The organism is Mesorhizobium sp. M2D.F.Ca.ET.226.01.1.1 (assembly GCF_004022705.2).
Lineage (GTDB): Bacteria > Pseudomonadota > Alphaproteobacteria > Rhizobiales > Rhizobiaceae > Mesorhizobium.
Genome location: NZ_RZOY02000005.1, coordinates 277,422 through 496,461, shown reverse-complemented (window position 1 = coordinate 496,461; position 219,040 = coordinate 277,422). Strand labels below are relative to the sequence as shown.

Here is a 219,040-nt window from a genome sequence, read left to right as displayed (position 1 = left end):
CCAATCTCGGCATGTTCGGCATCAAGGATTTTGCCGCCGTCATCAACCCGCCGCATGCGACGATCCTGGCGGTCGGCGCCGGCGAGCAGCGGGCGGTGGTGAAGAACGGCGAAATCAAGATCGCCAACGTGATGTCGGTGACGCTGTCGACCGACCATCGCGCCGTCGACGGCGCGCTCGGGGCCGGACTGCTCGGCGCCTTCAAGCGTATGATCGAAAACCCGATGGGCATGCTGGTCTAAGAAGGGAAAAAAGGCGGTGCGGAAATTCTTCACCAGCCTTTTCGCCTTCATCCTTTCCGGCTTCGCCGGCGGGCTGGTCGTTCAGCAACTGGCCGTGCTCACCGGCGCGACGGAAGAATACATTCTGGTCTTCGCGGCGACGGCGATGAACCTCATCGTCGTGACGATCGGCTTCTTTCTGGTCCAGTTCCGCGCCGAGCCGATCCGGGCGGTCGACCGGATGCTCTGGTGGCTGCTTGCTGTCTTCGCGATCATTCTGGTCGCGCTCGCCGGCTGGACGTTCTCGGTGCCGGCCGAGAACCGGGCGACCGCAAGCGACCTGTCGATCGTCGCCGGGCTGGTCCTGCCCGGCGTCGTGGCCATTGTCATGCAATGGTTGTTCGTGCGCTGGCGGCTAAAACGCTCGACAGCAGGGTTTGGTAGAAGCGGGGCAAAAGCGTGAAGACAATTCTGTGCTACGGCGATTCCCTGACCTGGGGCTACGATGCCGCCAGCCTCGGCCGCCATGCGCTGGAGGACCGCTGGCCGAGCGTGCTCGGGGCAGAACTCGGGGGCGACGTCGCGGTCATCGCCGAAGGACTCAATGGCCGCACCACGGCCTTCGACGACCATCTAGCCGGCGCCGATCGCAATGGCGCCCGCGTCCTGCCGACGATCCTGACCAGCCATGCGCCGCTCGACCTCATCGTCATCATGCTCGGCGCCAACGACATGAAGCCCTGGATCCACGGCAATCCGGTCGCCGCCAAGCAGGGCATGCAGCGCCTGATCGACATCGTGCGCGGCCATGACTATCCGTTCGACTGGCCGGCGCCGCAGATCCTCCTCGTCGCGCCCCCCGCCGTGACACGCACCGACAATGCCGAGTTCAAGGAAATGTTTGCCGGCGGCGACGACGCCTCGAAGCGGCTGGCACCGCAATATTCGCTGCTTGCCGATGAGGCCGGCTGCGGCTTCTTCAACGCCGGCACCGTCGCAACCACCACGCCGCTCGACGGCGTGCATCTCGATGCCGAGAACACGCGGCGCATCGGCAAGGCGCTGGCGCCGCTCGTGCGCGTGATGCTGGAACTGTAACCCCTCAGAAAGATCAGGGAGTAAACCCGTGGCTGAATCTTACGACATCATCATCATCGGCTCAGGCCCCGGCGGCTATGTCACTGCGGTGCGCTCCGCGCAGCTCGGCTTCAAGACGGCGATCGTCGAGCGCGAGCATCTTGGCGGCATCTGCCTCAACTGGGGCTGTATCCCGACCAAGGCGCTGCTACGCTCGGCCGAGATCATGCACTATTCGGACCACCTCAAGGACTACGGCCTGAAGCTGGAAGGCGGCAAGGTCAGCCCCGACACCGCCGCCGTGGTCGACCGGTCGCGAAAAGTGTCGCTGCGGCTCAACACCGGCGTCGGCTTCCTGATGAAGAAGAACAAGGTCGACGTGATCTGGGGCGAGGCCAAGCTTTCCAAGCCCGGTGAGGTCGTCGTTTCGAAGACGGCGAAGAAGGCGATGGAGCCGCAGCCGCCAGTGCCGAAAGGCGTCAAGGGCGAGGGCACCTACACGGCCAAGCACATCATCCTGGCGACCGGCGCCCGGCCGCGCGCGCTGCCCGGTATCGAGCCGGACGGCAAGCTGATCTGGACCTATTTCGAGGCCATGGTGCCCAAGGAAATGCCGAAATCGCTGCTGGTCATGGGCTCGGGCGCCATCGGCATCGAGTTCGCCTCCTTCTACCGCACCATGGGCGCGGACGTGACGGTGGTAGAGCTGCTGCCCGCGGTGATGCCGGTCGAGGACGCCGAGGTCTCGAAGTTCGCGCAAAAACAGTTCGAGAAGCAGGGGATGAAGATCATCCTCGAGGCCAAGGTGACCAAAGTCGAAAAGGGCGCCAATTCGGTCACCGCTCATGTCGAGATGAAAGACGGCAAGGTCGAGAAGATCACCGCCGACCGCATGATCTCGGCCGTCGGCGTGCAGGGCAACATCGAAAACTTGGGGCTCGAAGCGCTCGGCGTGAAGACGGACCGCGGTTGTATTGTCGTTGACGGTTACGGCAAGACCAATGTGCCGGGCGTCTACGCCATAGGCGACGTCGCCGGCCCGCCGATGCTCGCCCACAAGGCTGAGCACGAGGGCGTCGTCTGCATCGAGAAAATAGCCAATTTCCCGGGCGTGCATGCCATCGACAAGCTGAAGATCCCCGGCTGCACCTATTGCAGCCCGCAGGTAGCGTCGGTCGGCCTGACCGAAGCGAAGGCCAAGGCCGAGGGCAAGGACATCCGTGTCGGCCGCTTCCCCTTCAGCGCCAACGGCAAGGCCATCGCGCTCGGCGAGGACCAGGGTTTCGTCAAGACCATTTTCGACAAGAAGACCGGGCAGCTGCTCGGCGCGCATATGGTAGGCGCCGAGGTGACCGAGCTCATCCAGGGTTTTGTCGTGGCGATGAACCTGGAGACCACCGAGGAAGAGCTGATGCACACGATCTTCCCGCACCCGACGCTGTCGGAAATGATGAAGGAGAGCGTGCTCGACGCCTATGGCCGCGCTTTGAACGCATGACAGGTCATCAACCGATGACAGGTCACCAATCGGTGATAAATCGCCGATCGGCGATATACGGCCAATCCGTGCTAACGTGGTCGCGCGAGACTCACACGCGGCAGCCGGAGAAACCTGACGGCAAGGCAGTTCGTATCCGGATGCATTTTCACCTGATCGAGGAGGAACTGGCATATGCATTTGAATGGCGTCGGCTGGATCGCAGCCATCGTCGTCGGCGGCCTGGCGGGCTGGCTGGCCGAGATGGTCATGAAGAGCAACACCGGCATCTTCATGAACATCATCATGGGCATCGTCGGCGCGATCGTGTTGAACGCGATCCTGCAGGCTCTCAACATCCAGTCGTTCGGCGTCGGCTGGTTCGCCTATCTGATCACCGGCTTCATCGGCGCCTGCCTGCTGATTTTCGTGGGGCGGCTTGTTCGCCGCTGAACGAAGGCCGCTATGCGAAAACGGCCGTGGCGGCATGCGCCGGCGCGGCCTTTTTCTTTGCGTTGAAAAGTCCTAGATGACGAAGATCGGCGGCTGAAAGCCGCGAAGGGTTTGAGATGGTCACAGTCGTAGACACGATCGCCAACCGGCCGCGCCCGCGGCATCCCGAGAAGGCGCACAGGCCCGACCAGGAAGTGCTGCGCAAGCCCGACTGGATCCGCGTCAAGGCGCCGGTCTCCAAGGGCTATGCCGAAACGCGCGAGATTGTGAAGTCGCACAAGCTGGTGACGGTGTGCGAGGAGGCCGGCTGCCCGAATATCGGCGAATGCTGGGACAAGAAGCACGCCACCTTCATGATCATGGGCGAGATTTGCACACGCGCCTGCGCCTTCTGCAATGTCGCGACCGGGATCCCGACCGCGCTCGATCCGGATGAACCGGCGCGCGTGGCGCATGCCGTCAAGCAGATGGGCCTGAGCCATGTCGTCATCACCTCGGTCGACCGCGACGACCTCGCCGATGGCGGCGCACAGCATTTCGCCGACGTGATCCGCGCCATCCGCGCGGAGACGCCGTCGACCACGATCGAGATCCTGACGCCCGACTTCCTGCGCAAGGAGGGCGCGCTTGAGATCGTCGTGGCGGCCAAGCCCGACGTCTTCAACCACAATCTCGAAACCGTGCCCTCGAACTACCTGACGGTCAGGCCGGGCGCCCGCTATTTCCATTCGATCCGGCTTTTGCAGCGGGTCAAGGAACTCGACCCGTCGATCTTCACCAAGTCCGGCATCATGGTCGGTCTCGGCGAGGAACGGAACGAGGTGCTGCAACTGATGGACGATCTGCGTTCGGCCAATGTCGACTTCATGACCATCGGCCAGTACCTGCAGCCGTCGAAGAAGCACCATCCGGTGATCCGCTTCATTCCGCCCGACGAATTCAAGTCCTACGAAACGGTCGGCAAGACCAAGGGCTTCCTGCTTGTGGCCTCGAGCCCGCTGACGCGCTCCTCGCATCATGCCGGCGAGGATTTCGCCAGGCTGCGTGCGGCGCGCGAGGCGCAGCTCGCGAAGCCCAGCTGACCTTCAATGCCGAAATTCGAGGCGACACGCCACGTCGCGCATACAGCTGACGAGATGTTCGCGCTGGTCGCGGACATCGAGGCGTATCCGCAATTTCTGCCGCTCTGTGAATCGCTCACCGTGCGCTCGCGCAAGGAGCGCGACGGCCGCACCATCCTGGTTGCCGACATGAGCATCGGCTATAAGGCCATCCGCGAGACCTTTACGACGCAGGTGCTGCTCAATCCGGCCGAGCACGCCATCGATGTCAAATACATCGACGGACCGTTCAAATATCTCAGCAATATCTGGCGCTTCGATCCTGCCGACAACGGCTGCGAGGTGCATTTCTTCATCGACTACGAATTCAAGAGCCGCATCCTCGGCGCGGTGATGGGCACGATGTTCGACCGCGCCTTCCGCATGTTTTCCGAAGCTTTCGAGAAACGCGCCGACGTCATCTACGGCGCAACGTCTGCCTAACGCTCGCCAAGAGCGCGCAATCCCAGCTGCAGCGCGTGCCGCACGGTCTCGTGCCGGATGAACTCGCGGCCTTTGTGGCCAAACAACTGCTGTTCCGCGACAACAGGCTGTCCGGCCAATGCAATCCCGAACCAGACAAGACCGATCGGCTTTTCCGCCGAACCGCCGCCCGGGCCGGCAATGCCGGTGACGGCCAGCGAGAGGCTGGCTTGCGAATGCGTGAGCCCGCCCGCTGCCATCTCCAGCACCGTCTCGCGCGAGACCGCGCCATGCGCGTCGAGCGTGGCGGCGGATACGCCGAGCATCTCCATCTTGGCTTCGTTGGAATAGGTGATGAAGCCGCGATCGACCACGGCGGAGGATCCGGCGATGTCGGTCAGCGCGGCGATGATCAGGCCGCCGGTGCAGCTTTCGGCGGTCGCCAGCATGATGCCGCGCTGCTGGCAGGCCTGGAGCAGGGCGTTTGCGAGTTCAGCGTTGCTCATGCCGGCACCTCGCCAGGATAGACGACGCTGGCCGTGGCGATCGCGGCGATGCCTTCGCCGCGCCCGACAAAGCCGAGCTTCTCATTGGTCGTTGCTTTGATCGAAATGCGCTCGGGCGCAATGCCGAGCATGGCGGAAAGCGCCTCCGTCATCGCCGCGCGATGCGGCCCGACGCGCGGCGCCTCGCAGATCAGCGTGATGTCGGCATTGGCGATGCGGCCGCCGCGCTCGCGCACCAGCTTCGCCGCGTGTTCGACGAAGATTTTTGAGGCCGCACCCTTCCATTGCGGGTCCGATGGCGGGAAGTGCGTGCCGATATCGCCGGCGCCGCAGGTCGCCAGCAGCGCGTCAGTCAGCGCATGCAGCCCGACATCCGCGTCGGAGTGGCCGGAGAGTTTTCGCTCGTAAGGAATGGCGACGCCGCAGAGCGTGACATGGTCGCCGGGCTCGAGTGCGTGCACGTCGTAGCCATTGCCGGTGCGAATGTCCGGGAAGCGCTGAGCGCTCGAGAGCCGCTGGTCGGCCAATGCAATGTCCCTTGCCCAGGTAAGTTTGACGTTGTCCGGCGATCCGGGAACGATCTTGACCGGAATATGCGCCCATTCGGCGATTGCGGCATCGTCGGTGAACTCCGCCTTGCCAAGGTGATGCGCCTTTTCATGCGCGGCGAGCAGCGGCCAGAACGGAAAACCCTGCGGCGTCTGCGCCGCATGAAGGCCGGCTCTCGACACCGTCTCGTCGATCATGCCGGTCGCCGATTCCCGCTTCAACGTGTCGGCGACGGGCAGCGCCGGCAGCGCACCCTGGCGCTCGCCGATGGCTTCGATGGTGCGGTCGATCAGGCCGGCGTCGACGAACGGGCGCACGGCGTCATGCACCAGCACTTTTGCAGGTGCCCGGTCCCGCAGCGCCAGCAGGCCGAGCCGGACGGAGGCCTGGCGCGACGGACCGCCGATAACAGTGATGAGACGGTCGGCATGCGCTCCCGCCGAGCGTTGCAGAAGCTCGGCATCGTCGGCATGGATGGCCACGACCACCGGACCGATCAGCGGGTGGGAGAGAAACATATCCAGCGTATGCGCGATCACGGCACGACCACCGATGCGCTGATATTGCTTGGGACCGTCGGCCTGTCCGGCGCGCGCGCCACGGCCTGCGGCGACGATCACCACCCCGATCCCGCCGCTCGTTCCCACCGCTTGCTTTTCGCTTGCCTCGCTCATTCCGATCGGTCCTAGAGCCGGATGATTTCAGGTCTGTTCGACCTGAAATCTGAATCCGTCTCTAAATCAAAGAAGTAGAGCATGATGTCGGCCGAAAACCGCTCACACTTTTCGGCATCATGCTCTAGTCGGGGTGATGGCCGAAGGCCAGCTTTTTCCAAAATGCGCCTTAATGTGACGTCATTGCGCGTTGCACAATGCCACACTTCTGGCTAGAGAATGTGCAACGATTGAACATGCTTGGTTTTTGTGCATGGCAGAACTGACCACATTGGCATCGCCGCTCGATATCGGCGGCGTAAGAATCCGCAATCGCGTGTTCCTGGCGCCGATGTCGGGCATCACCGACGAGCCGTTCCGGCGGCGTGCCCATGCGCATGGCGCGGGTCTGGTCGTGTCGGAAATGGTGGCGAGCGGCGAACTGGCCAAGGGCCGGGCAGGCTGCGACCTGCGCATCCGTCATTCCGGCCTGCCTGTGCATATGGTGCAGCTTGCCGGCCGCGAGGCCGCGCACATGGCTGAAGGCGCGCGAATCGCGGCGGGCGAGGGCGCCGACATCATCGACATCAACATGGGCTGTCCGGCGAAGAAGGTGACCGGCGGCTATGCCGGTTCGGCGCTGATGCGCGATCTCGACCATGCGCTATCGCTGATCGAGGCGGTCGTCGGCGCCGTTTCGGTGCCGGTGACCGTCAAGATGCGGCTCGGTTGGGACGAAAGCGCGCTCAATGCGCCGATGCTGGCGCGCCGAGCCGAGCAGGCCGGCGTCAAGATGGTGACCGTGCATGGCCGCACGCGCTGTCAGTTCTACCAGGGCAAGGCCGACTGGCGCGCGATCGCGCGCGTCAAGCAAGCGGTCTCGATCCCGGTGGTGGCCAATGGCGATGTCGGCTTGCCCGAGGAAGCGGCGACAATCCTCGAACTTTCCGGCGCCGACGCCGTCATGATTGGCCGCGCGCATTATGGCGCGCCTTGGGTCGCGGGCAGCATTGCGACGGCCGCGGCGGGCACAAGCACAGAGAGCTTTCCGCTGACGCCGCATGAGTTAACCGATTACGTCGTCGCGCATTACGAGGACATGCTCGCGCTCTACGGCGTCGAGAGCGGGCTGCGCCAGGCGCGCAAGCATATCGGCTGGTATCTGGACCGCCATGCTCCCGATGTTTGCGCCGAACAGCGCAAACGCATCCTCACGTCCTTCGAGCCGGACGACGTCGTTGCCGAGCTGCGTCGCGTGTTCGTCGACGGCGCGCCATCGACCAGCCTGCGGAGTGCGGCATGAAGGCGGACGTCCCACAGCCGACCGGCATGGCGGATGCCGCCAACATCGTGCTCAACACCATCCGCCGCCCGGTGATCATGGTCGATCCCGACGGCTTCATCACCTTCGCCAATGCCGATGCCGAAGACTTCTTCCGCTCCAGCGCGACCATGCTCGCCCGCAACACGCTCTCCAAGCTGGTGCCGTTCGGCAGCCCGCTGCTGACGCTGGTCGACCAGGTGCGCGAGCGCCGCGCGCCGGTCAACGAATACCGCGTCGATGTCTCGTCACCGCGCCTCGGCATCGAGAAGATGGTCGATCTCTATGTCGCGCCGGTGCCGGAGTTTGCTGGCTCCGTCGTCGTCATGTTTCAGGAACGGTCGATGGCCGACAAAATCGACCGCCAGATGACGCATCGCGGCGCCGCACGCTCCGTCACCGGTCTTGCCGCCATGCTGGCGCACGAGATCAAGAACCCGCTCTCCGGCATTCGCGGCGCCGCCCAACTGCTCGAGCTTTCCGCCTCCGATGAAGACCGCGCGTTGACCCGCCTGATCACCGACGAGACCGACCGCATCGTCTCGCTGGTCGACCGCATGGAAGTGTTTTCCGACGAGCGGCCGATCGAGCGCTATCCGGTCAACATCCACGTCGTGCTCGACCACGTGAAGGCGATCGCCAAGAACGGTTTCGCCAGGCGGATCAAGATCTTGGAGGAATATGATCCATCATTGCCTCCGGTCTTTGCCAACCGCGACCAACTGATCCAGGTCTTCCTTAATCTGGTCAAGAACGCCGCCGAGGCGATCGGCGCCGACCCGCAGGGCGAGATCGTGCTCTCGACGGCCTTCCGTCCCGGCATACGCGTTTCGGTCCCCGGAACGCAGGACCGCGTCTCGCTGCCGCTGGAATTCTGCGTCCATGATAACGGCCCCGGCGTGTCGGAGGACATCCTGCCGATCCTGTTCGATCCGTTCATCACCACCAAGCCGAACGGCTCCGGCCTCGGCCTGGCCCTGGTCGCCAAGATCGTCGGCGAGCATGGCGGCATCATCGAATGCGATTCGACGGCGCGCGGCACCACGTTCCGCGTCCTGATGCCGGCTTGGAAGGAGACCGCGCCAGGCACAGGCGACGAAACTGAAGGAGACCGCACATGACCGCTCGCGGCAATATTCTCGTCGCCGACGACGATGCGGCCATCCGCACCGTGCTCAACCAGGCGCTGTCGCGCGTCGGCCACGAGGTGCGTGTCACCTCGAATGCCTCCACGCTGTGGCGCTGGGTGGCGGCGGGCGAGGGCGATCTCGTCATCACCGATGTGGTGATGCCCGATGAAAACGCCTTCGACATGCTGCCGCGCATCAAGAAGGCGCGACCCGAGCTGCCGGTCATCGTCATGAGCGCGCAGAACACCTTCATGACCGCCATCCGAGCGTCAGAGACCGGCGCCTACGAATATCTGCCGAAACCGTTCGACCTGACGGAACTGCTCAACATCGTCAACCGGGCGCTGGCCGAGCCGAAGCGGCCGAAGCTCGATGCCCGCGCGGAGGACCAGCCTGAGACGATGCCGCTGGTCGGCCGCTCGGCCGCCATGCAGGACATCTACCGCATGCTGGCGCGCATGATGCAGACCGACCTCACGGTCATGATCAGTGGCGAGTCCGGCACCGGCAAGGAGCTTGTAGCGCGTGCGCTGCACGAGTATGGCCGCCGCCGCGGCGGCCCCTTCGTGGCCATCAACATGGCGGCGATCCCGCGTGATCTCATCGAATCGGAATTGTTCGGCCATGAGAAGGGCGCCTTCACCGGTGCCCAGAACCGCTCCAGCGGCCGCTTCGAGCAGGCCGAGGGCGGCACGCTGTTCCTCGATGAGATCGGCGACATGCCGATGGAAGCGCAGACCAGGCTGCTGCGCGTGCTGCAGCAGGGTGAATACACCACGGTTGGCGGCCGCACGCCGATCAAGACCGATGTGCGCATCGTCGCGGCCACCAATAAGGATCTGCGCACGCTGATCAACCAGGGCCTCTTCCGCGAAGACCTGTTCTATCGTCTCAACGTCGTGCCGCTGAGGCTGCCGGCGCTGCGCGAGCGCTCGGAGGACATTCCCGACCTGGTGCGGCACTTCTTCAAGCTGGGCACCAGCGAAGGGCTGCAGACCAAGCGCATTTCGGCCGGCGGCATCGAGCTTATGAAGCGCTATCCCTGGCCGGGCAATGTGCGCGAGCTGGAAAACCTGGTCCGCCGGCTGGCCGCGCTCTATTCGCAGGACGAGATTTCGTCGGAGATCATCGAGTCCGAGTTGAAAACCGGCGAGAGACCGGTCGTGCCGGATGGCGGCGCGCTCATCCCCGACGATCTGTCGATCGGCCAGGCGGTCGAGCATTTCCTGCAGCGCTATTTCGCCTCCTTCGCCGGCGAATTGCCGCCGGCTGGGCTCTACCAGCGCATTCTTGCCGAAGTCGAGTATCCGCTGGTGCTGGCTTCGATGACGGCGACACGCGGCAATCAGATCAAGGCGGCCGAGCTTTTGGGCCTCAACCGCAACACGCTGCGCAAGAAGATCCGCGAGCTTGGCGTCAACGTCTACAAATCGGCCAGGCAGCCGTAACGTCACCCCGCGAATTGGCGTTTTAATGAAATTGACTGGGTGAAAGGTTCCCGTCCCGGCCACACTTGTTGCATAATCGCCACAATGCGTTGCATACATCCGACGCAATGACCGACTCTGTAGCGCGACATGGCAGCTGAGGCTCCGATCCTGAACCAACCGCTTTTCAGCCACACCGGCACGCGTGACGGCCGGCGGTTGCTGGCGCTGCCCGGCGTGGTCGCTATCGTTGGCGCCGTGATCACGGCGGCGATCTCGTTTGCGATCCTGGTCGGCGCCACGCCGATCGCGCCGACAGCCCACACGACCTGGGCCTTGATCGCGGCCAATGCCGTCTTCGTTTTGTTCCTGATCGCCTTGATCGCCCGCGAGGTGCGGCGCATCGTCCTGGCGCGGCGCCACGGCAGGGCTGCTTCGCGGCTGCATGTGCGCATCGTCGCGATGTTTGCGCTGGTTGCCGCGATCCCCGCGATCATGGTGGCGATCATCGCCTCGATCACGCTCGACATCGGCCTCGACCGCTGGTTCGAAATGCGCACCAAGACGATCGTCAACTCGTCGCTGTCGATTGCCGACGCCTATGTGCAGGAGAACGCGCGCAACCTGCAGGGCACCACCTTGTCGATGGCCTACGATCTCGACGCCTCGCGCACGCTATACGGTCTCGACCGTAGCGGTTTCCTCGATCTGTTGAACAAGGAAGCCGTTGGCCGCGGACTGGCGCACGCCGCGCTGATCAAGCCTGACGGCTCGTTCGTCATGAAAGCCAAGACCGACGCCGACTTCGCCATGCCGGAGCCGCCGGCGGGCGCCGTCGACACCGCGGCGGCCGGCAAGCCGGTGCTGATCGAGCCGCGCACCCGCAACATCATGGGCGCCATTATCAAGCTGCGCGAGATCGAAGGGCTCTACCTGTACACGATCCGGCTGGTCGATCCCGACGTGATCAAGGCGCGCCAGATCGTCAGCTCCAACACAGACGAATACCGCAACCTCGAGGATAACCGCCGCACCTCGCAGGTCGCCTTTGCGCTGCCCTATCTATCGCTGACGCTGATCATCACCCTGTCGGCGATCTGGACCGGCATCGCGGTTGCCGACCGTATCGTGCGGCCGATTCGCCAGCTGATCGGCGCCGCCGACGAGGTGGCGACCGGCAATCTCGACGTTGCCGTTCCCGTGCGCCAATCCGATGGCGACGTCGCCTCGCTTGGCGAGACCTTCAACAACATGATCCTCGAGCTCAAATCGCAACGCAACGAGTTGCTATCGGCCAAGGATCTGATCGACGAGCGCCGGCGTTTCTCCGAGGCGGTGTTGGCCGGCGTCACCGCCGGCGTCATCGGCGTGGACCCTTATGGCATCATCACCATCGTCAATCGCTCGGCAGAAACCATGCTGGCGATTTCGGCGAACGCGGCGCTGGGCCAGAACCTTTCGGCGGTCCTGCCCCTTGTCGGCCGCGTCTTCGAGATCGGACGCCAATCAGGCAAGCCGGTCTATCGCGAGCAGGTGACCTTCTTCCGCACCGGCCTGGAGCGCACTTTCAATGTCCAGGTCACCGTCGAGGCCGCTGACGACGGCGAGGAGGAGAAATCCTACGTGGTCACGGTCGACGACATCACCGACCTGGTCCAGGCTCAGCGTTCGTCGGCCTGGGCGGACGTGGCGCGGCGCATCGCGCATGAAATCAAGAACCCGCTGACGCCGATCCAGCTCTCGGCCGAGCGCATCAGGCGCCGCTACGGCAAGGTCATCACCGAGGACCGCGAGGTCTTCGACCAGTGCACCGACACCATCATCCGCCAGGTCGAGGACATCGGCCGCATGGTCGATGAATTCTCGGCCTTTGCTCGCATGCCGAAGCCGGAGATGAAGACGATCGATCTGCGTGAATCGCTGCGCGAGGCGTCCTTCCTGGTCGAGGTCAGCCGCCCCGACATCGCCTTCCAGCGCGACTTCGGCAGCGAACCTTTGAAGGGCACCTTCGACAGCCGATTGATGGCACAGGCCTTCGGCAACGTCATTAAGAACGCCGCCGAAGCGATTGACGGACTTGATGCGGAAGACCGTTCGGACGGCACAATCCGGATTCAAGCTGGACGCCAAGATGGCGCCATACGAATCGATGTTATCGACAACGGCAAGGGGCTGCCGCGCGAGAATCGCCAAAGGCTTCTCGAGCCCTATATGACGACGCGGGAGAAGGGCACCGGGCTTGGCCTCGCTATCGTCAAGAAGATCGTGGAAGACCATGGCGGCCGTCTCGAATTGCATGACGCGCCAGCGGATTTCCATGGCGGCCGGGGCGCGATGATCTCGATCATCCTGCCCCCGGCAACGGTCGTAGCCGCGCCGCCACGCGGTGAAGGTCGAAGCGAACACGAAAGAGAAACTGAAAAGGTCGGTAATGGCGTCTGACATTCTCATCGTCGATGACGAGGAAGACATCCGCGAACTTGTCGCTGGTATCCTGAGCGACGAGGGTCACGAAACCCGCACGGCACATGATGCCGACAGCGCGCTCGCGGCAATTGCCGATCGCGCGCCGCGGCTGATTTTCCTCGATATCTGGCTGCAAGGCTCGCGCCTCGATGGCCTGGCGCTGCTCGACGAGATCAAGACCATGCACCCTAACATGCCGGTGGTGATGATCTCCGGCCACGGCAATATCGAAACGGCGGTGTCAGCCATCCGGCGCGGCGCGTACGACTTCATCGAGAAGCCATTCAAAGCCGACCGCCTCATCCTGATCGCCGAGCGTGCGCTGGAGACATCCAAGCTGCGGCGCGAGGTCTCCGACCTCAAGCAACGCAGCGGCGAGACCTTTGACCTGATCGGCATGTCCTCGGCGATGAGCCAGTTGCGGCAAACCATCGAGCGCGTCGCGCCGACCAACAGCCGCGTCATGATCGTCGGCCCGTCCGGCTCCGGCAAGGAACTGACGGCGCGGGCCATTCACGCGCTTTCATCGCGCAAGGGCGGCCCGTTCGTCACGCTGAGCGCTGCCACTATCACGCCAGAGCGCATGGAGATCGAGCTGTTCGGCACCGAATCCAACGGCACCGAGCGCAAGGTCGGCGCGCTGGAAGAGGCGCATCGCGGCATCCTCTACATCGACGAAGTCGCCGATATGCCGCGTGAAACGCAAAACAAGATCCTGCGCGTGCTGGTCGAGCAGCAATTCGAGCGTGTAGGCGGCACCAAGCGCGTCAAGGTCGATGTCCGCATCATTTCCTCGACCTCGCAAAATCTCGAAGCCATGATCGCCGACGGCCGCTTCCGCGAGGACCTCTACCATCGCCTGGCGGTGGTTCCGGTCATGGTGCCGGGGCTTGCCGAGCGGCGCGAGGATATTCCTTACCTCGTCGATAATTTCATGAAGCAGATCGCACGCCAGGCCGGCATCAAGCCGCGCCGCATCGGCGACGACGCGCTTGCCGTGCTGCAGGCTCACAACTGGCCGGGCAACGTTCGCCAGCTGCGCAACAATGTCGAGCGGCTGATGATTCTGGCGCGCGGCGGGGAAGCCGATGCACCGATCACGGCCGACCTTCTGCCCTCCGAGATCGGTGACGTGATGCCACGCACGCCGAACCAGTCGGACCAGCACATCATGGCGCTGCCGCTGCGCGAGGCACGCGAGCAGTTCGAGAAGGACTATCTGATCGCCCAGATCAACCGCTTCGGCGGCAACATCTCGAAGACGGCCGAGTTCATCGGCATGGAACGGTCCGCCTTGCATCGCAAGCTGAAGTCGCTGGGTGTGTAAAAGCAATTCCAGGAAAAGTGAGCGGCGCTTTTCCGTCCGGAATTGCATAAACTCCGAAGGGCTGCTTGGCCCACGCGATTGTCCATTACGGCAGGGGCGGAATCGCCTAAGAAAGCTCGATATTACCCTGAGGATGCCCATGCCGCGCATTGCCTATGTCAACGGCCGTTACGTCGTCCATGCCCAAGCCAGCGTGCACATCGAGGATCGCGGCTTCCAGTTCGCCGACGGCGTCTATGAGGTCTGCGAGGTGGCGCGCGGCCATATCGTCGACATGCCGCGTCATCTCGCGCGGCTCAAGCGCTCGCTGAAGGAACTGTCGATCGCCTGGCCGGTGTCGGAAGGCGTCTTGCCGATGCTGCTGCGCGAGGTTGTCAATCGCAATGGCGTGGTCAACGGCCTTGTCTATGTGCAGGTGACGCGCGGCGTTGCCAGCCGTGAGTTCGTCTTTCCGGCCGCAGGCACGAGGTCGTCCCTGGTCATAACTGCCAGGAAAGCCGATCCGGGCGCGGCGGCGAAACGGGCGGAGACCGGCATCAAGGTTATCACGGTGCCGGAGAATCGCTGGGACCGGGTCGACATCAAGAGCACGGGCCTCTTGCCCAATGTGCTCGCCAAGCAGAAGGCCAAGGAAGCAGGCGCCCAGGAAGCCTGGTTCGTCGATACCGACGGAAACGTCAAGGAAGGCGGCTCGTCCAATGCCTGGATCGTCACAAAGGACGGCGTCCTGGTTACCCGGCCGGCCGAGCACGGCATCCTGCGCGGCATCACCCGCACGACGCTTTTCGACGTCGCCACCAAGCTTGGCCTGAAGATCGAGGAGCGTGGTTTTTCGGTCGCTGAGGCCAAGGCGGCCAGAGAAGCGTTCATCAGCTCGGCGACGACAATCGCCATGCCGGTGGTCGAAATCGACGGCGCGCCGATCGCCAATGGCCATCCTGGCTCTATGACACTTTCGTTGCGGCAAGCATTTTTTGACGTTGCGGAAAAAAGTCCAGCCTGATAACCGCACAACTGGAATGAACCTTAACTATCTCGTTCTGCTTGCCATTGTGTTGGCAAGAGGGGGTTTGCGCGCTTGACAGGTGCCGCGTAATTTGGCGCATTGGCCCGTAAACCGAAGGGGATCGGCGAAAGACAAGAAAAATGGCGGAACGATCGCAAAACCTTCAGGACCTGTTCCTGAACTCAGTTCGCAAGAGCAAAAACCCACTCACCATCTTCCTCATCAATGGCGTGAAGCTGACCGGTGTGGTCACTTCGTTCGACAATTTTTGTGTGTTGTTGCGGCGTGACGGGCACTCCCAGCTCGTCTACAAGCATGCCATTTCCACGATCATGCCGAGCCAGCCGGTTCAGATGTTCGATGGCGAGGAAAGCCAGGGCGCCTGATTGGCACGTGATAAGGACGCGGACCGCAGCGTTCGCGGAAAACAAGGACATCAACTCGGGCCGGAAGCCAAGGATCCGACCCGAGCCGTTGTGATTGTGCCGGTGCTCACCCGCCAGCCGCGCGGCGACGAGGAAATGAGCCGTCCGCGTCTGAGCCGCTCGGCCGATGCCCGCCATGACGAAGCGGTCGGGCTTGCCAGCGCCATCGATCTCAATCCGGTCCATACGGCGGTCGTGACGGTCGCCGACCCGCGGCCGGCGACGCTGCTCGGCAGCGGCAAAGTGGCCGAATTCGCCGACATCGTGAAGGAGCGCAAGGCGGAGCTGGTCATCGTCGACCACCCGCTGACGCCGGTGCAGCAGCGCAATCTCGAAAAGGAACTCAACGCCAAGGTGCTCGACCGCACCGGGCTGATCCTCGAGATCTTCGGCGAACGGGCGCGCACCAAGGAAGGCACGCTGCAGGTCGAGCTTGCCCATCTCAACTACCAGAAGGGCCGGCTGGTACGCAGCTGGACCCACCTCGAACGGCAACGCGGCGGTGCCGGCTTCCTTGGCGGTCCCGGCGAAACCCAGATCGAATCCGACCGCCGCATCCTGCAGGACAAGATCACCAAGCTGAAGCATGAACTGGAAACGGTTCGGCGCACGCGCGACCTGCACCGCGCCAAGCGCAAGAAGGTGCCGTTCCCGGTCGTCGCGATCGTCGGCTACACCAATGCCGGAAAGTCGACGCTGTTCAACCGGTTGACCGGGGCAGGGGTGCTGGCCGAGGACATGCTGTTCGCGACGCTCGACCCGACGCTGCGGCGCGTGCGGCTGCCGCACGGCACGCCGGTCATCCTGTCGGACACCGTGGGTTTTATCTCCGACCTGCCGACTCATCTTGTGGCCGCTTTTCGGGCAACGCTGGAAGAGGTCGTCGAGGCCGATCTGGTGCTGCATCTGCGCGACATCTCCGATCCGGACACGGCGGCGCAGGCGGAGGATGTTGAGCGCATCCTTGCCGATCTCGGTGTCGACGCCGCCGACGACAAGCGCGTGATCGAGGTCTGGAACAAGATCGACCTGCTCGACGAAGGCAACCGGGAGCGGCTGCTTGCCGAAGGCGCGAGCGGCAAGGCACCGCCGATCGCCATATCCGCGGTGACCGGCGAAGGACTGGACACGCTGAAGGCGCTCATCGAGACTCGCGTGTCGGGCGAACTGGAAACGATGACGGTGACCTTGAGCCCCGCCCAGCTTGGCCAGGTCGACTGGCTCTATCGCAACGGCGATGTCGTTTCGCGCGCCGACAACGAGGACGGCAGCGTCACCCTCTCGCTGACGGCAACGCACAGCGCCAGGCAAGAGATCGAGAGCCGCCTGCATCGCAAGAACGGCAGCTGACCGGCTGTTATTTGGCGCTTTTGGCCTGCTGCCAGAGCGCTTCCATCTCGTCGAGCGTTGCCTTCTCCAGTGAACCGCCCGAGGCCTCCAGGGCCTGCTCGACATAGTGGAAACGCGAACGGAATTTTTCGTTGGTGCCGCTCAAGGCCGCTTCGGAGTCGAGCTTGAGGTGGCGGCCGAGATTGACCAGGGCAAACAGCATGTCGCCGAACTCGTCCTTGATCGGTCCGGTATCGCCCCCGGCGAGCGCTTCGCGCAATTCGCCGATCTCTTCCTCTATTTTATCGAGGATCGGTGCTGCCTCGCTCCAGTCGAAGCCGACACGCGCGGCTTTCTCCTGCAGCTTCAGGGCTCGCGTCAGGGCAGGGAGCGCCACCGGCACGCTGTCGAGAAAACCCCTGCCGTGATCTTCCGGGTCGAGCCCGCGCGCGATGCGGGCGTCGCGCTTCTCGGCTTTTTCGGCCGCCTTGATCTTCTCCCACATGCCCTTGGCCATGCCGGCGCTGCGCGCCTTCTCGTCGCCGAAGACGTGCGGATGGCGGCGGATCATCTTGGTGGTGATGGCCTCGACGACATCGCCGAAAGCGAACTCGCCGATCTCCTCAGCCATCTGCGCGTGGTAGACGACCTGAAGCAAGAGGTCGCCCAGCTCCTCCCGCAGATCGTCGAAATCGCCGCGCGCGATCGCATCCGCCACCTCGTAGGCTTCCTCGATCGTATAAGGCGCGATGGTCGAGAAATTCTGCTCGATATCCCAGGGGCAGCCGGTCTTCGGCGCCCTGAGCGCAGCCATGATCTCGATCAGCCGGGAAATGTCCTTGGAGGGCTTCATGGGTCGAGCCTATCCCGCGACCGACGTCCGACCAATCCTGGCCGGACGCTGAAACGAGTTGTCCACAGCCTCAGTCGAGCACCGAGACGATCGCCTTGGCGAGATCGTCCATGCCGACCTCAGGCAGGCCGGCAACGTTGATGCGGCTATCACCGACCATATAGACGGCATGCTCGGTGCGCAGCCGCTCGACCTTCGCTTCGGTCAGTCCAAGCCTGGAAAACATGCCGCGATGGCTGGCGACGAAATCGAAACGGTCGGAGTTGGATTGCCGGCGCAACGCTTCGGCGAAAGCAACGCGCAGCCTGAGCATGCGCAGCCGCATCTCTTCAAGCTCCGTCTCCCAGTCCTTTCTGAGGTTTGCATCCTCCAGCACCATGCGCACCGCCGCGGCGCCATGATCCGGCGGCATCGAATAGAGCGCGCGTGCCGCCGCGAGCATCTGGCTCATCGCCACATCGGCCTGGGTGCCGTCCTTGGCCATGATCATCGCAGCACCCACGCGATCGCGATAGACGGCGAAATTCTTCGAGCAGCTCGAGGCTACCACCATTTCCGGCACCCGTTCGGCCAGCAGCCGCAGGCCGGCGGCGTCGGCGTCCAGGCCCTCGCCAAAACCCTGATAGGCGATGTCGACGAAAGGCAGCAGTCCGCGCTCCAGAAGCACGTCGGCGACCTTGGCCCACTGCGTGGCATCGAGGTTGGCGCCGGTCGGGTTGTGGCAGCAGCCATGCAGCAGCACGACATCGCCGCTGTTTGCGATCTTGAGCGCCGCCAGCATCTCGTCGAAGCGGACAGCGCCCGAGGCGGCGTCGAAATAGGGATAGTCGCGAACCTGGAGGCCGGCGGCGCGCATCACCGGCGGATGGTTCGGCCAGGTCGGGTCGGATAGCCAGACGGTCGCGCCGGGGCGCGTGCGCTGCACAAGCTCGGCCACCAGCCTGAGCGCGCCCGAGCCGCCCGGCGCCTGGGCCGCGCGGATGCGCGACAGGTCGGCCTTGTCGCCAAAGGCAAGCTTGATCATAGCGGCGTTGAAGCCCGTATCGCCGGCAAGGCCGAGATAGGTTTTTGTGTCCTGGCTCGCCAGCAGCCGCTTCTCGGCCTCGCGCACGGCGCGCATCACCGGCGTCCTCCCGTCGATATCCTTGTAGACGCCGACACCCAAGTCGACTTTGCCGGGCCGCGGGTCGTTGCGGTAGAGGCCGATCAGGGCAAGGATCTTGTCGGCCGGCGCTGGCTGCAGGGTCTCGAACATCGAAAGGACTCCAATGGCGGCGGAGTGATACGCAAATCGACAGTGCTGCGCCAGCGCTTTCCTCTCCACCAGCCCCACAGAAAAGAAATGCCGGGCAGGGATTAAAGTCCCTACATGCTCCGTAAACAGGGCATGAAACGCTCAATGGCACGCTTCGATATTGTCGGGCAGTTGGGATCGCTGCGGCGCTATGCGCGCTCGCTGACGCGCGACGGCACTGATGCCGAGGATCTCGTCCATGACGCGCTGGTGCGCGCCTATGAGCGGCGCGCGACCTTTCGCTCGGGCGGCAATCTGCGCGCCTGGCTGCTGGCGATCGTGCACAACATCTTCATCGACCGCATGCGCTCGCGCCGCTCCGAGGCGGCGCGCATCGAACAGGCCGGCCTTGTCGCTGACCAGAGCATGCCGGCCTCGCAGGACCATTCGGTGCGCCTGTCGCAAGTCCGGGAGGCGTTTCTTTCGCTCCCCGAGGAACAGCGCTCGGCGCTGCATCTCGTGGCAATCGAGGGGCTGTCCTATCAGCAGGCAGCCGAAGTCATCGGCGTGCCGCTCGGAACGCTGATGTCGCGCATCGGCCGCGCGCGTGCCGCGCTGCGCGAGATGGAGGAGGGCGCGGCGCCGAAAGCCAGGCCGCATCTCAGGATCGTGGGAGACGATCAATGACCGCTAGTGTCGACCCCGTGACCGATGCCGATCTCGACGCCTATGTTGACGATCAGCTGAATGTCGCCCGCCGCATCGAGGTCGAGGCCCACCTCGCCGCCCGCCCGGAAGCGGCGGCGCGCGTGATGTCGGACCTGAGGACACGCGACGAACTTCGCGTCGCGCTTGCCGGGCCCGTCGGCATTGCCCGTCCGGCCACGACCGAAGCAGCGCGGCGGCTGGAAAGGGCGCTTGCCAGGGGGCGTATGCTTGCCGTGCTGCAGCGCGCCGCGGCCGCGGCCGTGCTGGTCGCAGCGGGCTGGCTGGCCAACGGCATTTTCGGGCCGATCGCGGTGACCAAGGTGGTCGCCTCGACTCAGCCGCCCGCCTATGTCGAAGACGCGGTGAGAGCGCACCGCACGACCTTGATGCGCGAGACGATGCCGTCGCAGAAAGAGGCGCCGGGCTACGATGCCGACGAGATCCGCGCCGCGACCGCGATCGTCATGCCCTCGCTGCCCGACGACTGGAAGATCCGCGACGTCCAGGTGTACCCCTCGCAATTCGGGCCGAGCGTCGAGATGGCGGTCGAGACCAGGGACCTCGGCCTCGTCTCGCTGTTCGCCATCAGGCCGGGCACGTTCGACGTCGTGAAGCCGACAATCGCGCCTGCCGACGACATTTCGTCGGCCTATTTCCAGATCGGTGAGGTTGCCTATGCCGTGGTCGGGCGCGGCGACGCCGGCAGCCTCGACCGTGCCGCCGAGAAACTCGCCAGAACTCTCTACTGAGAACCAAGGAGAACCAAATGAGCAGCCCCAAGCTGGGATACCGAATGGGCACCAGCGTCCAGGCCGGAGCCGTCTATGACGAGGGCCTGCGCAGGCATATGCTGCGCGTCTACAACTACATGGGCCTCGGCCTCGTCGTAACCGGCCTGGTCGCCTTCTTCGTGGCCTCGACGCCGGCGCTCTACGTGCCGATCTTCTCCAGCCCGCTGAAATGGGTGGTGATGCTGGCGCCGCTCGCCTTCGTCATGATCTTCTCGTTCAAGATGCAGACCATGTCGGCGGCGAGCGCACAGACGATGTTCTGGGCCTTCTGCGCGGTGATGGGCCTATCGCTCGCCTCGGTGTTCCTGGTCTTCACCTCGACCAGCATCGCGCGCACTTTCTTCATCGCCGCCACGATGTTCGGAGCCACCAGCCTTTACGGCTATACGACCAGGCGTGACCTGACGCAGTTCTCGTCCTTCCTGATTATGGGCCTGATCGGCGTGGTGATCGCCAGCCTGATCAACCTCTTCCTCGGCTCGACCGCGCTGCAGTTCGCTATCTCGGTGATCGGCATTGCCGTCTTCGTCGGCCTCACAGCCTGGGATACACAGACGATCAAGGAACAGTATGCCGAGAACTTCGACGCGGAATCGCAGCAGAAGCTCGCCGTGTTCGGCGCCTTCTCGCTCTATCTGAACTTCATCAACATCTTCCAGCTGCTCCTGAATTTCACCGGCGAGCGCGAATAAGCCGGACCGTGGCAGGCAACACTGCTGACCTCGGCGTGGCCGGAGGGAAACCTCCGGCCATTTTTTGTCGACTGTTCATCAAGGGGTCCACGACCAAGGTGCGATTGCCTGCCGCGCTTGAGTTCGCGCGCGGCCTTTTGCTAGCCTGCCGGCCAAACCAGCCAGCCGCGAGGACGCAATGGAACAGGTGACGCTTCAAGCTGACGGCATCTCGGCGACCATCGTCGGGCAGGGGGCTGAACTGGTCTCGCTGCGCGATGCCGACGGCACAGAGCTTCTCTGGCAGGCAGGGCCGGCCTGGCGGCGCCATTCGCCGGTCCTGTTTCCAATCGTCGGCCGGCTGAAGGGCGATCAGCTGCGCCATCGCGGCCAGACATATCCGATGACACAGCACGGCTTTGCCCGCGACCGGCACTTTGCCTGGGCGGAGCAGGAGCCGACCTCCTGCACATTGGTCCTGACGGATGACGCCGAAACGCGGTCGCACTATCCCTTCGCCTTTCGCCTGGCCATTGGCTACGAACTGACCCCCCGGCAGCTCGGCGTCACCTTCGAGATCGCCAATACCGGCGACGAGCCGCTGCCGGCCTCGATCGGTGCGCATCCGGCGTTCAACTGGCCGCTGCTGCCGGAACTGCCCAAGGAGGCCTATCGGCTGACCTTCGTCGATAGTGAGCAGGCGCCCGTCCGCCGCCTGAAAGACGGTCTGCTGCTGCCGGACCCGCAACCGACACCTATCGAGGGAAAGACGCTCGCTCTCTCTGAAAAACTGTTCGACGACGACGCCGTCATCCTAGACCGGCCGGCCAGCACAAGCGTGCGCTATGCCGCAGCGCGCGGACCGGCGATCGAGATGTCGTGGCGGGGTTTCAACGAGCTGGGCATCTGGTCCAAGCCCGGCGGTGCGCCGTTCCTGTGCATCGAGCCATGGCATGGCATCGCCAGTCCCGTCGATTTCGACGGCGAGTTCGCCGACAAGCCGGGCGTCATGCTGATCGAGCCGGGCAGCCGGCGGGTGCTGAGCTACCGGATCGGCCTCAGCCGGGAACCGTAGAGCATGGCATACGCCATCAAGGCCGAGATTGAGGACCCGCGGGCGGAGACATTCATCTTCGCCCAGAAAACCATGTATGGCGGCAAGCAAATCGCCGAAGGTGACGTCATCTTCCTCTTCGCCAGCGAGAATGAAGGTGGGCAGGGGCTCGTCGCGCGTGGTATCGTGACCTCGTCGGAGGCTGTTCCCAGACATCCCGATCTCGAACGGCAGACACCGCGGGTCAGCATTGCAGTGCGTCGGACCGTCCTTGCGACGAAGCTGTTGGGCCGCGATGAGCTCAAGCGCTTCAAGGATTGGAATGACGGCCGGCCCGAGACCGAGCTCAACTTCAAATTCTACCGCCAGGCGACGAACAAGATCGTCGGCATCTCGGACGGGGCGGCGTTGTTTCTCGAAGGGTTTTTCTGACGGGGCGGGACAGCTTGTTGCCAAGGCCGCATTCTGCCACGATGCGAGAAATCGGTGCGCATGGGGAGCCACGGCGATGAGGGGCATTCGGACGTTGGCGGCGTGCGGTTTGCTCTTTTCCGCCTTGTCGCCGGCAACGGCCGGGGAGAAATTACGGGCTTCGGACAAGGCAGCACTTGCCGAATGCCTGAAATATGTCGGCGATTTTCCTGGCGACGTTCCCGGGGTGAACGATACGCCGACGCCCGCCATTCATATCGACAACGCCATCAAGCTCGCCGGACACGAGCCTGCCTCATGCGTCAACTACGTGACCGAGCTGTGCTCTTTCGAGAGCGACGACGGCCGCTCACAGCTGGGATTGATCGATTGCGCCAACCGCGAAGTCGCCGTGTGGGAGGACCGTCTCAACGCGACCTATGCGGCGCTGATGGCCAAGGCCGCGCCCAAGGCACGGGACGGCTATCGCAAGATGCAGCGCGCCTGGATCGCCTACCGCGACGCGCGATGCAAGGCGGAAGCATCCGCCGAGACCGTGAATATCGATCGTCAAAGCAACATCACCGTCAGCTGCGTGCTCGACGCGACGGCGCGGCAGGCGCTGATCCTCGATAACGAGCTGTCGGATCTGCAGTGACCGGGCAGCGAGAGGTGTGACACGAGGGTCGCTCGCTTGAGACCGCGGCACAACGGGCATTCGACATCTCCGCAGCCCACATCCGTAAGTCGCATAAGATAGATTATGGAACTTATCTCGCGATATCGATGCGGGCTTTGGCGCGCCTCGCGTAGCAACGTGCCCGTAGCCCTTGCGCCGAACGCAGTGGCGTCGCCCTTGCGGATGGGTCCCTAAATATCTCGTAGTTGAGATTGCAATGCCAACTGAGCAGTCGTCGTTATCGCTCTGACTCGTAAGGAATTTCGATCGCCATACCATCATAGGCCGGCACCACGTGGTCCGGTGTCTCGGCCATTACCAGGGCGTAGTCCAGCGGCACGTGCATATGCGTCAGCACGGCTTTCGTCGGTGCCAGTTTCTCGATCCAGCCCAGCGCCTGGCCGAGCGACAAATGGCTGGGATGGGTGTTGTACTGCAGCGCGTCGATCACCAGCACGTCGAGACTGCCCAAATGCTCGACGGTGGCCTCCGGGAAGCCGCTGATATCCGGGCAGTAGGCAAGCCCGCCGATACGGAAGCCTAGCGAAATGATGTCGCCGTGGAACTGCGGCAGCGGCTGGAGGGTGAGGGCGCCCCCCTCGCCTTCGATCATCACCGGGGTCGCGTGGTCGATGATGTGGGCCTTGACGATCGGCGGATACGAGCTTCCAGGCGGCGTCTCAAAGCAGTAGCCGAACGCCTCGCGCATCCGGCGCATCGTCGGCTCATCGGCATGGATGTCGATCCTGTGCCGCTGGTCATGCACGTAGCCGCGCAGATCGTCGATGCCGTGGATGTGGTCGGCATGCGGATGGGTGTAGACGACGGCGTCGATGCGCCTGACCGAAGCCATCAGCATCTGCTCGCGGAAATCCGGCCCGGTGTCGATGACGACCGTGGTGCGCGCGCCATTGGCGGCAATGCGCTCGACCAGGGCCGCCGTTCGCATGCGCCGATTTTTCGGGTTGGCTGGATCGCAATTGCCCCAGTCGCCGGTGATGCGCGGCGTGCCTGGCGATGAGCCGCAACCAAGAACGGTGAAGCGCAGCCGGTCGCCCATATCTCAGCCTGCCGCCATTGCCGGACGCGGCATCTTGGTGAACAGCCTAAAGAAGTTCCCGGTGGTGATATCGGCGATTTCGGCCTCGCTGACGCCGATGGTCTCGGCAAGCACCTTCGCCGTGTTCGCCACATAGGCGGGTTCGTTGCGTTTTCCCCGATACGGGATCGGCGCAAGGTAAGGCGCATCGGTCTCGACCAGCAACCGGTCACGCGGGACGTCAGCGGCGATGGCGCGCAACTCGCTCGAGTTCTTGAAGGTCAGGATGCCCGAAAAGGAGACGTAGCCGCCCAGCGCCACACCGACTTCGGCGAGCCTGCGCCCGGACGAAAAACAATGCAGAATGAAGGGGAAGGCGCCCTTCCCTGTCTCCTCCTCGAGGATCGACGCCATGTGATCGTCGGCATCGCGTGAATGGATGACCAGCGGCAGGCCGGTCCGGCGCGCGGCCGCGATATGGGTGCGAAAGCCTTGCGCCTGCGCATCGCGTGGCGCCTTGTCGTAGTAGTAGTCCAGCCCGGCTTCGCCGATCGCCACCACCTTGGGATGACCGGACAGCCGCACCAGCTCGTCAGCGGTGACGTCCAGTTCTTCCGCGGCATTGTGCGGATGGGTGCCGACCGAGCAGTAGACTTCATTAAAAGTTTCAGCGATTTCAAGTATTTGCTGAAAACGCTTGACGCGCGTCGAGATCGTGACCATGCGGCCGATCCCGGCGGCGAGGGCGCGGGCGACGATAGCCGCCCGCTCCTCGGCGAAGTCCGGAAAGTCGAGATGGCAATGGCTGTCGACAAGCATCAGGCGTTCTGCTCGACATAGCGCGGGAACACGCCCTCCGGCGCCGGCAAGGCGGTGCCGGGCACCAACGCGTGGTCGGCATGGACGTGCTCGAAGGCGCGCTTGTCCGCGGGCACGGCCAAAAGATCGAGCAGCTTGGCCGCCGATCCTGGAACGAAGGGCTGGCAAAGCACCGTCACCCGCCGCACCAGTTCAGCTGTTGTCCACAAGACCGTTTCCATGCGCTCCGGGTCGGTCTTCTTCAGTGCCCAGGGCTCCTGGGAAGCGAAATAGCGGTCGGCTTCGGCAACGACGCCGAAGATTGCCGCCAGCGCCAGATGGATGCCCTGCTCCGCCATAGTCCGGCGCGAGACGGCCAGCGCCTCGATCGCCTGGTCGAGGATCGCCGTATCGGCTTCAGTCAGTTCGCCGCGCTTCGGCACCATGCCGCCGCAGTTCTTGGCAATCATCGACAGCGAGCGCTGCGCCAGATTGCCAAGGCCGTTGGCGAGGTCGGCGTTGGTGCGGTTGACGATCGCTTCATGGCTGTAGTTGCCGTCCTGGCCGAACGGCACCTCGCGCAGGAAGAAATAGCGCACCTGGTCGACGCCATAGTGCTCCACCATCGTGAACGGATCGATGACGTTGCCGACCGACTTCGACATCTTCTCGCCGCGGTTGAACAGAAAACCGTGGCCGAAGACGCGCTTCGGCAGCGGGATCCCCGCCGACATCAGGAAGGCCGGCCAATAGATGGCGTGGAAGCGCACGATGTCCTTGCCGATGATGTGCGCATCGGCAGGCCAGAACCGCCATTTCTCATCATTTTCATTAGGATAGCCGACGCCAGTGATGTAATTGGTCAAGGCGTCGACCCACACATACATCACATGCTTCTCATCGCCCGGCACCGGCACGCCCCAGTCGAAGGTGCTGCGCGAGACCGACAGATCCTTCAGCCCCGATTTGACGAAGCTCATCACCTCGTTGCGGCGCTCGGCCGGGCCGATGAAATCGGGCTGGCCTTCATAAAGCGCGATCAGTTTGTCCTGATAGGCCGACAGCCGGAAGAAATAGCTCTCCTCCTCGACCCATTCGACAGGCGTTCCCTGCGGGCCGTAGCGCACATTATCGGCGCGGACCTCGGTTTCCTCCTCGCCGTAATAGGCCTCGTCGCGCACCGAATACCAGCCGGCATAGCCGCCCTTGTAGATATCGCCATTGGCGGCCATCGCCTTCCAGATCGCCTGGGAGGACGCATAATGCCGCTCTTCAGTGGTGCGGATGAAATCGTCGTTGGAAGCGTTGAGCGCGCTCGCCATGCGCTTGAACTCGGCCGAGTTGCGGTCGGCGAGCTCGCGCGCCGTGATGCCCTCCTTGCGCGCTGTCTGCAGCATCTTGATGCCGTGCTCGTCCGTGCCGGTCAGGAAGAAGACGTCCTTGCCATCGAGCCGCTGGAAGCGGGCAAGCGCATCGGTGGCGATCAGCTCATAGGCATGGCCGATATGCGGCTTGCCGTTCGGGTAGGAGATCGCGGTCGTGATGTAGAATGTGTCGCGTGACATGAATGAACCGTCATGAATGTCTGAATGTGAGTTGTGGCGGTGGATATCGCATCGGAACGTCGATTGCCATCCCGAGGCCAATGCATGCCGCCCGAAAGTGGGTCAACGGCATGCATCGAACGAGCCGTCACATTCGCATTGCAGAATTCAGGCGGTCGATCATGGTCAGGGCGTGCTGCTTCTTGTCGAGGTTGTAGGTCTCCACCTCAGATATCGTGTTCGCCGCCTCGTGCCAAGCCTCCGACAGGTTTTTGGCCCTGCCGAGATCGCCGGACAAGGCTGCTTCGCTGGCGGCGGCCGATAGCAAATCGAGCGCGCGGCGGTTGAAGATGTCGAACTGGATCGCCTGATCGCGTCCCGCCACCGCCTCGGCAAGACGGTGGGCGCCGGCAATATCGGGTTTCCTCGCCGCCACCAGCGTGTCCAAGGCGCCGGCGATCTCCAGCCCGCCATATTGGGTGAGCAGGATGGCATTGCGGGCGCTGCCCCCTGCCCGCTCGGCAAGTGCTGCGCGCGCCGCGGGATCGTCCGGCGGCGGCGGCTCGACATTTTCCAGCACCGCCATCAGCTCGTCGTCTGCCAAAGGCGCCAGCCGCACCATCTGGCAGCGCGAGCGGATCGTCGGCAGCAGGCTGCCCGGGGCGTGCACGATCAGAATGAACAGAGTGCGCGCCGGCGGCTCCTCGAGATTCTTGAGCAAGGCATTGGCGGCGTTGGTGTTCATGTCGTCGGCCGGATCGACGATGACGACGCGGTAGCTGCCGTCATGCGAGGTCATCGACAGGAAGCGGCTGACCCTGCGGATCTCGTCGACGGTCAGCACCGTCTTGAAACTCTTGGTCTTGTCGTTGGCCGGACGCGTCAGATGCAGCACGCCCGGGTGCGCCCCGGTGGCGATCTGCCGAAACAGTGAGGAAGCCGGATCGGGAACGGCAAGCGTCTCGGGTGCCGTCCTGAAATCCGGATATTTCAGAAGATGGTGCGCTAGGTGGAAGGCGAGCGTTGCCTTGCCGATGCCATGCGGTCCGGCAAAAATCAGCGCATGCGGCAGCTTGCCGGTGCGGTAGGCGCCTGCAAGCATGCCTGCCGCCGACGCGTGGCCGATCAGTCGTGGCGTTTCCGCCGGCTCGGGCACGCCGTCCAGCGTGTCGTGCTGTTCCGGGGCGATGCGTTCGAAGATCATGCCGGCGCCGTCTGCTTTTTCTGCGCCGGCATCCGCGCTTCCAGGGCCGCGAAGACGGCGGCGGTGACGACATTCTCCACCGTGTCGGGATCGGCGGAAGCGTCGATGACGACGCAGCGCTCCGGCTCCGCCTTGGCGATGGCCAGGAAGGCCTCGCGGCGACGCCGGTGAATGGCCAAGGTCTCCTTCTCGAAGCGGTCTGCGACGTCACCCGCGCCGCGCCGGGCGGTGGCGCGCTTCAGGCCTTCGACGGGATCGATGTCGAAGATCAGCGTCATGTCCGGCATCATGCCGTTGATGGCCACCGCTTCAAGCGCCTTCATGAAATCGGCATCGATGCCCCCGGTGACGCCCTGGTAGACGCGCGAGGAATCGATGAAGCGGTCGCACAAAACTATCGAGCCGCGCTCGACCGCCGGCCGGATCACCTGCTCGACATGGTCGGAGCGCGCGGCAGCAAACAGGATCGCTTCCATCTTCGGGCCGAACGGCTCGGCGGCCCCTGACAGAAGCACGTGCCTTACGGCCTCGGCGCCGGGCGATCCACCCGGTTCGCGGGTGACCAGAACCTCGTATTTCTTGGCGCGCATGCGCCGCGCCAGCCGCTCGATCTGCGTCGACTTGCCTGCTCCTTCGCCGCCCTCGAAGGTGATGAAAAAACCGCTCGCCAATCGAGACTGCCTTTGCCCGCGCTGGCCGCTGTCATAGCTCCCGTCCGACAAAAGGTCCACGAACTTGCCCGCTCACAAATGTTTCTGTCGCAGCCAGCCGACAGCGAGTTCCTTGGCTGCATCGAGCGCACGCTGCGGCAGCGTGCCCACCTTCACCGACTCGGCGGCATAGAGTGGTGTCTGCTGACTGAGCGTGTCCCCTATCCAAACGCGCAATTCTCCAACCGGTTGCCCCTCCTCCACCGGCGCCGACACCGGACCCCGATAGACGATCCTGGCGGTCAGCTTGTCGCGGTTGGCGATCGGCAGAAAGATGTCCACGGGACCCTTCGCTTTCAAGGCCAGACCGGATTTGGCGCCGCCGAAGACCTGCGCTTCGCCGATTACCTCGTCCTTGGCGAAAATCTCGGTCTTCTGGAAGGAGCGCGAGCCCCATTCGAGCAGCTTGCGCGCCTCCTCGGAACGTTCGCGGTCGTTTGCCAGCCCGGTAAGCGCCGCGATCACGCGGATGCCGTTGTGGCTGACGGTGCCGACCAGGCCGAAACCCGCCTGCTCGCTGGCGCCGGCCACGAAGCCGTCGGCTTCGATGCCCATGGCGATCAGCGGATTGCGGTTCCTCTGCGCGATCTTGTTCCAGGTGAAATCCGGCTGGCCGTAATAGTGGAAGAACTCGGGATAATCGCGCCATAGATGCAGCGCCAGCATCGTGAGCTCGCGCACCGTCGTCTGCTGGCCGTCGGCCGGCAGGCCGGTCGAGTTGACAAAGGTCGATTTCGAAAGGCCGATCTGGCGGGCGCGATCCGTCATCTGCGCGGCGAAATTCGCCTCCGAGCCGGCCATGCCCTCGGCGAGCACGATGCAGCCGTCATTGGCGGCCTGCACGGTGACGCCCTGGATCAGGTCCTCGACGCGCACTTCGGATTTGAGCTTGGCGAACATGGTCGAGGTACCGGACGGCGCGCCGCCGGTGCGCCAGGCATTTTCGCTGACGACGAACGTATCGGCGAGCGTGATGCGATTTGCCTTGATGGCGTTGAAGACCACCTCCATCGTCATCAGCTTGGCCATCGAGGCCGGCGGTATCGGCCTGTCGGGATCCTTGGCGAAGAGCACCGTGCCGGTGTCGGCATCGATCATGAACGCTTGTGTTGCCTTGGTCTCGAACAGCTGCGCATTCGCCGGAATGGCGCAAACCAGCACCAGCACCAATCCCAGAAGGCTGGCGAAAGGCGGAAAACGGCGCAACTGCATGAAATGTCGACCCGATCTGAGCAAAACCGGAAGGCGCTGAGCGGTTTTCCGCCCCGGAATTGCGCAAAGACTACCCCGCAGCCAAGCTATCAGGGTTTTTGACGCCGGACCAACGGACAGCGAGAATTTGATCAGTTACGCACAACCAGCGCGTCCGGCGCGCCATGCGACCACGCAGCCTGCAGCAGGTCGTCGATGCTGCCATGGCCGTCCGGATAGACATTGACCGCATACCAGTCATTGCCGTCAAGCTCCGTGCGCTGGATCTCGGTCCGACCGAACGGCTCGAGCGCCGCCGCCACACGCTTTGCCTCGGCGGCCTCGTCGAAGGAACCGGCGGCGACGTAGTCGGATCCGGGAGCCTGCTCCTGGCGGTTCGAATTCCGCCATGATTGCAGGACGTCGGCCGGCGACATGCCGCCCGCGTCGAGCGCGGCAAAGACATCGGCGCCCTTCACCCGCTCATCCGCATAGGACAGCGAAGCTATGGCGAAGGGCGAGTTCGGCGGCAAGGTGAGGTCCGGGCGTTCCGGCACGATCGGCCCGAAATCGGGCAGCGCGACATCGCTGGCACCCTCGACCGAGTATGCCGCCGGTTGCACGATCGGCTGCTCCGAGACGCTCGGCTGTGTAGCGAAAGTCTGCCCCGAATTGGTCAACTGTCCAGGGAACGGCACGGCGGCCGGCGGTGCTCCCACCGACAGGCTCGGCGACGGGCCATTCATGGCCACCATCACGCCGGTCGGCAGGCCGTCCGACGGATCCGGCCGATTATTGCCCGGGCGGTAGGAGGCCACCAGATACTGATCATCATCGCCGTCGAGCGGCGCGCGGCCGACATATTCGACCTTCACCCTGGCCGTGCCGACCTTGTCATAGTCGAGCATCTGCGCCGCGCGCTCGGAGACGTCGATGATGCGGCCTTCATGATAGGGACCGCGGTCGTTGACACGAACGATCACGGAACTGCCGGTCTCCAGATTAGTGACGCGGGCATAGCTCGGCAGCGGCATCGTCGGATGCGCCGCCGTCAGATGCGTCATGTCATAGACTTCGCCATTGGCGGTCAAACGCCCATGAAACGCATCGCCATACCAGGAGGCCAGCCCGACCTTGGTGAAGCCCTTCTTGTCTTCCTTCGGATAATACCACTTGCCGCGAACCTGGTAGGGTTTGCCGAGCTGGTCGCGGCCGCCGCCACGGCGCATGAACTGGACGCGCGGGCTTGCCTTCACGCCATATTCGGATTCGGCGAAATATTCCTTGGAGCGGGCCTTCTTGTAGACCATCCCCTTCGGCTCGGGTTGTGAGGCGCAGGCAGCCAGCAGCAGGCCCGAAAGGGCGCACAGGGCGAAAGCAGAAGCGCGACGAAGACGCGGGCGCGCCGAAGTCTGCATGTTTTCGATTGTCCCCTATCGTCCTGCCATTCGACGGAGCCAGAGGTCCGCCAATGCCAGCAACACCTTGATCCCCAATCCCTTTGTGCACAGGAATTGTTTATCACGATGTTAATCGATTATGGCCACAACAGGGCGAGATTATGGCGCGGGCTGAGAAGCAGTGCTGTTTGAGCGGCTCGGCGGTGGCGGTGGATTTCCGCGCCGCTCCGTCAAACCGTTTAAGCGTCGGACCGAATTTCCACTGTTATCGCGGTATCGACCCGTTGGCGACGACTTGCGAGAGCTTCTCGCGCTTCGTCAGAACAGGCTTCTCATAGATTTTCTTCATAATCTCCCCTTTTTGGAAGTACCAGCGCGTTTAGACTGGCAGCCTCTGGGCTGCATTGTCAATGCATCAACCGGCGTCCAGCCGCCCGCCCCGGTTCCCCCGAGCAATGATTGGACCGTTCCTGCGATTGACAGATCTTCGCACGGCGCACTAGAGCATGGAGCGCTCACGTTCCTGCCGGCACGGCTTTGCGGTCGGTGGAACGAAGCGCGCCTCGTGAAAAATCACGATGGAGGGATGGCCGAGCGGTTTAAGGCACCGGTCTTGAAAACCGGCGTGGGCGCAAGTTCACCGTGGGTTCGAATCCCACTCCCTCCGCCAGGTGGCCATCGATTTAGTTTAGCATCGATACTCCAAACGGCTGAAAATACTCACCTTTCCAGCGATCGGCGTGAAAAACCATCGGTTTCGTTGGAAGTCAATCGACGTTGCGGCCGGGTATGAAACCGGGTAGCGTCTCCGCAAGAACCGGGTATTCCGGGGTTCGGAGGACGATATGCCCAAGCTCACCGACGCGCAGTGCCGCGGCGCCAAGCCAGCCGACAAACCTTACAAGCTTGTCGACGGCGGCGGCCTGCACCTATTCGTCAGCCCTGCCGGCCTGAAATCCTGGCGCTACCGATATGAGATCGGCGGCAAAGAGAAGCTGCTCACTCTCGGCAACTACGGCGACCGCCCGCCGGCCCTGACCCTGGCTGCGGCGCGCGCTGCCCGAGACGAAGCACGCGCAACTGTGAAGACCGGCCGCGACCCTGGCGTCGTGAAAAAGCGCACCAAGCTGGCCAACGTGCAGAGCACGGCAAACACGTTCGAAGCGATCGGCCGTGAGTGGTATGAGCTGCAAAAGCCACAATGGGTCGAGCGTCACGCGGCAGACGTGCTCGACAGCCTGGAGCAAGAGGTGTTCCCGATCATCGGTAGCCTGCCGATCGCCGAAATCACGGCGCCGGAAGTCTTGGCGATGCTGCGGCCGATCGAGAAGCGCGGGGCGAAAGAGACGGCTCGGCGCATCCGCCAGCGCGTTTCGGCGATCTTCGTCTATGCTATCGCCTCCGGCCGCGCCTCGAACGACCCGGCGGCCATCGTCAAGGGGGCAATGGCGCCTTTGAAGAAAGGGCGGCAGCCGGCGATCACCAATCTGGAGGCGGCCAAGGAAATGCTGGCCAAGGCGGAGGCGCAGCCGTCGCACCCCGTCACCAAGCTCGCGCTGCGCATCCTGGCGCTGACTGTCGTGCGCCCTGGCACGCTGGCGACAACGCCTTGGGCGGAGTGGGCTGGCCTCGACGCGCACAAGCCGCTCTGGCACATCCCCGCCGAGCGGATGAAGCTCCGGCTACAGCACAAGGACGACGAGGCTAGGGACTTCCTGGTGCCACTGGCTAAGCAGACCGTGGAGGCGATCGACGCGCTGCGCGTGCTCACCGGGCGCGGCCCCCTCGCCTTCCCCAACGCTCGCCACGCGCACAAGCCGATGAGCGAGAACGCGATGGGCTACCTGCTCAATCGCGCCGGCTACAACGGCCACCACGTTCCGCATGGCTGGCGGTCGACCTTTTCCAGCTTGATGAATGAGCGCTTCCCCGTCGACAAGCCGGTGTTGGACCTCATGCTTGCCCACGTCCCGAAAGACAAGGTGGAGGCAGCCTACAACCGCGCCCAGCATCTGGAGCGGCGGCGGGAATTGGCGCAAGAGTGGGCGGACTTGCTCCTGGAGGGTGCAGCGCCAGCTATCGATCTGCTCGCCGGGCCGAGACGCTAAGGCCACGCCGCGAACACGTTGTCGCACCAGATTATTCCGATATGCTGACCCGGGAAATGCTTGGGAGGCGTATGTGGATTGGGTCTCGGGTACGATCTCGATAATTCTGGCTTTCTCAGTACCGTTAGTGATCGGTCTCGGATTGTGGTACCGGCTCAAGGGCAGCAAGGGCATAGGCTGGCAATATATCCGGTTCACCGTGATTGCTATCTCGATACCAGTTGCTGGTCTCCTCGCTCTCAACGGCAAGCTCACCGGCGAGGCTTCAACCATCATTGCGGCGGCGCTGGGGTATGCCTTCGGAAAAGATAACGAAGCTACAGGACAGAAAAAGAGCGCCCAGCCTAAACCAGAAACTGCCGCTGACTGACGCTAGATCGACCTTCGCTACTGGACATTGACATCGCGATATAGCGCGGCCTGGGTTGCGTCTAAACACGCTAGACACCGACGCGGCGATGTAGGATTATTATCCTAGATGGGGCGATTTCTCGCGAGAGGTCGCAATGGTCAGACGCAACAAGCCAAAGCAGCTTTCAGAGGTCGAGATTGAGCATCGTTTCCCCGCTGATATCGACGCAATGCGACCACTACCGCGCCTTGGGCGATCTGCATGAGGCCCTGCTAAGGGCGGTGAAGGAAATCACCGGCAAGGACGCGGCTTTCGTTCGCTGGTTTGGGGCGGGATCGAAGTAGGCGCGTGCTGGATCGTTCGAGCGCCCGCCGCGACTGCTCAACCACAGCCTTAGCTTCTGCGACTTCGGCACGAGTGCGACCGATGAGGCGTAGAGCGCTCTCGGCAAGCTCTCGGTCGGTTCCAAATGGATGCATAGCGGTATTTTAACCCCTTTACCGGGGCCGATCAAATGGAACGCGGGCGTTGGCGACCAGCGCGCGACCGGCAACGGCGGAAAAATAGCTTCCTTCACGCGGCATCAGCCCCTCCCTTCCCTCCAGGCGATCCGCGCCATTCGTATCGGTGTTGGAGCACCAACAGCTTGGCGTGAGCATCGATTATCTTGTCGCAAAGCTGAGCAATTTCTGTGGCACTTACGGGCTTCATGTCGGCAAGCACAAGCCTTTTGGTCCTCGACTGTACATTGACGACCTTCGGTTTGATCTGGACCCGCTTGATTTCAGCGTCGCCAACTTCTGGCGAAAAACTGTACCAGAAATCGTGGACCATTCGATTGCGCTCCAGTCGGATGGGGTTGTTAATTTGGTTGATGACATCGGCGAGTTCGTCGTACCAGCCGTCGTCCGGCTTTTTGTCGAAGCCTAGAGCTAAAAGCGCATGCAGCTTATCTCTAAATTCCATCAATCCCATGAGGGCATTTTTGCTAGGTGCATCGGGGAAAGAGACAATTATGGTGAGGAAGACCGCAACGTCTAACTCCAAACTGCTCCAAAGGGTGCACATCCGGCCGATCTGGGCAGAGTGCTTTTTGAGTTGCCGTTCCCTACCCCTTACGAGTTTGACGTAATGCTCGTAGCCCAGCGCCATTGGCTCAACCCCCACATCGCGGCACAAAAGGATTAGCGGAAGATCGAACAAAGGGAAGGCCCATCGCCAGCGCTATTTTACGGCCAGCGTGCGACCAGCGGCGGCGTGAAATGGTTTTCTGCAGCATTGTCAATGTGATGGCAGTATGGCGTGCCTGATAACGCGCCAGATGATGGTAAATTTAGAAGTATTTTCCGAAACAGATACTATAGACAAAACAACACCGCGCAGATCGCTATTGTTTCCACTGCCGTGATTTGATAATCTAATTGTGCCCTAAAATTCAGGGAGCAAGGCGAACACCTGGCCACCTATCCCGCCAGCCGCCGACGACCGCAGTGGGTCAAAGAGCGCTGCCTTATCGGATAGGACCCCCACACATCGTTTAAACGCACTGCCGAAGCGGTTACGCGCTTCGGCAGACCCGTGTAAGGAGCGCCGACCGTGGCACCTCACATCTTCACCGACGAGGGTGATCCTCTGCTGGGCCACAAGGAAGCACTGATTTACCTTGGCTTCAAGCACCCCAACACCCTCTACAACCTCAAATCCCAAGGCCGCGGGCCGAGGGTAACAAAGGTCGCGGGCCACTCAGGCTACCGCATGTCAGACCTGATGGTCTGGAAGCTCGATCGCTACCTGGCCAAGGTGGCCGAGGCGGTGGCGGCATGAGCCCCGCCCCCGACATCACGGCGGCCGAGGTAGCAGCCGCCGAGCTGTGGCTTGTCGGTTACCTCGTCGACAACGCCAAGCCTATGAGCCTCCCGAGCATACTGCGCAGCGCCATACAGTCCGGCCATAAGTGGCGCCACGTGCTGCGGGCACGGTTCAAGCCGATCAACGGCATCATCGCGGCCCGGAACAGCGACGGCGAATGGACCTGGACACTGGCCTCAACAGAAAGGAATGCAGCATGAAACAGAAACCGTATCACAGCGGCCAGTGGGTCGTGACCGGCGACGGGATGACCGGCGATGGCTGGTACTTCATCGCGGCCGATCGGCTGGAGGAGCGCCGCGGCAGCGGCCAGGGCACTGGCCACTACGATTGGCCCCTCCACATGGTCGATAAGACTTGGGTCGATGTTGAACAATTCCTGGCCGCCATCACTGTCGCCCTGGAGCGCCATTGCCCTGGCTACGACCGCGAGGAGTTGGCCTGGAGCGCCGACAATATGCGCGAGCATCGGGCGCGGCAGGACCGGCGGAAGGCTGTCAGGCAGCGCTTGTTCCCGCCGAAAAAGAACGGCCCCATTTTCGAAGCGATCGACCTTGCGAAGTGGTCCGCAGAGCGTGCGGCGATCGACGCTGTGATCGCGGCAGAGGACGCGGCCATCGCGGCGATCACAGAGGAGGCGCAGAGCAAATTCTACATGTGGCAGATCGGCATGGAAGCTCAGCCGGCCATAGGCATTACCGACAAAAAGGAGGCTGCATAAATGGGTCAGGTCATATCGTTCGCGGCGGCGTCTGCGCGTCTTCGGCCGCATCAAACGACAACCGCGCCCCAGCATCAGCTTCGCCCCCTGGAGCAGCCACAGCCCCGTCCGAATGTGGCCGCGGCCAGCCTGGAGGACCAGGTGACCGAGGCAGGCATGCTGCTGATCGAAAGGCTGCGCGGCGGCCCGGTTGCCGTCGATGCTCTCCGGCGCTCCGTCGATGCCACGGGCGCGTCTCGCGAGGCGGCAGCCATCGCGGCGGGCGCAGTAGGCGTCACGCGTCGCAACGGCTTCGCCGAGTTGCCGCGGCACTGGCAGCAGCACTTCGCCAGGTCGACGGATGATCGGACGAACAAATTCTATCTGAGGTTCATTGGCTTGGAGTGAAGGCCGCACATTGGACGGAGGCGAAGCAAACCCGTCCCTGAAATAGAAAGGCCCGGAGCTGCCGAGGAAAACAGCGATCCGGGCCGAGACAGAAAGTACGAAAATGCCTACCCAAGAGATTAATGCATCTGCATCGAAAGTTCAAGCTTCCGATAGCAAATCGCAACCGGTTTCTCCTGCCAGCAAGCTCTCCCCGGAGGCGCTGGCTAAGCACACCAGGCGGCTCGCTCTGGACATCGCCAAGCAGGGCGGTCGCGTCTTCCCGATGCGTTTCATCAAGGATACCAGCGGTAAAGCCCGCAAGGTGCCGGCGGTGAAAGGCTGGCCGGAGAAAGCCACGGGCGAGCATGAGCGGATCGCTCGTTTCTTTGCCCGTCCTGGGCTTGGCATCGGCATAGCGACCGAGGCGTCGGGCTGGGTCGTCTTCGACACCGACCAGAAGCCGGGCATCGACGGCGATGCCAATCTGCGCACCTGGCTGGGCGACCACGCTCACTATCTCGATGAGACGGAGACAATCCAGACGCCGAGCGGGTCGAAGCATTATCGCTTCACCGGTGATCCCGTGAAAAGCAGCAGCAGCATCCTAGCACCTGGCGTCGATGTGAAGTCCAGGGGCGGCTATGTCGTCGGCGAAGGCTCTGTGACGCCGGCCGGCGGCGTCTACCGCGTCACAGCCAATGGTGGCACCCGCCTTCCCCTGCCCCAGCCGATCATCGACCTCATTGCCAATGCCTATACGGCTGCAAAGCCGCGCATGGCCGCGGATGTTCCCGGCGACGATCCGACCGACATCGCTGCCGCCCGCGACTACCTGGCCGAGGCGCAGGACATCGACGGCTATAACAACGCGATGAACCTGGCGCGCAAGCTTTCGGACTTCGGCATCACGACCTCCACGGCCATCGCGTTGTTCGACCAGGAAATCAATCCGCGCCTGCCGCACTATCCTTGGGAGCGGGACGAATTGGAGAAGAAGATGCCCGAGTGGTACGACGGCTGCGAGAATGCATTCGGCGCCGACAGTGTGGCCGTGCAGTTCGACGTGCTGCCGGATGATTTCTCGGACCTAAACTCGCTCGCCGAGGCGGCCAACGACAACGACGGCAAGCGGGACGATGATGTCCTGGCAAGATGCACCCTCGACCTCGACGCGATGTCCGGCATGCCGGTGCCGGAACTGCCGTGGCACGTCAAGGATTGGGTGCCGGGCGACGACGTTACGATGTTCTACGGCGACGGCAGTGTCGGCAAGAGCCTGACAATGTTGCAGCTCGCCGCCTCTAGCGTCCTTGGCCGCGTATGGTTCGGGCTTCCGGTGCGGCGGGGCCGCGTCATCTACATAACGGCGGAGGATAATGCCAAGGTGCTGCACAACCGCCTTGCCAGTGTCGCCAGCCGTGAAGGCGTTTCCATCAGCGAGCTTAAAGCCGCCGGCCTGGAGATCGTTTCTCTCGTGGGCGAAGACCCGGAGCTGGCAGTCGCCAGGGACGCCGAGAGGATCAAGCCGACAAAACTCTGGCGCAAGCTTGTCGCCAGGATCGACACCTTCAAGCCGGCCCTTGTCGTGCTCGACACCCTGTCCGATGTGTTCTCAGGCAATGAGAACGTCCGCAGCCAGGCGCGCGCTTTCATCCATCAGCTTCGCGCGCCGGCCAGCGCTCACGAGCTCGCCCTTATCGTCAATGCGCACCCGAGCCGCGCCGGCCTCGACACTGGCGGCATCAACGCAGCCTCCGGGTCATCGGGCTCGACGGCGTGGCACAATTCCGTCCGCTCGCGATTGTCGATGTTCCGCGACGATCCCAATGATACGGACAGCCGCGTCCTCACGACCAAAAAGGTGAACAACGGGCCTGTCGGTTCGACTATAAATCTGCGGTGGGTGAACGGCGTTTTCGAGGGCGGCATCAAGACGGCGGAGGCCAAGGGCGATGACGCGCGCCAGGCAGAGGAAATGTTCCTTGAGCTTTTGGACGCTTACGCGAAATCGAAGCGGATCGTCAGCGACAAGCCGGGCCGCAACTACGCCCCGAGCGTGTTCGCCGATGACAAGAGCCGCCCGCACGCCGTAAGCAAGGACCGCTTCAAAGATGCGATGAACCAGCTTTTCGCCGAGGACAAAATCCACGTGGCCACTGTCGGAACAGGGACCAGGGTTCAAAGGCAGCTCGCCGCAGGACCGGCGCCGATCGCCGATGCGGCCTGATTTCAACTATGCGGAACGCCCTGAATGGCGTTCTGCACATCGATGTAAAGCTATGAAAACGGATCTAAATCTAACTACGAACGCTCTGCGGAACGCGTTCAGCAGGCGTTCCGCATCCATTTCGCGGTCAAGGCAGAAAACCGTTACGGCACAGTGGCTTAGAGAGCTACGAACGCTTGCGGAACGACTGCGGAACGTTGCGCGTGCATATCCCCCATACCCCCTGGGGGCGTTCCGCACGCGCCCCCGGCTGGGTGCCGGGCGCTACGTCCGCCCCTAACCGTGGCTGTCGAGTTCAAAATCGCCGCTTCGGCAACAAGAGGTCGACAGCGCGGCGAAGGAGGAATAGGCGCGGTAGCGTGCAACCGAGACGGCGAAGCCGCGGAAGGGCGGAGAGCCCGAGAAGCCCAAAGTATAGCACTGGCTATAAAACCTCACCCTGATTTAAACCGCATACCGCGCACGTGCAGGAACGGGCATTCCGTTTTTCGACGAAATGGAATGTCTAAACCGTTGGGTCGGGCTTATTACCGCGACAAGATGTGAATGATCTCGTCGGCGTTAAGCTCGCGCGCATGTAGGCCTGGCCGGATCGGCAGCCACCTGTCCAACATCTGCCGGTAGCGATCCTCGGTAGGACTGTGCGAGTTCAAGTCGCGACCCTTGAACGCCGCGAAGCGCCCCATCTTGTCAACGAGCATGTTTGCGATGCCGATCGAAGTGGTTTCGTTGTTCCCATCGAAGCCGAGGAACTTCGGCCCCTGGCCGATGTGCGCCACACCGGCCTGCACCTTGGCCTTGCCGGCAGCATCCAACGTGTCAAAGCCGCGCTCGATAAACGTCCACATATCCAGCACGTCGACGACGTACGACACGTCGCTGCGCTTGTCCGACCGCTCGGGGAATACCCCGCCATATTGCCAGTCAATTGCCCAGTCGTGGCCGCCGTAGATCGCCTCCATAATAAAACCAGGATCGAGCTCCCGTTTTGCCGGCTCTTTGTACAAGTCGCAAAGCAGAGCAATAATGAGCCGTTGTTCAGGGCTAAAATTCAGATCAACCATTTCGCAACCTCAGCGTTTCCGGCCCAACAACGAGCCGCAATCGAAATCTCATGTCTGAGGCGGGAAGTCCATCTATTCTGTCCCATCGCCAAGCCTTTATCCCACATCAATCAACCGCTGCACTTGGGAAGCCGAAAACGGTTGCCCGGACGCAGTAACATGTCCGAGCTTCGCCAGCTCTGCCGCTATCTCCCGCAAGCTCCGCCGCGATCCCGTTTTCGGGCTCTTGCGGGCCAACCGCTTGGCTTCCCGGATCAAGTCGGGGCTCGACACGCGATAGCCGTGGTTGCCCTCCACACGCCGCCCTGCGGCCTTGGAAGCCCTGTCCCGCGCGCCGCGCAGCTTCGCCACCAATTGAGCCTTCTCGAACTCGCTTACAGCCCCTAGTATCTGGCGGACCATTGCGGCGGTCGGCGTGTCGTCAGTGAAGTGGTTAGGGGCGTCGACCGGGATCAGCTCATAGCCCAGCCGTTGTAGCAGCTTGTGGCCCGCCAGCTGCACCGCAAGGTCACGCGCGAACCGGCTGGCGTTCTCGATCAAGATCACCCTGGCGCCATTGCCGGCGAGATATTCTAGCAGCGCTTGGAAGCCAGGCCGCGTGTCGATCGGGTCCGCGCCACTCACTGCCGCGTCGTGGAATTCCCGGACGACCTCTATCCCGTGACCTCTGGCATATTCCCCGATCGCCTGTCGCTGCCGCGGCGCGCTATCCCCGTCGACATTGGTCCGCGACGAGGTACGCAGATAAGCAACTGCCGTGATCATTCTCTTGATCTTAAGCCTTGACCTGCAAGGCGTTGAGCCGAACATCTGTACATTATACTTGAGAATTAGGTACAGCGTCAACGCTCCTGAAACGCGACAAAGCCCCGCCGAAGCGGGGCTTGACGATCCGGCGAGGCGGTCGACGGCTTACCAAGTCAACAGCCAACTGCGACGGCCGAGCTGCAACAGCGCTTCGCGGTATTGCCGATTGACGTTGAAACCATAGGGAAAGCTGCTGCCGAACAGCCAGGCATTTTCGCGGGGCTCGACGCCAAAACTCAATTCGATGTGACCGATGCGCATAATTTACTCCGTGTGTTGGCTCGGCTGCTTGATTGCGCCAAGGTGATATGATCATACCGAAAATATAAATGCTGTAAATACTGATAGTTTCGTACCGCGATGCGATAATCTAACCACCAAGTTGTCAATCAGTAACTGCAACAATTGTAATATTCGGCAAGGAATGCTTATCGAGGAGCGGGAGAGTACCCTGGGGGTGGGGCCAAGAAATCGAACTCGACCCGGCAAACCTGCATACCCCCGTAGATAAATCGCGCTGGGGTCGCGTGAGAAATTTCGCCGCCTCGCGCGCGGGCCGCCGCTGCCCTTCCCCGCCCACGGTCCTCCCACCTTCAAGCCGACCAGGCACCACCAGCCGGCCTCGCGCGCGGGCAACTCCTACCAGGCTCTCCGGCGGCCCTCGCGCGGGCGGCCAACCCTAGCCCTTCCTCACGCAACCGCGCCTCGCGCCCGGCTAAGATTTTTCCGCTGCCTATACTGAGAAATCGATGCGTATCGAGCTACATCAAACAATTGCTATTTATATCTATACTGTATCGATGCAGTAACCGCCTTCATGTCGCCAATATTCCTGTGTTACAATAGATGCATAACTTTTTTTCGCGCGCCATGCGCGCGCCGACCCGAAAGGATGAATTCGTGCCTATCGAAACCGCCGACGCGGCGAACCGCGTCAATCACCTCAAAGCCGAGCTGGCGCAGTTCCAGAGCCCTGAGCGCTTCGCACGGCTGAATGCCGATCTCGTGGAGGCGGAAGCCATCCTTGAAGCCCTGGCCGAAGCCGGCAGCGAGGAGTGACGCCGATGTCCGACCAATTCACGACCCTTGAAGGGCTTGACGCCAGTATCGAGAAGGCACGATCGGGCGCCATCGCCCTGGCATCAAAGGTCAAGCAGCTCCGCACCAGCATTCGCGACCGGCTCATTTCCAACGGCACCGACGCCAAGGCCCGCGAACTGCGCAGTCAACTGGCCGAGCTTTCCGCCGATCAGGCTTTCAGTGAGGAACATCTGGCCGCGCTGCATGAGCGCCGCGCCGCTATCGCGGCCGAAACCGAAGCAGCCCGCGCCGCAGCCGAGCGTGCCGCGAAGGTCGACGCTTTCCGCGCCCAGGTGGGCCTCCAGTTGAAGGCCGCACAGCGCGTCGACGATCTTATCGCCAAGTTGGCAGCGGCGGCCAACGAACTCAGCGCCGCGACCACCGATTTGCAGGTGGCAGCTTCCACAGTCGGGCTGCCCCGCGCGGCGGTCGATGGCCACGAAAGCATCCGCGTCGGCATCGACGCCTCACTGCGGGCCTGCGGCGCGTTCGGCTTCCTCTTCACCTTCAATCCAAAAGGCCGGCTCGATGATCAAGGTCGCTCCAACTTGGCGACGATCTCCGAACGTGTTCAGCGCTCTGGCGCCGAACTCGTCTCAAGGCTGGAGGTCTGACACATGGCACGCCGAGACCAACACATCCTGTTGCGCGACCCGCTCGCGGCCACCCTTGGCCAGCCGGCGCCGGATAATCGCTCGAAAGCAGAGCTGGCCGAAGCCGACGCTGCCATGAAGGCGGAGATTGTGCGCCGCCGCGCGACGGCAGCGGCGGAGGCAGAAGTTGCTCGCCGTGCCGATCAGGAGCGCAAGTCGACGGTCGCGGCGGCAAATGCGGAAGCCGCTGGCGAAAAGATCAATTCAGACCCGGCGCCCCGTCGCCTGGGCGGCATACAAGGGTGGTTCTAATGACCGACACAGTGATCCCGAGCCAGTTCCAGGGCTCCAACCTCCTTATGGCCAACGATGGCAGCCCCATGCTGCCTGGAACACCCGCCGAGGCGCGCGCTCGCCTAGCCGCCCTGAATGCCGATAAGGCCGTGGGCGACGTGCTGCTCGACGTTCGTCATCCACAACACCAAGCCCGCCTCGCCGAGCGCAGGGGCCTGGAATTGATCGCCGCCAGGGACAAGCCCGCGCAGGTGGCAGCCGATGAGGTGGAGCGTCAGCGCCAAAACGCGTCACTGGAGGCCGCTGAGAGTGCCGGCGTCGCGGGCCGCCTTGGCATCTATCGCGATCTCGGAGGCCGCTCGTGAGCAAGCGCACCACATGGCATTCAAACCGCTCCGACGCCAAGAGGTTCGAGGCGAAATCGAAGCAGCTCCAGCAGAAGCGCCAGGGGGAGCGTCGGCCATCGGCCGCCCCTCCGGCCAAACCGTCACCCCAGCAGCATGAAAGGTAACGCAAATGGCAAACCAGACCAGCACCAAGTCGACCACAAAGCCTAGCACTCAGACCGTGGCAACGCGGCCCCAAGAACAGAAGCCAGTCCTCGACAAGGACACGCTCAGCCCTCCGTGACAGCCAGTTACTGATATGCTCGCTTCGCCCCCTATCAGCTTTCCCGAGTTGCCGCCCGTGATCGCGGGCCTTGGTCCGATTTGGACTATCCTGGCCGACCTCACTCCGCAACAAGTCGAGTTCCTGGCCCGCTATTACGCCAACGGTCGCAACGCCAGCGAAGCAGCGCGACACGCTGGCTATGCTGCGGCTAAGACAGCGGGATACGCGCTGTTGCATCGCCGAGCCAAAGTAGCCGCGGCGGTCAAGCGGATAGACCGCATCTTGGCCCATCGCTTCCAGAATGCCTTCGCGCTCTCAATGGGCGGCGATCCGCGCGGATCGGCCGTGATGAGCGAAGTCTACCCCCTCTTGCCACAGGACATGCGGCCATGAGCCTGCTTGATCGGAAAACGGCCAAGGCTCTTGCGGAGGCGCGGCGCGACTATGAGGAGCGGCTCGCTTGGGCAAAAGCGGCCTTCGATGCGCGCGCCGCCGAAATCCTAGCCTCCACCTTCAACATCGTGCACCCCGCCGCACCACAGCGTTTCCAGTGAAGGGAAATCCCCCATGAGTTTCTTTGACGGCCAGCCCGACCCTAACATCCTGCCGACTGCGGCTGACGGCATCACCGCCGGCCCGCAGACCGGCTTTGCCGCCAACTTCATGGCCGCAGTTTCGGACATGTACCATGCACACTCCGCGTTCGCCGCTCAGCAGGACATGTCCAATCTGGAACAGACGCAGCTCGACGCCCTCTACAAGGCGACGGGCACGCGGCTCCCGGCAGTGTTTCCCGGCGCCTTCTATCCGCCATCGAGCGCTACCGGCCCGTATCAGCAGGACTTCATGCACTACATCGCTGGTGACGACACCGTGAACGACACCATGCGCCAGGAGTACCGCACCAAGGCCGAGGCGCAGATCGTCAAATACGACGAGCTGGCGCAGCAGCACGGACTGCTCACATACGAGCAGATGTTCAAGCAGGTGCAGTTGAATGCGCGGCAGAAGGAAGCCGACGCGCTCGACGTGGCCGGCCGCGCGACGGATATGGGCGTCGTGGGCGACATCGCCGGCAGCGTCGTCGGCTCGATGACGCCGCGTGATCCAATCAATATGGCGACGCTTGCGCTTGGCGGCGCCGGCAAGACGATCCTGGCCCGGGTCGGCGCACAGATTGGCATGAACTCCGTGGCCGAGGCCGGTGAGCTTATATCGGGCTCCGCCGACACGCAGCGGCTCTTGCTAGGCAAGGATGCCCTCACCCCAGAGGATGAAGCGGTGCAGATCGCGGCGGCCGGCCTTGGCGCTGGCGTGCTGCACCTTGGCGGCGAAGGGGCTGCCGCGGGCCTCCGCGCTATCGCCAAGCGCTTCGGCGCCGCTGCCCCCGACATCGCGTCGGCGGCGCTGGCGCACGAGGCCGGCGAGGCAATCGGCCCCTCTCCCTATGGCACCAGCCGCATTGCCGAAGGCACCCATACCGGTCAGGTGCTCGACGCGCTGCGGCGGGATACGCCGTTGAACCTGCCCGGCTTGGCGTCATCGCCGCCGTCGCTCTCGCCGGCAGCGCTTGCCAGCCGTGAAAGCGACGAGCTTTTCGGCGGCACGTCGGCGCCTCTGTCCAGGCTGCTCGATCGACTGCCGAACGGCGTTGATGCCAGCGCGGTTGCCAACACAAACCGCCAGCTGGCCGAGCTTACGGCCCGCATCGGCGAGACTGGCAAGGCCGCAGCGGAGCTCGACACGCAGATACAGGCGAGGCAGGAAAGTGCCATCCCGGCCGACGAGATTTTCCGCAAACGTGCAAAGTTGGCTGATCTAAACGCGCAGATCGCGGACACCACCGACAAGCGCTCCCTTGGCCAGCTCAGCCGCGACAAGGCCCAGGCGGAAACCGCGCTGGCCAGTGGCGAAGCCGCCAATGCCAATTTGCAGGCGCTTGTCGCCCGTCGCCAGGACATTGGCAACGCCGCTGACACGCTGCGGCTCCAGCGGTCGAAGATCGTGGCCGACTTCGCGAACGGTGCCGGCGCGAAGAAATCGACGGCACTCGGCAGTGTCGACAGTGGCCTTGGCCCCGTAGGTCAAACGCGCTCACCTTCCCCGTCAGACGCGATCGAGCGGGAGCTTGCCAAGGCGAGCGCCGGGGACGGTCCCAAGGTGCGGATCATCCCGCCCGAGCCGCCCAAGGCGGTGGCGGAAGGCGCCGCACCGCAGCCGACCAGGCCACCGGCCGGTCAGTTCGGCTCCGGTGAAATGATCGAGCTTGGCCAGCGCTCTGGCGCCATCGACATGGATACCGTAATCCCATTCGGCCGCGACGCAGATGGCAATGTGGAAACGCGTTCGATCCGAGACATTCTCGCCGAGCTGAAAAGCCACGACGACCTTGTGCAGGCCATGAACGAATGCCTTATCTAACTCGATTTCTCTGGCCGGGCTTTAGCGTTCGCTGCCGAGTTTAGCGCTTCACAGGCGGTGGCGTTCCTTCCGTATAGGTGAAGGTCGGCTTATCGGGCTTGGTGAGTTCGAACCCCTTGGCAGCGACGGCGTCCCGCGTGGCCTTCGGCGTGTCATTCTCGTTCATCTCCCGGAGCTTCACCAATTCGTCCGTGTTGAACTGGTCAGGAAGCTTGCCGGTTTCGACAGCCAGCCGATGGCCAGCCTTGGTCCTGTAGAATGTGTAATTCTTGGTATCTGCCATTCGATGTTCCTTTTGCCGGAGATTTTGGCCGGGCGGCATCCGGCTGAGCCGCATATATGTGCGGCCTCCGCTCACGCAAGGTCAGCGCGAATAGGCTGATGTAGTAAACGCGTACGACGGCCCGCCAAAAGGCGGGTGCCAAGCGGAAGGGCTGGCCGTGAGGCCGTTTAAACGCCGGCCGGATATTGAGCCGGGTATTTTGTCGCACCGCACCAAAAAAGATGAAGCTAAAACAGATACTTGGCAGCATCCATTTTATGGACACTCCCTCCGCCACAATTCTAATAAACTCAATTACTTAAGCGGCGTTTTCCGGCTGTGCCATAACTTTTGCCCTAACCGGACATGAAAGGCCCGGGAGCCGAAGCCGCCGGGCCAAAGACTGGGATAGCCTAAACATATGCTTCACTCCTCCATGGCATCCACTTCGAGCGCCTCTGCAGCTTCTCCCCGACGCGATTAAGCCGCTCCACTTGGAAATTAACTATTCGGTGGAATTAATGTCCTGGTCGCTTGCTCGCACTTGGGGCCTGCGCGAATGTATCTTGGGGGTGGTGGCTTGGGGAAGCACCACGATGACATTCGTTGACTATTACGAACTGCTGGAAATCAGCCCGAGGGCGACAGCGGAAACCATAGAGCGAATATTCCGATACTTCGCTAAACGCTACCACCCAGACAATCGCGAGACTGGCGATGAACGGCGCTTTGGCGACCTCGTGGAGGCGCACAACACGCTCAGAGATCCCGCCACTCGCGCGCAGTACGACATTTTATACGGACAATATCTGAGCCAGAGCCGTGAGTTGACTCAGGAAGCAAGCGATCCTCAGGTGGTCGAGAAAGATTCAATCGTCCAGGCGAGAGTGTTATCGCTGCTTTGCGCGAGGCGCCGACAAGACGTAAACAACCCAGGTATCGGAGATGAAGAGCTTGAGCGATTGTCAGGTTGCCCACGCGAGCATCTTGAGTTTCACCTTTGGTACCTGAAGGCAAAGGGCTTCATTGGCAGGACCGAGAACGGGACATTCGCCGTTACCGTGCAAGGCATCGATCGCGCCTATTCAGACCCGCAGGACAGCCGGCCGGTCGCTACAAGATTGCTGGAGAACGCGGTCAGCTAAACATCACGGGCAAGGTGTCCAGCCCTTCCGCTGCTCTGGCGTCATCGCATGGTTGGTGAACTGAAGATTTCGGTCATCGCGGCCGGCGGCACGGCATTCGTGGCAGAAGATCACCTTCACCAGGTCCCAATGCATAGAGCCGTGATCCGGGCCGAGTCGCTTTACCAGTTCCTGGACCGAAGCGCTCCGGGCATCCATGGCGGTCAACCGTTGGTGAAGCGGCGTTATTTGATTTCTCTGACAAAATATGCTGCTTGTCGCGCCCATGAAAAAGCTCTGCCTGATGGTTCTGGCGTCGCTGACGCTGGTCTTGCCGGCCAAGGCGATGGACAATGCGTTGCGCGCCGGTCTGATGAAACTCGATCCCGAAACCCGCCTCGAGCAGCGGTGCGACGCCGAGGTGCTCGATCGGATCAGTCACGACGATCACAATTATAAGGCCGATCGCGTCGTGGCCTATGCCTTCGCCACGCCGCAGATGAGCGCCGACGCCATCAAAAGCTCCGGCGCAGCCTTCCGCAGCAAAGGTCAGTGGTATCGGCTGAAGTTCAAATGCCAGACCGCGCCGGACCATATGGAAGTGCTGCAGTTCCTCTACAAGATCGGCGACGAGATCCCGGAAGCCGATTGGGCCAAATATAATCTCTACGACTAGTTTTCCGCCCGCCCGCCAGGGACGGCGGCCACCCGAAATCCGTAAGAGCTTGAGCAATGGGTATCGTTTTGCGGCGATGTCCAAGCTCGCGTCTTGACGCCGCCGGACCATGCCTTTAGGGCCGTCTGGCTAAAGGCGACGCTCATTTCAGGCAAGGATTTCTAGTCTATGGAAATATTCACTGCCGCGGGCCTTTCAGCCCTCATCCAGGTTGTTGCAATCGATCTCGCGCTCGCCGGCGACAACGCAATCGTGATCGGCCTGGCGGCCGCCGGACTCCCGGCGGATCAGCGCAAACGAGCCATCCTCGTCGGCATCGCGGCGGCTACCGTCCTGCGCATAATCTTTGCCCTGATCACGCAATGGTTGCTGAGCATCGGCCCGATGCTGCTCATTGCCGGCGGACTTCTGCTTTTGTGGGTATGCTGGAAGATGTGGCGAGAGCTGCGCGTCAGCCACGAGGATGAGCGCGACGCGACCGAAGCGCTGTCGAACGGCGACTACAACCAGGACGGCAAGGTCGCCGGCAAGGCACTACGCAAGACCTTCTCGCAGGCCGCCTGGCAGATCGTGATCGCCGACGTCTCGATGTCGCTCGATAACGTGCTGGCCGTCGCCGGCGCGGCCATGAAACACCCGACCGTGCTGATCATCGGCTTGGCTCTGTCGATCGCGCTGATGGGCTTTGCCGCCTCCTTTGTCGCACGCCTGCTGCACAGATATCGCTGGATTGCCTATATCGGCCTGCTGATCATCCTTTACGTCGCGGTGAACATGCTTCTGGGCGGCGCCGTGCAGCAGTTTCCCGACCATTTCGCCTTCCTGGCGCCCTGGTTCGGATCGGACGGCCACTGACGTTCCACCAGGGCTGCGGCCAGATTGCTTCCTGCTCTGGTCGACGGGCAGGTTTGCTTCTCGGCCGAAGCGTGCTATTGCGCCGCGCGAAACGGCTCAAAGCCGTCCTCTGTAGATCTTCAGAGCCTGAGGCTCAACCCTCGATCTCGCTCTCATCTCCTGGAAGCACGTTTATGTCCGCCCCACGCGTCAGTTTCGTCAGTCTTGGATGTCCGAAAGCGCTCGTCGATTCCGAGCGCATCATCACTCGTCTGCGCGCCGAAGGTTACGAGATTGCGCGCAAGCATGATGGCGCCGACCTTGTCGTGGTCAACACCTGCGGCTTCCTCGATTCCGCGCGCGACGAGTCGCTCAACGCCATCGGCTCTGCCCTTTCCGAAAACGGCCGCGTCATCGTCACCGGCTGCCTCGGCGCCGAGCCGGAGGTCATCCGCGAAAAACATCCCAATGTGCTGGCGATCACCGGTCCCCAAGCCTATGAGAGCGTGATGGCCGCGGTGCATGAGGCCGCGCCGCCGAGACACGATCCCTATATCGACCTCCTGCCGCCGCAAGGCGTGAAGCTGACGCCGCGCCACTACGCCTATCTGAAGATTTCCGAAGGCTGCAACAACCGCTGCACCTTCTGCATCATTCCCGCACTTCGCGGCGATCTCGTCTCGCGGCCTGCCGCCGACGTGCTGCGCGAGGCGGAAAAACTCACCAAGGCCGGCGTCAAGGAAATCCTCGTCATCTCGCAGGACACCAGCGCCTACGGCATAGACATCAAGTACCAGACCTCGATGTTCGGCGACCGCGAGGTGCGGGCGAAATTCCTCGACCTCGCCGAGGAGCTCGGCAAGCTCGGAATCTGGATACGCATGCATTACGTGTATCCCTATCCGCATGTCGCCGACGTCATCCCGCTGATGGCGGAGGGAAAAATCCTTCCCTATCTCGACATTCCCTTCCAGCACGCCTCGCCGCAGGTGCTGAAGACCATGCGCCGCCCCGCGCATGGCGAGAAGACGCTGGACCGCATCCGCGGCTGGCGCGAGGTCTGCCCGGATCTTGCCATCCGTTCGACCTTCATCGTCGGCTTCCCCGGCGAGACGGAAGACGATTTCCAAATGCTGCTCGACTGGCTGGACGAGGCGAAAATCGACCGCGCCGGCTGCTTCAAATACGAGCCGGTCAAGGGCGCGCGCTCCAACGACCTCGGTCTCGAGCAGGTGCCGCAGGAGGTCAAGGAAGCGCGCTGGCATCGTTTCATGCAGCGCCAGCAGAAGATTTCCGCCGCGCAGTTGGCCAAGAAGGTCGGCAAGCGCCTGCCGGTGCTGATCGATGAGGCGCATGGCACGTCCGCCAAGGGCCGCACCAAATATGATGCGCCGGAGATCGACGGCTCGGTTCACATCCAGTCGCGGCGTCCGCTGCGCGCCGGTGAGATCGTCACGGTCAAGATCGACCGCGCGGACGCTTACGATCTCTACGGCTCGGCGGTCTGATACCTGCGCGACAGCAGACGTCTTGAATGGAAAAGGGCGCCCTGCGGCGCCCCTGGATTCTTTTGACAGCCCTCAGCTTTTTCGGCGCCTCGTCAGAGCTTCACCGTCTCGATTGCTGCGAGCGAACGGTCGATGACCTGACCGAGAGTCTCGTCGAGGCGCGTGCCGCGTTCGACCGCCGACAGCCGAGCGGCAAACCCCAGATGGTAGTCGACGAACCACTCCGGGCGCGGCTCCGGCTCAGGCGGAAACGGTCCCCACCACGGCGGCAGCTTCGGGATCTTCGGCCGCGTGGGGCACCAGTCGTCGAGATCGCTCACCAGAGCCTTCATATCGAGCCCGCCCCGCTCGGCCACCCACAAGTAGCGGACAAATTCCTCGGCGACCGCGGCGCCCAGTTCATGCGGCGGCAGCGGCTGCGGATTGAGTGCGACCCGCGCAAGCACACCCTGTGGTCCGCGCGGGATGACGTCGTAGATGGCGGGAAAGCGTTTCCCGATGATTGCCAGAAGCTTCTTGTTCAATTGCATAAGACCCCCTTCTGCGGGCGCTCTGTCACGCCAGCTGGTTTCGTCTAAGTTGCGCAATCAACATGGAAGTAGAGGCCGGCGGTGTATGTGAAAGCGATTACGCAACCGCCAACAATACTGCACTTGCCTTGTAAAATGCCGAATTCATAAAATATGAAGCGAAGTTGACTTTAAATACTCGACACGCAAGGCCGCTGAACGATCTTTAGCCGGCTGGCAAAAATCGGGTCCAGCTCCCGTCCAACGCGCAAAAAAGTCTGCCAATCGATCTTGCAAACGAAAGAGGGCGCTCTGCGGCGCCCTCTCCGGTCCGAAATGCCGTAGCCGCCTATTGCGGCAGCTTGTCGTCGATGCCCTTTACGTAGAAATTCATGCCGAGCAGCGTGCCGTCGTCGGCGACCTCGCCGTCCTTCAGCCATGGCGTGCCGTCCTGCTTGGACACCGGGCCGGTGAAGGGGTTCCAGCCGCCGGCGATCTTCTTTGTGGTCGCCTCTGCCATCGCCTTGACGTCGTCGGGCATGTTGGTGAAGGGCGCGAGCTTGACCGCGCCGTCCTTGATGCCGAGCCACACATTGTCCGGCTTCCAGGTGCCGTCGAGCGCCGCCTTGACGCGGCTGATATAATACGGGCCCCATTCGTCCGTGAGCGCGGTCAGCTGCGCGTTCGGCGCGAACTTGATCATGTCGGAGGACTGGCCGAAGCCGTGCAGCTTGCGCTCCTCGGCGACCTGCAGCGCGGCGGTCGAGTCGGTGTGCTGGACGATGATGTCGGCGCCCTGGTCGAACAGCGCTTTGGCGGCGTCGGCTTCCTTGCCCGGATCGAACCAGGAGTTCACCCACACGATCTTCACCTTGAAGTCGGGATTGACCGACTGCGCGCCCAGGATGAAGGAGTTGATGCCCATCACCACTTCCGGGATCGGGAAGGAGACAATGTAGCCGGCAAGGCCCTTTTTCGATTCCTTGGCCGCGATCTGGCCGAGCACGTAGCGGCCTTCATAGAAGCGGGCGTTGTAGATGCCGAGATTCTTGCCGGTCTTGTAACCGGTGGCATGCTCGAACATCACCTTGGGAAATTTCTTGGCGACCTTCACCTCGGCGTCCATGAACCCGAAGGAAGTGCCGAAGATGATCTTGCACTTCTCGCGCGCCAGGCGCTCGAAGGCACGGTCGGCGTCGGGGCCTTCCGAAACGTTTTCGAGATAGGCGGTCTCGACCTTGTCGCCGAGCGCCTTCTCGACCTGGAGCCGGCCCTGGTCGTGCTGGTAGGAATAGCCGAAGTCGCCGATCGGGCCAGTATAGACCCAGCAAGCCTTCAGCTTGTCGGCCGCCTCGGCGGTTGCCACGACCGACAGGGCCGCGACAGTTGTCATCAACGCAATAAGCAGTTTTTTCATAGTGTTACCTCTCTGAGTTAAGCCTTGGAGCTTCCCGTCTTTTTGTTGTCGTCAACGATCCGGAACGAATGGCTGCCCCAACGAAGCCGGCGTGTTCATCATCGTCAGCCGCTTGTTGCGCGAGATTAGAACGAGAACCACGATGGTTGCCAGATAGGGCAGCGAAGAAAGAAACTGCGACGGCACCGGAATGCCAAAAGCCTGTGCATGAAGCTGGCCGATCCACACCGCGCCGAAGATATAGGCGCCGGCCAGCACCCGCCACGGACGCCAGGACGCGAACACCACCAGCGCCAGCGCGATCCAGCCGCGGCCCGCGCTCATGTTCTCGACCCATTGCGGCGTGTAGACCAGCGACAGGTGGCCGCCGGCAAGACCGGCGCAGGCGCCGCCGAAGATCACGGCGAGATAGCGGTAGCGGATCACCTTGATGCCGAGCGCATGCGCGGAGGTGTGGCTGTCGCCGATCGAGCGCAGCGTAAGCCCGGTGCGCGTCCTGAACAGGAACCACATGACGGCCGCGGTCAATGCGATCGAGATGTAGAACACCGGATCCTGGCCGAAGATCAGCTTGCCCACCACCGGGATGGAGCTGAGCCCTGGGATATCGAGATTGGGCAGTCGCACGCCCGGCTGGCCGACGAAGCTGGTGCCGATCATGCCCGACAGGCCGAGGCCGAGCAGCGTCAGCGACAGGCCGGTCGCCACCTGGTTGGTCGCAAGCGACAGCGTCATGACGGCGAAGAGCAGCGAGAACAGCGCGCCGACGATGATTGCGGCAAGCAGGCCGATCCAGGGCGACCCGGTGAGGTATCCGGCGCCGAAGCCGCCAACGGCACCCATGATCATCATGCCTTCGACGCCCAGATTGAGAACGCCGGAGCGCTCGACCACAAGCTCGCCGATCGCTGCGATCAGCAGCGGCGTCGCCGCGGTCGCGATGGTCAAAAGGATGTTGATGGTGATGTCCATCAGCGGGCCTCCTCGAGCTTGGGCGCTGCTTCGAGTTTCGCAGCACCGTTCGTCAGCGCCAGGCCGATCAGGCGGATGCGGTAGTGGATGAGCGTGTCGCAGCCGAGGACGAAGAACAAAAGCATGCCCTGGAAGACGCGCGCCACCTTGTCGGAAATGCCGAGCGCGGTCTGCACCGCTTCGCCGCCGAGATAGGTCAGCGCCAGGACGAGACCCGCGGCCACGATGCCCAGCGGATTGAGCCTGCCAAGGAAGGCGACGATGATGGCGGTGAAGCCGTAACCGGGCGAGATCACCGGCTGCAACTGGCCGATGGCACCGGACACTTCCGAAATGCCCGCCAGGCCGGCCAGCGCGCCGGACAGGAGGAAGGTGAAGAACACCATCCTGTTGAAGCCGAAGCCGGCGAAGCGCCCTGCCCTCGGGCTGGAACCCAGCACGCGCACCTCGAAACCTTTCAGCATGCGGCTCATCATCAGCCAGATCGCCACGGCGGCAACCAGCGCGAAGACGAAACCCCAATTGGCGCGGCCGTCATCGGGCATCAGCTGAGGCAGCACCGCCCAGTCGCCGAACTGGATGGTCTGCGGAAAACCGTGGCCCTGCGGATCGCGCCATGGGCCGCGCACCAGCCAGTCCAGGAAGAGCTGCGCGACATAGACCAGCATCAGGCTGGTGAGGATCTCATTGGTGCTGAAGCGTGTCTTCAAAAACGCCGGGATCGACGCGTAGAGCGCACCGCCGATCATGCCCAGCAACAGCATCAGCGGGATCACGAACGGGCCTTCGAATTGCGGGAACAGCACCGGGATGATCGAGCCGAAGATCGCTCCGAAAATGAACTGGCCTTCGGCACCAATGTTCCAGATGTTGGCCTTGTAGCAGACCGACAGCCCGACCGCGATCAGGATGAGGGGCGCCGCCTTGATGGCCAGCTCGTGCAATTGCCAGACTTCGCTGATCGGCTGGATGAAATAGATGTTGAATGCATCCAGCGGATTGACGCCGAGCAATGCGAACATAATGGCGCCGGCAATGATCGTCAGCGCGAAGGCGATGAAGGGCGACAGCATGGAGAACAGCGCCGAGCGCTGCGGGCGTTTGACCAGTTCGATGCGCATCATGCCACCTCCATTCCGTGTTCGGCGTGGCCGGGCTCTGCGCCGCCCATCAACAGGCCGATCTTCTCGAAAGTCGCCTCGGCGATCGGCAGCGGTTTCGACAGTTCGCCGTTGTGCATGACGGCGATCGCGTCCGAAAGTTCGAACAACTCATCGAGGTCCTGGCTGATGACCAGCACCGCCGAACCGCTGCGGGCAAGCTCGATCAGCGCCTGGCGGATATGCGCTGCCGCACCTGCGTCGACGCCCCAGGTCGGCTGGTTGACGACCATGACGCTCGGCTTGCGGTCGAGCTCGCGGCCGACAATGAATTTCTGCAGATTGCCGCCCGACAGTGCGGCCGCTTCAGGATCGGGCGCGCTCTTGCGCACGTCCATGGCCGTGATGATGCGCTGGGCGGCGCTGTAGACGGAACCGTTCTTGACCATGCCGCCCGAGCCGACAAAGGCCTTGCCATCGGTGGCATGGCGCGACAGCAAAAGGTTCTCCGAGAGCTTCATGCGCGGCGCCGCGCCGTGACCGAGGCGCTCTTCCGGCACGAAGGCAGCGCCCATCAGGCGGCGTCCGGTGATGGAGATAGCGCCGGCATCCTTGCCGCGGATGCGCACGGAACCGGCATCCTGCTGCAGCACCTCGCCGGAGACGGATTCGAAGAATTCGCCCTGGCCGTTGCCGGCAACACCGGCGATGCCGATCACTTCGCCGGCGCGCACTGTGAGGTTGATGTTCTTGAGCGGAATGGCGAAGGGCGTCGCAGGTTTGCGGCTGAGGCCGCGGATTTCCAGCAGCGCCGGCGCGGTTTCGATGCCTTCCGCCGGCGCGCGCACCACGGCCTTCACCTCGCTGCCGACCATCATGCGGGCGAGCGACGCGGCCGTCTCCTCACGCGGATTGCAATGGCCGACAACCTTGCCGTGGCGCAGCACCGTGGCGCGGTCGCAGATGCGTTTGACCTCTTCCAGCCGATGCGAAATGTAGAGGATCGATTTGCCCTCTGAGCGCAGCCGCTCGAGCGTCTCGAACAGCTTGTCGGCCTCCTGCGGCGTCAGCACCGAGGTCGGCTCGTCGAGGATGATGAGCTGCGGCGTCTGCAACAGGCAGCGGATGATCTCGATGCGCTGGCGTTCGCCGACGGAGAGGTCCCCGACCAGCGAGTCCGGATCGAGCGGCAGGCCATAGCTGAAGGACAGCGCCCTTGCCTTGGCGGCAATGGTGCTGATTGGCGAACCATCATTGAGCGAAAGCGCGATGTTCTCGGCCGCCGTCAGCGCCTCGAACAGCGAGAAGTGTTGGAACACCATGCCGATGCCCAGCTTCTTGGCCACGCCCGGGCTGGTGATCTTGACAGGCTTGCCGTCCCAGAAGATCTCACCCGAGTTCGGCTCGAGCGATCCGAACAGCATCTTGACCAGCGTCGACTTGCCGGCGCCGTTTTCGCCGAGCAGCGCGTGGATCTCGCCTTTTGCGATGTTGAGATCGATGTGATCGCACGCGGTCAGCGTGCCAAAGGTCTTCGTAAGGCCACGAACCTCGAGCAGGTTCGCCCTGTCATGATTTGCACTCACAGTGCCTCCCATCCAGTATCCCGGATATGTTCTGTGTTCCCGCGATCATGGTATGCGCGGCCGGCTCCCATCGGAAAGCAGCACCCAACTTGAAAGAGCTTCAAGAATTTCAGCGGAAACTCAAGGGCTAAGATAGACCTCTTGAGAACAACGGCAAATCCGCAGCGCTTTTCAAACAAGCCGTGCCTTCGGGCACGGCAAATCGCTGAAGAACAAGGCAGCCGGTTCGAGGATGATGCCGAAAAACGTGAAGCGGTTTTAGCGCTACATCATTTGCTCCAGTTTCAGGGAATGAGAACGGTCGTTCCCGTCGTCTTACGGGCCTCGAGATCCGCCTGTGCCTTCGCCGCGTCCTTCAGCGCATAGCGCTGGTTGATCACGATCTTCACGGCGCCGCTCTTGACCACGTCGAACAACGCTTCCGCCGACTTCACCATGTCCTCGCGCCTGGCGTTGTAGACGAAGAGCGTCGGACGCGTGACAAAGAGCGAGCCCTTCTGCGCCAGGATCGACATGGAGAAAGGCGGGATCGCCCCGGAAGACTGGCCGAAGCTGGCGAACGTGCCGAGCGGCCGCAGGCAGTCTAGCGATGCTGGAAAAGTGTCCGCGCCGACGGAGTCGTAGACGACATCGCATTTGCGGCCCTGCGTCAGGGCCGAAACAGCGGCGACGAAATCCTGTTCCTTGTAGTTGATGACATGGTCAAAGCCATGTGCTCTCGCGAGCTCGATCTTGTCCTTGGAGCTCGCGGTGCCGATCACCGTCGCGCCGAGATGCTTCGCCCATTGGCCGAGGATCAGGCCGACGCCACCCGCGGCCGCATGGTAGAGGATCGTGTCGCCGGCTTTCACCGGATAGGTGCGGCGCAGGAGATACTCGGCCGTCATGCCTTTCAGCATCATTGCCGCTGCCTGCTCGTCGCTGATGCCGTCGGGCACTTTCACCACACGGTCGGCGGCGATCACCCGTTGCTCGCTGTAGGCGCCGACATTGACCGCGTAGGCAACGCGATCGCCCGGCTTCAGCCAGTCGACGCCGGCGCCCAGCGCCAGCACCACGCCGGCCGCCTCGCCGCCCGGGATCAGCGGAAAGCCGCCGGGCGGCGGATAGAGCCCGGAACGGTGGTAGATGTCTATGAAGTTGAGGCCGATCGCCGTATGCCGGACGAGGATCTGTCCTTCGCCCGGCTGGCCGGGATCGGCATCCTCGTAGGTCAGCACTTCGGGGCCGCCATGGGCGTGGATGCGGATTGCCTTGGACATCGCTCAACTCCCTTGGGTCGGGAACAACACTGAAGCATGATCCAGACAGACCATGCGTCTATAGACAGCTAGGTCAGCATGACGCTTCAACCAACTCTTAACCTGATCCAGGCTCAGGACTTCTTGGCGCCAAGGTTGGGGAACATCTGCATGATGCCCCCGATGCAGGCGAGATAGAGGCCCGTGATCGTGATACCGATCTTGGTGAAATCGCTGACCTGTTCGCCGAGCACGCCGATCTTGTCATAGAAGGCGGCAAGGGCTGCCTGCGCCAGCGCCAGCGCGCCGAAGGCGCACCACAAAAGCGTCATGCCGAGATTGACCGGCCGCAACCTCACCACCCGCACCGGATGGATGAAATTGATCGGCAGGAAGGTCAAAATGCCGGCCACCACCACCACGGCGAAAGACACCCACTGCCCCGGCTCGATCACGAAAAGCGTGAACACCACCATGTTCCAGACGACCGGAAAGCCTTTGAAGAAGTTCTCCTTCGTCTTCATGCCGGTGTCGGCATAGTAGATCGCGCTGGAGACGACGATGATGGCGGCCGACAGGAAGGACAGGTTCTCGCCCATGAAGCCGCGCTGATAGAGCGCGAAGGCCGGAATGAGCACGTAGGTGACGTAGTCGATGATGTTGTCGAGCAATTCCCCCGACCACGTCGGCAGGATTTCCTTGACCTCGAGCTTGCGGGCGATCGGCCCGTCGATGCCGTCGACGAACAGTGCCAGGCCCAGCCACCAAAACATCGAGGTCCAGCGCTCCTCGCTGGCGGCGACCAGCGACAGGAAGGCCAGAAACGAGCCCGACGCGGTGAGCAGATGCACCGAGAAAGCGCGCGCCTGCGGCCACGTCACCTTCTTCTTCGGCAGCGGGAGCCGCTCCGCGATCTTCTTGGCTGCTTTGCGGGCTGCTGTGTTCTTGCTCACGGTCCCCGCCAGTCCAGCTTGCAGATTTCGGCCGAGCGGCCGGCGAAATTCCAGTTGCGGCCGAAGGCGCGCATCTTGCTCTTGTCGGACTTCGCCACGATGATTTCCGGCGCGATCCAATATTCGGAATTGGTGATCACTGTATCCTTCTCGCGGTCCTTGCCAGCAATCGGCGTCACCGCGCCGTCGATGATCTTCGGTATCTGGAAGACGCGCGTCTTGTCGCGCGTCTCATAGGTGATCGGCACCTGCTCGACGCCGAGGAATTTCCCGACGAGGATCGACAGCAGCGAGGTGGTGCCGCCGGCCTTGCCGGTGAAGATCTTGGTCAGCGCCTTGACCGCATAGACCGACGCCCGCTTGTCGATAAACAGGCCGGCGGTCCAGTTACCGCGGCTCATATAGCCGGGGATTTCCATGATCAGCCCGAGATTGAGGGCCGAAAGGTCGACCTCGCCGAAATGGCCGGCATCGATGCGAAAGCCCGCCCAGGTCTGGCAGTAGCCTTCCGTCGGCGGATGACTGCCGAGCGACAGCACGCAAGGACAGAAAACCGTGCAATTGCAGGAGAGTACCAGCTCCCCTTTCATCGCCCAGCTTTGGTCGGTCATCGAATTCTCCCCTTACGCCGAAACTAATAGAAGGGCAGCCGCCCACACAAGCAGTATCGCACCGGCAACCCGGCTGGCCACCCTGCCGGTGGTCTGTTTCTCGATCAGGGTGAACAGGCCGATCAGCGCCATCCAGAAGACGTTCATCGCGCCGACGGCAAACATCACCAGCATCAGCGCCCAGCAGCAGCCGAGGCACCACACACCCTGCTCCAGCCCCAGGCGGAAAATGCGGCCCGGTTTCGCGCTCCAGTTGGCGAACAGGATCGAGAACGGGTTGCGGCACTTTTCCAAGCATGCCTGTTTCAGGCCGCTGAACTGATAGAGACCGGCGACGAGCAGCGCGGCGGCGCCGGCAAGCCCGACGGCTGGATCGAGCATCCGGCCGGAATTGGCAAAGGCGTAGACCGCGAGCGTCAACGCCGCGAAAGCCACGGATGCGCCAAACCATGTCGCGAGGTATCCAGCGACGAGCACCAGCGGATGAACGGCGGGCTCCCCCTTGATCCTCGCCGTGTCGGCGATTTCGCAATAGGTGCGGATCAGCGGCGCGGCCGACGGCAACATCGTCGCCACGGCCATCAGGAACCACATCAGCACGAGCGCCGGCGCTTGCAGGCCGGCCGGGCTGGCAAGTGGCGCCGGCGCAAGGCAAAGAGCGAAGAACCGGTCCAGGAAAACCGGCAGCGGGAGGCCAGGCAGGTTTTTCAGCAGCATGTCGCCGGGCGCCCCGACCAGGCGGCTTTCAGCGCCGCGAATCGCCATCGCGCCGAGAAGCAACCAGGCAAAGGCGATGCCGATGCCGATCGTCAGCATGACCGCGAGGCGTGGGCTGCGCGCCACGCCAGCCGTCGCGCGGCCGGCGCGATCGAGATGGCTGAAATCATGCTGCTCGCCGCTCATGGCCATCGAATGGGCTGAATCGCCGCGTTGATCAAGCCGGCCGGTCTGACCTATATCCATACAAAGGCCTGACGGGTGGCCTCTCATCGTGGAAGCCTGGCGTGGAGCATAACGACAAAGCCCGCATTCTGGTTGCCGGCGGCGGTCCGGCCGGCCTGATCGCGGCGCTCGGCTTTGCCGACGCAGGCTTTGACGTGACGCTGGTCGGCCCGGACGCCAGCAGCGGTGACGGCCGCACCACGGCGCTCATGAATCCGGCCCTGAAAGTCCTCGACCGGCTGGGGGTGCTAGCCGAACTCAAGCCGCAGGCGGCGGCGCTCAAGGTGATGCACATCGTCGACGCCACCCGGCGGCTGATCCGCAGTCCGACCGTGACGTTTCGCGCCAGCGAGATTGGCGAGGAACAGTTCGGGCTCAACCTGCCGAACAAGGTTCTTATCCCTGTCCTCGCCAAGGCCGTCTCATCGCATCGCGGCATCAATTGGCTGAAATCCATTGTTGAATCGTGGCGCCTTGAGACCGATCGGGCCCATGCCCGGCTGGCCGATGGCAGCGAAATCTCCGCCTCCCTGGCCGTCGCCGCCGACGGGCGCCTGTCGCCGGCCCGGGAAGCCGCCGGCATTCGCGCCTCCGCGCGGCCCTATCCGCAGTCCGCGCTGGTCCTCAATTTCGGCCACCGCAGCGACCACGGCTTCGTTTCGACCGAATTCCATACCGAAACGGGACCGTTCACGCAGGTGCCGCTGCCAGGCAAGCGTTCGAGCCTTGTCTGGGTGGTGAAGCCGGAAACGGCGCAGGAGCTTGCGGCGCTCGACGACGCAACCTTGTCGGCGCGCGTCGAGGAGCAAATGCAGTCGATGCTTGGCCGTGTCTCGGTCGAACCCGGCCGCCAGGTCTATCCTTTGTCCGCGGCCTCGCCCGGCCGCTTCGCTCAAAACCGCGTCGCGCTCGTCGGCGAGGCGGCACATGTGTTTCCGCCGATCGGGGCGCAAGGCCTCAACCTTGGTATCAGGGATATCGATGATCTGATTGGAATCGCGGCCGAAAACCGTGACGATCCCGGGTCGCGCAAGGCACTTGCCGCCTACGACACCAGGCGCAGGCCCGATATATGGGCGCGCAGCGGCGCGGTGAACCTGCTCAACATGTCGCTGCTGTCCGATATGCTGCCGGCCCAGCTGGCGCGCAGCGCCGGTCTCAGCGCGCTAGGCAGCTTCGCCCCGCTGCGCGCCTTCTTTATGCGCGAGGGATTGCGGCCCGGCAGCGGTTTTCGTGCGCTTGCCGGCGGCCTGCGCAAACCGGCCGAGCATTAGAAGTCACTCGCGGCGTCTTCTACGCCGCCCGCGAAACCTTACGCGCGGCCCATCCGTGGCTTGCGGCATGGACTGCGGCATTGAATTGAGGCAGCACCTGCGCCAAATAGGCAACAGCCCGAAAGTCGGGGTCGATTTTTGGCGGCGTAGCGCGTAATTTCAAGATGTTAGGGGCGTTTTGCGTCGAGCAGGGACGCCCAATGGTGAGTGCGATGAAAACGGCCAAGTTCTCGATTGGGCAAGTGGTTCGCCATCGGCTCTTTCCGTTCCGTGGCGTGATCTTCGACGTCGATCCCGAATTCGCCAACACCGAGGAATGGTACGAAGCTATTCCCGCCGACGTGCGTCCGCGCAAGGACCAGCCTTTCTACCACCTTCTCGCGGAGAATTCGGATACGGAATACATTGCCTATGTGTCCGAGCAGAACCTGCTCGAGGACCGGTCTGGCGAGCCGGTGCGGCATCCGCAGATCGGCGAGATGTTCGACAAGCTGCCGGACGGCCGCTACGAGCCGAAGCGCCATTCGAAGCATTGAAGGCGACAACAAAAAAGCGGGGCAAATTGCCCCGCTTTTTTGTTTTCTGGACGGCGCTTGCGCGATCAGTTCGCGGTCTTGGCCTTGTCCTGCTCGTCCTTCAGCTTCTTGGCGAAGTCCTGGTTGTTCTTGGCGACGAAGTCCTGCAGCTTCTTCTGCCGGTCCTCGATGTCCGACTGCTGCAGCGGCGGGCCGTCATAGGCGCCGCTGAAGCCGGTCAGCGCGATCTTGATCGGGTTCGGCTGGTTCTGGAAGTTGATCGAGGTCAGCGAGATCGCCTGACCCTTCTTGAAAGACGCCACGAGCTGGTCCGTCAGCGGCACTTCGGCGACACAACGATCCGGGAAGCAGATCACATAATCAAGCTTCTGCGCTTTGCCGCCATCGATCTGCAGGCCGATGCCCGGAGGAATAAGACGGCCGGTCGGGACCGTGACCTGGAAGACCTTGCGGTTCACCTTGCCCTTGAGCTCGATCATGCTGACGCCGGTGACGAGCTGGCCATTGCCGGCGGTGACGATGTTCTGGACATTGCAGATGTCGACATCTTCCTGCTTGGTGCAGGCCTTGAACCAACCCTGAGGGATCTGCGGCTGCTGCTGAGCCGAGGCGGTGAAAAGCCCGGCGCCCAGAACGCCGACCACGCCTGCGGCCAGCACCGAAAGGCGGTACGCGTTGATCGTCATATGGTGCACTTTCCTCTCAAATGATCCCGGGGACCGGCTTCTTCGTGCCGTGTGGTCCAGCTACCTGTTGCCCAAATGAGGCAACAGGATGACTTCGGAGCGCGTGTTACACTGCCAGGGGCGCCGAATCCAGCCCGGTTTCCGCGATTTCTTCGTGGCCTCATGTCCCCAAGGGCGAGCCTCGATTGGCGATGCGCCAGCTGAACCCGATTCCCGTTGGCGCGCCGATTCAATCGGGGGACGAAATGCTCTACGGTGCGTGCCGAATCACAAAAGCCGCCCCGCAAGGAGACGGTCATGGACCGCGTTCTCGTTCGGCTGATCGCCGCGACCTCGTTTCTGGCTCTTTCGCTCCTTTCGGCGCAGTCGGAGCCGAAGCACGGCATAGCCATGCAAGGCGAGCCGGCGCTGCCACCCGATTATCAGCATTTCGACTACGTCAATCCGGACGCGCCGAAAGGCGGAAACGTCACCTATTGCGTCGTCGGCTCATTCGACAACCTCAATCCGTTCATCCTGAAAAGCCTTCGCACCACCGCGCGCGGCATGATCGATACCGTTTACGGCAATCTCGTCTTCGAGCCGCTGATGCAGCGCAACTACGACGAGCCCTTCAGCCTTTACGGACTGCTGGCCGACGGCGCCGACATGGATCCGGAGCGCAAGTCGATCGAGTTTCACCTTAACCCCAATGCAAAATGGTCGGACGGCCAGCCGGTGATGCCGGAGGACGTGCTGTTCACCTATGACGTCTTCAAGGACAAGGGTCGCCCACCCTACAGCGACCGCATGAGCATGATCGCTAAGCTGGAAAAGACCGGTGACCACAGCGTGAAATTCACCTTCAACGACAAGGCCAATCGCGAATTCCCGCTGATTGTCGCGCTGACGCCGATCGTCCCCAAGCACGCCTTCGACAAGGATACGTTCGACAAGACCACGCTGAAGCCGTTGATCGGCAGCGGGCCCTACACTGTGGACAAGGTGCAGCCGGGGCAGCGCATCGTCTTCAAGCGCAATCCGGATTACTGGGGCAAGGACGTGCCCTCGAAGCGCGGCTTCGACAATTTCGACCAGATCACCATCGAGTATTTTCTCAACGCCAACGCAAAGACGGAGGCGTTCAAGAAAGGCATCTGCGCCCTCGATGACGAGACCGATCCGGTCAAGCGCGAGCGCGACATCGATTTTCCGGCCTTCCGCAGGGGCGAAGTGAAGGAAGAGTATTTCAACACCGGCATCCCTCCGGTGGTGACCGGCTTCCTGTTCAACACCAGGCTGCCGAAATTCGCCGACCCGGTCGTGCGGCGCGCGCTCGGGATGCTCTATGACTTCGAATGGGCGAACAAGAATCTGTTCGGCGGCAAGTTCAACCGCACCATGAGCTATTGGCAGAATTCCGAGCTTTCAGCGCTTGGCCATCCGGCCGATGATCGCGAAAAGGCGCTGCTTGCCGCCTACCCCGGCCGCGTGCCCGCCGACGTCATGGACGGCACCTGGCGGCCGCCGGTTACCGACGGCTCGGGCCAGGACCGCAAGGTGCTCAAAGCAGCGTTCGACTTGCTTAAGAGTGTGGGCTTCCACGTGCAGGACGGCAAGATGCTCGACGCGCATGGAAAGCCCTTCGGCTTCGAGATCCTGACGTCGTCGCAGGATGAAGAGCGGCTGGCAGCCATCTACCAGCGCACGCTGGAGAAGATCGGCATTGGTGTTGGCATCCGCACGCTCGATGGCGACCAGATCCAGTCGCGCAAGCAGCGTTACGACTTCGAGGTGCTGATCGGCACCAGCGGCTTCAGCAACTCATTGTCGCCCGGCAGCGAGCAGCTTGGCCGCTGGGGATCGGTCGCCGCGAAAACGGAAGGATCGTTCAATCTGGCCGGCGTAGCCGATCCGGCGATCGACGCGGCGATCGACGCGATGCTGAATGCCCGCACCAAGGAAGACTATGTCGCCGCGGTCCGCGTTCTCGACCGGCTGCTGATCTCCGGCAACTACATCGTGCCGATGCAATACAACACGCAGCAGTGGCTGGCTTACTGGACCTATCTGGAACATCCGCAAAAAACCCCCATATTCGGCTATCAGCTGCCGACCTGGTGGCGAAAGCCCAACTGACGCAAGCCCAGCCCCAATCAGGACCAAACAGGAGACGAGCATGAGTGCCGAGAACTCCATCACCGTCGATGTGGTGTCCGATGTCGTCTGTCCCTGGTGCTTCATCGGCCAGAAGCGGCTGGACAAGGCCATAGCCTCTGCAAGTGACATCGACGTGCATGTCCGCTGGCGGCCCTTCCAGCTCGATCCGACCATCCCGGCGGGCGGCATGGATCGCCGCCAATACATGCTCGGCAAATTCGGCAGTGAGGAGCGCATCCACCAGATCCACGCGCGCATCGAGCCGCTCGGCGAAGCCGAGGGAATCCACTTCGCCTTCGGCGCCATCAAGGTCGCGGCCAACACGCTCGACGCTCATCGCGTCATCCGCTGGGCGGGCGCCGCCGGCGAGGACGTGCAGAGCCGGCTGGTGCGCCGCCTCTTCCAGCTGAATTTCGAGGAAGGCGTCAATATCGGCGACCTCGCGGTGCTGGCCGAGGCCGCCGGCGAAGCCGGCATGGATGCATCGGTGGTCGAGACGCTGCTGCCGACCGATGCCGACGTCGAGGCCGTCCGCAACGAGATTGCCACCGCCTCGCGCATGGGCATCACCGGCGTGCCCTGCTTCCTGCTCGAGGGCAAATATGCGGTGATGGGCGCGCAGGACGCCGACACGCTTGCCGACGCCATCCGCCAGGTGGCTCAAGCCAAGGCGCGCGGCGAGCTGGAAACCGCCGCGGGCTGAGTGTTCCTTGTGCGCAGTTCCGTTTGAATTGCGCTGCTACTTCGCGGTCGCCTTGGCCTTGCTCAGGAAGAAGCCGTGGCCATTGCTGCCCGTGCAGCTCAGTCCCTTCGTCGACGACTGGCAGGAAAACGGCCCCTGGCTCCAGCTATTGCCGTAGCCGAGCTTGGTCACGTCACCGCAACAGCCTTGCTCGCCGGGATTCTTGATCAGTGTCGCCGGGCCTTTGGGGCCCAATATCACCGTGACGTAGCTCGGCTCGACGCGCGAGCAGGAAAGCTCCGGCCCACCGTCTCGCGGCTGGTAAGTGCTGGTGCCGCCCTTCGGTGTATAGATGCAGCCGATATTGCCGGACGGCGTATTGAATTCGATCTGGCCCTCGGCGCTGGCTGGAATGCTCTGGTTCCCGGCATGCGCCGCCGACAGACAGGTGAAACCAGCAAGCAGCGCGGCGGCAACTATCCGTGCAGGCATGTCATCCCCCTTCGACATCAACCATCGCCAGGTAGGTTCGACCCAGGAAGCCGCCTTGTCAAATGCCATCCGGCTGCCCGAACACGATCTGGTGAATCGCTCGGAACACGGCGCTGAGCTAGAAACTCCAAGGGTTTGATTGATTTTGAGGAGACCATATGGCGGCCAGACATCGCGCGTTGCTGCTGCTGTCCTTGCCTTTCGCTTTGGGGCTTCCGCTGGCCTGGCAGCACGTGTCCGCCGAGGAAGCCGTAATGTCGGCAACCTTCGCAGGCAAACCTTGGACGGCGTCTTTCACCCTGGCCCAGATGATGCAGATGGCCGGCAAGCCGATGCTGAATCTCTCGGGAACCGAGCAAGGCTCACCCACCATGACCTTCAATTCGATGCTGGTGCTGAAAGATCCCAACGACTTTGCCGGCAGCTATCCGCTCAAGACCGGCTCCGCCGCGAACAGCGCCAACTTCAACATTCTCGATTCCGGCGCCATGGTCGGCCATGTCCGCTTCGGGAGCGGCGAGATCGTCATCGACAAATACGACGCCGCGAGCAGGACCGTCTCTGGCCATTTCAGCGCCTCTGGAAAAGACGAATCGGGCAAGCCTGAAGAGCTCGCGGACGGTAAATTTTCGGGCATTCCGGTGACCTCGCCGTAGCCATTTCGGCAGATCGGCACCTGTTTTTCGTTCACAAACCCGTGTTTTTAGCTTCCCTAAGGGAAAGTGGCCGCCGGTTGGCGCAATCGCCTTAACGCGCTGGAATGAAAGTCGAAATCAGCTTGGTGAGCGGCTCCTCGGCTCGGCCGTTCTGTTGCCTTCGCGCCACGGCGGGTAACCCTGTTCACATTTCCCGGCAGAAAATTAATGGAAAATGATCAATTGGTGTTACCCTGTGTAACAAAACTAGAAAGGTTTGGGCGGGATCGTGACTGGGGTCGGTAGACCGCGACGTACAGTACCGGAGCAAACATCCAGCGAGGCAAAGACCTCGTCCCTGACGCCGGTATCGTCGATGCGTACATTCTGGGGGCTGATGCGAGCCTACTGGTTCTCCGACCGGTGGAAGGAAGCCTGGACGCTCACCTTCGTCATCGCGGCCCTAACCGCTCTCTCCAGCAAGGCCGGCGTTTGGTTTGCCGTGGCGTTGGGCGAACTCGGCAATTCGATCGCCTTCCTCCACGATGCCGCCAACACCCATCCGCTCCAGACCATCCTGACCAACGCCGGCATACTTGTGCTGCTGGTGATCCTGAAGGATGCCGGCTTCACCGGCGTGCGCAACCTCGTTTCAACGACCCTGCACCGCAAATGGCGCGGTTGGCTGAACAACCAGTTCAACCAGGCCCTGCTCGACGGCAACCATACCCATTTCCATGCCCAGCATGGTTCGGCGGCCGGCGGCATCGTCGCTCCCGACAATATCGACCAGCGCATCCAGGAATCGATCAAGGACATGACCGGCGGAGCCATCGGGCTTGCCATGGGCGTGCTGGGCGTCGCGACGTCGCTCTATTTTATCGGCGAAAACCTGATCGGGTCCTCGGTCGAGGTCAAAGGCCTGGAATTCCTGGGCGGCTACGGCACAGCGGTGCTGGCTTTCCTTGCCGTCGCCATCTACGTGCCGCTGAACACCTGGCTCGCGGTCAAGCTCGGGCGCTTGCTCGAGCGGCTCAATGTCCGCATGCAGCAGGCCGAGGGCAGCTACCGCAGCGAACTGATTACATTCCTGCGCCGCAGCTTCCACGTTGCCGCCTCGCATGGCGAGGGCGTGCAGAAGTCGATGCATGACAGGCTCTATGTCGATATCGACAAGACATGGAGCCGGCTGAACATCGTCAACACCAGCTACACCTCGTTCGAGCTGATCTACAATTTCGTCGGCGCGCGCATCGTTGCCTACGCGCCAGGCCTTTTGTCGTTCATCCACAACCGCCTGGACTACAAAGGCTACATCACCGGCTCTGAAATGGTCGCCCAGCTGATCAGCCAGTGCTCATGGTTCATCCATGTGATGCCGGCGATCGCAACGCTCAGAGCCAACAGCCAGCGCGTGACCGAGCTCGCCAACGCCATCGAGAACGTCCAGCACCCGCGGGAATTCTACCAGCAGACCGGCCGCTCCGACTTCAGCTATGCCACCCAGAATCCTGTCTTCGGCCTCACCATCCAGAAGCTCGAGCTCGCACATCAGGGTGAGGATGCCACACCTTTCCTCAGCGCCGCGAACCTCCGCTTCCGCCGCGGCGAATGGACCTTCCTCAAGGGTGAGTCCGGCTGCGGCAAGACCTCGCTGATAAAGGCGATCAATGGCCTTTGGCCCTATGGGCGCGGCACCATCGTGTTCCCGGAAAGCGTGACGAGTTTCTATGCCGCGCAGGAGGTCAAGCTGCAGCAGGTTTCGCTGAAGCAGCTCGTTTGCCTACCGGGTTCCGAACACGACCACGGCGACATGCAAGTTGCAGCCGCCCTGCATAAGGCCGGCCTCGGCGACTTCATCGAGCATCTCGCCGACGAGAGCCGCGAAGGCAAGATCTGGGACCAGGTGCTTTCGGGTGGCCAGAAGCAGAAGCTGGTGGTCGCGCGCATCATCCTGCAGCAGCCCGGACTTCTCTTCCTCGACGAGGCGACCGGGGCGCTCGACCCCGAAGGCAAGATCGCCTTCCACCAGGCGATCAAGGACAATTGTCCGAACGTCACCGTCATCAGCGTCATGCACGAAGCGGTGCCGCCGCGCTCGCTTGCCGGCGAGGAATTCTACCACAGCGTGGTCGCGATCGCCGATGGCGTCGCCACCAAGAAGCCGCTCGCCCCCAGCCTGCCGCGCGAGCTCACCACCATCCTCGTCCAGCCGCCGCGGCCGACCGAGGACAAATGGCTGCGCTTTCGCCGGATGAAGCAGAAATAGCAGTCATACCAAGCCTTTTGACCGGCGGCTGTGGCCCGGCTTGAGCTGTCCTCGATCACAGTCTCGCGATCCGGCCTGCCCGCATCCGTTTTCGGCGTCCCTCGCGATTGACTCGGCAAAAACCGCTCCTATGTTGCGCGCGCTCGCTGATTTCCAACTACAGCGCCACGCGTCCTTCGGACGCGTAAAGGACGCTGTAGAAACCTAGAATTACGCATGATCCTTTCCGAAATCGAAGTCGATTTTCGGGGTCATGCGCTACCCCGCGAGCAGAAAGGTCAACCCGCCATGCCTGGCGACAGTCACAGTCGAACGCAATCGCCGTCCGCCCTGACGTGACCTGACGGCTCACGTCCTGCCGGACGGCAAGGAGTGAGCCATGAACGAATTCGCACCTGTATTGGACGACGAAGCCGTCGCCGTCGCCCGTGTTCTTGCCAACGATCACGTCGCCGACGTCGTCGACGCCCTCAATCACGAACCCCGCGAGACAGCCATCGAGCTGCTCTGCGCCGTGCCGTTCGAGCGGCTGGTCGAGATTTTCGACCAACCCGAACTCGAAGCAGCGCCCGAACTCGCGGAGGCCCTGCCACGGCCGAAGGCGAGCAAGCTCCTGACCGCCATGTCGGTCGACCGCGCGGCAGATATCCTGCGCGAGCTTGATGAACCGGCCCGCTCGGAGCTGCTCGGCGCTTTGGCCCCGCCGCTGCGCGCGACCCTGCTCTCCATCCTGGGACATCCGGAAGGCAGCGCCGCCTCGATCATGACGACGGAGTTCGTCAGCGTCCCTTCGGATTGGACCGTCGGCCGCACGCTCGACTACGTCCGCAAGGTCGAGCGCACGCGCGAAACCATCTACGCCATCTACATCGTCGACCCGGAGACGCAGCTCCTGCTGCGTTCGACCGGGTTGCGCCGGTTGATCACGGGCAACCCGGAGGATTCGATCCTGTCGGTGGCGCCTGATCGCATGCCGGTGACGGTGACGCCGCTCACCGATCGCGAGACGCTGGCGCAGACGATCTCCAAATACGACCTGCTTGCCCTACCGGTCGTGGATCAGGGCAAGATCCTCGGCATCGTCACCATCGACGACATCATCGATACGATGGTCGAGGAGACGACCGAGGACGTGCATCGCTTCGGCGGCATGGAGGCGCTCGACGAGCCCTACATGAAGATGAGCTTCCTCGCCATGATCCAGAAGCGGGCCGGCTGGCTCTGCGCGCTGTTCCTCAGCGAGATGCTGACGGCCAACGCCATGCAGAGCTACGAGGGCGAGCTGGAGAAGGCGATAGTGCTGACGCTTTTCATCCCGCTGATCATGAGCTCCGGCGGCAATTCCGGCTCGCAGGCGACATCGCTCGTCATCCGCGCCCTGGCGCTGCGCGAGATCGGTCTGCGCGACTGGTGGCGGGTGGCACTGCGTGAGCTGCCGACCGGGATGGTGCTCGGCTCAATCCTCGGCATTGTCGGTATCTGCCGCATCGCGCTGTGGCAGTACTTCGGCTTCTACGACTACGGTCCGCACTGGATGCTGATCGCGGCGACGGTGGGGGCGGCGCTGATCGGCATCGTCACCTTCGGCTCGCTGTCGGGATCGATGCTGCCCTTCGCGCTGAAGCGCATCGGCTTCGACCCGGCGAGCGCGTCTGCGCCGTTCGTCGCCACGCTGGTCGATGTCACCGGGCTGGTCATCTACTTCTCGGTGGCGCTGGTGATCCTGCGCGGCACGTTGCTTTAGAGCAATTTCAGGAAAAGTGTGAGCGGTTTTCCGCCTGGAAATTGCGACAAAACAAAGAGATAGATCGTTTCACCGTTCCGTGAGACGGTGAAACGATCCAGAGCCATGCTGGCAGCCGCTGGCATCGCCGGCGGATGCCACGCGGCGATCAGACGCGTTCGCCGTTCTTCACGCGATAGCTCGGCTTGTACATCGTCACCAGTTCCTCGGCCGCGGTCGGATGCACGGCCATGGTGCGGTCGAAATCATCCTTGGTTAGCCCCGCCTTCAACGGGATGCCGAGAAGCTGTGCCATCTCGCCGGCATCCGGCCCCAATATATGGGCGCCGAGCACCTTCCTCGTCGAGCCGTCGACCACCAGCTTCATCAGCATCTTTTCGTCGCGGCCGGACAGCGTATGCCGCATCGGGCGGAAGGATGCTCGATAGATCTCGACGTCGGAGAAGCGCTTGACCGCGTCGTCTTCCGACAGGCCAACCGTGCCGATCTCCGGCTGCGAGAATACCGCCGTCGGAATAGTGTCGTGGTCCGGCGCGGTCGGGTTGTTCTTGAAGGCGGTCTCGATGAAGCACATCGCCTCGTGGATCGCGACCGGCGTCAGTTGCACGCGATGGGTGACATCGCCGATCGCCCAGATGTTGTCGAGGTTGGTGCGCGAATATTGGTCGACCACGATCGCGCCCGTCTTGCTCAGTTCGATGCCGACGCCTTCCAGGCCCATATTCTCGGTATTGGGGATACGCCCGATCGCCAGCATCACCTGGTCGACCGTCAGCGTCTGGCCGGAGGACAGCAGCACGTCGAGCCTGCCCTCGGGGGTCTTGCGCACCCATTCCGAAACCGCGGGGCAGAGGATTTTGATCCCCTTCTTCTCCATCGTCTCGTGCAGCGAGCGGCGCAGATCCATGTCGAAACGGCTGAGGATTTCCTGACCGCGGTAGACCAGCGTGGTGTCGACGCCCAGGCCATGGAAAATGTTCGCGAATTCGACGGCGATATAGCCGCCGCCCTCGATCATGATCGCCTTCGGCAATTGCTTGAGATCGAAGGCCTCGTTGGAGAAGATGCAGTATTCGTGCCCCGACAGTGCCGGATGCGGCGCCGGTCGTCCGCCGGTGGCGATCAGGATCTGGTCGGCGCTGACGGTGCGGTCCTCGGCTTGCAGATAGATGTGGTGCGGATCGACCAGAACGGCGCGCGAGTGAAACGTCTCGCCGCCCGCGCCTTCGACGTTGCGCTTGTAGATCGCCTCGAGCCGCGCGATCTCCTTGTCCTTGTTGGCGACCAGCGTCGGCCAGTCGAAGCTTGCCTCGGGCACCGTCCAGCCATAGCCGGCGGCATCGACAAAATGTTCGGGAAATTGCGAGGCGTAGACATAGAGCTTCTTCGGCACGCAGCCGCGGATGACGCAGGTGCCGCCATATCGGTATTCCTCCGCGATGGCGATGCGCTTGCCGAGAGCCGCCGCCACCCGGGCCGCCCTTACTCCGCCCGAGCCGCCGCCGATGACGAACAGATCATAGTCATAACCGGCCATCGCGATGGGCTCCTGCGGATGAGAAAGACGGGTCACAGGTAGGCTGCAAAAAGGCAAAAGAAAAGCCCGGGCAAACCCGGGCTTTGTGGTCCAGCGTCGACCGGCCGATTTGAAGCCGATCAGTTCGCCGAATTGTCGGCGGGAGCCGAGCCATCGGCCGGCGCCGAACCGTCGGCGGGCGCGGTGGCATCCGGAGCCGGCGCTGCCGGCGCCGCGGCCTTGGCGGCGGCGGCAAGCGTCTCGCCGACCTGCTGGGCCAGATCACGGGCAACGCCGTTCTGCCAGATGTCGGCGGCCTTCACGAGGTCGCGCGTCACCGCGGGGCCGCTGTCCAGCAGCTTCTTGCCGGCATCGGAACTGTAGAAGGTTGCGATATCGTTGAGGTCTTTCTCGGAGAACACCTTGGCATAGGCAAGCGCTGCCTCCTTTTCGAGGTCGGCGCGCCGTGACGCCAAGCCAAGCGCCTTCTCGGTCACGGTCTTGCCGATCAGCTCCTGCATGTCGGGGTTCTTCTGGATGAGCTGCGACTCCAGCGCGGCAGCCGCCTGCGGCAGGATGTTGTCGAACGAGTCCGTGGCATGGATCGCGGCGACAGCCGCGCGCGCGGCCTTCAGGTGCGATTCGCTGACATCCTGCGCAAACACCGGCGCGGACAGCGCAAGGACGGCCGAGGCCGCCAGAAACATCGAAAGGCGGCGAACCCGCTTATGCAACATCATGGTCGATAGAACTCCCTGGTTTTCGGGCGGCATGGACGGTTTGGATGCCGTCGCCGCCGGCGATGATGGCCGTTGACGCCAGCCCGATGAAAAGACCGTGCTCGACAACGCCTGGAATGGCGAAGAGAGCATTCGAAAGCGCTCTTGTATCCGGAATGCGGCCAAAAGATGCATCGAGGATAAAGTGGCCGCCGTCTGTAACAAATGGCTGGCCCTGCGTCATCCTCAATGTAACCGGGCCGGAAAGGCCGAGGCCGGTAGCGGCCGCGCCAATCGCGATCTCGGTGGCGCGCAGACCGAATTTGTTGACCTCGATCGGCAGCGGGAAGCGGCCGAGGGTCTCAACCATCTTGGATTTGTCGGCGATAACGATCATGCGCTGGGAAGCCGCGGCGACGATCTTTTCGCGCAGCAGCGCGCCGCCGCCGCCCTTGATCAGGGTCAGATCAGGATCGACCTCGTCAGCGCCGTCGATGGTGAGGTCGAGTTCGGGCGTCTCTTCCAGCGTCGACAGCGGCACGCCGAGCTCGCGGCAGAGTGCCGCGGTGCGCTCCGAGGTCGGCACGCCGATGACCTTGAGGCCGGTCGCGACCTTCTCGGCCAGCAGCCGCACGAACTCTTCGGCCGTGGTGCCGGTGCCGATGCCGAGCCGCATGCCGTCGCCGACATGGGCAAGCGCTGCCCGCGCGGCTTCGACCTTCAACTGCCTTGCATCCATGCGGAGCCTCGATTTCGCCGGTTTCGCGCGCCTCCTAGCATTTTTGCCTGTCCCGTCAAAGGCCATCAAAAGGCTCGGCTGTGGACCGATCGAGGCTTCTTGCTTGAACCCGGCCCAGCCTGTATCGGCTGCGGCAACTCAACCGTTGCAGGACCGCCCATGACCCGCCCGATCATCGTTTTTGACCTCGACGGGACGCTGGTCGACACCGCGCCAGACCTGCTCGACAGCCTCAATCACAGCCTTGCGGCAAGCGATCTCGCCGCGGTCGACGAAGCCGGCTTCAGGCGCTTCGTCGGCCATGGCGGCCGCGTCATGATCGAACGCGCGCATACCGCGCAAAACAAGGCGCTGGTGGCCGAAGAGCATGACCGGCTGCTTCAGCTGTTCCTCGACCATTACACGCTGAACATCCCCGGCAAGTCGCGCCCGTACCCCGGCGTGATCGCGGCGCTCGAACGCTTTCAGGCCGCCGGCTATCTGATGGCGGTCTGCACCAACAAATACGAGGCCAATTCCGTGGCGCTGATCGGCGCGCTCGGCCTGTCGAAATATTTTGCCGCGATCTGCGGCCAGGACACGTTCGCGTTCCGCAAGCCCGACCCGCGCCACCTCACCGAGACGATACTGCTGGCCGGCGGCGATCCGGAAAACGCTTTGATGGTCGGCGATTCGCAAACCGACATAGACACCGCCAAGGCGGCTGGCATTCCGGTGGTCGCAGTCGATTTCGGCTATACCGACCGCCATGTGCGCGAATTCGAACCGACCCTGGTGATCTCGCATTTCGACACGCTGACGCCGGACCTTGCCGAGCGGCTAATCGCGGCGGCGCGCTGAACCCGTAGGCACATCCAGCTGGATTTTGCGAATCTTGTCAGGTCATCCAGCCTTTTCAGAAGGTTGGATGGTGGGCGATGCAGGGATTGAACCTGCGACCCCACCCGTGTGAAGGGTGTGCTCTCCCGCTGAGCTAATCGCCCGCTCGTTGCCCGAAGGCCGAAGCGAGCCGCGATATAAGGGAGGCAGGCTCTCGAAGTCAAGGCGATCTGCCGACGATCTTCCAAGGCCGCCAAACGTCAATCGCACAGCGTGCTAGATCAGCCCTCGCCTCACATTCATGCCTGTCACGGCCGTCATCAGAACGGCGCCGGTCATGAAATAGAGCGTGGCGATGATGTGGCCTTGGTGGAAATGCAGTCCAGCAAACAACAAGGCGGTGACCACGGCAAGGAAGGCGATGACGCGGGAGAAGGCATCGGGCATGAGGCGACCTGTCAAAACGAAAATGGATGGCCGCCCTCATTCAGCCGCTCGCTCCATAAATCGGTTTTCAGTTTTCCGCAATCGGCCCGGCGAAGTCGGCGCTTCTCAAGCCAAGTCCACTTCAACCCACAATCCGCCCGGTCCGCGTGCCGGATCGCGCGGCGCGCTGCGCACCGCCTGGACGGAGCCGGACGGCGAAGCAAAGGCGGGTTTCCCGTTCTTTTCGGCCAGCCACGGATCGTCGGCGCGGATGACGCGGCCCTTGGTCTTTGTCTCGAGCGCGGTCAGGATGCCGTCATAGGGCATCTCGCCCCAGTGCACTTTCACCGCATCGGCCTTGTTGGTGGGGATGAAGGCCGACAAGTCACCACTCGTCAGTAGGTCAAAACCCTGCTTCTGCGGGGTGGCGTTCTGACTGCCATGATGGGCGACCTTGAGATAGACGGTGCGCGCCAGAAGATCGGCTGAGGTGACGGTGCCCTGCCCCACCTGCCATTTCAGGTCCTTCCAGCTCAGCCAGTTGCCGATCTGGGCGTCGCCCGGGAACAGGAACACCCGGCCGCTGTCGATGAATTCGAAGGCAAGCACCAGGCTGGTGTTGTTGACGCCGCGATCGAGTTGCATGGCGAGGTCGGCGGCGATCCCCATCCAGTCGGCGTCGATACGCCGCCAGGACTGATCCGGACTTTCCTGCGGCGCGATATGCGCGATCGGCTCCGAATAGTGCTTGCGGACATACTCGACAGCCGAGTCGTCGGCCTCTCCACTCAAAGCCACAGAGAGCGGGGTGCCAATGCTGTGCTCGAAAGGGCTGAGTTCATCGATAAAGCCAGGGTCGCTTGTCTTGTTTGACTCAAGGCCGCTAGCCAAGGCCCGGGTGAACGGGCCGCCGCTCGCCAGCGGGAACATGGCACCGGCCTGCTCTTCCAGCCGCAACGCCGCCTTGTCGCGCGGCGGGCCGAGCACGTAGATCTGGAGGCCGGGCAGTTGCGGAATCGACGTCGGTGGCCCGCCGGGTTCGAAATAGCGTGGCGCTTTTGCGCACAGTTTCGCCGCCGCGTCGCGAGCCGAGCGCACGCGCTGGCCTGCGGCGCCGAATTGAAAGCCCAGCACGGCCTGCAATCCGTCACGCACCCTTTCCATATACGGGTTGAGGCCTTGCATCCCCTCGAGCTGCTGCCCAGCGCCTTGCAGGGCGGCCAGCGCCTGGCCCTTGAACTTGTCCAGTTCCACCGCCTCCGCATCGGCAGGATTCTCCGTCCAGGCCATCCACACTTCGCCGATCGTGAAGGTCTTGAACAGATCATTCGCGGTCAGGAACCCCGAGACATGATCCCAATGTTCATGGGTGACGACGAGGATATCGATGATGCCCCCTGTCTCCATCTTGAGATTCGTAACGATATCGCCAACGAGTGCCGGGCCACCCGTGATCGATACATGGATGCCGCAATCAATCAGGATGCGAAAAGGTTGGCCCTCCGGAGTCTTGAAGGTCAGCAAATGGCAGTCGCCAATGCCCTGGCAGTAATGGCGCACGGTGAGTGGTGCCTGTCTGGACGCGGAAGCGGTTGCCGCCTTGGCTTTGGCGCGTGTCGCTGGCTTTCTAGACATGGTCGTCGTCTCCGTCGTTGGCGTGCAGCATCGCGAACGGTTCGGACGTCTCGCCGCCGAAGTAGAGCGCCCTGAGTGGTGAAAGATAATTCGCCGTCACGGTCGCGGTCTGCCGCTTCCGCCGATCCGCGCTTCCAGTGTTCTTGATGATTGCGTAGCGGATTTCCTCATGCCCTTTGCGCGGATCGATGATGATCGTCGCGCCACCCCGGAACCAGAAGAATTCGTCGCCTTTTTTTGCCACCCCTTTGAGCAGCAGCGCGCCGTCAAGACCAACAGGAACCCGCTGTTGAACGGCGGCAATCACCTCGATGCGGAACGAACCGTCGGGCGCCACGCGTCGGGTAGGGCGAACACCGTAGATGTCGAACGTCGTCTCGCCGTTCCTTGCTTCGTGCTTCATCATACCGTCTTCGTCATAGCGCGGCAGGTCGCAAAGCAGGCCGAATTGCTCGAGGCGGTCCGGATGCCCGATGAAAGCATCCCGCATCGACTTCCAGAGGGCAAAGCGGTTCGTTTCATTGAGCTCGAAAATCTTCGAACGCTTCAGTTCCTGATCCCAGCTGAGATCGATTCCGCGAAGGCATTTCTTCAGCCAGTCGGGCGAGGAATCGACATTGACCGGCGCGCTCCACGCCAGCGTCTCCTCGGAGATGGTGCGCACGTCGCGCGGTAGAAGCTTCAACTTGCGAAATGATTCGATGAACGCCAGGCGATAATGCAGCGGATCGTCAGGATAGGCGTCGCGATCGGCAGTGATCAGGGCGCGTAGATACTCTCCGAAGGTGATGTCCACCGCTGGACAATAGTCGAGCGCGCGGATGCACATGGTGAGCATCTGTTTCGCGATTTTCGTCGTTTCGTCGGTGAGGCGGTCGACAAGGCCGGGATGCAGCACGCCTGCCGGCAGAACGCCGGTTCCTCCGGTGGCCAGCTGGATCAGATCCTCGGTGCGTCGCGTAACGATAGCCTCGAACGCCTTGTAGACCGCGAACACCAGGATCGACCCACGGTCATGCGCTTCGAAGGTCGTATAGTAGTCGAGATTGCCGGACAGGTCGGCGCCGCTATATTCGCGCAGTGGTCCGGCCATCCCGCTGCCCTCGCCGAACTGCCTGGCGATACCCGACAGCAGCGACGCCGCCGACAGGGTTCCCTTTGCCTTGCCGATGGTGAAGCTGACCAGTTCCTTGAGCGTGAAGTGCTGGAAAAGCGCGACAATGTCGGCAAATGCCTCATGAAAGGCCGGCACGTCGGCGTTCGACGCTTCCTGAAAGTGGCGATACAGCCCGTCGAGCAGCGCATGCGACATCTCATGCGCGACGATGTCGTTGGACAGACAGGAAAACACCGTCGTACCGGGTGTGGTGACATCGCCATCCTTGCCCGTTGCCGGAAAGTAGCCGAACAGCAGTGCCTTCTTTTCCGGGCTGTAGTAGGCATTCTCGGCGCGCAGCGCGTGCGGGTAGATGCGAAGGCGCGGTACATAATAGGCCTTTGTCTCCATTCCGCCCAAGCGACCGGGATGATCGGCGTAATGCGACGCCCAAAGCGCGCGCCGGCCGAGCGCCCGTTCGAAATGGCCGATCGTCGTCATGGCGACCGCATAGACCATTTGTTGGTGGAACTTCGGATTACCCTCGGAGGGCGTCAGCCCGTCCTGGGCCAGCAACTGCTTGTCGTTGAGGTCGACTGGGTCGTAGAACCTATCCGACGCCGGATCGACGTCGATCACCTCCAGATATTCGCCGATCGGCCCGGGCCGCAGCGCTGCCTCGGTCAACGGCTTGTCGTCCCAGGGCACGGAAAGCGTCGCCTGGTAGACGGAAACCGAATCCAGTTGCTTGGCGATGGACGGATCGAGCGCATAGATGCGCAGACGGCGCTGTGGCGGTGGCGGCAGTCGCGGCTTGCGTTTGACAACCGGCCTGGGGGTCGAGATGAGCGCGGCAGCAACCGCTGTCGCGCCTGGCCGCCCGAGCCAGTCTTCCAGGAACGCCCTCAGCGGCTTTGACGGATTGCCCTGATCGAGCGCCGCCTCGAGGTAGCGGTTGCGCGCCGCGGTCGAGACTTTGTCTGGATCGGCATCCGGGTCGGCGATCGCCTGTTCGATGGCAACCGTGTGCTGCGCCATCTGCGTCAGTTCAAGCGCGAACATCATTCGCTGCCGAAGCGTCGCCGGCGGCGGTGCCACCAACGAATTGCCGCCGGTCAAGAGGTCCAGCCAGCTCCATGTGTAGGTGGCCGCAGGGAGCTTGGTCAGGCTTGCCGCCACCGGCGGCTGGAAATCCAGCGCGTCGAGAGCACGCAGCACGCCCTGCCCGATCTTCTCCTTTGTCTCCGCCGCATTCATTTTGGCGGTCGATTTCAAGGCCTTGGCGAACAGCGCCTTGCGCACCGCCTCGATGCGCATCCACGGCTGAGGATAGGTCTTCACCACGTCCCAATGCTCGGCGAGCCACAGAGCGGCAGCGGCGGCGACCTGCGGGGTCGCGGCGGAGGTGCCGCTGCCGTCCATGTCGACCACCTTACGGCAATCGATCTCGGCCCAGGGGACGTTCGGCGTGTAGGCCCCAAGCGCCGTGGCCATCTTCGAGGCCGGCCCGTAATTGCCCTGCATGGTGCCAAGAGCGAGACCCGAATAGGCGCGACCGTCGCCCATCACGCCGCAGGCGGCCAGCACCCGGTTGTAGCGCGCGGGGTAGACGATGCTGCTGGGCGTGACGGTAAAATTGTTGCCCGCCGCGGTGACCATGACCACTCCGTGCTCATAGGCAAGGTTGACGGCGTCCACCAGCGCCTGCGAGGCCAGCCCACCCATGCTCATCGACAACACCTGCGCACCCTGCTGGCGCGCATAGTCGATGCCTTGCACCATGGTGCCGGTGGTCAGCCGCACCACCCAGTCGGCGATCCGCACCGGCAGGATTTTCGCCAGCGGCGCCCCGCCGACGAAATCGCTGAAGCCCGGCCAGTGCGGCGAGGTCCCGTCGAGCTTATTGCCGGCAAGCAGGCTGAGCGTGCCGGTGCCGTGGCCGCGGTTGCTGGTCAGCGTGCCGGCCGGAGCATGGTCGGTCGCATTGTTCGGACCGGTTCCATCGTCGACGAAATTGCGCTGCTGCGCTGTGAGAAGCCCGGAAGGAAGGGTCTGGTGGCCGGGATCGAAACCAGTGTCGAGATGAGCAATGGTGATGTTGGCCAGCTTGGCGCCGACCCTTTCGCGCGCGGCCTTGAACTGGCTGAAGTCCGGCGCGGCATTCCATGCGACCCGACCCGATATCGTCGCCTGCCCACCGCTCGGATCCTGTTCGTCAAAAGTGCATGCCGGAGCCGCGCTTGCCGCCATGCCGCGATCGCCACCGCTATCCTTGTAATCCCACTGCTGCAGGATATCGGGCTCGATCGCGAGCACTTCGGCGCCCGCGGCCGCCAGCGCGGGGGTCTGCGCGACGATGTCGTGGGCGTGATCCCAGGGATTGTCTGAAGCGGCGGCATCCGCGGCCAGCCGCAACCAGGTGGCGCCACGGTCCGCTGCCGCGGCCGGACTTGCGCCGATGCCTGGCGGGAGAGAAAGAATCGGCTCGGCTTCGATCCCCCCGATCCGGGGTGATCCGCCTCGCACCGAGAGCCCTGCGCCGTCGCCACGAACCTTGACAAGGAGTCCCTTCGCGACTGCCATGGCGATGCCCCTCCCCCTACAGAACCATGGCGCCGACCGTTCGCTCCAGTCAAGCCAGGGCTCCGGCCATGCTTCGACTGATCTCTTTGCCGACTAGGCAATCATGCCGAAGTCTTTCGAAGCAAAGAGCCATCGAGGCATGAACCACAAATTTCTAAGATAACAATCGCTCTGCCCGGCCCGCATATCTGTGAGTGCCTTCACATACGCCAAGCCGGATTTGCGCGCAGATATGGCAACGGCGGCGCCAACGGCCTGAGCTGATCTACAGTGTCCGACGACGGCTTCCGGACTGCAATGGATGCGGTTTTCAAGAAGGAATTTGATCACCTAGCCATTTTCAGATTTGCTGTCTGCGCGTATGGGCACCTCCCACCCAGCGCGCGGACGGCGTTCTCGACGGATCGGCCCGTAACCGCCAGTGCGCCCGGTCTCCTGATAGTTTGCCGGCTCGCCCGATTTCGACGCGACAGGCGTGACATTTGAACCTCCGTCACCCGCCCGCCGAACTCGGTCAGCCACCACAGAAGGAGACGACACTTTGATCGAGCACGCACTTGTCATACAATTTCCGCTCAACGAGAGGCGGAATCGTATCATGGCTACAAACGGCGCGGACGACAGGAACCTGCCGCGCCTGGCGCGCATTGATCCGCGCCAGTTCGATCTGCTGTTCGGCGGCTGCAAGCTGGAGCGCTATGCCGCCGGCCAGCACCTGTTCGTCCAGGAGGATGCCTCCGACCGCATCTATGGCGTCATGAGCGGCACCGTCGAGATTTCGATCTATTCGCCGGGCGGGCAGAAGCTGGTGGCCAATATCGAGCTGTCGCGCAGCCTTGTCGGCGAGATCGGCGCGCTCGACGGTCGCCCGCGCACCGCAACCGCCATCTGCCTCACGGCATGCGAGCTGGTTTCGCTGAGCCGCACACAACTCTTTGACCGTATTGAGAAAAACCCGCCTCTTGCGCGTGCGATGATCGAATTGCTGTGCGCTCGGCTGCGCTGGGTCAGCGGCGAGTTGGGCGACCAGGCCTTTTTCGGCATCGAGGCCCGGCTGGCGAAGCGGCTGGTGTTCCTGAGCAGCGTCATGGCTGACTCCGCCGGATGGATTCCGATTTCGCAATCGGAGCTCGGTGAGTTCCTCGGGGCGACGCGCGAATCGGTCAACAAGACGCTCAACGACTGGCGCAACCGGCAAATGATCGCCATCAAGCGCGGCGGGCTGCGCATCATCAATGCAGCCGCGCTGAACCACATCGCCGACTCGCAGGATGACGACTGAACTATCAAGCTCGGCGACTTCGCCGTAGCTAAGCTCGGCGACTCGCCGTGCCTAACCTCGGCGACTTCGCCGCAGCTTCCCGCCGCAATTGCCCTGAAACAGCAGTGCGGCCCATCTTTCTCCAAACGACGGACCGCTTTCGAGCGGCTCCCGCTCAGAGCCGCGAGATCAGGTAGCGCAGCGCCGAGCGGCTCGGCATGAAGAAATAACCGCCGCCCCTGGTCGTGACGAACTGCGGTATGTCCTTGATCACGGTCACCTTTTCCCACGACGGGATAGAAAACCGGCCACCGCTCTTGCGCGAGCCGATCGTCGGATCCTTCTCGTCGACAAGCCCTTGGAACGAGCTCGACGAGACCCAGGTCTGCTGGATGAACTCGTACTGGCGCTCGATGTCAGCGTTGAGGCACATGAACAGCAGGCCTTTCTCGGTCCTGCCGCCCTTCTCCTTCTTCTCATAGGTGCGGCCGACGCGCAGGATGCGGTGGCGTTTGCCGATCCTGATCTGCGTTTCGCGATCCTCGCCGAGCGAATCGCGTGGGTTCGAGCGGCGGATATGTGAGCCGAGCGGACACGCATGCCCTTGCGGGTCTTCCGCGCCGAGCGCGAAATCATTATCGGCGCCGCGACCTGGGCGGCCGTTCGGATTGCGCACCAGCGAGCTGCCGTCCTGCCAGCGGCCGAGCATTTTCGCCGCGATCCAGCGCGGGGTGATGGCCGGGTCGCCCGTTTCGCCGGCGGCCTGCATGGCGGCCTTGCGGCAAAAATCGTCGAACAATTCGACATGCTGCTCGAACTGGCGCACGACCAGGAACGAGCCATTGCGGCCGAAGTCGCGCGGCGGTGGCGGCTGCCCCGGGACTTGGCGGTTACGCCGCACCTGCGACAGGATGCCGGTGCGGTCCTGCGCCGCCTTGACCGAGGGGGATGCCGGATAGAAGCCATGCTCGTCGCGATAGCCGAACAGGAACTCGCCAGGCGCCACCAGATGCATCGGGGCCGCACCTCTGTTGGCGCGTGCCGTGCCTCTGACGATCGGTTGCGAGACGCCATCGACGAAACCGAAATGCTCATACGCGCGAAGGCGTCCCGGCTTGCCATGGCTCGTGCCATCGCCGTTCTTTCCAGGCTCGTCAGCGGCCGCGCCATCCTTTTTCGGCTCCCGCTTGACGATGAGCGGCAGCTCGGCAACCAGCGACATTCCCGCGCCCGCCGTCTGTCGCTTCACTGCGGCGACCTCGGTTTTCAGCGTGGCCGGCGCCTCGGCATAACAGACGATGATGGCATCAACCCGCGTGTCGGGTGCGCCCCACTGCCATGTCGATGGGCCATCGCGACCGGTATCGTCGAGGATGCGGCTGCGCTCCGGGGTGCCCATGCCTTGGCGGAAGGCCACCGGAAACGTGTCGAGCGGGTTGTCGTCGACACCGCCTTCCAGCCCGAGGCGGCGCAGGCCGCAGGGGCCGAAAGCCACGGTCATGGCTCGCCCGGCGGGCACGCCGTCGCCGAAACTTGTCTTGCCCATCACGAAGTCCAGCCACGCCTTGCGCTTGGTTGCCGGCAAGCCTTCCGGCACCTGGACCGCAAGCATATGCGCATGACCGAGCGCGCCGAACGGCCCGAAGAAGATTGACTGGATTTCTCCGGATTCCAGCTCTTCGATAGGGGTGGGTGTGGGCACGGCCGGGCCGGCCGCATCCTCCGGTCGCGCCTGAGGGCGCGGCAAGGAGCCGAACAGGCTCAGCCAATCGCGAGCCTCGTTGCCGGTGGCGGACGCAATGCCGCGCCTGATCCGCGAATTGATGCGAATGCGCGCGGTGTTGAGATGCGGATAGGCCGAGTACCAGAAAAGCGTCGGCACTTGCTGGCGCCTCGCCCAGCGCTTGAAGCGGTCACCGTCGCGCGCACCGTCGAGGAATAGCCAGCGCGTGCGCGGATAACCCACTGTATTGCTCCAAACCCCGGTCAGGCCTTCGGATGCCTTGGCGATGAAGTCTTCCAGGTAGCTTTCCCAGCTGCCGCCATAGTTGGAGAAGAACACCAGCCTGTCGGTACCGGGCAAAAGTACCCATCGGGCGAAATGAATGGTGTTGATGTTGGCGAGAAAACCCGGCTTGAACACTTTCTGCGCCGCAATCGAGATCAGGTAGAAGGAAAACCTGAGCGCCAGCCGCCGCAAGATGCCCGCCTTCATCGTCGAGATCGCCGTCAGATGGTTTTGGGCGGCGAGGTCCTCGCGGGCAAGAATCCTGTCCAGATCCTTTGGCGCGATCGAAGTGTTTTCCGGCTGGTCGTTGTCATCGAGGCGCTGCAACGCCCGCAGGCCCAGAAGCGCCAGCAGCGCCGCGAAAATCAGCAATCCGGCCAAGGCCAGCACGAGCGAGGTTACGGCCACGGCAACACCGGTAAGCGTGACGTGGCTTAGATCGACGGGCCTGCCGAACACCAGATGATAGGTCATATACCAGGAAGCAGCCAGAATGATTGCAACCGTCGCGAAAACCGGCGGCACCAGCAGCGTCGTCGTGAAAGCGCGCTTCCAATTGCCGGGCGGCCTTTCCAGGAGGCTTTCAGCGGGCTCGAACGCCCAGTTGAACTGCCCGAGGCACCTGACATGCTGACGCGCTTCGGCAAGCACGTCCGGGGCATTGCCAGTGCCGGCGCGCGGTTTCTCAGCGATCTCGCGCACGCTGTCGGCAAGCTTGGCCTCCGCGAGGATGCGGCGCACGGAATGTCCGGGCGTGCCGGCGAAAACCAATCCGGCGGTGCTGCCGAAGGAAGGCGATATCTCGATGTTGTGCTTCTTGAGGAAGTCCTCCAGGGTCCCGCCGTCGGGCAGACCGCACACATCCCTGAAGATCGGCCGCAACCGCTGGCCGATCGCCTGCGCGATGGCGGCAATGACGTCATCGGCGCTGCCGTCACCGGAGATTTCGAGCACCAGCGCACCGGACTCAAGACCGGATTTCTCGTCCTTGCCGGTGGCGGCAACGGCCAGGCTGGTGAAATGGATGGTGCCGACCTTGTCGAGCGCCTCGCGGATCTCGCCGGCAGGCGGATTGCCGAGGTCCTCGATCTTGCCGCGCACGACATCGAGCGGCATCGAGCGGGTAATCGGACAGACCACCGTCACCATCGACTGGTCGGTGGTGCGACAAAGCGCGGAGCGTTCGAAATCGACCTTGAGGTTCGCCGGATAGGCGCCGACATCGACCATCTTGCCGGTCCTGCCCCGGGCGCGGGCAAGCTTCGGCTTGCTGAACAGCGCGCGAACGCATTCGCCGATCTGGGTGCGGGCAATCTCGGCGCCGATGCACAGATGGATGCCGTAACCGAAAACCATGTAGTCGCGATGCGGGCGCGACGTATCGAACTCGTTCGGCCGCTGCACGATCTCCGGATCGAACATGGCTGAAAGCGTCGCAGGCATCACCACCGTTCCCGCCTTCACCAGGCGCTCGCGACGTGTGCCCTTGCCGATCACTGCGTCACGCCTGGTATAGCGCCAGGGCCCGATCCAGATCGGCTTGAAGCGCATGGCTTCCATGATTGCCCGATCGAGCTTGCCGGTATCGCCCGCGGCGATGGCCTCATCCACCGCCTGCCGCGCATCGGTTCGCGACAGGATGACGTCCAAGCAATTGCCGCCGGCGAGCACATTGGTCGGCACGAAGCCGGCGACCATGCCCAGCATGATGGAATGAATGTCGGGCAGCGATAGACGCCCCTGGTCCATCAGCGCGACCAGGCGGGCCAGCGGCCGGTCGTCCTTGCCTGTCCGTTCCCTGATGGCGGCGATCGAACGGTCTATGACTTTGATCAGCCGGTCTCCGGCGACCACGGCAAGCTGGCGCGTGGTGGGGTTTGCCGTCGGATCGGAAAAGAACAGCGCGCTGAGCGCGATCGACCAATCGGCGAACTCGGTTTCATCGTCGATCTCGAGGCCGAAATAATCGCGGCAGATGCGCACCGGGACGATCTTCATCAATCCGGCGATGGCATCGAAGCCCGGACTGGCGCGGGTCATGATGTCGCGCGAATGGCGCTCGGCGATCGGCCTGACGGCGGCTTCGACTTCCGCCGGCGGGAACGCGCTCAGCACCGCCGATTTCATCTGCCGGTATGCAGCGCCGTCCTGCATGCCGAGGATGAAATTCGAGCCTCGGGCCAGCTCGGCCATTTCCGGCCCGTAGGGCGTCTCGAACTCATCGCCGCGCTCCAATATGTCGCGAACATCCGCGCCCTTGGTGACGAGCAGAAAGTTACCGAAGCCGACATTCGGCTTGAAACGGCGCAGCAGCGCCAGCAGCCAGCGCGGATCGCCGAGAAACAGGCCGGCAATACGTGAAGCAATGCCGCTCTTGGAACGCAGGCGATTGATGTCGAACGGCGGCATGTCGGCGACCGGGCGCTGGCTTTTCTGTGCGGCCAGGACAGCGGCGAAGTACTTCAATGTGATCATGCGCGTTCGAGCCCCCCGGCTGTCCACGTCAATACAATGCCGGCATCTATCTGGCCTAGGTTTGCATTGGTGCGGCGTATGTGAATTCGTTCACAGTCACTTGTTGTCTACCCTGGCGATCACGCGAGAGACTTGGCCCGATCGAAATTGGCGATCAGGAAATTGTTCCGGGACGGGTCGACGAACGGTATCCAGCGTATTCTCTGCTCGGAAAAATCGGGATGCCTGGTCATGAAAATGGCAAGCTCGTGCGCCGCCTCGTCGCGCCGGCCGCTTTTCATCAGCGCGCCTATCTTCAGGAACCTGGCGTAAAAATAGCTCGGTGACAGGTTGAGCGAGCGCTCCGCGGTGGCGATCGCGGCCGGCCAGTCCTCGACGAAGCAATAAGCCGCGGCTAGTTCCCCCAGATTGTGGAAGCGATAGAGGTCGAACGGGCTCAACCGCTCGGTATCGAGAAAGAACGGTATCGCGCTGGTCGCATCGCCAAGCAAAAGATGCGCGCTGCCCATCGCCGAGCGGGCGAAAGCGAAGCTCGGATTGATGTGGATTGCCTCGGCAAGGTGCTCGGCCGCCTGCGCCGGCAGGCCGCGCATGATGTCGGCCGCGCCGAGATAGGCATGCGGGCGGGCATCGAGGCTGTCCATCAGAAGCGCCTTGCGCGCCAGCGTCTCTACCTTTTCCAGATCGTCGCTGTCGCCGAAACGCAGCCATGCCCGCCAGAAGTACCACCATGCGAGCTCGTTCAGCACGGCGCTTGAATTCGGGTCGTCGCGATAGCCCTTGTCGAAGAAGTCGAGGGCGATTTCGGTATCGCGCCGCGTGCGCCTGTTCATGTGCCAGCGGCCGCGCCTGACCAGTTGCCAGGTCTCGAGGCTTTCCCACGGGACCTGGAAGGTGCGCGCCTGCTCGGCGCGATCGACCTCCTTGTCGAGGATGGAAACGATCTCGCTGCCGATCTGGTCGCGCAGGCTGAAGATGTCGACCAGGTCGCGGTCGAAGCGCTGCGACCAGACCAGGCGCCCGTTCGAGGTGTCGGTGAGCGACGCGTTGAGGCGGATCTGCCTGTCCGAGCGCGCCAACGTGCCGCTGACGATGTAGCGCGCGCCAAGCGCGTTGCCGATGAGCTTGGTGCCCAGGCTGTCGTCGCGAAACTGGAAACTGGAACCCTTGGCGATGACCGATAGCCAGCGCGTATTGGAAAGACCGTAGATGATGTCCTCGGCGATACCGTCCGCCATATAGCCGGCGTCGGGTTCGCTTCCGTTGCCCTGGAACGGCAGCACCGCGATTGCCGGGGGCCCCTTGGGGACCGGCCTGTAATGGCCGGGCGCGCTAGGGATCGAAGCGAAGGAAGCAGCAGCGGCCGGTCCGTTGCCGCCGCGGCCGGCGATCAGGACATGCACCGGCAGGGCGATGTTCTTCAGGCTGAACTCGCCGAGATCGGTGAAAACCGCTGCCGTCTTGTCCCTCACATGGTGCCATGTCGTCGCCGAGATCGCGACACCGTCATGCGGCGCGAATTCCTGCAGCCGGGCGGCGATATTGACGTCGTCGCCATAAAGACGGCCTTCGCGCACAATGACGTCGCCGGTGTTGATCCCGGCGCGAAACGGCATGCGCATATCCTCGGCGACCGCGGCATTCAGCGCCGCGATCCGCGCTTGAAAATCGAAGGCCGCCCGCAAGGCTTCGATCGGATTGCCGAACTCGGCCATGATGCTGTCACCCGCATCGCCGAAGGTGCGCCCGCCAAAGGCGCCGCAGCTGCCGGCGATGATGTCGCGCCTCTCCTCGAAGGCGGCGACAGCCAACTCGTCGTCGATGCCCATCAGTCGAGAGAATCCAACGGCGTCGATTGAAATGATTGTCGCAAGCTGACGGGTATAATTCCGTTCAGCCATGATCGAGCCCCCAGTCCCCGCTTCCAAATCAGAACAGGCGGCTAGCGCTCGAAAAAACACGTCGCCGGCCGCCGACGGAAATCCTCGGCGGGCCCGGCGCACTGTTGCCACCCTGTTATGACCAGAATTCTATCAGGGTCTTGCCGAAAGCTCTACCACGAACAGCTAATATGACGAACTCTCCGTCCGGCGCATGGTTAGCCATCCGTTACATCAAAGAACTCATCCGCATCCCACCGCTACTCATTGAAATCACGGAATCTTTCGCCGCCAGGCGGTACAGGCGAGGCCGCTGCCGCGTCAAAATCGGCCGCATCGAGGCAACGCCTCAAAACGTTATTTTAGCGCTTCGGAACCAACCAGCCCGTGTGCGAGTTTCTGACGGCACTTAGGTCGGCTCGAGATCTGGCGCCGATACGAGATCTGGCCAATACGAGATTTGAGGGCTCTCATGCGCACTGTTGTTCTAGCAACCAGTATCGCGGCCATCCTCGCCGGCGGACCGGCATTGGCGGCGGACGATCAGCCAATGCCGCCGCAAAATGCCAAGAAACTCTCGGAAATCGTTGCCAAGGTCGAGCACCGCACCGATTTCCGTTATGTGAAGGAAGTCGACTGGGATAGCGACGGCTACACCATCACCTATTACACGACCGACAAGGCCAAGGTCCAAATCACCTACGACCCCGTGACCGGCGAGCCCAAATAGGGCCGCATTCGCTTTGCCTGCCCGCCATTCCGTCGGGCTTGCATCCGGCATAAACTTGTTCTTCGAAAACGCCAGGCGGAGGACAATATGCGGCTTCATATCTGGACAACTGCCGTGTTTGTGGCCGCATCGATGGCTGGACCGTCCGGCCTGGCGCGTGCGGACGGCCCGTCCTTCGATTGCCGCAAGGCGCAACTGCCGGCCGAGAAGGCGATCTGCGCCGACCCGCAAATGTCGGCCATCGATGCTTTGGTCACCAAGGCCTATAGCGGTTTCGAGCCGGCCTTCGGTGGCGACAAGCGCAAGATCGCCAGGGGACTGGTCGCCGACAGGAATGCCTGCAGGACCGACGCGGCCTGCATCGTCAGCGCGCAGAACAATGCGCTGCAGACCTACGGCAATGCGCCGTCATGGGTGCAGGACTACAACATCGCGCTGATTGGCAAGAAGGCGCTCGACCTCGCGGCAAAGACGCCGCAGCCGACTGATCAGCCCCTGCCCGCGTCGATCGGCAAATGCGGTTTCACCCACATCAAGGCGCTGACCACGAGGCTGGGCGACGACCCGCTGGAAGCCGCCCCCCCGGAAGCCGGCAGCGCGGCCAGCTTTGCCAATGGCGGCACGGCGGTTTCCTATGACCGCGAGCCGGGACTGGCGAGTTCCAAGGTTGGCGATCCGGTCGTCATGTGCCTGATCGTGATCCCGCGCGATTGTCCGAAAGACGATGTGCGCGGCAAGGTCTACTACGCCGTCGACCTCGCCAACAAAGGCACATGGGCGCTGCCCGACTCCCAGCATCTGTGTGGCGGCGCTTGAGGCCTGAAGCATGTCTCCCGAAAGTGGGAACCGGTTTCAGGATGGAGCGAATCTGAAAGATCGCGACGCGCTTTGGCACACGCGCGCTTGGGCCAGGTGCGACCCGCTGACCTTGCATCCACACAACTTTGGTGGCTGACTGCCCGTCATGATTGCGGGCACGGGGGTGCATGGCAATGATCGGTTACGTCCTGAAGCGCATCCTGATGGTGCTCGTCGGCTATCTGGTCGCGGTGCTGGTCGGCTTGATCGCGGTGGTGGTGATCTACGCGGTATTGAGCTCGCTGCCCAACGCGCCAGCTTACTTCGGGCTTATGGAATTCACGCCCATTGCCGTTCTGGTGGTGCCGCCGCTCGGCATGTTCGTCTACTTCCTGACGATCATCCTGACGGGAGCGCAGACGCTGGTCTTCGCCTTGATCGCCGAGTTCTTTTCGTTGCGGAGCTTCTGGCTGCACATGCTGTTCGGCGCCGCTGCAGCGACCGGAGGCTTCATGCTGATCTGGCCAGACGCGACCGACGATCCGGAGCGCTGGGCCGACATGGGTATCATCGGCGGCGCGGGCCTGGTGGCCGGCCTGATCTACTGGCTGATCGCCGGACGCGACGCAGGCTTCCGCCAGCCGCTCATCAAGGCAATTCCAGGAAAAGTGTGAGCGGTTTGGCTCGGCGGCTTCGCCTTAGCCCTCCTTTCAGAAATGCTTGAAATAACCAGCTCAGCTGGACGGCGTGCGCACCGCTTCGGTCGCGTCGAGCGCCTGCATCAGTTTTGAATCGCGGTCATAGACGTCGTCGAAATATGCTACCTTGCCGGACAAGTCCGGCCATGCCGTGAAATAGGCGACATAGACCGGAATGACGCGCGTGACATTTTCGGTCGAATGGCCGTGCTTCAGTTTCTCGGCGACATCGTCGACGGTGGTGCCGAGCACCGCGGCCGCCATGCCGCGCGGATCCTGCAGCCGAATGCAGCCATGGCTGAGCGCCCGCATGTCGCGCGCGAAGAACGACTTCTGCGGCGTGTCATGCATGTAGATCGCGTGCTTGTTTGGGAAGAGGATCTTCAACTCGCCCAGCGCGTTGGCCTCGCTTGGCTGCTGCCGCACGCTGAACGGGATCTTGGAGCCGTAGGCGCCCCAGTCCACCTCCGACGACGGGATCTGCCTGCCGCGCGAATCCGTCACCTCATAGCCGGCCCGGTCTAGATAGCCCGGATCGCTGCGCAGTCTCGGCAGCATCTCGTTGACGATGATCGACTGCGGCACGCCCCAATAAGGGTGGAAGTCGACCTGCTTGATCTGGTTGTAGAAGAACGCGGTCTGGTTGGTGACCCGACCGATGACGACGCGGGTCTTCAGCTTCTCCTCGCCATTGTCGATATAGCTGGAGGTGAAGGCGGGCTGGTTGATGAAGACGCGCGGGCTGCCTAGATCGGACGGCATCCAGCGCAGCTCCTCGAGCGCCACCTTGACCTTCCCGATCCTGTCGGCCTTCGACGAGCCGACAAACAATGCCACCGTGCGCGGGCCGATAACGCCGTCGCCCTTCATGCCGGCACGCTGCTGCACCGCCTTGATCACCGGCACCAGCTCAGGCTCGTAGAGCTCGCTCTTGCCCAGCCTGGCGAGCACTTCGCCATAGTTGCCGCCCATCTCATCGTTGAGATTGCGGGAAATCAGCGTCAACAATTTAGGCAGTTCCGGGCTACTCTCGCCAGGTTTCAGCCGCAGCTTCGGATCGACGACGATTTCGTTTTCCTCGCTGGCTTCGAGCGCCTCCAGCTCGACGCGCAGCGCCTGGTACTCGGCGTTCTGCGGATGCCGCGATTCGAGATAGGTGCGGACTTCCTGAGTGTGCGCCAGCGTCTTCAGCGCGCCTTCCAGATCGAATGGCTTGGCGGGAAAATCATAATAGCCCGTCATCCGGTTGGGATCGACGCGGCCGCTCTGGGCGTCCTGCGCATAGCGCAGCACGCGCGCCGACAGCGCCATTTCGAAGCGGACCAGTTCCTTGGTCCGGTCTTGCGGTGTGGCGGAAGCCACGGCGGCCGGAATATCGACGGAATAGTCGGCGGGCGTCAGGCCATAGCTCGCTGCCTCGCCAAGCACCCGCACGGCATCCTGCGCCCTGCTGTTGGGCGCGTTGTCGCTCACCCAGATGAAATCCGGATTGGCCGAATAATAGGCGATCAGCGCCTTGGCGACGTCGGGTTCGGCGAAAAGCTCGTAGTCGCTCAAGCCGGAAACTGCATCGCGAAACGCAGTGGCCGTCACAGACGGCATGAAGACGGCATCCTGCGCCGTCGCCGGTGGCGGTGCCGGCAACAGCGACTTGAAGTCGACGCGAACGAGCTTATCGGCCCTGTAGGTATTGTAGGTCGGGCTGCTGATCCTGGCGCCGCCACCCTCGCCGTCCAGCGTGCCTGGCCGTATTTTGCGCTGCTTTGGAGGCGGTGGAAATTCGCCTTGTGGGTTGTGCCGGATGCCGCCGCCGAACAACATGTCGAACAGCCCTTGCGCATTCGCCGGTTGCTGCCCGAAGGCAAGCGTCGCCGCGATCGCGATCGGCGCGAGGGCCTTTTTGTTTCCGAAAATTTTCATGCTTCACCCGCACCGGTTGTGACCGGTTCCCGTTCCGCGCCGCTGGACGGTCCCGCCCTCCGCATGGCGGATGTATGACGTGACTATACTGATTCATACCGTTTTCGTTAAGCTTCCATAAATTTTCGAAGCCGTGTTGCAGAACAGTTTCACATCATTGTGAGACCCGAAGCAGCGATCGCCCCGGCCTCGAAAACAATCAGACGTTGGCGGCGCCCTCGCCTGATCCACGTGACAAACGCAAGGCTTTGTGGTCGAAATTTCGGCGGCCGCAGCAACCGTGGCCTGGAGGGTCTGCCGTGAAGAAAGGGTATCGCCAGCTTCTCGACGAGGCGAATGCCGAGATCGAGGTCGTGTCGCCGGAGGAGGCCGCGGGATTTTTGGAGGACGACGACACGATCTTCGTCGACCTGCGCGACCCCCGCGAGGTCGAGCGCGACGGCAATATCCCTGGAGCCAAGCATGTGACGCGCGGCATGCTGGAATTCTGGATCGATCCCGAAAGCCCCTACCACAAGCCGTTCTTCGCCTCAGGCAAGACCTTCGTCTTCTTCTGCGCCGGCGGCTGGCGCTCGGCTTTAGCCACCAAGACCGCGCAGGACATGGGCTTGACACCGGTCAAGCACATCCTTGGCGGCTACACTGCGTGGAAAGCGGCCGGGCTACCCGTAGAGCCGGGGCGGAAAAAGAAGACAGATTAGAAGCTACTCAGTGCAGTGTCGTTTCGTGCTGCCCGGTCACGAAACCCACCGCGCGCGCAACGACATCCTTGTCGGCGAGGATACGGCGGTGGCCGAGCCCTTCGGCCCAATGCAGATGGACATGCCCGCCGGCGCCCGCGTAACGTTTTGCGTGGTCTGCATGCACCTCGCGATCGTCCGGCGCGTGGATGATCAGCGTCGGCACCGGCGCCTCCGCAAGTTGGCGATCGCCGGTGAATTCGCTCAGCGGCCGGCCCGACAGATGTTTCACCCGATCCGCCATGGCGACGCGGGAACGCGGCCCAACATTCATCATGTCGCTGAAATCATCGAAGATCGCCGGCATCGAGCTCGGCGCTGCGATCAGCACCAGATTTTGCGCCTTAAGCGGTGGCATGCCCTTGACCGAAGCCGCGACGGCATTGGCGGCAATCGCGCCGCCGAAGGAGTGGCCGACGACGGCGGCAAAGGGGCCGAACCATTCGCCGGCAACACGCGCCGCATCCACCGCATTCACCATGTTGAGATGGCGGCCGAGCGAATGACCGTGTCCGGGCAGGTCGAGCGAGACGACCTTGTATCCGGCGCCACGAAACCCTTCGATCAAAGCGCGCATATATTCGGTGCGCGAACGCCAGCCATGGATGACGAGCACCGTGCCCCGCGATTCCCTGCCCGGTTCTGGCCGGAATTCGTGCACGGCCACGCAATCCGTCCTGGTCTTCAGCCGGTGGCGGCGCGCCTCGGCCATGAAGGCTGAAGCCCGTTCGACGGCCCGACGCTCGCCGTCACTCAAGGATTTGGCATTGGGTGTGCGGCAAAACAATTCGAACGCGGCACGGCCGCTGAGACGCGGCGCGACATGCTCGGCCGCGCCGAAAACGCCCCGGATGACCTTCATTCCAAATGATGCCATATTGGCAGTCCATCCATTCGTTCAAGCATGAACATAATAGTTCAAACATGAACATTAAGCAAGAGCTGCCCTGGGACAACCCGCGTTTTCGCAACTGGGTGGCGGTGGCGCGCGCCTGCCATGTGCTGGAGCGCACGCTTGCCGTGAAGCTGGCGCCGCTCGACCTCAAGCCGGCGCAGCTCGACGTGCTGATGAACCTCTACCGCCATCCCGGCATGTCGCAGCACGACCTTGCCCGCAAGCTTCTGGTCGGCCGCTCCAACATCACCATGCTCTTGCCGCAACTCGAGGGGCGCGGCCTGCTGCGCCGCGAAGGCGACGAGAAGGACAAGCGCGTGCTGCGGCTGAACCTCACCGAGGCCGGCGAAGCGCTGCTGATGAAGGCGCTGAAAGTTCATATGGCGCTGATCGAGAAGGCGATGAGCCAGTCGACGCCGGAACAATGCGACATGATCGGCGAGCAGATGCGCAAGATCGCCGACGTGCTGAAGGAAGCCTGAACCGGCTTCCCGATCACCACATCGTCTTCTTCGCCCGCTCCGGCCATTCCTGGTCGTACTTCTGGCCGTCGATGTTCCTGTGGCTGGTGACCTCGAGGATCTGGCCGGGCGTCGGCAGCGACTTCGGGTCGACATGCCTGGCCGGATTCCAGAGATCAGAGCGCACGATGGCGCGGGCGCATTGGAAATAGACCGTGTCGACATCGATGACGGTGACCGAGCGGGCCGGCTTGCCGTCGACCATGAAGGACGCGCAAAGCTCGGCATCGGTGGTGATATGCGCGAGGCCGTTGACGCGCAGCGTCGTGCCCGAGCCCGGCACAAGAAAGAGCAGCCCGACGCGTGGATCGCGAATGATGTTCTTCAGCGAATCGGCACGGTTGTTGCCGCGCCTGTCCGGCATCATCAGCGTCTTCTCGTCGACGAGGCGCACGAAGCCGGCGAGATCGCCGCGCGGCGAGCAGTCGAGCCCGTCCGGTCCGCTGGTCGCCAGCGCCACGAAGGGCGAGGCCTCGATAAAAGCGGCATATTCGGGAATCACATGGTCGAGTTCCTTGACGATCGAGGCCTCGCCCGGCAGCCCGTAGAGGGTCTCTAGCTGTTCGACGGATGTAATGCGCGACATCTTCTTCGCCTCCTGACCTTTTGCCGGCGCTACTCCATGTCCATGACGCCTTGACGACAGCCGGTTGCCGAAATTGGATCGCCACGCCAGGCTAGCGATCCCGGCTCAGTCCCTTCTCGGCCAACTCGGCAAGATAGGCGTTCCAGCGCTCGTCCTTTTCGTGGCCGAGCGTGTGCAGGTAGGTCCAGGTGAAGATGCCGGTGTCATGGAAATCGTCGAAGGTGATGCGCACCGCATAATTGCCGACCGGATCGATCTTGAGGATCGTGACATTGCGCTTGCCGGGCACCGTCACCCGCTGCTCCGGCGAATGGCCCTGCACCTCCGCCGATGGCGAGGCCACGCGCAGGAGTTCCGCAGGAAGCTCGAAGGGCTGATGACCCGGAAAGGTCACGGTCAGCAGCTTGCGGTCCTTTGAGACCCTGAGTTCCTTCGGCGCGGTCATGATAGGTCCCGTTTTGGATTTCGCCCTTCCCTACGCCGCTTCGCGCGATGCGCAAAGCCATTTGAGGACTGCCGACATTCGATGTCGGTCGGGGAATGTTACCAAAGATCAAGACCTTCTATCTTGAATGCGGCATTGGATCGTATCACATAGCTGCATATAACGACGCCGCTCAGGCTACGGGAAACGCTTGCGAATGGACATGATCGACCCCCTTGGTCGTAACATGATCGACCCTTTCGGTCGCGCGATCAGCTATCTGCGCGTGTCGGTCACGGACCGCTGCGATTTCCGCTGCACCTATTGCATGGCCGAGGACATGACCTTCCTGCCGAAGAAGGACCTGCTGTCGCTCGAGGAGCTTGACCGGCTCTGCACCGTCTTCATCGAAAAAGGCGTGAAGAAGCTCAGACTGACTGGCGGCGAGCCGCTGGTGCGCAAGAACATCATGCATCTGGTGCGCCAGCTGTCGCGGCATCTGGAAAGTGGCGCGCTGGAGGAGCTGACGCTGACCACCAACGGCTCGCAGCTGTCGCGCTTCGCCACCGAGCTCGCCGACTGCGGCGTCAAGCGCATCAATGTTTCGCTCGATACGCTCGATGCCGAAAAATTCCACCAGATCACGCGCTGGGGCAATCTCGGCAAGGTGATGGAAGGCATCGATGCCGCGCAGAAGGCCGGGCTGAAGGTCAAGCTCAACGCGGTCGCGCTGCGTGACTTCAACGATGCCGAGATCCCCGAACTGATGCGCTGGGCGCATGGCCGCGGCATGGACCTCACCCTCATCGAAACGATGCCGATGGGCGAGATCGAGGCTGACCGCACCGACCAGTATCTGCCGTTGTCGCTGCTGCGCGCCTCGCTGGGACGCCAGTTCACGCTCACCGACATTCCTTACAAGACCGGCGGCCCTGCCCGCTATGTCCATGTCGCCGAGACCGGCGGCCGGCTCGGCTTCATCACACCGATGACGCATAATTTTTGCGAAAGCTGCAACCGCGTTCGCCTGACCTGCACCGGCACGCTCTATATGTGCCTTGGCCAGGAGGACGCCGCGGACCTCCGGGCGCCGTTGCGCGCCTCCGAGGGTAACGAGCTGCTCGACGCGGCGATCGACGAGGCCATCGGCCGCAAGCCGAAGGGCCATGATTTCATCATCGACCGCCGCACCAGCCGCCCGTCGGTGTCACGGCATATGAGCGTCACCGGCGGCTGATTTTTTCTCTCGCATGATGCATGATCGCCTCCGGTCGTCGACCAAGGGGGTATCATGCAACGTCATCAGCGTATCGGCTGGCCGTCACTGGCGGCTATCTTGGTCCTGTCGGTAATCATAACCACAACGGCAATCGCCAAGCCCTTCACCTACGTGAATGCGCGGTTCGGCCAGTCCTGCACATTCCCCGACGAAGTCTTCAACAACCCGATGCCGGAGCCGGAAAACGGTGACGGCCAGCAATGGCTCAGCGCCGACGGGGCCGAGCTGACCTGTTCCGGCATCAACAATCTCATCGACGAAACGCCGCGGAGTTTCGTCGATGAGGAAACATCCAGCACCGAGCCCGGCTACAAGGTCACGTACAGCAAGACGGGCAAGAACTGGGCGGTGCTGTCCGGCACCAAGGACGGCAAGATCTTTTACGAGCGCCGCCTGTTCGGCAAGGACGGCGTCATCCGCACCGTCTTTATCGAGTATCCTCTCGCGCTCAAGGCGAAATATGATCCATTGGCCGGCGCCATCGCCAAGAGCTTGCGCGGCCCTTGAGGCAGCCTCGCCGCGTCGAAAATAAAGCGCCCGCGCCAGCTTCCGCGCGATTTACCGCAAGCCTTTTCCGGCCTAGCCTTCGGGCGCGATTTTCGCTCTCAGGGGGAGTGCCATGCGCACGTTCATACTTTCACTTGCAATACTTGGGATTGCTTCCATACCGGCCGCCGCTCAATCGATCGGGGGCACCTATACCGTCGCCGGCACCAACTTCGACGGCTCGAAATATGATGGCGAGGCCACCATCACGCTGACCAGCGACACGACCTGCACGATCCACTGGGAAACCGGCGGCTCGACTTCGGACGGTATCTGTATGCGTAACGACGATGCCTTCTCCGCCGGCTACGCAATGGGCAAGGAGATCGGCCTTGTCGTCTACAAAGTGGAGGAAGACGGCACGCTGAACGGCTTGTGGACCATCGCCGGCAAGAACGGCAACGGCACCGAGACGCTCACACCGAAAAAATAACGCTGAAACCACTGGTCGAATGATAAATGGGCCGCGGAAAATCCGTGGCCTATTTCTTTAGCGTTGCTGTTTGCCGGTCGCCTGCTACGGCTTGATCTAGAAAAAGAATCCGGAAACGCCTTTGCCTCTCTCGCCAAATCTGCGCGGCGCGCTGTTCATGATCGTGGCCATGGTCGGCTTCACCTTGAACGACGCGATCACCAAATTCTCTTCCGAATCGATGAATATGGCGCAGGTCATGCTGGTGCGTGGCGCCTTCGCGTCGCTGTTCGTCGGCCTGCTGGCCTGGCGGCGTGGCGCGCTGGCCAATCCCTCAGCCATGCTGCAGCCGATGGTGGCGACGCGCGTGGCAGGCGAAGCCGGCGCCACCGTGTCGTTCCTGATCGCGCTTGCGCATTTGCCGATCGCCAACGTCTCGGCCGTGCTGCAGGCCCTGCCGCTGGCGGTGACCATGGGCGCCGCGCTGTTCTTCGGCGAAGGCGTCGGCTGGCGGCGCTGGCTCGCCATTGCCGTCGGCTTCGCCGGCGTGATGATCATCGTGCGGCCAGGCTTCGAGGGCTTCAGCGTCTATTCGCTGCTGGCATTGACCAGCGTTGCCTGCTGCGCCGTGCGCGATCTCTCCACCAAGCGCATCCCGCAGGCGATCCCGACCATGCTGGTGTCGACGGCGACGGCGCTTGCCATGACGGTCCTGGGCGCGCTGCTGTTGTCGCCTATGGGTGGCTGGACGCCGATGAGCGGCAAGGCGACCGCGCTGTTGGCGCTGGCAGCGGTGCTGGTGCTGATCGGCTATCAATTCATCATCATGGCGATGCGCTCGGGCGATATCTCCTTCATAGCGCCGTTCCGCTACACCGCCCTCCTGTGGTCGATCCTGCTCGGCCTTGTGATTTTCGCTGACATCCCCGACCCGCCGATGATCGTCGGCGCCGCCATCATCATCGGCTCCGGCCTCTATGCACTCTACCGCGAACGCCTCGTCGGCCGGCGGCAGCCGGCCGCTGAAAGCGCTGGACCCGACATGGCGCCGGACGGCATATAAGCCCGATGGACCGAAGCGTTGCAGGGATCATTCTGGCCGGCGGCCAGTCACGCCGGATGGGCGGCGGCGACAAGCCCCTGCTCTCATTGGGGAAAGTCCGGCTGCTCGATCATGTCGCGGCGCGATTGAAGCCGCAGGTCGCGACCCTGGGGCTTAACGCGAATGGCGATCCCGCGCGATTCGCCGCCATGGGCCTGCCGGTGATCGAAGACACGGTGCCAGGCTACGCCGGCCCGCTGGCGGGCATTCTCGCCGGTCTCGAATGGGCATCCGGGCAAGCAGGCCGCCGATGGCTGATGAGCGCCGCCGGCGACACGCCGTTCTTCCCCGACAACCTCGTCGAGCGCCTGGTCGCGGCAGTTCACGACCGGCCCGGCGCGATCGCCGTCACCAGCTCGGACGGCAGATGGCACCCGACCTTCGCGCTCTGGCCGCTCGGCCTGCGCGACGCCTTGCGCCATTTCCTGGTCGACGAGGACAACCGGCGGGTCTCCGCCTTCATAGAGCGCCATGGCTATGTGCAGGTCGAGTTCCCCCTGATTGAGGCTGGCGGCCAAAAGATCGACCCGTTCTTCAACGTCAACACGCCGGACGACCTTGCGGCGGCGGAGCGTCTGTTGCAAAGCCTTCGGCCATGAGACGCGTATTCGGCATCACCGGCTGGAAGAATTCCGGCAAGACGACTTTGACCGAAAAGCTAGTCACCGAGCTGGTGGCGCGCGGCTGGACGGTTTCGACGGTGAAGCATGCCCATCATGATTTCGACATCGACAAGCCCGGTACCGACAGCTTTCGCCACCGGCAGGCGGGCGCGACGGAGGTTGCGATCGTATCCGGCCGACGCTGGGCGCTGATGCACGAATTGCGAGGCGAGTACGAGCCGACGCTGCCTGACATCCTGGCGCGGCTGGCGCCCGCCGACATCGTGCTGGTCGAAGGCTACAAGCGCGAGGCGCATAACAAGATCGAGGCAAGACGGCTCGAGGCCAAGGACCGGACGCCGCTTTCGGCCAACGATCCAAACATTGTCGCGGTCGCCGCCGACTTCGCGCTCGAAGGTGAAAAACTGCCGGTTTTCGACCTCGACGATACAAAATCCATAGCCGACTTTATCGAGCAGATTACGGGTCTCGTCGCTCAAACCAAGTAACGTTGCGGCAGATGGCGATTGTCGTTTGCCGTTGATTTGCAGTTGCTTTTTTCTCGCAAAGAGTGGGAGTATCCGCTCCAGCGGACGGTCGGGAAACGACCGCCCACAAGAGCCGCACGGGACAGCGGCCATGACAATATGAGAGGATTATCATGCGTATTGCACTGCGTATCGCGCTTGCCGCTTCGGCCGCGCTGCTGACACTCGGCGCCGCCCAGGCTCAGGAAAAGACCCTGAGGATCGGCACCGAAGGCGCGTACCCGCCCTTCAACAACCTGACCTCGGACGGCCAGCTGGTCGGCTTCGACATCGACATCGCCAAGGCGCTCTGCGACGAAATGAAGGTGAAGTGCACCTTCGTCGCGCAGGATTGGGACGGCATCATCCCGGCGCTGCAGGCCGGCAAGTTCGACGCCATCGTCGCCTCGATGTCGATCACGCCCGAGCGTCAGCAAAAGGTCGACTTCACCCACAAATACTACAACACCCCGTCGGCCATCGCCGTGCCGAAGGATTCGCCGCTCAAGGGCGTGACCAAGGAAGACCTCGCCGGCAAGAACATCGGCGTCGCCACCACGACCACGCACTACAACTATGCCTCGAAGACCTACACCGACAGCACCATCAAGGGTTATCCGAGCAGCCCCGAGGAGCAGGCCGACCTCGCCAATGGCCGCCTCGACGCCATCGAGGACGACATCGTCGTGCTGCAGCAATGGCTGGATTCGCCGGACGGCGCCTGCTGCAAGATCCTCGGCCAGCCCTCACCGCAGCCGGTCGAGATCTTCGGACCGGGCGCCGGCATTGCCGTACGCAAGGGCGAGACCGATCTGGTCAACAAGCTGAACGAAGCGATCGACACCATCCGCAAGAACGGAAAGTACAAGGAAATCAACGACAAGTACTTCAAGTTCGACGTCTACGGCGCCGAATCCTGATAAGTCAGCCAAGGGCGGTGGGGCACCCCTCGCCGCCCTTTTCTCCTTCCGGGATCGCCACGGAGACACGACCCGTCAATGCCGGCCCAAAGCATTTGGACACTTCTCAGCTGGGGACCGGATGGCTGGAGTGACGACATTGCGTCTGGCGTTGTGGTCACCATCGTGCTGGCGCTTGCCACACTGCCGATCGGCCTGACGATCGGCTTTTTCGTCGCCTTCGCCAAGCAGCATGAAGAGCCCTCGTTGCGGCTCGCCGCAAACATCTACACCACTGTTTTTCGCGGTCTGCCGGAACTGGTGACGCTGTTCCTGTTCTTCTTCGGCATGCCGCTTCTGCTGCAATATGTCGTGCGTCTGTTCAATCCGGCCGCGACCATCGACGTCAACAGCTTCATCGCCGGCATGATCGTGCTGTCGCTGATCTTCTCGTCCTATGCCAGCGAGGTCTTCCTCTCGGCGTTCCGTGCCATTCCCAAAGGCCAGTATGAAGGCGGCTACGCCATCGGCCTGTCGAAATGGCAGACGATGCGGCTGATCATTCTGCCGCAGCTGATCCGCATTGCCTTCCCCGGCCTCGAGAACTGCTGGCTGAGCCTGCTCAAGGACACCTCCCTGGTTTCGGTCGTCAACCTCGCCGAAACGCTACGCCAATCGGGCGTGGCGGCGCGCGTCACCAAGCATGCCTTCCTGTTCTACAGCGTGGCGGCGCTGATCTTCCTGGCGCTGGCCATCCTGTCTTCGATCGCCACCGGCTACATCCTGCAACGTCTCGGACGGAGGGCGGTGCGATGAGCGTCAGCCAGGCTGTCGTCGTAGACAAGCCGCCGCCCCTGGCGCGCGGCTGGCCGCGCGCACGCATCGTCGGCTATGCGCTGGTCGGCGTATGGATCCTCTTCGGTCTCGGCATTGTTGCCTATCTCATCTACGCTTGGAATCCCGAGTTCTTCGCCCGTTACGCGCCGGCCTATCTGCAGGGCCTGGGAACCACCCTGTCGCTGGTGAGCATTTCAATGATCCTCGGCGCCATCTTCTCGCTGCCGGTCGCCTATGGCCGCATGTCGAGGAACCGGATCCTGTCCGGGCTTGCCTATTGCTATGTCTATTTCTTCCGCGGCACGCCGCTGCTCGTGCAGACCTACCTTGTCTATTACGGCATCGGCTCGTTCCGGCCCGAACTGGAAACGGTCGGGCTGTGGTGGTTCTTCCGCGAAGCCTTCTACTGCGGCGTCTTCGCCTTCTCACTCAACACCGCCGCCTATCAGGCCGAAATCCTGCGCGGCGCCATCGAAAGCGTGCCGCGCGGCCAATGGGAAGGTGCGGCCTCGCTCGGCCTGCACAAACTACAGACCCTGCGCAAAGTGGTGCTGCCGCAGGCGATCATCGTCGCGCTCAGGCCCTACGGCAACGAGCTCATCCTGATGATCAAGGCCTCGGCCATCGTCGCCATCATCACGGTCTACGACCTGATGGGCAACGCCAAGCTCGCCTACGCGAAATCCTTCGACATCCAGGCCTATATCTGGGTGGCGATCGTCTATCTGGTGATGGTCGAGATCTTGCGCCACGGCGTCGAATGGATCGAGCGCCGGATCACCATCCACCTGCATCGCTAGAAGCCGGACAGGTCTGTGCCAGTCGATGCGGGCTGCCGCGCCTTGACGAATTCGCTGCATGGCCTAGACGTTCCGGCACTGAAATCTCTGTTTTGTTGGAAGGCAGGTCTATGGCTTCGGTTGCATTTCTCGGTCTTGGCGTCATGGGCTACCCGATGGCCGGGCATCTCAGGAACAAGGGCGGCCACGACGTCACCGTCTATAACCGTACCAAGGCCAAGGCCGAGCAGTGGGTGGCCCAGCATGGCGGCAGACTGGCGCTGACGCCGGCTGAAGCAGCCGAGGGCAAGGACTTCGTCTTCTCGTGTGTCGGCAACGACGATGATTTGCGCTCGGTGACCACAGGTGCGAACGGCGCCTTCGCCGCGATGAAGAAGGGCGCCGTCTTCATCGACAACACCACCGCCTCGGCAGAGGTCGCGCGCGAGCTCGACGAAGCCGCGCGCAAATCCGGCTTCTTCTTCCTCGACGCGCCGGTATCGGGCGGCCAGGCCGGCGCAGAAAACGGCGTGCTGACCGTCATGGTTGGCGGCGAGCAGTCGGCCTTCGACAAGGCGAGGCCCGTCATCGACGCCTACGCCCGCATGGTCGGGTTGATGGGATCGGCCGGCGCCGGCCAACTGACCAAAATGATCAACCAAATCTGCATCGCGGGCCTCGTCCAGGGGCTGGCCGAAGGCATCCATTTCGGCAAGAAGGCCGGCCTTGACATCGAAAAGGTTGTTGAGGTGATCTCCAAGGGCGCCGCCGGCTCCTGGCAGATGGAGAATCGCCACAAGACGATGAATGCCGGCAAATATGATTTCGGCTTCGCCGTCGACTGGATGCGTAAGGACCTCGGCATCTGCCTGGCCGAGGCCAACCGCAACGGCGCCAAGCTGCCGATCACGGCGCTTATCGACCAGTTCTACAAGGATGTGCAGGACATGGGCGGCAAGCGCTGGGACACGTCCTCGCTGCTTGCGCGCCTGGAGCGCTAAGCATCACGATGCCCCTGCCCGATCCGAGTTGGAGCGCTGACGATATCGTCACGCATTTGCGCTCGATCGGCACGGAGGAGAACCGTGCAGGCATGGCGCGTTTCGGCATCAACACCGCAAATGCGCTTGGCGTCGGCAATTCGCAATTGCGGCCGCTGGCGCGCAGGCTGAAAAAGAACCACGGACGGTCGTTGCTGCTGTGGGACAGCGGCATCCGCGAAGCGCGACTCATGGCCGCCTTCACCGGCGAGCCGAAGAAGGTCGACATCGCCATATGCCGGCGCTGGGCCGCGGATTTCGACAGCTGGGAGATCGTCGACACTGTTGCCGACCTATTTGCCGAAACACCGTTTTGGCGCGATCTGATCGACGAATTCGCTGAAGACGAACGCGAATTCGTCCGCCGCACCGCCTTTGCCATGCTTGCCTGGAGCGCGGTGCATCTGAAGAAAGAGCCGGACGCGACCTTCCTTGCCTGTCTGCCGCTTATCGAGAAACATGCCCGCGATCCGCGCAATTTCGTCCGCAAGGCGATCAATTGGGCGCTACGGCAGATCGGCAAGCGCTCGATGAGCTTGCACGCCCCTGCCCTTGCGCTGGCGGAGAGATTGGCGGCATCGTCCGATAGGACGGCGCGTTGGATCGGCAAGGATGCGGTGAAGGAACTGACGGATGCCAAACAACTCGCAAGGCTCGCCGCCGCAGAAACTTGACCTTGCCGGCATCCGCTTCGTCGAGGTGACGCGAGACACGCGTGGCCATTTCGAAGACCTGTTCGAACAGCCCGGCGCGCCGAAATATTGCTGGTGCATGGCCTGGCGCCACTCCAGCCGCGAGCACATTGAGAATGACGAGAAGAAGCGTATGATGATGGCGCGCATCGATGCCGGCACTCCCGTGGGCATCATCGCGGAGTTGAACGGTAAGCCTGCCGGCTGGTGCTCGGTCGCGCCGCGCGAGACCTACCGGAAACTGTCGAAGCAGCAGGACGACAGCGAGACCGGCATATGGTCGATCGTTTGCTTCTATGTCCCGAGGGCTCTGCGCGGCCGCAGACTGGCGTCCCCCCTGCTCGATGCCGCGATCGATCATGCTTTCGCCAAAGGTGCTCGCATCGTCGAGGCCTATCCCGTCGACGAGGCTGCGCCAAGCTATCGCTTCATGGGATTTCGCGAGATGTTCGTCGCGCGGGGTTTTCGTGAGGTCGGCACCGCCGGTACGCGCCGGCATGTGATGCGGCTCAGCCGATGAACCCGGATCGGTCACGACGCTTTGACTCGATTCCGCAAATCAGCCGGCGGAGGATGGAGCGACCATGATCAAGCGTTTCAAATCATGCGCGACCCTGACAGCCGCGCTCCTCCTCGCCGCCACCGGAGCCGATGCCGCGGCCGATGTTGCGCATATCCTCTGGAAGGATCTGCGGCCCGCTACGCAGGCGATTGCCGAGGACGCGAACCTGCCGATGATCGCGGCAAAACTGCCCGACCGCGGCGAGACTCTGTCGTTCAATCTTCAGCACAAGACGATACAATTAGCCGGCTATGCATTGCCGGTCGACCGCGATGGCGACCTTGTCTACCAATTCCTGCTGGTGCCGTGGGCAGGCGCCTGCAGCCACATGCCGACACCGCCGCCGAACCAGATTGTGCTGGTCACGCCGGCGCGTCCCTACACGATGAAAGAGGCCTATGAGCCGGTCGCCGTCACCGGCGTGCTGAAGCCCGGCCTGGAGAAGAGTCAGCTCTTCATTCTCGACGGCGTCTCGATCGTCCAGTCTGGCTATACCGTGCGCAAGGCGGAGGTAGCGAGCGTCGACACCGTGCCGGACACGGTCACCCTACCGGTTAACTCGCCGTGGAGTTTCCTCAACAAGAAGAAGAACTAAGCGTAATTGCAACAACTACGCCAGAGATATCCGCGAGGCATATGCCACAATAAGTTGCAATTCCAAAAGTGCGACGATAAGCTCGGCGAGCGAAATTTTCAGCAGGCCGATGGCAATTTCATGCTGCAGCTTTTTCGGAAATCATTTGGCCCTCGCCCCTTAATATGGTTTGCCAGTGCCTTTGTCGGGCTCCGTATATTTAACTTCATACACAGTCACTACCAGAAGTATTTCTTCTATGTGGCGGCGTCCGTCATTCTTGCCGATATCGCGTTTGGGTATTTTTTGAAATTTCGTGAAAAGCGAGACCGCCGAGAGTAACCCGGGGGCTCATAGCCACCTCGCCATCGCTCACGCAGCGTTCGCGCCCGACTCCTTATCCAGCACCATGTAGTCGAGCGGAATTTCCGTCGTGTACTTGATCTGCTCCATGGCGAAGGACGACGACACGTCGCGAATCTCGATCTTGGCGATCAGCCGCTTGTAGAAGGCATCGTAGGCGGCGATATCGGGCACCACCACGCGCAGCAGGTAATCGACGTCGCCGCTCATGCGGTAGAACTCGACCACCTCCGGAAATTCCTGGATGACCTCTGAGAAGCGACGCAGCCATTCATGGCTGTGCGAATTGGTGCGGATCGACACGAAGACGGTGACGCGCACATTGACCTTCTCATGGTCGAGGATGGCGACGCGCCGCTTGATGACGCCCTCTTCCTCGAGCTTCTGGATGCGCCGCCAGCACGGCGTGGTCGACAGGCCGACCTTCTTGGCGACGTCGGCGACCGCCAGCGTGGCGTCCTCCTGCAGGAGGCGGAGAATTTTTCTATCAAGGCGATCCATGGGAAGCTCCAGGGGAATAGTTTGGCTATAATCCCTTTTATTGGAGCCTTTCACAAGAAAGAAATTCTGCCAAAGGCCACAAAAGCGAGTGATATCTTGCGAGATCGCTAATTGATGCGATAGCGGATTTCCGACCTCAGGAAGGGCAGCAAATCCATTTCAAACCAGGGATTCTTCTTCAGCCAGCCGGTGTTCCGCCACGACGGATGCGGCAGTGGCAGCACTTTTGGAGTGACCGGCGCATCCCAGACGGCGCGCCAGTTCCTCACGGTGTCCGTCAAGGACGCCCCACGGGTCGTGCCCATATGCCAGGCCTGGGCGTAGCCGCCGATGGTCAGCACCAGGTCGATCTGCGGCATCAGCGCCATCAGCTGAGCCCGCCAGGCCGGCGCGCATTCGCGGCGCGGCGGCAGGTCGCCGCCCTTGGCGTCCTGTCCGGGAAAACAAAAGCCCATCGGCACGATGGCGAATTTTTCGGTGTCGTAGAACTCTTCGCTGCTGACGCCGAGCCAGCTTCTGAGGCGATCTCCCGAGGCGTCGGTGAACGGCATGCCGGATATATGAACTTTCGTCCCCGGCGCCTGGCTGGCGAGCAGGATGCGCGCGCTCGAAGACGGTCTCAGCACCGGTCGAGGCTCATGCGGCAACGGCCGACCAATCGGATGGTCCGCGCAAATGCGACAGGTCCGCACCCTCGCGGTAAGGCGCTCCAGCGCTTCGCTCATATCCGGCGGATTGTCCAATAGCGTCGTTCAGGCCGATGCGCTCGGCCGGCTTGTAAGGGCGGCATACCAGCGCAGCACATTAGTGCACTCCTCCGGTACCTTGATGCGGGCTGGTTTCATGAAATCGATAGCGATCATGCCGGTAATGTCGGCGACGGAATAGTCATCGCCGGCGGCGAATTCGCGCTGCGCCAGTTCTTGGTCGAGGAGATGCAGGAATTCGATCGCCTTCGGCTTGTTGGCCTCGCCCCATTCCGGGATTTGCGGTACTTCCCACTCCTTCATCGCCGGATGGATGTGCCGGAACGCGGCGGCGACGCTTACCATGAGGTTCAGCTCCAGGCGTCTTTGCCACATCTCGACTTTTGCCTTGCCGAGCGCGCCCCTGCCGAACAACGCTGGCTCGGGGTGCAATTCCTCGAAATAGCGGCAGATCGCGATCGATTCGGTGATGACGGTGCCGTCATCGAGCTCGAGCACCGGCAGCCGCCGCAGCGGGTTGCGCCGCGCCACTTCGTCGCCGCGATGCTCCAGCGCGCCCATGTCGACAGGCACCAGCGGAACCGTCAGCCCCTTTTCGGCGAGGAAGACGCGAACACGTCTGGGATTGGGCGCTCGGCCGCCGTCGAACAGGTTCATTCCATCCTCCCGGTTTCTTCGCCGATCATAGGGCGCGGCTCCATCCATCACCAGAAGCGAATGAATTCGCGCAACACGTCGCCGACCGAGGCCAGCATGCCGTGCTTGCGCTCGACCGGCGCATCGTGATGGCTGTCGCGCCAGTCCCGCGGCTCCTCGAAAGTGCCTGCCCAGATGCCGACCTTGGCTGCTCTCGCCGCCGCTTCCTCGGTCTCGAAATCGCCGAAGGCGACCGCCCATCCAGCCTGCACCTGGGCACGGTTGAGATCGGTGTCGCCTGCCCTGCAATCGCCGAGGAGCCGCCCGTAGCGGTCGCGCTGCCAACCGCTACAGGATACCGGCCTGCCGCCGATGAGCTTGACCAGCGACTGCCGCGCCAGCTTGCCGCAGGCATAGTCGGCGCCGTTCTGCCGGCAGTTCTGCAGATATTCCGGCGCATCGATACCGCGCATGCGAACGCGCTCGGCCCCGAGCGTGATCGAATCGCCGTCATTGATGATCGCAGTGCCCTGCTCCGTACGCCTCTCAAAGCGATCGAGTCTGGCTGCCACCAGGATCAGCAGTCCGAGGATAAGGGCAGCCAGTCCGTAGTCCAGCAGCTTGCGCCAGAGGCTGCGCGGCGGGCTTGCCGCGTAACGCCGGCGCGGTCCTCGCGGCCCGAAACGGCTCATATGGCAAACAGTCTCTTAATCATTCGAACGTAGCTTAACGAACTGAAAATCGCTGCGCGCAGAAATTGAAATCCGTATGCCTTTGCTACGCTCGAACACAGCGGATAAATTCATTGTGGACCGCCGTAAACCGCACCGCAACAGCGATGTGGCGCGCGCGGTGCGCAAGACGCGCGACCGCCTTTCGCAACAGGCCGGCAGCCTCGACTTCGACCGCGAACTGCTGAAGCTGCATGCGCGCGCCATGGTGGTCAGCGCGGTCGCGATCCCGCTGCTCGTGCTTGCCGTGGCGGCCATCGGCTGGCTGGCGGGCCTGGACAGCCAGATCACCATCTGGGCGCTCGCGACGCTGCTTTGCTACGCGATCGTCGCTTTCATGGCGCGGCGAGTGGAGCGAACCGAAGCAGCCGAGCTTGATCCGACGCAGACACGCCGCGACTTCCTGATCGGCCATTTCCTGTGCGGCCTTGGCTGGGCGTGGTTCGCCTGGATCGGCTGCGATACATGCCAGGTCGACCAGTTCTACGTGGCCAAGGCGATGGTGCTCCTGATCGCGATGGCGACGACGGCGGTCCTGGCCTCCTCGCTTGGGGGCGCTCTGCTCGCGACTTTCGCCATTCCCGTAGCCGTCTATGCCTACACGATCGTGCGCCAGTGGACGCCGATCGAAGCCACGATGGCGGCACTTCTGATCGCGGCGCTTCCTTTCTTCGGCTATTTCGCGCGTCACCTCAACCAGGCCTCCTTGATGCTGCTCTCCTTCCGCTCGGAGAAGGACGCGCTGATCGCCGAGGTGGAGACGGCGAAATCGATGTCGGACGAGGCAAGGCGCCGCGCCGAGGACGCCAATCTGGCGAAGTCGCGCTTCCTCGCCTCGATGAGCCACGAGCTCAGGACGCCGCTCAACGCCATCCTCGGCTTCTCCGAAGTGATGGCCAATGAAGTGCTGGGGCCGATGAACAATCCGACCTACCGCGACTATGCCCATGACGTGCATGAGTCCGGCCAGCATTTGCTCGACCTGATCAACGAGATCCTCGATCTGTCGCGCATCGAGGCCGGCCGCTACCAGCTCAATGAGGAGCCGGTGGTGCTTTTGACGATCGTCGAGGATTGCTGCCACATGATGGAGCTGCGCGCCCGCAACAAGGACATCCGCATCGTCCAGGAGTTCGAGGAGACCTTGCCGCGCCTCTTCGCCGACGAGCGCGCGGTGCGGCAGATCACGCTCAACCTTCTGTCCAATTCGATCAAGTTCACTCCGTCCGGCGGCGAAGTGCGTGTGCGCGTCGGCTGGACGGCGGGCGGCGGCCAGTACATTTCGGTCAAGGACAATGGCCCGGGCATACCGGAAGAGGAAATCCCGGTGGTGCTTTCGGCCTTTGGCCAGGGCTCGATCGCCATCAAGAGCGCCGAACAGGGAACCGGCCTCGGCCTGCCCATCGTACAGGGTCTGCTCGCCATGCATGGCGGCGAATTCGAGCTTCATTCCAAGCTGCGCGAAGGCACCGAGGCGATCGCCATCTTCCCGCTGAGCCGGGTGATGGAAGAGCTGCCGGCCTTGCCGACCAAGACTGTCGCCGCGCGTGCGCGCCGCTGAGGCAACCTCTCGAGCCTTTATGACCGGACGGTCATCGCCATGCCCGAGCTGGTCAGCGCTGCCGCCTTGACGATACCGGCAGCGAGAGCAGCCCCCACCCCTTCGCCATGGCCGATGCCGAAATCAAGCAGCGGCAGCAATCCGAGCGCTTCGGCCGCCTTGGCATGGCCAGGCTCGGACGACAGGCTTGCAAGCAGGCAATGATCGAGCGTGGCGGGATTGGCCGCATGGAGGACAGCAGCCGCCGCGGTCGCCGCGAAACCGTCGAGCAGGACGGGAATCTTCTCCATGCGCGCCGCGAGGATGGCGCCGCAGATCGCCGCGAACTCACGCCCGCCGATCCGTCGCAAGGCCTCGAGCGGATCGCCGAGACCGGAGCCGTGAAACGCCAGCGACCGATCCACGACCTCCGCCTTGCGTGCGACCATCGCGGAATCCGCGCCCGACCCGGGCCCAACCCAGTCGGCGCCCTTGCCGCCGAACAGCGCGGCGCAAAGCGCGGCGGCGATCGTCGAGTTGCCGACCCCGAGATCGCCCAGGCACAGAAGGTCGGCGCCGCCGGCGACTGCCTCCATGCCGAAGGCCATGGTGGCAGCGCAGCCGCGCTCGTCGAGCGCGGCTTCCTCGGTGATATCGCCCGTGGGAATGTCCAATGCCAGGTCGAAGACCTTCAGGCCGAGATCGTTGGCGATGCAGACCTGGTTGATCGCGGCTCCGCCCGCGGCGCAGAGCTCGACTTCGTTCGCGGTCGCAGCCACCGGGCGCGGCGAAATGCCGTGCCGCACCGCGCCGTGATTGCCGGCGAAGATGGCTACCAGCGGCCGGTTGATCGCCGGCGCACGCCCGCTCCAGACAGCAACCCAGGCCGCGATGTCCTCGATCCGTCCGAGCGATTCCTTTGGCTTCGCCGCCTTGGCGAAAAGCACGCGGACACGGGCGCCCGCCGCGTCGTCGGCAGGCGGCAGAGCCGCCAGGAGGTTCCGAAAATCGTCGAAAGGCTTAGCGGTCATTTATCTCGTCGCGGCTCATTGCGGAAAGTCGCAAGCGGCATAGCCGCGTTCTCGAACCGGCACAACCGCCCTTGCGATGCCGCGAACGCGTTGCCTTGCGACGCATTGCGGAGGGCTTGCATTGCTCCGGCGGTTGCACCATGTGGAAGAAAGCAAAGAGAACAGCATGACCGCCATCGAATCCCCTTGCATCCTGGTCTGTTCGATAGACATGAAAACCGGCTTCTGCTTCGGTTGCGGGCGCACGCGCGACGAGATTTCCACCTGGCTGACGATGACCCCTGAAACGCGCCGAGCTGTGATGACGGAGCTGCCGGCGCGGCTGGAAACGGTCGAGCGGCGGCCGCGCCGCGAAACAAGGCGTACCCGCATGGCGCGCGAACGCGGCGTTTTGTGAGAAAGAACCGATGAACCGGCTGTTCTGGATCGTCATGGCAGTGATCGGCGTCGGCCTGGTGCTGCTCATGCTCAACAATTCCGCCGGCCACACCTTCGGCATGAACAACAACGATTTCGGCGGACTGATCTGGGTCGGCGTGCTGGTCATGGTGATCGGCGCGAGCCTGCTCCGCTCCGGTCGCCCGCTGGGCGACATGGCGCGCAATCTCGGCGTCTGGGCCGCATTCGTGCTCATGCTGATCGCCGGCTACCAGTACCGCTACGAGTTGCAGGACGTCGCAAGCCGCATGACTGCCGGCCTTGTCCCGGGCAGCCCGCTGGCCCTGGGCTTGGAGAACGGCCGGCCGACGGTCACCCTCGACAAAGCCGACAACGGCCATTTCGAAGCCCGCATCCTGGTCGACGGCACGCCGGTGCGCGCCGTGGTCGACACCGGCGCGACCAGCACCGTGCTGACGTCCGAAGATGCTCAAGCCGCGGGTTTCAACCCGGCGGCGCTCAGCTACAGCGTGGACGTCTCCACGGCCAACGGCATGGCACGCGCGGCAACGGTCAAGACCGACCAGGTGGCGATCGGAGGCATCGTGCGCAAGGACATGACGGTGATGGTCGCCGCGCCCGGCATGCTGGAGCAAAGCCTGCTCGGCATGAACTTCATCAGCTCATTGTCGGGCTTCGACGTGCGCGGCGACCGCATGATTTTGCGGGATTAATCGGATCAAGTCAGGCCGCCTCGGCCTCCGCCGCCGCGAAATCGATCGCAGCGAAAGCAGTCCTCAAAACCTCAGGCCCGGCGCCGGGCTTGTTGGCGTCGGTGGACAGGATCTGCCGGAAGCGGCGCGCACCGGGCAGACCGTGGAACAGTCCGACCATATGGCGGGTGATGTGGCCGAGCCGCCCGCCCCGCTCGATATGGCGCGCGGCGTAACCGGCCATGGCGTCGATCAGCGCCGGATAGTCGAAGGCGGCAGGCGCCTCGCCGTGGAAGGCAGCATCGACGCCGGTAAGGATGCCCGGCGTATGATAGGCGGCGCGGCCGAGCATCACGCCATCGACATGGGAAAGATGCGCCGCCGCCTCGGCGAGCGACTGGATGCCACCGTTGATGCCGATGAATTGGTCCGGCTTGCTGGCCTTCAGCCGGTAGACACGCGGGTAGTCGAGCGGCGGGATGTCGCGGTTCTCCTTGGGGCTCAGCCCCTCCAGCCAGGCCTTGCGGGCATGCACCCAGAGCGCATCGGCGCCGGCGGCGAATACGCCGTCGGCGAGCGTATCGAGAGCGGGCTCCGGGTCCTGATCGTCGACGCCGATGCGGCATTTGACCGTGACGGGGATTTTCGCCGAAGCTTTCATGGCCGCGACGCACTCGGCGACCAGGTCCGGCGTCTTCATCAGGCAGGCGCCGAACGTCCCCGACCGGACGCGGTCGGACGGGCAGCCGACATTCAAGTTGATCTCGTCATAGCCGAAGGCTTCGCCGATCCGCGATGCTTCGGCGAGCTTTGCCGGATCCGATCCGCCAAGCTGCAGCGCCACCGGATGCTCGACATCGTCGAAACCGAGCAATCGTTCGCGCGCGCCGTGGATCACGGCATCGGCCACAACCATCTCGGTGTAGAGCAACGCGCGGCGCGTCAACTGGCGGTGGAAGAACCGGCAATGTCGGTCCGTCCAATCCATCATTGGTGCTACGGCCACTCTATTATATTGATTTTTCGCCATTTTTTCTTTAACATCAAATCTTGGAAACCTGCCAAAGGGCGACCCAAACCGAACGCGAAGTCGACCGCGGCGAGACGCCGACCAAGTCCCGTGTAGAGCGCCTTAAAACTTTCGGCGAACTCGTCGACCTCCATATCGACGACATGTGCGATGTAGGCAACCCCCCTCGCCGCTCCAAGTCCGCCGCCCTCGATCCGCTCCAACTACACCCGGGGAAATGCAATTTTGGGCTCTCGATCGCGAACGGCTCATCCGCATCAATCGTCAATCGGCCGGTCCATCCCACGCGGAGAGGATTTCGGATTGGTTTGCCTCCGGGATACCGCGCGAGCCGTCGCCGAGCCGATGACTACAAAGCCGACAAGGTGTTCTGTGCCGAGCAGCGAAATGCAACACTTTGCGCGGACTTTTTTGCCATTGACGATGATGGCATGGAATAGAAGGGCGTTAGCCGAGAGGAGGATATTTTGAAGTGCGGGCTCGAACTGATACCCACTGGTCGAACTCGGAAACTACGAAATGGGCATGGGCGATTCGCGCAATGACCGCGACAATACACGCGCCGCGGAAAGCCTTGTCTGCTGGCCTGAAAACTCTCCATAGTGGAGAATGGGCTTATCTCGCGAGATGCCTCTCGGAACAGTTCGGCCCGCGGTCTTTGCGCGTCATCGGGTATGAGAACAAACCGCCATGGGGCGCACCACCTCGTCCATCGGCTTAGCTCGCAGACGCGCTTCCTCGCCAATAGCACATTGCCGCGTGAAGGGTCACAGAGCGCCGTGGTCAACGAGAACGCGGGAGCACGCGTTCGACAACGGGAAAATGTCTGCTCACTCGCACTCAGTCTAGCGCGGCGAGATCGATTATACTTCCAGTGGAATTCGGCACCGCAGCAGGTGTTGCTCCGCCTGGGAACAAACTGCGCAGCGCCGTGACCGGGTCTCGGCCGGTGCCGAGTGCCAAACGACAGGTGGGAGTCACGCGGGCGTTGACTTCGATCAGATGCGCGACACCCTCAGCATCGAGAATGAAATCTATCCCGACGAGTCCCGTCAAACGCAGCTTTTCCATGATCTTGGTCGCAGCCGTAACAATCCCAGGATGTTCGATCACGCGCACGATCGTGGCCGGCCCGTTTTTGCACTTGGTCTCCAAAACCTCCACAGCCACTGCCGCCAAAACGCTCCCGTCTTTAACCGCGAGGGCAACGTTAGCATCTCGTCCCGCAACGTAGACCTGCGCATTTATGCAAGGTCTGCGGCGATGCCACAGGTTCCGCAGGCCATTAGGATTCCCGTTGACGATAGCGCGTTTTATGATGCCGAGTGGACTCGGACCACGCGCAAGGCGCCGCCATTCACGGACAGCCGCTGGCCGGTTGTTTACGATTGCCACTCCTCTGCCGCCCCAACTTCCGTCCGTTTTTAGCACGACCGGAAATCCGTGTTCTTCGATCCATTTGTCGAGCTCGGCAAGGTTGTCGACACGCCGCATCGGCGGCGCGTCGACTCCAGTCGCGAGCGCGATGTCGATCATTTCCGAGCGAGAGATATCCGATCCGCCGCCACCACTACCGCGCACCAGATCCAAGGCAGGCTCATCACAGGGAAGGATCAGATCCGGATCACTGCACTCAATCAGCGACTTTAAAGTGCGCTCGGGATGCAGCCATGGCAGACGATACAATACCGAATTTGACTGACGACGCATGGGATGCCGCCGCGGACAAAGCGCTGCTACCCGAAACCCGGCGCGAGTGAGGGACTCGGCGAGGCCTGCGGTCGCCGGCCACCGAAAGGTAGTGACTATGAGAGCAAGAGGCTGTTGCCCTTCTGATTGCGCCAAGTGCCTGTCAACCGCACGTCCCAGGAGTTTAAGCGATGTCGGATTGCGCACGAGGTCATGGTGATCGCCGGTTATATCCTCGACAACGATTTTCCTACTCAGCGGCCGCCAGAGGTCTGACGGACGGCAGCCAAACATCGTCGTTTCGGCAGCCTCCACGAGCGCGAGTGCACCCGGATAATGCGAAGGGGCGTAGGCGCGCAACGCGGCGATGTTGGCGGCAGCAATGGTCGTTTCGCTGGTGGTATATACTGGCGGCAATTCCTGCCATCTCGACCAGAACCGTTGCGCTAGCCGCCCGGCTCGGAAGGCAAACTCTCTCAGGGCCATAGCCGGCGGTTGCCGGCGGATTTGAACGAGGTGTGTTCCGGTTCGACGTGCTTGCCCGATCCACCAAGCCTTCGCAGGCCAGAACTTCTGATCGTAAAATGCATCGATTAGGATCGGCGGCTCCAACCACTCACCCGCCCGCCTCAACTGCCGTGCCGCCTCCACAGCAACGAGGGCGCCGAATGAATAGCCGACCAGCCGATAGGGGCCATGCGGCTGAATGCGGCGCAAGGCAGCGACGGCATAGGTCGCCTGGCGATTAACGGCTTCGGCACTTTCGCTCTCGGGCAAATAGGAAAGGCCGAAAATACGCCCGGGCGCGGTTAGTCGTTCAGCCAAAGGCGCCAGTTCGCAAGCCTCGCCTCCTGTTCCTGGAAAGAGGAATACAAACTGGTCGCCGGCGCCATCGCGCAAGAGCTCCAACGGCGACTCCGCCACTCGAGCTCCGTCGATCGCCAAGGTTAGACCATCTTCGAACTCGAGAGTGCCGGTGTAATTCATGGTCGGATTGCTTGTGGCACCGTGGCGCCTGCTACGAGAGTATGCCGGCTCCCCCGGGCCATCTCCAAATGCCTGCAAATTCGTCGAGCCGTATAATCCGCGCCTGCAACAAAACGCATCAAGGGACCGAAACTCCCGGCAGCCATCAATCCTGTGGCGTAAAGTCCAGCAACCGAAGTCTCGAAATACTGTGACAGGATCGGCACGCCTTCCGAATGCCGGATGGCTTGCCGCAATCTCTTGTCGAGAAAATGAAGGCGCTCGATTTGAGGCCAATAACCGGTCGCAGCGATCACGTGGTCGACTTCAAGGCTCTTCAACGAGCCCGATTCGCCGCGCAGCTTTAGACAGACATGATCGCCGGTTGATCCAACTCCTTCAATGTGTTGCGCGAGAAAGATCTTGGCACCGCCGAGCACTTTGTCACGCAGATACCATGCTGATCGGGGACCGAGATGGCGATGCAAGATGGCCAGCCGCAAGCGGTCCGGCAAGTGGCGGTACGCCTGCGGCATACTGGACGCAAAACGGGATCGCCAACCCGGACCCAGCGGGGATCTAGGATTTATGAACTGGCTCAGCAGTCTCGGCCGACTTCCGGTTGGCTCCGAATTGAAACGAATGCTACCCGCTCGCGCCACAATTGTCGTGGCGGCCCCTACGTCAATCAAGGCTGCGGCCAGATCGATCGCGGAGGCGCCCGCCCCCAAGATGGCGACGCGGCGCCCAGCGAACCGATCCACATGGCTACAGTCGGCGCTGTGGCTGACCAACGAGGCAGGCAGGTCCATCAATTGTTTCGGCATCACTCTGAAATGCGTTACGCCCACCGCCAAAACTACGCGTCGGGCGAGGAAAGTCTGGCCTTCTCCGACCGTCAGCCTGAACCCGTCGCCCCATTGCTCGACATGCTGTACATCTGAGGTCTCGAGATGGGGTACAAACCTTCGCTGAAATTCCAGACCGTACGCAACGAAAGTCTTGAGCGATACCGGGTGTTCGGTATCGTGGTAGGGAATGTCCCTATCGCGGCAAAACTCGGCTAGGCTCGATCCGGGAGCGGGCGCCGACAGGTTGGATGCGAAGCCATCGGATTTAAGTTTCATGCCGGCAGGCATGGTGTCGGTCCAAGTCTGAAGAGGCCGTCCGAAGATCCTAATACTGGAATCACTCGCACCAATATTTGCAGCGGCGGACAGACCATACGGGCCAGCCCCTATAACGGCGAAATCCACGATCGACTGGCCGACTACCGTCATTGCACCCCCTGGCGGTGAAGACCCCTGGTGAACGCGACGCACCAGTCGATTCAGTCCTCAACGGATCATGTTCCAATATCATCGCCGCACGTCCAAGGACCGAAACAGTGAGCGGTAGAGTGCTACATAGTTAGTTTGTGTGATGTACCACCGATGGCTATAGCCGCTCTGTCGCAGACCAGAGTGTTGAAGCCGTCTGCCACTTCGGCGATCTGTCAGGCGGAGAGAATATCGAATCACAAGGCGATCGATTGCGCCGGATTGTAGGCATAGTGCTCACAGAAGAGAGGGAGCCGTCTTCGCCCTTCATGGTGGCCATGTTTCCCCGATCAGGATGGCAATGCCTGCTCGAAGTGCGGAGAACGTGACCACCCATTCCGAGCCCTTGCGGTCTCCGCTCGAACGCCTACGGATGCTCCGGGCAGCGCGCCAAGCGGGCTGAACTCTCCGTGAAGCAGGCCACGGCCATGCCGACGAGGACGACAGCCTCGCCGGTCGGCCTTGCTTGCAGCCGGGTACGAAACGGCCAGGCACGGGCGAAAGCACCCCGACGTCGGCTGCTCAAGATCGCGCCGACAGCACACTGAGGAGCGACCCTCATGCAGATCGCCGATTTCGATCCAGCGTCTATCCCTCACCACCAGTTGTTTGGCGATGCCGGGACGGCAATGCTCGCGCGCCGGGTCCTTCGGCTGCGATCGACATGGTCGAAGAAGTGCGCGATGAGCTTGCATCGGCCACGCGTCGGCCGATGAGAGATTTCACAAGGCTGGACGCGGGAGAAACGCTCGGGCTTTAGTCCTCAGGCGCGCTCGCCATACTTCAAAGGTGGAAGGCGCTTCGTCGTATGGCGATCTCGCTCGCGCAACCGATCTGAGCGACGATAGCCGCGTGTATCGCGATTCGAGTAGCTGTTTTGCGTTTTGAAGCTTTGACTATTGGCGACAGGCGTGCCGAGGTTCACCAGCTCGTGCGTCTCCGCCTCCGGATTATGAGGCGGCTCGATGAGGTCGAGCGCTCCGCAGATCTGGTTCTGAAGGCAGCGGCCGAGGTGATCGAAGCTGTGTCGGTCGAGCCTGACCGGCCGATCAGGATGCCACGAGCCGACTGGACGCTTGGTCTCTGAAAGCATCAGCCAGTCAGTCATTCCGGCCCTCAGGAAATCGGCGCCACCGTTCCATTTCCAGCACGCCTGCCACCTGGCGCTCCATCTCGCGAAGCAGTCGCGTCTGTTCGATTCGCCACCGTGCTGACTACCGGGGTGGTAGAAGGCCTTATCGATGCGGCCATTAGCTTGTCGAGATACATGGCGTGCGGCCAACCCTGGAGCCACTTGTGCTCGATCCGGCTTCGATGGATCGCCTGTTCACACTCGCCGCGCTCGTTGGCACGGCTGCCCATGAGGGCGGCCTTAACAACCCCACCGGCCATTCCTGACCAAGCGGGACATCACCGGCCTGCCTAGCGAGACCGGCTACGGCGCCGAATGCATGATTATCGCCGACAAACGCCTGAACGAGGGATCGGCCAGGCCGCTCGACCGACACACTCCCCGCGATTTGCTTTGTGTCACGCAAGACTGACTCGATATGTGGCCAGCAAGCCAATGACACGGCATGGAATGGTTCAGCCCTCGAGCTTCGGATCTTGCCGATCGTCAGAGCGTGGTAGCCGATAGACAAACCGGCGAAGGCGAGACACAGCCCTATCCTCTTCCAGGGCAATTGAAATCTGATCGGGATCGATCACGCCCCGTTCGAAGAGGCTCATCACTCTACCCGCCACCTGTTCGCGGTGATCGATGCGAACGATCTGATGCTTCGCGCAGAAATCGATCACCACCTTTGTCAAGAATGTGACATGAGTGGGGTCCGCAGTGCCTTCCTTTACCATCCCGGCTGCCTGTTCAACTTGCGCGCTCCCCGTTATGGAGCGGCCAATGTCTTCGACGCAAAACCGGTGCCAACATCGCTGGCCCGAAACGAGACATGACGGACGGATTAGCGGTGCCCAGGCCCCCCTGAGGTACCCTTTAGGATGTACCGATATAAGAGGCATACCTCCTTCTGCAGGGCGGATTGGATTTCGGACCGGCGTATTATAGGTCGTAGCCGGCGTTCTTATGCCACCCAACGCCTATGCCGGTTAGGCTCGGCCCGGGTGCCAACCCCGCCCCGGGCCGGGCCGCCTCTGACGTCGAATTTCGTTCGGGCGATGGGACGTCCAAAAAGGAACTGCAGGCGAATGTACAGCTCGAGATTCGTTCCGCTTGTCGCTCTCTCGATTGTTTTCCAAACTGGCGCTGCTTCGCATTGGAGCGGAGCGGGGCTCGTATTGGCGCGGAGCCTTCTCCCCCTTTCCGACGGAAATAATTGGCCCGACGCCACAAACACGGGTGTGCCGGCAGGAACTGTCCTGACTATCTACACGGGACCGAACGTCATTACCGTCGCCGGGACAGTTATCGAGAACAAGATCATCAATACCTACATCGAAGTGAGGGCCAAAGGCGTCACGATCCGTAACTCCCGAATAAATTTCGATGGGTGGCATCCAATCTACGCTTACGAGGGTGCCGATGGCCTAACGGTCGAACGCTGCACGATTACAGGCCAGGGTAAGACCGGCGGCTCCTACGGCATCGACACCAGTGACATATCTGGCTCGACTCTGATCGGGAACAACATCTCTGGCTACGAGAACGGTATCACGCCGGGATCCAACGTGGTCATAAAGGGCAACTATATCCATGACCTGCAAGCAGGCGGCGCTGACCCACACTATGATGGTATCCAACTGGGTGGGCATCCGAAGGTGCAGGCGAACGTCTTGATTGAGAACAACACTATCATCGGACGTGACAATGCAGACGTGTGGATTACCAACGACTTCGGTTCGATAGATGGGGTCAAGGTCAATCACAATCAACTATTAGGCAAAGCGTCCGGGACTGGTCCAAACATCTCGCTGCCCGTGTTCACGGTTTATGTCGATGGGGCGAAGCCAAACGGCACGATTTCTGGAATAACAATCACAAACAACATTATCCAGCGCGGCGTTTATGGCTTTATCGACATTGACAGCGCCAGCAATGTCGCAGGGTCCGGGAACGTAGACCCGTTCGCCAATCCTATCTGATTGCGCCTGGCCAGGCGGATCACGATGTTTGGTTGCGAAATCCGGCACGCTGAATGGAAAACAAACCGTCACCCAGCGATGGCTTGGCTCTGGAGCGTGTGCAAAGGCTTGCGAGCTCCAAGGCCCCGTTGCTTTTCGCCCTATGGCCATGCCCGTGAACCTGGGCATTTCAGAAGGAGATTAACTGGTTCCGACGGGGTTCGAGGTGACGAATGCTTTTCAACAGACCTTAAATGCCACCTCATCCTTTTGGCGATCTTATCCGATGATGGCCTCCCAAGCAGGCAACACAATTATCCGAATTCACTACGGGCTCGGGTGCTGACAGGCTACTAGAATAGGCGGAATGCGGGCCGCAAAGACATCTTTGCAGCGCGCATCCATTGTTTTCGGGATCGATCCCCACCGGGGAGCTCACGACCGAGTTATGGAGAGCGCTGCACCATGCCGGACCGGATCGTAAGTTTCGTCATGAGCGGAGGCGTGGGTTCCAGGCTGTGGCCCCTTTCGCGTGAAGACAATCCCAAGCAATTTCATGATCTTTCCGGCGACGGGTCGATGCTTGTGAAGACGGTGCGACGCCTGAAGGCGCGGCCGACTGGCGACACTCCGATCCAACTGATCGCGTCGGAAAGACATGCCGATCGAATTCTTTCCGACATTGTTCCACTGGGTTTGAATGGCGGCAGACCGATTTTCGAGCCCGTCGGCCGCAATACCGCGGCGGCCGTAGCCCTGGCGACGCTGATAACTATTTACGAATACGGCCATGACACGCTTCTGCTTGTGGTCCCTTCGGATCACGAGATATCGACTGAACTCAAATTCTGGGAAACGGTCGAGTCAGGCAGATTCGCTGCCGAGCGCGGCAACATCGTCATATTCGGCATCAAGCCGACACACCCCGAAACCGGATACGGGTACATTGAGGTGGCGCCAGACGGTGGCGTAGTGGCTGCGGTGTCGCGTTTCGTGGAAAAGCCTGACGCTGAAACGGCTCAACATTACCTTTCTTCGGGGCGATTCTATTGGAATGCCGGTATTTTCCTTTTTCGTGCCGAAACCATGCGGCGCGCGCTTCTCGAATTTCGGCCGGATATTTGGGAGACGGCCGAGAGGGCCTTTCGAGCCGCGCGCACCGATGTGTCGGGAACCTATATGCCCCGGAGCTTGTATGAGGCCATTCCTTCTGTCTCGATCGACTACGCGGTGGTGGAGAAGGCGCGCGAGATCACCATGGTCGCGGCTACGTTCGGCTGGAGCGATCTTGGATCGTGGCAATCACTGCTCGATGCGAGCCCAACCGACCGCGATGGCAATGTGATGGTGGGCGATGTTGTCGCGATGGATTGCGACAGTTGTTATCTGAGAAGCCAAGGCAGGCTGCTGACTGTCATTGGGATGAAAGATGCCGCGGTGGTGGCGACTGCCGACGCAGTGTTTGTTGCCCCTGTCAGTCATAGCCAGAACGTCAGGAAGGTCGTGGAGCAGTTGGAGAAGAGCGGACGCCTCGAGACGAAGCTCACCCCCTCGGAAGATCGCGTCATCATCAGCGGATCATGGCGCAAGCGCGTCAAGCACTGGCTATTTGATGAAACCCTCCCGCTGTGGTCCACGATGGGGGTCGATTATGTGCACGGCGGCTTCCACGAGGCACTGAGTTTCGATGGCAAGCCGCTTGGCAAACCGAAGCGAATGCGAACCATGGCGCGTCAAATCTACGCTTTCGCAGTGGCCAAGGAACGGGGTTGGACGGGACCTGCCGATGAACTTCTCGATCATGGCATCAAATTCATAGCCAGTCACGGTCGTACCAACCGCGGTGGGTGGGTTCGCGCCCTTCAGCCTAGCGGAAGTGTGAGTGACCCGGAGGAGGATACCTACGACCATTCTTGCGTGTTGCTGGCACTTGCTCATGCGCATCGATGCGGCCACCCCGAGGCCTTGCGGCTCGCCGATGAGACGCTCGATTTTATTGACACTCACCTGGAAGATGCCAGTTTAAACGGCTTTCTTGAGACCCCAGGCGGGAAAGCTGTGCGGAACTCGAATCCTCATATGCACATGCTCGAAGCATTTCTCGCTTGGTACAACGTCACGGGAGAGCGGTCGTATTTGCGCAGAGCAGCACGCGTCATCGATCTCTTCCGCTGTCATTTCTTCGACGCGGAGAGTTGGACCCTGGGGGAGCGCTTCGACCCCGACTGGCAACCTTTGCCGGGTACTGATGGCCAGTGGACAGAACCCGGACATCATTTCGAATGGGCATCCCTGCTGGTGGACTTTTCGCTGCTAAGCGGCCAGAAAGACTTGGTACCTCTCGCGAGAAAACTCTACTCCTCGGCAATATCAAGTGGATTGAACCGGGCCACCGGTCTGGCTTATGCGGCTGTGTCGCGGAATGGAATTCCTCTCGATCGCTTTTCGCGCAGTTGGCCACAATGCGAGGCGGTGAAAGCGGCCTGCGCGCTCGACGGCGTCGGCGGACCAGACCTAAAGCCTGAGATAGAAGCCCGCGTTGCCCGCCTGTTCAGGTGGCATATCGATCCCGCGCCAGTGGGCCTGTGGATCGACAGGATTGATGAAAAGGGGCGAGCCGCCGCGACCGAGGTCCCGGCAAGTATCTTCTACCACCTCGTAACTGCGTTGATCCAGTATCTCGACAAGACGGAGGGTCTAGTCGAGGCATTCGCGAAGCCGGAAGCCGAAAACAGCGGTCTCGCAAGGGTTTACGCCTGACCACACGTTATCGTCATAGCGACGCGCCGGCCGAGGCTGAGCAAATTCGGATGCCGTCAATCAGATCCAGTCGGCAATAAGGGATGTGAGATGAGGGCCGGTGCCTGGACATCGAACGGTCGGCGGCGCGCTAATGGGCGTGTTATCGTCTGCGGTAATGAAAAGGGCGGGTCCGGCAAGACCACGACCGCAATGCACATTGCGATCGCGTTGATCGATTCCGGTCACAACGTTGCGACGGTTGATCTTGACGAACGCCAGCTTTCGCTGACACGCTACGTCGACAACCGTCGTCGCTGGGCACGGTTTAAGGGAATCACCCTGCCTGTGCCGCACCATTTTCATGTGTCGCCTGTCGGACGGGCAGAAGCCGCAGATGTCAACAGCGTTCTGGTAAGAGAGCTCAAGGAGGGTCTCGCCTCAATCGCGGCCAGCCACGATTTTGTTGTCATCGACACGCCCGGCGCGAACACAGTCCTCAGTCGAGTGGCCCACCGCATGGCAGACACGCTGATTTCACCGATGAACGATTCGTTCCTCGATTTCGACGTGCTTGCCAGGGTCGACCCGCTCTCCCATGAGATCCTGGGATACTCACAATACGCCTTAGTGGTGCTAGATGCCCGCAGGAGCCGCCTTTATTCAGAGGACGTAAGTCTCGATTGGGTCGTGGTCCGCAACCGCATGTCCACGCTTGCGTCTCGCAACGAGCGCAAAATCGACAGTTGCCTGCGCCAACTTTCAGCAGACCTAGGCTTTCGGGTCACTGCCGGCATTTCCGAGCGCGTCGCCTTTCGCGAGTTCTTTACCATTGGGGTTACCGCGCTGGATGATTTCGAGAACCAGGTGCTTCGAACCGAGCCGACGATGTCGCACTTGATGGCACGACAGGAAATCAGGGCACTCCTTAAGGCCCTCCACTTCCCGCTGGACGAGTCCAACCGGATGAAGGGGGATGCTCGGCGCAGGCAAGCCGCCAGCGTGAGCTGTCCGATCGCACTGCCCGATGTCCTTGCCAAATGTTAGGCTGTGCGATCCAGCCGTAGCACCAAATCACTCCAGCAGGGTCGCGCCAGCCCCGACCTTAGACCGGTACAGCTGGCCGGATTGGAGGCCAGCATCTGATCACGCGGCCTCATTCGGACGATCTCCACGAACGGGTCGTAGCGGAGTTTGAGTGTTGAGAGCCGCCGGCCGGCCGCCAAGCGGTTCGGCATTTCGGTTTCGGCGGCGGTGAAGTTGTTGCAGCGTCATCGGGCGACTGGCTCGAGAGCGCCTGGCAAGATGCGTGGACATCGCAAGAGGGTTCCGGAGCGCACCGTGCTTTCATCGTGGCCCGTCCGCGTGAGACGCCGCAACTGACGCTGCATGGTCTGAAGGATGAATTGGCCCGCTCGCGGCGTCAGGGTCTTGCACAATGCGGTGTGGCAGTTCCCACGCCGTAAGGCCTGAGCTTCAAAAAAGCTGTTCGCCCTTGAGTAGGCGCGCGACTATATTGCCCGTCGGCGCCAGCGATGGTGATCCCGGCAGGCCGGCTTCGAACCAAAACTTTGGCGCCGCATGCGCCTGTTCTGCGAGGCACGTAACTGCAGGAAGTATCGCCTACATCGTCGCATCGGCCAATTTGCAACCGCTGGCTTCCGGTCGAATTGACCAAGCGGTCGGCTTTCTGGCTTCCTGACACGAGTTGAGCATCGGGGGCCGTCATTCACGAAGTCATTGAAATATCGGCGCGCCAACCCCACAGGCGGCCAATTTGTGAGGCATGGGTGTGGGTTAACTCTACCGCTTTTTAACTAACTCTAATGGTGCAGATTCTTAATGCGGAGTTATCCACAACTTCGTAAGATACAGCTGCAGGTTGGGGTTTGTGGACGGAAGCCGTGGTGGGGATCATCCTCCGGGATGATACGGATTAAAGATCTGTCTTCCTGGCAATTCTAGCCGAGCAGTTGGTGCGGTGGGTCGTAGGGCCCGGATAACGTATGGAGACAACAACAGCGATAGAGTAAAATGGAGTAGGTACGATGAATCAACCTCTACCTGGCGGGCATTGGGGTAAGTCTATAGAGGTGGACCAGAACGATCCCGCGCTGCATCTTGGCGGCGCTAGTTTGGCCGAAACTCAAGAAGGTCATCGCGGCGACAGCCTGGTCGTCATCGTTGATAAGCGAATCCTCGAACGGGAGTGTCTAGCAAGTAGCCTCCTCTCTATTGATCCGGTCGTACAGGTGAGAGCGGTCGGGTCTTTCTTGGAGCTGCAGGACTTGCAGGCCGAAGCCTCGGCGATCCTAGCCATCCTTAACGGGAAAAACATAACCGACCCGATCGTAAGATCCGAGCTGCAAGAGTTCATAGCATTGATCGGCGCCGTCCCAGTCATTGTCGTGGCGGATTCAGAGGCTCCGGCCGACATTTTGACAGCTCTGGAAAGCGGCGCCCGCGGTTATATTCCGACTAATGTTTCGGTGAAGGTGGCGGCAGAGGCGATCAGCCTCGCTCGGGCGGGCGGTATCTTCGTACCAGCAAATGCCGTGCTTGCTCTTCGAGAAACAATCCGTGCAGCGGAGAGTTCGCCTAAGCCACTGGCTGGCGTCTTTACGAGCAAGGAAGCTGCGGTCGTCGAAGCTTTGCGCAAAGGCAAGGCGAACAAGATCATCGCCTACGAGCTCAATCTATGCGAGAGCACCGTCAAGGTTCATATCCGCAATATCATGAAGAAACTCAAGGCGACGAACCGAACGGAGGTCGCTTACAAACTCAGAGATCTGATGTAGCAGTTTCCCGCAGAACTGCGTCAACAGGCCTGAAGCTGACCAGCCGAGCATATCGGCTGGTCAGCCCAGCGCTCAAAGCTATCGCCAAACCATGTGCACCGATGCGGACCCGCACATGCGCTATCGACCAAATAATCGCTATCGTGCGTTTGCCCCGTTACGGCCGGGCGGATGGCAATTCAGAGCGCCGAAAGACGATGGATGTCCCAAGCAGGGCCAACCCCGCCAACGCTCCAAGGCCGAACCATACAGCCAAGATATATAACATGACCTGCATTGGATCTGTCCTGAGTCAGTCATGAGCCATAAAGCTAAGACGAAAGTCATTTTCACAATTTCGTGCGCAGTTAGGAACCTGTCCATTATGTGAAGCTAGAAACGGCCTTACCTCAAAAGTTGGTCGGATGGATCAAGCTCAGCACCGAGATTGATTTTGGTCGATCTAGGAAAGACGCTCGAGATCAGCCGCAGCGATTGGGAGGAGTGAACATCGCGGGCCGATGATAATAGCCCTTGCCACCACCGGGCGCGTTTTAATGCCAGTATACCGCAAGGCCCTGCCGATGTAGTGGTGCATCATCGGCACCAGAACCGGCTGATGTTCGTAGAGTTTCCCTTCGACTGAATAAAGCAGCACTCGACCCCTTGCCTGCCAGTCGAGCATCGATTGGTGCCAGCCCTGGGGTGAGACATCTGCGATTTGCAGCTGGCACCTTTCCTTCGTCGCGTAGAACCATTGAGGGTCGGTGTTCGGCGCCGACAAAGTGAAGGCAAATCCGTTGGCGCGAAGCAGCGCAGCGATGTCTTCGTTCGCCGGATGGTCCGCTGTGGCGCTTTGACCGATACCACCGCCAAGCACCTTTAGACTGACGCTCAAGGTCACGAAAAGGCCGACGGTAAGTCTAAGCGTGGATCTGTTCATCGGACTGCAAAGCTCCGGCATAGATCGCCATCACCGCGAGGTTCGTCGTCCATTCCGCCAGCGAGACGCCCACTCTTCCGTGTATTACGTCATAGTAAGCCGGCATAAGACCAATGAGGCTAATCCGGGCCAAGTTGATAGCGACTGTCGCAAGACAGGCGGCGATTACGGCGCGAACGACCGGCCTCGACCAATTCAGACCGTAGAATTTAACGATCATCACGCCGCAGAGAAGAGCCAACGACAGGTTCGTGAGCGACGAGCAGGCCGGCAGGAGGAAAACTACGCCGGAACCATCCGCGAACGGCACCATATTGCCTGCTCCGCCGGTGCCAACAATCCAGCCAACCATTTTTGCGTCGATTGCAAGGACAGGGCCACCGACGACCGCAAAGGCTATCCGGGCCCAGAACATCGGTACCGTTATGGCTCCCAACACGACTGCGGCTCTGCGCATGGTCCCGTCTTGCGACGTCAGGGCCAGGTACGCAGCCACGCCAGCCAGTGCCAACCAGCTCAGCTGCGGCAAGGGGACCAGGAATGCAAAGCCCGCCATACCGGCAAAGGCGAAATCCGATCGGCGAGCAGGCTCAGGCTCGGAATCCAAAAGAAGCCAGAAGGTTATGCCCAGCGCCAGCCAAACCACGAGGCTGACACCGAACATTTCCAGCAGCGCCGAAATCGGACCGTCACGGGCAAGCGCCTCCGCGACGCGATCGCTTGCTCCGTTTGCAAATCCCGTGGCCACCACACCGCAGTAGATTTGCCTGCGTAAGACGCCCATGTGGGGTGTGGCTCAGCGGCCATCGGTCGGGGCTGTGCCGATCATTTGCCACGCCGCCAACGGCGGTACCACACATAGCCGCCGAAGGCAGCCAGCGCCGGAAAGCCTATGCCGATCACAGGACCTGGTGCGGATCGGCTCGTGTCCCCACCCCGATCGCCTGATGGGTACCATGAAGCCAGCGCATGACCTGGGAGAGTGTCCAAGAGCGTAAAAAATAATGCAATTGCGGCAGGCGCGATAAACTTTGCCATTGCTTCCCCCTTTTCCAGTAATCGCAAGCATATCTAAAAAAGGATCATTGTCATCCGAGAAAACTCGAGGGCTCCCGAACGAAAGTGGTAGAGCGATCTAATAATTTTGATTTCGCACGCCTATTGACGTCAGCGACCGCGACAGGACGCAAAATGGCCCTGCCGCGAACGTGCTCGAGAAATGCGAACCCGCTGGGCGCTCAGTAGTAGCCCCCATCGCGTCCGTATCGGCATTTGTTCAGAACAATCCCTAGGAGGTTGGTCTCGCCTGCGATTTCCTGTTCACAACACCGGATCTTTGCCATTGTGGTCGTTCCGGCGCCCGCCACAAGTAACGTGCAGTCAATGTTGGGCAAGAACGCCAGAACGTCGTCGCTGCCAAGAACTGCAGGCAGGTCGACGATAACCACCGTGGGGCAAAGCCTGTCATGGAGTTGTATCATCGCCGTGCGAGCGGATTGGCTTTGAAGCAGTTCGGCCGAATGGGTAATGCCGTGCGAACCGGCGCTCACGGCAAGATTGTCGCCATAGCGCACGAAAGTGCTTTTGATGGAAGATCGCCCTTGCAAAAAACTCTCCGTAGGCCGGGCCATGCCGAGACCCAGTATCGAACTGATCTGAGGCTGCCGAAGATTCAGATCTAGAAGAACGACCCTGCAACTCTGCAGATTCGCGAGGCTGAACGCCAGGTTGGCGGCCACGACCGACTTTCCGGATTCGGGCTCCGGTGAGGTTATCGCCACAGTGGTCCAGTTGTTGACGTTGAGACACCTGACGACCTTGGTGCGCAACACATCAAAGCTGGCTTGAGCAGGTTCCTCGGGCGCGAATGTAACGAGCCGGGCCTCGCGAGCCCGATCGCCATCGAGTTCCACAAGTTCAAGTCCCGCCCATTGGTCCTCAACCGATACGATGGATTGCTGTGCGACGACTTCCAAGGACGCATGCGCCGCGGGCTGGAGTTTCACCTTTGCCGGCATGTTCTGGTCTCCTGCGGCACGTATCAATTTCCTTTGAGTGGGCCGTTGGCTACTTCGAGATCGCACCGTTCACCCCGACATTTGCGGACGGGTGAAAATCTACAAGCAGGAAGATCGGACCACTGCCCACAAGCAGTACAAGGGCCATTGCGCCCAGATGCTTGTTATGCGCAGGTTTCCGGCTATCGGCCGCAATATAGGGGATGGTGGCAAAAGGCTGCCCCCGGAACACGGCTGCAAGATCGGCAGGACGGCGAATGGTTGGGAAAAAGACTTCCGTCAGCGCGAAGATGCCGAAGCTCAATGCGATGCCTGCCCCGAAACTTCCAAGGACGATAGCCTGCCGTTTGGGCCAGATACGTTTTTCTGGCGGGGTCGCCGGCTCGATGAGCGACAGCTTTTGGCCAACTGCCTCTTTTTCGATACGTTGTCCGGTAGATGCGTTCGCTAGCCTGGCGACTGCATCGTTGTACTGCGTCTGGACTGCCTCGTAATTCTGCTCGAGCGCGCGGAGTTTGGTAGAGTTCATTTCTGTGTCGGCGATTGACCGCTTCAGGTCGTCAAGCAGAGGCCCAATGGCCTCCTTCTCCTGTGTAATCAACGAGAGCTGCCCCTCAGCGTCGGCCAACTGCAGACGAAGCTCAGGGGACATCCCGACGGCGCGCGAGACATCTGTGACAGCCTTGCCCTTTTCAGAAATGCGTTTCTCGAGATCGGCAACCCGGGTCCGCAACGCCACAAGGTTCGCACTGCCATCGTTGAAGATGGTTTCCTGCTCGGCAAGCGAACGCCGCAACTCGGTCAGTTGCTGATCATCAGCCAGTGCCCCCTGCCCCCCTGAAGCCGATATCTGTTGAATCGTCGAACGCTTTTGCTGAACGGAGATGATCTCGCGTTGAATTTGACCCAGCCTTTCTTCGTAGGCTCTTTGCTGCATGCGGCGGAACTCGAGGCTGTCAGGCAGAGCCTCCCTATGGTCCAGTTTGAAGCTCAGAACCGCTTCCTGTGCGTCTTTCAACGCCGCACCCAGGCGATCCACCTCGCGCTTGAAGAATTCATGCGTATCGTCTGCCATCGCCTTGCGCCCGCGCTCGTTCGCTTCGAGCATGGCGTTTGCATAGGCATTGGCGACATCAGCGGCGAGAACCGGGTCGGCCGCGTCGAACGAAATCGTAAATGCAATGGCCCCGCTGCCGCTACCCAGATTGTTCAGGACAGCCGGCTCGATCCTGGTCCTTGCGAGCATTTGTGCGACGACATCGTCATCGGGGAGATGGGCTTTGGGAAAAATCGCAAACTTCTGGGCCAATCCTAGTAGGCTGGCCCTTGTCGTGAGTTGCTGCTCAAGAACTTGCAGTTGCTGGATGGGATCCGCTGTGACCGATGAACGGGCCAGATCTGTCGATATACGAGGTGGCTCGACCAGAATCTTGGCTACCGACCGGTATACCGGCTGAAGCAAGAGCGCTACCGCCAATCCGAAAGCCGTCGCAATCGCAACCGGGATGGTTAGGTAGCGCAGCCGCTGAACATAGAGCGAGGCGTAAAAACGGAAATCTTGGCTGTTCATTAACCGACTCGCCGTCAAAGGTTCCTTGCACATGTCGACGGCGAAACAACAGCGCCGGCACACTCGTTGCGTGCCAGCAAGATTCGCTTGGCGATCCCATCGGTGGAAGCACTTCCTAAGGTCGAGCTGACCTAGAAAGTATGCGTCTTTCGACCAGCCATCTTCTCCTTTTGGCCATCGACTCGGTCCTATTCCCGCATTCCCTCGGATTTGCCTGGGACCTATTCTGGGTTGATCGCAACGTCATTGCAACGTTCCGCTTTGGTGCGCCCGCGGTGAGGAGGAAGAGTGTCTTCAAACCCAATTTCCCGCCTTCTGCGCGGTAGGTTTGCGGTGGCCCTGCTCGCCGGCGCCGCGCATTCGTGGTTTTGTTCTGGGGCTCAGGCCGACGACTATCGGCTCGCCGCGCAAACCAAGATCCACATCTCGATCATCCAGTGGAATCCTTCGAAAGGCGAATACCAGCGATGGGAAGCTCTCAGCGGCGATTTTCTCGTATCCGGTCAAGGGACGATAGCGTTGCCGGTCGTCGGTTCGCTCGATGTGGGCGGGAAAACAAGCACCGAGGTCGCCGCCCAGATTTCGGCGGCGCTGCATGACAAGATGGGCCTAATCTCCCCGCCGGATGTGTCGATCGAAATTGCTCAGTATCCGTCGATCTATGTCGTCGGAGCGGTCGCCACGCCTGGCGCTTATCAATTCAAGCCGGATCTGACTGTCTTGCAGGCGGTGGCCTTGGCCGGCGGCCGCTATCGACCGCCGCCTGAGAAAGTCGGACAGAGCGGCATCAGTCTGCTTGGCGAACTGACCACGATCCGCACCAACAAGTTGCGGCTGCTCGGCCGTATCGCCAGGCTGCAGGCCGAACTGGGCGGAGATGCCGAAATCCACTTTCCGGCCGAATTGACGGGCGCCGATGCTCGCGACCTTGTCGATCAGATAATGGCACTGGAACGCAGCTTGTTCACTGCGCGTGCCAATGAGAAGACGCGGCAAGTTGAGAAACTCTCCGATCTACGTGACATGTATACGCACGAATTGGATATGTTGACGACCAAGGGCAAGGACACCGGCGATGAAATCACCCAAACAGAAACAGAGGTCGCCAAGATCACCAAGCTTGTCGAGCAAGGCATAGTCCCGTCATCTCGATGGTCAGAACTAAGGCGTGTGCTCGGACAAATGCGAGCAGAACATGCGCAAGGGGACATCGATGCGATGCGTGCGCGGCAAGGTCTCAGCGAGGCGACACGCCAGGAGTTCAGCGTTAGCGACCAGCGCCAGACGGAGGTTGCGACGCAACTGCGGGACGCGCAGAGCGAGCTCGCGGAGGTGAGATCGCGAGAATACACGACACGCCAGCTCCTGATGGCCGACAGCACCGTCGCACCGGGCGCCGGGTCCGACGGCAATTCCGACCTGAAACTGGTCATTGTTCGCCAAGAGCGGCAGGGCCCAAAAGAGATGAAGGCATCAGAGACGACACCCCTCGCGCCTGGCGATGTGGTGAAGGTTTTCGTAGCCGCTTCGATGCAGGACATCGTCGATCCGGCTACGCCCCAGCCTGCAACCAGCCCCCAGACCGGCGGGCAAACACAATAGCAGCAACGATAATCAATAGGTTGGCCGCGGGACTACAGTGCGGTGAGTGCCGCCCAAAGGGCTGCCAAATGTGTAGGCCCCATGCCCACGCGAACTCCCTCTCCCAATACCACAGCCAATTGAAACAGCGCCGACAAGGCAAAGCCGTGATGGCGCCGATAGTATTGGACCCGGTTGCGCGTCAACAGCGCAGAGAGGAATGGGTTGGTTCCAGATTCTCCACCGATGTGGATTACTTCTGCTCCTGATACGTATGCGATTGATAGCCCAGCGGCGCGGACTCTGCGCATATAATCAACTTCCTCGCTGTAGAGAAAGAATGACTCATCCCAGTCTCCCACGAGCTTGCGCGCTCGCGCCGAGATTGCCATTGCCGAGCCTTCAGCCCAATCAGCGAATCCATCGGCCGTATATCGCGTTGGATCGCTGATCTTCTCGCCTGTTCCGACCCACGCCCCAAGTGCCCCCCCTCCCAGAACAGCATCGGTCCATGCCGTCCTCACTGACGGCTCGCGTCGTAGAGAATGCGTGAGCCTGCCATCCTCATCAAGGATTTTTGGCACGGCCACGCCTACGGTGGGATCCGCCAGCCGATCTACAAGCAATCGGGCAGCACCGGACAGTAGACGCACATCCGGGTTCAACACGAGCAGGGTCGAGTCTCTTCCAATTGTGGCGACCGCCGCGTTGATCCCCCCGGCGTAACCCGAATTCCACCCAACGCTGACAACTCTCGGTCGGACGGGGTGAGAAAGTGCTATGGCAATGCTATCGTCGCTGGACGCATTGTCCGCAATGACAATTTCAAAGTCTTGGATTCCGTCGAGCCCCGTCTGAAGCGAATCGAGGAATGCGTTCAGATGCCGGCTACTGTTATACGTCACCGTTACCACCGACAGGCGTTCACGTCCTGGTTGCCACGCCTCTTCGTTGCCGATTCCCGCCATGGCTTCGTTCCCGATCTTTTTCACGCCTTCGACCCCCGCGAAAGTCGCGTCGCTTGACGCAATGGTTGTTCGTCTCTCGCGTCCGGCGGAAAGGCGGCGAATATTTCACGCCTTCTGGAGCCCATCTCCGTCCGCAGGGGAGATGCCGCAGGAGAGGCATCCGTGTCCGCCGGCTCGTTTTGCGCGGATTTGGCATCAAGTATCCATACCCCACTTCCCAGAAGAAACAGGGCTAGAACATAGGTGCTGTTCCAGAAATGAACTGTCCATCCGATGAAGAACAGGAAGCCCAGTGTGATCAGGTAGGCTGTTTGAAAATGATCGACCCTTTCGTCAAAATTTTTTCTGAGAGTCATGGCAATGCCAGTCGAGAGCCCTGCCAGCAGCAAGAGGATCGGGGCAGCGATGCCAAAACGCATTGCTTCGACAAGCCAGAAATTGTCTATGGTGGCGTTCGGCATCCATCCGGGGCGATCCCAATCGTTCATGCCGATGCCGAAGATGGGGTGGTTCAGCACGCTCGTGGAGCCATACTCCCAGATCAATCGTCGATACCAATATGTTTGCGGGTCCAGCACTATCATTTGTGTCACAATCGAAATCGCAGATCGGTTGGAGAAGATCTGAGCCCCAACGACCAGAACAAACACCCCGCCGATGAGAATTTTCCAGCGATGCCTATTCGCCCGCAACAAAACATTCCAGAGAAGCAGAAAAACCTGCGCGGCCATGCCTGCGATTGGACCACTCGATAAGGAGGTGGCCGCCGTCACGACGATCAGAGCGACCTTGAAATTCCGGTGAACTGCGGATTGCTTGTAGCCAAGAACAAGGTAAGTGAGAGCAAGGATGCTTCCTACGTTCAATCCGAACAGAATTGGATGATCGAATACAGAGATAACTCGGGTGTGTCCTAACCGTTCAACAGTCGGATAATCATTGACCGACAAGACGACACTGAATGCCTTGAGTAGGAGATTACCGCCCCCAAGGCACTCGACTATGGCGAAGGGCATCAAAGCCACGACGATCCAGAACAAGACGCGAACGGCGTTTTGAAAGTCGTCAGCGTCGCGGACCCAGCTCCGCGCAAGCATATATGGACCGACAGTCTCTAAAAACAGAATCCCGGCAGATTGGAGCCCCACGGTCAATCCGTGATTTGCAACGAGACCGATCACCGACCAAACCGCAAGCATCAGGATCGCGATATCCGCAACCCTTATCCGCCCGGCTTTGCCTGAGAGCAATCGAACAACGCTAGGCACTATCAACGCTAAGAGCACAAGGCGATAGACCGAGAGCCGAAGCGGCCCGAGGTAGAAAACCCAAGGTATTGCAAGCGAGATAAGAAACACCCATACCGGCCAGAAGGTAGTCTTCCCTGACAATGCAGCCGGACCGCTTGGCGAAAATTGATTGGTGGATTCGAAGCGCTCGCCAAAGCCCGCAAAGCGGTTGGGACTTTTGATTTTGGGGCTCCAATACCCCGGTTGGTCGGCAAGGCTGCTCACGTGCCAATGTCCTGCACCCGAACGAGTCGAACCATGGTCGACTGGATTAAGTGAAGCCGGCCGCCAATCCACCGGGCAACAATCTTTTTCCTGGCCAGAGCTGGCTGTTCGACAAAGATGGAAGAGAGATACGACAACGGCAGCGTCATGATCGTCGCCACCAAAGCCACGAATAGCCACGACCGTATCCCGGGATAACTGATGCCGAGGCCGCAAAGAACCGGCCCGTGGATCAGATAAACTCCGTAAGAGAGATCGCGCCTGACGAAGGAGCGCCCCGGCAGGTTCGACAGCCCAGCGAAGACCACGAGATATGGCACACAAAGCGGCGCCGCGACGATACCTTCTCCATACGCAAGCGAAGCTATCAAGATGAGGAACGCGAAACCCGCCAAAGCAGCCGAGTAGGGTATTGTCCGCCGGAAAGTGGAGAGAACGACGCCGGAGGCAAAATAGACGAAGAGGCTGATAAAGGTAACAAGGCGACCAGACAATCGTTCGGCAACGGCCGGAAAGACTCCGTTCCCCACATAAAGGACATAGACAACAAGGAACACGACCAATACAAGCCTTGGTCGCCCCAAGATGCCAATCAAGCTCATAACCGCCAGTGCAATATAGGATAAGACTTCGAAATGCAGCGTCCAGAGGGCGCCGTTTACAATTGCGGGATGGCCGTCCGGTAACTGCACCCCGGGGAGGAAATCGTAAGTGAGCGTAAGAATGTTCTTGGTATAGAGTAGCAAGCGGAAGTAGTCCGAGAAATACTCCTGCAGCGGCAGAGTTGTCAGAATCGGACCAAGCAGGATCATGGTGGAGATCACCACGACAATGAGGGCTGGAAAAATCCTGAGCACCCGGCTTATCGCATAGTCGGTTACCTTGCCCGACTTGACCAGGCCTGGGGCCACCAGAAAGCCGCTGATTGCAAAGAAAACAAGAACCGCGAGAAGGCCGAAATGCAGAAATCCCCCGCTGAAGGCGAAGAGGGGATCTGCCTTCGCATCGTAGATTGAACCGTGGGCATGATGCAGAAGCACCGTGGTCGCCGCAGCCAACCGAACTTCATCGAAGCCCGGTCCCACAGACCCCGTTTCAGCCAGCCGACTTTCCAGGGTTCGGCCGCGCATGTTCCAACCGAGAACATTTGGGATCATTGGGCTGCCTGATGACATGCTTCGTGGCAGAAGTTTGCGCGGGGGATATAGCGCGCGCAACTACCTAATCGGGCCAACAGAGCGGCCAGTGATGGCAGCCAGAAACGAAAGGAGTACGAACGTAGCGGGAACGGGCGACTGTCGGTTTGACGTCGCATTTCCCCCACGAGTTGTGCGACTCTTGATCCCGGAATTCATCCACATCCTCGCCTTGTCGAAGAGAGGTGCATCAGTGTCTATTGCGAAAAAACCCCACGCCATTCTAACGGTGGCATGACTGTTCAGTGGGCTCGTCGGCGGTGTCGTCGGCCCTGGTGAGCCAGGATTCCCGCCAGAACGGATAGATCGCGCGCGGACAAAACCATCGACCGTTGACGCTGCGTTCGCCTGAGCAAGCGACACCATCCAAGATGATGCAGTCTTTAGGAATCTTCAGCATGCGACCCGTTCTCTCGTCGACGATCCGCTGCACGGCAGTCTTCACGCGGAAAGTGCGACCGCAATAGGGAAGCATCTCACGATCAAAGGAGAGGCCGCTACTTTCGCCGCGATGGTCGAGGGTGGCCGCGATTTCCTGCGGAGACCGTACCCGTACAAGCTCACCAGGCTGCAGTCCAAGCATCTCGCGCTTGGAGCCAGACTTACTAGGACCTTGCAGCGGGAGCGTCCTTATTAGTCCGACATGATGGAGAATGTCCATCATCAATGCTCGGACCAACAGGGCTGCGAAACGGATCGGGTTGAAGTTACCATTCGTCAGTTCGCGCCAATACTGACCAATATCCCGCCGCTTCACGGGCTCGGATGCCTTTAGAGCGTCAGTCGCTTGGCACCGCCAGAGCTGCGCTCCGCTTTGATCCACGGGGTTGGCCGGGCGGGTAGCAGCGCCGGCAACCCGCTCGAGCTCGGCTGAAGCGGCCATCCTGTCGCCCACGGGATCAGCGGAATTGTGACCTACTTTAGTCAGCCATTCCTCTTTCCAGTAAATACGGCAACCCGCCTGACAGCCACCGTGGCCTGACCCGTCGCAACGCAGATCCTCAAGATAGACGGTCCCGCGCATTCGACGAGAGCCACTTTCGTCAACCATGTTACAGACTTTGTCGACGCGCCGCGACACCGTAAAGCGTTGGCCGACATATGCCATCATCTCCGGCATGAATACGGTCCCGTGCAGGGCGCTATCCTTGTCAAGCGTCGCGACGATCTCAGCCGGGGAGCGCACCTCAACGACATCGCCAGGCCGTAACGAGCCTCCGTTCGCTGGTTTCTGCATGGTTGTTCGTTCCTCAAAGGCTAGTGGCGGCGACATCGACTTGAAGCCGCGTCCACTCGGGTCAGCTCCAAATTCCCGGTCCAAAGTGTCGAGAGAGCATCGTACACAAAGAGACGGTGGGGGATTGCTACCCAAAAGCGAGAGAGCCGGCGCGCCGATAGTGGTAAGACCAATACTCGCGAGGCGCTCGTCATTGATGATGAACCTACCCGACGATGTCGTTGCCAGCAGCACGTTACGATGGACGGTGGGCGACTCCCAGATCTCCCTACAACTGTCTTGTTGCTGCGAATGCCCGGCACCAGGGATCAATGGCTTTGCGGCATCCGGCTCGCAACTCGCCAAAATTGAATCACCTTCCATGGGCTGATGTGGAGGGTGAAGGCATCCGATCGCGCTCAGTTGTCGGAGCGCTGGGTTATTCTTTCGTGATAGTTGGTTCAGCACAATGAATAATCAGCGCGACTTCCGAAGTTGCTCCATTCGCCGCTAGGTCAGCTAAGATAGCGTCAATTTGACGGGTCGCCCTCCCCTCCCGCAGGAAAACAGGGCGCAATGGAGGGCAGGCAGTCTGATGAGTGAAATGCTGCAGTTGCGCCAATTCATCACCGATCCACGAGAACAGCGATCGATAGCGACGACTTTGCGAAAGAGGCGTTGGGCGGAATTCCAGCGGCGCTTCCCCGACATAGAACGAATGCGGGTGGTCGATCTCGGCGGAACGGTAGTTCATTGGGAGAGAAGTCCGGTTCGCCCCAAATGGGTGACCGTAGTCAATCTCCTACCCCAGACGAGCAGGACTGCAACGATCCGAGTCGTGCAAGGCGACGCCTGCGATCCGCCCGCTGAAATTCGAGCCATGGAATTTGACATTGTGTATTCGAATTCCTTGATCGAACACGTGGGTGGGCACGCGCGCCGTGCCGACCTGGCTTCAGTCATCCACGCTTTGGCACCCCATCATTGGGTGCAGACCCCTTATCGGTATTTCCCAATTGAGCCGCATTACCTCTTCCCGGGCCTGCAATTCCTGCCCCAGGCAGCCCGAGCCAAATTGATCCGGCGCTGGCCTCTATCACCGTCCCGGCCAGACCAAGGACAAGCCGTCAAGGATGTACTGGAGATTGAGCTCCTGTCACAGACCGAGATGAGATATCACTTTCCTCGCTCTGACCTCTTCAAGGAGCGGGTTCTGGGGATAACCAAATCGATTGTCGCCGTCCATTGATGAGGTAGCTGCTTTCACGCAGGAACGACAATCAAGCGAGCGCGACAGGTCGCTCGCGGCCGGGAGTCAGCCGCGTTAGTGCCAGCAGGCCAAGGCTCTGCACTAACAGGCACGCGGCGGCCGTCTGCTTCCAGCATGCCGGCGCGGTCAGATATCATGGTCTAAGGACTGGCAATAAAGACCCCAACGATTGCAGATGGTTCGTCACTGTGCGCAGTCCTTAACTACTCGGGATTTGCGCATGCGCCAAACGGTACGCAGGCTCTTGAGCGAATGCCACAAAAGAGTACCACGCAGGGACATCTTTGACCTGCGCAGCAATAGATCGACCTGACCACGCATCGTTCTCGGTATCTCGATCTGGTGGAGTGGTATCGCAGCATCGCAATACTCCGTCTTGTAATCTTCATTGCCAAGACCTTGATCGAACTCCTTCATGCCAGCTTCTATCGCCCACTCAATCAGATGGTTGAGCAAGTGACGACCGGGCGAGAAACGAACCCATTCGCCCGCTTCGAAACTCGGCATCATGTAGTAAAATCTGCTATCGTCCTGGTATCCCCAGTGCACCGCCAGGACCGTTCCGCCCAAATTCAACGACGAAATATGGACGTGGCCTCGTGGGGCAAGCTCGAGCGCGGCCTGCCGAAAAAAGGCACGATAGCCAGGTCGCTCCATACCATCGACCCCCGTCGTTTCGAGATAGCGTCGCGACTTCTGCCTCATCATCGCTTCGAGCATCTCGTCGCGTTCGGCGGACGTGCTCGCGATCCTGAAGGCGACTGTCCCGCGCTCACAAAGCTTGCGAAGCTTGCGCCGCGTGTCCTGGGCTCGCGGAAGACGCTCGGAGACGAACTCGTCGACACTGCTGGGCAAGCGCATGACGTACCCGCTGTGGGGATAGCGAGCCGTGATCAAGGGAGTCAGCGGATTGTCGATGTCGAACACGCGCTCCGGCATCTTTTCGATGACTGCGATGTCGAAAGGGGGTGCAATCCTTGCTATTGCATCCCACAATTTGGAGACGAATGAAGGACGCCAGTCTTTGACGTGCGGAAACAGGACCGGCGCATTGTAGTCGCTGACGCCACCGTCCAAGAACGACAGGATCCTCAAGCCGGATCTGCGCTTCTCGATGCCAAGCGGCAAAAGCGCGTGAGGAGTACCGTGCTCATCTACGACCGCAATGAACAACGGTCGAGTGCCGCGCGCCGGCCCGATTGTGTCGCACCAAACATCTAGGAAATCGACCGTCTGGAAAACGAAGGCGCGAGCCGAGCCCCGATTGGCCATGGTCGGCCAGATAGCCGCAAAATCCCGCCATGAATCACTTGCCGAGACAACCAGAGAAGACCCCTCGATCGGCGCGCTGCGGATCATTTGAGGCAATCAATGATCAAGAGATGGACTGCGCCAGCCTTGCGGGCGGCGAAAATGCCGCTCTTGGGCACGCCAAACGTCCGTTTCCATGAAAGATAATCCGTCCCTGAACAGCTCGCCACCACGTTTCGGACCCCAGTAACCACCCGCAACCCGCTTCGGGGCGCCGTCTGAGCAATGGGTCATCATCTGTCCAGGCCAGTTCGGAACATATCTGAACAAAAGATGCGCATTGCTAACCCGTTGGCCGACTGGATGCATACGTCCCGCGACGTATGATCTTCATGGCTCTCTGCATCGCGCTGGTCGGCTGTTCACTTCAAGCGCTCGAGGAAAGAGCTGCCGCAACGGACTTGGAGCAGTCCACGAGGACCGCGAAATGATCACCGTCATTATCCCACATCTTGACCAGCAAGAAATGCTCGGGCGCTGTCTCGCATCCTTGCAGGCGCAGCGGCCGCCGCAGCAAAAAGTCGAAATCATCGTTGTCGACAACGGATCGCGACAAATACCGAGTGACCTTTGCGCCTCCTTTCCCGCTGTCACGCTCCTTCTCGAGCGCACACCCGGTCCAGGGCCAGCGCGGAACCGCGGCGCAGCCCATGCGAGCGGCGAAACGCTGGCATTCATCGACGCCGACTGCATCGCCCATCCCGATTGGCTTTATGAAATAGAACGCTGCTTTGCAGAAAGGGAAGATATCGGCATCATAGGCGGCGACGTCAGGATTGCGCGTCAGGACGCACACCGACCTACCCTACTTGAAGCTTACGAAAGCGTCTTTGCCTACCGAATGCGCGAATACATTGCAAAGCAGGGATATACCGGGACCGGCAATCTGGCGGTGCGCAAACAAATTCTGGCTGCGGTTGGACCGTTCGGCGGGATCGAAATTGCGGAAGATCGGGACTGGGGGCAGCGCGCGCTCCGCAAAGGCTTCCGCACCCACTACCGCAAGCAGATGATCGTATTCCATCCCGCTCGCCGGAATCTTGCTGAGATCGCCGCAAAATGGGAACGGCACGTCGCTCACGATTTCAATCGGGTGCGCACCGCTCCAGGCTGGCGGGCGCGCTGGATCCTGCGCAGTTTCGCGGTTGCGCTTTCGCCCGCAGCAGAATTGTTTCGAATCGGCTTCTCCGATCGCATCGAAGGCCCAAGGGCGCGGATGCTTGCGATGTGCGGCGTCGTCCTGGTTCGCCTTTACCGATGCAAGGTGATGCTGGCTCTTGCATTCGGCGCGAATGCCTCGCGCATCGTCGACAAATGGAATCGCGCCTGAGCACTCCGGCAGGAAAACGGCTTATGGCTTGCTTAATCGGTTGACCTGGCTCGTTGATATGCGGCGATTAGGTTCGGCACTTGATAGCTCCACGCAAGTTCCCGCTGCAAACGATCGCGACCGAAATCACCCATGACCTTGCGCTGTTCTGGGCTACCAAGCAACCATTCAATCTTGTCGGCAAAGTCGATCGGATCATCGGGACGGGCGTAGAGAGAGGCCCTGTCCGCTGAGAAGCGCCCCTCAGTAACGTCGAACTGCACGATCGGTTTGCCGAAAGCCATGTACTCCAGAATCTTGTTCATGGTGGACTTGTCGTTCATCGGATTGACGCGATCCGGATTGACGCACACATCGGCGGTCGAAAGTACCGTGAAGAGCATGTCGTCGGGAACCCGACCGGTGAAAGTGACATAGTCATTCAGCCCCAGACTTTGACAGTACTCCTTGAGGTTGCCCAGTTGCGGGCCACCACCGACCAGAACGAACTGGACATCCTGTCGGCCTCGCTCGTGAACGAGATGTTCGACGCTACGCAGAAGTAGGTCGATGCCCTCTTGCTCCCCCATCACCCCGACATAGCCCACGAGAAACTTGCGCCCCTGTTTCAGGCTGGGGTCAGGGCAATCGGTTCTCAAGCGTGTCAGATCCGGGCCTGACCGCACCACGAACACGTCGCCGGCGCGCTTCCTGCCGCGGGTAAGCGCGATCCTTCGGTAGCTCTCATTGGTCGAAATGACCACGTCGGCGCATTTGAATGTTATCCATTCGAACAGGCATAGGAGCCGCCAGAGCCGACCGCGCTTGCCGAACTTGGCCTCGTAGAGCTCGGGATTTATGTCGTGATGGTCGAAAATGAAACGCTTCCCAAGCATCTTGAACGGCAGTGCGACGAGAAAAATCAGGTCCGGCGGATTGCAAGCATGGATGGTTTCAAACCCATGCCTGAACAGGATTTTCCATGCCAAGCGGGTTTCGTGCCAGAGCGCCGCGCCGTATTCGAGGAGGAACTCCGATGCGCCTTTGGCTTCGACCGGCAAGTCATGCCGGTAGACGCGAATGCCCTCCAGCGTCTCTTCACGCTCTTCCGCCCCCACGCCGACGGGACAAATGATGGAAACCTCCGCGCCGGCATCACGCAATGCCCGCGCTTCCTGCCAAACGCGCCGGTCGAACGGCACTGGCAAGTTCTCCACAATCATCAAGACTTTGCGGGCAGAAAGACTGCCAGATCGAGTTTGTTCGGCACCAAACACCGAAATGGCGGACATCTCTCTCTCCCTCAGGCCGCAGTGCCCCTGACGTCGAAAGGCAGCGCGGCGTCACCCAAAGGTGCAGCCTCCGTCTGGGATGCCGGAGGGGCTGGCGGCTTGTTTGCGCCATCCGACAGTGCATTGAGATCGATCACGCTCTGCGCTTTCGACAAGGAAAGCATAGCCGCCGTACGGTTTGCGAAAATCACCCGGTCATAACGCCGAGCTTCTGCCTGCCTTTTGCTTACCAGCAAACTCGCAAACTGCGGAAACCAAGACCAGGCATAGCCCAAATTGGCACCAACCAGCTTGCCGGCGTCGATGGCGGGATCGAATATGGACAACCTGTAGCGTCCTCTCAGCAAGCTGCGCGCAAGGTCGATGTTGGGGCTTTCTCTCAGGTCGTCCGTCCCCGCCTTAAAGGCCAAGCCTGCCAGCAGCACCGATGCTCCCGGCTTCAGACCCTTTGTGGCGAGTTGGTACAGACAGTATTTATGGGCGTCATTAGAACGCAGGAGCGAGTCGATCAAAGGTGTATTGACTCCGCTGTCCGCCACGATGCTCTGCAATGCTCGAACATCTTTGGGCAGACACGAGCCACCGAACGCGCCGCCCGGCCTGAGATAATATGGGGAGATGTTCAGCTTCGTATCAGAAACAAAGATCTCATGCACCTTCGACGTGTCGACGTCGAGTTGAAGGCCGATCCGAGCGATCTCGTTGGCGAACGCGACCTTCATCGCATGCCAGCTGTTGTCGACAAACTTAGTCATCTCGGCTTCGGCGAAACGCGTCACGAAGCGCGGTCCTTCGATCCCGGCAAACAGCTCGTCGATGACCGGATTTGGCTCACCGCCCGACGTGCCGATAACGATCTTCGGGGGTCGGAAATAGTCGTTGACGGCTGAGGACTCTCTAAGAAACTCCGGGCAATAGACAAGTTGTACGCAACCCGGTCTGTCGACCAGAACCTTTGCGAATATGGGAGCGATTAGGCCTTCCATCGTCCCCGGCCTTATCGTTGAGCGGTAGACGACACTGAGCGGCCTTGTGCGACCATTTCCCAAGTAAAGGGCTATTTCCTTCGAGACCTCAGTAACAAACCTTAGGTCGTGAGCTCCGTCCGGCCCGCTGGGCGTGCCGACACAAACAATTGCGATATCGCAGCTCTCGAGCCTGCCTTCAACGTCCGTGAAAGCAGAGATGCGATGGTCTGCGAGTCCGCGCAGCAGCATTTCGGCAAGTCCCGGCTCCACGATCGGTGCAATGCCGCAATTGAGGCCGGCGACCTTGCGGGCATTGACATCGAATCCGAGTACTTCGTGGCCCTCGTGGGCCAAGCAACATAGGGTGGTAAATCCCACATAGCCGAGTCCGAAAACAGCTATTCTCATTGACGTCGCTCCGCACCCTCTTCGAGATAGGCGAAGGTCGCTTGGCCCAAACAATCCCATTGTTGCGACTCCGGTTGAATTGATGAGCTATCCCTTGAGCGAAGTGACCACTCCTTTTTGGGTAAGATACTCGTTGAGCATGGTCGAATGGTGGGTGAGTTCGCAGCCAACCCCGGAAAAACCGAATTGTATATCAACTTGCCCGATCGGATGATGCTGGGGAGACCCCCAGTCGGTTGAGGTACGAACACAACAAGCGCATACTCAGGTCGCCCTGAACAATATCCGAACTCGTGGTCGTACAATGCGCCTAGGACGCGCAGATTATCATTTGGACTGCCTGAGTGTTAAAGATTGAAAAGCGGTTGTAGGAACCAAGTGTGGCTGAATCGAAAGAGCATTTCATCAACTTCCACGGCATAGGCATTGCCCCGCCCGGTATCGAGAAGGCCGAACTGGATTTCTGGTGGGATGCGGATCCCTTTTTTGCCGCGCTGAACAAAGTCTCTGCAGCTATGAGCGACTACCCTGTCCTCATCACCTTTGACGACGGCAATGAAAGCGACCTCGATATTGCATTGCCTGCCCTTCTGGAAAGGAACCTCACAGCGTCGTTTTTTGTTTGCGCGGGGCGAGTGGGGACCCGCGGATATCTAAGCGCGCCCGCCATCAGGCAACTTCTGCATGAGGGTATGCGGATAGGGAGTCACGGGATGCACCATCTTGACTGGTGCAAGCTCGATGATGCTCGGTTGCACGTCGAAACAGTGGATGCCAAGCTCAAGCTGGAAGACATCTGTGGTTGCGAGATTGGCGAGGCCAGTGTTCCCTTTGGCCGTTATGATCGGCGCGTTCTGAAAAAGCTGAAAACTGAAGGCTACAGCCGCGTCTACACATCGGGCCGTGGCTTCGCAACCAAGGAATCTTGGCTGAAGCCGCGCAACACGCTGGACCGTTCATGGCAATGGAAGGACATTCCTAAGGATTTAGCGCTCCGGAACTCTTATCTAGGGCGGCTGCGCTCCAATCTCTCGCATGCTCGCAAATCTGTTTGGTAACTGCTGCGCCCTGCTGTCGTCGCATCTAGAGCATGTTGCCCAGAAGTGTACCGCTGTTCTGGGATTGAGATGGTTCAAAACAAAGACTTGAAGAGCATCGCCTTAACCCGCTTCAGCGCGACGCACTCTGGAGCACTCACCCTTCTCACGGAAACGGCGAACCGGTCTATCCCTTTGTTTCGAATGAATAATTGCTAACGCTTTCCGGATTGCGCTTAATAAGCATTTAGCCCCCGCAAAACGGCAAACGGGGTTTGCAGGATTATGCGAATGTCCAGCCAGATACTCCACCTCTCAATGTAGAGCATGTCCATCTGGATCCGGTTCGTCATCAGGTCGACTTCCGGTGTCGCGCCGCGAAACCCGCTTACCTGTGCCCAGCCTGTAATGCCCGGCTTCATTTGACGGCGAAAGGCATAGTTGGCGATCGCCCGACCGAATTCGCCGTCATGCGAAACTGCATGCGGTCTCGGTCCAACGACCGACATGTCCCCCATGAGAACGTTAAGCAATTGCGGCAGTTCATCTATGCTGGTTCGGCGAAGCCAACGGCCGAACGTCGTCGTGCGTTTATCTTCGGAAGTTGCTTGCTGAATTCCAGGGCCGTCTTCCAGGACATTCATGGTCCTGAATTTGAATATCTTGAAGGCTTTGCCGTTGAAGCCGATCCGGGTCTGCCGGAACAACACAGGACCCTGCGTGTCAATTTGGATCATCACGGCTATTAACATCATGAAAGGCCAAAGCAGCGCCAATGCGGCCGTTGAGATGAAAATGTCGATGAGCCTCTTGGCCGCTCGCTGGACTATGGTGAGCGGCGGGTGCTGCAGTTCGACGAGAGCCGCCGATCCCACTATCTGAGCCGGCTGCTTCACAAAATCTGCTAACCAGTCCCGTGCAATCAGCGAGACGGGCAATGGAAGCTGGCGCAGGAGTCTTAGATGGGGTTTGAGCCGCTGCCAGTCTTGAACATCGGCCGCTATGAGTATCTCATCGACATCCGAGTTCTGCGCAATCGCGACCGCTAGCTCGATCCGCTGCCTGATCTGCGCTTCGTCATCCGGCGCTCCGAGGTTCAATCTATATTCGATGTGGATTCCATACTGCTGCAATTCCGGAGCCGCGTCGGCCTCGAGTGAAGTACCCTGGTGAATCAAAACCGCTTTGCGGCCAGCCGTGGTTCCTTTTGCAGAACCTCTGCGGATAAACAGTCGCCAGCACATCCGATGAGCCAAAAGTAAGATCAGTCCATAGACCGCCAAGGCAACTCCATTTTCCGGATCGACCTCCTTGCCCAGGGCAAAGTCGCTTACGCCAACGAGCGCCGCCGTGCATAGCCACAGCAAGGCAACGACGTGGAAGGGCATGTTTTCCGAAAGAATTGTCGAAGGCTGGTAGAGACCGGCCAGTTTTGTCGAACATACGAACAGTGCGGAGGCAATGGGCGCGATGCCGAGTGTGAGCATCGCCACCTCGCCCCCGCTTCCCTCCGATTGGAAGCTCCAGACGGCGCACGCGGCGGTGATGGCCAACGTATCCGCTATGATGGCCAGCGGGGCGACCGAGCGGTACGAAACGAAGGAACGTCCGGAAGGACTGGCTATAAACTCCCTTGCTGTCTCCAAACTGGCGATCGGCGACATATCCATTGCAAACACACCGGACCGTGTTGACGAAAGAGAGGCTGCGACGCCCACTTGCACCCATTATTTGGCCCGTCCGGCGCCGCGCAAACGCCTACAAAAGTGCGCTGAGCTCGTCCCAGTTATTCAGAAGGAGTAGTTGGCTGAGGGCTTGCGCGATTACGGCCGCTATAGCGCCATCGCGGTACCAATGCACCGTTCGACGCAGACCCTCGTCGAGCGAGGTTTTCGCCGTCCAGCCGAGCCGCGCGCGAGCAAACTCTGTATCGGCGATCACCTCGTTTTCGGCCGGCCGGTCGGGCACCGCGCCGAAGATGGGAGAGGGTGCGGAGCCGACGATTGCAACAATCCTCTCGACGATTTCGCGAATGGAGACGAGGCGGCCAGATCCGAGATCGATTGTGGCCCCCTCGATTCCCTTTGTCGTCGCCGCCAAAACAAACCCGTCGATCACGTCGTCCACATAAACCCAGTCAGCCCGTCGCTTGCCGCTGGTCACTTTGGGTGCGGTGTCGCCAAGCAGCGACTTGATTACCGTCGGTATTAGCTTGGCAGGTGCCTGGCGCGGTCCGTAGACCATGAATGGCTGAAGAATGACCACCGGTGCCTGGAAGAGAATGTTGAACATGCGCCCGTAGCCAGACGCCGCCCATTTCGCCGCTGCATAGGGCGAATGTGGAGTGGGATGCACAAGACTGGGCTGGGGCTCGGTAAACGAGCCGCTCAGGATAATGCGGCCGCTGCAGGCCTCCGTTCCGGCCAGCAGAACGTTGAGCGTGCTGGTCAACAGACTTTGGTAAGTCGGCACCACCAATTCAAGGTCGGGGCTCGCGCCAACCGAGCCGGCAAGATGATAGACGATGTCGGGCTTCACTGCGGCGACAACGCTACGAGCCATCGAGAGATCAGCCATGTCGGCTCGCCACCAGATCGGTCCGCGACCGTCTCTCTCTCGTTCGATGCGTGACGTCGCGTGGACCTCGCAGCCAAGTCCAAGCAACCATTGGCATAGATGGGAGCCAAGGAAGCCACCCCCGCCCGTGATCAGAACCTTGAGGTCAGTGATCTCTGGATTTTGGTGGACCATCTCGGTCGACCTCGATGTCTGCGCACCATCGCCGGTTCCTAGTCTTGACTGACAGGCGTCGACGACAGGAAGCGCGCCTTGTTTCCACGCAGGAGCCTGACCAGCAAATGCCTTGAATCTGAGAATTGCGCCCGTCCGGCTCTGATTGTTTCCTTCGCCCAGAAGCGGCGAAGCGCGACTTCGCATCGACGCAACTGATCCTCGGTAAGCTGTGCTGCCCCAACGATATCGCGAAGATCACGACAGGTGCGGGAAGGCCAGGTTCTGAGGTCTTCGCTTCGGTTGGGGTCAAGGCGCCGGCGAAATGCCACTCGGTCCAGGCCGCGACGCGGCTTCTGCGTGCGGTTCGCCAGTCGATCGGGGATGTGAATGATAGGCCCCATAAGCGCCAGTTCCGCGCATATCAGCCAGTCTGCCTGCTCAGAGCGGCGAAGCATGCCCGTTTCCAGGAGCCGGGAGCGTCGGAACAAGCCGTAGATCGGGTCATATATGGCGTCGCCGGCATGGTAGAACCACAACATCCTTTCAAAGCGCTGGGCTGCGTCGCCGGAGCTTGGGAATTCCCCCCGGTAGTGCTTCCATCTCGCCACCCCCTCGGGCGAGTAAAGGGTGAAGCCGGTGGTCAGGCCAATAGCATCAGGTCGGTCTTCAAGCGTCTTCACGCATTTCGAAAGATACCCCGGCTCGAGCCAATCATCGGCGCTGATCCAGCGGAAGAATGTGCCACGCGCAAGCCGCAACACGCGGTTCATGTTCTGATGGAGCCCAATGTTCGAAGGGTTGACGTTCAGTCGGACGCGACCGTCGGCCCGGGCATAGTTTGCAAGCGTTTCTATCGTTCCGTCGTCGGACGCATTGTCGCAAACGACGAGCTCGAAGTCCTCGAAATCCTGGCCAAGGATGGATTCAATGCAATTCTCCACCCAGCCTTTTCCATTCCTTACGGCGAGGCCGATGCTGAGCCGCGGAATATTTTCGCTCATCTGCTTACTCCAAGATTAGCGGACGTATCGGCAATTCGATCCGGTGAAGCAGGTCTCAACGCTGCCAGGACATCCGCATAGAATTTCTTTTGACCCAGGACGAAGAGGAGCAGACAGGAATAGACCGCACCCATGACCATCCCGCCCATCAAAAGCCGAAGGAGCGGCGACGAAGGTCCTAGGTAGAACGCCACCTGCAATCCAGCACCGATCGCGACGACACTGGCCACTAATGGCCGCCAGATCGCGGCAAAAAGATCGAAAGGCGACAGAAGCGTTCCCTTCGCGCACCAGAAGATGTGCGGCACCACCCACAAGGTCATAGCCGCCGAAACGCCGAGCGCCACACCGCTGGCGCCATAGGGGAGACCTATGATGACGGCCGAGCAAACGAGTATGGCGATGGCGTACGCCATCTTCAGGCTGCGTCCCTGGAGACCCGTCGACTGGAGGAACCATCCTGTCGGATTGATGATCCCGAAAACCAGGATCGTAGGCGCGAGTAAGCGGAATATAGGCGCCACGGCGTGCCACTTGTGCCCGAGGACGACGGCGATGATCTCGTCCGAGAACATTGCACAAAACATTGTAGTTGGCAGGGTAAGACTGTTGACGAGCGTGTATCCCTTCAGGAAATACGCTCTGCAGCGCACTGGATCCTCCTGCAGCCTGGACAAGCCGGAAAAGGCCACTCCACCGATTGCCGACAGCAACGTAGTGTTGGGTATATTGATGAGCTGATAGCCTCGACCATAGATGCCTAAAGCGTCGGCTCCCAAATAGCGCCCGATCATCAGCTTGTCGAAATTATAGGCCAGATGGACGACAACATTGTTGAACGTGATGGTAGCCCCGAACCTCAGCATGGACCGAACATCGGAAAGCCTTCCCGGCTTCCCCGGTCGCCATGAGATCGAAAGCCACATAAGAAGGGTCGCTGTCGCTGGTTGGGCGATTGCGGCTCCAACCAGCGACCAATAGGCACAGCCGTAAAGCGCCATTCCAAGCCCGATAGCAATGCTGGCCACCTGGGCAACTGTCTCTATGACAGCCAGGGCCCCGTAGCGCAGCGAGCGTTGAAGAAGTGCGAGATGCTGCACACCCGCGGCATTGAACAGGAAGCCGGCCGCCAGCCCGGAGGTCACCCCAAGAAGGCGAGGCTCTTGATAGAACGCGACGAGGAAAGGCGCGGCCAGGACGGTGAGCACTGCAAGAGTGCAGCCGACGGCCACATTCACCCAAAAGAGGGTCGATACATATTCGTTGCTGAGATCGGGCTTTTGAACCGTAGCGGCCGAGAGCCCGGCGGTGGTGAACAGGTCGAAGAAGCTGGTGACCACGGTCACCATGGCGACCAGTCCGAAATCTGCAGGCTCCAGCAGGCGCGCTATCACCGCGACGAAGCCGAGTCGCAGAACAAAGGAAATCCCTTGGCCGCAAAGCTTGGCAAACGCGCCCCGCAGAGATTTTCCTTTCAGTTCCTCCAGCTTCGAACTCCTGCAGACAAACGACGTGCGAACCGAGGCCCGTGGGGGTTCCTACGCCAGATTACACTCGAGATTTGGCCAGCTTACGGGTCGCGCTCGGTCCGCGGCACCCCTCCACATCGCAGGTGCCACCATCAATTGTGATTAGTCGCTGCCCGTTTGAACTAGTTTCGAAGACCGTCCCGGGAATTCTGCGTCCCGGCGATTTGCGGCGCGATCCGGCTCGTTGCCCTAGATCCCGCAGCTGATCATCACCAGGAAGGTAGCGGATATTATTCGCAGTCAATGCGCAGAATGTTGTCCGTGTGACCGACGGTTGTAAGTCCTTCATCCGATTGGGTCAGTCGCCTTGTGGCAAAATTGTGCGAAGGTCGGGGAGCGCCATACTTTCTGCAGGAGGAACAATGCGAGTTCTGGTGACGGGCCATCAAGGCTATATCGGCTCAGTGATGGTGCCCATGCTGATCGCTGCGGGGCATGACGTCATAGGCTATGATGCCAATCTGTACGAGCGTTGCACCTTTGCCCCGGCTGGAAAGCTCACAAGTGTTCCGAGCATATGCAAAGACGTCCGCGACGCGAGCCCCCAAGACTTCGTCAACGTGGACGCTGTCATCCACCTTGCGGCGCTTTCGAACGACCCGCTGGGCAATCTCAATCCCGACATCACTTTCGCGATCAATCATCGAGCGAGCGTTCACGTGGCGCGTGTCGCCAAGGAAGCCGGAGTGCGACGCTTCCTTTTCGCTTCCTCCTGCAGCAATTATGGGGTTTCCGAGAACGACCTGATCGATGAGACAGGCGCTCTCAATCCCGTAACCGCCTACGGACAATCCAAGGTTTTGGCGGAGCGGGACATTTCGGCGCTCGCCGACGGCGACTTCTGCCCGGTCTACTTCCGGCCTGCGACTGCCTATGGCGTTTCGCCGCGCTTACGTTTCGACATTGTGCTCAACAATCTCATGGCATGGGCCGTTTCGGAAAAGCTGCTCTATCTGAAATCGGACGGAACGCCTTGGCGACCGCTTGTGCATGTAGAGGATATATGCCGAGCCTTTATCGCAGGTCTTGCAGTGCCGACCCATGCGGTTTGGAACCAAGCCTTCAATGTCGGATCAACTGAGCACAACTACCGGATACGGGATATCGCCCACGTCGTCACCGAAGTCGTCCCCGGCTGCCAACTCACCTTCGCCAGCGACGCCGGGCCGGACAAGCGGTCGTATCGTGTCGACTTCAGCAAGCTTGCTCGCGTGCTACCTGACGCCTTGCCACGTCACAATGCTCGGAGCGGAGCAGAGCAACTTCTCGGCGTGCTCAAGTCGTCGCGACTGACTGCCGGAGAGTTCGAAGGTCCACGCTATCAGCGGATCGGTCATATCAAGCACCTGATAGCGACTGGCGTTCTTGGCCACGATCTACGCCGCGTGGCGCACAGCCAGGCAAAAATTCCGGCCTCGGTGCTGCAATAACGACGGCGATATGGATGATGGCGCTCAACAGCTGGTGAATACTTCTGCCCGACTGGGCGAGGAGATCTACGAGCTTGCCACAGAGCTTTTCCCGATAGCCCGCAGCATCACGGGCCCTGGCGTTCGCGATACGCTGGGCGTGTTGTCACGGCGACTGCCGATCGAGGTGCATGAGGTTGCAACCGGGACGCCGGTACTTGATTGGGCTATCCCAAAGGAATGGATCATCCGGGATGCCTATATCGACGACGAAAACGGTGCGCGGATCGTCGACTTCCGACGCTCCAATCTTCATGTCCTGAATTACAGTATTCCAGTCGACAAGGTGGTGAGCCTGGCCGAGTTGAAGGAACACGTTTTCACAATACCGGAGCAACCTGATCTTATCCCCTACCGGACATCCTATTATGAGGAACGCTGGGGGTTCTGCATGTCCCACAACCTCCTGATGTCCCTTTCGGAAAGGCGCTATCGCGTTCACATCGACAGCGAACTTAGACAAGGTGCGCTGACATACGGGGAGTATCTCCACACCGGCACAAGCGACCGCGAGTTTCTGCTGACCACCCATATCTGCCATCCCTCGATGGCGAACGACAATTGCTCGGGCCTGGCTTTGCTGACGGTTCTGGCACGAAAGCTGCGCGCGCGTCAGACACGCTATAGCTATCGCTTCCTTTTCATTCCGGGCACTATCGGTTCCTTGGCGTGGCTCGCGGCCAATGTGGACAACGTCTCACGGATCGAGCATGGGCTCGTAGTCTCGTGCGTCGGCGACGGTGAGGGACCAACTTACAAACGCAGCCGACGCGGTGATGCCTTCATCGATCGGGCGATGGCACATGTTCTTTCCCATCTCTCGGGCCAATTTGCCAAGGTGATCGACTTCAGTCCATATGGCTACGACGAACGCCAGTTCTGCTCGCCCGGTTTCAACATGCCGGTCGGCTTGTTCCAACGCGGTGCCCACGGCACCTTTCCGCAATATCACACCTCCGCCGACGATCTTAGCTTCATTCGCGCTGAGCATCTGGCGCATTCATACGATATGCTCATGGAAGTAATCGACGTCGTCGAGGAGGACTGGGTTCCTGTCAATCTTAGCCCCATGGGCGAACCCCAGCTTGGCAGGCGCGGCTTATACACAGCGCTTGGGGGCCTTCACGCCTCCAACCACGGGGCCATGCCAATGCTATGGGTTCTCAACTTGGCGGACGGCAGCAATTCGTTGCTTGCGATAGCCGAGCGGTCGGGACTGCCCTTCGCTGAAATCGCTGCTGCGGCCCGGCTTTTGCGCGAACACGGGTTGCTGTCAGTTCTGTAGTACAGGACGGCGCGCGTCGGCTTCAAGCAGCGGCCAATGCCTGTCGCGATCCGACAATATGCTGGGCGGGGCAGGCCAGTCGATCGCCAGGCGTGGATCATCGTATCGTAAGCCTCTCGCCGCCGCCGGCGTATAGAACTCGGAGATCATGTAGCTCACTGTCGAGTCAGGCCCGAGTGTCTGAAAACCATGGGCAAAGCCACAGGGGATGTAGAGCATGCGGCGGTTGCTGGCCGTCAGCTCAAATCCCTCCCATTTCAGATAGCTCGGCGATTGCGGACGCAGATCGACAATGACGTCATAAATAGAGCCTGCAATACAACTGACCAGCTTTACCTCAGCGTGGGGTGGATGCTGGAAATGCATGCCGCGCAAGGTGTGCTTGTGCCGCGAGTAGGACATGCTGTGCTGGACGAAGCTGGTGGTCAGCCCGTGGTCGGAAAACTCGGAAACACAGAAGGTGCGGCTAAAAAACCCACGCTCATCCCAGATCGGTTCCGGCTCGACCAATCTCGGCCCGCTAAGCGAAGACGGATGAAAACGCACGCGAAGCTCCTCTCGACGATCCTCAGCTTACACTGCCGGCGATGCGTCGCAGCAAAGCCATACTTGCAGTGGCTCGACACAAAATGCCGTCCACTCAAGAATACATGATCAGAAAGGGCGTTCGCGTACCTATTCCGGATCATCCTGGGTTGAGCCTTATTCGATTTGACTAACCCATCTCTCAGAATGCCAAGTCGGTGGCTCTGGCTGACTGGTTCAAGCTCACTGTAGCTAAATCTGGGTAGATCTATGAATTTTCACACAGCTGACGCGCACCGCCAACACGTGGATGTCGCTCTCGGGCGACGTTGCCGACTCTGTGCAGCGCCTCTTCATCATACATTTGTCGATCTGGGAATGTCGCCTCCCTGCGAAAGCTTCATACCGCCAGACCATCTGGGCAACGTCGAGGCTTATTATCCGCTTCACGTGATGGTTTGCGAGGAATGCTTCCTTGTGCAGCTGCCCGAGCATATTACTCCGCAAGAGATATTCACCGAGTACGCATATTTTTCGTCGTATTCTACGAGTTGGGTCGAGCACGCGAAACGCTATTGCGAATATGCCGCGGCGCGTTTCGGGCTTGGAGAAGACACCCTGGCAGTCGAACTTGCCAGTAATGACGGTTATCTGCTGCAGCACTTCCAGCCACTAGGTGTTCCGACACTCGGCATCGAACCCGCGGTGAATGTAGCGCAAGCCGCAATCGCCAAGGGCGTGCCGACGCGTATCGACTTCTTCGGCGTACGCCTGGCGCGCGAACTCATCAACGAAGGCAAACAGGCCGATCTCATCGTCGGCAACAATGTTCTGGCCCAGGTCCCAGACCTCAACGACTTCGTTGGAGGCATCGCGCTACTCCTCAAGCCCCAGGGTGTGGTCACCCTCGAATTCCCGCACATCGAGCGACTCATCGATGAAAACCAGTTCGACACGATCTACCACGAGCATTTCTCATATTTCTCGCTCACGACGATCGACGTGATGGCCGCCAGGCACGGCCTCAAGATCTTCGACGTAGAGGAACTGCCCACGCACGGAGGCTCGCTGCGAGTATATTTGGCGCGGGTTGAGAGCGTCCATCGCCCGGCGCCAGCTGTGGCTGGATTGCTCGAGCGAGAGGCGACCGGCGGCCTCACGCAGATGAAGACCTACACGTCATTCGCCGAGCGGGCCTACGGCGCTAAGCGCGCCCTACTCAGCTTCTTGATTTCGGCGAAGAACGAAGGCAAGACGATCTGCGGCTATGGGGCGCCCGGCAAGGGTAATACCCTTCTTAACTATTGCGGGATCGGCACCGACTTCTTGGAATTCACGGTCGACCGCAATCCGTATAAGCACGGACGCTTCACGCCTGGGATGCACATTCCCATCAGGCCGGTCGAGGCCATCGAGGAGGCCAAGCCGGACTATATCCTAATTCTGCCATGGAACCTGAAGGACGAGATCATAAGACAGATGTCGCACGTAGCGGCGTGGGGTGCGAAATTCGTGGTCCCAATCCCCTTCGCCGAGGTTATCGATCCTGCGGAGTGCCTGCCATGAAAGTAGTTCTTTTCTGCGGCGGGCTTGGAACCCGCATCCGCGACTATTCTGAAGCAATACCCAAGCCGATGATCCCGCTCGGTCCGCAGCCCATCCTGCGCCATGTGATGCAATATTACAGCGACTACGGACATGAGGAATTTATCCTCTGCCTTGGCTACAAGGCGAACGTCGTCAAGGATTTCTTTCTCAACAGCCGGCCGCAAATGTTCGCTGATTGCGTGGTCACTGGCGACGGTCGCGAAGTCAGGCTCTTGAACGACAGCCACAAGGACTGGCAGGTCACACTCATTGACACCGGCATCTGGCGCAACATCGGAGAACGGCTCTGGGCAGCACGTGACCTGGTCCGGGACGAGGATATGTTCCTTGCGAACTATAGCGACGGGCTCACGGATGTTGACCTCAGCGACATGGAGCGCAAGTTCCGCGAGAGCGGAAAGCTTGCCTGCTTCCTCGCAGTACCCCCGCCGGTTACCTATCACTTTGCCGATATTGCGGAGGACGGCCGCGTTCGTGAGTTCCGCAGCTCAACGAGCTCAGATATCTGGATCAACGGCGGGTATTTTCTGTTCAGGCCAGAAATCTTCGATTTCATGCGGGAAGGCGAAGAACTCGTCCTCGAGCCTTTCAGAAGGCTGATTGAAGCCGATAAACTGATGGCATACAAGCATGACGGCTTCTGGCGCGCCATGGATACGTTGCGTGATTGGCAGGTGCTCGAGGACATGGTTGAAAAGGGCAACATGCCCTGGAACCGCCGGATGCGCGAGCGGAGCGGCCAGATTGGACTCACGGTCACCAGGTGATGAGAACGCTGTCGTTCGCAGGGACACAGGAGAGCCTGTGCGTTCTTTGCCTTGGCGCCCATTCCGACGACATCGAGATCGGTGCCGGAGGAACGCTGCTTTCGCTTGTTGCCGGCGGCGCGAAGCTTGACGTGCATTGGCTTGTACTGAGCGGACGAGGTATCCGTACTGACGAGGCTCGCGCATCGGCGCATAGTTTTCTGGACGGGGTCGCACATCCTGTCATCACGATTGCCGACTTCGATGACAGCTACTTTCCGAGCCAAGAGCGAGAGATCAAGGAATGGCTTGCGCTTCAGGCGAGAAGTGTCAAACCTGATCTGATCTTCACCCATCGCCGCGATGACGCGCATCAGGATCATCGCCAAGTAAACAAGATCACTTGGAACCTTTTTCGAGACCACCTTATACTCGAATACGAAGTCCCGAAGTGGGATGGCGACTTAGGCCAGCCAAACTTCTACATGCCGTTGTCGGAAGCCCAGATGCGGCGCAAAACCGAGTTGCTCCTCGCCCATTTCGGCAGCCAGCGGTCCAAGGACTGGTTTGACGCAGAGACGTTTCGTGGGCTTGCGCGGCTGCGCGGGATGGAATGCCGTGCCAAGGAGGGATTTGCCGAGGGATTTGTGGTTCGAAAGGCTGCCTGGTCCTTGGGCTGAAGGAGACGGTCGATGCATATGCTCCTGTCGAAGCCCATGTGAGGGGTGCCTGTTTGGCTGGAGGCCCCACTCGAGACGAGGTAATCGGTCGACAATGTGGTACACGTTTTTGTCACAAATCAAGCGATCTTGCCTGTCGCTACCCCTTCGAAAAACTGGTGGGATTACACCAGCACGGCGAGCGCGCGAACAATTACAAACAACCGCTAGTCAGCTCAACATTATCGGTCAAACCTCACGGAGAGTGCACTTCGCGAGCGGACCCGCCCCGATATGGGGGCCCCGTTGAACGGCACCTCACAGTCGGACGAAGATACTGGTCGTGATACCGAAGTCGACCGCGCGTCCGTCATTGACGCCATTCGCGAGTGCATCGGAAAGTTTCAGCTCGATCTCGATGGACAAGTGGTGGCTACTGGTGCCGGGTTTGGCTCAGAGGCAATCGCGGCAACCGCGGCGGCGCTCGCCGGCGCCCGAAGCGTGTTCGCGCTTGCAGTCGAGCGAAAGAAGCACGCCAGAAGTCCGGCTACCTCTTGGGACGCTCTGGACCTCGCCACTCATGCTGGGCGTTCGGCGCGACTGGAGATAATGCGGCGAATCCATCCTCACCAATGGAATCATGTCGACATTCTTGTGAGTTGCCCCCGTACACGGCCAATATCACGGTCGACTGTCGAATACCTCCGCCCAAATTCGGTCGTGGCTCTAATGGCCGAGCCGTGGGAACTCTCTCCAGAAATTGTGGACTTAAATGCCTGCAGCGAGATGCAAATCAAAGTCGCCGCTCCAAATCTTGAGCATCCGACCATAAACTTGCTTCCCGATTTAGCCCGGCTGTGCTGTCGACTGTTGCGCGATGCAGGGATAAACGCCGCCAATGCAAGAATCGCCGTCCTGTGCGACACCCCCTGCGGGCGCTACATACGAGATGCCCTGATCGAGCAAGGTGCCAGAGTGACAGTGTATGCTCATGCCCAAATGCTGTTGCCGGAAATGTGGGACGCTGTGGTAGTCGCATTGCGGCCGGCGGCAAAACCATCGATGGATATCAACGGCCTTGCCCGGGTATCCGAAGCCGCTCATGGAAGTCTGCTCATTCAATTCAGCGGTGAGATCGACCGCCTGGCCGCTCGGTATTTCGGTCTTCGCGTCTGGCCGCCGCGAAAGCCGCCGCGAGGTCAGCTCGGCGTATCGTCAGAGATTCTCGGTTGGTATCCCACGATCCGCAGGCTGGTAGGCGGCCTGAAGGCGGCCGAGATGGCGCGGCGCGGGGCAGATCTCCGCCGCGATGGCATCGGATGGATTATCGGCCCCTCCCCTAGCTGGGCGACCCAACGCTAAACAGGCGCCTTGCCCCATGCTCCTGGCCAGCGTTAGGACCAATGCGCTTGAAACCCGGACCTCTTTGCTACTGCGCATTTCGAATCAATATCCCAGAATGTGAGCTGCAAGGCTGTGTGCCACCAGACCTGCCAAGCGAACTAGAAAGGGCAGACCCGTTGTCGCCGCCGCACCAGTGCGACAACGGGTTCTACCTTCAAAAGGCGTAAAGCGGCCGGCGTCCTTGTTGGGGTAATGTGGCTTCAGAACGCCGTCCAGGCGGACTCGGCCCGCAGTGCATTACCGATGCTGAAATACAGCGGCAAGAAACATCAAAATCCGACACGGCGTCAGACTGTAAGGCCACGGACATCGCAGCGAACGCTCGCGATAGAGCGCCCAATATTGTCGGCAGAAAAGCCTCCGAATAGGACAATCGGCGGCTCAATCGTGAGAACGAGTGACCGCGGAGATCAAGGCGGGCGACCGCACGATCTTGTCATATTTCCTCTATCCGCTCCTGCGTGGTTTCGACGAAAGCATCCGCGAACCCTGAGTCACGATGCTAGAACGCGAACCGACGTCCGCCGGCGCGAGGAGTTTCTGATACCAAAGCACATGCGCTTGGCGCCTCATCCTTGATGGTCTGTTGACGTCCGGCTGACAGTCCGGCGCAACTCGCCCCGGTTGGGTGGACGGATCGACCGGCATGAGGGCCTCCCCCATAGTCGGCAGGGCGAAGAATGGGCCGGTCGAGCCGGCCCATTCTCGATCATTCCTCCTCAGCAGGTGCCGGGATCGCATCCGGCAGGTTTTGCCGTCCAACCCGGTCGGCGACGAGCATCGAAAGCATCATTTCGACAAGGCCATTGGCGGCTCCCTTCTCGCCGCCATTGGCGCCGATCTGGATCTGCGGCACGAGCGGCAGCCTGCCATTCTCGATCGCCTCGGCGAAGCGCATGAGAACCTGCGAGTTGAGCTGATAGTCCGGACCGCCGAAGGCCGCGACCTTCTTCTCGGTGGCCTCGGCCTCCGCCAGACCGATGGCGCGCACCTTCTCGGCCTCCGCAAAACCGGTCGCCTTGATGCGTTCGGCATCGGCAAGCGCGACAGCCTTGATCATGTCGGCCTCGCCCTGGCCCGAGAGGCGCACCTTCTCTGCCTCTGCCTTGGCGGTTACCTGAATGGTTTCCGCTTCCTGACGGGTGCGGGCGAGTTGCGCCTTACCCTCGTTCTCACTGATCTCGATGGTAAGTGCCGACGTCGTGATCTTGGCTTGCTGTTCGGCGAGCGCCTCCTTCTCACGCAACGTGCGTTCCTGAGTGGCCGCCCTCTCCTGCAGTTTGTAAGTCTCGACCTTTTCGACCGCAATCTGACGCTCGCGCAATTGGATCAGGATCTGCTCTATGCTGTTCTGGCCATCGGCGGCACGGGGCGTACCAATCAACACTTCCTGCAGCTCGAGACTGTAGGAGTTGAATTTCTCGCGCATCTCCTCGCCCGACTTGCGCTGGATATCGCTGCGCTCCTGCAAGAGCTGGATCAGCGTCTTTGTCTGGGCGATATTCTTGAAGTACGCGGAAACCATCGGATCGAGCGTTTGTTCGACCAGCCGCTTGATGTCACCGAAACGCTGCACCACGAGCGGCGCCTTCATATAGTCGATATGCACGACGACGGAGAGCGGCAGCACAGGCTCGAACGCATCCTTGGTGATCAAGGAGACTTCGGACAGATTCTCGTCCAGCCTGTGTTCGCCAAACTGCTCCTTCGTCCACTTGAGCACGAAGTTGGTGGTCGGCACGGTGACGATATTGCCGGCATAGGTATTGAACGCATACTTGCCCGGCAGCAGCGGCGTCGACCAGACACCGCGCGCGCCGACTTCGACCAGTTCGCCGTGGCGGTATGCCTGCCCGGATATGTCCGTGCCGTGGCGGCCGTTATAGGAAACGACGACACCCACCGTGCCGACGTCAATGATCGTCTTCTCGACCAGTTCGACGGTCGCGAAAATGCGATTGAGGAAGTAGCTGCCGTCGGCCAACACCTGCAGCTGCCGGCCACGGTAGCCACCGGCATTGAGAAACTTCTCCGGGTCCTGGAAATTGTTGTGGAAGTTCGGGTCGCTCGGATCGTTGGCGACGGTCGGTGCGATGATCTCGCCGTCCGGCAAGGCCGGACCGTCATGGATGGTGACGATGCCGATCATGTCCTCGGCATTATGGATGACGACTGGCTCGAAGCCGCCCCGCTCCGAGATCATGCTGGACATATTGGTAAAAAGGTTTTGTTCCGACGAGCTCAGATTGACGGCATAGATCGACTGGGCGGTGAGCACGATGAATTGTGCGAGATTGATGGCATAGGTGCCTTCACGCAAGATCTTGCGTTGCGGCCCTTTCTGTCCGCCTTTTTCGAGAAAGCCGCGCACATCCTGGAAATCATCGGCGTCGGTGTTGGAAGCAAGTGTCTGCGTCGGAGGCAGCGGCTTGCCATCACGGGCAAAGACGTAGCCGATCTGACCCTGCGGGATGGTCACGAGATTGGCGCGATGCATCGAATACTGGAACGGCATGAAGAAGTGCAGGCCGCCGCGCACGACTTCCGGCTGGTAGCCTGCCTCGCGGTTGAGCGCTATGAAGCCATTGCTGACGGAGCCGCGAAAACTCCATAGTTTTTCCAGGATGCCGAGCCTGTCGTTTGGGATGTAGCGGACCACGCCGCTCCACCGGAACAGGATCGCCAGCACGATGACCAGCACGGCTACCTCGATCGCCGTCCATTTGATCGGGTCGAGATATTGCAGGACGTCCATCTCTTGTCTCCTATGGGGCGCACGGGTTGATCCACCCGACGGCCACCCGGTTGGTGTTGATCGACAAAGCGGGGAGATCGCGCACCCACACGCTCGACGCACTAAGGGCGTGTCGAAACGTTTGGGCTGCTCATTGCGTGGGAAGTGACCGCGCGTCCCGAGTCCCCCGTTAGGACAAGCGCAGCCGTAAGCGATGTTACATCGGTGTTGCCTTGATAGACATAACAATAGATGACGTAGGAATAGCGCAAACAGGTTTAAAGATACTTCGCGCGGAAATCGAATAAGTATTTTCAACGCTTTTGCTGTTTTGAAAGCGTTGGCTTCTAGGAATCAGCAGCGAGCGGGACGGCGCTCTTGGCGAGTCAAAATATCGCCTCCAGATCCGACCCCGTGAGATATCCGGAAACCAAGCAACAGCTAATGTGCTGCGCCGTTGCCGACGCAGAACGTTGATTTCAAGAGGTTTTTTTGGCCTAGCGCCGCAGCGCGTAGATGTTGTCCATCGATGCACTACCAAGCGGCAGCGCCATATCGTCGTCGAGCAGCCGGGTGATGCGGGCAAAGCCGACAAAGGCTTTCCTCGCTTCCTCAGCCGACATCTTGCCCGACATGGCCGCCGCACAGCAATTCAGGGCGCATTGATAAACCGGGCCGCGTCTTCCCGTTGGCCATTTCCGCAGGAACACCATCGCCTCGGAGACGCTATCGACTTCCTCCACAGGGTATCCCTGCCCACGCGCAATTCGCACTGGGGTAAAGAAATGCAAGCGATCCATAGTTATCCTCCCGGTCGGCCGCAGCGCAGCCGAACTCCATTAAACGCACGTCCTTTCGATCGGTTCCAAACAAATTTGGTTGCTGTCGGAAAAAGTTCGCAACCGCCGGCCTGCGCGAAATGCCCCGGCGACTCAACGCATGCAGGCTCAAAGCCGGCGGATAATGGCGATTCTCATTGAATATCTTTAAGGCGAAAGCCGGCAAATGGGTTGCTTGCCGGTTCCCCGGCGTCAGGCTTAACCTCTGAGGTCAAACGCGTGAGGGTGCGTTTGCAACAAGGGGAACACTTGCAATGACCATTCAAGGCGCATCGCCCGACCTCTACAATGAGGATCTGGCACCGGCAACGGTCAGGAACTGGGGACCGTTTTCGATCTTCAACGTCTGGACCTCGGACGTCCACAGCCTTTGGGGCTACTATCTTGCGGCCAGCCTGTTCCTGTTCTGCGGCGGCTTCGTCAACTTCATCATCGCCATCGGCATCGGCTCGCTGATCATCTATGCGCTGATGAACATGGTCGGCTATGCCGGCGTGAAGACCGGCGTGCCCTACCCCGTGCTGGCCCGCGCCTCCTTCGGTATCTGGGGCGCCAATGTTCCGGCACTGGTGCGCGCGATCGTCGCCTGCTTCTGGTATGGCGCGCAAACGGCCGCGGCGTCGGGCGCGATCGTGGCGCTGCTGACGCGCCTGCAATGGTTCGACGAATTCAACAAGAGCTCGCATCTTCTGGGACACTCGACCCTCGAGGTGATCTGCTTCGTCGTCATCTGGGCGCTGCAGCTGCTGATCATCCAGAAGGGCATGGAGACAGTGCGCCGCTTCCAGGATTGGGCCGGTCCCGCCGTTTGGGTGATGATGCTGCTGCTTGCCATCTATCTCTGCGTGAAGTCGGGCAGCTTCGCTTTCACCAGCGACATCCCGATGGATGTGCTGCGCGACAAGACCGCCGATGCCGGCATTCCGGGCGATCCGGGATCTTGGACCGCGCTGTTCGGTGCCGCCGCGATCTGGGTGACCTATTTCTCGGCGCTCTACCTCAATTTCTGCGACTTCGCCCGCTACGCGCCGGACAATGCCGCGCTGCGCAAGGGCAACATCTGGGGCCTGCCGGTCAATCTGGTCCTGTTCTCGCTGGTCGCCGGCGTCACCACCATCGCCGCCTACGACGTCTACCACGAGGTGCTGCTCCATCCCGACCAGATCTCGGCCAAGTTCGACAGCTGGTTCCTGGCCGCCCTTGCCGCGCTCACCTTCGCGGTCGCGACGCTCGGCATCAACGTTGTCGCGAATTTCGTCTCGCCGGCGTTCGACTTCTCCAACGTCTTCCCGCGCCAGATCGACTTCAAGAAGGGCGGCTACATCGCGGCATTGATCGCGCTGGTGCTCTATCCCTTCGCGCCGTGGGAAGGCAGCGCAGCACACTTCGTCGGCATCATTGGCGCTACGATGGGGCCGATCTTCGGGGTGATGATGGTCGACTATTACCTGATCCGCAAAAGCGAGGTCGATGTCGAAGCGCTCTACCGCGAGGACGGCGAATTCCGCTTCCAGAGCGGCTGGCATGTCAACGCCTTCATCGCCGCGGGCATCGGCGCGATCTTCTCGTCGATCCTGCCCAACTTCACCAACTGGCTGCCGGCCTGGTGGGGTGTCTATGGCTGGTTCTTCGGCGTGGCGATCGCGGGCGCCGTCTACTACGTCCTGCGCACCATGGCGCTGGGCGCGGGTGCAAAGGTGGCTAAAGCCTGAGCGCACTTTCCCCTTCTCCCCTTGTGGGAGAACGTGGATCGGCGCGATAGCGCCGAGACGGATGAGGGGTGTTCCAGCGGAGTGAGGCGTTGGCTTTCCCTGGAACACCCCTCATCCGGCCGCCTCGCGGCCACCTTCTCCCACAGGGGGAGAAGGGAAGGCCCCGCCTACCATCTCTGCCAGCCTGCGCACGGTGTTCCAGTTGCGCGACGTGCCGACGCCCAGCCGCTTGTGATTGGCGGCGGCGAGCAGCCGCGAGCTCGGCCGCTCGCGCGAGAAGACCAGCCAGATGTCGCCGCCGACCAAAAGCACCTTCTCGTCGTCGGCGGCGCGGGCCTGAAGTCCCGACAAGGCTTCGTCGGCGACAGGTAGGCGCATCACTCGAACAGCGACCTGGTCGCCGGCTTCAGCCGACTCGGCGGGGAATGGATTGGAAGCCGCAAGCTTCAACCAATCCTCGGCGCCGCGCACGATGATGTCGACATGACGGCCGAAGGTTTTTTGGAAGGCCTTTTCCAACCGTCGCTCGAGCATCGAAAGTTCGTTTGCCCGCGCCTCGAAGATCAGGTTGCCGGTCGACACAAGCGTGCGGACATTGTTGAAGCCGAGACCTTCGGCCATCGCCTTGAAATCCGACATGACGAGGCGCCGGCCTTCGCCGAGGCCAATGCTGTAAAGCAACGCAACATAGGTCTGCATCGCTGGTCGCCAGCCGATGGTTCAGACGAGGCGCGACTGGTCCACCGCCGCCGAAATAAAGCTGGCGAACAGCGGGTGCGGTTCGAGCGGCCGGCTCTTCAGTTCGGGGTGATACTGCACGCCGATGAACCACGGATGGTCGGGATATTCGACCGTCTCCGGCAGCACGCCGTCGGGCGACATGCCGGCAAAGACCAGGCCGCAATCCTCCAGCCGCTGCTTGTAGTCGATGTTGACTTCGTAACGGTGCCGGTGGCGCTCGGAAATCTGCGTGTCGCCATAGATGTCCGCGATCTTCGAGCCCTTGGCGAGCTCGGCCTGGTAGGCGCCGAGCCGCATGGTGCCGCCGAGGTCGCCGGTGGCGCGGCGCTTCTCAAGCATGTTCCCCTTCAGCCATTCGGTCATCAAGCCGACGACGGGCTCATCCGTCGGGCCGAACTCAGTCGACGAGGCGTGATCGACACCAGCCAGCGAACGTGCCGCCTCGATGCAGGCCATCTGCATGCCGAAGCAGATGCCGAAATAAGGCACTTTCCGCTCACGCGCGAACTTGGCGGCCAGGATCTTGCCCTCGGAGCCGCGCTCGCCAAAGCCACCGGGAACGAGGATGCCATGCACCTTTTCCAGCCACGGCGCCGGATCTTCCTTCTCGAATATCTCGCTCTCGATCCAGTCGAGCTTGACCTTGACGTGGTTGGCCAGGCCGCCATGCGACAGCGCTTCGATCAGCGATTTATAGGCATCCTTGAGGCCGGTGTATTTGCCGACGACGGCGATGGTCACTTCGCCTTCCGGATTGTGGATGCGCTTGGACAGCGCCTGCCAGGGCTCCATGCGCGGCTTCGGCGCCGGGTCGATGCCGAAGGCGGCCAGCACTTCCGAATCGAGCCCCTCCTGATGATAGGCCATCGGCACGTCATAGATGTGCGGCACGTCGAGCGCCTGGATGACGGCGCTTTCGCGCACGTTGCAGAACAGCGACAGCTTCCGGCGCTCTTCCTTCGGGATCGGCCGGTCGGCGCGCACCAGGAGTATGTCCGGCGCGATGCCGATGCCGCGCAATTCCTTGACCGAATGCTGCGTCGGCTTGGTCTTCAATTCGCCGGCGGTCGGGATGTAGGGCATCAGCGTCAGATGCACATAGACCGCATTGTTGCGCGGCAGGTCGTTGCCGAGCTGGCGTATGGCTTCCAGGAACGGCATCGCCTCGATATCGCCGACGGTGCCGCCGATCTCGCACAGCACGAAGTCGTAGTCGTCATTGCCGTCGAGCACGAAATGCTTGATCTCGTCGGTGACGTGCGGAATCACCTGCACGGTGGCGCCAAGATAGTCGCCGCGCCGCTCGCGCTCGATGATGTTCTTGTAGATGCGGCCGGTGGTGATGTTGTCCTGCTGGTTCGCCGAGCGCCCGGTGAAGCGCTCGTAATGGCCGAGATCGAGATCGGTCTCGGCGCCGTCATCGGTCACGAACACTTCGCCGTGCTGGTACGGCGACATCGTCCCGGGGTCGACATTGAGATAGGGATCGAGCTTTTTGATCCGCGCGCGATAGCCTCGCGCCTGCAGAAGAGCCCCAAGAGCTGCTGCGGCGATGCCTTTTCCGAGTGAGGAAACCACGCCGCCTGTGATGAATACATATCGCGCCATGGGAGTCATCGCTTAACGCGGCCTGATTGATTCCGCCAGAGAAAAAACCGCCGCGAAGGCTTTTTCCCAAAATGGCGCCGGTGCCCGCCAGGGGCTTTTGCGAAACACGTCACCCAAAGGTGCTAAGCAGTTTGGGAGAACGACTTCCGTCAAAACAGAAACTCAAAACAAAAGGGCCGGCGGTGCCGGCCCTTTCGGCAGTATGATGAAAATCGTTAGATAATAACGACCTTAGTGCCGATCTTGACGCGGCTGTAGAGATCCATGACGTGCTCATTGATCATGCGGAAGCAGCCATTCGAAGCGCTGGTTCCGATCGACTGCGGCGCGATCGTGCCGTGGATGCGCAGATGCGTGTCCTTCTTGCCGTCATAGAGGTAGATGGCGCGCGCGCCGAGCGGGTTCTCGCCGCCGCCGGGCATGCCGTCCTTGTACTGGCCATAGTGCTTCGGCTCGCGCTTCTGCATATCGAGCGTCGGGATCCAGCGCGGCCACTCCTGCTTGTCGCCGACCGCCACCGTGCCCTTGAACTGCAGGCCTTCGCGCCCGACGGCGATCGCATAGCGCCGCGCGGTGGAAAACGACTCGACGAGGTAGAGGCGGCGGGCACTGGTGTCGATGACGATGGTGCCCGGCTCATAGCCGGTGAACGTGACATCCTGCGGCACGAATTCGGGTTTCACCTTGAACGGCCGCTTGGCGTCCTTCCTGGCGAGCGCCGAATCAAGTGCGCGGGTCTCTGGCAGATAGCTGATCGAAGACACCGAGGCACCGCCGAACAGGCCTGCGAACAGCCCGCCGCTGCTCGTTTGCTTCTGCCCGGGCTGCTCGCTGCGCAACTCGCCATTGTTGCCGGTGGCGGTGATGTTCATGGCCTCGGCCGGGATCGGCTCTTCGGTCTTGACCGGAGCGAGCGGCGCTATCGGGTCCAGCGGCGCGATGATCTTGGTGGTCTTCTTGGCCGGCGTGGCGTCTGCGACTTCAGTCGAAGCGTCGCTGCCGCCCTTCTTGGCGAGCCATTCCTGGCGCGCTGCGTCGGCCTTGGCCTTGGCCGCTTCGCGCATCGCCAGCTTGCGAGCTTCGAGCGCCTTTTCCTTGGCGGATTCCTTGTTAACGGCGATCTTGGCCTCGAGCTTGCTGATCTGTGCAAGATCGCCCGAGGTCGGGTTTTTCTTCTTCTTGAGAAGCTTCAGCTGCGATGCGTCGCTCTTGGTGGCGACGATTGGAATAGCGTCGGTTGTCTCGACCGACGGGGAAGTGGCCAGGTTTGCCGGTCCGGCAATGGCCGCGGAACCCATACCGAGGACGGCACAGACTCCCAGAAGGATGAAGCTGCGAAGCTGCATGGCGAAGATCCGATTGTTCAAAAGCAAGTTGCCCACGGCGTCGCCCGGCGCCCCCCAAGGACGCCGATAATGTGCCGCGCGCAATCTATAATCGATTAGCCGTCACCGCCTCAAGCTGAGGCAGGCGCTACGCCCAGTTGAATCTTTGTGATCCGACGCGCATTTGCCGCGACTGTGTTCAAAGAACCACAGATCGCGGACCGGTCCTTGGCTGGCTACTGGTTCGGGACCTGCGGGGTGACCGGCAAGGTGACGCCGTTAGTGGCCGGCGCCGGCGCAGCCGGAGCAGGCGTTGTGGCCCGAGCCGGAGCCGGCGCGGTGGTGCCGTTGGCAAGCGGCGTGGTGGTCGCCGTGCCGCTCGACGGGGTCGCGGGAGCCGTGCCGCCGGCCGGAGCCGCAGGCTTGGAGGTGCCCACCGGTCCATTGGAACCCGGCAGTTGGTTGAGCACGCCGCTGCCCTGGCTCGACGTCGCCGGACGGTCGAGGATATCGATGGGCTTTTCGCCGTAGCGGGCAATGATCGAAAGCGCCAGCGAGGTCACGAAGAAGGCCGCCGCGAGGATCGCGGTGGCGCGGGTCAGCGCGTTGGCGGCGCCGCGCGCCGTCATGAAACCGGAACCGCCGCCGATGCCCAGGCCGCCGCCTTCGGAGCGCTGCAGCAGCACCACGCCGACAAGGGCGAGCACGACCATGAGATGGATGACGATCAGTACGGTTTCCATAATTTATCCTGGCGAGGTCTTGCGCGACCGCGCATGTGACCGGTGTTTTGGAGGCGGCTCCTTACAATGCTTTGGCGGCATTTCCAAGCCCGTGGCCGGGAATATGGGAGCCAATGCGGCCATTGCAACGATTTATGTCGTGCGAGCCTAGGAAGCGATGTTCATGTAAGCTTCCGCGATGGCCAGGAAGTCGGCCGCCTTGAGGCTGGCGCCGCCGACCAGCGCGCCGTCGACATTCTCGACGCCGAGCAGTTCCACCGCATTGGAAGGCTTGACCGAGCCGCCATAAAGAATGCGCATCTTCGCCGCGGCGTCGCCAAGCAATCCGGTCAGCTTGCGGCGGATATGGGCATGCGCCTCGGCCACGTCGGCAGCGGTGGGGGTCAGGCCGGTACCGATGGCCCAGACCGGCTCGTACGCAACAATGGTGTTCGCCACGGTGGCGCTTGTCGGAACCGAGCCTTCGAGCTGGCGCGACAATATATCGAGTGTGGCGCCCGACTCGCGCTCGGCGCGCGTCTCGCCGATGCAGATGATGGCCACCAGCCCCGCCCGCCAGGCCGCAGAGGCCTTGGCGTTGACCGTCGCATCGTCCTCGCCGAACAGTTCGCGGCGCTCGGAATGACCGACAATGACATGGCTTGCGCCGGCGTCCTTGAGCATCTCGGCCGAAATCTCGCCGGTGAAGGCACCGCTCTCCTTGGCATGGCAATCCTCGCCGCCGGCCCGGACGGGCGTGCGCGACAGGATCTCGGCTGCGCGCTGGAGCAACGTCGCCGGCACACAGACCACAGCCTCGGTCTCGGCATCGAGCCCGCTCATGAAGCCGTTGCCGATCGACCGCAGCTCGGCGAGAGAGGCGCTGGTGCCGTTCATTTTCCAGTTGCCGGCAACAAGCGGGCGGATTCCAGGGGTCATGGGACGCATTCTCCGAGCGACATTAAGCAGCGCCCTCACTACCAAAATCAGGTCACAAAGCAATCGACAGTGGACCGGAAGGGCGCTATTGCGCTTGTTTCAGACTCGGCGCACGCGAAAATGCGCATAAATCGGAAGTATGCATGCTTGGTTTGTTGAGAAGCGCGGCGGGTACCTGGGTCGCCAAGGCGTTGCTGTCGTTGCTGGTGGTGAGCTTCCTTGCCTGGGGCGCCACCACGCGCATGGTGGGTGGCATACTGGGTGGTCATCACCCGGTGATCACTGCCGGCGGCACGGAGGTCTCGATCAACGAATATCGCCTCGCCTATGATCGCCAAGTCAGCATGCTGTCGCAGCAATATGGCCAGCGCGTCACCCACGAACAGGCCAAGCTGCTCGGTGTCGACAACCAGGTGCTGGCGCAGCTCGTGTCGGGCGCCGTGCTCGACGAGCAGGCGCGCAAGCTCGGACTCGGCCTTTCCAAGGACCGGCTGGCCGAACTGACGCGCGAGGATCCCGCCTTCAAGGGTCCCAGCGGCCAGTTCGATCGCCGGACCTTCGAGTATCTGCTGCGCCAGCTCGGCATGCGGCCGGAGGACTATCTCAAGAACCGCTCGCAGGTGGCTGTGCGCCAGCAGATCGTCGAGGCGATCTCCGACGGCCTCAAGGTGCCGCAGACCTTCCTGAAGGCGGTCTCGCTCTATCGCGGCGAGGATCGCACGATCGACTATCTCGTGCTGCCCAAGACACTGGTGCAGCCGATCGAGGCGCCGTCCGACAGCGCCCTCAACAGCTATTTCGACGCCAACAAGAAGAACTACGCGGCGCCGGAATACCGCAAGTTCTCCTATGTCCGGCTTGAGCCGCAGGACATCATGGACCCGTCCGCGGTGACCGACCAGCAAGTCAGCGACGACTACAAGAAGAATGTCGCGCGCTACACGATGCCCGAGACCCGCACCATCGAGCAGCTGGTGTTCAAGACGCCGGACGCGGCCAAGGCCGCCTACGATTCGCTGAAGGCGGGCGCTACCTTCGACAAGCTCGTCACCGCCGAAGGCAAGACGCAGGCCGATACGCTGCTCGGCACGCTGGCAAGGGACAAGATCGCCGACAAGGCGGTCGCCGATGCGGCCTTCTCGCTCAATGTCAACGAGGTAAGCCCGGTCGTCCAGGGCGCCTTCGGCCCCGTGCTTCTGCGCGTCACCGAGATCAAGCCGCAGGTCGTGAAGCCGCTTTCCGAAGTGTCCGATCAGATCCGCAAGGACCTGGCGCTCGGCGAAGCAAGCCGCATCCTGCTCGACGTGCATGACAGCTATGAGGACACCCGCGCTTCGGGCGCCTCGCTCGCCCAGGCCGCCGACAAGCTGAAGCTCAAGGTCGTCACCATCGACGCCATTGATCGCACCGGCCTGCGGCCGGACGGCACGATCGTCAAGGACCTGCCGGAATCGGCGGACCTCATTAAGTCGGTGTTCGCGGCCGAGCCCAATACCGAGAATGAGGGCCTGACTACCACGGACAATGGCTTTGTCTTCTACGAGGTGCAGTCGATAACGCCGGCGCGCGACCGCACGCTGGATGAAGTCCGCAAGAAGGTCGCGGCCGACTGGTCGGAGGCCGAGACCAACAAGCGGCTCGACGCGAAGGCTGAGGAGCTGGAGAAGCGCCTCAAGGCCGGCACCACACTCGACGTCATCGCCGGCGAACTCAAGCTCGAGAAACAGACCAAGCGCGGCCTGAAGCGCGAAGCCGACGATGCCGATTTCGGCAAGGAGGGTGCTGCGGCCATGTTCGGCGTCGGCGAAGGCGGCACCGGTCTGATCCCCTCGCCCACCGGCGACGGTCAGATCCTGTTCAAGGTCGCCGAGGTCTTCGAGCCGGCGGGCGCCGATGGCAGCTCGGTGCCGGACGACGCGCAGAAATCCTTCGGCGCCGGCATGTCCGATGATCTGCTCGACCAGTTGGTGGCGCAGCTGCAGTCGCAATACAACGTCCGCATCGATCCGAACGCCGTTTCGCAAGCACAGACACGATGAGCGCGCTGAAGACACACATCGCCAAGGTCGCCACCGGCACCGCGCTGTCTTTCGAGGAAGCCCGCGAGGCCTTCGACATCATCATGTCTGGCGACGCGACGCCCGGCCAGATCGGCGGCTTCCTGATGGCGCTGCGGGTGCGTGGCGAGACGGTGAGCGAGATATCCGGCGCGGTCGCCACGATGCGCGCCAAGATGCTGCGCGTCGAGGCGCCGCACGGCGCGATCGACATCGTCGGCACAGGCGGCGACAATTCGCACTCGGTCAACATTTCGACGGCGTCGGCCTTTGTCATCGCCGCGGCCGGCGTGCCCGTCGCAAAGCATGGCAATCGCGGCCTCTCCTCGCTGACCGGCTCGGCCGACGTGCTGACGGCGCTGGGGGTCAAAATAGACATTTCGCCGGAAATGATCGGCCGTTGCATCGGCGAGGCCGGCGTCGGCTTCATGTTCGCGCCGGCGCACCACCCGGCGATGAAGCATGTCGGGCCGACCCGCGTCGAGCTCGGCACGCGCACCATCTTCAACCTGCTCGGACCGCTGTCGAACCCCGCCGGCGTCAGCCGCCAGATGGTCGGCGTCTTCCTGCCGGAGTGGATCATGCCGGTGGCCGAGACGCTGAAGGCGCTGGGCGCCGATCATGCCTGGGTTGTCCATGGCGATGGCTATGACGAGATCACCACCACGGGCGAGACCCAGGTGGCGGAGCTTGCCGGCGGCGAGATCCGCAGCTTCACCTTGACGCCGGAAGCCGTCGGCCTGAAGCGGCACACCAAGGAAGAACTGCGCGGGGGCGACGCGGCCTACAACGCCAAGGAACTGCGCGACATGCTGGGCGGCGGCGCCGGCGCTTATCGCGACACGGTGCTGATGAATGCCGGCGCCGGGCTTGTCGTGGCCGGCAAGGTAACGACGCTTGCCGACGGCATCGCCGCGGCGGCGCAAGCCATCGACAGTGGCCGCGCGCTTGGCGTACTGGACAAGCTCGTCGAGATTTCGAACGGATAAGGCCTTGTCGGACATCCTGCGCAAGATCGAAGCCTACAAGCGCGAAGAGATCGCCGCGGCAAAGGCGCGCGTGCCTCTGGCCGAAATCAAGGCGCGTGCGAAGGACGCGGACGCGCCGCGCGGCTTTCTCGCGGCGCTGGAGGCAAAGCGCAGGTCCGGCAACTTCGCGCTGATCGCCGAAATCAAGAAGGCGAGCCCCTCCAAGGGCCTGATCCGCGCCGATTTCGATCCCCCCGCGTTGGCAAAAGCCTATCAGAAAGGTGGTGCTGCCTGCCTATCGGTGCTGACCGATGCGCCATCCTTCCAGGGGGCGCCGGAATTCCTGACGGCCGCGCGGGCGGCGGTGCGCCTGCCGGCTCTGCGCAAGGATTTCCTGTTCGATCCCTACCAGGTCTATGAGGCGCGCGCCTGGGCCGCCGATGCGATCCTGATCATCATGGCTAGCGTCGACGACGCGTTGGCCAGGGAATTGGAAGCGACCGCCTTCGAGCTTGGCATGGACGCGCTGATCGAGGTGCATGACGAAAGGGAAATGCAGCGCGCGCTTACCTTGTCGTCGCGGCTGATCGGCATCAACAACCGCGATTTGAGAACCTTCGAGACCAGCCTCGATGTTTCGGAGCGGCTGGCGGCCATGGTGCCTGCCGACAGGCTGCTGGTCAGCGAAAGCGGTATCTTCACCCATCAGGATTGTCGCCGGCTGGAGAAGAGCAAGATCGGTACTTTCCTCGTCGGCGAGAGCCTGATGCGGCAGGCAGACGTGGCCGCGGCGACCGAGCTTCTGCTGACGGGCAAGGCAGCAACTGAGGCCGTCTGAGCATGGCACTCACCCATCTCGGCGCCAAGGGCGAAGCCAACATGGTCGATGTCGGCGACAAGGCCGAGACGACCCGCACGGCGATCGCCGAAGGTTTCGTCACCATGCGGCCCGAAACGTTGGAGATGATTCTGGCCGGCGACGCCAAGAAGGGCGATGTGCTGGGCACCGCCCGCATCGCCGGGATCATGGCAGCGAAGAAGACGCATGAGCTGATCCCGCTTTGCCATCCGCTGCTTCTGACCAAAGTGGCCGTCGAGATCGAACCTGATCGTGCGTTGCCTGGCCTGAAGGTCACGGCGCTCGCCCGCGTCACCGGCAAGACGGGGGTAGAGATGGAGGCGCTGACCGCCGCCTCGGTCGCTTGCCTCACCATCTACGACATGGCCAAGGCGGTGGACCGCGGCATGGTGATTTCCGGCATAAGGCTGGTCGAGAAGACCGGCGGCAAGTCGGGCGACTACAAGGCCGATTCCTGATGCCGTTGGTTCCAGTCGCCGAAGCGCTCGAACGCCTGCTCGACGGCGCAGCACCGTTGCCCGGTGAAAGCATTCCGCTCGCGCAAGCGGCCGATAGGGTCCTGGCGGAGCCGGTTGCGGCGCTGCGCACGCAGCCGCCCTTCAACGCATCGGCCATGGACGGCTATGCCGCGCGTTCCGCCGATGTTGCCTCAGCTCCAGCGCAGTTGGAGGTGATAGGCACTGCACCTGCCGGGCGCGGCTTTTCAGGAACCGTCGGCGAAGGCCAGGCTGTGCGCATCTTCACCGGCGCGCCGCTGCCTGAAGGCGCCGACACCATCGTCATCCAGGAAAACGTCCGCGACCTCGGCAACCGCAAGATCGAAGTCACGGAACCGACCGTACCAGGACGCAATATCCGTCGCCGCGGCCTCGATTTCGGCGAGGGCGACGTGCTGCTGGACAAGGGTCGCGTGCTCGATGCGGCGGCGCTCTCGCTTGCGGCATCGGCCAACCACCCGAGCCTGAATGTCGTGCGGCGCCCGCTGGTCGCCATCATCGCCACCGGCGACGAATTGCTGCCGCCGGGCAGCACCCTTGGCCCCGACCAGATCATCTCCTCCAACGCCTATGGCGTTGCCGCCGCTGCGCAATCCGTCGGCGCGCGCGCGCTCGATCTCGGCATCGCCGCCGACCGCAAGGAGGCGATCGCCGCGCTTGTCCGGAAAGCGGTCGAGGCGAGCGCCGACGTCATCGTCACCCTCGGCGGCGCCTCAGTGGGTGACCACGACCTGATCCATGACGTGCTCACCGGCGAAGGCATGACGCTCGACTTCTGGAAGATCGCCATGCGCCCCGGCAAACCGCTGATGTTTGGCCGGCTTGGCAATGTCCGCTGCATCGGCCTGCCCGGCAATCCGGTGGCAAGCATCGTGTGCTCGCAGCTCTTCCTCAAGCCGCTGCTCGCCCGGCTGGGCGGCCGCGATCTTAAGCAGGACGTGCGAAGGGCCCGGCTGGGAACCGCGATGCAGGCTAACGATCTCAGGCAGGACTACGTGCGCGCCGTGGTGCGCGATGACGCCGGCACGCTGGTCGCGACGCCCTTCGGCATCCAGGATTCCTCGATGCTTAGAATGCTGGCCGACGCCAACGGCCTGATCGTGCGCGAGCCCTTCGCTCCGGCCGCGGAAGCCGGCGCCGAATGCAGCGTGCTGATGCTGCGGTAATAGGTCTGCTTAGTCTTAAGCTATTCGTCGACCAGCCTGCGGGTCAGCGCATGATCCGGATCGGCGAGGCCATCCACAACGTCGAAATGATGCCGGTCCGGCTCGACCACTAAATCGGTGGCGGCGCCGAGCCCAATCCAGATATTGGCGAGCAGCGCACTCTGGCGAAGAAATTCCGAACGCTCGCCGCCCCCGGCCCAACAGGTGATGTGGGCTCCCTGCATAGGCCGCAGCAATGCCGGGCTTTCGCCCAAAGCTTCCGTCTCGTCGATGCTCAGGGTCTGGTTCAGCGCGGTGGACATCAGCGGCCGAAGGTCCTGCAGGCCTGAGATCGAAACGACCTTGCGAATGCGCCGCGCCACATCGGACGCTAGCGGCGATGTCACGGTCACCATGCGGCTGGCGAGATGTCCGCCGGCCGAATGCCCGCTCAGCATCAGCGGGCCATCGACCATGGCTGCCGCGTTGCCGATCGCGGCCGCGACTTCAGTGACGATGCCGCTGATCCTGATCTGCGGGCAAAGCGTATAGGAAGGCATGGCGACGGCGAAGCCGCGACCGACGGCACCTGCGGCCAGATGCGACCAGGAGTTCTTGTGCGACTCCATCCAGTAGCCGCCGTGGATGAACACCACGAGCCCCTTCGGCGCGGCCGGTGGGAGAAAGAGATCGAACCGGTTGCGCGGCGCCTCGCCATAGACGATGTCGAGCCGCGCTCTGCCCTGCGCCAACAGCTTTTCGCGAAATGCCTGCGCCGGACCGTCCCAGGCAGCCGGCCAGCGGTCGCTGCCGGCGATGTTCGCGCCGTTTGCGTAGGCATTGTCCCAATCCGTGATCCGATGGTCGACCAACAGCCCCTCCCAGGACATTCAGGTTGACCCAGCAATGGCCGGCTGCGGAGATCGCGTCAATGCTGCGAGTAAAAACATTTTAGGCTTGAAACAAATTGCACCTGATGCGATCCTGCCTGACGACAGCCGACAATGGGAGGTCTGCTGAAAAGCCAAAGCCTGCACCCGCTCGCCCCTCAGCTGGCGTCGCACGAAAGGCTGTGGCCGGATGGCGGCAAACCTCCCGGAAAGCAGGGAGGATTGCGGCAACATGCTTGGACCCTCAGCGCACAGCGACACGTTCACCCGCGCTAACCTGCCGCCGCCGGAACAGTGGCCGGACTTTCTCCTCGACGGCTTTGACTATCCCGAGCGTCTCAACGCCGGCGTCGAACTGACCGACAGGCTGGTCGAAAAGGGTTTCGGCGATCGCACCGCGCTGATCGGCAATGGCCGTCGCCGCACCTACAAGGAACTGTCGGACTGGACGAACAGGCTGGCCCATGCGCTGGTCGAAAACTATGGCGTGAAGCCGGGCAACCGTGTGCTGATCCGTTCGGCGAACAACCCCGCCATGGTCGCCTGCTGGCTGGCCGCCACCAAGGTCGGCGCCGTCGTCGTCAACACCATGCCGATACTGCGCGCCGGCGAGCTCGCCAAGATCGTCGACAAGGCGGAAATCGGCATAGCCCTTTGCGACACCAGGCTGATGGACGAGATGACGGCCTGCGCCAAGGACAGCGCCTTCCTCAAACAGGTCATCGGCTTTGACGGCACCGCCAACCATGATGCGGAACTCGATCGCGCGGCGCTCGACAAGCCCGTCACTTTCAAGGCCGTCGAGACCGGCCGCGACGACGTCGCGCTGCTGGGCTTCACATCGGGAACGACCGGCGTGCCGAAGGCGACCATGCACTTCCATCGCGACCTGATGATCATCGCCGACGCCTATGCCCGCGAGATTCTGCAGGTGACGCCCGACGACATTTTCGTCGGTTCGCCGCCGCTGGCCTTCACCTTCGGCCTCGGCGGGCTCGCCATCTTTCCACTGCGCTTCGGCGCTGCCGCGACGCTGCTGGAGCAGGCGACGCCGCCCAACATGATCGCCATCATCGAGACCTACAGGGCGACCATTTCCTTCACTGCCCCGACGGCCTACAGGGCGATGCTGAAGGCCATGGACGAAGGCGCCGACCTGTCGTCGCTGCGCGTTGCCGTTTCGGCTGGCGAGACACTACCCGCCCCCGTCTTCGAAGAATGGACGCGAAAGACCGGCAAGCCGATCCTGGACGGCATCGGCGCCACCGAGATGCTGCACATTTTCATCTCCAATCGCTTCGACGACAGGAAGCCGGCTTCGACCGGCAAGCCGGTGGGCGGCTACGAGGCGCGCATCGTAGACGACGAGATGCATGAGTTGCCGCGCGGCGCGACGGGCAGGCTGGCCGTGCGCGGCCCGACGGGCTGCCGTTACATGGCCGACGACCGCCAGAAGGACTATGTCCGTGACGGCTGGAACCTGACGGGCGACACCTTCGTGCAGGACGAGGACGGCTTCTTCCATTTCGCCGCCCGCTCCGACGACATGATCGTCAGCGCCGGCTACAACATCGCCGGACCGGAGGTGGAAGCAGCGCTGCTGTCGCATCCGGATGTCGCCGAATGCGCCGTCATCGGCGCCGAGGACGCCGAACGCGGCCAGATTGTTGAGGCGCATGTCGTGCTGGTGCCGGGCACGGCGGCGGATGCCACGACCGTCAAGCGCCTCCAGGATCACGTCAAGGCGACGATCGCGCCCTATAAATACCCGCGGTCAGTGAAATTCATCGCTGCCCTGCCCAAGACACAGACCGGCAAGATCCAGCGCTTCCGTCTGCGCGCGGAAAAAGACCCATTGAGCGCTCGCTTCAGGTGACGGCTTCCTTGACCGCATAGCGGGCCTCTTGCCAGGCGCCTGTGCGCAGGATGTCTTCCAGCACCTCGACGGCGTGCCAGACATCCCGGTAGCCGACATAGAGCGGCGTGAAGCCGAAACGGACGGTCGACGGCGCGCGGAAATCGCCGATCACGCCGCGCTCGATCAAGGCGCGCATCACCTGGTAGCCATGCGGATGGGCGAACGACACCTGGCTGCCGCGTTCGGCGCCGTTGCGCGGGCTTTCCAGCTCGAGACCGAAAGCGTCGCATCTGGCTTCGACAAGCCGGATGAACAGGTCCGTCAGCGCGACGCTTTTCTCGCGCACGGCCGTCATGTCGACTTCGTCCCAGAGATCCAGCGAACCTTTCAGCGCCCGCATCGACAGCACCGGCTGCGTTCCGCACAGGAACCGCCGGATGCCTGAACCGGCGGCATAACCCTGTTCGAACGCGAACGGCCTGGCATGCCCCCACCAGCCGCTCAGCGGCTGGCTAATGTCGCCATGGTGGCGGGTCGCGGCATAGATGAAGGCCGGCGCGCCCGGCCCGCCATTGAGATATTTGTAGGTGCAGCCGATGGCGAAATCGGCATTCGAGCCGTCGAGATCGACCGGCACGGCGCCGGCCGTGTGGCAGAGGTCCCAGACGATCAGCGCACCGGCGTCGTGGGCCTTGCGGGTCAGGGCGGCCATGTAGCGCAGCCGTCCGGATTTATAGTTGACGTGATTGACCAGGATGACGGCGACATGGTCGTCGATCAGGTCTTCGATCGTCGGCGCATCGACGCCTTCGAGCCGCAGCACCGTGCCGGGCCGCGTCGAAGCCACTCCTTCCGCCATGTAGAGGTCGGTCGGGAAGCTGTCGCCCTCGGCAACGATCACCGACCGGTCCGGCCGCATCGCGAGCGCCGCATGCAGGACCTTGTAGATGTTGATCGAAGTGGTGTCGCATACCACCGTCTGGCCAGGCGCGGCGCCGATCAGACGCCCGAGCCGGTCGCCCAGCTGGACAGGCATGTCGAACCAGCCGGCGGTATTCCAGGCGCGGATGAGGTCCCGCGCCCATTCCTGCTTTGCGGCCGTCTCGATCTCCTTGAAGACATTGATCGAAGCAGCGCCCAGCGAATTGCCGTCGAGGTAAATCACCCCTTCCGGCAGAACGAAGCGATCGCGCAGGGCGCGCAACGGGTCCGCGGCATCCATTGCCTCGACCTCGGCAAGATCGGGAATTCCCCTCATTGTGCTACCGCCTCCGCTTCGAACCAGGCCGCTACATCCTCAGGCGACCGAGGCGGTTGTCTCATCACCGTCCGCGGCACGGCAAGAACCTTTTGTCCTGTGTTACCTGGTCCATAGACGGCAAGGGCTGAGGATCGGAATCATGGCCAAGGTTGGCATTTTGGGTTCGTTTCGTTCACGGTGCGGTACATGAATAGGTCAGCTGACGGGATCCCTTCAGCACCTCCGGCGGTGTCGGCTGTGAATTTCAGCTTAAGGAGAATTGCAAAATCGAGCGGAATCAATGACACAGCCCAGCCAGCGGCGGCCGGGCACCGTCCGATGCAACATTCTTTCGGCAGCCTTAAGAAATTCATTAAACTTTAAACGGTTGCGGAACACAACTGGAACAGATAGTGTTTGTTCTGGGTTTGTTTTTCCGATTCTGGTTTCAGAACCCGTGGGGGTCGCCGATGCTGACGCGCAAACAACATGAACTCCTGATGTTCATCCATGAACGTCTGAAGGAGAGCGGGATTCCTCCATCCTTCGACGAGATGAAGGAAGCGCTCGACCTTGCCTCGAAGTCCGGTATCCATCGGCTGATCACGGCGCTGGAAGAACGCGGCTTCATTCGCCGGCTGCCGAACCGGGCGCGCGCGTTGGAGGTCTTGCGCCTACCCGACTCGATTGCCCCCGGCCTGAATGCCGCGAAGAAGTTTTCGCCGAGCGTCATTCAAGGCGGCCAGGGCAATCTAAGCCGCCAGGTGAAGCCGGCAGCGCCCTCGCGTACGCCGACACCCAGCAATGACGACGACGCCGTTTCCGCCGTATCCATTCCGGTGATGGGACGCATCGCCGCCGGTGTGCCGATCGACGCCATCCAGCATCAGACGCATTCGATCACCGTGCCGCCGGATATGATCATGGGCGGCGAACACTATGCGCTGGAGGTCAAGGGCGACTCGATGATCGAGGCCGGCATCTTCGACGGCGACACTGTCATCATCCGTAATGCCAACACGGCAAGCCCGGGCGAGATCGTGGTGGCGCTGGTCGATGACGAGGAGGCAACGCTCAAGCGCTTCCGCCGCAAAGGCGCCTCGATCGCGCTGGAAGCCGCCAACCCGGCCTATGAGACCCGCATCTTCGGGCCGGATCGGGTCAAGGTGCAGGGCAAGCTCGTCGGACTAATCCGCCGCTACTGATCCGGCTGCGAGGGCTTGGCCCTGTCGGGCTTTTCATAAGGCGGCAGTCCCCTCGCCTCACGTGTGTAGTTGCGCTGTTCGTGCCAGGGCCGGTATGGCTCTTCGACGGCATATTGGATGGCTGCTCGCGCGGTCGCCGATTGCGGATCGAAGAAGACGGCGGCACTGCCGTCACGCGCCAGTTGGCGCTTGGTGACCACCAGCACGCGCGGATCCCAACAGGGATTATAGGCCGTGGCGTCATTGATGACGATAAGGTCGGCAAAGCCGCAGGCCGCTCGTGCGCTGTCGCGGTTTTCGGCGAGCGCGACGATCGCGCCGGAAGGATGCCGGCCAATGCAGAGGTCGCCGGTGCAATAGAAGGGCGAGCCTGGCGGCAGGTCGACCGGGTCGGCGATATCGAGAGCATCCTTGGCGAATGTCTCGGGCGGCACGATTGCCTCGGCCTTCAGCGCCCGCTTCCAATTGTCGGTGGTGAACTCGTTGGAGCGTTCGCGGTTGACGGCAAGCTCGCCCCCGCCGATCGGCATCGCCACCAGATGCGCGTCCTCCGAGATCAGCACATCCGGCGTGCGCACATGCGGGATCGCCAGCAGCGCGGCGAGAGCGAAGGGAACAGCGGCGAGCCTTAGCCAGGTGGTGGCCATGGTCGCGATGACGAGCGCGATTGTCGCCAGCAGCACCGACTGGATCGAGATCAATCCCACGGCATCGACCGGCGAGCGCTCGGAAATCCATGCCGAAATGGCAATCATCGCTGTCAGGCCCTTGCCCATCACATAGAGGAAGGGACCGTCGAAGCCGAAGGGCATGGCGAGCGCGCTCAACACGGCGAACGGCATGACGATCAGCGAGACGATAGGCATCACCGCCAGGTTGGCCAGCAGGCTGAGCGGCGACACGCGCTGAAAGTGCCAGATCGCAAACAGCAATGTCGCGCTGCCCGCGATGAGCGAGGTTACTGCGGCGCCACCCACGCCAACCGCCAGTTTTCGCGACAGGTATCCGAGGAACGAACGCTTTGCCGGCGGCGCGGTCGCTTTGCCGGCGCGATAATCGGCAAAGCCGGCATAGGCGCCGACCAGCGCGGCGGTGGCCGCGAAGGACATCTGGAAGCTCGGGCCGACCACTTCGTGCGGCGAGACAAGGATGACGGCGATCGCCGAGATCGCCAGGTTGCGCATCGTCAACGCCGCGCGATCGAAGAGCACGGCGACCAGCATCACGGCGAGCATGATGAAGCTTCGCTCGGCCGCCACCACGATGCCGGAGATGACGAGGTAGGCGGCGATCGAGGCAAGCGCGATCGCCGCGGCATATTTCTTCACCGGCCGGCGCGACGAGAAATCCGGAAACAGCGCGAAAGCGCCTCGCAGCAGGAACATGATCGTGCCGGCGACCAGCGCCATGTGCAGGCCGGAGATCGAGATGATGTGATAGATGCCGGTGCGCCGCATCGACTCGTTGATTTCGTCCGGAATGCCGGCGCGCACGCCGACGATCAGCGCCGCCGCGATTTCGCCTTCGGAACCACCGATACTGTTCCTGATGTGACCGGCGATCCCTTCGCGCGCATTTTCCACGGCAGACGCGACGCGTGCGCCGAAGGGTGCCCCCGTTGGCGCCGTCGAAGCCGGAGCTAACAGCTTTGGATCGCCCAGGAAAAAACCGCTGCCGCCTATGCCGCTAAAATAGCTGTCGAAGGAAAAGTCGTAGCTGTCCGGCCGAACCGGGCCGGTCGGCGGCAGCAGCTTGACATAGCCGGTCCGCATCGACCCGGCCGTCATGCCGGGCGGGATCCTGCGCGCCGAAACCCTGACGCGATCCGGCGCGTAGCGCAGCGTCGGATGCTCCGTGGACATGAGATCGATGGTCAGCCGCACACGGCCATTGGCCATCGCCTCGGCGGTGACGAGGCGGCCGGTCAGCCGGGTCTGGATTTCGGACCCCAGCATCGGCGTCGCCATCCGCCAGGTCTCCACCTTGGCCGCGAGAAAGCCGAGCGCGCAGAAAAGCGTGGCCATGAAGACAAGATGCGTTCTCTGCCAGGAACGCGACACCGCCGCGCAGACGGCCATCAGGGCCACCGCCGCAAGCGGCCGGTAGAGATCGGGCTCGGTGCTCAGCGAGAAGTAATAGATGACGCCGGCGGCCAGAAACACCGGCATCAAAAGGAAGCCGATGCCGCGGTCCATCTCGGTGGCGGCGGCGACCGCAACGCTTCGGCGCAACGCAGGAAGCGAAGCGCGGCCAAGCTGTTTGCGGATTCGGCCTACGGTGCCTGTTGGCGAGGCTGGCTGCAGCGCACCGCCACTGGGCGGCGATAGCCCGGCTGGTGAACGGAGTTCCCGAAGCGAAAGCGGGACTTCCCCGGTGGGATCCGCATGGGTAAACATCAGGCGTTCGCTGACGCCAGCTGTAATTCCCTCGCCCTCTCCCGCACCCCGGCCACGTCCAGCCATCGGGTCTGCCCCTTGCGCCCCAGACCGCCTATGCTACATGAACGCGCAAAGCGCGAAAGTCCGCGCGAAACATACATTTTTTCAGTGCTTCTTCGAGAGTTCCATGTCCGACAAGGTCGTCACCCGTTTTGCCCCCTCGCCCACCGGCTACCTGCATATTGGCGGGGCACGCACAGCGCTGTTCAACTGGCTCTATGCCAAGCATACCGGCGGCACGATGCTGCTGCGCATCGAGGACACCGATCGCGAACGCTCCACCGAGGCCGCCACGGCTGCCATACTCGACGGACTGACCTGGCTCGGCCTCTCCTGGGATGGCGAAGCCGTGTCGCAGTTCGAGCGCGCCCCGCGCCATCGCGAGGTGGCCGAGGAGTTGGTGCGGCTGGGCAAGGCCTACTATGCCTACGAGACGCCGGCGGAACTCGATGCCATGCGCGAGGCCGCCCGCGCCAAAGGCCTGCCGCCGCGTTACAACGGCCAGTGGCGCGACCGCAACCCATCCGAGGCGCCGGCAGGCGTCAGGGGCGCGATCCGCATCAAGGCGCCGACCGAGGGCGAGACCGTCGTGCAGGATCGCGTGCAGGGCGAGGTGCGCTTCCCGAACAAGGACCTCGACGACTTCATCATCCTGCGTTCGGACGGCAATCCGACCTATATGCATGCCGTCGTCGTCGACGACCACGACATGGGCGTCACGCACATCATCCGTGGCGACGATCACCTGACCAATGCGGCGCGCCAGACGGTGATCTACAACGCCATGGGCTGGGCAGTGCCGTCTATGTCGCACATCCCGCTGATCCATGGGGCCGACGGCGCCAAGCTGTCGAAGCGCCACGGCGCGCTCGGCGTCGAGGCCTATCGCGCCATGGGCTATCTGCCGGAGGCCCTGCTCAACTATCTGGCAAGGCTCGGCTGGAGCCATGGCGACGACGAGGTGATGTCCATCGCGGACATGGTCGCCTGGTTCGACATTGGCGACGTCAACAAGGGCGCGGCCCGCTTCGACTTCGCCAAGCTCGAGGCGCTGAATGGTGTCCATATGCGCAAGATGGACGATCACGCGCTGTTCGACATCTTCGTCGCTACCCTGCCCTATCTGGAAGGCGGCCCGGCGCTTGCCGCGAAGCTCGACGACAGGCGCAAGGCGCAGCTGCTTGCCGCGATGCCCGGCCTCAAGGAGCGGGCCAAGACTCTGGTCGAGCTGGTCGACGGCGCGGCCTTCCTGTTCGCCGAGCGGCCGTTGCCGCTGGACGAGAAGGCGGCCGGCCTGCTCAGCGCTGATGCGCGCGCGATCTTGCGCGGCGCGCATGGCGCATTGTCTTCCGTCCAAGGCGAGTGGAACGCAGCCTCGGCGGAGGCTTCGATCCGCGAGTTCGCGCAGGCCGGCGGGCACAAGCTCGGCGCCGTGGCCCAACCACTGCGGGCTGCGCTGACGGGCCGCAGCACCTCGCCCGGCGTGTTCGACGTGCTTGCCGTGCTGGGACGCCAGGAAAGCCTGGCGCGCATTGGAGATCAAATCGATTAGGAGCGAACTGGCCCAAGAAGATTGGCATTGAAAGGTGTGTTTCGCAGTGCAACATTAGGCCTTGGCCCAATCTGGCACGCACCTCCTAAAATGCGGTGGCGAGTTCGCGCATTCCGGTGACTTCGACGTGCCGCTTGCAGGAATTGCCTTGCCGGCATGAGGGATACAAAAGGAGTTTGAGAATGAGCGAAGCTGCGACAAAACTGGAACCCGGCAGCAAGGCGGAAGGGTCGACCGCCAGGCTCGAACTCGCCGGCAAGACGCACGAATTCAAGGTGCGAAGCGGCTCGACCGGACCAGACGTCATCGACATCGGCGCGCTCTACAGCACGACCGGCGCCTTCACCTACGATCCGGGCTTCACCTCAACCGCAAGCTGCGAGTCGGCGATCACCTTCATCGACGGCGATGCGGGCATCCTGCTGCATCGCGGCTATCCGATAGACCAGCTTGCCGAACACGGCGACTTCCTCGAGGTCTGCTACCTGCTGCTCTACGGCGAGCTCCCGACGAAGGCGCAGAAGGAGGATTTCGATTACCGCGTGACCCGCCACACCATGGTGCATGAGCAGATGTCGCGCTTCTTCACCGGCTTCCGCCGCGACGCGCATCCGATGGCCGTCATGTGCGGCGTGGTTGGAGCGCTGTCGGCCTTCTATCACGACTCGACCGACATCTCCGACCCGTATCAGCGCATGGTCGCCTCGATGCGCCTGATCGCCAAGATGCCGACGATCGCGGCAATGGCCTATAAATACCACATCGGCCAGCCCTTCATTTATCCGAAGAACGATCTCGGCTTCGCGGCCAACTTCCTGCATATGTGCTTCGCCGTGCCGTGCGAGGAGTACAAAATCAACCCTGTGCTGGCACGCGCCATGGAGCGCATCTTCATCCTGCACGCCGACCATGAGCAGAACGCCTCGACCTCGACCGTTCGCCTCGCCGGCTCGTCAGGCGCCAATCCCTTCGCCTGCATCGCCGCCGGCATCGCCTGCCTGTGGGGCCCGGCGCATGGCGGCGCCAACGAGGCGGCGCTGAACATGCTGGGTGAGATCGGCCATGTCGATCACATTCCGGAGTTCATTGCCCGCGCCAAGGACAAGAACGATCCGTTCCGGCTGATGGGCTTCGGCCATCGCGTCTACAAGAACTACGATCCGCGCGCCAAGATCATGCAGAAGACCGCGCATGAGGTGCTGGGCGAGCTCGGCATCAAGGACGATCCGCTGCTCGACATCGCGATGGAGCTGGAGAAGATCGCGCTGACCGACGCCTACTTCATCGAAAAGAAGCTCTATCCGAATGTCGACTTCTATTCCGGCATCACGCTGAAGGCGCTGGGCTTCCCCACCACCATGTTCACCGTGCTGTTCGCGGTTGCCCGTACCGTCGGCTGGATCGCGCAGTGGAAGGAAATGATCGAGGATCCGCACCAGAAGATCGGCCGTCCGCGCCAGCTCTACACCGGCGCCACGGAACGCGACTACGTGCCGATTGCTAAGCGTTGAGTGAGTAGAGAAAAGAAAAAGTCAGTAGTGAGTAGTGAGCTATCGCTCCAAACTACTCACTACTGACTACTCCCTGTTCGCTCTCTTGATGCACCCCATCACCACCTCGGCGGCGATATCGCCGGAGGGCCGCTCGGTCGCCATGCGCCGGGCGATCTCGGCAAAGCCCGCCTTTTGCCAGGCGCGCATGCCGGTGTCAGTAAGCAAGGCTTCCAGTTGCCGGGCAAGGTTCTCCGGCCGGACATACTGGTCGTAGAATTCCGGAACCAGCGCGCGGTCGGAGATCAAATTGGGCAGCAGCGCCGACCATGTCGTGACCAGATGCTGCAGAAGCTGGCGCGCGATCGGATCGAGCTTGTAGCAGGAAACCATCGGCACGCCGGCCAGCGCCAGCTCGAGCGACACCGTTCCGGACGCAATCAGTGCGGCATCGGCTTTCCCGAAAGCCTGCCATTTGCGTTCCGGCTCGGAGATGATTTCCGGCTTATCGTCCCAGCTTGCGACCGACGCCTTCACCAGTTCGGCGACATGCGGCACCGTCGGCAACAGCAGGCGCAGGCGATGGCCGCGCTGGCGCAGTGCCGACATCGCCTTGCCGAAGGGTTCCATGAGCCGGCGGACCTCGCCGCGGCGCGAGCCGGGCAGCACCAGCACCGTCTTGACGCGATCGTCGGCAAGGTCGCGCGGCTGGCCCTGCGCCTTGGCGGCGGCAAGCACGCCCGGATCCCGCGTCAGCCGGTGACCGACATAAGTGCCGGGCGGCCCACCGAGGCGGGCAAGCGCCTTCACCTCGAACGGCAGGATGCAGAGAATGTGGTCGACATAGGGCTTCATCGCCACCGCCCTGCCCGGCCGCCAGGCCCATACGCTTGGGCAGACATAATGGACGATCGGGATTGACGGTGCCGCGGCGCGGACCTTCTTGGCGACGCGCAGCGAAAAATCCGGACTGTCGATGGTGACCAGGCAGTCAGGCCGCTCGGCCGCGATCGTCGCCGCCGTCTGGCTGATGCGGCGCATCAGCCGCGGCAGGTCGCGCAGCACCGCGCTGAAACCCATCAATGCGATCTCGCTGCCGTCGAAGAGCGGCGCCAGTCCCAATTGCTGCAGGTGCCTGCCGCCGATGCCGACGAGCTGAACCTTGCGGCCGGTCGTACGCTCGAGCGCCCGCACGATATCGGCGCCGAGCAGATCGCCGGATTCTTCGCCCGCCACGATTGCGAGCTTGAGCGGCTTGTCAGCGGCCATTAGCCGGCTCCCCATTGCCCTGCTCCGTCGAAGGCAGACCAACAATGAACAGACCAAGCGCGTTGGCGCGCACAAGCGTGGCCGGGCCTTCCAGGATGAGTGAGCGTCCGGCCTCGACGGCTATGCCGGCAAGGCCCGCCGCATGCGCGGCCTCGACCGTCTGCGGACCGATGGAGGGCAAGTCGGCGCGCAATTCCTGGCCCGGCTTGGCGCATTTGACCAGCACGCCGCGCGCCTTGCCGGCCAACCTGCCGTGGCCGCGCAATTCCCGCGTTCTGTCGAGCAGGCCGGCGGTGCCCTCAATGCCTTCCAACGCGACGGCTCGACCTCCGATCGCGATCGCCGCCTGGCCGATATCGAGAGCGCCAATGGCTTTGGCTGCCTTGCGCGCGGCCTCGATGTCGCGCCAGTCCGATTGATTTGGCTCGGCCGCCGTCAACGCACCTTCGCCGGCTGTCAGTTCCGGCACGACTTCATGCGCGCCGACGACCTTGACGCCTCGTGCTTCGAGCGCTCGAGTCAACAGCTTAAGCAGGCCATCGTCGCCGCGCCGCAAGGCTCTGATCACTAAGGGAATGATCGCGAGCAGGCCAAGTGTCGGCCTTATCTTGCTGAGCCGCGGCCTGCGCTTGATCTCGCCGGCCAGCACCAGATGCGTGATGCCCTGACGCTTCAGCAAGGGGAACAGCAACCCGATATCTTCCAGCGCAAGCCTTTCCTGGTCGTAGGCGGCAAAGTCAGCCTCGCGGTCGACCTCGCCCTCGGCGATGATGATGAAAGGCACAAAACCATGCCTGACGAGGCCGTCGGCGATTTCGACGGGCAGGCTTCCGCCACCGGCGATGATGCCGACCCTGGAGCCCGGCGCGAGTGAAAACCGCGTCGTTGCGGGCTCAGCCCTCGTCATCGCCATTGTCGTCGTCGTCGCCACCCTTGAGCGATGGGACGGCAAAGTGCCGTTTGCCGCGACTGGTGATGAAATCGATGATCTTCATGGCCGTCGGCGACCCTGTGAACTCGGCCTTGGCGAGTTCTACATTCTCGCCGACAGTACGGGAACGATCGAAAATCGCCTTGTAAGCGTTGCGCAGCAGGTAGATGTCCGAGCGCGGCAGGCCGGAGCGCTTGAGCCCGATGATGTTCAGGCCGCGCAGCTTGGCGCGATTGCCCGCAGCGATCGCATAGGGAATGATATCGCCGACAACCGCCGAGCAGCCGCCGATGAAAGCGTTGTCGCCAATGCGCACGAACTGGTGAACGGCGGTCAGGCCGCCGATATAGACGTTGTCGCCTATCTCGCAATGGCCGCCGAGCGTTGCACCATTGGCGAAAGTGGCGTTCTTGCCGACGACGCAATCATGGGCGATGTGCGCATAGGCGAGGAAATTGCCGTTGTCGCCGACCGTGGTCTCGCCGCGGCTGGAATCCGTGCCAACATGCATGGTGACGCCTTCGCGGATGGTGCAGTTTTCACCGATGATAAGCGTCGTGCGGCCGCCCTTGTGCTTGGTGTTCTGCGGCGGCGCGCCGAGCGTCGCCATCGGATAGACTTTCGTTCCGGCCCCGATAGTGGTGGCCCCCATTACCGACACATGGCTGACCGTTTCGACGCGATCGCCGATGATTACGTCGGCGCCGACATGGCAGAAGGGTCCGATACGGACGCCTTCGCCGAGCCGGGCTCCTTCCTCGACGATCGAGGAAGGATGGATGGTAGTCGCGACTTTCATGAGCATTTCAAATCGTCATTCGGTAATCATCATGGCGGAAACCTCCGCTTCGGCGGCTTTCGCGCCGTCAACCATCGCCTCGCAGGCGAATTTCAACAGGTTGCCGCGCTTCTTGATCTTCTTGACGTGGATCCTGAGCTGATCGCCCGGAACCACCGGTTTGCGGAATTTCGCATTGTCTATGGTCATGAAATAAACAAGGGACGGCTTTTCCGCGTTGAGGGTGCGAATGCAGATCGCGCCGGCGGTCTGAGCCATGGCCTCGATGATGAGCACGCCGGGCATGACCGGTTGCTGGGGAAAATGGCCCTGGAAATGTGGCTCGTTGATGGTCACGTTCTTGATGCCGACCGCGGACTCGTCGCCGTCGATGTCGACGATGCGATCGATCAGCAGGAACGGATAGCGGTGCGGCAGGAGCTTCATCAGCCCCATGATGTCGACCGCCTCGAGTGTCGTTGCCACCATATCAGCCATTTCCGTCGCCTTGCTTGCGCGTCCTGGCCATCTTGCGCAGCATCGCTATCTCGCGCATGGCTTCCGCCATCGGCTGTGCCGGGTAACCTCCCCAGACCTCGCCTGCCGGCACGTTGTTCATGAATCCACTTCTCGCAGCAAGCTTGGCTCCTGGCCCGATGGTCAAATGATCGGCAAGACCGACACCGCCACCCATGGTGACGTTATCGCCGACGACGACGGAACCGGAAATACCCGAAAGCCCGGCTATAATGCAATTGCGGCCGATGCGAACATTGTGGGCGATCTGCACCAGATTGTCGATCTTGGTACCCTGGCCGATGATGGTATCGGACATCGCGCCGCGGTCTACAGTCGAATTGGAGCCGATCTCCACGTCGTCCTGGATGATGACGCGGCCGATCTGCGGCACCCGTTCTGGCCCCTTGGCGCCGCCGACGAAGCCGAAACCGTCCTGGCCGATCCTGGCGCCGCCATGGATGATGACGCGATTGCCGAGGAGTGCGTATTGGATGCTCGCGCCGGGCCCTATATAGCCGTCGCGGCCGATCTGGCAGGAACGGCCAACGACGGCATGCGGCGCAATGACCGTGCCGCTGCCGATGGATGCGCCCGGACCGATCACGGCGCCCGCCTCGATAATCGCCCCTTCCTCGATACGCGCGGATGGATCGACAAATGCGTGCGCCGAAATCCCGGTTTCTCCGGTCATCGGTCCCGGTGTAGCGGCGTGCGGAAACAGCAGGCGTCCAACCATCGCGAATGCCTGTTGCGGGCGGGGATGCATTAGCACCGCCATGCCCGGCGGCGCCTTGCTGGCAAAATCGGCGGGGCACAGGACCGCCGCCGCCCTGAGCGACGGCATCAAGGCGAAATTGCGCTTGCCGTCGACAAAGACGAGCGCGCCGTTGCCACCCTCATTGGCCGGAGCCAATGCCTCGATGGCAATTTCGGCCTGAGCGGAATCGAGCAGGCTGGCGCCGGTCAGATTCGCGACCTCGCCGGCCGTATACCGGCGTGAAGGCGCGAAGAACACCGGATCGGTCATTCCAGAAGCAATATCCAGCTGGGTCGGATCAGTCTAGTCCGGGCCGTCAGCTGGCCCGGACTCGCAACCACGAAATCAGAAGCGGGTCGCAATACCGAAGTTGAATTCCTGCACGTTGTCGGTCGACTCTTTCTTGACCGGGATCGCATAGTCGATGCGGATCGGACCGAACGGCGAAGCCCACATCAGACCGAGACCGACCGAGGCGCGCAGTTTCATGCCTTCTGAAGACGGGTCGACACCGGCAAGCTTGTTGCCATAAAGCGTTGCTGCATCAGCAAACACAGCACCGCGCAATCCGAAGCTTTCCGGGATGACCGGCAACGGGAACTGGGCTTCGGCGGAGGCATTGAAGTAAGTCGTGCCACCGAGATGGTCGCCACTGCCCCCAGTAGCTACGGGGCCGATACCGCCATACTCGAAACCGCGGATCATTCGATCGTTGCTCTGGAAGTAGTCAAAGATACGCAGATCGTTGCTGCCATAGCCCGCTATATAGCCGGCGCCGCCGGAAACCAAGCCAACCAGGTCCAGCTGTTCCGACAAGGTCTGGTAAACGCTGCCGCGCCCGGTCACCTTCACCCACTTGGCATCGCCACCGAGGCCGGCAAATTCGGTAGTACCGGTGACATAAAGACCCTCATGCGGGTTCTTCATGTCGTCGATAGTGTTGTAGACTACCCCCAGGCTGACGGAAGACTTGAGCCATGGGCTTTCGGCAATGCCATTAAGAATTGCCGTGGAAATGGTGCACTTGGTTGGATCATAGGCCCCGGTGGAATCCACACATCCATCCGCGAGAGAATACTTCTCTTGGGAGATGTTGTAGGCCAGCTGGGTCGAGATGCTGTCGGTGATCGGCAGGCCAAAACGAATAGTCGCGCCCGTAGTGTTGGTGTCGTAGTGGTCGTACTCGCGGGTCGACTTGTAGATATCGAAACCCGCCGCAATGCGTCGGCCGAGGAAGTAAGGCTCGGTGAAGGAAACGGCATAGTCGCGTGAATGCCTGCCGCCACCGGCTGATAGCTTGATGTACTGGCCACGGCCGAGGAAGTTGCGCTCGGTGACCGAACCTTCGACCGACGGGCCGGGCGTGTCGCCGCCGGTCGAATAGCCGGCACCGACAGAGAACTCGCCGGTCGACTTCTCGACCACGGTCACGACCAGCACGACTTGGTCAGGCGCCGAGCCAGGAACCGTCGAAATGTCGACAGACTGGAAGTAATCAAGTCCTTCGAGCCGCTTCTTTGCGCGCTGGATGAGAACCTGGTTGAAGGCATCGCCTTCACTGACATCGAATTCGCGACGGATGACATAGTCACGCGTGCGGTCGTTGCCGCGGATTTCGATGCGCTCAATATAGGCCTTGGTTCCCTGGTCGATGGTGTAGACCACCGAAATGGTGTGGTTCTCGAAATTGCGGTCGCCGCGCGGTGTCACCTGGGCGAAAGCGTAGCCCGAACCCGCGACCTTCTCTGTCAAGGCGACGATCGAATCCTCGACGTCCTTGGCGTTGTAGACATCGCCCTTGTGGGTTTCGACCACGGATTCCAGCGATTTCGAGTCGACTTCCGGAATGGTGCTTTCCACGCTGACGTCGCCGAACGTGTAGCGGTCGCCTTCCTGCACGGTGATGGTGACCGTGTATTTGTTGGTGGCGTCGTCGAGCTCGCCAACGGCCGAGACGACCTGGAAGTCGGCATAGCCGTGATTGTAGTAGAAGCGGCGCAGCAGCTCCTGGTCGGCGCGCAGCTTGTCCTCGTCATAGACGTCGTCGCGCAGCACGAAGGACAGCCAGGACGACCGCTTGGTGTTGATGACATCCGACAGGCGGCGGCTGGAATAAGCGTGGTTGCCGACGAAGTTGATCGCCGCGATCTGGGTGCGGCCACCTTCGTTGATGTTGAAGACCACGTTCACGCGGTTGTCGCCGAGATCCATGATCTGCGTGGTCACGGCGGCGTCGTCGCGGCCGATACGCTTGTAGGCCGTCTTGATCGCCTCGACATCGGCGTCCAGCGCCTGCTGCGAGAAGGTCGCGCGCGGCTTCAGCTGGATACCCATCTGAAGCGCGTTGTCCTTGATCTTCTTATTGCCCTGGAACAGGACCTGGTTGACGACCTTGTACTCGGAAACCTTGACCACCAGGCTCGAACCGACCTGGTTGATCTGAACGTCCGAGAACAGCCCGGTGCCGAACAGCGCCTTGACGGCGTCGTCGATATCGGAGCTGGAGAAAGGCTTGCCCGGCTTGATCGTAATGTAATTGCGGATGGTCTCGGCATCGACGCGCTGGTTGCCGCTGACCTCAACGCGCGAAACGACCGCGGCCTCGGCCACCGACGTTGCAGCGAACTGCACTGCGAGCGCGCCTGGCACGACCAGAGCGGCGGACAAAGCCGCCGCGGAAGCGGCGCTCAGAAACTTGGATGCTGCCTTCATCGGGCTTTTGTACCTTTTTCTCGTAGTCCCCACGGCGAGAAAACCGGACGTGCGGTATTTTCCCTTACCGTATTAACCGGATTTTCCCTACACGCAAGGCTCCCGGTTAATTTGTATTTACTTAACCGTACCGCGTGGCTTTCGCGTCACGCATATCCCCACGCATGGTAAACGGCATCTCAATATGGGTGGGGCTGAAGCCAAATTTCTTCATGATTTCAGCACCCAAACAGATCATTCCAAAAAACGAAGCCCATGAAACCGAGCACCAGGAACAGCCCGGTCCGATAGGCCATCTCCATCATTCGCTCCGAAACGGGCCGCCTTATGACGGCCTCCACGCCGTAGAACAACAGGTGGCCGCCGTCGAGAGGGGGAATCGGCAGGAGATTGAGAAATCCTATCCCGACTGACAGAAATGCAACAAGCTGCACCAGCCACTCGAAGCCCAGCTTTGCCGCCTGACCGGACATCTTGGCGATCTTGATCGGGCCGCCAAGCTGGCATTTGTCCTCGCGTCCAAGCGCAAAGCGCTGCAAGAACTGGCCGGTGCGCTGGATGACGTGCCCGGTTTCCTCGACCGCCGCCACAACGGCGCCGGCCGGCGTATAGGAGACCAGGCGCGGCTGGCCGAGTTCGGCGTTGTTGACGACGCCGATGACCGCGACCTTGACCTTGTTGCCCAGCGCATCCTGCTGCTCCATGGGCTGCGGCGTCGCCGTCACCTCGATCTCCTTGCCGTCGCGCAGCATGGTGAAGGTGATGGCGTCGCCTGCCCGGCCCGAAACCAGCCGCTGCACATCGGCGAAAGTCTCCACCTTGCTGCCGTCGACTTTGACGAATCGGTCGCCTGGCTGAATGCCCGCCTTCTCTGCCGGGCTGCCGGCGGTGACTTGGGCCACGGTCGGCTCCAGGACCGGGCGGCCATAGAGGGAAAACAGCACCGCGAACACGGCAATCGTCAGCAAGAAATTGAACAGCGGCCCGGCAACGACGGTCGCGGCGCGCTTCCAGATCGGCTGCGTGTGGAAGGCGACCTCGCGCTCGGCTTCAGTGAGCGATTCGATCTCCTCGGCGCTCGGCTGGCTCGACGTCGCGTTCATGTCGCCGACGAATTTGACGTAGCCGCCGAGCGGAATGGCGCAGAGTTTCCAGCGCGTGCCGCGGCGATCGTTGAATCCGAACAGCTCGGGGCCGAAACCGATGGAAAAGGCCTTCACGCCGATGCCGCACCAGCGGCCGATCAGATAGTGCCCCATCTCGTGGACGAACACGACCACGGTCAGCACGAACAGAAACGGCACGAGCGTGCCAAGGACGAAGCCTTGTGTGCTGAAGACGGCGTGAAAGATGTCGTTCAAGTCATGCCCTCAAATTCGCCCGCAGGCGACACTCCGCCGCGACTGTGGCATCAATCCGGGCGAATCCGTGGCGGGTGCCGATTTTCGCCTTGCCGCAACGTTGTTCAGTTCGGAAACAGCCCCAATGCCGGATGGTCGGCGCCCGCCGCGACCCAGCCGATGACGTACAGCGCCAACGCGGCCGCGACAAGGCCGTCCACCCTATCCATAACGCCGCCATGGCCAGGAATGAGGTTGCTCGAATCCTTGGCGCCGTGCCGGCGCTTGACCCATGATTCGAATAGGTCGCCGATCTGCGAAACGATCGAGAGCGCCAACGCGACCAGACCGAGCTGAACGAGATTGCCGGCGCCTGCCCCGATTGCGAGCAAAAGTCCGGCGACAACGCCGCCAGCCGCGCCACCCAGCGCGCCGCTCTGCGTCTTGCCAGGCGAGATCGACGGCGCAAGTTTCGGGCCGCCGACCGCGCGCCCGACGAAATAGGCCGCTATGTCAGTTGCCCAGACTACGGCGAACAGGAAGAGAATCGCGATCAGGCCGGAATGATTGCCATCGCGCAAATAAGCGAGCGAAAAGCCGGAAAGAGCCGCGTAGGCCAGTCCGCAGGCCTCCCACAGCGCAGCTCCCCGGATGCGAGTGGCGATAGCAGCGCCGGCCACGAGGATCGCGAAAAGCAGCAGCAGCCATATGGCCGGAAGGCCTGCAATCAGCGCGCCGATGAAGATCAGGATCAGCGCTTCCGGCAGAAAGCCAAGCGCCGTACCGTTCCCAGGACGCGACATGCGCGTCCATTCATAGAAGATCAGCGCAGCGATTCCTGCGCAGAACAAGCGAAACGGCAGCCCGCCAAGCCAGGTCACGGCAAGCGTCAGAGCCGCCATCATGATTGCCGAGATGACGCGCTGCTGGAGGTTGCTCATTCGCGGCGGCGCCTAAAGCGCGACATCGCGGGCGGCAAGCCCGCCAAAGCGTCGTTCACGGCCGGCAAAGTCGCGCAAGGCGTCAGCCAGGTGCTCCCGGCTGAAGTCCGGCCAATAGCAGGGCAGGAAGACCAGCTCGCTATAGGCGGCCTGCCACAGAAGGAAGTTCGACAGCCTGAGCTCGCCGCTGGTCCGGATCACCAGCTCAGGGTCGGGAATGCCCTGGGTATCGAGAGCAGCGGCAAAGCTCTCCGCCGTGATCGCCTCGCCCGCCATGTCGCCGCGCGCGACGGCCTCCGCCAGCTTGCGGGCTGTACGCACGATCTCGTCGCGGCCGCCATAGTTGAAGGCGATGATGAGCGTCAGCGACTCATTGCCGGCGGTCAGCGATTCGGCTTCCTGCAACAGGCCCCTGATGTCGGGCTGCAACCCCTGCCTGTCGCCAATGACCCTCACCCGCACGCCGTTCTGATGCAGTTCGGCAAGATCGCGGCGGATGAACAGCTTCAACAGGCCCATGAGGTCGCTGACCTCGGATTTCGGGCGCGACCAGTTCTCCGAGGAAAAGGCGTAGACGGTCAGGTGGGAAATGCCGAGCTCGGGCGCGGCGCGGACCGTCTTGCGCAAGGCCTCGACACCGGCGCGGTGGCCGGCAAGGCGCGGCAGGCCGCGCGCCTTTGCCCAGCGTCCATTTCCATCCATGATGATCGCGACATGCGCGGGCGTTGCCATAATCTCGCTTTCGAGCCGGAAAACCCGACCCTAAACCTGCATGATTTCAGCTTCCTTATCGGAAAGCAGGTGATCGATGCTGCTGATCATCTCGTCGGTCAGCTTCTGAACCTGGTCGGACCGCTTGCGCTGATCGTCCTCGCTGATGGTGCCATCCTTCTCAGCCTTCTTGAGGAAATCCATCCCGTCGCGGCGGACATGGCGGACCGCGACACGCGCGTTCTCGGCATAACCATGCGAAATCTTGACCAGTTCCTTACGGCGCTGCTCGTTGAGTTCCGGCAGCGGAATCCTCAGCGTGGTGCCGTCGACGATCGGGTTGAAGCCCAGATTGGCTTCGCGGATGGCGCGATCGACGGCGCTGACCATGGACTTGTCCCAGACCGACACCGAAATCATGCGCGGCTCCGGCACCGACACGTTAGCCACCTGGTTGATCGGCATCGCCGTGCCGTAGGCTTGCACCTGGACGGCATCGAGCAGGTTGCTGGAGGCTCGCCCGGTGCGCAGCGAAGCCAGATCGTGCTTGAAGGCGGCGATCGCCCCGTCCATGCGTCGCTTCAGGTCTTCGTACTCGCCACTCATGATCATCTCCTCGACCCGTTCGCCGGGTTCAATGATTGTGTCGTTATCCCGTCCACGGCTCCGTAGCCATTTAGCGGATCCCGGCCCCGATTATTTGTCCGCGACGACCGTGCAATGGCCGCCGCCCCTCAAAATGTCGCCGAAACCACCTTTTTCGTGGATCGAATAGACGATTATCGGAATGTTGTTTTCGCGCGCAAGTGCAATCGCGGCCGTATCCATGATCGCCAGCCCGCGTTTGATGACTTCCGCGTGGCTGATGCGGTCGAAGCGGACCGCGTCCGGGTCCTTCTTGGGATCGGCCGAATAGACCCCGTCGACCTGCGTGCCCTTGAACAGCGCGTCGGCGCCGATCTCCGCGGCGCGAAGCGCCGCGGCCGAATCGGTGGTGAAAAACGGGTTGCCGGTGCCGCCGGCGAAGATGACCACCTTGCCCTGGTTCATATAGGCGGTCGCCTGGCGCTGGGAAAAACTCTCGCACAGTTCCGGCATGGCGATCGCCGAGAGGACGACCGCATCGACGCCGATCTTGTTCAGCGAGGTGCGCAGCGCCAGCGAATTGATGACGGTGGCGAGCATGCCCATGTGGTCGCCGGTGACGCGGTCGCCGCCCTTGGAAGCCACCGCGACGCCGCGAAAGATGTTGCCGCCGCCGATGACGACGCCCACTTCGACGCCCAGCGCGCGCGCCTCGGCAATGTCGGCTGCGATGCGGTCGACCACCGAAACGTCGATGCCGAAATGCTGCTCTCCCATCAACGCTTCACCCGAAGCTTTCAGCACGACACGTCGATAGAGGGGCTTTTCCGTCATCTTGTTCCTCGGAATCTCGGCGCGGCAATTTTGGAGGCTAAACCCGCCCCCGCTTCGTCCGGCGATGCTGTCATGACGGGTTGACCCGATACACGAAGGGCGCGGCGATGTCACGCCGCGCCCTTGCGCAAAATTCCAGGCTTTCTCGGTCAGTTCCGCCTTGTGATCAATTGCCCTTTTTCAATCAGTTGCCCTTTTCAATCAGTTGCTTGAGATGCTGACCGCCTTGCCGTCGATCACGACCGGAGGCGAATAGCCGGCCGGCTTGTCGCCGGTCACGGCGCCTCCCGTCACACGGACCTGGATATCGGGCCCAAAATAGGAGTGCGGGAACGGTGCCGGCGCGGCGCTGACCTTTTCCAGCCGTTCGCGAAGCTCGGCGGGAATCGAAAAATCGAGCGCGCCGAGATTGTCCTGCAGTTGTGAGAGCTTCGTCGCCCCGAGAATGACCGAGGCGATGCCGGGCTGCGTCGCCACCCAGTTGAGCGCGACCTGAGCCATGCTGCGGCCAAGCTCGGCGGCCACCTTCTCGAGCTCCGCCACGATCGCCCAGTTGCGGTCGCTGAACTTCTGGAAGCCGGGATGCGTGGTGTTGCGGAAACCGTCGAGTCTCCCGGCATTGCCGTCTTGCGTCGGCTTGTATTTTCCGCTGAGCAGCCCACTGGCCAGCGGGCTCCACACCATGATGCCGGCGCCATGGTGCGTGGCGAACGGCACGTATTCATGTTCGATCGTGCGTTCGACCAGCGAATATTCCAGTTGCAGCGCCGAGACCGGCTCGTAGCAACGCAGTTCGGCGACCGCCTGGGCGCGGCTGGCATACCAGGCCGGCACGTCGGAAAGGCCGATATGGCGCACCTTGCCGGCGCGAACGAGGTCATCCAGCGTGCGCAGCACCTCCTCAGCCGGAGTGATCCTGTCCCAGACATGCAGCAGGTAAAGGTCGATATAGTCGGTGCCGAGCCGCTTCAGCGAGGCGTCGACCGCCCGCATGATGTTCTTGCGGCCATTGCCGCCGGCGTTGGGGTTGCCCGGCTCCGCGTTGAAGGTGAATTTGGTAGCGATCACCGCCTTGTCGCGCAGGCCGCGCTCGGCGACGAACTCGCCGAGCCAGGTCTCGCTGGTGCCGCCGGTGTAGAGGTCGGCCGTATCGAAGAAGTTGCCGCCCGCTTCGACATAGGCGTCGAAGATCGCGCGGGCAGTGTCCCTGTCTGTTCCCCAGCCCCATTCGGTGCCGAAGGTCATGGTGCCGAGCGCCAGCCGGCTGACGCGCAGGCCACTGTTGCCAAGCGTGTAATAGCTCATGGTCATGGTGGTTCTCCGATGCTGATCCGAGAAATTTGCCGACCGTCACTGGCCGGGGGTCGCCTTGACCCATGGGTTGCCGCGCTCATGCGTCATGCGGAAGGTGAAGCCGTCGACCTTCCAGCCAGACGCCGAGCGCGTCAGGTGGTGCTCATAGGTGCCCCAGACCTCCCAGAGCGGGTCGCCATTGCCTTCCATCCGGTTCCAGGCATAGCCGTTGGAATGGACAGTCGCGGCATTGGCCTCGAGCATGACGTGATGGTTGGTGCGCAGATGGAGGCTGGTCTTGCTGCCCTTGAGGTTGCCCGCCCAGGCGCCGATCAGATCGTCAGAGGCAATGTTGGCCGCGGGCTGACCGGACAGGCTGCTGAAATCGGCGGTGACGCGGTCGGCGAAATAGCTGCGGGCGAGTTTCCAGTCCTGCGCATCCACCGCCCGGTCGATGGCGTCGGCGATGCGGATCACCGCGCGCTCGTCGGCAAGAGCCTGCCAGCCGGCCGGTTCGGCGCCGCCGGCATCGACCGGCGCCAGCGCCATGCCTGCGACGAAAGTTACGTGTCTCAAGGCGTTCATGTCTGTTCTCCTCAGGTGACGGCTCAACACCGTGTTGGTGGACAACGTAGGTCAGGGTGCAGACATCGAGAAGATTGCATTGTTCGCATGGACTATGCGATATCGTTCATGAATGGATCGCGATCTGCTCACACATCTGCCAGTTGTCGTCGCCGTGGCGCGTCGCGGCGGCTTTGCGCTCGCCGCGGCTGAGCTCGGCATGAGCCCGTCGGCGGTCAGCCATGCGGTGCGGCTGATGGAAGAGCGCGTCGGCCAGCCGCTCTTCGCCCGCACGACGCGCAGCGTTTCGCTGACGGAAGCGGGCAAGGCGCTGGTGGAGACGGCGGCCCCAGCGCTCCAGGACATTGCCGAGCGGATGGACCGGATCCGCGCTATCAAGGGAAGGCCGGCCGGCCTGCTCAGGATCAACGCCTCCAACATAGCGATCCCCCTGGCAGTCACGCCGGTGGTCGCGGCCATGGCCGAACGCTACCCCGATGTGACGGTCGAGATCGTTGCCGACCAGGGACTTATCGATATTGTCGGCGAAGGTTTTGACGCCGGCATTCGGCTGGGTGAGATGATCGCGCAGGACATGGTGACCGTCAGGATGACGCCGCCGTTCAAGGCCGTTGTCGTCGCCTCGCCTGCCTATATCGGAAAGCGCGGCCGTCCGCGCGACGTGGCCGATCTCGCCAATCACAACTGCATAGGCTATCGGCTGGTCCGATCCGGCGCGCTATACCGCTGGGATCTGAACGACAACGGCAAGGATGTCGTCGTCGAGACACGCGGCACGGCCGTCGTCACGGATTCGCTTGGCGCCATCGACCTGGCGTTGGCCGGCGTCGGGCTCGCCTACGTCTTCGAGCCGCTGGTGCGGGCCGATCTCGCGGCCGGGCGCCTCACCCAGATCCTGCCGCAGACGGCGATCGAGGAGCCAGGCCTCTTCCTCTACTTCCCGCGCCGCGCTTCGACGGCGCCTAAGCTGAGGGCCTTTATCGACACCGCACAAGAAATCGGCCGGACATCCATGCGGACACCCGGCCGAGTTGCCTGAGCTCGTGAGCCCTTCACCTTAAGGAAGCGCCGCGCGCTCCCCCGGATCAGAGGCTATTTCTTGACCGCGGCCGCGACTTCCGCCGCGAAATCGGTCGTTTCCTTCTCGATGCCTTCACCGAGCGCGAAGCGCAGGTAAGCGGTGATCTTGGCCGGAGCGCCGATCTCCTTCTCGGCATCCTTCAGTGCCTTCTCGACGGTGATGTCGGGATTGAGCACGAAGGCCTGCTTCAAAAGCACGACCTCTTCATAGAACTTGCGCAGGCGGCCCTCGACCATCTTCTCGATAATGGCTTCCGGCTTGCCGGACTGGCGCGCCTGGTCGGAGAAGATCGCCTTTTCGCGCTCGACCAGCGCCGGATCGACTTCCTCGGCGCTCAGCGCGACCGGGTTGCTGGCGGCGACATGCATCGCGACCTGGCGGGCAAAGGCGTTGGCCGCATGCTCGTTGCCGGTGGTCTCGATCGCCACCAGCACGCCGAGCTTGCCGAGGCCGTCGGCAACCGCGTTGTGGACATAGGTCGCCACCGCGCCATGCGGCACGGTGAGCTTCGCCGAACGGCGGAAGTTGATGTTCTCGCCGATCGTGCCGACCGCGTCCTTGACGGTCTCGGTGACCGTCTTGTCGGAACCCGGATACTTGGCGGCGGCAACCGCTTCGGTCGTGCCATAGGCGAGCGCGACCTTCGCGACATTGCGGACCAGTTCCTGGAACTGCTCGTTGCGGGCGACGAAGTCGGTTTCGGAATTGACCTCGACAATGGCCGCTTCACGCACGCCGGCATCGACGCCGATCAGGCCCTCGGCGGCGGTGCGCCCGGCCTTCTTGTCGGCCTTGGAGATACCCTTCTTGCGCAGCCAGTCGACGGCCTCTTCCATGTTGCCGTTGGTCTCGTTCAACGCCGCCTTGCAGTCCATCATGCCCGCGCCGGTCAAGTCGCGGAGTTCTTTGACCTGTGCAGCCGAAATCGTCATTGTCGCCTCTTTGTTTCAAATGCGCCGACGCCCCAACCGGGACTCGGGTGATGCGCTCGGCAGAAGCGCTTTAGCGCGCCAATTTATTGGAAAGAGGAAGGCCGGAACCCGGCCTTCCTTATCAAGCTTCCGGAGCTTCGGTGGCCGGAGCGTCGAGTGCCGGCTCGACCGGAGCCTCGGCCGAAGCGCCGATGTCGACGCCGAGCGCGCCCTGTTGGCGGGCGATGCCGTCGATGGCGGCCTTGGCGATCAGATCGCAATAGAGCTGGATGGCGCGCGCCGCGTCATCGTTGCCGGGGATCGGGAAATCAATCTTGTCCGGGTCGCAGTTCGAATCGATGATGGCCACGACCGGAATGCCGAGGCGCTTGGCCTCGAGGATGGCGATCGCTTCCTTGTTGGTGTCGATGACGAACATCAGGTCCGGGGTCGAGCCCATGTCCTTGATACCGCCGAGAGCCTTGTTGAGCTTCTCGCGCTCACGATCGAGGTTCAAGCGCTCCTTCTTGGTGAGGCCCTGGGCCTCGCCGGCCAGCGTCTCGTCGAGCTTGCGCAGGCGCTGGATCGAGTTCGAGATCGTCTTCCAGTTGGTCAGCATGCCGCCCAGCCAACGCGAGTTGACATAGTACTGAGCCGAACGCTGCGCGGCGTCGGCGACGATGTCGGACGCCTGGCGCTTGGTGCCGACGAACAGCACGCGGCCGCCCTTGGCGACGGTGTCGGACACCTGCTTGAGCGCCTGGTGCAGCAGCGGCACCGTCTGCGACAGGTCGATGATGTGGATGTTGTTGCGGGCGCCATAGATGTAGGGCGCCATCTTCGGGTTCCAGCGATGGGTCTGGTGGCCGAAGTGAACACCAGCTTCCAAAAGCTGGCGCATGCTGAAATCTGGCAGAGCCATTCTTTAGTTCCTTTCCGGTTGGCCTCCACGGACACAGGCATTTCGGACGGGATGTCCTAATGCCACCGGAGGTTTCAGCCGGATTTCTCCCGGGCAGACACCAAAGTCCGTGTGTGGAATGAGCGCGCATATAGAGGGGAAGTCCGGCAAACGCAAGCCGTGCATCGCTGCGCGGCTCAACGTGCGGCAATCAGCGCACCGGTGCCGATCATCGCACCGCCGGCGAACCTGTTCATCAGGCGCATGCGCCTCGGGGTGTTGAACCACCCGGCTGCCCGGCCGGCCATCGCGGCGTAGATGCCCATCGTAATGACATTCACGCTGATCACGACAAGCACCACGAGCAGGCCATCGGCAAAGGTCATGGTGTCGAGGTTCAAGATCAGTGGCATGATGGAGGCGTGGAAGAGAATCCCCTTCGGATTGCCGAGCGCAATGGAGGCGCCGAGAATGAAGGACCGCGACAGCCGCGCCTGCGACCGAGGAGATTCGTCCGGTTGCTTGGCGGCGGCTCGCCACATCCTGATCCCGAGAAAGACGAGGTACGCGGCGCCCGCGTATTTCAGCAAAAGAAAAATCCATTCGAAGGTTTGGGCAAGCGCCACCAGTCCGAGCAGCGCCAGGGTGACCAGCACGGCGTCACCCGCGGCGACCCCTACACCGGCTATGAAAGCGCGCAAAAACCCACGTGACAGACCATTGGTGATGACCGCGAACATCGCCGGTCCGGGCGTGGCGGCTGCCAATGTGATTGCGACGCAATAGGCCAGGAACGCCGTCACCGTCATCGTCTCACCTTCCCATTCGGCACCCGCACACGGCGGAAGACCGTCACGATCTCCTCGCGGCTGCATTCGACGGCCCCGAGCCGCACCGCGCGGTCGCGCTCGAAGCCGGTTATATCGTAGTGCGGCGCCGACGTCTTGGGCGGCCCCTGGTAGGACGAGCGTTTGACGCCAAGTTCGGCGGCGAAGCGATGCAGTTCATCGACCTCGTCGGCAAGCAGGTGGCACCAGCGGTGGCCGGCCCATTTCCAGATCGCCGCATCGACATAGACTGCCATCAGGCTCGCCGCACTTGGTAAGCCTCACACATGGCGCCTTGAGGCCGGGCCCACAAGCCGGGTCGCCGATCGTCGGGAATCGCTATTTCGAAGCCGGGCAAGGCTTGGTCTGGTCGAACAGCGACAGGTTCACCAGCTTGCCGGTCATCGAGAAGTCGCCATAGTCCATGACGAGGTCGCGGGTGATGCCGTTCTCGTGCAGCTTGAAGCTGATCCGGTACTCCGGCACCTCCTCGCCGCTTTTGTCGGTATCGTCGAAATAGGCGATGTCGACCGGCCAATATTTGTCCGAGGCGAGCTTGGCTAGCGCCGGCGCTTCCGGATCCGTCTTGTCGGCATCAGTCTTCTTGCCGACGATGACGGTAGTGGCCATCACCTTGTTGGCGTCCTCGGAGCCGTCGAACAGATTGGTCTGGTAGAAGTTCTCACCATTCTCGGCCTTGCCGATCAGCTCGACCAGATGCTGGGTCGGGAACTGCGTGGCCGCGAGCTCGAGGCTGCTCTTCTCCGGCTTGTCGATATCAACCTTGAGGCCCTTCGCCTCCCTGGTGGCGGTGCCTCTCACCTCCTTGTCGAGGTTCTGGTCGACGAAGGATTTGGTCACGAAGGAAAAGGTCTTGCCTTCGGCGTCCTCGAAAGTCGTCGTCTGCTGGTCGGTCAGCCTGGTGTTGTCGTTGGTGACGATCTGGGTAACGAAGCGGAACTTGACCGTATAACCTTCGCAGGCCGAGCCGTTGAACTCATAGACCATGCGGCCGGTGATGCCGGTGATGCCCGAACGGTCGGACGCTTTGTTGAGCGTCAGATCGTAGACGGCGCGATGCGCCTGCAACGCCGGCACCGCAAAGGCCGGCGCCATCGGATACGCCGCCGAGATGCAGGCGGCGGCGAGGAAAAGGCGCGTTGCGCGCATACGTTGCTCCGATCGTCGCGGTCATGGGCAGGCCGCAGGGAAAGATAGTCCAGCTTAAAAAAAGTCGTGGCGGAAGCGAGGCAAAAATAGCAATTTCGGCCCGGCCAACGCGGCGTCTTCCAGCAATAGGGAAAACCAATGAGCGAAACAATCGAAAAGCGGCTAAGCGATCTCGGCGTGACCATTCCGGCCGCCGCCGCGCCTGCCGCCAACTACGTGCCCTATTGCCGCACCGGCAACATGCTGTTCACCGCCGGCCAGCTGCCATTGAAGGACGGCAAGCTGCAGGCAAGCGGGCTGCTCGGCCGCGACATCGACACGGCCGCCGGCAAGGAGGGCGCGAAATACTGCGCCATCAACATCCTGGCGCAGGCCAAGGCTGCCCTGGGCGATCTCGAGAAGATCCGCCGGCTGGTCAAGATCACCGTCTTCGTCGCTTCCGCGCCGGATTTCGTCGAGCAGCATCTGGTCGCCAACGGCGCCTCCGACTTTCTGGTCGCGGCCCTCGGCGAGCGCGGCAAGCATGCCCGCTCCGCTGTCGGCACCGCCTCGCTGCCGCTCAATGCCGCGGTCGAGATCGAAGCGATCTTCGAAGTCGAGTGAGGCGTGAAATGACCGACCTGTCTTGGCTGATCGCGCGGCCTGTCGCCCATCGCGGTTTTCACGACATGAACAAGACGCGCTGGGAAAACACGCTGTCGGCTTTCGCCGCGGCGGCCGAGCGCGGCTATGCCATCGAATGTGACGTGCATATCTCGTCGGACGGCGTCCCGGTCATCATCCATGACGGCGACCTGAAACGGCTGACCGGCCAGGACGGGTTCGTCTGGCAACGCACCGCGGCCGAGCTGGCGACGCTGAGGATCGGCGGGACCAAGGACCATGTGCCGACGTTGCAGGAAGCGCTCGACCTGATCGACGGCCGCGTGCCGCTGGTTGTCGAGCTGAAAGGTGTACCCGGCCACGACACGGGCCTTGTTGCAAGCGTCGGCCGGCTGCTCAAGCCCTACAAGGGCAAGGTCGCGATCATGTCGTTCGATCACTGGCTGATCCGCGATTTCGCCAAGGACGCGCCGGGCATCCCCGGCGGGCTAACCGCTTACGGCAGGGACAACCAGTTGATCGAAGCGCATTTCGCCATGCTGGCGCACGACCTCGCCTTCACCTCCTATGCCGCCGGCGATCTGCCGAACCCCTTCGTCAGCTTCGTCCGCGAGAAGCTCAAAATGCCTGTCATCACCTGGACCGTGCATGACCAGCCGGCGGTCGACCTCACCTTCAAATATGCCGACCAGATGACCTTCGAGGGCTTTGAGCCAGATCTGGTGAAAGTCGCCTAGAGGCAGATGATTCCAGAATCGAAACGACCTGAAATCCGAAGTGCCTCAAACGTGACTTGTAGCGGCCCGGGCGGAGCTTAAATAAGCCCCATGGATCAAGGCGACGACGATGATGGACAAGAAGCGAACGCGGACTATGCGATCCGCGTCGCGGCGGGCATCGGCGCGTTCACCTGCGAGGAATGGAACGGCTTTGCCGGAACCACGCGCAACGACAAAGAAAATGGCTACAACCCACTGGTTTCATTCGCTTTTCTAAGCGCCTTGGAGGACTCCGGCTGCGCCATCCGGCGCACCGGCTGGCAAGGTCATCATCTCAGGTTGGAAACCGCGCAAGGCAGGCTGCTTGGGGCCGTTCCCTGCTATCTCAAATCGCACAGCCAGGGCGAATATGTCTTCGACCACGGCTGGTCGGACGCCTTCGAGCGCGCCGGCGGCCGCTACTATCCCAAGCTGCAATGCTCGGTGCCGTTCACCCCGGTCACCGGCCCTCGCCTGCTGGTCAGCAAAGGCGAGAGTGAAGGCGCGGTGCGGGCAGGCCTGGCGGAGGGCCTGAAGCTCGTGACCGACAAGCTCGGCGTCTCATCCGCGCACGTCACCTTCGCCAACGAGCCCGATGTCGCGACGCTGGAAGCGGCCGGCTTCCTGCATCGCACCGACCAGCAGTTCCATTTCTTCAACGAAGGCTTTTCGACCTATGACGACTTCCTCGCCACGCTGGCCTCGCGCAAGCGCAAGGCGATGAAGAAGGAACGTCGCGAGGCGCTCGCCGACGGCATCTCGATCGACTGGCTGACCGGCAAGGACATCACCGAAAAAGCCTGGGACGATTTCTTCGCCTTTTACATGGATACCGGCGGCCGCAAATGGGGCCGGCCCTACCTCAACCGCCAGTTCTTCTCGCTGATCGGCGAACGCATGGCCGACGACATCCTTCTGGTGATGGCAAAGCGCAATGGCCGCTACATCGCCGGCGCCATCAACTTCATCGGTTCCGACGCGCTGTACGGCCGCAACTGGGGCTGCATCGAGGACCACCCTTTCCTGCATTTCGAGGTCTGCTACCATCAGGCGATCGACTTCGCCATCGAGCGCAAGCTCAAGGTGGTGGAAGCCGGCGCACAAGGTGAGCACAAGTTGGCGCGCGGCTATCGGCCGGTGACCATGCATTCGGCGCACTACATCTCGCATCCCGGCCTGCGCAACGCCGTTGCCGATTACCTCAGGCGCGAGCGGCGCGAGGTCGAGCGTATGGGCGAATATCTCGAGGAGCACACGCCGTTCCGCAAAGATCTTCACGAATAATCTTGGGCAGCGAAAAAGGCGGCTTGCCGGCAGATCGCGCCAATCGCCTTGCCGCTCGGATGCGGCTTCGCTACACCGGACGGCGAATGCAATTGGGAGCGTCCCGCCATGGCTGAAGCCTATGATCCCGGCAACATCTTCGCGAAAATCCTGCGCGGCGAGATTCCATCGCACCGCGTCTATGAGGACGACGCCGTCGTCGCCTTCATGGACGTGATGCCGCAAGGCACGGGCCACACGCTGGTCGTGCCGAAGGCGCCGTCTCGCAACATGCTCGACGCCGATCCGGCAACGTTCGCTCCGCTGTTTGCGGTCGTGCAGAAGGTGGCCGTGGCGGTGAAAAAGGCTTTCGATGCCGACGGCGTCACCATCATGCAGTTCAACGAGCCGGCTTCGGGACAGACCGTCTACCATCTCCATGTCCACGTCGTGCCGCGCTTCGAAGGCGTGCCGCTGAAGCCGCATTCCGGCCAGATGGAGAGGCCGGAGGTGCTGGCCGAGAATGCCGGCAAGATCCGGGCGGCTCTGGCGGGCTGAGATGGGCCGAAATCAAAAGTTCAGACAAAGTCCCGCCAGCAGCAGAAACTCGGCTGTGGCGATGCCGACGACCATGCGCTTTCCCGCCACCAGATAGGCGACGAAACCTAGGGCCGCCGCCGCTATCCTCAAGCCAAGCGAAGTGTGCGCAAGCGCGCCGCCTGGAAAGACAATCAGGTTGCCGATGACGGCGGCAACAAGCGCCGTCGCCATGGTGCGAACCAGTACCAGCAGGTCTGAATCTTCGGAAAGCTTGCCGCTAAGATAGACACCGAGGAAGCGCCAGATATCCGTCGCGGCGAAACCGGCGACGAGAATGAACAGGTATGGCCACCACCAGGCGCCGCTGGAAAAGTAACTCACGCCGCGCGCACCTTGCGCCGCCACAATTGCGAGCCATAGGCGACCGTGCCGCCGATCAGTCCGGCAACCAGCAAATCGATCTGCGGCAACACTATGTGGAAGACCGGTCCGAGGACGAGACCCAGGACCATTGCCACGTGCCCTGCCCGTTCGCGTGCGGACCCCCACAACGAGGTCAGGAAATACATCGGCGTCAACATCAGCAACGCCGCCGAAACGGCGGACGGCAGCGCATCCGCCACCGCATAGACGACGGTCACGACGATGACATTCGTCGTCACCAGCGTGCCGCCGAGGCCGGCATAGTAAGTCGTACGCATGTGAGGCGGGACGCGCTTGAGGCGCTCCATGGCCAGCACCCAGGAGGTCACGGCCACGAAATGCGCCAGGAGATAGAGCACGCATTGCCGGGTTTTCCCGGCGCGCATCTCGGGTGCTAGCGCCATCACCATCGGCATCAGACGTATCGCCGACAACGTGACGGCGAGGATTGCCGCCGGCAGCGCCGCTCCCGACGCAATCGCGCCCACCAGCACGACCATGGATGGCAGCGCCCACACCGTTCCGGTCATGAAAGCGGCCTGTGTGGCCGTGACCCCGGCGTCTTTCGCCAAGGCGGCAAAGCCAATGAACGAGCTGACGAGGATCAGGCCAGGCAGGGAAAAGGCCGCGCGGACACCACGCAGGAACCAGATGGAACGAAGCGCTGTGGCGTCCGAGGTCCAAGTCGACATATGCCGGCCATAGCATGCGCGGCCACGGGATGCGACCGCACCGAAAGCGGCGCATCGTCTTTCCATTGATCCAGGAAAATCTATTGGCGGTTGGAGGACATCGGCCACGCGGGCAACCACAACCCCTGCCCGAAAACGCCGGCAAGATCCGTGCGGCATTTTCACGTTCTCCCTCGCAACAAAAAAGCCCCGTCGCCGGGGCTTTTCTGCAATTCGGGATAAGGCCTATCAGCTCTTGCGCGGCAGTTGCGGCACAAGGCTGCGCTTGTTGCCGTCCTTGCCTTTCGGCTCCGGCTTCTGCGCCACGGCCTTCTTGGGCGCAGGCCTCTTGGCCACTGCCTTTTTCGGCTTCGGCGCGTCTTCCGGCTCTTCCTTCTTCGGCTGCACCGGCGACTCGTCGGCGAGCGACTCGAGCTTCAGGCCGGACTCGCCGGTTTCCTTCTTCTCGACGGTGACGCGCACGGTGCCGCCCTTCTTGAGCTTGCCGAACAGCACTTCGTCCGCGAGCGGCTTCTTGATGTGCTCCTGGATGACGCGGCCGAGCGGCCGCGCGCCCATGCGCTCGTCATATCCCTTGTCGGCCAGCCAGGCGATCGCGTCCTGCGACAGGTCGAAGGTGACGCCACGCTCGGAGAGCTGGGCCTCGAGCTGCATGACGAACTTCTGCACCACCTGATGGATCACCGGCACCGGCAGCGAACCGAACGGGATGATCGCGTCTAGGCGGTTGCGGAACTCCGGCGTGAACAGCCGGTTGATCGCCTCGACGTCGTCGCCTTCGCGCTTGGTCGAGCCGAAGCCGATCGCCGCGCGCTGCGCATCCGACGCACCCGCATTGGTGGTCATGATCAGGATCACGTTGCGGAAGTCGATCTGCTTGCCGTTATGGTCGGTCAGCTTGCCATGGTCCATCACCTGCAACAGGATGTTGAACAGGTCCGGATGCGCCTTTTCAACTTCGTCGAGCAGCAGCACGCAGTGCGGATGCTGGTCGACGCCGTCCGTGAGCAAGCCGCCCTGGTCGAAGCCGACATAGCCGGGAGGCGCGCCGATCAGCCGCGAGACGGTGTGGCGCTCCATATATTCCGACATATCGAAGCGGATCAGCTCGACGCCGAGCGAGGCGGCAAGCTGCTTGGCCACTTCCGTCTTGCCGACGCCGGTCGGACCCGAGAACAGGTAGGAGCCGATCGGCTTCTCCGGTTCACGCAGGCCGGCGCGCGCCAGCTTGATCGCCGAGGTCAGCGCGGTGATGGCCGTATCCTGGCCGTAGACGACGCGCTTCAGCTCGACATCGAGACCCTGCAGCACCTTCTCGTCATCCGCAGAGACCGTCTTCGGCGGGATGCGCGCCATGGTGGCGATCGTCGCCTCGATCTCCTTGATGCCGATCGTCTTCTTGCGCTTGGCCTCCGGCACCAGCATCTGCGAGGCGCCGGTCTCGTCGATCACGTCGATCGCCTTGTCCGGCAGCTTGCGGTCGTTGATGTAGCGCGCCGACAGCTCGACCGAGGCCTTGATCGCCTCGCTCGTGTAGCGAACCTTGTGGAACTCCTCGAAATAGGGCTTCAGGCCCTTCATGATCTCGATGGCGTCCTCGATGGTCGGCTCGTTGACGTCGATCTTCTGGAAGCGCCGTACAAGCGCGCGGTCCTTCTCGAAGAACTGGCGGAACTCCTTATAGGTGGTCGAGCCGATGCAGCGGATGGCGCCGGACGACAGCGCCGGCTTCAGGAGGTTCGATGCATCCATGGCGCCGCCGGATGTGGCGCCCGCACCGATCACGGTGTGGATCTCGTCGATGAACAGCACCGCGCCCGGATAGTCCTCGAGCTCCTTCACCACTTGCTTCAGCCGCTCCTCGAAGTCGCCGCGATAGCGGGTGCCGGCCAACAACGTGCCCATGTCGAGCGCGAAGATGGTGGCATCCTGCAGCACTTCCGGCACATCGTCTTCGACGATGCGCTTGGCCAGCCCCTCGGCGATCGCCGTCTTGCCGACGCCCGGGTCGCCGACATAGAGCGGATTGTTCTTGGAGCGGCGGCACAGCACCTGGATGGTGCGGTTGATCTCGCTGTCGCGGCCGATCAGCGGGTCGATCTTGCCGGCCCGCGCCTTGTTGTTGAGGTTGACGCAGTAGGCTGTCAGCGCGTCCTGCTGCTTCTTCTTGCCGTTTTCCTCCTGCGGCTCGGCGCCGTTCTGGCCGCCCTGCTCGTCCTCGGCGCCGCGCGGGGTGCGCGATTCCGAAGCGCCCGGACGCTTGGCAATGCCATGCGAGATGTAGTTGACCGCGTCGTAGCGGGTCATCTGCTGTTCCTGCAGGAAATAGGCGGCATGGCTTTCGCGCTCGGCAAAGATGGCGACGAGCACGTTGGCGCCGGACACTTCCTCGCGGCCAGACGACTGCACGTGGATCACGGCGCGCTGGATGACGCGCTGGAAGCCGGCGGTCGGCTTGGAATCCTCGTCGTAACCGGTGACCAGGTTGTCGAGCTCGGTGTCGATATAGGTGAGAACCGTGTGCTTGAGCTCATCGAGATCGACGTTGCAGGCGCGCATGACGGCGGCCGCCTCGGTGTCGTCGATCAGGGCAAGCAGCAGATGTTCGAGCGTCGCATACTCGTGATGCCGCTCGTTGGCGAATGTCAGCGCCTGATGTAGCGCCTTTTCCAGGCCTTGGGAGAAAGCCGGCATGTTACCTCACTTCTTCTCCATCACGCATTGCAGCGGATGCTGATTCTGTCGGGCGAAATCCATGACCTGGGACACTTTGGTCTCGGCCACCTCGAATGTGTAGACACCGCACTCGCCCACTCCATGATTGTGAACATGAAGCATGATGCGCGTGGCGGCCTCGCGGTCCTTTTGGAAAAAACGCTCCAGGACGTGAACGACGAACTCCATGGGAGTGTAGTCGTCGTTCAGAATGAGGACCCGGTAAAGACTAGGCTTCTTGGTCTTGGTTTTGGTGCGCGTGATGACAGCGGTGCCGCGACCGGGATCGTTGCGGTCGCCGTCACTTTGCATTCGCACCACGCCTGCCGTGGCAGTCAAACCGATCGTCACGTAGTCCAGCCTTTTCGAATCCTCATGCGAGTTCAACATGTAGGTTCTCGATGGACGATTTTAAGCCCTTCTGTTTAGCTGACAATATGGCTAGGTGGGCAAACCTCAGCGAATTTCTCAATCGTGAATGCGGCAACGTGCATAGGGTTGCGATCTTCCATGAAAAAACCCGGCCGCGTTTCCGCGACCGGGTCCTTTCCGCAGGCCGGTGGGCCGTATCGGCTGTGATCGGGCGAAATTACTTCGCCTTGGCGACGACCGATTCGAACGGCTTGTAAGCTTCCTTGGCGAGCTCGGCATAGAGATTGCCGATCTTGCTGGCCTCGGCCACGAAGCTCTCATAGCTCTGCTTGGCGTAATCGGTCTGGATCTCGATGGCCTTCTCGATCGACTTGGCCGCGAACAGCTTCTCGACGACGGCGCTGCCGGCCTCGAAGCTCTTCTTGGTGTATTCGCCGGCTTCGGTGGCAATCGCCTGCGCGCCCTTGGTGAGCGAGGCAAAGCTCTTCAGCCCTGTGTCGGCAAATTCCTTGCCGTATTTCGAGAAGTCCTCATAGGTCTGGGTCATTTCATTCTTCCCTTGGTTGAAACGCCCTTTTGGCCCCGGGCGCCCTTGTGCAATGCACCTCAATATATTGTGCGATGCACAAAAGTCAAGAATCCGTTGGCTTGCACAGGGTTCCAGGCACCGTCGGCCGGTAAAATTCGATTAAAGAGAAGCTCGATTTGCCGAAAAATGGTGAACGCGGCGGTTACCATAAACGGATTGGTAACGCTGGGCGCGATAGCTTGGCCAGAAGTGAGGCAGGCACTTCTAGCCGCCTCCGGGGCAACGAAAATTTCAGGGTAGTAGCGGTGCGTCAGGCGTTGTCGGGGCTTGTCTCCAAATCTTTTTCCCTCAAGGCAATTATGATCGCGGCGCTCGCGGTGACAGTTGTCGTTGCGGATGTAGCATCGGCGATGGCTGCAAGGTCCTCGGCCATTGTCGTCGACGCCAAGACCGGCAAGGTGCTCTATTCGGCCGACGCCAATGGCCGGCGTTATCCGGCTTCGCTCACCAAGATGATGACGCTCTACCTCACCTTCGAAGCGCTGGCGAAGGGCAGGATCAGCAAGAACACGCCGGTTCCGTTTTCAGCCCATGCCTCGTCCGAGGCGCCGACCAAGCTTGGCGTTCGCGCCGGCGGCTCGGTGCCGGTGGAGACCGCGATCCTGTCGATCGTGACGAAATCCGCCAACGACTCGGCGACCGCGCTCGGCGAAATGCTTGGCGGCAGCGAAGAAAATTTCGCCCGCATGATGACGGCCAAGGCGCGCCAGCTCGGCATGAACGCCACCGTGTTCCGCAATGCCAACGGCCTGCCCGACCCGGGTCAGTTCACCACGGCTCATGACATGGCGATGCTTGGCATCGCGCTGCGTGAACACTACCCGCAATATTACGGCTATTTCTCGCAGCGCTCCTTCCTGTATGGCCGCCAGCGCATCAACGGCCACAACCGACTGCTTGGCCGCATCAAGGGCGTTGACGGCATCAAGACAGGCTACACCCGCGCCTCAGGCTACAATCTCGTCTCCTCCGTCGCCGATGGCGACCGCCGCCTGGTCGCGGTGGTGATGGGTGGCGCCTCCGGCCGCAGCCGCGACAACCAGATGGCTGCGCTGATCAACACCTATCTGCCGCGCGCCTCGACGCGTGGTGGTGGCGATCTCATCGCCAAAGGCAACGACAATCCGGTCAAGACGCTGGCCAAGGTCTTCCTGCCCAAGCGAGACGCGCCGACGCCGGACGCCGCACCGGCAACGGATGATGCCGTCGTTGCCTCGGCTGATGACGTTGAGGACGACACCCAGCAGGCCGCCGAAGAAACCAAGCCCGTCATCAAGGTCAATAAGGTGAAGACGGTTGCCGTGGCCGCCATGGCGGCGGCTCCCAAAGCCGAGGAGACCTCGCCCCAGGTCGTCACCGCCTATGTTGAGCCAGCGCCCGCCGCGCCGGCGGTCGACCCGGTCAAGACATCGTCGGTGCCTTCGGGCTGGGTGGTGCAGGTCGCTTCCTCGCCGACGAAGGCGGGAGCCGAGACCCTGCTCGACCAGACTGCCAAGCAGGCGCCGAAGGTTCTGGCGGATGCCTCTGGCTTCACCGTCGCTTTCGACAAGGACGGCACCACCTACTATCGCGCCCGCTTTGGCGGCTTCGGCTCGAAGGACGCGGCCTGGAAGGCCTGCGATGCGCTCAAGCGGAAGAAAATCTCGTGCTACGCCGTCCAGCAGTAGTCGGTGTTTGAAGCTCCCGAAAAAGTTCAGCGTCGAAGGAGACTAGTCGTGATTGGAGAGCAGGACGTCCTTGGCTTCATTGATCCGCGCCGCCAGGACAGACGTGCCGCCGACATCGGCGTTCAGGCGCTGCATCAGGCGGCGGTGCGCCTTGCGGATATCCGCCGCGGCAGCCCCCGCTTCAAGACCAAGGACCTTGTAGGCCTCCTCCTTAGTCATGGCGCCCGCACCTGGCGCAACACTCAGCCCGTCGCCACTGTGCGGCTGCGCGTCCTTGCGCCAGACGGGAAAACGGCCGTCAAGATACGTCTCTAGAAGCTGGCGGCTCTCCGGATCCGGATTGAGCTCGCCATGAAGCTGGCGCAGATCCGTCAGCCCCATCGCGCCAAGCATCTTGCCTTCATAACGCCCGGCCAGGACAAGTCCCTCGAGCTTGCCGCTGTCATGGTCGAGGTCCATTTCGAGTGCGGCGGTGCGCACCGTCGAGTGCTTGGAGGCAGCCGCACGGGCCGGAGGCCGCCGCGTGCGTATCCACCCGACCCAGGCCAGCGCCGCAAGCAGAAGCAACCCGCCGATAAGGCTGCGGCCGAAGATCAGCATCGGCGCGCCGACCAGGCCAAGCAAGGCCGGCCCAAGCGACCTGAGGCTATCCGCCATCCTTGCCGCATCCGCGCGCACAAAAAGCACCGCGGCGCCGAAAAGCACCACAAGGACTGCCGCCAATGCGAGGATCACACCCATCGGTTTGCGCTGCCATACGGATGACTGAGCATAAGAAATAGGATGGGACGTAGGTCCGGCGCTTGCAAGCCCCACGCTGGACGAGCCGAAGGGCCAGTGCCTCGGCCAGACGCGGCCGCGCTACAGGAGGCCGAGCTCGGCCAGTTCCAGCCTGAGCTTCGGCGGCATTTCAGCGAGCGCCGCCCTGCCCTTGCCGAGATCGGCGGGAGCGTCGGCAGGCTTCAGATAGCGCCAACCCTGGAAAGCGCGGCGCGGCTGCCAGTCGGTGCGCACGACCTCGGGATCGAGCACCAGATGGCAGCGGCCGATGCCTTCACTATCGGTGAAGGGCCGTATCTCGGTGATCAACTGCCGGCATTGGACGCTGCCCTTGATCACCCAATAAAGCGATCCGCCATCCGTGATCTCGCTGCCGCGCGTCGGCACCATGCGGGTGGTGTGCCAGTGCTCGGCCGGCTCTCCGGCGCGGCGCCGCTCGTCGAGGCGGAAGGCAATCCACTCTTCGAGATCCTCGACGCTGTCGCAGCCGACGCATAGTTTGATGAGATTGAGTGACATGCCCCAAGATTTAGCCGCAAGGGTTGACGCGTCAACGCCTCGAGCGACTTCTCCACAGGCCAGCCTGGAGTCTCGGCAAGACCTCAGCACTCGACGACGTTAACTGCGAGCCCGCCGAGGCTGGTTTCCTTGTACTTCTCGTTCATGTCCAGGCCGGTCTGGCGCATGGTCTCGATCGCGGCGTCCAGCGGCACGAAATGCGTGCCGTCACCCTTGATGGCCAAAGAGGCGGCCGTCACTGCCTTCACCGCGCCCAACGCATTGCGCTCGATGCAAGGCACCTGCACCAGGCCGCCGACCGGATCGCACGTCATGCCGAGATGATGCTCGAGCGCGATCTCGGCAGCGTTCTCGACCTGCTCTGGCGTGCCGCCCATGACAGCGCACAGGCCGGCGGCGGCCATTGCCGAAGCAGAACCCACCTCGCCCTGGCAGCCGACCTCTGCGCCCGAGATCGACGCGTTCGATTTGATGATGCCGCCGACGGCGGCGGCTGTCAGCAGGAAGTCGCGGATGCTCGGCTGATCCGCTTCGGGATGGAAATGCAGCCAGTAACGCAACACCGCCGGCAGCGTGCCGGCGGCGCCATTGGTCGGCGCCGTCACGACGCGCCCGCCTGCGGCATTCTCTTCATTGACTGCCATGGCGTAGATCGACAGCCAGTCATTGGCGAGTAAGGGGTTGGGCCTGTTCTGCTGCCACTGTTCCTGCAGCTTGTCGTGCAGCTGCCGCGCGCGGCGGCGCACCTTCAGCCCGCCCGGCATGATGCCGTCCTGCGACAGGCCGCGGTCGATGCAGCCCTTCATCGCGCTCCAGATCGCGTCCAGCCCCGCATCGAGCTCCTCGCGCGACATGTGTCTTTCTTCGTTGGCGCGCTTCATCTCCGCGATCGAAAGCCCGCTCTTGGCCGCCATCGCCAGCATTTCGACGGCGTTCTTGAACGGGTACGGCACCTTCTTGCCCTCGGTCGTCACCGAGCCCTTGGACTTCATGCGCTGCAGCTCTTCCTCGGAAACGACGAAGCCGCCGCCGATCGAATAATAGATGCGCTTAAGCAGCAGCCGGTCGGAAGCATCATAGGCATAGAAGGCCATGCCGTTGGCATGGCCGGTCAGCGGCGTCTTGCGGTCGAGCACGAGGTCCTTGGCGGGATCGAAGCGATAGGTCGGATGCCCGGGCGGCGAAATCCGCTTCTCCGCGCTGATGCGGGCGACGATGCCGTCAGCCTCGTCTGGATCGACCGTCTGCGGCGTCTGGCCTGCCAGGCCGAGGATCACAGCGCGGTCGGAACCATGGCCGATGCCGGTGTAGGCAAGCGATCCATGCAGGCTGGCGCCGATGCGGTCGACCTTGACGCCCGAGGGCCGCGGCCAGTCGCCGGCCAGGATCTCGTCGAGGAAACGGCGCGCGGCCGTCATCGGCCCCATCGTGTGCGAGCTCGAAGGGCCGATGCCGATCTTGAACAGGTCGAAAACCGAAAGGAACACGGGGCCGTTGTCTCCTGAGGGCCGGTCAGAAACTTACATATAGGAATTCCCTGGATGTTTCCGCTGTTTTGCATGTCGCGGCGCGGCGGCTGCCGACCTTGTTTGCTCCGCCAGCGACATTGCCCCTCCGGCAGTTGCGGCGCCCGTCGAAGTGCCGGCTCGGCCTGTGTTACAAGAACGCATGGGCGACTCACTCCACCTCTCAATGGCAGATCTGACGGCTTTGACCTTCTTCCTGGTCGCCTGGGTGCTGCATACGCTCGCCTCCGACGGCAAGCTGATCAGCCGCGTGTCCCTGACGACCGCGATGAACGCCCAGCGCGAAGCCTGGATGCGCAATATGGCCGAGCGCGAAATCCGCATTGTCGACACCGCCATCATGAGCGGCCTGCAGCAAGGCACCGCTTTCTTCGCCTCCTCCTCCCTGATCGCGCTCGGCGGCTGCTTTGCCCTGCTCGGCGCCTCCGACCGCGTGCTGCAGGTTCTGGCCGACCTGCCCTTCGGCGCGGCTTCCTCGCGCGAAGCCTTCCAGACCAAGGTGTTCGGCCTAGTGCTGATTCTCGCCTTCGCCTTCTTCAAATTCGGCTGGGCCTACCGGCTGTTCAACTATTGCTCGATCCTGATCGGCGCGGTGCCGACGCCGCATGGCCCGGCTTCACGCAATCCGGTCAGCGAAACGGCGGTGTGGCGGGCGACGCGCATGAACGTGCTCGCCGGCAAGCACTTCAATTCCGGCCTGCGCGCCGTCTTCTTCTCGATCGGCTATCTCGGCTGGTTCGTCGACCCGGTCGTCTTCGTGATGTCGACGGTGGTGCTTCTGGCCGTGCTGGTGCGCCGCCAGTTCTTCTCCGCGGCGCGGCAGGCGGTGCTCGGTCAGCCGCCCGGCCTGGGAAAGAACTGATCGATCTTGCCGGAGAGCCTATAGGCGAAAAGCCCGATCCACTCGCGGACCGCAATGGTGGTCGCCTGCATCGAATCGACGGGATTGTCGCTGTAGAAGCCGACGCCTTCCCTGCCCGATGTGCGATAATCGACCGGCCACGCAATGGTCGGGAAGCCCGCTTTGTCGAACAGCGCCTTGGCGCGCGGCATGTGGAAGGCCGAGGTCACCAGCAACCAGGTCTCGCCCGGCTTCGGCTCGACAAGCTTTCGCGAGAAGACAGCGTTCTCGTAGGTATTGCGCGATTTATCCTCGAGGATCAGGCGATCGGCCGAAACGCCGAGCGCGCCAAGCAGGCGCGGCGCCGTGTCGGCGTCGCCCTCGCCATCAAGGAAAAGCGAACCGTTGCCGCCGGACACGACGATCTTCGCCTGCGGGAAGCGGCGAGCGAGGATCGCCGTTTCCACCATGCGGTCGCCGCCGCTGTTCAGCTCATAACCGCCGCGCGCCAGATTGATGGCGCCCTCGAAGCCGCCGCCAAGCACGACGATGCCGTCGACCTTTTCAGGCAATGGCGGCCTCGGAAAGCGTTCTTCCAGCTGCGTCAGCATCATCGCGCCGACCGACGTCCAGGCCGAAAGAACCAGGATCGCGATGCCGAGCACGCTGACCGTCGCTGCCAGCCGTCGGCGGCGGAACAGCGCTGCCAACAGGCCGGCAAGCAGCAGGAAGATCGCCAGGTTGATCGGTTGGCCGAAGAACCAGAAGACTTTCGAAAGATTGTAGAACATCCCTCACCCCATTGTCAGATGAGGTATGACCCTACCACCACTTCTCCGGCTGAAATTTGCCCGCTGCCTGCTCGATGACGTTGGCCGTCTGGAACAGCGTTTCCTCGTCGAACGGGCGGCCGATGAGCTGCAGGCCAAGCGGCAGGCCCTTGCCGTCGAGGCCGGCCGGCACGGAAATGCCCGGAAGGCCGGCCATGTTCACAGTCACGGTGAAGATGTCATTGAGGTACATCTTGACCGGATCGGAGGCCATATCCTCGTCGGCGATGCCGAAGGCCGCCGACGGGGTTGCAGGGGTCAGGATGACATCGACGCCGGCGGCAAAGACGTTTTCGAAGTCGCGCTTGATCAGCGTGCGCACCTTCTGGGCCTGCAGATAATAGGCATCGTAATAGCCGGCCGACAGCACATAGGTGCCGATCATGATGCGGCGCTTGACCTCGCGGCCGAAACCGGCGGCGCGCGTCTTCTCGTACATGTCGATGATGTCCTTGCCGGGCACGCGCAGGCCGTAGCGCACGCCGTCATAGCGGGCGAGGTTCGAAGACGCCTCGGCGGGCGCCACGATGTAGTAAGCCGGCAACGCATATTTGGTGTGCGGCAGCGAGATGTCGACGATCTCGGCGCCGGCATCCTTCAGCCAGGCAATGCCTTTCTGCCAGAGCGCCTCGATGTCTTGCGGCATGCCGTCGACGCGGTATTCCTTCGGAATGCCGACCTTCATGCCCTTGATCGGCCTGCCGATCGCCGCTTCATAGTCCGGTACCGGGCGGTCGACGGAGGTCGTGTCCTTGGGATCGACCGAGGCCATCGACTTCAACAGGATCGCGGCATCGCGCACGTCGCGCGCGATCGGCCCGGCCTGGTCGAGCGAGGAAGCAAAGGCGACGATGCCCCAGCGCGAGCAGCGCCCGTAGGTCGGCTTGATGCCGACCGTGCCGGTGAAGGCAGCCGGCTGGCGGATCGAGCCGCCGGTGTCGGTGGCGGTGGCGCCGGCGCACAGGAAAGCGGCCACGGACGATGCCGAGCCGCCGGAGGAGCCGCCCGGCACCAACTGGGCGTTGTCGAGCGTACGCTGCGTTCTGGTGCCGCCGGCGGAGACGAAGCCGCCATCGCCCTGATGCGTCGTCGGCATGACGACCGTATCGACACGCGAGCGGCGCCAAGGATTGATGACCGGGCCGTAATAGGAGGTTTCGTTGGACGAGCCCATGGCGAACTCGTCCATGTTGAGCTTGCCGAGCATCACCGCGCCATCGGCCCACAGATTGGCGGTCACGGTCGATTCATAGCGCGGCTTGAAGCCGTCCAGCACATGGCTGCAGGCCTGGGTGTGGACGCCTTCGGTAGCGAACAGGTCCTTGATGCCGAGCGGAACGCCCTCCAGCGCGCCGGCCTCGCCCTTGGCGAGCTTGGCATCAGAATTCTTTGCCATGTCGCGCGCCTTGTCGGCGGTGACAGTTACATAGGCATTCAGCACCGGATTGGCGCGCTCGATCGCCGCTAAATAGGCCTCGGTGATCTCGGCCGCGGAGATCTCCTTGCCGCGCAGCTTGGCGCGGGCCTCGGAAATGGTGAGATGTGTGAGATCGCTCATCAGGCAAGGCTCTTTTCGTAAAACACCGACCATTCGGAGTCGGGATAATCCAGCACCGGTCCGCAACGCGTGAATCCGGCGCGCTCATAGACGGTCCAGGCGGCGGGATGCCGATCGCCGGTTTCGAGCACCAGGCGCGTCAGCCCTTCCTGCCGGGCCAGCGCCTCGACCCGTCCGACGATCTCGGCGCCGATCTTTTGGCCGCGATGCGAAGGCCGCGTATACATGCGCTTGACCTCGCCGGTCGCCTCGTCATGGCGCTTCAGCGCGCCGCAGCCGACGGCAATACCGTTGTCGCGGGCGATGAACACGGTCGTATCCGAGCCCGCCATCTGCTCGACGGTGAGGTGATAGCAATGCTCGGGCGGCGTCAGTTCGAGCAACGCGGCGTTGAGTTCTGCGACCAGCGCGCGCACGTCGTCCTGCAAAGGCGTCTCGACGGCGATCTCGACAGCCACGACCTACTCCACCACCTTCGGCACGAGGAAAAAGTTCTCATCCGTCGCCGGCGCATTGGCAACGATGTCGGCGGGCTTGTTGCCGTCGGTGACGACATCCTGGCGCTTCTTCATCTCCATCGGCGTGACCGAGGTCATCGGCTCGACGCCCGTGACATCAACCTCGTTCAGTTGCTCGACGAAGCCAAGGATGGCGTTCAATTCGCCGGTCATGCGCTCGGCATCCTCCTCGCTCACCGCGATACGGGCAAGGTGCGCGACGCGCTTCACGGTTTGAAGATCAACGGACATGTTCTTTTCGCCTCGGGAAAACCAGTGCGGGCTATAGCGGCGCGGCGCTTGCCGCGCAACATGGATGATGGTCGACGATCGTGTGCGGTGGCCGATCGCCACGCGGGCATCGCCACGCGGTCGCAGCGAAAATATCAGCCGCTGTTGCCGGAGTGCGCACTCGCCGGCGCGGGCGTTGCCGCGACCAGCACCGAAATGCATAGAAACTCCCTCAAGGCTCTGGTTTTGTTCCAGATTCCCGATGCAGAAAGCTAGATCGTGATCGCCTTGCCGATCTCCGGCAACGCCACCTTGACGCCCGAGCCTTCCATGCCGGCGACGAACTTGTCGGCGGTCTGGTCGATCATCGAGAAGGTACCGAAATGGCAGGGAATGACGGTGTCGAAGCCGAAAAAGCGGCGGCAGGCAAGGGCCGCCACCGCGCCACCCATGGTGAAGCGATCGCCGATCGGCACGATGCCGATCTTCGGTTCGTGCAGTTCGTTGATCAGCCCCATGTCGGAAAAAATGTCGGTGTCGCCCATGTGGTAGAGTGTCTTGTCTTCCGGAAAATGCAGGACAAGACCGCCCGGATTGCCCAGATAGGTGTTCGTGCCGCCTTCGCCGCCGAAAGAGGACGAATGCAGCGCCTGGACGAAGGTGGTGGTGAACGGCCCGCAATCGACGGTGCCGCCGATATTGCCCGGATTGATCTTTTCGCCGCTGACACCCTGGCCGACAAGATACATGCAGATCTCGAAATTGGCGACCAGCATGGCGCCGCTTTTCTTCAGCACTTCGATCGCGCCGCTGACATGGTCGTTATGGCCGTGGGTCAAGAGCACATGGGTCGCGCCTTCCGCCGGTCCTTCCCAGCCGCCGCTCCAGGACGGGTTGCCGACCAGATAGGGGTCTATGAGAATGGTGGCGCCATTGGTCTCGACGCGGAATGCCGAATGTCCGTACCAGGTCAGTTTCATGAATGCTTTCCTCGATTTTTCCGTTGCCGGAAGATAGAACGCTGGCGACAAATTGAAAGTAGCGCGGCGTTCCTCACCGTCAAAAGGTTGTGTGACGCCCCGATGTCAGAGGAAGCCGGTGGCCGTTATTTCAATCGAGGAATTGCCGGGACATCTTGCCGGCGGCCGCGCGCTCGCCGGCCTGGATCTCGGCGACAAGACGATCGGCGTAGCGGTTTCCGATCGCGGGTTGTCCTTCGCTCATCCCCGCCCCGTCATCCTGCGCAAGAAGTTTTCGCTCGATGCCGCCCAGTTGCTCGCTCAGCTCGAGAAGGACAATGTCGGCGCCATCGTGCTCGGCCTTCCCGTCAACATGGACGGCTCTGAAGGGCCTCGAGCCCAGAAATCGCGCGCCTTCGCCCGCAACATGGCGACGCTTTGCGACCTGCCCTTTGTGCTGTGGGACGAGCGGCTGTCGACGGTGGCTGCGGAACGCGCGCTGATCGAGATGGATTTTTCGCGCAGGAAGCGCGCCGGCAAGATCGATTCGGCGGCTGCCGCCTTTATTCTGCAGGGAGCGTTGGACCGGCTTCAGTCGCTCGGCTCAGGCGATCCTCGCTGATCGCGCCTTGCCGGCGCTGCCTGATCCATTCGGTGATTTCGCGCCGGCGGCGAAACGCCCATAGGCCCATGAGCAGGAAAAAGTCGAAAATGCAGGTCCGCGCCACCATGCCCGGAATGATAGCCGG

The 219,040-nt window shown here is 61.9% G+C and carries 214 protein-coding genes, 2 tRNA genes and 1 pseudogene (1 of these 217 running past the window's edge); 107 read left to right on the top strand and 110 right to left on the bottom strand.

Annotated features, from left to right (window positions below; translation table 11 throughout):
- The 7 genes from EN869_RS15060 to EN869_RS15030 all read left to right on the top strand — a co-directional run.
- The coding region (locus tag EN869_RS15060; protein WP_189342937.1) for a 2-oxo acid dehydrogenase subunit E2 at window positions 1-242 on the top strand (242 nt) is incomplete at its 5' end.
- Between the two features lie 16 nt (window positions 243-258).
- Complete coding sequence (locus tag EN869_RS15055) at window positions 259-684, top strand: hypothetical protein (RefSeq protein WP_127226540.1); 426 nt, start codon at window positions 259-261, stop codon at window positions 682-684.
- On the top strand, window positions 681-1,319 hold the full coding sequence (locus tag EN869_RS15050; RefSeq protein WP_127226539.1) for an SGNH/GDSL hydrolase family protein: 639 nt from the start codon (window positions 681-683) through the stop codon (window positions 1,317-1,319). Before EN869_RS15055 ends, EN869_RS15050 begins: the two co-directional genes overlap by 4 nt.
- Before the next feature lie 28 nt (window positions 1,320-1,347).
- The gene (gene lpdA / locus EN869_RS15045; RefSeq protein WP_127226538.1) at window positions 1,348-2,796 is read left to right on the top strand and encodes a dihydrolipoyl dehydrogenase; all 1,449 of its coding nucleotides are present in this window, start codon (window positions 1,348-1,350) and stop codon (window positions 2,794-2,796) included.
- Window positions 2,797-2,970: 174 nt separating this feature from the next.
- Window positions 2,971-3,228: a GlsB/YeaQ/YmgE family stress response membrane protein gene (locus EN869_RS15040; RefSeq protein WP_127226537.1), complete on the top strand. Its 258-nt coding sequence runs from the start codon at window positions 2,971-2,973 to the stop codon at window positions 3,226-3,228.
- Between the two features lie 116 nt (window positions 3,229-3,344).
- A complete protein-coding gene (gene lipA / locus EN869_RS15035) occupies window positions 3,345-4,310 on the top strand; it encodes a lipoyl synthase (protein WP_127226536.1) in 966 nt (321 codons plus the stop codon).
- Between the two features lie 6 nt (window positions 4,311-4,316).
- A complete protein-coding gene (locus EN869_RS15030; RefSeq protein WP_127226535.1) occupies window positions 4,317-4,772 on the top strand; it encodes a type II toxin-antitoxin system RatA family toxin in 456 nt (151 codons plus the stop codon).
- Here EN869_RS15030 and EN869_RS15025 read toward each other — a convergent pair.
- Both EN869_RS15025 and EN869_RS15020 read right to left on the bottom strand, forming a co-directional pair.
- On the bottom strand, window positions 4,769-5,257 hold the full coding sequence (locus EN869_RS15025) for a CinA family protein (RefSeq protein ID WP_127226534.1): 489 nt from the start codon (window positions 5,255-5,257) through the stop codon (window positions 4,769-4,771). The genes EN869_RS15030 and EN869_RS15025 overlap by 4 nt on opposite strands.
- Complete coding sequence (locus EN869_RS15020) at window positions 5,254-6,480, bottom strand: bifunctional 2-C-methyl-D-erythritol 4-phosphate cytidylyltransferase/2-C-methyl-D-erythritol 2,4-cyclodiphosphate synthase (RefSeq protein ID WP_127226533.1); 1,227 nt, start codon at window positions 6,478-6,480, stop codon at window positions 5,254-5,256. The genes EN869_RS15025 and EN869_RS15020 overlap by 4 nt, the downstream gene beginning before the upstream one ends.
- Before the next feature lie 253 nt (window positions 6,481-6,733).
- Between EN869_RS15020 and dusB the strand changes: the two genes are divergently transcribed.
- From dusB to hflX, 8 genes are all read left to right on the top strand, one after another.
- A complete protein-coding gene (dusB, locus tag EN869_RS15015) occupies window positions 6,734-7,762 on the top strand; it encodes a tRNA dihydrouridine synthase DusB (protein ID WP_127226532.1) in 1,029 nt (342 codons plus the stop codon).
- Window positions 7,759-8,901 carry a nitrogen regulation protein NR(II) gene (locus EN869_RS15010; protein ID WP_127226531.1) on the top strand — a complete coding sequence of 381 codons (1,143 nt, stop codon included), beginning with the start codon at window positions 7,759-7,761 and terminating at the stop codon, window positions 8,899-8,901. Before dusB ends, EN869_RS15010 begins: the two co-directional genes overlap by 4 nt.
- Window positions 8,898-10,358: a nitrogen regulation protein NR(I) gene (ntrC, locus tag EN869_RS15005; RefSeq protein ID WP_127226530.1), complete on the top strand. Its 1,461-nt coding sequence runs from the start codon at window positions 8,898-8,900 to the stop codon at window positions 10,356-10,358. Before EN869_RS15010 ends, ntrC begins: the two co-directional genes overlap by 4 nt.
- A 129-nt stretch (window positions 10,359-10,487) precedes the next feature.
- Window positions 10,488-12,779 (top strand): PAS domain-containing sensor histidine kinase, encoded by a 2,292-nt coding sequence (locus tag EN869_RS15000; protein WP_127226529.1) that lies wholly within the window; start codon window positions 10,488-10,490, stop codon window positions 12,777-12,779.
- Window positions 12,769-14,130 (top strand): sigma-54 dependent transcriptional regulator, encoded by a 1,362-nt coding sequence (locus EN869_RS14995; protein ID WP_127226528.1) that lies wholly within the window; start codon window positions 12,769-12,771, stop codon window positions 14,128-14,130. Before EN869_RS15000 ends, EN869_RS14995 begins: the two co-directional genes overlap by 11 nt.
- A 139-nt stretch (window positions 14,131-14,269) precedes the next feature.
- A complete protein-coding gene (locus tag EN869_RS14990; protein WP_127226527.1) occupies window positions 14,270-15,133 on the top strand; it encodes a D-amino-acid transaminase in 864 nt (287 codons plus the stop codon).
- A 143-nt stretch (window positions 15,134-15,276) separates the two neighbouring features.
- Window positions 15,277-15,522, top strand: coding sequence for an RNA chaperone Hfq (gene hfq, locus EN869_RS14985; protein WP_006202172.1), 246 nt, complete (start codon window positions 15,277-15,279; stop codon window positions 15,520-15,522).
- The gene (hflX, locus tag EN869_RS14980; protein WP_127226526.1) at window positions 15,523-16,911 is read left to right on the top strand and encodes a GTPase HflX; all 1,389 of its coding nucleotides are present in this window, start codon (window positions 15,523-15,525) and stop codon (window positions 16,909-16,911) included.
- Between the two features lie 7 nt (window positions 16,912-16,918).
- On the opposite strand, the gene mazG is transcribed toward hflX, so the two are convergent.
- Entirely contained in the window at window positions 16,919-17,743 is an 825-nt protein-coding gene (gene mazG, locus EN869_RS14975) for a nucleoside triphosphate pyrophosphohydrolase (RefSeq protein ID WP_127226525.1), read from the bottom strand.
- Between the two features lie 70 nt (window positions 17,744-17,813).
- Window positions 17,814-18,998, bottom strand: a complete 1,185-nt coding sequence (locus EN869_RS14970) for an amino acid aminotransferase (RefSeq protein ID WP_127226524.1) — start codon at window positions 18,996-18,998, stop codon at window positions 17,814-17,816.
- A 144-nt stretch (window positions 18,999-19,142) separates the two neighbouring features.
- On the opposite strand from EN869_RS14970, the gene EN869_RS14965 reads away from it, so the two are divergent.
- The 6 genes from EN869_RS14965 to EN869_RS14940 all read left to right on the top strand — a co-directional run bounded on the left by EN869_RS14965 (window position 19,143) and on the right by EN869_RS14940 (window position 23,270).
- Window positions 19,143-19,664: a sigma-70 family RNA polymerase sigma factor gene (locus tag EN869_RS14965; RefSeq protein WP_245489418.1), complete on the top strand. Its 522-nt coding sequence runs from the start codon at window positions 19,143-19,145 to the stop codon at window positions 19,662-19,664.
- Window positions 19,661-20,434, top strand: coding sequence for an anti-sigma factor (locus EN869_RS14960; protein ID WP_127226522.1), 774 nt, complete (start codon window positions 19,661-19,663; stop codon window positions 20,432-20,434). The genes EN869_RS14965 and EN869_RS14960 overlap by 4 nt, the downstream gene beginning before the upstream one ends.
- 17 nt (window positions 20,435-20,451) lie before the next feature.
- Window positions 20,452-21,168, top strand: a complete 717-nt coding sequence (locus EN869_RS14955; protein ID WP_127226521.1) for a Bax inhibitor-1/YccA family protein — start codon at window positions 20,452-20,454, stop codon at window positions 21,166-21,168.
- Between the two features lie 178 nt (window positions 21,169-21,346).
- Window positions 21,347-22,222: an aldose 1-epimerase family protein gene (locus EN869_RS14950; protein WP_127226520.1), complete on the top strand. Its 876-nt coding sequence runs from the start codon at window positions 21,347-21,349 to the stop codon at window positions 22,220-22,222.
- Window positions 22,223-22,225: 3 nt separating this feature from the next.
- A complete protein-coding gene (locus EN869_RS14945) occupies window positions 22,226-22,633 on the top strand; it encodes a hypothetical protein (RefSeq protein WP_127226519.1) in 408 nt (135 codons plus the stop codon).
- A 76-nt stretch (window positions 22,634-22,709) separates the two neighbouring features.
- On the top strand, window positions 22,710-23,270 hold the full coding sequence (locus EN869_RS14940; protein WP_167507039.1) for a lysozyme inhibitor LprI family protein: 561 nt from the start codon (window positions 22,710-22,712) through the stop codon (window positions 23,268-23,270).
- A gap of 259 nt (window positions 23,271-23,529) precedes the next feature.
- On the opposite strand, the gene EN869_RS14935 is transcribed toward EN869_RS14940, so the two are convergent.
- The 7 genes from EN869_RS14935 to EN869_RS14905 form a co-directional block, all read right to left on the bottom strand.
- Window positions 23,530-24,351: an MBL fold metallo-hydrolase gene (locus tag EN869_RS14935; RefSeq protein WP_127226517.1), complete on the bottom strand. Its 822-nt coding sequence runs from the start codon at window positions 24,349-24,351 to the stop codon at window positions 23,530-23,532.
- Window positions 24,352-24,354: 3 nt separating this feature from the next.
- Complete coding sequence (locus EN869_RS14930) at window positions 24,355-25,149, bottom strand: TatD family hydrolase (protein WP_127226516.1); 795 nt, start codon at window positions 25,147-25,149, stop codon at window positions 24,355-24,357.
- Window positions 25,149-26,693, bottom strand: coding sequence for a methionine--tRNA ligase (gene metG / locus EN869_RS14925; RefSeq protein WP_127226515.1), 1,545 nt, complete (start codon window positions 26,691-26,693; stop codon window positions 25,149-25,151). Before metG ends, EN869_RS14930 begins: the two co-directional genes overlap by 1 nt.
- Window positions 26,694-26,820: 127 nt before the next feature.
- Window positions 26,821-27,876 (bottom strand): DNA polymerase III subunit delta', encoded by a 1,056-nt coding sequence (locus EN869_RS14920; protein WP_127226514.1) that lies wholly within the window; start codon window positions 27,874-27,876, stop codon window positions 26,821-26,823.
- The gene (gene tmk / locus EN869_RS14915; RefSeq protein ID WP_127226562.1) at window positions 27,873-28,547 is read right to left on the bottom strand and encodes a dTMP kinase; all 675 of its coding nucleotides are present in this window, start codon (window positions 28,545-28,547) and stop codon (window positions 27,873-27,875) included. The genes EN869_RS14920 and tmk overlap by 4 nt, the downstream gene beginning before the upstream one ends.
- A 72-nt stretch (window positions 28,548-28,619) precedes the next feature.
- A complete protein-coding gene (locus EN869_RS14910) occupies window positions 28,620-29,798 on the bottom strand; it encodes a D-alanyl-D-alanine carboxypeptidase family protein (RefSeq protein WP_127226513.1) in 1,179 nt (392 codons plus the stop codon).
- A 131-nt stretch (window positions 29,799-29,929) separates the two neighbouring features.
- Window positions 29,930-31,195, bottom strand: coding sequence for a septal ring lytic transglycosylase RlpA family protein (locus tag EN869_RS14905; protein WP_127226512.1), 1,266 nt, complete (start codon window positions 31,193-31,195; stop codon window positions 29,930-29,932).
- 562 nt (window positions 31,196-31,757) lie between these two features.
- Here EN869_RS14905 and EN869_RS14900 point away from each other — a divergent pair.
- The 4 genes from EN869_RS14900 (at window position 31,758) to EN869_RS14885 (ending at window position 33,981) form a co-directional block, all read left to right on the top strand.
- Window positions 31,758-31,847 (top strand) — tRNA-Ser (locus tag EN869_RS14900).
- Between the two features lie 175 nt (window positions 31,848-32,022).
- Window positions 32,023-33,285 carry an integrase arm-type DNA-binding domain-containing protein gene (locus tag EN869_RS14895; RefSeq protein ID WP_128334324.1) on the top strand — a complete coding sequence of 421 codons (1,263 nt, stop codon included), beginning with the start codon at window positions 32,023-32,025 and terminating at the stop codon, window positions 33,283-33,285.
- A gap of 73 nt (window positions 33,286-33,358) precedes the next feature.
- Complete coding sequence (locus tag EN869_RS14890; protein ID WP_128334325.1) at window positions 33,359-33,655, top strand: hypothetical protein; 297 nt, start codon at window positions 33,359-33,361, stop codon at window positions 33,653-33,655.
- 179 nt (window positions 33,656-33,834) lie between these two features.
- The gene (locus tag EN869_RS14885) at window positions 33,835-33,981 is read left to right on the top strand and encodes a hypothetical protein (protein WP_245517766.1); all 147 of its coding nucleotides are present in this window, start codon (window positions 33,835-33,837) and stop codon (window positions 33,979-33,981) included.
- 229 nt (window positions 33,982-34,210) lie between these two features.
- On the opposite strand, the gene EN869_RS14880 is transcribed toward EN869_RS14885, so the two are convergent.
- Window positions 34,211-34,789 (bottom strand): hypothetical protein, encoded by a 579-nt coding sequence (locus tag EN869_RS14880; protein ID WP_128334327.1) that lies wholly within the window; start codon window positions 34,787-34,789, stop codon window positions 34,211-34,213.
- A gap of 444 nt (window positions 34,790-35,233) precedes the next feature.
- On the opposite strand from EN869_RS14880, the gene EN869_RS14875 reads away from it, so the two are divergent.
- From EN869_RS14875 to EN869_RS14855, 5 genes are all read left to right on the top strand, one after another.
- Window positions 35,234-35,461, top strand: a complete 228-nt coding sequence (locus tag EN869_RS14875) for a hypothetical protein (RefSeq protein ID WP_128334328.1) — start codon at window positions 35,234-35,236, stop codon at window positions 35,459-35,461.
- The gene (locus EN869_RS14870) at window positions 35,458-35,706 is read left to right on the top strand and encodes a hypothetical protein (RefSeq protein WP_128334329.1); all 249 of its coding nucleotides are present in this window, start codon (window positions 35,458-35,460) and stop codon (window positions 35,704-35,706) included. Before EN869_RS14875 ends, EN869_RS14870 begins: the two co-directional genes overlap by 4 nt.
- A complete protein-coding gene (locus EN869_RS14865; protein ID WP_128334330.1) occupies window positions 35,664-36,227 on the top strand; it encodes a hypothetical protein in 564 nt (187 codons plus the stop codon). Before EN869_RS14870 ends, EN869_RS14865 begins: the two co-directional genes overlap by 43 nt.
- Window positions 36,228-36,614 (top strand): hypothetical protein, encoded by a 387-nt coding sequence (locus EN869_RS14860; RefSeq protein WP_128334331.1) that lies wholly within the window; start codon window positions 36,228-36,230, stop codon window positions 36,612-36,614.
- A 103-nt stretch (window positions 36,615-36,717) separates the two neighbouring features.
- Window positions 36,718-38,823 carry an AAA family ATPase gene (locus tag EN869_RS14855; protein WP_128334332.1) on the top strand — a complete coding sequence of 702 codons (2,106 nt, stop codon included), beginning with the start codon at window positions 36,718-36,720 and terminating at the stop codon, window positions 38,821-38,823.
- A gap of 527 nt (window positions 38,824-39,350) precedes the next feature.
- Here the strand turns inward: EN869_RS14855 and EN869_RS14850 are convergent.
- The 3 genes from EN869_RS14850 to EN869_RS34415 all read right to left on the bottom strand — a co-directional run bounded on the left by EN869_RS14850 (window position 39,351) and on the right by EN869_RS34415 (window position 40,955).
- Window positions 39,351-39,887, bottom strand: a complete 537-nt coding sequence (locus EN869_RS14850; protein WP_128334333.1) for a YfbU family protein — start codon at window positions 39,885-39,887, stop codon at window positions 39,351-39,353.
- A 96-nt stretch (window positions 39,888-39,983) separates the two neighbouring features.
- Window positions 39,984-40,652, bottom strand: coding sequence for a recombinase family protein (locus EN869_RS14845; RefSeq protein WP_128334334.1), 669 nt, complete (start codon window positions 40,650-40,652; stop codon window positions 39,984-39,986).
- 147 nt (window positions 40,653-40,799) lie between these two features.
- On the bottom strand, window positions 40,800-40,955 hold the full coding sequence (locus tag EN869_RS34415; protein WP_189384639.1) for a hypothetical protein: 156 nt from the start codon (window positions 40,953-40,955) through the stop codon (window positions 40,800-40,802).
- A 639-nt stretch (window positions 40,956-41,594) separates the two neighbouring features.
- Between EN869_RS34415 and EN869_RS34410 the strand changes: the two genes are divergently transcribed.
- The 7 genes from EN869_RS34410 (at window position 41,595) to EN869_RS14820 (ending at window position 45,694) form a co-directional block, all read left to right on the top strand.
- Window positions 41,595-41,753 (top strand): hypothetical protein, encoded by a 159-nt coding sequence (locus tag EN869_RS34410; protein ID WP_189384637.1) that lies wholly within the window; start codon window positions 41,595-41,597, stop codon window positions 41,751-41,753.
- Between the two features lie 5 nt (window positions 41,754-41,758).
- Window positions 41,759-42,388 carry a hypothetical protein gene (locus EN869_RS14840; RefSeq protein ID WP_128334335.1) on the top strand — a complete coding sequence of 210 codons (630 nt, stop codon included), beginning with the start codon at window positions 41,759-41,761 and terminating at the stop codon, window positions 42,386-42,388.
- Between the two features lie 30 nt (window positions 42,389-42,418).
- Window positions 42,419-42,679, top strand: a complete 261-nt coding sequence (locus EN869_RS14835) for a hypothetical protein (protein ID WP_189384635.1) — start codon at window positions 42,419-42,421, stop codon at window positions 42,677-42,679.
- Window positions 42,679-43,026, top strand: coding sequence for a hypothetical protein (locus tag EN869_RS14830; RefSeq protein WP_128334337.1), 348 nt, complete (start codon window positions 42,679-42,681; stop codon window positions 43,024-43,026). The genes EN869_RS14835 and EN869_RS14830 overlap by 1 nt, the downstream gene beginning before the upstream one ends.
- Before the next feature lie 280 nt (window positions 43,027-43,306).
- Window positions 43,307-43,666, top strand: a complete 360-nt coding sequence (locus tag EN869_RS14825) for a hypothetical protein (RefSeq protein ID WP_128334338.1) — start codon at window positions 43,307-43,309, stop codon at window positions 43,664-43,666.
- Window positions 43,663-43,827 carry a hypothetical protein gene (locus EN869_RS34405; protein ID WP_189384633.1) on the top strand — a complete coding sequence of 55 codons (165 nt, stop codon included), beginning with the start codon at window positions 43,663-43,665 and terminating at the stop codon, window positions 43,825-43,827. The genes EN869_RS14825 and EN869_RS34405 overlap by 4 nt, the downstream gene beginning before the upstream one ends.
- Before the next feature lie 109 nt (window positions 43,828-43,936).
- Window positions 43,937-45,694 carry a hypothetical protein gene (locus tag EN869_RS14820; protein ID WP_128334339.1) on the top strand — a complete coding sequence of 586 codons (1,758 nt, stop codon included), beginning with the start codon at window positions 43,937-43,939 and terminating at the stop codon, window positions 45,692-45,694.
- Between the two features lie 40 nt (window positions 45,695-45,734).
- Here EN869_RS14820 and EN869_RS14815 read toward each other — a convergent pair whose 3' ends face one another.
- Complete coding sequence (locus EN869_RS14815) at window positions 45,735-45,977, bottom strand: hypothetical protein (RefSeq protein WP_128334340.1); 243 nt, start codon at window positions 45,975-45,977, stop codon at window positions 45,735-45,737.
- A gap of 575 nt (window positions 45,978-46,552) precedes the next feature.
- On the opposite strand from EN869_RS14815, the gene EN869_RS14810 reads away from it, so the two are divergent.
- Window positions 46,553-47,101, top strand: a complete 549-nt coding sequence (locus tag EN869_RS14810; RefSeq protein ID WP_127226511.1) for a J domain-containing protein — start codon at window positions 46,553-46,555, stop codon at window positions 47,099-47,101.
- Between the two features lie 3 nt (window positions 47,102-47,104).
- Here EN869_RS14810 and EN869_RS34220 read toward each other — a convergent pair whose 3' ends face one another.
- Window positions 47,105-47,368, bottom strand: coding sequence for a hypothetical protein (locus EN869_RS34220; protein ID WP_127416697.1), 264 nt, complete (start codon window positions 47,366-47,368; stop codon window positions 47,105-47,107).
- Here EN869_RS34220 and EN869_RS14805 point away from each other — a divergent pair.
- The 3 genes from EN869_RS14805 to rimO all read left to right on the top strand — a co-directional run bounded on the left by EN869_RS14805 (window position 47,349) and on the right by rimO (window position 50,098).
- Window positions 47,349-47,756 (top strand): DUF930 domain-containing protein, encoded by a 408-nt coding sequence (locus EN869_RS14805; RefSeq protein WP_167507038.1) that lies wholly within the window; start codon window positions 47,349-47,351, stop codon window positions 47,754-47,756. The two genes, EN869_RS34220 and EN869_RS14805, sit on opposite strands and share 20 nt — an antisense overlap.
- A 168-nt stretch (window positions 47,757-47,924) precedes the next feature.
- Complete coding sequence (locus EN869_RS14800; protein ID WP_127226510.1) at window positions 47,925-48,611, top strand: TerC family protein; 687 nt, start codon at window positions 47,925-47,927, stop codon at window positions 48,609-48,611.
- Between the two features lie 173 nt (window positions 48,612-48,784).
- Window positions 48,785-50,098 carry a 30S ribosomal protein S12 methylthiotransferase RimO gene (rimO, locus tag EN869_RS14795; protein WP_127226509.1) on the top strand — a complete coding sequence of 438 codons (1,314 nt, stop codon included), beginning with the start codon at window positions 48,785-48,787 and terminating at the stop codon, window positions 50,096-50,098.
- Between the two features lie 92 nt (window positions 50,099-50,190).
- On the opposite strand, the gene EN869_RS14790 is transcribed toward rimO, so the two are convergent.
- The 9 genes from EN869_RS14790 to EN869_RS14750 all read right to left on the bottom strand — a co-directional run bounded on the left by EN869_RS14790 (window position 50,191) and on the right by EN869_RS14750 (window position 59,390).
- Window positions 50,191-50,628: a hypothetical protein gene (locus EN869_RS14790; protein WP_127226508.1), complete on the bottom strand. Its 438-nt coding sequence runs from the start codon at window positions 50,626-50,628 to the stop codon at window positions 50,191-50,193.
- Between the two features lie 328 nt (window positions 50,629-50,956).
- The gene (locus EN869_RS14785; RefSeq protein WP_127226507.1) at window positions 50,957-52,024 is read right to left on the bottom strand and encodes a BMP family ABC transporter substrate-binding protein; all 1,068 of its coding nucleotides are present in this window, start codon (window positions 52,022-52,024) and stop codon (window positions 50,957-50,959) included.
- Between the two features lie 51 nt (window positions 52,025-52,075).
- Window positions 52,076-52,996: an ABC transporter permease gene (locus EN869_RS14780; RefSeq protein ID WP_127226506.1), complete on the bottom strand. Its 921-nt coding sequence runs from the start codon at window positions 52,994-52,996 to the stop codon at window positions 52,076-52,078.
- Window positions 52,996-54,120, bottom strand: a complete 1,125-nt coding sequence (locus EN869_RS14775) for an ABC transporter permease (protein ID WP_127226505.1) — start codon at window positions 54,118-54,120, stop codon at window positions 52,996-52,998. Before EN869_RS14775 ends, EN869_RS14780 begins: the two co-directional genes overlap by 1 nt.
- Window positions 54,117-55,694, bottom strand: coding sequence for an ABC transporter ATP-binding protein (locus EN869_RS14770; RefSeq protein WP_167498575.1), 1,578 nt, complete (start codon window positions 55,692-55,694; stop codon window positions 54,117-54,119). Before EN869_RS14770 ends, EN869_RS14775 begins: the two co-directional genes overlap by 4 nt.
- A gap of 272 nt (window positions 55,695-55,966) precedes the next feature.
- Window positions 55,967-56,944, bottom strand: coding sequence for a quinone oxidoreductase (locus EN869_RS14765; RefSeq protein ID WP_127226503.1), 978 nt, complete (start codon window positions 56,942-56,944; stop codon window positions 55,967-55,969).
- A 113-nt stretch (window positions 56,945-57,057) separates the two neighbouring features.
- Window positions 57,058-57,876: a phosphatidylcholine synthase gene (gene pcsA / locus EN869_RS14760; protein WP_167498574.1), complete on the bottom strand. Its 819-nt coding sequence runs from the start codon at window positions 57,874-57,876 to the stop codon at window positions 57,058-57,060.
- Complete coding sequence (locus EN869_RS14755) at window positions 57,873-58,487, bottom strand: DUF1326 domain-containing protein (RefSeq protein ID WP_127226502.1); 615 nt, start codon at window positions 58,485-58,487, stop codon at window positions 57,873-57,875. Before EN869_RS14755 ends, pcsA begins: the two co-directional genes overlap by 4 nt.
- Before the next feature lie 12 nt (window positions 58,488-58,499).
- Window positions 58,500-59,390, bottom strand: a complete 891-nt coding sequence (locus EN869_RS14750; protein WP_167498573.1) for a DUF2182 domain-containing protein — start codon at window positions 59,388-59,390, stop codon at window positions 58,500-58,502.
- Window positions 59,391-59,491: 101 nt separating this feature from the next.
- Here EN869_RS14750 and EN869_RS14745 point away from each other — a divergent pair, with 101 nt between their 5' ends.
- Both EN869_RS14745 and hspQ read left to right on the top strand, forming a co-directional pair.
- Window positions 59,492-60,703, top strand: a complete 1,212-nt coding sequence (locus EN869_RS14745) for a UbiH/UbiF family hydroxylase (protein ID WP_127226500.1) — start codon at window positions 59,492-59,494, stop codon at window positions 60,701-60,703.
- 212 nt (window positions 60,704-60,915) lie between these two features.
- Entirely contained in the window at window positions 60,916-61,239 is a 324-nt protein-coding gene (gene hspQ / locus EN869_RS14740) for a heat shock protein HspQ (RefSeq protein WP_167498572.1), read from the top strand.
- 65 nt (window positions 61,240-61,304) lie between these two features.
- Here the strand turns inward: hspQ and EN869_RS14735 are convergent, their stop codons facing one another.
- Window positions 61,305-61,925: an invasion associated locus B family protein gene (locus tag EN869_RS14735; protein WP_127226498.1), complete on the bottom strand. Its 621-nt coding sequence runs from the start codon at window positions 61,923-61,925 to the stop codon at window positions 61,305-61,307.
- A gap of 297 nt (window positions 61,926-62,222) precedes the next feature.
- Here EN869_RS14735 and EN869_RS14730 point away from each other — a divergent pair, with 297 nt between their 5' ends.
- Window positions 62,223-64,043 carry an extracellular solute-binding protein gene (locus EN869_RS14730; RefSeq protein ID WP_127226497.1) on the top strand — a complete coding sequence of 607 codons (1,821 nt, stop codon included), beginning with the start codon at window positions 62,223-62,225 and terminating at the stop codon, window positions 64,041-64,043.
- A 40-nt stretch (window positions 64,044-64,083) separates the two neighbouring features.
- A complete protein-coding gene (locus EN869_RS14725) occupies window positions 64,084-64,767 on the top strand; it encodes a DsbA family protein (protein ID WP_127226496.1) in 684 nt (227 codons plus the stop codon).
- A 36-nt stretch (window positions 64,768-64,803) separates the two neighbouring features.
- Here the strand turns inward: EN869_RS14725 and EN869_RS14720 are convergent, their stop codons facing one another.
- Window positions 64,804-65,307, bottom strand: a complete 504-nt coding sequence (locus EN869_RS14720) for a hypothetical protein (protein WP_245519972.1) — start codon at window positions 65,305-65,307, stop codon at window positions 64,804-64,806.
- Between the two features lie 110 nt (window positions 65,308-65,417).
- Here EN869_RS14720 and EN869_RS14715 point away from each other — a divergent pair, with 110 nt between their 5' ends.
- The 3 genes from EN869_RS14715 (at window position 65,418) to mgtE (ending at window position 69,886) form a co-directional block, all read left to right on the top strand.
- Window positions 65,418-65,894 (top strand): DUF6252 family protein, encoded by a 477-nt coding sequence (locus EN869_RS14715; protein WP_127226494.1) that lies wholly within the window; start codon window positions 65,418-65,420, stop codon window positions 65,892-65,894.
- Between the two features lie 355 nt (window positions 65,895-66,249).
- Window positions 66,250-68,142: an ABC transporter ATP-binding protein/permease gene (locus EN869_RS14710; protein ID WP_167498571.1), complete on the top strand. Its 1,893-nt coding sequence runs from the start codon at window positions 66,250-66,252 to the stop codon at window positions 68,140-68,142.
- A 379-nt stretch (window positions 68,143-68,521) separates the two neighbouring features.
- Entirely contained in the window at window positions 68,522-69,886 is a 1,365-nt protein-coding gene (gene mgtE / locus EN869_RS14705) for a magnesium transporter (protein ID WP_127226492.1), read from the top strand.
- A gap of 148 nt (window positions 69,887-70,034) precedes the next feature.
- Here mgtE and gor read toward each other — a convergent pair whose 3' ends face one another.
- The 3 genes from gor to rpiA form a co-directional block, all read right to left on the bottom strand.
- Window positions 70,035-71,423 carry a glutathione-disulfide reductase gene (gor, locus tag EN869_RS14700; protein WP_127226491.1) on the bottom strand — a complete coding sequence of 463 codons (1,389 nt, stop codon included), beginning with the start codon at window positions 71,421-71,423 and terminating at the stop codon, window positions 70,035-70,037.
- A 119-nt stretch (window positions 71,424-71,542) separates the two neighbouring features.
- Window positions 71,543-72,142 (bottom strand): DUF2059 domain-containing protein, encoded by a 600-nt coding sequence (locus EN869_RS14695; RefSeq protein WP_127226490.1) that lies wholly within the window; start codon window positions 72,140-72,142, stop codon window positions 71,543-71,545.
- Complete coding sequence (gene rpiA, locus EN869_RS14690; RefSeq protein ID WP_127226489.1) at window positions 72,129-72,860, bottom strand: ribose-5-phosphate isomerase RpiA; 732 nt, start codon at window positions 72,858-72,860, stop codon at window positions 72,129-72,131. Before rpiA ends, EN869_RS14695 begins: the two co-directional genes overlap by 14 nt.
- A gap of 159 nt (window positions 72,861-73,019) precedes the next feature.
- Between rpiA and EN869_RS14685 the strand changes: the two genes are divergently transcribed.
- On the top strand, window positions 73,020-73,700 hold the full coding sequence (locus tag EN869_RS14685; RefSeq protein WP_127226488.1) for a phosphoglycolate phosphatase: 681 nt from the start codon (window positions 73,020-73,022) through the stop codon (window positions 73,698-73,700).
- A gap of 68 nt (window positions 73,701-73,768) precedes the next feature.
- Here the strand turns inward: EN869_RS14685 and EN869_RS14680 are convergent.
- The 4 genes from EN869_RS14680 to EN869_RS14670 form a co-directional block, all read right to left on the bottom strand.
- Window positions 73,769-73,843 (bottom strand) — tRNA-Val (locus EN869_RS14680).
- 112 nt (window positions 73,844-73,955) lie between these two features.
- A complete protein-coding gene (locus EN869_RS34400; RefSeq protein ID WP_167498570.1) occupies window positions 73,956-74,126 on the bottom strand; it encodes a hypothetical protein in 171 nt (56 codons plus the stop codon).
- A 105-nt stretch (window positions 74,127-74,231) separates the two neighbouring features.
- Window positions 74,232-75,629: a hypothetical protein gene (locus tag EN869_RS14675; RefSeq protein WP_127226487.1), complete on the bottom strand. Its 1,398-nt coding sequence runs from the start codon at window positions 75,627-75,629 to the stop codon at window positions 74,232-74,234.
- Between the two features lie 103 nt (window positions 75,630-75,732).
- A complete protein-coding gene (locus EN869_RS14670; RefSeq protein WP_127226486.1) occupies window positions 75,733-79,419 on the bottom strand; it encodes a S8 family serine peptidase in 3,687 nt (1,228 codons plus the stop codon).
- 598 nt (window positions 79,420-80,017) lie between these two features.
- Here EN869_RS14670 and EN869_RS14665 point away from each other — a divergent pair.
- Entirely contained in the window at window positions 80,018-80,701 is a 684-nt protein-coding gene (locus EN869_RS14665) for a Crp/Fnr family transcriptional regulator (protein WP_127226485.1), read from the top strand.
- A 154-nt stretch (window positions 80,702-80,855) separates the two neighbouring features.
- Here EN869_RS14665 and EN869_RS14660 read toward each other — a convergent pair whose 3' ends face one another.
- Window positions 80,856-85,163, bottom strand: coding sequence for a cytochrome P450 (locus tag EN869_RS14660; RefSeq protein WP_127226484.1), 4,308 nt, complete (start codon window positions 85,161-85,163; stop codon window positions 80,856-80,858).
- Window positions 85,164-85,282: 119 nt separating this feature from the next.
- On the bottom strand, window positions 85,283-87,064 hold the full coding sequence (locus tag EN869_RS14655; protein WP_127226483.1) for an adenylate/guanylate cyclase domain-containing protein: 1,782 nt from the start codon (window positions 87,062-87,064) through the stop codon (window positions 85,283-85,285).
- A 451-nt stretch (window positions 87,065-87,515) separates the two neighbouring features.
- On the opposite strand from EN869_RS14655, the gene EN869_RS14650 reads away from it, so the two are divergent.
- The 3 genes from EN869_RS14650 to EN869_RS14640 all read left to right on the top strand — a co-directional run bounded on the left by EN869_RS14650 (window position 87,516) and on the right by EN869_RS14640 (window position 89,245).
- Window positions 87,516-87,773: a PepSY domain-containing protein gene (locus EN869_RS14650; RefSeq protein ID WP_127226482.1), complete on the top strand. Its 258-nt coding sequence runs from the start codon at window positions 87,516-87,518 to the stop codon at window positions 87,771-87,773.
- Between the two features lie 87 nt (window positions 87,774-87,860).
- Window positions 87,861-88,589: a lysozyme inhibitor LprI family protein gene (locus EN869_RS14645; protein ID WP_245489419.1), complete on the top strand. Its 729-nt coding sequence runs from the start codon at window positions 87,861-87,863 to the stop codon at window positions 88,587-88,589.
- 170 nt (window positions 88,590-88,759) lie between these two features.
- Entirely contained in the window at window positions 88,760-89,245 is a 486-nt protein-coding gene (locus EN869_RS14640) for a hypothetical protein (RefSeq protein ID WP_127226481.1), read from the top strand.
- 60 nt (window positions 89,246-89,305) lie between these two features.
- On the opposite strand, the gene EN869_RS14635 is transcribed toward EN869_RS14640, so the two are convergent.
- The gene (locus EN869_RS14635; RefSeq protein ID WP_127226480.1) at window positions 89,306-91,189 is read right to left on the bottom strand and encodes a murein L,D-transpeptidase; all 1,884 of its coding nucleotides are present in this window, start codon (window positions 91,187-91,189) and stop codon (window positions 89,306-89,308) included.
- Between the two features lie 299 nt (window positions 91,190-91,488).
- On the opposite strand from EN869_RS14635, the gene EN869_RS14630 reads away from it, so the two are divergent.
- Entirely contained in the window at window positions 91,489-91,890 is a 402-nt protein-coding gene (locus EN869_RS14630; RefSeq protein WP_127226479.1) for a rhodanese-like domain-containing protein, read from the top strand.
- 7 nt (window positions 91,891-91,897) lie between these two features.
- Here EN869_RS14630 and EN869_RS14625 read toward each other — a convergent pair whose 3' ends face one another.
- Entirely contained in the window at window positions 91,898-92,806 is a 909-nt protein-coding gene (locus EN869_RS14625) for an alpha/beta hydrolase (RefSeq protein ID WP_127226478.1), read from the bottom strand.
- 47 nt (window positions 92,807-92,853) lie between these two features.
- On the opposite strand from EN869_RS14625, the gene EN869_RS14620 reads away from it, so the two are divergent.
- On the top strand, window positions 92,854-93,306 hold the full coding sequence (locus EN869_RS14620) for a MarR family transcriptional regulator (RefSeq protein WP_042642392.1): 453 nt from the start codon (window positions 92,854-92,856) through the stop codon (window positions 93,304-93,306).
- A 13-nt stretch (window positions 93,307-93,319) separates the two neighbouring features.
- Here the strand turns inward: EN869_RS14620 and EN869_RS14615 are convergent, their stop codons facing one another.
- Both EN869_RS14615 and EN869_RS14610 read right to left on the bottom strand, forming a co-directional pair.
- Window positions 93,320-93,931 (bottom strand): pyridoxamine 5'-phosphate oxidase family protein, encoded by a 612-nt coding sequence (locus tag EN869_RS14615; RefSeq protein ID WP_127226477.1) that lies wholly within the window; start codon window positions 93,929-93,931, stop codon window positions 93,320-93,322.
- 91 nt (window positions 93,932-94,022) lie between these two features.
- A complete protein-coding gene (locus EN869_RS14610) occupies window positions 94,023-94,376 on the bottom strand; it encodes a DUF971 domain-containing protein (RefSeq protein WP_127226476.1) in 354 nt (117 codons plus the stop codon).
- Between the two features lie 202 nt (window positions 94,377-94,578).
- On the opposite strand from EN869_RS14610, the gene moaA reads away from it, so the two are divergent.
- The 13 genes from moaA to EN869_RS14545 all read left to right on the top strand — a co-directional run bounded on the left by moaA (window position 94,579) and on the right by EN869_RS14545 (window position 104,227).
- Window positions 94,579-95,592: a GTP 3',8-cyclase MoaA gene (gene moaA, locus EN869_RS14605; RefSeq protein ID WP_127226558.1), complete on the top strand. Its 1,014-nt coding sequence runs from the start codon at window positions 94,579-94,581 to the stop codon at window positions 95,590-95,592.
- Window positions 95,593-95,646: 54 nt separating this feature from the next.
- Entirely contained in the window at window positions 95,647-96,141 is a 495-nt protein-coding gene (locus EN869_RS14600) for a hypothetical protein (RefSeq protein ID WP_127226475.1), read from the top strand.
- 112 nt (window positions 96,142-96,253) lie between these two features.
- Window positions 96,254-96,613: a hypothetical protein gene (locus EN869_RS14595; protein WP_127226474.1), complete on the top strand. Its 360-nt coding sequence runs from the start codon at window positions 96,254-96,256 to the stop codon at window positions 96,611-96,613.
- A gap of 121 nt (window positions 96,614-96,734) precedes the next feature.
- Complete coding sequence (locus EN869_RS14590) at window positions 96,735-97,655, top strand: DMT family transporter (protein ID WP_127226473.1); 921 nt, start codon at window positions 96,735-96,737, stop codon at window positions 97,653-97,655.
- 5 nt (window positions 97,656-97,660) lie between these two features.
- Window positions 97,661-98,293: a molybdenum cofactor guanylyltransferase MobA gene (mobA, locus tag EN869_RS14585; protein ID WP_127226472.1), complete on the top strand. Its 633-nt coding sequence runs from the start codon at window positions 97,661-97,663 to the stop codon at window positions 98,291-98,293.
- Entirely contained in the window at window positions 98,290-98,805 is a 516-nt protein-coding gene (gene mobB / locus EN869_RS14580) for a molybdopterin-guanine dinucleotide biosynthesis protein B (RefSeq protein WP_127226471.1), read from the top strand. The genes mobA and mobB overlap by 4 nt, the downstream gene beginning before the upstream one ends.
- 152 nt (window positions 98,806-98,957) lie before the next feature.
- Window positions 98,958-99,743, top strand: coding sequence for an ABC transporter substrate-binding protein (locus EN869_RS14575; protein WP_127226470.1), 786 nt, complete (start codon window positions 98,958-98,960; stop codon window positions 99,741-99,743).
- Between the two features lie 78 nt (window positions 99,744-99,821).
- On the top strand, window positions 99,822-100,538 hold the full coding sequence (locus tag EN869_RS14570; RefSeq protein WP_127226469.1) for an ABC transporter permease: 717 nt from the start codon (window positions 99,822-99,824) through the stop codon (window positions 100,536-100,538).
- On the top strand, window positions 100,535-101,359 hold the full coding sequence (locus EN869_RS14565; protein ID WP_127226468.1) for an ABC transporter permease: 825 nt from the start codon (window positions 100,535-100,537) through the stop codon (window positions 101,357-101,359). The genes EN869_RS14570 and EN869_RS14565 overlap by 4 nt, the downstream gene beginning before the upstream one ends.
- 110 nt (window positions 101,360-101,469) lie before the next feature.
- A complete protein-coding gene (locus EN869_RS14560; RefSeq protein ID WP_127226467.1) occupies window positions 101,470-102,339 on the top strand; it encodes an NAD(P)-dependent oxidoreductase in 870 nt (289 codons plus the stop codon).
- Between the two features lie 8 nt (window positions 102,340-102,347).
- Window positions 102,348-103,052: a DNA alkylation repair protein gene (locus EN869_RS14555; protein ID WP_127226466.1), complete on the top strand. Its 705-nt coding sequence runs from the start codon at window positions 102,348-102,350 to the stop codon at window positions 103,050-103,052.
- Window positions 103,012-103,590 (top strand): GNAT family N-acetyltransferase, encoded by a 579-nt coding sequence (locus tag EN869_RS14550; RefSeq protein WP_127226465.1) that lies wholly within the window; start codon window positions 103,012-103,014, stop codon window positions 103,588-103,590. The genes EN869_RS14555 and EN869_RS14550 overlap by 41 nt, the downstream gene beginning before the upstream one ends.
- 64 nt (window positions 103,591-103,654) lie before the next feature.
- Complete coding sequence (locus tag EN869_RS14545) at window positions 103,655-104,227, top strand: DUF3299 domain-containing protein (RefSeq protein WP_127226464.1); 573 nt, start codon at window positions 103,655-103,657, stop codon at window positions 104,225-104,227.
- Window positions 104,228-104,578: 351 nt separating this feature from the next.
- On the opposite strand, the gene EN869_RS14540 is transcribed toward EN869_RS14545, so the two are convergent.
- From EN869_RS14540 to EN869_RS14525, 4 genes are all read right to left on the bottom strand, one after another.
- Window positions 104,579-105,070 (bottom strand): Lrp/AsnC family transcriptional regulator, encoded by a 492-nt coding sequence (locus tag EN869_RS14540; RefSeq protein ID WP_006205209.1) that lies wholly within the window; start codon window positions 105,068-105,070, stop codon window positions 104,579-104,581.
- Window positions 105,071-105,177: 107 nt separating this feature from the next.
- Window positions 105,178-105,795 (bottom strand): uracil-DNA glycosylase family protein, encoded by a 618-nt coding sequence (locus tag EN869_RS14535; protein ID WP_127226463.1) that lies wholly within the window; start codon window positions 105,793-105,795, stop codon window positions 105,178-105,180.
- A 27-nt stretch (window positions 105,796-105,822) separates the two neighbouring features.
- A complete protein-coding gene (locus tag EN869_RS14530) occupies window positions 105,823-106,434 on the bottom strand; it encodes a glutathione S-transferase (protein ID WP_127226462.1) in 612 nt (203 codons plus the stop codon).
- 47 nt (window positions 106,435-106,481) lie between these two features.
- A complete protein-coding gene (locus EN869_RS14525; RefSeq protein ID WP_127226461.1) occupies window positions 106,482-107,105 on the bottom strand; it encodes a thermonuclease family protein in 624 nt (207 codons plus the stop codon).
- 76 nt (window positions 107,106-107,181) lie between these two features.
- Here EN869_RS14525 and EN869_RS14520 point away from each other — a divergent pair, with 76 nt between their 5' ends.
- Entirely contained in the window at window positions 107,182-108,705 is a 1,524-nt protein-coding gene (locus EN869_RS14520; RefSeq protein ID WP_127226460.1) for an ATP-binding protein, read from the top strand.
- A 17-nt stretch (window positions 108,706-108,722) separates the two neighbouring features.
- On the opposite strand, the gene EN869_RS14515 is transcribed toward EN869_RS14520, so the two are convergent.
- Window positions 108,723-109,715: a nicotinate-nucleotide--dimethylbenzimidazole phosphoribosyltransferase gene (locus EN869_RS14515; RefSeq protein WP_127226459.1), complete on the bottom strand. Its 993-nt coding sequence runs from the start codon at window positions 109,713-109,715 to the stop codon at window positions 108,723-108,725.
- Window positions 109,716-109,881: 166 nt separating this feature from the next.
- Here EN869_RS14515 and EN869_RS14510 point away from each other — a divergent pair, with 166 nt between their 5' ends.
- Window positions 109,882-110,112: a DUF1289 domain-containing protein gene (locus EN869_RS14510; RefSeq protein WP_127226458.1), complete on the top strand. Its 231-nt coding sequence runs from the start codon at window positions 109,882-109,884 to the stop codon at window positions 110,110-110,112.
- Window positions 110,113-110,122: 10 nt separating this feature from the next.
- A complete protein-coding gene (locus tag EN869_RS14505) occupies window positions 110,123-110,827 on the top strand; it encodes a TIGR02281 family clan AA aspartic protease (protein ID WP_127226457.1) in 705 nt (234 codons plus the stop codon).
- Between the two features lie 10 nt (window positions 110,828-110,837).
- Here EN869_RS14505 and dusA read toward each other — a convergent pair whose 3' ends face one another.
- Complete coding sequence (dusA, locus tag EN869_RS14500; RefSeq protein WP_127226456.1) at window positions 110,838-111,836, bottom strand: tRNA dihydrouridine(20/20a) synthase DusA; 999 nt, start codon at window positions 111,834-111,836, stop codon at window positions 110,838-110,840.
- Between the two features lie 20 nt (window positions 111,837-111,856).
- Here dusA and EN869_RS34395 point away from each other — a divergent pair, with 20 nt between their 5' ends.
- Window positions 111,857-112,276, top strand: coding sequence for a hypothetical protein (locus EN869_RS34395; RefSeq protein ID WP_189341232.1), 420 nt, complete (start codon window positions 111,857-111,859; stop codon window positions 112,274-112,276).
- 400 nt (window positions 112,277-112,676) lie between these two features.
- Here the strand turns inward: EN869_RS34395 and EN869_RS14490 are convergent, their stop codons facing one another.
- The 3 genes from EN869_RS14490 to EN869_RS14480 form a co-directional block, all read right to left on the bottom strand.
- Window positions 112,677-114,512 carry a thioesterase domain-containing protein gene (locus EN869_RS14490; RefSeq protein ID WP_127226455.1) on the bottom strand — a complete coding sequence of 612 codons (1,836 nt, stop codon included), beginning with the start codon at window positions 114,510-114,512 and terminating at the stop codon, window positions 112,677-112,679.
- Window positions 114,509-115,771: an FAD-dependent oxidoreductase gene (locus tag EN869_RS14485; protein WP_127226454.1), complete on the bottom strand. Its 1,263-nt coding sequence runs from the start codon at window positions 115,769-115,771 to the stop codon at window positions 114,509-114,511. The genes EN869_RS14490 and EN869_RS14485 overlap by 4 nt, the downstream gene beginning before the upstream one ends.
- Window positions 115,772-116,573: 802 nt before the next feature.
- Window positions 116,574-116,918 carry a hypothetical protein gene (locus tag EN869_RS14480; protein ID WP_127226453.1) on the bottom strand — a complete coding sequence of 115 codons (345 nt, stop codon included), beginning with the start codon at window positions 116,916-116,918 and terminating at the stop codon, window positions 116,574-116,576.
- A gap of 164 nt (window positions 116,919-117,082) precedes the next feature.
- On the opposite strand from EN869_RS14480, the gene EN869_RS35485 reads away from it, so the two are divergent.
- Complete coding sequence (locus tag EN869_RS35485; RefSeq protein WP_281035887.1) at window positions 117,083-117,208, top strand: hypothetical protein; 126 nt, start codon at window positions 117,083-117,085, stop codon at window positions 117,206-117,208.
- Between the two features lie 189 nt (window positions 117,209-117,397).
- Here EN869_RS35485 and EN869_RS14475 read toward each other — a convergent pair whose 3' ends face one another.
- Window positions 117,398-117,664 carry a hypothetical protein gene (locus EN869_RS14475; protein ID WP_127226452.1) on the bottom strand — a complete coding sequence of 89 codons (267 nt, stop codon included), beginning with the start codon at window positions 117,662-117,664 and terminating at the stop codon, window positions 117,398-117,400.
- 351 nt (window positions 117,665-118,015) lie between these two features.
- Between EN869_RS14475 and EN869_RS14470 the strand changes: the two genes are divergently transcribed.
- From EN869_RS14470 to EN869_RS14455, 5 genes and pseudogenes are all read left to right on the top strand, one after another.
- A complete protein-coding gene (locus EN869_RS14470) occupies window positions 118,016-118,909 on the top strand; it encodes a right-handed parallel beta-helix repeat-containing protein (RefSeq protein ID WP_167498562.1) in 894 nt (297 codons plus the stop codon).
- 444 nt (window positions 118,910-119,353) lie between these two features.
- Window positions 119,354-121,648 (top strand): AGE family epimerase/isomerase, encoded by a 2,295-nt coding sequence (locus tag EN869_RS14465; protein WP_127226450.1) that lies wholly within the window; start codon window positions 119,354-119,356, stop codon window positions 121,646-121,648.
- A gap of 90 nt (window positions 121,649-121,738) precedes the next feature.
- Window positions 121,739-122,674, top strand: a complete 936-nt coding sequence (locus EN869_RS14460; RefSeq protein ID WP_127226449.1) for a division plane positioning ATPase MipZ — start codon at window positions 121,739-121,741, stop codon at window positions 122,672-122,674.
- A 98-nt stretch (window positions 122,675-122,772) separates the two neighbouring features.
- Window positions 122,773-123,166: pseudogene (locus EN869_RS35060) on the top strand (IS630 family transposase); the annotation flags it as partial.
- A gap of 509 nt (window positions 123,167-123,675) precedes the next feature.
- Entirely contained in the window at window positions 123,676-124,425 is a 750-nt protein-coding gene (locus EN869_RS14455) for a response regulator transcription factor (RefSeq protein ID WP_127226448.1), read from the top strand.
- 442 nt (window positions 124,426-124,867) lie between these two features.
- Here the strand turns inward: EN869_RS14455 and EN869_RS14450 are convergent, their stop codons facing one another.
- From EN869_RS14450 to EN869_RS14435, 4 genes are all read right to left on the bottom strand, one after another.
- Window positions 124,868-125,347 carry a hypothetical protein gene (locus EN869_RS14450; protein ID WP_127226447.1) on the bottom strand — a complete coding sequence of 160 codons (480 nt, stop codon included), beginning with the start codon at window positions 125,345-125,347 and terminating at the stop codon, window positions 124,868-124,870.
- Window positions 125,328-126,131 (bottom strand): hypothetical protein, encoded by an 804-nt coding sequence (locus EN869_RS14445; protein ID WP_127226446.1) that lies wholly within the window; start codon window positions 126,129-126,131, stop codon window positions 125,328-125,330. Before EN869_RS14445 ends, EN869_RS14450 begins: the two co-directional genes overlap by 20 nt.
- Before the next feature lie 454 nt (window positions 126,132-126,585).
- The gene (locus EN869_RS14440) at window positions 126,586-127,365 is read right to left on the bottom strand and encodes a CpsD/CapB family tyrosine-protein kinase (RefSeq protein ID WP_127226445.1); all 780 of its coding nucleotides are present in this window, start codon (window positions 127,363-127,365) and stop codon (window positions 126,586-126,588) included.
- Between the two features lie 49 nt (window positions 127,366-127,414).
- Entirely contained in the window at window positions 127,415-128,935 is a 1,521-nt protein-coding gene (locus tag EN869_RS14435) for a lipopolysaccharide biosynthesis protein (RefSeq protein WP_127226444.1), read from the bottom strand.
- Window positions 128,936-129,268: 333 nt separating this feature from the next.
- Between EN869_RS14435 and EN869_RS14430 the strand changes: the two genes are divergently transcribed.
- Complete coding sequence (locus EN869_RS14430) at window positions 129,269-130,537, top strand: polysaccharide biosynthesis/export family protein (protein ID WP_167498561.1); 1,269 nt, start codon at window positions 129,269-129,271, stop codon at window positions 130,535-130,537.
- A gap of 32 nt (window positions 130,538-130,569) precedes the next feature.
- Here EN869_RS14430 and EN869_RS14425 read toward each other — a convergent pair whose 3' ends face one another.
- From EN869_RS14425 to EN869_RS34760, 5 genes are all read right to left on the bottom strand, one after another.
- A complete protein-coding gene (locus EN869_RS14425) occupies window positions 130,570-131,508 on the bottom strand; it encodes a glycosyltransferase family 2 protein (RefSeq protein ID WP_245489420.1) in 939 nt (312 codons plus the stop codon).
- The gene (locus tag EN869_RS14420) at window positions 131,505-132,998 is read right to left on the bottom strand and encodes an O-antigen ligase family protein (protein WP_127226442.1); all 1,494 of its coding nucleotides are present in this window, start codon (window positions 132,996-132,998) and stop codon (window positions 131,505-131,507) included. Before EN869_RS14420 ends, EN869_RS14425 begins: the two co-directional genes overlap by 4 nt.
- Entirely contained in the window at window positions 132,995-134,155 is a 1,161-nt protein-coding gene (locus EN869_RS14415) for an acyltransferase (protein ID WP_167507037.1), read from the bottom strand. Before EN869_RS14415 ends, EN869_RS14420 begins: the two co-directional genes overlap by 4 nt.
- Before the next feature lie 262 nt (window positions 134,156-134,417).
- A complete protein-coding gene (locus EN869_RS14410) occupies window positions 134,418-135,431 on the bottom strand; it encodes a hypothetical protein (RefSeq protein WP_127226440.1) in 1,014 nt (337 codons plus the stop codon).
- A gap of 418 nt (window positions 135,432-135,849) precedes the next feature.
- Window positions 135,850-136,164, bottom strand: coding sequence for a hypothetical protein (locus EN869_RS34760; protein WP_210213836.1), 315 nt, complete (start codon window positions 136,162-136,164; stop codon window positions 135,850-135,852).
- Between the two features lie 84 nt (window positions 136,165-136,248).
- Between EN869_RS34760 and EN869_RS34755 the strand changes: the two genes are divergently transcribed.
- Window positions 136,249-136,659, top strand: coding sequence for a class I SAM-dependent methyltransferase (locus EN869_RS34755; RefSeq protein ID WP_210213837.1), 411 nt, complete (start codon window positions 136,249-136,251; stop codon window positions 136,657-136,659).
- Window positions 136,660-136,863: 204 nt separating this feature from the next.
- On the opposite strand, the gene EN869_RS14400 is transcribed toward EN869_RS34755, so the two are convergent.
- Window positions 136,864-138,039: a GNAT family N-acetyltransferase gene (locus tag EN869_RS14400; RefSeq protein ID WP_127226439.1), complete on the bottom strand. Its 1,176-nt coding sequence runs from the start codon at window positions 138,037-138,039 to the stop codon at window positions 136,864-136,866.
- Between the two features lie 379 nt (window positions 138,040-138,418).
- Here EN869_RS14400 and EN869_RS14395 point away from each other — a divergent pair, with 379 nt between their 5' ends.
- On the top strand, window positions 138,419-139,321 hold the full coding sequence (locus EN869_RS14395) for a glycosyltransferase family A protein (protein ID WP_127226438.1): 903 nt from the start codon (window positions 138,419-138,421) through the stop codon (window positions 139,319-139,321).
- 32 nt (window positions 139,322-139,353) lie between these two features.
- Here EN869_RS14395 and EN869_RS14390 read toward each other — a convergent pair whose 3' ends face one another.
- Both EN869_RS14390 and EN869_RS14385 read right to left on the bottom strand, forming a co-directional pair.
- Complete coding sequence (locus EN869_RS14390; RefSeq protein WP_127226437.1) at window positions 139,354-140,592, bottom strand: glycosyltransferase family 4 protein; 1,239 nt, start codon at window positions 140,590-140,592, stop codon at window positions 139,354-139,356.
- An 11-nt stretch (window positions 140,593-140,603) separates the two neighbouring features.
- Window positions 140,604-141,968: a nucleotide sugar dehydrogenase gene (locus tag EN869_RS14385; RefSeq protein ID WP_127226436.1), complete on the bottom strand. Its 1,365-nt coding sequence runs from the start codon at window positions 141,966-141,968 to the stop codon at window positions 140,604-140,606.
- A 380-nt stretch (window positions 141,969-142,348) separates the two neighbouring features.
- Between EN869_RS14385 and EN869_RS14380 the strand changes: the two genes are divergently transcribed.
- Window positions 142,349-143,026: a polysaccharide deacetylase family protein gene (locus EN869_RS14380; protein WP_127226435.1), complete on the top strand. Its 678-nt coding sequence runs from the start codon at window positions 142,349-142,351 to the stop codon at window positions 143,024-143,026.
- A gap of 215 nt (window positions 143,027-143,241) precedes the next feature.
- On the opposite strand, the gene EN869_RS14375 is transcribed toward EN869_RS14380, so the two are convergent.
- The 4 genes from EN869_RS14375 to EN869_RS14360 all read right to left on the bottom strand — a co-directional run bounded on the left by EN869_RS14375 (window position 143,242) and on the right by EN869_RS14360 (window position 148,202).
- Complete coding sequence (locus EN869_RS14375; protein WP_127226434.1) at window positions 143,242-144,675, bottom strand: exopolysaccharide biosynthesis polyprenyl glycosylphosphotransferase; 1,434 nt, start codon at window positions 144,673-144,675, stop codon at window positions 143,242-143,244.
- Between the two features lie 88 nt (window positions 144,676-144,763).
- The gene (locus EN869_RS14370; RefSeq protein WP_167498559.1) at window positions 144,764-145,756 is read right to left on the bottom strand and encodes an NAD-dependent epimerase/dehydratase family protein; all 993 of its coding nucleotides are present in this window, start codon (window positions 145,754-145,756) and stop codon (window positions 144,764-144,766) included.
- 38 nt (window positions 145,757-145,794) lie between these two features.
- Window positions 145,795-146,739, bottom strand: coding sequence for a glycosyltransferase family A protein (locus EN869_RS14365; RefSeq protein ID WP_127226432.1), 945 nt, complete (start codon window positions 146,737-146,739; stop codon window positions 145,795-145,797).
- Window positions 146,736-148,202: a lipopolysaccharide biosynthesis protein gene (locus EN869_RS14360; protein WP_245512352.1), complete on the bottom strand. Its 1,467-nt coding sequence runs from the start codon at window positions 148,200-148,202 to the stop codon at window positions 146,736-146,738. Before EN869_RS14360 ends, EN869_RS14365 begins: the two co-directional genes overlap by 4 nt.
- A 428-nt stretch (window positions 148,203-148,630) precedes the next feature.
- Between EN869_RS14360 and EN869_RS14355 the strand changes: the two genes are divergently transcribed.
- Both EN869_RS14355 and EN869_RS14350 read left to right on the top strand, forming a co-directional pair.
- Entirely contained in the window at window positions 148,631-149,698 is a 1,068-nt protein-coding gene (locus EN869_RS14355) for an SDR family oxidoreductase (RefSeq protein WP_127226430.1), read from the top strand.
- A 10-nt stretch (window positions 149,699-149,708) separates the two neighbouring features.
- Window positions 149,709-151,022 (top strand): DUF4910 domain-containing protein, encoded by a 1,314-nt coding sequence (locus EN869_RS14350; RefSeq protein ID WP_127226429.1) that lies wholly within the window; start codon window positions 149,709-149,711, stop codon window positions 151,020-151,022.
- Here the strand turns inward: EN869_RS14350 and rfbC are convergent.
- Window positions 151,011-151,568 (bottom strand): dTDP-4-dehydrorhamnose 3,5-epimerase, encoded by a 558-nt coding sequence (gene rfbC, locus EN869_RS14345; RefSeq protein WP_127226428.1) that lies wholly within the window; start codon window positions 151,566-151,568, stop codon window positions 151,011-151,013. The two genes, EN869_RS14350 and rfbC, sit on opposite strands and share 12 nt — an antisense overlap.
- A 249-nt stretch (window positions 151,569-151,817) precedes the next feature.
- On the opposite strand from rfbC, the gene EN869_RS14340 reads away from it, so the two are divergent.
- The 4 genes from EN869_RS14340 (at window position 151,818) to EN869_RS14325 (ending at window position 155,922) form a co-directional block, all read left to right on the top strand.
- A complete protein-coding gene (locus EN869_RS14340; protein WP_127226427.1) occupies window positions 151,818-153,113 on the top strand; it encodes a class I SAM-dependent methyltransferase in 1,296 nt (431 codons plus the stop codon).
- A complete protein-coding gene (locus tag EN869_RS14335; RefSeq protein WP_127226426.1) occupies window positions 153,110-153,922 on the top strand; it encodes a sugar phosphate nucleotidyltransferase in 813 nt (270 codons plus the stop codon). The genes EN869_RS14340 and EN869_RS14335 overlap by 4 nt, the downstream gene beginning before the upstream one ends.
- A complete protein-coding gene (locus EN869_RS14330) occupies window positions 153,922-154,581 on the top strand; it encodes a PIG-L deacetylase family protein (protein WP_127226425.1) in 660 nt (219 codons plus the stop codon). The genes EN869_RS14335 and EN869_RS14330 overlap by 1 nt, the downstream gene beginning before the upstream one ends.
- Before the next feature lie 285 nt (window positions 154,582-154,866).
- Window positions 154,867-155,922, top strand: coding sequence for a hypothetical protein (locus tag EN869_RS14325; protein WP_127226424.1), 1,056 nt, complete (start codon window positions 154,867-154,869; stop codon window positions 155,920-155,922).
- A 751-nt stretch (window positions 155,923-156,673) separates the two neighbouring features.
- On the opposite strand, the gene EN869_RS14320 is transcribed toward EN869_RS14325, so the two are convergent.
- Together EN869_RS14320 and EN869_RS14315 are read right to left on the bottom strand one after the other, a co-directional pair.
- Window positions 156,674-158,719, bottom strand: coding sequence for a flotillin family protein (locus EN869_RS14320; RefSeq protein ID WP_127226423.1), 2,046 nt, complete (start codon window positions 158,717-158,719; stop codon window positions 156,674-156,676).
- A gap of 476 nt (window positions 158,720-159,195) precedes the next feature.
- Entirely contained in the window at window positions 159,196-159,498 is a 303-nt protein-coding gene (locus tag EN869_RS14315; RefSeq protein WP_127226421.1) for a DUF982 domain-containing protein, read from the bottom strand.
- A 293-nt stretch (window positions 159,499-159,791) separates the two neighbouring features.
- On the opposite strand from EN869_RS14315, the gene EN869_RS14310 reads away from it, so the two are divergent.
- Window positions 159,792-161,249, top strand: coding sequence for an NCS1 family nucleobase:cation symporter-1 (locus EN869_RS14310; RefSeq protein ID WP_127226419.1), 1,458 nt, complete (start codon window positions 159,792-159,794; stop codon window positions 161,247-161,249).
- A gap of 111 nt (window positions 161,250-161,360) precedes the next feature.
- Here EN869_RS14310 and EN869_RS14305 read toward each other — a convergent pair whose 3' ends face one another.
- The 5 genes from EN869_RS14305 to tpiA all read right to left on the bottom strand — a co-directional run bounded on the left by EN869_RS14305 (window position 161,361) and on the right by tpiA (window position 166,584).
- Window positions 161,361-161,948: a DUF1697 domain-containing protein gene (locus tag EN869_RS14305; protein WP_127226417.1), complete on the bottom strand. Its 588-nt coding sequence runs from the start codon at window positions 161,946-161,948 to the stop codon at window positions 161,361-161,363.
- Window positions 161,949-161,969: 21 nt separating this feature from the next.
- Window positions 161,970-163,607, bottom strand: a complete 1,638-nt coding sequence (locus EN869_RS14300) for a CTP synthase (protein ID WP_127226415.1) — start codon at window positions 163,605-163,607, stop codon at window positions 161,970-161,972.
- 206 nt (window positions 163,608-163,813) lie between these two features.
- The gene (locus EN869_RS14295) at window positions 163,814-164,944 is read right to left on the bottom strand and encodes a L,D-transpeptidase (protein WP_127226413.1); all 1,131 of its coding nucleotides are present in this window, start codon (window positions 164,942-164,944) and stop codon (window positions 163,814-163,816) included.
- A 215-nt stretch (window positions 164,945-165,159) separates the two neighbouring features.
- The gene (gene secG, locus EN869_RS14290; RefSeq protein ID WP_127226411.1) at window positions 165,160-165,666 is read right to left on the bottom strand and encodes a preprotein translocase subunit SecG; all 507 of its coding nucleotides are present in this window, start codon (window positions 165,664-165,666) and stop codon (window positions 165,160-165,162) included.
- Between the two features lie 147 nt (window positions 165,667-165,813).
- On the bottom strand, window positions 165,814-166,584 hold the full coding sequence (gene tpiA, locus EN869_RS14285; protein WP_127226409.1) for a triose-phosphate isomerase: 771 nt from the start codon (window positions 166,582-166,584) through the stop codon (window positions 165,814-165,816).
- A gap of 143 nt (window positions 166,585-166,727) precedes the next feature.
- On the opposite strand from tpiA, the gene EN869_RS14280 reads away from it, so the two are divergent.
- Genes EN869_RS14280 through glp form a run of 5 tightly spaced genes read left to right on the top strand, consistent with a single transcriptional unit; the run spans window position 166,728 to window position 172,131 of the window.
- A complete protein-coding gene (locus EN869_RS14280) occupies window positions 166,728-168,623 on the top strand; it encodes a peptidyl-prolyl cis-trans isomerase (protein WP_127226407.1) in 1,896 nt (631 codons plus the stop codon).
- Window positions 168,620-169,630 (top strand): anthranilate phosphoribosyltransferase, encoded by a 1,011-nt coding sequence (gene trpD / locus EN869_RS14275; RefSeq protein WP_127226405.1) that lies wholly within the window; start codon window positions 168,620-168,622, stop codon window positions 169,628-169,630. Before EN869_RS14280 ends, trpD begins: the two co-directional genes overlap by 4 nt.
- Window positions 169,631-169,634: 4 nt before the next feature.
- Window positions 169,635-170,447, top strand: a complete 813-nt coding sequence (trpC, locus tag EN869_RS14270; RefSeq protein ID WP_127226403.1) for an indole-3-glycerol phosphate synthase TrpC — start codon at window positions 169,635-169,637, stop codon at window positions 170,445-170,447.
- Window positions 170,444-170,926: a cyclic pyranopterin monophosphate synthase MoaC gene (moaC, locus tag EN869_RS14265; RefSeq protein ID WP_127226401.1), complete on the top strand. Its 483-nt coding sequence runs from the start codon at window positions 170,444-170,446 to the stop codon at window positions 170,924-170,926. Before trpC ends, moaC begins: the two co-directional genes overlap by 4 nt.
- Window positions 170,926-172,131: a gephyrin-like molybdotransferase Glp gene (gene glp, locus EN869_RS14260; protein ID WP_127226399.1), complete on the top strand. Its 1,206-nt coding sequence runs from the start codon at window positions 170,926-170,928 to the stop codon at window positions 172,129-172,131. Before moaC ends, glp begins: the two co-directional genes overlap by 1 nt.
- A 20-nt stretch (window positions 172,132-172,151) precedes the next feature.
- Here the strand turns inward: glp and EN869_RS14255 are convergent, their stop codons facing one another.
- Complete coding sequence (locus EN869_RS14255; protein ID WP_127226397.1) at window positions 172,152-172,982, bottom strand: alpha/beta hydrolase; 831 nt, start codon at window positions 172,980-172,982, stop codon at window positions 172,152-172,154.
- A gap of 250 nt (window positions 172,983-173,232) precedes the next feature.
- On the opposite strand from EN869_RS14255, the gene EN869_RS14250 reads away from it, so the two are divergent.
- A complete protein-coding gene (locus tag EN869_RS14250) occupies window positions 173,233-174,876 on the top strand; it encodes an AMP-binding protein (RefSeq protein WP_127226395.1) in 1,644 nt (547 codons plus the stop codon).
- Here EN869_RS14250 and kynU read toward each other — a convergent pair.
- On the bottom strand, window positions 174,869-176,116 hold the full coding sequence (kynU, locus tag EN869_RS14245) for a kynureninase (protein ID WP_127226393.1): 1,248 nt from the start codon (window positions 176,114-176,116) through the stop codon (window positions 174,869-174,871). The two genes, EN869_RS14250 and kynU, sit on opposite strands and share 8 nt — an antisense overlap.
- 452 nt (window positions 176,117-176,568) lie before the next feature.
- On the opposite strand from kynU, the gene lexA reads away from it, so the two are divergent.
- On the top strand, window positions 176,569-177,303 hold the full coding sequence (lexA, locus tag EN869_RS14240) for a transcriptional repressor LexA (protein WP_127226391.1): 735 nt from the start codon (window positions 176,569-176,571) through the stop codon (window positions 177,301-177,303).
- Here lexA and EN869_RS14235 read toward each other — a convergent pair.
- Window positions 177,297-179,765, bottom strand: a complete 2,469-nt coding sequence (locus EN869_RS14235) for a ComEC/Rec2 family competence protein (protein ID WP_127226389.1) — start codon at window positions 179,763-179,765, stop codon at window positions 177,297-177,299. The genes lexA and EN869_RS14235 overlap by 7 nt on opposite strands.
- A gap of 103 nt (window positions 179,766-179,868) precedes the next feature.
- Between EN869_RS14235 and gltX the strand changes: the two genes are divergently transcribed.
- Together gltX and gltA are read left to right on the top strand one after the other, a co-directional pair.
- Window positions 179,869-181,293, top strand: a complete 1,425-nt coding sequence (gltX, locus tag EN869_RS14230; RefSeq protein WP_127226387.1) for a glutamate--tRNA ligase — start codon at window positions 179,869-179,871, stop codon at window positions 181,291-181,293.
- Between the two features lie 182 nt (window positions 181,294-181,475).
- Complete coding sequence (gltA, locus tag EN869_RS14225) at window positions 181,476-182,804, top strand: citrate synthase (RefSeq protein WP_127226385.1); 1,329 nt, start codon at window positions 181,476-181,478, stop codon at window positions 182,802-182,804.
- Between the two features lie 66 nt (window positions 182,805-182,870).
- Here the strand turns inward: gltA and lpxB are convergent, their stop codons facing one another.
- From lpxB to EN869_RS14160, 13 genes are all read right to left on the bottom strand, one after another.
- Window positions 182,871-184,052 carry a lipid-A-disaccharide synthase gene (gene lpxB, locus EN869_RS14220; protein ID WP_127226384.1) on the bottom strand — a complete coding sequence of 394 codons (1,182 nt, stop codon included), beginning with the start codon at window positions 184,050-184,052 and terminating at the stop codon, window positions 182,871-182,873.
- Window positions 184,042-184,959 (bottom strand): UDP-2,3-diacylglucosamine diphosphatase LpxI, encoded by a 918-nt coding sequence (lpxI, locus tag EN869_RS14215; RefSeq protein ID WP_127226382.1) that lies wholly within the window; start codon window positions 184,957-184,959, stop codon window positions 184,042-184,044. The genes lpxB and lpxI overlap by 11 nt, the downstream gene beginning before the upstream one ends.
- Entirely contained in the window at window positions 184,946-185,782 is an 837-nt protein-coding gene (gene lpxA / locus EN869_RS14210) for an acyl-ACP--UDP-N-acetylglucosamine O-acyltransferase (RefSeq protein ID WP_127226380.1), read from the bottom strand. The genes lpxI and lpxA overlap by 14 nt, the downstream gene beginning before the upstream one ends.
- A 15-nt stretch (window positions 185,783-185,797) precedes the next feature.
- Complete coding sequence (fabZ, locus tag EN869_RS14205; protein ID WP_127226378.1) at window positions 185,798-186,259, bottom strand: 3-hydroxyacyl-ACP dehydratase FabZ; 462 nt, start codon at window positions 186,257-186,259, stop codon at window positions 185,798-185,800.
- Window positions 186,252-187,307, bottom strand: coding sequence for a UDP-3-O-(3-hydroxymyristoyl)glucosamine N-acyltransferase (gene lpxD, locus EN869_RS14200; RefSeq protein WP_127226376.1), 1,056 nt, complete (start codon window positions 187,305-187,307; stop codon window positions 186,252-186,254). Before lpxD ends, fabZ begins: the two co-directional genes overlap by 8 nt.
- 75 nt (window positions 187,308-187,382) lie before the next feature.
- Window positions 187,383-189,749 carry an outer membrane protein assembly factor BamA gene (bamA, locus tag EN869_RS14195; RefSeq protein ID WP_127226374.1) on the bottom strand — a complete coding sequence of 789 codons (2,367 nt, stop codon included), beginning with the start codon at window positions 189,747-189,749 and terminating at the stop codon, window positions 187,383-187,385.
- A 218-nt stretch (window positions 189,750-189,967) separates the two neighbouring features.
- Window positions 189,968-191,110 carry an RIP metalloprotease RseP gene (gene rseP / locus EN869_RS14190; RefSeq protein WP_127226372.1) on the bottom strand — a complete coding sequence of 381 codons (1,143 nt, stop codon included), beginning with the start codon at window positions 191,108-191,110 and terminating at the stop codon, window positions 189,968-189,970.
- Window positions 191,111-191,214: 104 nt separating this feature from the next.
- The gene (locus tag EN869_RS14185) at window positions 191,215-192,030 is read right to left on the bottom strand and encodes a phosphatidate cytidylyltransferase (protein WP_127226370.1); all 816 of its coding nucleotides are present in this window, start codon (window positions 192,028-192,030) and stop codon (window positions 191,215-191,217) included.
- 12 nt (window positions 192,031-192,042) lie between these two features.
- Entirely contained in the window at window positions 192,043-192,762 is a 720-nt protein-coding gene (locus tag EN869_RS14180; RefSeq protein ID WP_127226368.1) for an isoprenyl transferase, read from the bottom strand.
- Between the two features lie 30 nt (window positions 192,763-192,792).
- On the bottom strand, window positions 192,793-193,347 hold the full coding sequence (frr, locus tag EN869_RS14175) for a ribosome recycling factor (protein ID WP_112102119.1): 555 nt from the start codon (window positions 193,345-193,347) through the stop codon (window positions 192,793-192,795).
- Between the two features lie 90 nt (window positions 193,348-193,437).
- Entirely contained in the window at window positions 193,438-194,160 is a 723-nt protein-coding gene (gene pyrH, locus EN869_RS14170; RefSeq protein WP_127226366.1) for a UMP kinase, read from the bottom strand.
- 201 nt (window positions 194,161-194,361) lie between these two features.
- A complete protein-coding gene (locus EN869_RS14165) occupies window positions 194,362-195,471 on the bottom strand; it encodes an aldo/keto reductase (RefSeq protein WP_127226364.1) in 1,110 nt (369 codons plus the stop codon).
- 39 nt (window positions 195,472-195,510) lie between these two features.
- Window positions 195,511-196,038, bottom strand: a complete 528-nt coding sequence (locus EN869_RS14160; RefSeq protein ID WP_127226362.1) for a nuclear transport factor 2 family protein — start codon at window positions 196,036-196,038, stop codon at window positions 195,511-195,513.
- A 112-nt stretch (window positions 196,039-196,150) separates the two neighbouring features.
- Between EN869_RS14160 and EN869_RS14155 the strand changes: the two genes are divergently transcribed.
- A complete protein-coding gene (locus EN869_RS14155; RefSeq protein WP_127226360.1) occupies window positions 196,151-197,077 on the top strand; it encodes a LysR family transcriptional regulator in 927 nt (308 codons plus the stop codon).
- 53 nt (window positions 197,078-197,130) lie between these two features.
- Here EN869_RS14155 and tsf read toward each other — a convergent pair whose 3' ends face one another.
- The 5 genes from tsf to EN869_RS14130 form a co-directional block, all read right to left on the bottom strand.
- The gene (gene tsf / locus EN869_RS14150; protein ID WP_127226358.1) at window positions 197,131-198,051 is read right to left on the bottom strand and encodes a translation elongation factor Ts; all 921 of its coding nucleotides are present in this window, start codon (window positions 198,049-198,051) and stop codon (window positions 197,131-197,133) included.
- 121 nt (window positions 198,052-198,172) lie between these two features.
- Window positions 198,173-198,952 (bottom strand): 30S ribosomal protein S2, encoded by a 780-nt coding sequence (gene rpsB / locus EN869_RS14145; protein ID WP_127226356.1) that lies wholly within the window; start codon window positions 198,950-198,952, stop codon window positions 198,173-198,175.
- 176 nt (window positions 198,953-199,128) lie between these two features.
- A complete protein-coding gene (locus EN869_RS14140; protein WP_127226354.1) occupies window positions 199,129-199,740 on the bottom strand; it encodes a LysE family translocator in 612 nt (203 codons plus the stop codon).
- Window positions 199,737-200,015 (bottom strand): DUF4031 domain-containing protein, encoded by a 279-nt coding sequence (locus EN869_RS14135; RefSeq protein WP_127226352.1) that lies wholly within the window; start codon window positions 200,013-200,015, stop codon window positions 199,737-199,739. The genes EN869_RS14140 and EN869_RS14135 overlap by 4 nt, the downstream gene beginning before the upstream one ends.
- 82 nt (window positions 200,016-200,097) lie before the next feature.
- The gene (locus tag EN869_RS14130; RefSeq protein WP_127226350.1) at window positions 200,098-200,928 is read right to left on the bottom strand and encodes a cell envelope integrity EipB family protein; all 831 of its coding nucleotides are present in this window, start codon (window positions 200,926-200,928) and stop codon (window positions 200,098-200,100) included.
- Window positions 200,929-201,066: 138 nt separating this feature from the next.
- Between EN869_RS14130 and EN869_RS14125 the strand changes: the two genes are divergently transcribed.
- The 4 genes from EN869_RS14125 (at window position 201,067) to EN869_RS14110 (ending at window position 204,110) form a co-directional block, all read left to right on the top strand.
- Window positions 201,067-201,531, top strand: a complete 465-nt coding sequence (locus EN869_RS14125) for a RidA family protein (protein WP_127226348.1) — start codon at window positions 201,067-201,069, stop codon at window positions 201,529-201,531.
- An 8-nt stretch (window positions 201,532-201,539) separates the two neighbouring features.
- Window positions 201,540-202,268 (top strand): glycerophosphodiester phosphodiesterase, encoded by a 729-nt coding sequence (locus tag EN869_RS14120; protein ID WP_127226346.1) that lies wholly within the window; start codon window positions 201,540-201,542, stop codon window positions 202,266-202,268.
- A gap of 90 nt (window positions 202,269-202,358) precedes the next feature.
- On the top strand, window positions 202,359-203,573 hold the full coding sequence (locus EN869_RS14115) for a GNAT family N-acetyltransferase (protein WP_127226344.1): 1,215 nt from the start codon (window positions 202,359-202,361) through the stop codon (window positions 203,571-203,573).
- A 108-nt stretch (window positions 203,574-203,681) separates the two neighbouring features.
- Complete coding sequence (locus tag EN869_RS14110) at window positions 203,682-204,110, top strand: HIT domain-containing protein (RefSeq protein ID WP_127226342.1); 429 nt, start codon at window positions 203,682-203,684, stop codon at window positions 204,108-204,110.
- 12 nt (window positions 204,111-204,122) lie between these two features.
- Here EN869_RS14110 and EN869_RS14105 read toward each other — a convergent pair whose 3' ends face one another.
- From EN869_RS14105 to EN869_RS14085, 5 genes are all read right to left on the bottom strand, one after another.
- Complete coding sequence (locus EN869_RS14105; protein WP_127226555.1) at window positions 204,123-204,473, bottom strand: AzlD domain-containing protein; 351 nt, start codon at window positions 204,471-204,473, stop codon at window positions 204,123-204,125.
- Window positions 204,470-205,207 (bottom strand): AzlC family ABC transporter permease, encoded by a 738-nt coding sequence (locus tag EN869_RS14100; protein ID WP_127226340.1) that lies wholly within the window; start codon window positions 205,205-205,207, stop codon window positions 204,470-204,472. Before EN869_RS14100 ends, EN869_RS14105 begins: the two co-directional genes overlap by 4 nt.
- A gap of 228 nt (window positions 205,208-205,435) precedes the next feature.
- Window positions 205,436-207,901, bottom strand: coding sequence for an ATP-dependent Clp protease ATP-binding subunit ClpA (clpA, locus tag EN869_RS14095; RefSeq protein ID WP_127226338.1), 2,466 nt, complete (start codon window positions 207,899-207,901; stop codon window positions 205,436-205,438).
- A gap of 6 nt (window positions 207,902-207,907) precedes the next feature.
- Window positions 207,908-208,234 (bottom strand): ATP-dependent Clp protease adapter ClpS, encoded by a 327-nt coding sequence (clpS, locus tag EN869_RS14090; protein ID WP_040972327.1) that lies wholly within the window; start codon window positions 208,232-208,234, stop codon window positions 207,908-207,910.
- 277 nt (window positions 208,235-208,511) lie between these two features.
- Window positions 208,512-208,841: a phasin family protein gene (locus tag EN869_RS14085; RefSeq protein ID WP_127226336.1), complete on the bottom strand. Its 330-nt coding sequence runs from the start codon at window positions 208,839-208,841 to the stop codon at window positions 208,512-208,514.
- Between the two features lie 287 nt (window positions 208,842-209,128).
- Between EN869_RS14085 and EN869_RS14080 the strand changes: the two genes are divergently transcribed.
- Window positions 209,129-210,550 (top strand): D-alanyl-D-alanine carboxypeptidase, encoded by a 1,422-nt coding sequence (locus EN869_RS14080; protein WP_127226334.1) that lies wholly within the window; start codon window positions 209,129-209,131, stop codon window positions 210,548-210,550.
- 42 nt (window positions 210,551-210,592) lie between these two features.
- Here the strand turns inward: EN869_RS14080 and EN869_RS14075 are convergent, their stop codons facing one another.
- The 3 genes from EN869_RS14075 to EN869_RS14065 form a co-directional block, all read right to left on the bottom strand.
- Window positions 210,593-211,291 carry a molecular chaperone DnaJ gene (locus EN869_RS14075; RefSeq protein ID WP_127226332.1) on the bottom strand — a complete coding sequence of 233 codons (699 nt, stop codon included), beginning with the start codon at window positions 211,289-211,291 and terminating at the stop codon, window positions 210,593-210,595.
- 120 nt (window positions 211,292-211,411) lie between these two features.
- Window positions 211,412-211,849, bottom strand: coding sequence for a DUF1489 family protein (locus EN869_RS14070; protein WP_127226330.1), 438 nt, complete (start codon window positions 211,847-211,849; stop codon window positions 211,412-211,414).
- 83 nt (window positions 211,850-211,932) lie between these two features.
- Window positions 211,933-213,336: an L-serine ammonia-lyase gene (locus EN869_RS14065; RefSeq protein ID WP_127226328.1), complete on the bottom strand. Its 1,404-nt coding sequence runs from the start codon at window positions 213,334-213,336 to the stop codon at window positions 211,933-211,935.
- Window positions 213,337-213,517: 181 nt separating this feature from the next.
- Between EN869_RS14065 and EN869_RS14060 the strand changes: the two genes are divergently transcribed.
- Window positions 213,518-214,237: a DUF599 domain-containing protein gene (locus EN869_RS14060; RefSeq protein ID WP_127226326.1), complete on the top strand. Its 720-nt coding sequence runs from the start codon at window positions 213,518-213,520 to the stop codon at window positions 214,235-214,237.
- Here the strand turns inward: EN869_RS14060 and EN869_RS14055 are convergent.
- The 4 genes from EN869_RS14055 to gatC are packed head-to-tail and all read right to left on the bottom strand — an operon-like array spanning window position 214,210 to window position 217,353.
- Window positions 214,210-215,007: a YdcF family protein gene (locus EN869_RS14055; RefSeq protein ID WP_127226324.1), complete on the bottom strand. Its 798-nt coding sequence runs from the start codon at window positions 215,005-215,007 to the stop codon at window positions 214,210-214,212. The two genes, EN869_RS14060 and EN869_RS14055, sit on opposite strands and share 28 nt — an antisense overlap.
- A 31-nt stretch (window positions 215,008-215,038) precedes the next feature.
- Window positions 215,039-216,604, bottom strand: a complete 1,566-nt coding sequence (locus EN869_RS14050) for an amidase family protein (RefSeq protein ID WP_127226322.1) — start codon at window positions 216,602-216,604, stop codon at window positions 215,039-215,041.
- Window positions 216,604-217,062 carry a GNAT family N-acetyltransferase gene (locus EN869_RS14045; RefSeq protein ID WP_127226320.1) on the bottom strand — a complete coding sequence of 153 codons (459 nt, stop codon included), beginning with the start codon at window positions 217,060-217,062 and terminating at the stop codon, window positions 216,604-216,606. Before EN869_RS14045 ends, EN869_RS14050 begins: the two co-directional genes overlap by 1 nt.
- Window positions 217,063-217,065: 3 nt before the next feature.
- Entirely contained in the window at window positions 217,066-217,353 is a 288-nt protein-coding gene (gatC, locus tag EN869_RS14040; protein ID WP_127226318.1) for an Asp-tRNA(Asn)/Glu-tRNA(Gln) amidotransferase subunit GatC, read from the bottom strand.
- A 48-nt stretch (window positions 217,354-217,401) separates the two neighbouring features.
- Between gatC and EN869_RS14035 the strand changes: the two genes are divergently transcribed.
- The gene (locus EN869_RS14035; protein WP_127226316.1) at window positions 217,402-217,608 is read left to right on the top strand and encodes a hypothetical protein; all 207 of its coding nucleotides are present in this window, start codon (window positions 217,402-217,404) and stop codon (window positions 217,606-217,608) included.
- Here EN869_RS14035 and EN869_RS14030 read toward each other — a convergent pair.
- Window positions 217,605-218,312, bottom strand: a complete 708-nt coding sequence (locus tag EN869_RS14030; protein ID WP_127226314.1) for a metal-dependent hydrolase — start codon at window positions 218,310-218,312, stop codon at window positions 217,605-217,607. The two genes, EN869_RS14035 and EN869_RS14030, sit on opposite strands and share 4 nt — an antisense overlap.
- A gap of 118 nt (window positions 218,313-218,430) precedes the next feature.
- Between EN869_RS14030 and ruvX the strand changes: the two genes are divergently transcribed.
- Window positions 218,431-218,913 carry a Holliday junction resolvase RuvX gene (gene ruvX / locus EN869_RS14025; protein WP_127226312.1) on the top strand — a complete coding sequence of 161 codons (483 nt, stop codon included), beginning with the start codon at window positions 218,431-218,433 and terminating at the stop codon, window positions 218,911-218,913.
- On the opposite strand, the gene EN869_RS14020 is transcribed toward ruvX, so the two are convergent.
- On the bottom strand, window positions 218,855-219,040 hold the 3' portion of the coding sequence (locus EN869_RS14020) for a DUF6105 family protein (protein WP_127226310.1). Its footprint extends 156 nt past the window's final position; only the last 186 of its 342 coding nucleotides appear in the window; its start codon lies beyond the right edge, outside the window; it ends in the stop codon at window positions 218,855-218,857. The two genes, ruvX and EN869_RS14020, sit on opposite strands and share 59 nt — an antisense overlap.

What these genes read in the sequence shown, in the direction of transcription:
- EN869_RS15040 (WP_127226537.1), top strand. Translation starts at nt 2,971, where the DNA reads ATGCATTTGAATGGCGTCGGCTGGATCGCAGCCATCGTCGTCGGCGGC.
- lipA (WP_127226536.1), top strand. Translation starts at nt 3,345, where the DNA reads ATGGTCACAGTCGTAGACACGATCGCCAACCGGCCGCGCCCGCGGCAT.
- EN869_RS15030 (WP_127226535.1), top strand. Translation starts at nt 4,317, where the DNA reads ATGCCGAAATTCGAGGCGACACGCCACGTCGCGCATACAGCTGACGAG.
- EN869_RS15025 (WP_127226534.1), bottom strand. Translation starts at nt 5,257, where the DNA reads ATGAGCAACGCTGAACTCGCAAACGCCCTGCTCCAGGCCTGCCAGCAG.
- EN869_RS15020 (WP_127226533.1), bottom strand. Translation starts at nt 6,480, where the DNA reads ATGAGCGAGGCAAGCGAAAAGCAAGCGGTGGGAACGAGCGGCGGGATC.
- dusB (WP_127226532.1), top strand. Translation starts at nt 6,734, where the DNA reads ATGGCAGAACTGACCACATTGGCATCGCCGCTCGATATCGGCGGCGTA.
- EN869_RS15010 (WP_127226531.1), top strand. Translation starts at nt 7,759, where the DNA reads ATGAAGGCGGACGTCCCACAGCCGACCGGCATGGCGGATGCCGCCAAC.
- ntrC (WP_127226530.1), top strand. Translation starts at nt 8,898, where the DNA reads ATGACCGCTCGCGGCAATATTCTCGTCGCCGACGACGATGCGGCCATC.
- EN869_RS15000 (WP_127226529.1), top strand. Translation starts at nt 10,488, where the DNA reads ATGGCAGCTGAGGCTCCGATCCTGAACCAACCGCTTTTCAGCCACACC.
- EN869_RS14995 (WP_127226528.1), top strand. Translation starts at nt 12,769, where the DNA reads ATGGCGTCTGACATTCTCATCGTCGATGACGAGGAAGACATCCGCGAA.
- EN869_RS14990 (WP_127226527.1), top strand. Translation starts at nt 14,270, where the DNA reads ATGCCGCGCATTGCCTATGTCAACGGCCGTTACGTCGTCCATGCCCAA.
- hfq (WP_006202172.1), top strand. Translation starts at nt 15,277, where the DNA reads ATGGCGGAACGATCGCAAAACCTTCAGGACCTGTTCCTGAACTCAGTT.
- mazG (WP_127226525.1), bottom strand. Translation starts at nt 17,743, where the DNA reads ATGAAGCCCTCCAAGGACATTTCCCGGCTGATCGAGATCATGGCTGCG.
- EN869_RS14970 (WP_127226524.1), bottom strand. Translation starts at nt 18,998, where the DNA reads ATGTTCGAGACCCTGCAGCCAGCGCCGGCCGACAAGATCCTTGCCCTG.
- EN869_RS14965 (WP_245489418.1), top strand. Translation starts at nt 19,143, where the DNA reads ATGGCACGCTTCGATATTGTCGGGCAGTTGGGATCGCTGCGGCGCTAT.
- EN869_RS14960 (WP_127226522.1), top strand. Translation starts at nt 19,661, where the DNA reads ATGACCGCTAGTGTCGACCCCGTGACCGATGCCGATCTCGACGCCTAT.
- EN869_RS14955 (WP_127226521.1), top strand. Translation starts at nt 20,452, where the DNA reads ATGAGCAGCCCCAAGCTGGGATACCGAATGGGCACCAGCGTCCAGGCC.
- EN869_RS14950 (WP_127226520.1), top strand. Translation starts at nt 21,347, where the DNA reads ATGGAACAGGTGACGCTTCAAGCTGACGGCATCTCGGCGACCATCGTC.
- EN869_RS14945 (WP_127226519.1), top strand. Translation starts at nt 22,226, where the DNA reads ATGGCATACGCCATCAAGGCCGAGATTGAGGACCCGCGGGCGGAGACA.
- EN869_RS14940 (WP_167507039.1), top strand. Translation starts at nt 22,710, where the DNA reads ATGAGGGGCATTCGGACGTTGGCGGCGTGCGGTTTGCTCTTTTCCGCC.
- EN869_RS14935 (WP_127226517.1), bottom strand. Translation starts at nt 24,351, where the DNA reads ATGGGCGACCGGCTGCGCTTCACCGTTCTTGGTTGCGGCTCATCGCCA.
- EN869_RS14930 (WP_127226516.1), bottom strand. Translation starts at nt 25,149, where the DNA reads ATGCTTGTCGACAGCCATTGCCATCTCGACTTTCCGGACTTCGCCGAG.
- metG (WP_127226515.1), bottom strand. Translation starts at nt 26,693, where the DNA reads ATGTCACGCGACACATTCTACATCACGACCGCGATCTCCTACCCGAAC.
- EN869_RS14920 (WP_127226514.1), bottom strand. Translation starts at nt 27,876, where the DNA reads ATGATCTTCGAACGCATCGCCCCGGAACAGCACGACACGCTGGACGGC.
- EN869_RS14910 (WP_127226513.1), bottom strand. Translation starts at nt 29,798, where the DNA reads ATGCAGTTGCGCCGTTTTCCGCCTTTCGCCAGCCTTCTGGGATTGGTG.
- EN869_RS14905 (WP_127226512.1), bottom strand. Translation starts at nt 31,195, where the DNA reads ATGCAGACTTCGGCGCGCCCGCGTCTTCGTCGCGCTTCTGCTTTCGCC.
- EN869_RS14895 (WP_128334324.1), top strand. Translation starts at nt 32,023, where the DNA reads ATGCCCAAGCTCACCGACGCGCAGTGCCGCGGCGCCAAGCCAGCCGAC.
- EN869_RS14880 (WP_128334327.1), bottom strand. Translation starts at nt 34,789, where the DNA reads ATGGCGCTGGGCTACGAGCATTACGTCAAACTCGTAAGGGGTAGGGAA.
- EN869_RS14870 (WP_128334329.1), top strand. Translation starts at nt 35,458, where the DNA reads ATGAGCCCCGCCCCCGACATCACGGCGGCCGAGGTAGCAGCCGCCGAG.
- EN869_RS14865 (WP_128334330.1), top strand. Translation starts at nt 35,664, where the DNA reads ATGGACCTGGACACTGGCCTCAACAGAAAGGAATGCAGCATGAAACAG.
- EN869_RS14860 (WP_128334331.1), top strand. Translation starts at nt 36,228, where the DNA reads ATGGGTCAGGTCATATCGTTCGCGGCGGCGTCTGCGCGTCTTCGGCCG.
- EN869_RS14855 (WP_128334332.1), top strand. Translation starts at nt 36,718, where the DNA reads ATGCCTACCCAAGAGATTAATGCATCTGCATCGAAAGTTCAAGCTTCC.
- EN869_RS14850 (WP_128334333.1), bottom strand. Translation starts at nt 39,887, where the DNA reads ATGGTTGATCTGAATTTTAGCCCTGAACAACGGCTCATTATTGCTCTG.
- EN869_RS14845 (WP_128334334.1), bottom strand. Translation starts at nt 40,652, where the DNA reads ATGATCACGGCAGTTGCTTATCTGCGTACCTCGTCGCGGACCAATGTC.
- EN869_RS34415 (WP_189384639.1), bottom strand. Translation starts at nt 40,955, where the DNA reads ATGCGCATCGGTCACATCGAATTGAGTTTTGGCGTCGAGCCCCGCGAA.
- EN869_RS14840 (WP_128334335.1), top strand. Translation starts at nt 41,759, where the DNA reads ATGTCCGACCAATTCACGACCCTTGAAGGGCTTGACGCCAGTATCGAG.
- EN869_RS14830 (WP_128334337.1), top strand. Translation starts at nt 42,679, where the DNA reads ATGACCGACACAGTGATCCCGAGCCAGTTCCAGGGCTCCAACCTCCTT.
- EN869_RS14825 (WP_128334338.1), top strand. Translation starts at nt 43,307, where the DNA reads ATGCTCGCTTCGCCCCCTATCAGCTTTCCCGAGTTGCCGCCCGTGATC.
- EN869_RS34405 (WP_189384633.1), top strand. Translation starts at nt 43,663, where the DNA reads ATGAGCCTGCTTGATCGGAAAACGGCCAAGGCTCTTGCGGAGGCGCGG.
- EN869_RS14820 (WP_128334339.1), top strand. Translation starts at nt 43,937, where the DNA reads ATGGCCGCAGTTTCGGACATGTACCATGCACACTCCGCGTTCGCCGCT.
- EN869_RS14815 (WP_128334340.1), bottom strand. Translation starts at nt 45,977, where the DNA reads ATGGCAGATACCAAGAATTACACATTCTACAGGACCAAGGCTGGCCAT.
- EN869_RS14810 (WP_127226511.1), top strand. Translation starts at nt 46,553, where the DNA reads ATGACATTCGTTGACTATTACGAACTGCTGGAAATCAGCCCGAGGGCG.
- EN869_RS14805 (WP_167507038.1), top strand. Translation starts at nt 47,349, where the DNA reads ATGCTGCTTGTCGCGCCCATGAAAAAGCTCTGCCTGATGGTTCTGGCG.
- EN869_RS34220 (WP_127416697.1), bottom strand. Translation starts at nt 47,368, where the DNA reads ATGGGCGCGACAAGCAGCATATTTTGTCAGAGAAATCAAATAACGCCG.
- EN869_RS14800 (WP_127226510.1), top strand. Translation starts at nt 47,925, where the DNA reads ATGGAAATATTCACTGCCGCGGGCCTTTCAGCCCTCATCCAGGTTGTT.
- rimO (WP_127226509.1), top strand. Translation starts at nt 48,785, where the DNA reads ATGTCCGCCCCACGCGTCAGTTTCGTCAGTCTTGGATGTCCGAAAGCG.
- EN869_RS14790 (WP_127226508.1), bottom strand. Translation starts at nt 50,628, where the DNA reads ATGCAATTGAACAAGAAGCTTCTGGCAATCATCGGGAAACGCTTTCCC.
- EN869_RS14785 (WP_127226507.1), bottom strand. Translation starts at nt 52,024, where the DNA reads ATGAAAAAACTGCTTATTGCGTTGATGACAACTGTCGCGGCCCTGTCG.
- EN869_RS14780 (WP_127226506.1), bottom strand. Translation starts at nt 52,996, where the DNA reads ATGGACATCACCATCAACATCCTTTTGACCATCGCGACCGCGGCGACG.
- EN869_RS14775 (WP_127226505.1), bottom strand. Translation starts at nt 54,120, where the DNA reads ATGATGCGCATCGAACTGGTCAAACGCCCGCAGCGCTCGGCGCTGTTC.
- EN869_RS14770 (WP_167498575.1), bottom strand. Translation starts at nt 55,694, where the DNA reads ATGGGAGGCACTGTGAGTGCAAATCATGACAGGGCGAACCTGCTCGAG.
- EN869_RS14765 (WP_127226503.1), bottom strand. Translation starts at nt 56,944, where the DNA reads ATGTCCAAGGCAATCCGCATCCACGCCCATGGCGGCCCCGAAGTGCTG.
- EN869_RS14755 (WP_127226502.1), bottom strand. Translation starts at nt 58,487, where the DNA reads ATGACCGACCAAAGCTGGGCGATGAAAGGGGAGCTGGTACTCTCCTGC.
- EN869_RS14750 (WP_167498573.1), bottom strand. Translation starts at nt 59,390, where the DNA reads ATGAGCGGCGAGCAGCATGATTTCAGCCATCTCGATCGCGCCGGCCGC.
- hspQ (WP_167498572.1), top strand. Translation starts at nt 60,916, where the DNA reads ATGAAAACGGCCAAGTTCTCGATTGGGCAAGTGGTTCGCCATCGGCTC.
- EN869_RS14735 (WP_127226498.1), bottom strand. Translation starts at nt 61,925, where the DNA reads ATGACGATCAACGCGTACCGCCTTTCGGTGCTGGCCGCAGGCGTGGTC.
- EN869_RS14730 (WP_127226497.1), top strand. Translation starts at nt 62,223, where the DNA reads ATGGACCGCGTTCTCGTTCGGCTGATCGCCGCGACCTCGTTTCTGGCT.
- EN869_RS14725 (WP_127226496.1), top strand. Translation starts at nt 64,084, where the DNA reads ATGAGTGCCGAGAACTCCATCACCGTCGATGTGGTGTCCGATGTCGTC.
- EN869_RS14720 (WP_245519972.1), bottom strand. Translation starts at nt 65,307, where the DNA reads ATGGCATTTGACAAGGCGGCTTCCTGGGTCGAACCTACCTGGCGATGG.
- EN869_RS14710 (WP_167498571.1), top strand. Translation starts at nt 66,250, where the DNA reads ATGCGTACATTCTGGGGGCTGATGCGAGCCTACTGGTTCTCCGACCGG.
- mgtE (WP_127226492.1), top strand. Translation starts at nt 68,522, where the DNA reads ATGAACGAATTCGCACCTGTATTGGACGACGAAGCCGTCGCCGTCGCC.
- gor (WP_127226491.1), bottom strand. Translation starts at nt 71,423, where the DNA reads ATGGCCGGTTATGACTATGATCTGTTCGTCATCGGCGGCGGCTCGGGC.
- EN869_RS14695 (WP_127226490.1), bottom strand. Translation starts at nt 72,142, where the DNA reads ATGATGTTGCATAAGCGGGTTCGCCGCCTTTCGATGTTTCTGGCGGCC.
- rpiA (WP_127226489.1), bottom strand. Translation starts at nt 72,860, where the DNA reads ATGGATGCAAGGCAGTTGAAGGTCGAAGCCGCGCGGGCAGCGCTTGCC.
- EN869_RS14685 (WP_127226488.1), top strand. Translation starts at nt 73,020, where the DNA reads ATGACCCGCCCGATCATCGTTTTTGACCTCGACGGGACGCTGGTCGAC.
- EN869_RS34400 (WP_167498570.1), bottom strand. Translation starts at nt 74,126, where the DNA reads ATGCCCGATGCCTTCTCCCGCGTCATCGCCTTCCTTGCCGTGGTCACC.
- EN869_RS14670 (WP_127226486.1), bottom strand. Translation starts at nt 79,419, where the DNA reads ATGGCAGTCGCGAAGGGACTCCTTGTCAAGGTTCGTGGCGACGGCGCA.
- EN869_RS14665 (WP_127226485.1), top strand. Translation starts at nt 80,018, where the DNA reads ATGGCTACAAACGGCGCGGACGACAGGAACCTGCCGCGCCTGGCGCGC.
- EN869_RS14660 (WP_127226484.1), bottom strand. Translation starts at nt 85,163, where the DNA reads ATGATCACATTGAAGTACTTCGCCGCTGTCCTGGCCGCACAGAAAAGC.
- EN869_RS14655 (WP_127226483.1), bottom strand. Translation starts at nt 87,064, where the DNA reads ATGGCTGAACGGAATTATACCCGTCAGCTTGCGACAATCATTTCAATC.
- EN869_RS14650 (WP_127226482.1), top strand. Translation starts at nt 87,516, where the DNA reads ATGCGCACTGTTGTTCTAGCAACCAGTATCGCGGCCATCCTCGCCGGC.
- EN869_RS14645 (WP_245489419.1), top strand. Translation starts at nt 87,861, where the DNA reads ATGCGGCTTCATATCTGGACAACTGCCGTGTTTGTGGCCGCATCGATG.
- EN869_RS14640 (WP_127226481.1), top strand. Translation starts at nt 88,760, where the DNA reads ATGGCAATGATCGGTTACGTCCTGAAGCGCATCCTGATGGTGCTCGTC.
- EN869_RS14635 (WP_127226480.1), bottom strand. Translation starts at nt 91,189, where the DNA reads ATGAAAATTTTCGGAAACAAAAAGGCCCTCGCGCCGATCGCGATCGCG.
- EN869_RS14625 (WP_127226478.1), bottom strand. Translation starts at nt 92,806, where the DNA reads ATGGCATCATTTGGAATGAAGGTCATCCGGGGCGTTTTCGGCGCGGCC.
- EN869_RS14620 (WP_042642392.1), top strand. Translation starts at nt 92,854, where the DNA reads ATGAACATTAAGCAAGAGCTGCCCTGGGACAACCCGCGTTTTCGCAAC.
- EN869_RS14615 (WP_127226477.1), bottom strand. Translation starts at nt 93,931, where the DNA reads ATGTCGCGCATTACATCCGTCGAACAGCTAGAGACCCTCTACGGGCTG.
- EN869_RS14610 (WP_127226476.1), bottom strand. Translation starts at nt 94,376, where the DNA reads ATGACCGCGCCGAAGGAACTCAGGGTCTCAAAGGACCGCAAGCTGCTG.
- moaA (WP_127226558.1), top strand. Translation starts at nt 94,579, where the DNA reads ATGATCGACCCCCTTGGTCGTAACATGATCGACCCTTTCGGTCGCGCG.
- EN869_RS14600 (WP_127226475.1), top strand. Translation starts at nt 95,647, where the DNA reads ATGCAACGTCATCAGCGTATCGGCTGGCCGTCACTGGCGGCTATCTTG.
- EN869_RS14595 (WP_127226474.1), top strand. Translation starts at nt 96,254, where the DNA reads ATGCGCACGTTCATACTTTCACTTGCAATACTTGGGATTGCTTCCATA.
- mobA (WP_127226472.1), top strand. Translation starts at nt 97,661, where the DNA reads ATGGACCGAAGCGTTGCAGGGATCATTCTGGCCGGCGGCCAGTCACGC.
- mobB (WP_127226471.1), top strand. Translation starts at nt 98,290, where the DNA reads ATGAGACGCGTATTCGGCATCACCGGCTGGAAGAATTCCGGCAAGACG.
- EN869_RS14575 (WP_127226470.1), top strand. Translation starts at nt 98,958, where the DNA reads ATGCGTATTGCACTGCGTATCGCGCTTGCCGCTTCGGCCGCGCTGCTG.
- EN869_RS14570 (WP_127226469.1), top strand. Translation starts at nt 99,822, where the DNA reads ATGCCGGCCCAAAGCATTTGGACACTTCTCAGCTGGGGACCGGATGGC.
- EN869_RS14565 (WP_127226468.1), top strand. Translation starts at nt 100,535, where the DNA reads ATGAGCGTCAGCCAGGCTGTCGTCGTAGACAAGCCGCCGCCCCTGGCG.
- EN869_RS14560 (WP_127226467.1), top strand. Translation starts at nt 101,470, where the DNA reads ATGGCTTCGGTTGCATTTCTCGGTCTTGGCGTCATGGGCTACCCGATG.
- EN869_RS14555 (WP_127226466.1), top strand. Translation starts at nt 102,348, where the DNA reads ATGCCCCTGCCCGATCCGAGTTGGAGCGCTGACGATATCGTCACGCAT.
- EN869_RS14550 (WP_127226465.1), top strand. Translation starts at nt 103,012, where the DNA reads ATGCCAAACAACTCGCAAGGCTCGCCGCCGCAGAAACTTGACCTTGCC.
- EN869_RS14545 (WP_127226464.1), top strand. Translation starts at nt 103,655, where the DNA reads ATGATCAAGCGTTTCAAATCATGCGCGACCCTGACAGCCGCGCTCCTC.
- EN869_RS14540 (WP_006205209.1), bottom strand. Translation starts at nt 105,070, where the DNA reads ATGGATCGCCTTGATAGAAAAATTCTCCGCCTCCTGCAGGAGGACGCC.
- EN869_RS14535 (WP_127226463.1), bottom strand. Translation starts at nt 105,795, where the DNA reads ATGAGCGAAGCGCTGGAGCGCCTTACCGCGAGGGTGCGGACCTGTCGC.
- EN869_RS14530 (WP_127226462.1), bottom strand. Translation starts at nt 106,434, where the DNA reads ATGAACCTGTTCGACGGCGGCCGAGCGCCCAATCCCAGACGTGTTCGC.
- EN869_RS14525 (WP_127226461.1), bottom strand. Translation starts at nt 107,105, where the DNA reads ATGAGCCGTTTCGGGCCGCGAGGACCGCGCCGGCGTTACGCGGCAAGC.
- EN869_RS14520 (WP_127226460.1), top strand. Translation starts at nt 107,182, where the DNA reads ATGCCTTTGCTACGCTCGAACACAGCGGATAAATTCATTGTGGACCGC.
- EN869_RS14515 (WP_127226459.1), bottom strand. Translation starts at nt 109,715, where the DNA reads ATGACCGCTAAGCCTTTCGACGATTTTCGGAACCTCCTGGCGGCTCTG.
- EN869_RS14510 (WP_127226458.1), top strand. Translation starts at nt 109,882, where the DNA reads ATGACCGCCATCGAATCCCCTTGCATCCTGGTCTGTTCGATAGACATG.
- EN869_RS14505 (WP_127226457.1), top strand. Translation starts at nt 110,123, where the DNA reads ATGAACCGGCTGTTCTGGATCGTCATGGCAGTGATCGGCGTCGGCCTG.
- dusA (WP_127226456.1), bottom strand. Translation starts at nt 111,836, where the DNA reads ATGGCGAAAAATCAATATAATAGAGTGGCCGTAGCACCAATGATGGAT.
- EN869_RS14490 (WP_127226455.1), bottom strand. Translation starts at nt 114,512, where the DNA reads ATGAATTACACCGGCACTCTCGAGTTCGAAGATGGTCTAACCTTGGCG.
- EN869_RS14485 (WP_127226454.1), bottom strand. Translation starts at nt 115,771, where the DNA reads ATGACGGTAGTCGGCCAGTCGATCGTGGATTTCGCCGTTATAGGGGCT.
- EN869_RS14480 (WP_127226453.1), bottom strand. Translation starts at nt 116,918, where the DNA reads ATGACTGACTGGCTGATGCTTTCAGAGACCAAGCGTCCAGTCGGCTCG.
- EN869_RS14475 (WP_127226452.1), bottom strand. Translation starts at nt 117,664, where the DNA reads ATGGTAAAGGAAGGCACTGCGGACCCCACTCATGTCACATTCTTGACA.
- EN869_RS14470 (WP_167498562.1), top strand. Translation starts at nt 118,016, where the DNA reads ATGTACAGCTCGAGATTCGTTCCGCTTGTCGCTCTCTCGATTGTTTTC.
- EN869_RS14465 (WP_127226450.1), top strand. Translation starts at nt 119,354, where the DNA reads ATGCCGGACCGGATCGTAAGTTTCGTCATGAGCGGAGGCGTGGGTTCC.
- EN869_RS14460 (WP_127226449.1), top strand. Translation starts at nt 121,739, where the DNA reads ATGAGGGCCGGTGCCTGGACATCGAACGGTCGGCGGCGCGCTAATGGG.
- EN869_RS14455 (WP_127226448.1), top strand. Translation starts at nt 123,676, where the DNA reads ATGAATCAACCTCTACCTGGCGGGCATTGGGGTAAGTCTATAGAGGTG.
- EN869_RS14450 (WP_127226447.1), bottom strand. Translation starts at nt 125,347, where the DNA reads ATGAACAGATCCACGCTTAGACTTACCGTCGGCCTTTTCGTGACCTTG.
- EN869_RS14445 (WP_127226446.1), bottom strand. Translation starts at nt 126,131, where the DNA reads ATGGGCGTCTTACGCAGGCAAATCTACTGCGGTGTGGTGGCCACGGGA.
- EN869_RS14440 (WP_127226445.1), bottom strand. Translation starts at nt 127,365, where the DNA reads ATGCCGGCAAAGGTGAAACTCCAGCCCGCGGCGCATGCGTCCTTGGAA.
- EN869_RS14435 (WP_127226444.1), bottom strand. Translation starts at nt 128,935, where the DNA reads ATGAACAGCCAAGATTTCCGTTTTTACGCCTCGCTCTATGTTCAGCGG.
- EN869_RS14415 (WP_167507037.1), bottom strand. Translation starts at nt 134,155, where the DNA reads ATGATCCCAAATGTTCTCGGTTGGAACATGCGCGGCCGAACCCTGGAA.
- EN869_RS14410 (WP_127226440.1), bottom strand. Translation starts at nt 135,431, where the DNA reads ATGCAGAAACCAGCGAACGGAGGCTCGTTACGGCCTGGCGATGTCGTT.
- EN869_RS34760 (WP_210213836.1), bottom strand. Translation starts at nt 136,164, where the DNA reads ATGAACTACCGTTCCGCCGAGATCGACCACCCGCATTCGTTCTATGTC.
- EN869_RS14400 (WP_127226439.1), bottom strand. Translation starts at nt 138,039, where the DNA reads ATGATCCGCAGCGCGCCGATCGAGGGGTCTTCTCTGGTTGTCTCGGCA.
- EN869_RS14395 (WP_127226438.1), top strand. Translation starts at nt 138,419, where the DNA reads ATGATCACCGTCATTATCCCACATCTTGACCAGCAAGAAATGCTCGGG.
- EN869_RS14390 (WP_127226437.1), bottom strand. Translation starts at nt 140,592, where the DNA reads ATGTCCGCCATTTCGGTGTTTGGTGCCGAACAAACTCGATCTGGCAGT.
- EN869_RS14385 (WP_127226436.1), bottom strand. Translation starts at nt 141,968, where the DNA reads ATGAGAATAGCTGTTTTCGGACTCGGCTATGTGGGATTTACCACCCTA.
- EN869_RS14375 (WP_127226434.1), bottom strand. Translation starts at nt 144,675, where the DNA reads ATGGATATGTCGCCGATCGCCAGTTTGGAGACAGCAAGGGAGTTTATA.
- EN869_RS14370 (WP_167498559.1), bottom strand. Translation starts at nt 145,756, where the DNA reads ATGGTCCACCAAAATCCAGAGATCACTGACCTCAAGGTTCTGATCACG.
- EN869_RS14365 (WP_127226432.1), bottom strand. Translation starts at nt 146,739, where the DNA reads ATGAGCGAAAATATTCCGCGGCTCAGCATCGGCCTCGCCGTAAGGAAT.
- EN869_RS14355 (WP_127226430.1), top strand. Translation starts at nt 148,631, where the DNA reads ATGCGAGTTCTGGTGACGGGCCATCAAGGCTATATCGGCTCAGTGATG.
- EN869_RS14350 (WP_127226429.1), top strand. Translation starts at nt 149,709, where the DNA reads ATGGATGATGGCGCTCAACAGCTGGTGAATACTTCTGCCCGACTGGGC.
- EN869_RS14340 (WP_127226427.1), top strand. Translation starts at nt 151,818, where the DNA reads ATGAATTTTCACACAGCTGACGCGCACCGCCAACACGTGGATGTCGCT.
- EN869_RS14335 (WP_127226426.1), top strand. Translation starts at nt 153,110, where the DNA reads ATGAAAGTAGTTCTTTTCTGCGGCGGGCTTGGAACCCGCATCCGCGAC.
- EN869_RS14330 (WP_127226425.1), top strand. Translation starts at nt 153,922, where the DNA reads ATGAGAACGCTGTCGTTCGCAGGGACACAGGAGAGCCTGTGCGTTCTT.
- EN869_RS14320 (WP_127226423.1), bottom strand. Translation starts at nt 158,719, where the DNA reads ATGGACGTCCTGCAATATCTCGACCCGATCAAATGGACGGCGATCGAG.
- EN869_RS14315 (WP_127226421.1), bottom strand. Translation starts at nt 159,498, where the DNA reads ATGGATCGCTTGCATTTCTTTACCCCAGTGCGAATTGCGCGTGGGCAG.
- EN869_RS14310 (WP_127226419.1), top strand. Translation starts at nt 159,792, where the DNA reads ATGACCATTCAAGGCGCATCGCCCGACCTCTACAATGAGGATCTGGCA.
- EN869_RS14305 (WP_127226417.1), bottom strand. Translation starts at nt 161,948, where the DNA reads ATGCAGACCTATGTTGCGTTGCTTTACAGCATTGGCCTCGGCGAAGGC.
- EN869_RS14300 (WP_127226415.1), bottom strand. Translation starts at nt 163,607, where the DNA reads ATGACTCCCATGGCGCGATATGTATTCATCACAGGCGGCGTGGTTTCC.
- EN869_RS14295 (WP_127226413.1), bottom strand. Translation starts at nt 164,944, where the DNA reads ATGCAGCTTCGCAGCTTCATCCTTCTGGGAGTCTGTGCCGTCCTCGGT.
- secG (WP_127226411.1), bottom strand. Translation starts at nt 165,666, where the DNA reads ATGGAAACCGTACTGATCGTCATCCATCTCATGGTCGTGCTCGCCCTT.
- tpiA (WP_127226409.1), bottom strand. Translation starts at nt 166,584, where the DNA reads ATGACCCCTGGAATCCGCCCGCTTGTTGCCGGCAACTGGAAAATGAAC.
- EN869_RS14280 (WP_127226407.1), top strand. Translation starts at nt 166,728, where the DNA reads ATGCTTGGTTTGTTGAGAAGCGCGGCGGGTACCTGGGTCGCCAAGGCG.
- trpD (WP_127226405.1), top strand. Translation starts at nt 168,620, where the DNA reads ATGAGCGCGCTGAAGACACACATCGCCAAGGTCGCCACCGGCACCGCG.
- glp (WP_127226399.1), top strand. Translation starts at nt 170,926, where the DNA reads ATGCCGTTGGTTCCAGTCGCCGAAGCGCTCGAACGCCTGCTCGACGGC.
- EN869_RS14250 (WP_127226395.1), top strand. Translation starts at nt 173,233, where the DNA reads ATGCTTGGACCCTCAGCGCACAGCGACACGTTCACCCGCGCTAACCTG.
- kynU (WP_127226393.1), bottom strand. Translation starts at nt 176,116, where the DNA reads ATGAGGGGAATTCCCGATCTTGCCGAGGTCGAGGCAATGGATGCCGCG.
- lexA (WP_127226391.1), top strand. Translation starts at nt 176,569, where the DNA reads ATGCTGACGCGCAAACAACATGAACTCCTGATGTTCATCCATGAACGT.
- EN869_RS14235 (WP_127226389.1), bottom strand. Translation starts at nt 179,765, where the DNA reads ATGGCTGGACGTGGCCGGGGTGCGGGAGAGGGCGAGGGAATTACAGCT.
- gltX (WP_127226387.1), top strand. Translation starts at nt 179,869, where the DNA reads ATGTCCGACAAGGTCGTCACCCGTTTTGCCCCCTCGCCCACCGGCTAC.
- gltA (WP_127226385.1), top strand. Translation starts at nt 181,476, where the DNA reads ATGAGCGAAGCTGCGACAAAACTGGAACCCGGCAGCAAGGCGGAAGGG.
- lpxB (WP_127226384.1), bottom strand. Translation starts at nt 184,052, where the DNA reads ATGGCCGCTGACAAGCCGCTCAAGCTCGCAATCGTGGCGGGCGAAGAA.
- lpxI (WP_127226382.1), bottom strand. Translation starts at nt 184,959, where the DNA reads ATGACGAGGGCTGAGCCCGCAACGACGCGGTTTTCACTCGCGCCGGGC.
- lpxA (WP_127226380.1), bottom strand. Translation starts at nt 185,782, where the DNA reads ATGAAAGTCGCGACTACCATCCATCCTTCCTCGATCGTCGAGGAAGGA.
- fabZ (WP_127226378.1), bottom strand. Translation starts at nt 186,259, where the DNA reads ATGGCTGATATGGTGGCAACGACACTCGAGGCGGTCGACATCATGGGG.
- lpxD (WP_127226376.1), bottom strand. Translation starts at nt 187,307, where the DNA reads ATGACCGATCCGGTGTTCTTCGCGCCTTCACGCCGGTATACGGCCGGC.
- bamA (WP_127226374.1), bottom strand. Translation starts at nt 189,749, where the DNA reads ATGAAGGCAGCATCCAAGTTTCTGAGCGCCGCTTCCGCGGCGGCTTTG.
- EN869_RS14185 (WP_127226370.1), bottom strand. Translation starts at nt 192,030, where the DNA reads ATGAGCAACCTCCAGCAGCGCGTCATCTCGGCAATCATGATGGCGGCT.
- EN869_RS14180 (WP_127226368.1), bottom strand. Translation starts at nt 192,762, where the DNA reads ATGGCAACGCCCGCGCATGTCGCGATCATCATGGATGGAAATGGACGC.
- frr (WP_112102119.1), bottom strand. Translation starts at nt 193,347, where the DNA reads ATGAGTGGCGAGTACGAAGACCTGAAGCGACGCATGGACGGGGCGATC.
- pyrH (WP_127226366.1), bottom strand. Translation starts at nt 194,160, where the DNA reads ATGACGGAAAAGCCCCTCTATCGACGTGTCGTGCTGAAAGCTTCGGGT.
- EN869_RS14165 (WP_127226364.1), bottom strand. Translation starts at nt 195,471, where the DNA reads ATGACCATGAGCTATTACACGCTTGGCAACAGTGGCCTGCGCGTCAGC.
- EN869_RS14160 (WP_127226362.1), bottom strand. Translation starts at nt 196,038, where the DNA reads ATGAACGCCTTGAGACACGTAACTTTCGTCGCAGGCATGGCGCTGGCG.
- EN869_RS14155 (WP_127226360.1), top strand. Translation starts at nt 196,151, where the DNA reads ATGGATCGCGATCTGCTCACACATCTGCCAGTTGTCGTCGCCGTGGCG.
- tsf (WP_127226358.1), bottom strand. Translation starts at nt 198,051, where the DNA reads ATGACGATTTCGGCTGCACAGGTCAAAGAACTCCGCGACTTGACCGGC.
- rpsB (WP_127226356.1), bottom strand. Translation starts at nt 198,952, where the DNA reads ATGGCTCTGCCAGATTTCAGCATGCGCCAGCTTTTGGAAGCTGGTGTT.
- EN869_RS14140 (WP_127226354.1), bottom strand. Translation starts at nt 199,740, where the DNA reads ATGACGGTGACGGCGTTCCTGGCCTATTGCGTCGCAATCACATTGGCA.
- EN869_RS14135 (WP_127226352.1), bottom strand. Translation starts at nt 200,015, where the DNA reads ATGGCAGTCTATGTCGATGCGGCGATCTGGAAATGGGCCGGCCACCGC.
- EN869_RS14130 (WP_127226350.1), bottom strand. Translation starts at nt 200,928, where the DNA reads ATGCGCGCAACGCGCCTTTTCCTCGCCGCCGCCTGCATCTCGGCGGCG.
- EN869_RS14125 (WP_127226348.1), top strand. Translation starts at nt 201,067, where the DNA reads ATGAGCGAAACAATCGAAAAGCGGCTAAGCGATCTCGGCGTGACCATT.
- EN869_RS14120 (WP_127226346.1), top strand. Translation starts at nt 201,540, where the DNA reads ATGACCGACCTGTCTTGGCTGATCGCGCGGCCTGTCGCCCATCGCGGT.
- EN869_RS14115 (WP_127226344.1), top strand. Translation starts at nt 202,359, where the DNA reads ATGGATCAAGGCGACGACGATGATGGACAAGAAGCGAACGCGGACTAT.
- EN869_RS14110 (WP_127226342.1), top strand. Translation starts at nt 203,682, where the DNA reads ATGGCTGAAGCCTATGATCCCGGCAACATCTTCGCGAAAATCCTGCGC.
- EN869_RS14100 (WP_127226340.1), bottom strand. Translation starts at nt 205,207, where the DNA reads ATGTCGACTTGGACCTCGGACGCCACAGCGCTTCGTTCCATCTGGTTC.
- clpA (WP_127226338.1), bottom strand. Translation starts at nt 207,901, where the DNA reads ATGCCGGCTTTCTCCCAAGGCCTGGAAAAGGCGCTACATCAGGCGCTG.
- clpS (WP_040972327.1), bottom strand. Translation starts at nt 208,234, where the DNA reads ATGCAAAGTGACGGCGACCGCAACGATCCCGGTCGCGGCACCGCTGTC.
- EN869_RS14085 (WP_127226336.1), bottom strand. Translation starts at nt 208,841, where the DNA reads ATGACCCAGACCTATGAGGACTTCTCGAAATACGGCAAGGAATTTGCC.
- EN869_RS14075 (WP_127226332.1), bottom strand. Translation starts at nt 211,291, where the DNA reads ATGGGTGTGATCCTCGCATTGGCGGCAGTCCTTGTGGTGCTTTTCGGC.
- EN869_RS14070 (WP_127226330.1), bottom strand. Translation starts at nt 211,849, where the DNA reads ATGTCACTCAATCTCATCAAACTATGCGTCGGCTGCGACAGCGTCGAG.
- EN869_RS14060 (WP_127226326.1), top strand. Translation starts at nt 213,518, where the DNA reads ATGGGCGACTCACTCCACCTCTCAATGGCAGATCTGACGGCTTTGACC.
- EN869_RS14055 (WP_127226324.1), bottom strand. Translation starts at nt 215,007, where the DNA reads ATGTTCTACAATCTTTCGAAAGTCTTCTGGTTCTTCGGCCAACCGATC.
- EN869_RS14050 (WP_127226322.1), bottom strand. Translation starts at nt 216,604, where the DNA reads ATGAGCGATCTCACACATCTCACCATTTCCGAGGCCCGCGCCAAGCTG.
- gatC (WP_127226318.1), bottom strand. Translation starts at nt 217,353, where the DNA reads ATGTCCGTTGATCTTCAAACCGTGAAGCGCGTCGCGCACCTTGCCCGT.
- EN869_RS14030 (WP_127226314.1), bottom strand. Translation starts at nt 218,312, where the DNA reads ATGAAACTGACCTGGTACGGACATTCGGCATTCCGCGTCGAGACCAAT.